We start from the raw sequence: 200,964 nt of genomic DNA, 5'->3' as shown, positions 1-200,964 counted from the left end.
GACGCGGACAGACCCAAAGGGCTCTCCGCGACCAAAGCCGGGCCGCTGCTGCGCAACTCCATCACGGTCCGCAAGGCCGGGGACGAACACGAACAGGCACCCGGGTTCATCGAAGCGGACATGGTCGTCCACTGCGGCCCCACCCTGGCCGGGGAATTCGCCAGGACCCTGACCGCCACGGACGTGTTCACCGGATGGACCGAGAACGTCGCGGTCCGCAACGGCGCGCACAAATGGGTGCTCGAAGCCATGGACGAGGTCCTGGCCCGGCTGCCGTTCCCCCTGGTTGGCCTGGACACCGAWAACGGCGGGGAATTCATCAACCACGCCCTGGTCAAATGGGCCGGCGAGAAGGACATCTACTTCACCCGCTCCCGGCCGTACAAGTCCAACGACAACGCCCACGTCGAGCAGAAAAACGGCGACGTGGTCCGCCGGCACGCCTTCCACTACCGCTACGACACCGCAGCGGAAGTGAGGCTCCTCAACACCCTTTACGCCCTGGTCAGGGTCCGGCTGAACCTCTTCACCGCCACCACCAAAGCGACCGGCTGGCGCTCAAACAAACACGGGAAAAAGACCCGNCTCAACACCCTTTACGCCCTGGTCAGGGTCCGGCTGAACCTCTTCACCGCCACCACCAAAGCGACCGGCTGGCGCTCAAACAAACACGGGAAAAAGACCCGCATCTACGACAAGCCCCGAACTCCATACCATCGCGTCATCGACTCCGGAATCCTCACCGAAGCCAAAGCCGCYGAACTCGCGGAACTGATGGACAAAACCAACCCGGCCGACCTCACCCGAGGCATCACCGCCATCCAAACCCAACTGATCGCCCTCGCCGCCGCAAAAACACGGGCCCTGGAAACAGCATCCACGCGAGCACAAATAGATGAGGCACGCACAACACTTTCGCGAGCATCTTGACATGAGTCACTACGTCGCCGCCGCAAAAACACGGGCCCTGGAAACAGCATCCACGCGAGCACAAATAGATGAGGCACGCACAACACTTTCGCGAGCATCTTGACATGAGTCACTACGCCCGGGTCTTAGCGGACATGCGCGGAACGCGGCCACCCGGACTACTGGGTGGGCAAAGAGGAGGAGCAGTGTTCCGGCGACCCTGTGGGCCAGGGACCCACTGTTGTCTCCGAACAGGTCCTTCGCGGGCCTGTCGCCTGCTGCGGTCCACGGACTCTCACGGCGGTGCGATACGTGCCGTCGAATCGCGAATCACGAGTTCGGGCTCGACGACGTAGTGCTGAGCGCGTTCTCCCGTGAGGATCTGATGGTGGAGCATCTTGAAAGTCGCGATGCCCAGCGCCCGGAAGTCAAGTCGCATGGTGGTTAACGGAGGTGAGAAGTAGGCGGCTGCAGGCATGTCGTCAACCCCCACGATTGAAAAGTCCTGAGGCGCTCGAGCGCCGCGTCTTTCCAAGGCGCTCATGAAGCCGAGCGCAATCTCGTCGTTGCTTGCGAAGACAGCCGTGAACGTGGCCGGATCCGCGAGTTCGCCAGCACGATATCCAGAAACCGAGGACCAGTCATTTGCGACAGCGAGCACTTGTGGGCTAAGGCCGCGGCTCTGCATGGCATCGCGATAGCCGCGCTCACGCTCGCGTGCTTCATTGCGAGTCGAAGGGCCGGCGACATGCAGGATGTCGCGGTGTCCCAATTCGATGAGGTGATGGGTCGCCTCCCAGCCGGCGGCGTGCGAGTGGGTGCCTGCGGAGCCTTCGTCCGCCGACGGAAGCTCGGAAACCGTGATCAAGGGCATTGACTGGTCCCAATCGGTGAGCAGTTTGTCGACGCCCGGCAGTGGTGTCGACAAAACAATCCCGTCAACTTGCACCGACTTGAAATGGGTGAGCGCCCGTCGCGCCTCGGCTTCCCAGTTCTTTGCTTCGAAGTCGAGATCAAGCTGAGCGATAGTGAGCGTGACGTCGGCCTCGCGAGCCGCAAGTCCCAATCCGGTCAGCACACTTGCGCTCCCGTAGTTAAAGGCGCCGATGGCCAAGACACCGACAGAGTTCGTCCTGCTCGTGCGAAGAGTGCGGGCGGATTGATTTGGTACATACCCAAGTTCCTCGATGGCAGCGGCGATCCGCTCGCGCGTCTCGGCCCGCACATAACCGACACCGGTGAAGTAGCGCGACACCGTCTGGGTTGAGACGTTGGCCAGTCTGCCGACGTCCGCCATGCTGGGGCGTGTCGCCGTCCTTGCTTTCGCCAAGTGTCCACCTCCTTCACACAGTCTGTCACCCGGCCCCCGCACTGGTCCCATCCAAGGCAAGTTTACGATCACCCACCGACAGGTTACGATCACCTGCGCTGGCGTCCCGCGATGACTTCTTTGGCCAGTGCTTCCGAATCCACAAGCCTGTGCGAGGCCAGGGCGGATACCTCCGCCGAGGCGGAGGCTTATCTTTTTGCCCAATTATTGGTCAACCGGTTGACTTGAGTTATCGTAAACCCACATACTCGTTATGGGCCAGGTCACATCGGCGGCGTTCCTAGGAAGGCTTCGGCCGAGATACCCGTGACGAAAGCACCCTCAACTCACACCTACGAAAGGACGCGACGATGCGTTTGCTTGCCAAAGGCGCTGTTGCTCTTACGGCCATTGCTGTGCTGGCCGGCTGCTCCGCCGGTTCAGGATCCAATGCCGCAGGCAAAACCCAGCTGGACTGGTGGGTGATCAACCCGAGCTCCCCGACTGCGGCGAAGGCCCAGGACAAGATCATCAAGGATTTCGAAGCGGCCAACCCCGACATCACGGTCAAGAAAACCAATCGTGCAGTGGACGCCCACAAGGACGCCCTCCGGACCGCGATCGGCACCTCTGCGGCGCCCGACATTTATGACTACTGGGCCGGTCCCGGCCTCGGCGGGGAGCTGGTCAAGAACAACGCCAGCGCCGACCTGACCAGCCAGTACACCGAGTACAAGTGGGAGAGCCGGTTCACGACTGCCGCCCTTCCCCCCGCCAAGCAGTACGGTGGCTTCCACGGTGTGCCGTGGAAGCTCAACGGTGAGGCCATGTTCTACAACAAGGCCTTGTTCGAAAAGGCCGGCATCACCAAACTGCCAACGACCATTGACGAACTGAACGACGCCGCTGCCAAGCTGAAGGACGCCGGCATCACCCCGATCGAGTTCGGCGGTACCGTCAACTGGCACGTCATGCGGCTGCTCGACACCTTCCTCGAGGGCTACTGCGGGTCAGCGACGTTCGACAAGCTGGTCACCAAGCAGGCCAACTGGGGCCAGGAAGAATGCGTGACCAAGTCCTTCACGAACCTTCAGAAGTGGTCGAAGGACTACTTCAACCCCGGTTTCATCGGCATTAACAATGACGAATCCTCCTCCCTCTTCTTCAGCGGCAAGGCAGCCATGGCCCTTGAAGGCGACTGGTTCAACGCCCAGATCAAGGACAACGCCAAAGTCGAGGACTACGGAGTGTTCCCCCTGCCGACAAGCACGGGCCGCATGTATGGCTTCGAACAGGCCATGTACATCACCAAGGACAGCCAGCACAAGGATGCTGCGGCCAAGTTCCTGGACTTCATGATGTCAACTCCGGTTCAGAAGGAGACGCTGGGCATGTTCTCGACGCAGTCGGTGAACAAGGAAGTCAAACCCACCAGCACAGACGAACTCAGCAAGTCCTGGGAGGGCATCTTCTCTAACGCCAAGGGCCTGTACATGAACAACGACCAAAACCTTAGCCAGTCCCAAACCACCGAGTACTGGCGCATCCAGAACCTGGTTGCCACCGGCGGCCTGGACCCGGCAAAGGCCGGGGCCGAGTTCCAGAAGTTCCTTGATTCGAGCAAGTAGCTCCCTTCGCTGAAGGGTGGGACGGCGTCCCGCGCAGTCCCACCCTTCAGCCCACTGACCGATCCAAAGATCAAAGGCGACCTCTCTTGTCTAAGCTCACAGCCACGCGCCTCCAGACGCCCCCGGTGCCCGCTCCGCGGCAACTTCCCAAGAAACCACTCCTGAAGCGCATCGCCAGCGGCGGCTTCATTGCAGCCCTGCCGTTCCTCGCCCCTGCCCTGACCGCATACGTTGTCTTCGTCATCGGCCCGATGGTCAGCGCAGTGCGCTTGAGCCTGTTCGAGTGGTCAGGCTTCAACACTGATCCGCAGGTGTTCGTCGGGTTCCAGAACTATGTCCGTCTGTTCACCCAGGACCCTGTGTTCTGGACAGCCATGCAGAACACCATCGTCTGGGTGCTGCTCTCCCTGATAATTCCGACCACCCTCGGTCTGGTGATGGCTCTGGCCCTGAACCGCYCGATCTTTGGGCGGAACCTTTTCCGCTCCGTCTTCTACATCCCTGGCGTCCTGGCGCCGATCGCCATCGCGAACGTGTGGCGCTGGATGTACAACCCGAACTACGGCGTCTTCTCAGAGCTTGCCAAGGCCTGGCACCTCGGCGACGGCTCAGGCGTCACCTTTTTGAGCGATCCCAAAGTGGCCATCTACGCCATCTTCGCCGCATTCGTCTGGCAGATCGCCGGCCTGAACATGGTCCTCTTCCTTGCCGGTCTGCAAAGCGTGTCCAAGGAACTTGTGGAATCGGCGCGGCTGGACGGGGCCAGCAACTGGAAGGTCTTCCGTCACGTCACCTTCCCGGCCCTCCGCCCCACCGTCGTCGTCGTCCTTGTGCTGACCATCGTGCACTCCATCAAGGTCTTCGACCTCGTGGTCGGCATGACCGGCGGCGGCCCCGCCCAATCCTCGCAGGTGCTGGCCCTCTGGTCCTACTCCCAGTCATTCCTGCAGCACGACTTCGGAATGGGCAACGCGGTAGCCACGGTGCTGCTCGCAATCACACTTGTCCTTGTCATCCCCTACCTGATCTGGTCCACCAAAGGAAACGAAGACTGATGAGCACCCTAACGATCGGGCGCGCAAAGCACGCCGACGGGACCTCCCGCCCACGCGGCAACGTCGACTATGTCCGGGTCGGGCTGTGGATCGCACTGGCCGTAACCATGGTCATCTGGGCCATGCCCCTGATTTTCGTGATGTTCACGTCGCTGAAGTCCGAATCCGCGATCTTCTCCACCTCATCCTTCGCCCTGCCCACCGCAGCTGAATGGCAGAACTACGCCGAGGCGCTGGAAACCGGAAACCTCCTCACCGCCGGAGGCAACAGCCTCCTGATCGCCGCCATCAAGGTGCCCCTGGGCCTGCTGTTCTCAGCAGCTGCCGCCTTCGGTCTGTCCCGCATCCGCTTCAAGCACAGCAAGCTGCTGCTGGGAGCCTTCGCCCTTGGCTCCATGGTCCCGATCCAGGTCGCCCTCGGACCGCTGTTCAAGATCATCCTGGACCTGGGCCTGCTCAACAGCCCGGTCGGCGTGATCCTCCCGTACATCGGATTCGGCCTGCCCATCCAGATCTTCATCCTGCACGGGTTCTTCAGCGCGATCCCGAAGGAAATCGACGAAAGCGTCCGCGTGGACGGCGGCGGCAACTGGCGCTTGTTCTGGCAAATCATCCTTCCCCTGTCCAAGCCCGCCCTTGCCGCCCTGTTCATCCTGGACTTCGTCGCAACCTGGAACGAATACGCCATCGCCCTCGTGATCCTGCAGGACCAGGCGGCCCAGACCATTCCACTGGCCATCCAGGGCTTCCAGTCCCAGTTCACCAGCTCCTACGGCCCGCTGAACGCCTTCACGATTATGTCGATCCTCCCGGTCCTGATCGTGTACCTGCTGTTCCAGCGCTACTTCGTCGAGGGCATGTTCAGCGGCGCCGTCAAGGGCTGACCCGCCCGCTCATTTACGAAACTCTTAACGCAGAAAGGCCACCATGGCGACCTTTACCGCAACGACTCCACTGTTCGAGGTCATGCGCGACCCGGCCGGACACGAGATCCTGGCCCACCACGTGCCCGAGCTCGCGGCCAACCCGCTGCTCCACACCCTGTACCACTATCAGCTGGGCCTGATCCTTGGCACGGAGGAATCCCTGCGCAACGACCCGGCAAAGAAGGCCGAGGTCCTCGCAAAAATTGAGGCCCTGCAGCCCTCACCGGTGCCGGACCGGTCCGTCCGGCGCAGCGAACCGGCCGCCGGCTACGAACCGGAATCGGTGGAACGCGGCAGCGCCCGGGCCGACTTCGCTGCGAAGGGCCGGAAGTGGCAGCGGTACGAGATCGCGCTCCAGGGCCCTACCCACGGCAACCCGTTCACCGACGTTGACCTCGCCGCCGACTTCACCGCCAACGGAGAAACCCTCACGGTTCCCGGTTTCTACGACGGCGACGGCACCTACCGCATCCGCCTGCTCGTCCCGGCCGATGGGGAGTGGTCCTTTGCCACCCGAAGCAACGCCAAGTCCTTGGATGCCATCTCCGGAAGCTTCATGGCTGTGGCGGCTTCGCCGGATTCCCGTGGCGTGGTCCGCGTGGCCGACACGTTCCACTTCGCCTACGAGGACGGAACACCCTACCTTCCGATAGGCACGACCTCCTACGTCTGGACGCACCAGGGCGAGGCCCTCGAGGAACAGACCCTGCGGTCCCTGGCGGCCGGGCCCTTCAACAAGATGCGCATGTGCGTCTTCCCCAAGTCCTACCTGTTCAATGAAAACGAGCCCGAAATCTACCCCTACGAGGGGACCCTTGAGGACGGCTTCGACTACGCCCGGCCCAACCCCGCCTACTATCACCACTTGGAGAAGCGGATCAGCCAGCTCGAGGACCTTGGCATCGAGGCCGACCTGATCCTCTTCCACGCCTACGACCGGTGGGGCTTCTCCACGATGAACGCCGCGGCCGATGACCTGTACGTCAAGTACGTCACCGCCCGCCTGGCCTCCCACAGGAACATCTGGTGGTCACTGGCCAACGAATTCGACCTCATGTTCGAAAAGACTGTCGAGGACTGGGAACGCTCCGCCGCAATCGTGCAGGCGAACGACCCCAACAAGCACCTGCTGTCCATTCACAACTGCCGCGAGATGTACGACCACTCCCGCCCCTGGATCACGCACTGCAGCATCCAGAGGCTGGACATCTACAAAACCGCCGAAATGACCACCCAGTGGCGGCAGGAATGGCAGAAGCCCGTCGTCATCGACGAATGCGCCTACGAAGGGAACATCGACCAGGGCTGGGGCAACATCACCGGCGAGGAAATGACCCGCCGGTTCTGGGAAGGCGCCGTCCGTGGCGGTTATGTCGGCCATGGTGAAACCTACGTCCACCCGGACGACATCCTCTGGTGGGCGAAGGGTGGGAAACTACACGGCACCAGCCCGGACCGGATCGGATTCCTCCGCCGCATCCTGGAGGAAAGCCCCCAGGGCCACCTCGAGCCCCTGCCCGGACACTGGGATGCCGCCAGCGCCGGCATCAAGGACCAGCACGAACTGATCTACTTCGGCTTCAACCAGCCCACCTACCGCCGGTTCGTCATGCCCCCGGGCATCCGTTTCCACATCGACGTCATCGACACATGGAACATGACCATCGAGACTCTTCCGGAGACGTTCGAAGGCCGCTTCCGCATCGAACTGCCCGGCCAGCAGTACATTGCCGTGCGGCTCCGCGCCGTGGCCTGACTCCCTACCGACCGGCCGGGGGGCAGGTTCTCCTGCCCCCCGGCCGTCCAGGCTTCACCCATCCCGACCCGAAAGCACAGCCGTGATCAACGCCGAGAACCGCCCCCGGCTTTTCGCACCTGCCCAAACAATTGAAACCGGCCCCTGGCGCCTGCAGCTGCGCGGGGACGAACTTGCCGACATCGAGTACCGCGGGCACCCCGTGCTCAGGGCCATCCGGCCCGTGGTCCGCGATCACGACTGGCGGACCCTGTCACCCACGGTTGAATCAGTGACCGGCGCCGAAGACGCGGACACCTTCACCCTGCGACTGGCAGTCAGGTTCACCGGCTTCGGCGCAGAATACCGCGCGGAGCTGACCCTTCACGCCTCCGGCAATGACCTCACGGTCACCTTCGATGGTGTCGCGCCCAGCGACTTCCGCAGCAACCGCATAGGCCTGGTCGTCCTGCACAGACCCGACGACGCCGGACGCAACGTCACCATCACCGCGCCGGACCAGAGCCGCACCGAGCGTGCATTTCCCGTGGACATCAGCCCGCACCAGCCCTTCGTGAACATCGCAGCGATGAGCTGGGAACGCGACGGCACCGCCTTCGGGCTCGAATTTTCCGGCGACATCTTTGAAACCGAAGACCAGCGAAACTGGACCGACGCCTCCTTCAAGACCTACAGCACCCCGCTGTCCCGCCCCTTCCCGGTCACCGTGCACGCCGGAGACCGGGTGCAGCAGGGCATCCGCCTCACCGCCGCACCCACGGTCCATGCGGCGGAAGCTCCGTCCCCGGAACCCGCACCCGACGTGCTGACGGTGCGCAGGCAGACCCATGGCCGGGTTCCCGCGCTGGGAACGTCGTCGTCCCGGTCGGTAGCCAGACTCGGCGCAGTGCCCGGCCTGGACGCGCTGATGGTCGAAGTTCCGGGCGGTGACACCGCCGCGGCCGCCCAGATCCTCCGGCACGCCGTGCAACAGGCCGCAGAGCTGGGAGCCGCGCTCGACGTGAGGATCACCGCGACCGGCCCCGGGGATATCGGACCCGTGATGGACCTGCTGCCCGTGGAGAATGTCCTCAGAATCGGCGCATTCAGCTCCGATAGCCATCTGACAGAGCCCGGCCTGGGGGAGGAACTGCACTCCGAAGCGCAGCGGCGCGGCTTCACCGGCGCACTGCTCGCCGGTGCACGCTCCCATTTCACCGAGCTCAACCGGCGGCAAGGCGTCCTTCCCGGCAACGCCGACGCCATCACTTACAGCATTACGCCCCAGATGCACGCGACCGAAGTGCCCCACATTGTCGAAAGCCTCCCGATCCAACGGCAAACAGCGCTGAACGCCCTTCGGATCGGGTCCGGCAAGCCACTTCACATTGGCCCCGTGACACTCAAGGCCCGCTTCAACGCCGTCTCCACGGACGGAGCCTACGACTCCCTGACCGTCGAGGCGATGACGACCGACCCGTTGCAGGCAGAGAACTTCACCGCCGCCTGGCTGCTGGGCAGCATCGCGGCCCTGACACTGCCCGGTGTGGAATCCATCAGCTACTTCGAGGCAAGCGGACCCAGGGGCCTCCTCACCGACGCCGGCACCCCGACGTCGGCCTTCCAGCTTCTGGAAAAACTTTCCGCAATGCGCGGCGCCGACGTGATGGAGGTCGACGGCGGTGTCCCAGGGCTGGTCCTCTACCCGGTAAAAGAAGACTCCGGTGTGCTGCTCTTCGCCGCGAACCTTACGGCAGAGCCGCTGCGCACGGCCGTCAGGCTCGAGTACGGAGGATACACGCGAACGGTAGACATTCCCGCCTGGTCGGTAGTAACCCGGCCGCTCGGCTGATCCATCCACAACGAAATGAGGAACATGATGTCCAACAGGCTTGCAGGCAAGACCGCTCTCGTCACCGGCGCCGGATCCGGAATAGGGCTGGCCGTCGCACAGCGCTTCACCGCCGAAGGTGCACGCGTGTATTTCGCCGATATCAACGTCGACGCTGCCGAAAAAGCAGCCGCAGCCACCGGCAACGACCGTGCCGTCGCCCTGCCAGTGGATATCTCCGACGAGAACAGCGTAGAAGCCGCTTATGCCGCCGTCGCGGCCGCCGGCCCGCTGGACATCGTCGTGGCCAACGCCGGCGTCCAGCTCTTCGGCCAGGACGCAAGAGTGGGCGAGCTGTCCCTGGAAGTCTGGGAAAAAACCGTCGCAATTAACCACCGCGGAGCGTTCCTCACCCTCAAACATGCCGTGAGGGCGCTCCAGGGCCGGGGCGGGTCAATCATCTGCACCGGCAGCCCCACAGCGGTGGTGGCATGCGGGCAAACCTTCACCGCCTACTCCAGCTCCAAAGCCGGCGTCCACGGGCTGGCACGCGTCGTCGCAGCGGACTACGCCAAGGAAGGGATCCGGGTGAACACCGTGGTACCGGGATACACCGAGACCCCTCTCGTGCAGACCATCGCAGATGATCCCGCCAGCCGCGCGGGCCTGGTGGATTCCACCATGCTCGGACGGGCAGGCACCGCCGCGGACGTCGAAGGCATCATGGTCTACCTCGCCAGCGATGAATCGGCCTACGCGACAGGCGGACTCTTCACCGTCGACGGCGGCCTGACGGCACTTTGACAGCACCAGCAGCAGCCGCTGGCATCCGAGGAACAGGGCATGACTGTCGAAATTGCGCCTACTCGGGGTCGCGGTAGTAACGGAGAAAAAATGGGCGGACATGGCTGACCGATCGCCACCCGCATCGGCGCACGCAAGACCGTGCTCGCCTCGCTGACCGCGTGGACCGGGCTCGTTCTGGCCGCATTCTGGCTACCCGCCCGCGCGCCGGTCCTGTTCCTGGCCCTCGGCGCCGGCATCGGTCTCGTACTCGGCGGCAGCCAGGCGCTGTCCCGCTCGCTGTTCAGCCAACTCATCCCATCCGGCCGCGAGGCCGAGTACTTCGGCTTCTACGCGATCTCCGACAACGGAACCAGCTGGCTCGGCCCCCTCCTGTTCGGGCTGGTCTACCAGGCCACCACCAGCTGCCGACTCGGCATCGTCTCGGTGCTGGTCTTCTTCATCGCCGGCTTCGTCGCCCCTCCTCGCCGTCCCGATACGCCGGGCCATCACCGCCGCCGGCAACGCCCCACCCCACCGGCTGTAACCAGACCCCTGCATCGGGCACGGCCTGAGGTTCCCCCGGACCGTAGAGGCATCAGCGGTTCGGGGGGAAACCTCACGCCTGTGGGCAGGAGAGTTAAAGGTCGGGGTCGGCGGAGCTGTTCTCGACCAGGGTGGCGGCCCCGGAGGCGCCGACCTGGCCCGCAGCGGCCATCACTGCCCCGCACCGGTCAGGGCGAGGCTGGGCGCACGACGATGGCCGAGCCGCACTGGTTGATGATCGTGCCGGAGCTTGAGGCTGCGGTCGCGCTTTTCGCGCCAGTGGCGGACGTATCGGTCAGCGAGAGGAAGTCGACCTCGATGGCCGCGTTCGACTTGGACGCAGCGCTTGACGTTACGTCGCCGACCTCGGCCGTCCCCGACGGTGGCGTGAATGTCGTGGTCGCCGAGTTGGTGCCGTTCCTCACGCCGTGTGCGGTCAACAACAACGCCCCCGACGTCACCGGCGTGATCGACGGGGCCCGGACATCCGGGTAGGGCACCCCCGTGTTGGTGTCACTGGCGGGCGTAACGTCCAGCGGCGTGGTGGCGTCTGCGCCCTGCACGGCAACCGTCACCCAGGCATACCGGGAGGCGGGTTCAGGCACGCTCGGCGCGGTGTCGCCGGACTGCATCACTCGATACCAGACCGCCTGGTGCGCCGAGGTGGATCCGGCGCTGGTGAAGTCGGCGATTGCCCGCGTCCATCCCGTGGGAGTCGTGGCGTTCGCCGACCCAGCCACGGTCACCTGCGAGAACAGGAAGACTACGTCGCCAGGCTGCCAGCCTGCTGGCAGGGTGGGCGTGTACGAGCCCGAAGAAGACAGCTCGCCAGATCCGGCTGCCGACGACCGGACAGAGGTCGGTGTCGGCGAAGGCGTCGGTGTCGGCGTCGGCGAAGGCGTCGGTGTCGGCGTCGGTGTCGGCGAAGGCGTCGGTGTCGGCGAGGGTGAAGGCGATGGGCTGGGTGAGGGTGCCGTCCTGGTGAGCGTGAAACTGTCGGTGAAGGTACCGCCCGAGGCACCGACGAACTGGCCGGTCAGCGTCGTGTCGGTTACCGAGACCTTCAGGAAACCGTACGTCGGGTTGTTGTTGCTGCCCATGAAGCTCTGGAAGTACGGCGCCGTCGTAGTGTTGCTCTCGCTGTTGATCGACTTGCCGCCCGAACCCACAGTGGCCAGGATCGTCCCGGTGCCGGCGGTGAATTGGCCGTTTGGGTTCGTGTCGGCGACACAGTCGGGGTTGAAGGTGTCGACGGGGATGGCCGTGCAGGTGCCCTGGAGCGCGAGCGGGTAGCTGCGCGCGTATGCGTGGTCATGTGCCTGTAGGTAGAGGTCCACCTTCTTGGCCACCAGCAGGTTCATCAGGTCAGGGCTGGCGGCGCAGGGGTAGTTGACCATCGACAGGCAGTACATGTGCATCCCGACGGCGACGAACGGGATCCCGGCAGCCCGTGCCGCGTCGATCGTCGACGACACGAACTGGTAACCCTGTGTGCCGGCCCGGTAGGACCAGTTCAGGGACGTCCCACTGAAGGTCAGTTTCGGGGACACCATGATCACCCGGACCAATGGGCTGCTGGCCGGGTAGTCCGTGTAGTACTGCTGGCCATAGGTTCCTGTCGAGCCGAGCTGGTCTGGCAGGCACGCGGCGAAGTTCGACCACACACCGTCGGGTCCGTCGTCCTCGTGGTTCCCGGACACGAGCTCATAGGGCATGGTCCCGGCGTGCTGCGTGACGAACGAGCACCAGGACGACTCCGGGGTGATCTGGGAGTAGGACATGTCGCCGAGGTTGAACATCGCCGCGGTCCCCGCGTTGCGCGCTGCGTCGATCACCTTGCCCGTCACCGTGTTGCCGCCTGTATCTCCGACGAACCCCAGGCTCACCGTGGATGCGGCGGTGGCCCGCGACTCCCGCGATGTGGCGAGAGTGTAAACATTGACGAGAACGAGTGCGACGCCGAGCAGAACGGCCAGCGTTCGGCGCAGTGGGTGGCGCACGCGCTGGCGGCCGTTCATCGACAGCTCCACTCGGTCGCGCGGCGCAGCCCGTTGGCTGCCGCGGAGAACCCCACTACAACGGTGGTCCCGCCCTGCCGTGACACCGAGCTCGCCGACCCTGATACTCCGGCGAGCTGGCCGTCCGAACCCGGTGGCAGGATCCGTGCGCTCTTGCCGACCCACATCACCGCCTGCGGTCGCGACGCGCGAAAGGACGGCGTGCTGCCGGCTCCGACGGCAATCCCTGCAACCCCTCCCTGCGCGCTCGAGGTAGGGCCTGCGGCCGCTGCACCCAGGTCGGTGACCAGGCCGGAGGCGCCCCAGGCAACAGCGTGGGTTCCCTCGGGCACGGCACTCTGGCCGAGTGCCTGCCCGGCAGAGTCGATCGCGAGCACCACGCCGCCCCGCCCGGCGAGGGCCGGCAGGACCTTCGGGGTGCCGTCCGGTGCCCACAGGACCGGCGTCCCGCCGTCGGCAAGGGCCACCCCGCCGATGGTGCCGTCAGGGCCGATCGCGAACGCATGGCCGCCCCGGGCACCGGCGGGCAGCGGAAGCTCGCGTGGTGCCGCGGTCACGGTGGACCAGACAGCGGGACGCTCGTCCTCGTCGGCGCCCGGCCCGTCGGAGTGCTCCTCATCGGCGATCAGCACCCCGGCGACGGCGCCGCTGTCCGAGACCGCCGACGGGAGCGCGATGTCACCGGGGCTAACGGGGAGCCGGTGGTACAGCCCGTTCTTCCACCACCAGCCCACCAGCACCTCATGGATGGCGTCATACCCCGAGCCGACGACGACTCCGGCCCGGTTCACCGAGGTGGGGACCGCGGTCTGGAGTGGGATCGTCAGCGGGGTCGGCCGACCGTCCCGCCAGAGCACCGGTGCGGACCCGCCCATGGCGGTATCGGCGATGCCGACCACCAGGCCGTTGCTGCTCGCGGCGATCGCGTTGCTGCCCCGGCCACCCAGACCGGCGAGCAGCCGCACCGCACAGTTCGTGGCAGCGCGCATTTCACCCTCAGCAACCGACGCCGCAACCGGCACCACCACCAGACCACCCCCCAGCGCAAGCAGCAGCACTGTCAGCAGCGCCTGAAGCCGCATATCCCGCGCCCTGCGTAGATGAGGACCAGCCGAGCGATCACCTCCCCGCCTTACGCCAAGCCAGGAAGTCCTGCGGCCGCTACCACGCCCGCGCATGTGAAAAAATCCGTAGTCCAGCAATGTTGCTCCCCGGAGTTGAACTCCATATTCCCAGCAGCATCTGCAGCAGAATGGACCATTGCCATGGGTGCCCTGTGACTACGAGCCTAGGATTCAGGTCAAGCGGGTGTCACGAGTAAGAGGTACCTGCTTCGAAGCATGGGAAAAGCGCTCTGGTACTTGGGAGGTACTCAGTCCCTGCCATCGTTCTTCCACGATCACATCGTCGTCGACGCCGCTCGGCGGGCAGCACCGACAGGTCGAGGGTGTCCGCGCCCAGGCCGCGCAGGAACTCCAGCTTGGCGACCTCAGCTTTCACCGCGGCCGGGGACGCCACGACAGGACCTGTCGACAGCCACCGCAACCGGGTCATACCGATCTCAGGGTCGGTCACCAGCAGCGCGTCCAACGCGGCGCACCGGGCGTCGGTAAACTCGCGGGCCAGCCGGTCGAATGTCTCCCGCTGAGCCTCGGCGCGAGCATGCGCAACCCGCTCGACCACGGTCACCGGCCCCGGCCGGAGCACCCGTGCCGAGATCAAGTACTCACATCCCAGCCGGAACAACAACGTCGGCGAATCGTGCTCCAACGCCCGAGCCAGCAGGAACTCGTCCAACTCCTTGAGCTCATCGTCGTCGGCAGCCGCCACCCCAGATACTTCGCCACCAGCCGCAGATGCTCAGTCCGGGCCGAGACCGCTGTGGCAGACCGTGACCAGTAAGGCGTCCATGGGGTACATGCGGGGCCGGCAGGTGCAGGAAGGGCTCGGCAAGGCTGGCAGGGACGTACATGCCGCAGATCAGCAGGATTCCCATGGCGTAGTTGGGGTTGGCCGGGACGGCGTCATGTTCGGCGTCTGAAGCCTACCTGTCACGCGTCGGATTTCGTGAGCGTGATGACGTAGCGGTCGTCACCCTCGATCCCGTCGTCAGCGATGGATCCGAGGTTGAGGTATTCCACCAAAACAAGGTACTTGCCGGGAGGCACATTCAGTGTTCCACCGCTGAGTCCGTTATCGGTTGACCCGGACACCTCCACAACTCCGCTCGGCACGTCCAGGACTCCGTGGGCGGTTTTGTCCACGCTGCCGGCGGGCACAGGGCGATCACTCTCAAAACGTATGAGGACGGGTGCATAGAAGTTCCGCATGGTGCCGATGGCGATGTAACCGTCGCCCTGTACGAACATGGACTCGACGGTTTCATCGGTCCATTTCTCGTAGAGATCTTCGAAGTCCACGGTGGAGTCGAAGACTATGAACTGGTTGAAATCCGTGGAGATGTTGAATTCGGCTTCCATGCCCGACCCCTTACCTGACGTTCATTCGTACGGCGTCACCGGGGATACCCCCAAGCCGATAGCCAATGTATCCGCCCAGCGAGCGATTCGGGGTTAGGCCGACGTATCGGACTGACGCGCCCTCAGACTCGCTAAACACTGCCATGGGCGCCCCGTCCTCGTCGAAGCGGGTCTTTGGCGGAAGACCCGATCGCTATAGGTTCGCTACCGGGCGAGCGCCTCGGCTGCGCGAGCGATCTCTCCGCGTTTCACAGGGGGAGCGGCCGGTTTTCGACGACGCTTTTCATGACGAGGGTGGAGCTGAGGCGCTGGACGCCGGGCAGGGTGGAGATTCGTTCGTCGTAGAGCTTTTGGAAGGCCCGGAGGTCACGGGCAACAACCTGCAGGAGATAGTCAGGATCACCGAATAGCCGTTGGGCCCGCAGGACGTTAGGGACGGTGGCCACGGCCTGTTCAAAGGACTCGACGGTGTCGCGGTCGGCGTCGCGCATGGTGACGAAGACGAGGGCGTCGAATGTCAGGCCCAGGGCCTCGGCGTCGAGCTGTGCCCGGTAGCCGGTGATCGCGCCGGATTGCTCCAGCGCGCGCAGGCGGCGGTGGCACGGCGAGAGGCTGAGGTTGACCCGCTCTGCCAGGTCGGTGAGGGAAAGTCGACCATCCTGCTGAAGCTCGGCAAGAATTTTCCTGTCCATGTTGTCCATGCGGAATATTCTCCCTCAATAACACTCGTGGGTGGAAGAAGTTGGAAGCACTTTCCGGGCGTTTTTCCCTAGGCTTTTCTTCAGGACGTTTCAGGGGTTCTGAGGTCCGTACTGCGAAGGAGAGAGATATGGCGTTCGGGACTGTGGCTGCGTTTTGGGCGGTGTCTTTCCTGTTCGTGGTGACGCCCGGGGCGGACTGGGCGTACGCGATATCGGCCGGGCTTCGGCACCGGACAGTTCTTCCCGCCGTGGGAGGGCTGCTGACCGGGCATCTGGTGGCCACCGCCGTCGTCGCCGCCGGGGTAGGGGCAGTGGTGGCCGGCTCACCCGCGGTGCTGACGGTGCTGACAGTGGTCGGTTCGGCGTACTTGGTGTGGCTTGGGATCGGCATGCTCAAACAACCTTCAGTGCCGCAGGCTGGCGGGGAGCAGACGTCTGGCTCGTGGGTGCGGCAGGCCTTGAAGGGCGCGGGCATCAGCGGGCTGAATCCCAAGCTCTTCCTCCTGTTTCTGGCCCTGCTTCCGCAGTTCATTGATGCCGGCGCCGGCTGGCCCATCGCCGGGCAGATCGTGGCACTTGGCCTGGTCCACGTGGCCAGCTGCGCCGTCATCTACACCGCAGTGGGTTCCGGCGCCAGGGTAGTGCTGCGCTCCCGGCCCGCAGCCGCCCGGGTGGTGTCCCGCGTATCCGGGGCCGCCATGGTGGCTATTGGTCTGTTCCTCCTTGTGGAGCAGCTGATGCCGTAGGAGCCGAAGAGCCGACAGCACCATCGCCCGGAACGAAACATTATGCCGTGGCTCGCCATGGACAACAGAGGAGATCAATCATGAGCGAGCAGCCTGCCCCCTACGCCAGTACCAGCACTGGAGCCGTGCCGGTCCGAAAGCGGGTCCGCATCCATCATCTGCGTGAGATGAAGGAACGCGGCGAGAAGTGGGCCATGCTGACGGCCTACGACAAGTGCTTCAACACGGCAGTGCGGTTCATGAAGGAAGCCAACGCTCACGCGGTGAAGCTCGAAGGAGGCGAGGAAATGGTCCCAGATCGGGATGCTCAACCGGGCCGGGATCCCGGTGATGGCCCATATCGGGTTCACGCCGTGCTTCGTCAAGCAGTACGCGTCCCCTCCGTCCTGACCAAAGCCGCCATGGACTACGCCGCGGACGTTGCGGACGGAACCTTCCCCGGACCGGAACACACCTTCTAGACGCCTGATCAACTACCAAGGACACAACATGACACGATTGGCTGAATCACAGGGATTCATGGGCCCATTCTCCCGCGACGGGAAAGCCGGAGCAGCTCCGTGTCCCACCCATCTAGGACGCGGACGGCGCTACTCACTGGCGATGACTAACCGATGCAACCACCTGCTCCGGGACTACCGCAGCGCCGATCAACACCAGAACCTTCAGGAGAAGTAACCTTTGCAACCCGAACAGCTCCACCGGACCTATCTGGACCTCACCACCCCGCATGTGGCCGACGCGTGCATGCGGCTCGGCATCCCGGTCCGCTGCGCCCCGCCGGAAACCGTCCCCCTGTGGAGCGGCACGCACGTGGTGGGCCGGGTCCGCCCGGCCCGACACTACGGCAGCGTCGACGTCTTCCTCGAGGCCATCGAACGCGCCGAACCCGGCGACGTCCTGCTTGTCGATAACGGCGGCCGCCAGGACGAGGCCTGCGTCGGGGACTTGGTGACGCTGGAGGCAAGCCGCGCGGGCCTGGCCGGCATCCTGATCTGGGGACTGCACCGTGACACGGCCGAGGTGAGGACCATCCGCCTGCCGGTCTTCAGCCTGGGGGCACTGCCGGTGGGTCCGCAGCGGCTCGATCCACGCGAGGCTGGTGCCTTGGAATCCGCAATGTGCGGCCAGCACAATGTCACGGCCGACGACTTCGTCCTCGGTGACGACGACGGTGTCCTGTTCATCCCGCTCAGCAGTGCCGCCGAGGTCGCGGACGTGGCGGCTACGATCCGCGACACGGAACGCTCCCAGGCGGCGCGGATGCACATGGGCACCACGTTCCGCAGCCAGGCCCGTTTGGGGGAGTACCTCGCAGCCCGGGACGCCGACGCCAGCATCACCTTCCGGCAGCACCTGCGCGCGTTCGGCGGAGAGATCGAAGAATGACCGGTGATGCATGGCCTTATGCGTCCGATCCGCTCCCGTTCCAGGACGAGCTGCCATGAAGCAGGTTTGACCGGCGTGCTTTGCGCCCTCACACCTGCTTCTTGAGCCAGTTGATGGTCTGCGTCAATCAGGGGCCGGGAGTCCACACCAAGGAATGCGTAGCCAGCACCCGCTACCACGTTTGAGTCCACGTGGACGCCTGCTGCCTCCAGCTTCCGGGCGAACTGAACACTTTGGTCCAACGGGACGGCTGTATCTTGATCGCCGTGCACCAGTCGCCCCACGAGCAGGTCACGCACGATCTGGATCGTCCATCGTTGACCGAGGACCTCCGTGGCGCGCGCGAGACCGCAGAACTGCCCATAGTCCCGCGTGCGCACGACGCGATGCCAACCCGTTGATAAGCAACAGCAAGTGTGCTTGTTTAGACAAGTAACGCAGATCCGGAAGGGGTGTCACCACGACATGAGGTTGACGACGACGACCAACGTCTCGGTGGACGGCGTGATGCAGGGGTTGGGCGGACCTGACGAAGATCGCAGCGGCGGTTTCGACCGCGGCGGATGGGCCATACCACTTCTCGATAGCGAAACCGGGGACTATCTCAATCAGGTCTACGGCGGTGCGGCCGCGTTCCTCTTCGGCCGGCGGACGTACGAGATCTTCGCCGGCTACTGGGGAGCGATGATCGATCCGGCCACGAGCCCGATCGCCGCCGCACTGAACAGCCGGCCCAAGTACGTGGCATCGACCAGCCTCACCGACCCGCAGTGGGCGGGTACGAGTGTCCTGACCGGCGACGTCGCCGCGGCCGTCGGCGATCTGAAGGCGCAGCAAGACGGCGAACTGCTGGTGCCCGGCAGCGGTGTCCTCGTCCGATGGCTGCTCGCCAACGACCTGGTCGACCAGCTCGACCTGCTCACCTATCCCGTTGTCGTCGGCCAGGGCACACGGCTGTTCCCCGATTCCGGTCCGGACATCGCGCTCGATCTGGTCAAATCGCGGACCACTTCCCGGGGCATAACCATCCAGACTTATCGGCCTCTTGGGCGCCCGGAGTACGCAACGTCCACCGCCGACCCGAACACATGACCTAGCTGCGCCCCGACCCAAGATCGCTCGAAGTCAGGCCGATTCCACCGAAAATGCCGAGCGCCCGACGGCGGTCGAGCAGGGTGCGGATGTCGTAGCGAGCCCGCGGTGGTCCCATCGATCTCGTTGCCGTGCCGACCGATCCAGCGGGGGCCGCTGGCATGGTGAGCTCCTTTCGGGTGGCCACCAGCATGGCGCCGCCACCCCAGCAGGACGCTGTGCGTCGGCGATGCGTTCCCGATGAGCGATCCCGGCGCGGCGCAGCGTCTCCGCCCGCGTCCATCTCTCGACCTGCCGTGCGTTCGTCGCTAGTGTGGCACGCAGTGATGTCGATTCCGGGCCATCCCGATAGACGCACGGGTAGAGGCGGCATCCGGTCGCCGTTCACGCGAAGGAGCACACCATGGGAATCCTCTCCGTCGACCTGTTCATCACCCTCGACGGCGTGTACCAGGCGCCGGGCGGCCCCGACGAGGACCGCGACGGCGGGTTCGAGTTCGGCGGCTGGCAGGCGGCATATTCCGACGACGAGACCGGCGAGGCGATCGTCGCCGGCATCAACCGCATGGACGCACTGCTGCTCGGACGCAAAACCTACGACATTTTCGCGGCGTTCTGGCCCACCCGGGGCGACGACGACCCGATCGCAGTGACGTTCAACGCCCTGCCGAAGTTCGTCGTGTCGCGCTCCCTGACCGACCCGGCATGGGAGGGCACCACGGCGCTGTCGGATGTCGCGGAGGTGGCCGCGCTGAAGGACCGGTTCAACGACATCCACGTCATCGGCAGCGGCGACCTCGCACGGTCGCTGCTCGAAGCCGACCTCGTCGACCGGCTGAACCTCTTCCTCTACCCGCTGACCTTCGGATCGGGCAAGCGGCTGTTCGCCGACGGCACCGGCGTGCCGGCGGCATTCCGATTCGCGCAGCCGCCGCAGGCGTTCCCGAAAGGCGCGATCTCTCTCGTATACGAGCGCGCGGGCGCGCCGATCACGGGCATCGACATCAGCCAGGGGTAGCGGCGCCCTCGGGCCGGGGTCGCGCCCTCGGCATCCGCTAAGCCGCGGCCTGTTGCATGTTCACGCCCATTGCAAAGGCCCATCACAGATGAGGGTGTAGCGTTCGGCAGCGACACGGCAACCGGCATGGCGCCGATGGCGAACCGCTTCGCGGGCGTGCTAGCGTTTCAGTGATCGTGATCTATCGGCAGGAGGTGAGACCCATGTACGCAGTATCCGCAGTGGGTGCTCCCTTGCAGTTCCCGATCGCGCGACTGAGGTAGTCGCCACCGGGAGCGCCCGACAGGCAATTCGCGAAAGGCGACTCCCATGAACACGACACCTTCTTCACCTCTGCACTCCATTTCGACGACGGCCTCCGACCTGCCGAGGTCCGACCAGGATCAGCCGCAGGTCGACGCCACAAGGCGGGTACGCGCCGCGGGTGAGCGAGCGTTGGTCCTCGGTGGTGGCGGATCGGCAGGCAATGCCTGGCTGATCGGCGTCATCGCCGGCCTCTTCGATGCCGGGTTGGATGTGACCGAGGCCGATCTGATCATCGGCACGTCGGCCGGATCGACGGCCGCGGCCCAGCTAGCTGGCGCGACCCCGACTGAACTGCTTGCCGCCATCCTTGCCGCTGCCCCCCAGCCACGGACTGCTCCGGTGGGATCCGACGGTGGACGCGTTCGCATTGGGCCGGCGGCGAACCATATGGAGAGAACGAGCCGAATCATCGCCGCCGCTGAGGATGCGGCCGATATGCGCCGCAGAATGGGTGCGGCGGCGCTCGAAATGGATGCGGCGTCGGACGGCTCCGGGCAAACGCGGTGGCGCGCTACCGTCGCCGCGCGGCTGCCCAGTCAGCGCTGGCCGGAACGAACGGTGCTCATCACGGCGGTCAATGCCTATACCGGTGAACCGGTCGTGTTCGACCGCCACAGCGGGGTCGACTTGGTGGACGCCGTGGCCGCCAGCTGTGCCAGTGGCTTCGCCTACAGTATCGGCGGCAGCCGATACATCGACGGCGGCTACCGATCCAACGCCGAGAATGCCGATCTGGCAGCCGGATACGCACGGGTGTTGGTGCTGTCACCATTCGGCGGCAGATCACGGACGCCGGTGGACTGGGGCATGCATCTCGCAACACAGGTCGACGAACTACGCGCACGCGGCAGCAGAGTCGAAACGATCTTCCCGGATAGCAACTCCGAGCACATGTTCGGCGCCAATGCGATGGATCTGTCGCTGCGTCCGCCCGCTGCTCGAGGTGGTTACGACCAAGGCAGAGCCCTTGCCGAGCATCTCACGGAATTCTGGCGCTGACGCCCTCGAAACCAGTCGACTCTGAGGCGTGACGACACCTGCTCATGCCGCCCGCAACGTCGACACCACCGGTCGGTCGCGACGCTCTACCTTGACCACATGTCGGGCGCCGGTGCCATAATCGGGCTGGGCACCAAAGCGGTGCCGCAGAGAAGAGCCGACGGATGGCGCCGCCGGAGCAGAGGAGTCCTCGAATGACGAAGTACCTGATCTCGTTCCCCGGTGAGGCCATGGTGTTCCCCGAGGAGGACTTCGAGGCGGTGGTCGAAGCCTCGCATGCCGTCATCGACGAGGCCAAGGCGGCGGGCGTGTACGTCTTCGGCGGCGGGATCGATGAGGACGTAGACCCGGTGCTCGTGGCCGGTGACGGCACCGTCACCGAGGGCACGTACCCAGGCCACAAGGTGCCCAACGGCGGCTACACCGTTCTCGAGCTGCCCTCGCGGGAGGCGGCACTCGAGTGGGCGGCGAAGATCGCCGTCGCCTGCCGCTGCTCGCAAGAGGTCCGGCAGTTCCAGTACGACCCGGCCAGCTGACGAGGGCAACCTCAGCCAGAGTCGGTCGTGCGTCGCGCGCGCCCATAATGAAGGGCGTGCAGCAGCGCATAGGGCGGGTGACCTCGACCGACGGCACCTCGCTGGCCTACTCGTCGATCGGAGCCGGTCGGCCTCTGCTGTACGTCAGCGGCTGGCGCAGCCATCTCGAGCTGAGTTGGGAGCTGTCGGAGGAGCGCGCCTTCTACGAGCGCCTGGCCGAGGGGCGCCCAATCAGAGTGAGACTGCCATGGCATGGTAGCCGGGGTTTCGCTGGCGCCTGTTCCTACATCCGGGTGTGGGTCGATCCATAAGATGGCGAGGTCATCGGCGTATCGTCCTGCCAGCGCCGAGAAGGCAGCCACGCTCACCGAGCACTCGCCGCCGAGGGTGGTGATTCCGGTGGGCTCGTGCTGCCGGATCAGGTCGAGGGCGGCCCGGAGCTGTTCGACGACGATCGCTTTCGCCTCGATCCCGTTCACTTTCTCAAGCCCGACGTCGGCCATTTCAGTGGGAACCACAGCTGTCGGTCCGTCATGCTGCGGGAGAATGGCTTCCAGAACAGCCGCGCCCACAGCATGGCCCCGGCGAGCGATCAAACGGGAATTCTGCTGTGAGGTTCTTCTTACCCTCCGCTCAGAGGCCGTACGGGCCAAACCGGGCAATGGCGACACCAGCGGCAAGGATACCCAAAACGAGGTTGATGATGACATTGGGCGTTTCGTGGCGACGACTATGAGTGATTGCCGCACCTGCCATAAGAAGGAAGAGTCCAGCCGCGGCTGTGGACACCAGCACGGTGGCCGTATGCAGCAGGGCAGGCAGGACTAGGCCCAGGGCCCCGAGGATTTCGAGTGCGCCGATGCGCTTGACGGCGCCGTCGGAGAAGTCTTCCACCCACCCTTGGCCGGCGGCCGCGAGTTTCGCCTTCGGTTGGGCGATTTTCATGGTTCCTGCTGCCAGGAAGAGAAGGGCCAGTACGGCGGTGATGATCCAGAGGACGACGTTCATGATGTTCTTCTTTCGTGAGGCACTGGGTTGTTCGAGACTGGGGCCGTCATGCGACTTCCATCGCGTGCCGGTGGTCGGCGAGTATCTCGCGGACCATCGGCACGACTTTGCTCCCATAGAGTTCGACGGCTTTGAGGCGTGCGCTGATCGGCTGGGCTCCGGAAGTGAAGATGAGGTCGAAGCGACCAACGTCCAGCGATGCCACTGCACGCGCGATTCTCCGGGCGACGGTCTCTGGTGAGCCGATGTACATCGAGCCGTTCTGGGTTTCGGCCTCGAAGTCTTCACGCCGGACGGGCGGCCAACCGCGGAGAGCTCCGATGCGGTCCCTGACCACCTTGTAGTGGGGCCAGAAGATCTCTTTGGCTTCGTCGTCGGTGTCCGCAATGAACCCGGGGGAGTGCATTCCTACCGGCCACGCCGTCGTATCGAATTCTGCGGTGGACCGCTTGTAGAGGTCAATTAAGGGCAGGAACCGTTCCGGCTGTCCGCCGATGATGGCGAGCATCAGAGGGAACCCGTATTTCGCCGTGCGGACCACTGACTGGGGTGTGCCGCCGACGCCTACCCAAGTCTTGAGTCCGCGCTCTGTCTTGGGGTAAACATCAGCATCAGCCAGCGGTGCACGCATGGTGCCTTTCCATGTCACCGGCTTCTCCTCAAGGAGCCGTGCGAACAGCTCGATCTTCTCCTCAAAGAGCACATCGTAGTCTTTGAGGTCGTAGCCGAAGAGTGGGAACGACTCGGTGAAGGAACCCCGCCCCAGAATGACCTCGGCACGGCCGTTGGACAGCGCATCCACAGTGGCAAATCGCTGGAAGACGCGCACGGGGTCATCGGAGCTGAGCACCGTCACACCGGATCCAAGGCGGATGCGTGAGGTGCGCGTGGCCATGCCGGCGAGGACAGTCTCCGGGGCCGATACCGAATATTCCGGGCGGTGGTGCTCACCGACAGTAAAGACATCCACACCCAACTGGTCTGCCAGCACGGCCTCGTCCACCAACTGCCGGATCGCACAAGCGTGGCTGACTGGTGCACCCTGGTCGTCAACAGGGACGTCGCCGAAAGTGTCCAATCCAAAGATCACTTCACTCATGGTCCTCCTCTAATTGATATGTCAATCACTTAATTGACGCGTCAATCATCACCCCGTATGGTTGACATGTCAAGCGAAGACGAGGTGGTCATGGAACAAAGCGGTAAGAGTGCCCGACAGAGTCCTACTCCGGATGAACTAGCGGTATGGCGCGAGTATGTCGAGACGGCAGAGGCGATACGTCAGGCTTTGGCGGCGGGGCTGCAGGCCACGTCCGGCGTTTCCCCAGGTGACTATGCCGTGCTCCTGGCCCTGAGTGAGTCTGAAGGGCACTGTTTGCGGTCCTCGGCGCTGGCCGAGGGTATCGGATGGGAGCGCAGCCGACTTTCACACCATCTGGGTCGTATGGAAAGCCGGGGGCTCGTTCGAAGGCGTAAGTCGGGTAACGACAGCCGTGGCGCAGAGGTGGAGCTCACTGACGACGGAGCACGGACTTTCCGTGCTTCTTCAGCGCCGCACCTCCGGCTTGTCCGCCGGTTCTTTATCGACGCCCTTGGGCCGGAAGACCTCGAAGCCGCTGGAAAGGTTGCAACGAGTTTGCGCCGCCACCTGAAAGAACTTGCTCTTGAACAGGAAAACGACCGGGGCTTAGCCGTCGTCGAGCCTTATCCGCGCGACACCATGTAGTGGAAACCGGCGCGGTCCACGGCGGCCCAGGCTTCGTAGAAACCGGCCTTTTCGTAGAGTCTTCTGTTGTGTTGTCCTGGATCCGGCTCCCGCGGAGGATGAGTTCGGCGTTGACCATGCCTAACTGGACCGTTGAGCATGGCTGGAGCACACCCGGTGGATCTTGTGTTCGGCGATCGGTGCGGGCATACACCTCTGGCCGGCGCGGAGGTGGAGCGACACATCATCCGCAGGCTACGCAGTCTTGAGACTCTAGGAGACAGCTGCTGTCCTGGCCTGTTGGACGATGGACGGGCGTGCGATGGCAAAGATGGGGGATCAGGGGGTCCTGCTGCCGCGAATGAGTGATCGGCGGTGCATCTCAACCCTGATTGGAGTGAAAGTTGGGAAGTCTAATGGCCTTAAGGCCTCTACCTACGCCGAGCGCTTTCGGGGCCCCGCAGGATTTCCCACAGAATGCCTCGCGCCGCCCGCCGTCGGAGCATTTACGCAGACCAGCGGCGGTTTTGCGGCTCTGAACGGTTCAAACGTAAACGAGGGATTGACCGAAACGGTCATGCTGCTATCGCTATTCAAGTGATGCGGCGATGGTTAGCGTGCCGGTCTGGCCGACAACGGCGCCGTCCGGGTGGAAACGGGGGATGGGCCTCGACTGTGTCGATCGTGGAGAGACGGCCTCCGGTGAGTCGAAGGAATACCGTTTCGCAGTATCGCTGCAGCGGATCGCCGAGACGGCGACAATCGATGAGGCCACTTGGCGCTCCACCTGCCCGTCTCAGTTAAGTTGAACCGTACGGCCCCGGAAATGAGCGGTTTGGTCAACTAAAGTGAGACAAGTTTCCCTGATTTGTCTCACTTTAGTTGACCCAAAAACCCGAATCCTGTCGTTGCATTCGCTTCAGCCGTCATTGCCTATAATCCGAATCGTCGGCCATGGCGCCCGGCACCAGAGCAATGTTGCTTCACGAACGGTCCGGGCTAGTGGATCTGGATGTTGCCGCCTTCGAGCGTTTGGGAGCCTGAGTCGTAGCCGGTGTCGAGCAGGATCCGGTAGGTGTCGATGCCCACGCCGGGCTCGCCGAGGTCTTGGACGTCGATCCGGAACAGGTGCGATCCCTGGCCGTTGATAGTGGCGCGGCCGAAGATCGTCGCCTGCGTGCGCTGCGGGTTGCAGGTCAACGCCAGGATCTTGATCGACTTCACCTTCTGCGGCTGGGCGGGCCCGTGGTCCTGATACTGCTGTTGGCCCTTGACGTTGCCGGCGGCATTTGACTGGGCGTTGCCGCCGAACGTGGCCTTGTCGCCGTTGTTGGCGGTAATCCGGCCACCCTTGGTGATGTTGGCCTCGCAGAGCGGGGTCGTGATCGGCAGCGTCCAGATCTTGGCCGCCGCGGCGAAGGGCTCATCCGGATCCTGCGTGCTGTCGGCGTCGGTGTCGACAGCACAGGCGCTGATCGCGTCCGCGCAGGGAAGCTCGGGGCCCTGGTAGCAGAAGGTCGCGTCCCCGTTCGCGTCGGTGGTGTCCGAGCCGCTCGTGTTGACCGACCCGGTGACCGTGAAGCGCACGGTGATGCCCGGCGTCGGGTTGCCCGATGCATCCTTGACCGTCGCCGTCACGCAGTGCTGGGTGGAGACGTCGTTGGTGTCGGCGGTGGGTGAGAGCATGAGCGTCGCCGGCGCGCCGGGGCCGAACGAGAACGCTCACGGGTGCGTGCACGGATCAGGTCGGACTCGAACTCCGCGACAATCGCGAGCACGTTGAAAACCAACCGGTAGGATTTCGCCTATGGGTACCCTGGTGAGGGTTCGACACGCGCGCGTAGAGGACGCTGCCGAGATGGCGCGCGTGAATGTGCGGTCGTGGCGTGAGACGTACCGCGGGCTGATGGCGGACCACGTCCTCGACGACCCGGGGTTGCCCGCCGCCCGGGAACGGTTCTGGACTGCCATGCTCAGCGATGAGCGCTACCGCGCGAACCGCGTCGCGGTAGCCGAGCGCGACGGCGAAGTGATCGGGATCGCGATGGCGGGGCCCTCGCAGAGCTCCGTGTCGCAGTGGGGCACGCAGCTCTACGTGTTGTACGTCGTTGCGGCTGAGCATGGGACCGGCACCGGGGCCGCCCTCCTGGAGGCCGTCATCGACCCGCACGATTCGGCAGCGCTTTGGGTCGCCGATCCGAATCCTCGGGCGCAGGCGTTCTATCGCAAGCACGGGTTCGTGGCGGACGGGACCGTGAACGTGGACGACGGCGTGCGAGAGATCCGCATGGTGCGGATCCCCTCCGGGCGTGACTCGCACTCTGACTCTCCCTCGCAATCGCGCAGGTTGCGGCGATCGGGACTCGGCGACGAGGGCTAGGTCAAGCCTCGCCAATCGTGACGCGCTGCAACCCCGCGGCGACTGCGAACTCGAGGGATCCGACTACGAGCCGCCGCCGACGAACCCTATCGAGTTCCATCTGATGCGAGAACTCGCGGCTTCTTGATACGAGGTTGCGCCGCGATGGTCCCGCAAGCCCGTCCCTGACCCGATAAACCCTTCGGCTTCAGGCAGCGCGGATGTAGCCGGACAGCCAACGAAGGTTAGCGACGAAGGCCCGGGGGAGTCCGCCGACTCTTCTGTAGCCCCAGCCGACTGAGGCGCAGGCGGACTCCGTGGCCGTGAACACCTCCCGGTCACGTTCGCCGATGCGCTCGTCCGGGCGGATGTCGATGACGACGCCTGTGCCGTCACTCAGCCGTGTGAAGTAATCCGGGATGTCCTTTGATGGTAGGGAACGCCCGGGCCGGCGAATAATCCCGGAACGGCAACCACCAAGCCGCCCCAAGCGGTTGAGTCGTCAAGGAGTCGGATTCGTACCCACGCGCCGAGACATGGCAGACGCCCGTAGCCCAAATCGTGACTGGCCGCTGACGAAACACCCGTCATGGTCCAACTGTGATGAGACAGAACCCTTCAATGGGTCAACTGCAGTGAGTGGAGACACGCCGCTTGGATGGCAGAGCAGTATCGTGCCGAACACGCCGTCCCGAATAGCTTTGCAGGAGCCGAGAATCAACGGAATCGCAGGCCTAACGGGCCACCGAGAGGGGATGTCGAATTCGCACCGGATGCGATTCGCCGGTTACTTGACATAATGTAGATTATCGGCGTTTTAGAATCAGCCGGAAGGGGCTGATCTTTGCCCGCACCGAGAAAGCCATTCTTCCTATTTATCGTGCCTTCTTCGGCGGTATTTCCTGGATGACCCAGCGGTTGCCGTCCGGATCGCTGAGGTGGGCGAAGGCAAAACCTCCCAAATCCTGGGCTTCGCTGATGGGGGCTCCACGGCGGAGAAGTTCTGTCCGTGCCGCCTCCATGTCAGGCACCACCAGCTGGAGGCCTTCGAGGCTGCCCGGGACCATGCTGTTCATTCCGGTTCCGATGACGATCGAACAGGATGAGCCTGGCGGAGTGAGCTGGACAACCCGCATTCCGGGGATGTGTTCGACGTCGTGATCGAGGACGAAGCCGAGGTTGTCTGTGTAGAAGGCCTTGGCGCGGTCCACGTCCGAGACGGGCACCTGTACGACCTCGAGGCGGAGTTCCATGTCCGCCACCCTACGGCACAAGACCGATGTTGGCACTGGGTGAAGAAATTGGGCCGGCCCCCAGCGGTCGCACCTTCATAGCTGCTCCCGCGCCCCTCCGGCTCTGTACAGGTCGCTGTCGGAGGACATAGTTCAATCGGCCACTCCCCCATGGATACGAGCATTTCATGATGTGCGCGGGGCCTCCACAAGAGTCCCCGAATCAGCGCCATCGCCTATGGTGCCTGGGCACGTCAGTCCATTCATCATCGAGATCATTTGGAGGCATCTGATGGATAACTCCGTCATCCTCATTACGCCGGCAGACCAAAGCCACGCTTACGAGGCTCAGAGCAGGATCAGGGAACTCAGCTCCAAGGGTGCCATCGACCTCTTCGGCCAGGCCGTCATCCAAACAGACGACAAGGGCACTCCAACGATCAAAGATTCCGACGAACCCGCCCTCGAAATCGGGACCATCACCGGCGGCCTGCTCGGCAGCGTTATCGGAATCCTCGGCGGCCCGGTCGGTGTGCTCCTCGGGTTCAGCGCCGGTGCCGCGACAGGTTCCGCGAGCGACGTCATGACAGCGGCCGATGCATTCGATGCCCTGCCGCAGATCGCCGCACGGATGAAGCCGCAAACAACTGCGTTGGTCATAGCCGCCCGGGAACCGACGCCAGACGCGGTCGACGCCCTGGCGGAAGCCACGAACGCCACTGTTAGCCGCTGGCCCGTTGAGGACGTACTGGCCGAAGTCTATGCGGCCCGGGAAGCCGCTGACAAGGCCGCTGCCGATGCCCGCCGTGCTGCGCTGGAGGCGAAAACCCAGGAGGTGAAGACCAAGCTGGCGGACGGCTGGGCCAATTTCACGGCGCAGTTCGACACGCATAAGACGGGACACGCGGCATAGCAATCCGCGCCGGCGCCGCCCATCTGAGGAGCGAAGGTGCGCCGCAGGCCTCCCGTCAGGCTTCGGTCAGCTCCCGACGTAGGCCGCGAGGTGCTCGCCGGTGAGCGTGGAACGCGCGGCGACCAGATCAGCCGGTGTGCCCTCGAAGACGAGCCTGCCGCCGTCGTGGCCGGCGCCCGGGCCGAGGTCGATGATCCAGTCGGCATGCGCCATAACCGCCTGGTGGTGCTCGATGACGATGACCGATTTTCCGGACTCCACAAGGCGGTCAAGAAGGCCCAGCAGGTTCTGGACGTCGGCGAGGTGAAGGCCGGTGGTCGGCTCGTCGAGAATGTAGATGTCGCCTTTTTCGGCCATCTGGGTGGCGAGCTTAACGCGCTGCCGCTCGCCGCCGGACAGCGTCGTGAGCGGCTGGCCAAGGGTGAGGTAGCCGAGCCCGACGTCCACGAGCCGGTCGAGGATTTTGTGGGCCGCCGGCGTGCGTGCCTCCCCTTCCCTGAAAAACCCCTCCGCCTCGGTCATCGACATGGCCAGCACTTCGGCGATGTTGCGGCCGCCCAGCTTGTATTCCAGGACTGATGCCTGGAACCTCCTGCCCTCGCAGTCCTCGCAGGTGGACTCTACGGTGGCCATAACACCCAGTTCGGTGAAAATGACGCCCGCGCCGTTGCAGGTGGGACATGCGCCTTCCGAGTTGGAGCTGAACAGCGCCGGCTTGACCCCGTTGGCCTTCGCGAACGCCTTGCGGATCGGCTCAAGCAGGCCCGTGTACGTCGCCGGGTTGCTGCGCCGCGACCCCTTGATGGCACCCTGGTCGATCACCACGACACCGTCGCGGCCGGCCACCGAACCTTGAGTCAGAGAGCTCTTGCCCGAACCCGCGACACCCGTGACCACACAGAGGACGCCCAGCGGAATGTCGACGTCCACGTCCTGAAGGTTGTGCGTCGAGGCACCGCGCACCTCGAGCGTGCCGGACGGCGTGCGCACAGATTCCTTGACCCTGGCCCGGTCGTCCAGATGGCGGCCGGTGATGGTGTCGCTCCCCCGGAGCCCGTCGACGCTTCCCTCGAAGCAGACTCTGCCGCCCTCGGTGCCGGCGCCGGGGCCGAGGTCAACGACGTGGTCAGCGATGGCGATGGTCTCCGGCTTGTGCTCGACGACCAGCACGGTGTTGCCCTTGTCGCGCAGCTGCAGCAGCAGCTGGTTCATCCGCTCGATGTCATGCGGGTGCAGGCCGATGGTCGGCTCGTCAAAGACGTAGGTGACGTCCGTGAGGGACGAGCCGAGGTGCCGGATCATCTTGGTGCGCTGGGCCTCTCCCCCGGACAGCGTGCCCGCCGGCCGGTCCAACGAGAGGTAACCCAGCCCGATTTCGGCGAACGAGTCGAGCAGATGCTGCAGGCCTTTGAGGAGCGGCGCGACCGAAGGCTCGTCGAGTTCGCGGACCCACGCGGCCAGGTCGCTGATCTGCATCTCGCACAGGTCGGCGATGTTCTTGCCTTGGATCTTCGAGGACCTGGCCTCCGGACTGAGCCGGGTGCCGTCACACTCCGGGCAGGCCTGGAACGTGATAGCGCGCTCCACGAAGGCCCGGATGTGGGGCTGCATCGCGTCGACGTCCTTGGAGAGCATCGATTTCTGGATCTTCGGGATCAGGCCCTCGTAGGTGAGGTTGATGCCCTCGACCTTGATCTTGGTCGGCTCCTTGTAGAGAAGGTCGTTCAGTTCCTTTTTGGTGAACTTCGCGATTGGCTTGTCCATGTCGAAGCCGGCGCCGCTGAAGATGCGGCCGTACCAGCCGTCCATGCTGTAGCCGGGAACGGTCAGGGCACCGTCGCCGAGCGATTTGCTGTCGTCGTACAGGGCAGTGAGGTCGAAGTCGGACACCGAGCCCATGCCTTCGCAGCGCGGACACATGCCGCCCAGGTACACAGCACCATGCACCACACTCTTCTCGACCCGGCCCCCGGCTTTCTCCGTGCTCATCACCCCGCTCGCCTTGCGCGTGGGGACGTTGAAGGAGAACGCCGTGGGGGGCCCTACGTACGGCTGTCCGAGCCGGCTGAAGAGAATGCGCAGCATCGCGTTGGCATCGGTGGCCGTGCCGACGGTGGAGCGCGGGTTGGCGCCCATGCGCTCCTGGTCGACGATGATCGCCGTGGTCAGGCCGTCGAGTACGTCGACGTCCGGCCGCGACAGCGTCGGCATGAAGCCCTGGACGAAGGCGCTGTAAGTCTCGTTGATCATCCGCTGCGACTCCGCGGCGATCGTGCTGAACACCAGCGAGCTCTTGCCGGAGCCGGAGACGCCGGTGAACACCGTCAGCCGGCGTTTCGGGAGTTCCACGCTGATGTCCTTGAGGTTGTTCTCACGCGCGCCCTGCACGCGGATCAGATCGTGGCTGTCGGCAGCGCGCAGCACGGGCGACTGCATGTCCGTCCTCGTGACAATGCTCATCGTGGCTCCATCTGTTGGGCGGTGCCGCCTTCGCGGCCTCCGTCGGCGTCGTCTGGCTCTATCTAACCAGCTTCGAGCAGCAGGTCCGGCGTTCTTTCGCTTCGGCCCGTGACGCCGCCGGGCGGCGCATACGCCCGGCTGCACTCACCGGTCTTCAAGCAGCCCGAGGACGTTGCCATCGGGATCGGTGACCGTGGCCACCAGGCGGCCGCCGCCGACGTCGTGGGCTGGCTCCTTCACGACGGCGCCGGCGGCGGTCACCTCGGCCAGCTTCGCCTCGAGGTCCGGCACGTGCCAGTAGGCCACCGGTGAGGTCATGCCCTGCGGCCCGCCGCCCGGCACCAGCCCGATGTGCTGACCCGCGGCCTCGAAGCCGACGTAGTAGGACTCGTCGGTCTGCGGCGGAACGCCGAGCAGGGCCGTGTAAACCTCCTTGGCCGCCGCCAGGTCGGAAACGGGATGCAGCACGGTCTTGATTCCCTGAGTGGAAGAGCCGGTCATGGTCACTCCTGAGGTCGTGGGTCTGGTCGGGACTGTCTGGCTTAAGGACGAACGGGAAGTCCGGATCGACAGCCCGGCCGGGGTTTTCGCCGTTGGCTGTTCGGCTTCTTGGGGCCAGCCCGTAAGCGAAGGCTGACCGCCGGGCTGGTCACATGCGAGATCGTGCCACGTCATCCCGGAGTTGTCTAGCGCCGCCGGCGTCCCGCTGCCAGCGAGCGAAACTCGCTTCAGCTGGCACCAACAACCCGCCTCGACTGGGCTAAAGATGCTGGTCAGCGGCTTAATCCGGTCCAGGCCCATCCATTGTCTTAAGCTGCGGTGTCGCTAAGAATGAACCAATGACGGTATATGTGCGAGCCCTCGAAACTGCTGTTCCGCCGACATTGCTTGTCCAGACGGAAGCCCGTGACGTCTTTGCCGCCCAGCCCGGCCTTACGCGGCTCGGCTCACGGCTGGTGGCCACATGCTTCGACTCGGCCGCCATTGACACGCGGTATACGGCGGTCCGGGAGCTGACCATGGATTCCCGGGCAGACAATCCGCAGTTTTTCGACCCCGACACCGGCCTGCTCCGCAGTCCCAGCACCAAGGCCCGCAACGACCTCTTCGCCACGGAGGCCACGAAGCTTTTCATCGAGGCGGCCCATGCGGCCGTCGACAACTGCGCCGGCATCGATCCACTTGACATAACTCACCTCATCACGGTGTCCTGCACAGGATTCTTCAACCCCGGTCCTGACTACAAGATCGTCCGTGCCCTGGGGCTCAACCCGGCCGTGCAGCGGTACCACCTGGGCTTCATGGGCTGCTACGCAGCATTTCCGGCGCTCCGGGCCGCGAAGTCCTTCTGCGAGGCGGATCCGGAGGCCGTCGTGCTCGTCGTGTGCGCCGAACTCTGCTCGCTCCATGTCCGGACGTCCAACGATCCGGACGCCATCATGGGGTCCGCGCTGTTCGCGGACGGCGCCGCCGCCGCCGTCGTGACGGCGCGGGACGTTCCCGAGTCAACAGCGCTGCTCCAGCTGGACCACTTTGAGACCGTCCTGACCCCGGTGGGTGAGGATTCAATGGCCTGGAACATCGGTGATGAGGGATTTGAAATGGTGCTCGGCAACTACGTGCCGCACATCATCGACGACCACATCGTCGGTGCCCTGGAGCCGCTGCTGGCCAGGGACGCCTCGCTGAGGGGCCTCCCCTACCGGGACATCACACACTGGGCCATCCATCCCGGCGGCCGGAGCATTCTGGACAAGGTGCAGTCCCGTCTGGAGCTCACGGACGAACAGCTGGTCCCGGCCCGGGAGACGCTGCGGAACTTCGGCAATATGAGCAGCGCGACGGTGCTGTTTGTCCTCAAGCACATCCTCGACCTCCCGCCGCGTGATGGCGATGAACGCATCTGCTCGATGGCCTTTGGACCCGGGCTCACCGTCGAAACCGGACTTTTCACCAAGGTGCGGCAACCCCGGCCGGACATCCCGGTGCCCGCTGCCGCTGAGGCTGAATCGTCTCTCGCCTGACCCGTCATGGGAATCCTGGGCGCCCGCGACACCCACGCCATCGAGGAAATGGACCGGCCGGACTGTGATCCGGACCGCCTTGACCGCACCTACAGGCAGTTTGCCCTGGTCAACCGGGCTTTGTCCGGCTGGCATGGGCTGTACCGCAACAGGATACGGCCGCTCCTCTCCAGGACCGGCCCGGCCACCCTCCTGGACGTCGGCTGCGGCGGCGGCGATCTGGCCCTGATGTTCGCCCGCTGGGCCGCCACGGACGGAATTGATCTCCGAGTCACCGGCATCGACCCGGATGAGCGGGCCTACCGCTTTGCTGCGAACCGCGAGCCGGCGCCGCGCGTGCGGTTCCGCCAGGCCACCAGCACCGGGCTTGTCGCGGAGGGCGCGGCATACGACGTCGTGATTTCGAACCACGTGCTGCACCATCTGGACGCGGGCGAACTGCAGTCGTTCCTCGGCGACTCGTCCGCCCTGGCCCTGCGCGCTGCGTTTCACAACGACCTCCGGCGCAGTGCGGCGGCCTACGCCCTGTTTGCAGCCGCCGCGCTGCCGCTCACGCGCTCCTACATCCGCCGCGACGGCCTGACCTCCATCCGGCGCAGCTACACCGTCCCGGAACTCGCCGCCGTCGTCCCCCACGGCTGGACGGCGGAGCCCCACTCCCCCTTCCATTGCCTCCTCACCTACCGCACGGGCGCGGAATGACCGAGGTCCTCATCGTTGGCGGCGGGCCGGTGGGCCTGTATTTGGGCGCGCTGTTGCTGCAGCACGGGGTGGCCGTCCGGATCCTCGAAAAGCGGACCGGCCGCAACGCCCACACGAGGGCCATCGGCATCCATCCCCCGGCCCTCGCCGCCCTGGACCGCATCGGGGTGGCCTCGGCGCTGGTCGCCCGGGGCGTCCCTATCCGCCGCGGCCACGCTGTCAGTGCCGGCCGCGAGATTGCGCACATGCCGTTCGGGCCGGTCTCCGACCGCTACCCTTTTGTCCTCGCCGTCCCCCAGCCGGTGACGGAGTCGATCCTTGAGCGGCGGCTTCTTGAACTGGACGGCGGCGCGCTGCTCCGCGGGGCTGAGGTGACGGACATGCACGACGACGGCGGCCGGGTCACCCTGACCGTCACCGGAGCGGGCGTTCCGTCGAGGCTGTCCGCCGCCGTCGCGGTGGGGGCGGATGGCGCCAATTCGACCGTGCGCCGGCTGTTGTCAGTGCCTGCTCCTGAAAAGCGGTATCCGGACCATTACCTGATGGGCGATTTTCCCGAATCCAGCCCCTATGGCAGCGATGCGGCCCTGTTCCTCGAAGAAGACGGCATTGTGGAGTCCTTTCCGCTGCCCGGTGGAGTGCGCCGCTGGGTGGTCCGGCTGGACCGCCCGCCGGCCCGTCCCGACGCTGCGGAACTCGCCGGTCTCGTCGCAACCAGGACCGGGGTGGCGGTGGACGCCTCGCGCAACAGCATGCTCAGCAGCTTCGGCGTGCGGTCACGGCTGGCCTCCCGCATGGTGGCCGGCAGGACGGCCCTCATCGGCGATGCTGCGCACGAAATCAGCCCCATCGGCGGACAGGGCATGAACCTTGGCTGGCTTGATGCCGAATCCCTGCTGCCGGTCATCCTTGCCGCCTTGACCGGCCAGCCCTCCGGGGCTGCGCTTCGCCGCTTCGACGCGGCGCGCCGCCGTGCCGCCACGGCAGCCAAGCGCCAGGCGGAGGTGAACATGGTGCTCGGCAGGCCCCTCCCGGGTGGCGTGCTGCGGGCCCGAAACACTGCTATCGCCCGGGTGGCCGCGGTGCCTGCCATCAATGCGTTCGTGGCCAAACGGTTCACCATGCAATGACCGGCAGTCCCCGTGTGGCGGCGCGCTCCGGGGGCCTAGACTGCAAGCATGCGTCCCCGATTTTGGACCGCCCGACGCCGGAGCACGCGACGGAGCACGCGACGGAGCACTCGACGCCAGAACAGGGGTCCCGCCGTCGTTCTCGCCGCTGCGGCGTTGCTGGCCCAGGCAGCCTGCACCCCGCCCGCTGAGGCGCCCCGGACGCCCAGTGCGCCGCCCAGTGCGTCGGCCGGTTCGCCGTCCGCGCCTCCTGTTACGGCCAGGGTGAACCAGTTCCGGGACAACTACGGGAAGCAGATCATCGAGATCCAGCTGACCAACAACAGCGCAAGCACGGTCACCGTCCGGGCCGCGGGCATCGCCACCCCGCTTTTCGCCGCCGGGATTGCCTGGCGGGCCTCGCCGGACGGAACCCAGATTCCGCCTGGCCAGGCGAAGAGCCTGCCGGCGCACCTGACGACCGCCAACTGCGGGACTGGCACCGGCGCCGGGAGTCCCGGCACGGAGGCCCAGGATTTGGTGTCCGTCACGGTCCGGCTGTCGCCGAACGGTGCAGCAGAGAACGGTGCCCCAGAGAGCCTCCCCGCCACGGACCCGTTTGGTGTCCTCGTTCGGAACAACACAGAGCAGTGCCTGGCCAGGGACGCCAGCTCCGTGGCCGCGATCGGTCTGCGGCCGGAGCTTGACGTCTCTGGTGATGGCCGGCGGGCCGTGTTGCGGCTGTCCATCCGGCCGTCTGCCCGGACCTCACCAGAACAGCAGGGCGGCGGAAGCGGCGCTGGCCGGCTCGTCATCGAGCGCATCGACGGCACGCCGCTTCTGGCTGAGGACCCGGCCAGGCCGTGGCCGCTGAACTTGACCATCGAGGCCGGCGGGCCTGCCCAGGAACTTGAACTCGGAATACGCCCAGCCCGCTGCGATCCCCATGCCGTGGCCGAGGACAAGGTGGGTACGGTCATCCCCCTGCGCGTCATGGTGGGCGCCCGGACAGGCATCCTGAAGGTCACCGCGGACAGGGATCTGAGGGGCAGGATCCTTGACTTTGTCACGGCCGCATGTGCGCGCACCACTAGGCTGTCCCCATGAGCCAAGCATCGCCGCCTACGTCCTTCAGCCCTGCCAGGATCCGCGAGCTCGTGCAGGAAATGCTCGCCGCGGACACATTGCCGCCCATCGTGCAGGCCGGTCATCCGGTTCTTCGGCAGCGTTCCGCGCCGTTCGACGGCCAGCTGGAAGCGGGTGAACTGAGCCAGCTCATAACGCTCATGAGGCGGGTCATGCACGAGGCTCCCGGCGTCGGCCTGGCCGCGCCGCAGCTGGGTATTCCGCTGCAGCTGGCGGTCCTCGAAGACCAGTTTGAAATCGACGAGGAGACCGCCGCAGCCCGCGGACGGGCTCCGTTGGACTTCTTCGCCATCCTCAACCCGTCGTACACCCCGCTGGGCGACACAACCGCGGCGTTCTTCGAAGGCTGCCTTTCCGTGTCGGGGCTGCAGGCGGTGGTGGAGCGTCCGGAGCGCGTCCGACTCGACTATGTGACATCTGAGGGACAGCCTGCCAGCCGGGACTTTACCGGCTGGCAGGCGCGGATCGTCCAGCATGAGACCGACCACCTCCACGGAACGCTCTATCTCGACCGCGCCGAACTTCGTTCACTCAGCACCAACAGCGAGTACGGCGCTCGCTGGGCGGAGCCGGGCATCGGCAGAGCCCGGCAGGAACTTGGCTTCATGACCGGGCAGCCACTCGGCGGCGAGGAAGTACCTGGCCAGCCGGACCCGTCAGGCCAGCGGGACCCGTCAGGCTAGCTGGACGGGCCGGGGTTTTCGGCCGTAGGCAGGAATCGCGCCCACCACGCCAGGATGTGATCGAACCGCTGACGGCGGTGATGCGGCGTGCCGGACCGCGACAGTTCATGGTCCTCCCCGGGGAACACAAGGAAGGCCGATTCCACGCCCTGCTGCTTCAGCATGGTGAAGTAGCGCTGGCCCTGTTCCACCGGGCAGCGCAGATCGTCCTCGCTGTGGATGACGAGGGTGGGTGTCCTGACGGCGGCAATCGTTGCCATGGGACTTTGGGCCGCCACCAGCTCTGCCGAGCGGCCGTTATATTCGCCGCCGAAGAACCACCCGATGTCCGATGAGCCGGTAAAGCTGACGGGGTCCAGGAAGCCGCGCTCCACGATGGCGGCCTTGAACCGGTGGACCTGGCTGATGGTCCAGGCGGTGAGGTAGCCGCCGTACGAGCCGCCCATGATTCCCACGGCATCCTGATCCAGCGAGGAGAATTTCTCCAGGGCACCGTCGAGGAAGGCGAGCACGTCCTGCATGTCAACAGTGCCCATCCGCTCCTTGATGGACCTGCCGTGTGCCTGGCCGTAGCCTGCCGATCCGCGCGGGTTGCACATCACCACCGCGTAGCCTGCCTCGGCGTACACCTGCGCTTCGTCAAACAGGGCGACGGTGTACTGGGCGAACGGACCGCCGTGGATGTTCAGGAGCACGGGATGGGGGCCCTTGCCCGGGGGCATCAGCACCCACCCGTGTACGGGGTAGCCGTCGGCCGAGGGGAACGTCAGTTCCTGCGGTTCGATGATTCCGGCCTCTGTGCGGAGTGCTGACGAAAAGTCGGTCAGGAGCCGGAGCTGGCCGCCCTCAAGGGCGCAGACGTCACCGGTCGTGGCCGAGTCAGAGACGCTGACGTAGACCGATCCTCCTGCCGCTGCGGCACCCGTCACCACCCTGTCTCCGTGGACCAGGAGTGCATGGCTGCCGGTGGCGCTGAACTCCAGCAGCTCAACGGTGCCTTGCGCGTTGTTGACCACCAGGACGCCGTCGCTTCCGCGGAGTTCAATCCGGACGCCCGGCGCGGCGACGTCCATGTGTTCCGCGTCGCTTAGCGCCCGCGCCTCCCCGCCCGCTGCGGGCATGACGTATAGGACCGTGTTCTTCGCGACAAAGTCCTGGCCCGTGCTGCCGAGGTCCTGCGCCGTGAAGAACAGCCATTTTCCGTCCATCGATTCGCGGACGTCCTGGACTGTCTGCAGACCGGCGTTGGCCTCGACGCAAACCGGCTCCCCGCCGTCGGCCGGAACGCGGTAGATCCCGCTGACCAGGTCCTGGTCACTTGCCTCGTGAAGGGCCGCGACGAAGTAGACGGACGTGCCGTCGCTGCTGAAGGACTCGCCGGTGTGGTCGGTCGGCGCGGTGGTGAGCTGCCGGGCGTCGGGAAGGCCCACGGCCTTTGTCACCCCGCCGGCCGCCGGGGGCTGATTCCTGTCCCTGAGGGCACGCCCCGCCGGCTGGACTGCCGGCTCTGCGCCCAGATCCGGCACATCCAGCGCGAAAAGCTGAAGCGGCTTGTCCCGGGTGTAGCCCACCCCGTTCATCCTGTACTTGTAGTCCGTGATGAGGCGGGCATCCTCGCCGCCGGAGCTGACGCCGTCCAGCGTGCCGTAGCGCCCGGATTCCGGCTCCCTGGAACTGAAAACAATCCGCTGGGAATCGGGCGACCACGCGAACGAGGACACACCCAGGGCCCGGTCGGTCAGGGCCTGCGGCTCCCCGCCGGCGGCTTCCACCACGTGGAGCTGGGGCTTGCCGCCCGCGGCTGCCCGGAGAAACGCCAGCACGCGCCCGTCCGGCGAAAACGCCGGGGCCGTGTCACGGAAGCCTCGGGTTACGAGCCGCGGCCGTTTTTCGGGATCCTGCGGTACGCTCCACAGCTGGCCCACGTAGGCGTCGGCGTCAAAGTCGGGACGCGTAACCGAGACGACGGCGCGCGTGCCGTCTGGATGGGCGGCAGGGGCGGAGACGGATTTGAGTAGCGGCAGATGTTCAGGCTTCACCCACGTGAGCCTAGCGTTTCCGGCACGGCGTGTGAAACACCTCACCTGGCCCCTTCTGCGGTGCCGGAACAACAGCCCTAGGATTGTCCCTATGCCTCCCCGCCTGCCGTCCCTGCTGTGCCCTGTCTGCCGGAAGTTGCTCCTTCCTGCCTCTGGCGAAAGTGCGGCCGCTGCCCGGCCCCGGGCCCTGGCCTGCGCGGCGGGCCACAGCTTCGATGCCGCCCGGCAGGGCTATTTCAACCTGCTGGTGGGCAAAGGAACTGCCTTCCAGCCGGATTCCGCCGACATGGTGGCCGCCCGGGCCGCCTTCCTCGACGCCGGGCATTACCGGCCGCTGGCCGCCGCGGTCGCCGGCGCGGTGGCCACGGCGCTGCAAGGACCCGAACCGGCCGTGCTTGACTCCGGAACAGGCACGGGCCATTACCTTCGGGCAGTCCTGGACGGGGCCGGCAGCGGCGGCTCCATCGCGGCCATAGGCCTGGACATCTCGAAGTTCGCGCTCCGGCGGGCGGCGAAACTCAACCCCGACGCCGTGAATCTGGTCAGCGATGTCTGGCAGCAGTTCCCGGTGGCGGACGCCGCCGTCGACGTCGTCACTGTGGTCTTCGCGCCCCGCAACGCGGCCGAATTCGCCCGGGTCCTCAAGCCCTCGGGCCGGCTCATCGTGGTGACGCCGCGGCCCGGACACCTTGCCGAAATCGCGAGCCAGGCCGGCATGCTCGGAATCGAACCGGCGAAGGATGAACGGCTGGCCGACGCACTCACGGGCCACTTTGAGCTGCTGTCTGCGCAAGACGTCGACCTGGCCCTCGGGTTGTCCCCGCAGGACGTGGCAAACCTGGCGCTGATGGGTCCCGCCGGCCACCACACGGACCGCCTGGCCCTCACGGCCAGGCTCACCGGCTTTCCGGCCGTCACCGCGGTCTCCGGGAAGTTCCGCGTCAGCGTCTTCCTGCCCCGAAGAACCGCAGCCGCATAACGGCTTGGCCACGTTCCGGCGCAGGCTGAAAGTCCACTGCCAGGTCCCCGCTGCTTCGGTCTAGGATGGAAGAAAGTTACGGAGGGTCTGCCCCGCAGCCCCCGGAATCAAGGGGGAATGGATGTTTGAATGGCTCGGCCAAAACTGGTGGGCACTGTGGCTCACGGTCTTCCTGGTCTTCGCGGCCGTGGAAATGCTGACCCTTGATCTCTTCTTCATCATGCTTGGCGGCGGCGCCCTGGCCGGGCTCGTGGCCGACTTCGCCGGCGCCGATCTCTGGCTTCAGATCGTGGTCTTCTGCGTCGTGTCGCTGCTGATGATCGCGTTCGTCCGCCCGGTCACCCTCAAGCACCTGCACAAGGGCCCGGCCGATCAGCGCACCAACGTTGATCGCCTGATCGGCGAATCCGCACTCGTCATGGAGGCGGTGTCCGCCACCGGAGGACGGGTCAAGATCGGCGGCGACGTCTGGAGCGCCCGTTCCGAGTCCGGCGTCCTGACTGAGGGCCAGCGCGTAATCGTCGCGGCCATTGACGGCGCGACGGCGGTAGTGGCACCGCAGGCCGAAACAGCGATCCAGTAAGAACCGCGAACACAGAGATTTCTGCTGCCGCCGTTCCGGCGCCAGCAGATGCGGCGGGCGATCCGCCAATGTAGAGCTTCACTGAATTTGGGGAGAAGGAGAAGTATGGATAGCCCAGGAGGAATCGCCGTCACTTTCGTGATGCTGGTCCTGATCGTCTTTGTCGTCATTGTGCTGGTCCGCTCGGTGCGGATCGTGCCGCAGGCCCGGGCCGGAGTGGTTGAGCGCCTCGGAAAGTACCAGCGGACCCTCAACCCCGGCCTGACCATCCTCATCCCGTTTGTGGACCGGCTGCTGCCCCTCCTGGACCTCCGCGAGCAGGTTGTTTCGTTTCCGCCGCAACCTGTGATCACCGAGGACAACCTCGTGGTGTCCATCGACACTGTGGTCTACTTCCAGGTGACCGATCCGCGGGCTGCCACCTACGAAATAGCCAACTACATCCAGGCCGTGGAGCAGCTGACCACCACCACGCTCCGCAACGTTGTCGGCGGATTGAACCTGGAAGAAGCGCTGACTTCGCGCGACCAGATCAACGGCCAGCTCCGCGGCGTGCTGGACGAGGCCACGGGCCGCTGGGGCATCAGGGTTTCCCGCGTGGAGCTGAAGGCGATTGATCCGCCCCACTCCATCCAGGATTCGATGGAAAAGCAGATGAGGGCTGAACGCGACCGCCGGGCCGCGATCCTGACTGCCGAAGGCACCAAGCAGTCGGCCATCCTCACGGCCGAAGGCCAGCGGCAGGCAGCCATCCTGAAGGCCGAGGGTGATGCCAAGGCGGCCATCCTTCGCGCCGACGGTGAGGCCCAGGCTATCCAGAAGGTCTTCGACGCCATCCACAAGGGTAATCCGGACCAGAAGCTCCTGGCCTACCAGTACCTCCAGACGCTGCCCAAGCTCGCCGAAGGCACGTCCAACAAGCTGTGGATCATTCCGAGCGAAGTGGGCGAGGCGTTGAAGGGCATCGGCAACGCGTTGGGCGGAGCTAACCCGGATCCGCGCTCTGGTGATTTGTTCGGCCCCGGCCCTGATGCGGGCAAACAGCCCGAATCGTAGGTCGCAGCGAAGTAGGTCGAAGGGACAAGGGAGGCACGCTGCCAGGAGTGCCCCCCTTTTTCCTGCCGCCGCGGATGGTCCCGTCCCGGGAGTTGGGCGACGGACCGGTCCGGGGGTCGGCCCCGCATTGCCGTCATTGCCGGAAAACCGTATAATGGTATATTTGTCCGGCCGGATCAGTCCGGGCGGAACAACAATGCTTGGCAAAGCGTTTCATCTAGTGATGCTACGTAGAGCACACCGTAGTCCGGAGGCCGCTTTTTAGCCGCCGGCTAGCGCGGAGCCCGGCTCCGCGAACCGACCAGAGGGAGAAATCATGAGCGATCGCAGCCTGCGGGGTATGCGACTTGGCGCACAAAGCATGGAGACCGAATCCGGCGTGGAGCCGGCTCCGCGTCAGCGGGTTGAGTACCGGTGCGAGGACGGCGAACAGGTGTTTGTAACCTTCTCCTCCGAAGCCGAAATTCCCCCTGTATGGGTCTCCAAGACCGGCAAGGAAGCGCTGCTCGTCGATGGCGAACGCCCCGATACCAGCAACGAAAAAGCCGTCCGCACCCACTGGGACATGCTGCTGGAACGCCGGTCCCTTCCCGAGCTTGAGCAGATCCTCGAAGACCGCCTCACCATTTTGCGCGAACGCCGTGGCGAGCGGCGCACCGCGTAGCCGGCGCTAAGGCACCGAGCTAAAACGCCGAAAGGCCGGATCCGCTGCGTTTTTAGAACGCAGCGGATCCGGCCTTTTTGTTCCGGGTTAGCGGACAGGCAAATTTCGCCGCCGGCTGTCCGGTCGGCTAGGCCCGGCTGTCCGCCTGGTCTTTTCCGGTCAGTTTGTTCCAGCGGGCCGTCAGGCCCCACTTCGTGACGTTAATCATGGCCTCGACCACGATGTTGCCACTCATCTTCGAGGCGCCCAGCTCGCGTTCGACGAACGTAATGGGCCGTTCCACAATGGTCAGCCCCATTTTGGCGACGCGCCAGGCCAGATCCACCTGGAAGCCGTAGCCCACGGACTCGATCTGGTCTAGGTTCAGCTTCTCGAGGGTGGTGCGCCGGAAGGCGCGGTAGCCGCCGGTGACGTCCTTGATTTTGACGCCGAGCATGATGCGGGAGTACGTGCTCCCAATGCGGGAAATCGCCTGCCGGTACAGCGGCCAGTTGACCACTTTTCCGCCGCGCACCCAGCGCGAGCCCATGGCGAGGTCAGCGCCCTGTTCCACCGCGTCCAGGAGTTGCGGTAGCTGCTCAGGCTGGTGTGATCCGTCGGCATCCATTTCGACGAGGACGTCGTAGCCGGCGTTGAGACCCCACTTGAAGCCCGCGATGTAGGCCGCTCCCAGCCCTTCCTTGCCCTTGCGGTGCAGGACGTGAACCTGGCTGTCTTCGGCAGCAATGCTGTCCGCCAGTTGTCCGGTGCCGTCCGGGCTGTTGTCGTCCACGACCAGGACGTCGGACGCCGGCACCGCGGCACGCAGACGGCCGAGCGTTATGGGGAGCGACTCCAGCTCGTTGTAGGTGGGAATGATGGTGAGGACACGCACAGGGAGGCCTTTCCTGGATGGGAGCGGTCAGCACGCGTGGAGTACGGCGGGACCGCCGACTCGCAAAGCGCAACTCTCCATTATACGGGCCCGTACCAGCCCATAATCCCGCCGCTGTCTGGTTCCCGCCGCTTATGACGGAAGCGTCCATGGTTGCGCCCCGGGATGCCGCGGGCAGGTCCACACTGCCGCGGGCCAGTTCCCGACTACGCGATGGGCGGTGAGGGAACTGTTTTCTGCTGCGTTGTGGACCTGCCCCGGAATGCCACCGCCACGAGTCACCAGGCGGCTTTCGCGTTCCAAAAAGGTGGAGCGGCGGCCAGACAGATACTGCTCCAGAAGCACCCGTCCGTTGACCCTCAATGCTACGGACTGCCGTTGGCCTGTCAACCGGCCCCTGACCAGCTCTTACGTGCATCGCCGCAGGTCAGCGCCGGATTCGGCGCCTGCAAACCGCCCCGATTCATGCCCGGGTGGGCGGCTTGTTGCAGCGGCCGTGCCGGCCCCGGCTCAGGCGTGCAAGGCGTCGGCGGAGAACAGCTCCAGCCCGTTCCGCACCGTCTGAAGGCAGCGCGGGTCTGTCCCGGTGTCCAGTGCCGGAAGCAGCGGTGTCCTGGCCCGCGGATCGGTACTCCAGGACTGGACCCTGCCGTCGGCCACCTGGACCATGAGTTCCTCGACGTCCCAGACCGCAAACGTTGCCGGGGCACCGGGCACCAGCTGTCCGGCCATCGGGTTGGCGTGCCTGGCCGCCCGCCAGCCTGCCCGCGTGTGGCCGAGGAATGCCGCCCGGGCGGATATCCGCTGTCCAGGATTGTTGTGCTCGAGGCAGGCCCGCACGCTGGACCACGGACGCAGCGGGGTCACCGGGCTGTCGCTTCCGAAGCAGATGGGAACGCCTGCCGAATAGAAGGAAGCAAAGGGGTTCATGTTCTCATTCCGGGAACCCAGGCGCTGGTCGTAGAGCCGGCCCGGTCCGCCCCAGGCCGCGTCAAAGGCTGGCTGGACGCTCACCGTCACCGAGTACTTGGCGAGGCGCGCAATAGCGTCGGCGTCGGCCATTTCCACGTGTTCGAAGCGGTGACCGGCCGCGCGGATCCGCTGCTCCCCCACCTCGGCGGCAGCCAGGTCCAGCGCCTCCAGGGCGGCGTCGAGGCCGGCGTCGCCGATGACGTGGAACCCGCCCTGGATTCCCAGCAGGGAACAGGCAGCCAGGTGTGCGGCGGCCTGTTCCACGGAGAGATACGTTGTTCCCTTCTCCCCCGGTGCGTCGGTGTACGGCTCCCGCAGGGAAGCCGTCCGGGATCCGATGGAACCGTCAATGTTCAGGTCACCGGCAAGTCCCCGGACCGGAACCCCAAGCTCAGCGAGCAGGGACTCGGCGTCCGCCGCCGACGTCGTCAGTTGACCCCAGTAGGCCAGGACCTCGGGCAAGGGCGCGGAATCAGCTCCCGCATTCCAGCCGACGGCCAGCTGCAGATCGAGCGGGCTCCCGATATGGGGTGCGCCCATTTCCGCCAATGCCACGTAGCCGTTGGCCGCGGCCTCGTCCAGCGCCCGCCGCTGGTGGTTCTGCAACTCGGCTGCGGAGAGGCGCCTGGTGGCCAGCCGTGCCGCGGCATGCGCCTCCCGTTTGACGGGGCCGCCGGGCGCGAACCCGTCAAGGTCCGGCAGGCCGGCCGCAGCAGCCAATGCGGAGGACACCAGCGCCGAGTGGGCGTCCACCCGCGACAGGTAGACGGGCCGGCCGCCGGCAGCGCGCTCCAGTTCGCCGGGTTCCGGGAGCGTGGGATCATCCCACAGTGTCTCGTCCCAGCCGTGCCCCAGGATGGTGCCTGCCCCGCCGGCTCCGGCCACAGCGTCCAGCAGCTCCCGGGCCGAGCGGACGTTGCCCAGCTGCAGCCCGCCCAGCGCAATGCCCGTCTCCGTCAGGTGCACGTGGGAATCCACGAATCCGGGGGCAAGCAGCGCGCCGCGGAGATCGATGACTTCCATGGAACTGTCGGCGATCGACGTTGCTGCCTGTTCAGAGCCCACCCAGGCAATCGTGTCACCGTCCACGAGCATGGCGGTGGCGAACGGGTCGGCCGCCGTGTAGACGGAGCCGTTCCGGTACAGCGTCACCTTCGACGGTGCGGAACCGGCCTGGGCGCGCGCGTGTGCTTCGGTCATGGGCGTGGAACTCCTTGGGATTTCTGGGGTGCGGTGCGGGGCCGGACAGCGGGATTCGGACCGGCAGGATTCAGAGCGGGGTCGAGTAGGCCACTACTCCCCGCCTGACAAGTTTGATGGCTTCGGCACACAGCCGGGCGAGCCGGGGATCCAGCCCCGGAATCTTGGCCAGCTGGTCCAGCAGATCAATCACCTGCTTGACCCACCGGACGAAGTCCCCGGCCGCCAGTTCTGTGCCGTTGAGCACCTCCTGGAGGTGCCGCCCGCGGGCCCACTTGTACATGGGCCAGATCAGGCCGAGCTCCGGCTCGCCCGTGAGAGGCAGCTTGTTCTGTTCCTCAACGTCCTCCAGCGCCGACCATTCCCGCACCACGATGTCCACGGCGGTTTCGAGCGAGACGCTGGGCATGCGCGGACGCAGGCCGCGGTCCTCGCGCTTGGCCTGGTACACAAGCACGCTGGCGAAGGCCGCCACTTCCACGGCATCGAGGTCGTCGAAGGCGCCCTGGCGCAGTGCCTGTGAGATCAGGAGGTCCTTCTCGCCGTAGATCCGCCGCAGGCGCTGCCCGTCGGTGCTGATTCTGTGTTGGCCCGGTTCCGGCGTTTCGAGGTATCCGTAGGCGGACAGGACATCGCACACGCGGTCGAACGTCTTGGCGATGGTGTTCGTGCGGCCCTGGATCTGGCGGACCAGCCCGTCCGTTTCCTTCCGCAGCTTCCACCAGCGTTCCGACCACCGGGCGTGGTCCTCACGCTCACTGCAGCCGTGGCAGGGGTGGGCGCGCAAGGCGCGGCGCAGGTCGGCGATCTTCTTTTCCTGGTTCGGAAGGACTGTGCCCAGGCCGAAGTCGTTGTTGCGGCTGCTGGCCCTGGCCGGCGGACGGTTCTCCCGCAGCGCATTCCGAACGGAGGAGGCAAGGTCCCGCCGGGACTTGGGCACTTTCGCATTGAAGGACTTGGGGATCCGGATCCTGGTCAGCGGCGAGATGGGTCCTTCGAGGTCGTCGATGCCGATTCTGCGCAGCTGGCTTTCCAGCGTGAGCACTGCCGGCCGCGGCTCGCGGGAGCTGTGGTCCGAACTCAGCACCACCGCAACCCCGGGCGCCCGGCCGGCCGGGACGTTCACGACATCGCCCGGCAGTAGACGGCTGAGGGAATCTTCATTGAGCGACTTCCGCTCCCTCGACTTGCTGCGCGACGTGAAGTTCTCGGCGTCGGAGAGCTCCCGCCGCAGCCGCGCATATTCGGTAAAGTCGCCCAGGTGGCAGGTCATGGACTTGGCATACCCGGACAGGGACTCCTCGCGGCTGCGCACCTGCTTGGCCAGTCCCACCACCGACCGGTCCGCCTGGAACTGGGCGAAGGAGGACTCGAGGATCTCGCGCGCCCGCGGGCGGCCAAACTGGGCTAGCAGGTTGATGCTCATGTTGTAGGTGGGCCTGAAGCTGGAGTTCAGCGGATAGGTCCGCCGCGAGGCCAGGCCCGCAACCGCCGCGGGATCCGTGCCGGGCTGCCAGAGGACCACGGCGTGGCCTTCGACGTCGATTCCCCGCCGCCCGGCCCTGCCGGTCAGCTGCGTGTACTCCCCCGCCGTGATGTCCACGTGGGCTTCACCGTTGAATTTGTCGAGCTTCTCCAGGACCACCGAGCGTGCCGGCATGTTGACCCCGAGGGCCAGGGTTTCCGTGGCGAACACGGCCTTCACCAGGCCCTCGGCGAAGAGCTTTTCGACGACCTCCTTGAATGTGGGCAGCATGCCCGCATGGTGCGCCGCGATGCCCCGCAGAAGCCCCTCACGCCAGTTCCAGAAGTCGAGCACCTCAAGGTCGTCCGAGGGTATGTCCTGGCCCGCCTCGTCAACACGCTGGGCAATGATCCGCTGTTCCTTCTCGGTGGTCAGCCACAGTCCCGCGGCCACACACTGGGACACCGCGGCGTCGCAGCCTGCCCGGGAAAAGATGAACGTGATGGCGGGCAGGAGATCCTGCCGGTCCAGGCTGGCGATGACCTGCGGCCGGCTGGCTTTCCTGACAGCCGTGCGCGGCGGAGTCTGCTGGGACCGGTCATCGGCACGCTGCCGTTGCTGCCGCCGCTGGCTGCGGCCGCCATGGCCGAAGCGCCCCTGGAAGTTCAGTTGGCTTTCGGCCCTGGCCATGGACAGCAGCTCGGGGTTGACCTCAAAGCCGCGCTGTCCGGCATCGACGGGACTCGGTGCCGCCGGCAGTGCGGAGACGGCCACGGGGTCACCCTCGGGCGCGATTTCGTCGAAGGTGGTCTCTCCGGCGAACAGATCCACAATTACCTTGCCCACCATCACGTGCTGCCACAGCGGGACAGGCCGGTGCTCGGATACGATGACGTCCGTGTCCCCCCGGACGGTGTCCAGCCACGCGCCGAACTCCTCCGCGTTGGAGACGGTGGCGCTCAGCGAGGCGACCTGGACTTCGCTGGGCAGGTGGATGATCACTTCCTCCCACACGGCGCCCCTGAAGCGGTCGGCGAGGTAGTGGACCTCGTCCATGACCACAAAGCCAAGGTCGTCCAGGGATGCGGAGTCGGCGTAGAGCATGTTGCGCAGCACTTCGGTGGTCATCACAACCACGGGCGCTTCGCCGTTGATGCTGGTGTCTCCCGTCAGCAACCCCACATTCTGCGCACCGTACTTCTCCGCGAGCTCGGAGAACTTCTGGTTGCTCAGGGCCTTGATGGGGGTGGTGTAGAAGGCTTTCAACCCGCGCTGCAGCGCCAGATAGATGGCGAACTCGCCCACGATTGTCTTGCCGGCGCCGGTGGGTGCGGCCACGAGGACCCCGCGGCCTTCCTGCAGCGATCTGCACGCCTGCCGCTGGAAATCATCCAGGTCAAAGTCCAAGGTCCGGGCAAATGAGCCCAGGTGGGTTTTGGATTCCGCCGTCCGTTCGGCGCTGGCCCGGTAGCGTTCGGATGGCGACGGTGAACCGGTTGTGGTGGACATGCCTCAAGCCTAGCCGGGACGGCGCTAGAGATTCCTCAGTTCATTGCCCGGAGTCGCAATGTCGGCAGTGGCCTCGGTCTCAGCAGCCTGCTTCGCCGTCCGCCGGTCGCGCCGGCGGTCGTTGAGGATGCACAGGCCGATTGCGGCGAAGAAAAGCAGCAGCAGGGGCCCGGCCAGCAGGAACATGGACAGGGCGTCCGCCCCGGGGGCCGCCACGGCGGCAAGCACGAAGACGAGGAACACCGTGATGCGCCATGCCTTCAGGATGGTGTGGCCGCGGATGATGCCTGCCATGTTGACGCCCACCAGGACCACCGGCACCAGGAATGCAAGGCCGAGGAAAAGCACCATGCGGGTGACGAAGTCAACGTAATCCCGCGCGTCAATGAGGTTTGAGAACCCTGCCGGGGTGAATTGCGTGAGCGCCCGGACCACCTGGGGCGTGACCATCCAGCCTACCCAGACGCCCGCGAGGAAGAGCGGTACCGCGGCGGCCATGTAGCCGAGCGTGTAGCGCCTCTCCTTTGCGGTCAGCCCCGGGGTGATGAACGCCCACAGTTGATAGATCCAGATCGGACTGGAAATGACGGCGCCGATCTGCAGCGCCAGCTGGAGCTTAAAGTCGAAGGGTGACGCGATGCTCGAGAAGTTCACGGATGACGTGCCGCCCGTGTGCTCCGCGATGCGGTCAACGGGTTCCTTGAGCGCGCTCAACACCGGATCATAGAGGATCCAGCCGCCGACGCCGCCGATGACCAGCCCGATGGCCGACTTGATCAGCCTGTTCTTGAGTTCGTTCAGGTGATCCATGAGGGCCATGCGGCCCTCCGGGTTGGCTTTGCGGCCCTTCGTCAGTGCCACTTCAGGTCAAGCGCGGTTCGACGGCGGGACGTCGGTGCCGTCGGTCGGTTCGCCGTTTGCTGCCCTGGACTGCGGGTGGTTGACGACCCTGCCCTCGACGGGGCCGGTGCCGTCATTGGCAGCCTCAGGCTTGCCATCGTTCTTCATTTCCTTGACCTCGGATTTGATGATCCGCATGGACTGGCCGAGGCTGCGCGCCATGGCCGGAAGTTTCGGCGCCGCGAACAGCAGCAATGCCACGATGATGATAATTACGATGGGCCACGGGCCATCAAAGAGTCGTCCCACTGGAAGTCCTTTCCTCTGCTTACATCCTACGTTTATCTGAATTCGATGTCGCGCAGCGCCTGGGGCTGGCCACGTTCCGCCTTGCGCTGGATTCGGCGCTGACGCCGCGATTCCCTGCGGGCAGACTTGGATGCGTGGTAATCATGTCGCATCCGGTGCGGTGAGGCAAAGACAGCCGCTCCAGGCGGGGTGCCGGCGGCGCGGGAGGTGCCTTCCCCGGGGGTGCTGGCCTCCGGAACGGGCACGGGCAGGTGCCCCAGTTTCTCCCCGGCGGCACCGAGCTCCTTGACCGTGGCCATGAACTGACGGAACAGCCTGACGCCCATCACCACGTAGAACAGCAGGGAAAGCGCTATCAGCGCAATCCAGATAAGGATCCATGACCACCAAGGCATGCTGAGTAGTCTAGCTGGCGTACTGGGCCAGGGCCGCCTCGATCCAGTCCCGGGACGCCTCCGCTAGGGCGGCGGGCTCCAGGATCCGGACCGTCCCGCCGTGCTGGGCAACGAACGTCGGCAGCCATGACGTGCTGCCGAACCTGATCTCGGCCACCAGGCCGCCGTCGGGCAGTGCCGCGGTCCGCTCGGCGTAATAGTCGTCCGCAAGCCCGGCGCCCCTGCCGGTCAGCTGAACGGTCACCAGGGTGTCGTCGTCGTTGGGCGTGAAGAGCTTTGCCGGGAACCCGCCGTCGGGTTTAACCGGGGAGGAGACGGGCTTGCCGTTCAGCGTGAGGTCCTCGATGCGGTCGAGGCGGAAGTTCCGCAGCCCGGCCGCTGAGTGGCAGTACGCCTCGAAGTACCAGGTGTTGTCCATGGAGTAGAGCCGCAGCGGGTCCACGTCCCGCTCCGACAGGGAATCCTTCTGCGCGGAGAGGTAGACAAGGTGCAGCTGCGACCCGGATTCGATGGCACTGCGGATGAGGTCGAGATTGGCGGAATTGGCCGGTCCCACCTCGGGACCGGACAGCGCACCGGCGCGCAGCCCTTCCTCCCCGGCAGCCGCCATGAGCTTGAGTGTGACCGATTCCAGGGCGCTTCCCTCGGCGAGCTCGGGGAGGCCGTTCAGCGTCTCCAGGCCCGTGAGCAGGGCGCAGGCCTCGTCCACGGTGAAGCGGACGGGCCTGTTCAGTTCCAGGGACTGGCTGATGAAGACGTGGTCGTCCTCCCACTGGATGTCCAGGAGTTCGTCGGGGTAACCCTGCGGAAGCCCCGAGCAGATCAGGATCAGCAGATCATTCTCGAGTTCCTTGCGCGTCACCCCGAACCGGTCGGCAACGTCCTGGATATGCAGTCCCTGGTTGTGGACCAGGAACGGAACCAGCTGCAGCATCCGCTTGAGCTGGTCTTCGGAGGTCCGTTTGCGGGGCCGCTTGCCGGGTCCGGCGTCAGCGAAGTCGAAGGACGGCACCGGCGCGGCGGCGAAGGCGGCGGCACTCGCCAGCCTGCGCTGCACCGCCCCTGCGAGTTCAGCGGGAGCCACCACCCTGACGTTCGGGCCGTAGGAGGCAAGTTCCTCGCCCAGCAGCTCAGCGTCGCGGTACGGCACCGCCAGGCGGTCCCAATCGCCGTCGGCTCCTGGCTGTCCCGCCACTGCCTCTCCCGCCACTGCCTCCCCAGCCACGACGGCGGCGGGCGCAGACCGCTTCCGCAGTCCCAGCAGCCGCCCCTTCCGGACGTCCACGACGGCGAAAGCGAGCGGCAGCTCCGGAAGGCTGGCCAGCTCCGCCCGCACGTTGAAGGCGGCAGGAGGCGTGAATGCCTCCTTCTCCAGCACCGAGACGGCCGACGTGAAGCGTGAGAGCCGGTAGTACCGCCGGGCGCCGCGCAGCCTGTCGTAACCCACGAGATACCATTGCCCAAAGCGGCTGCCGAGGCCCCACGGCTCAACCACGCGCTCCTCTTCCCTGCCGGTGCTGCCGGCGAGGTAGCGGAAGCGGACAGGATGCTGGGCGTGCATCGCCGCAACGAGGTCTTCGAAGGCCTGTCCGGCCGGTTTGATACGGGGCTGGACACCAGCCGGCAGTTCAACGTCGGCTAGGCCGCCGGAGGCCTGGAGCTTGCGCATGGCGTTCGTGGCGGCGGCGCCCAGGGCGGCCTGCTCCCACAGCTGCGAAGCCAGCAGCAGAACCGTCCATTCGTGCGGGGTGAGTTCCACGTCGGGAAGCCGGTTCGATTCCTTGCCGATCCGGTAGCGCGTGGTGGCAGGGTCATCCGAGTTCCAGCCGTGGTCCATGACTGTTTCGACGTCAAAGCCGAACTCGCGCAGATCATTCTTGTCGCGCTCGAACATCCGGCCGAAAGCGGCGTCGCTGGCCGCGCCGGCGTGGTAAATCTTCTCCCGGAGTTCGCTGCGGCGCAGGCCGTACTTGGAGTTCAAAAGGGCGATCAGGAGGTTGAGCAGGCGCTCGGTTCGTTGGGCGGACACTCTGGTTACGTTACTAAAGCTGCGCGGGTTAAACCGCGGAAGCGCGGCAACAATGCGGAAATTCCATCCGATTGTTACCGCGCTTCCGCTGCTCGGCCAGCAGTGCCTAGCGGACGCCTACGAGGTCCACGACGAAAATCAGGGCCTCGTTGGGGCCAATTGCCCCGCCGGCGCCACGGGAACCGTAGGCCAGCTCCGAGGGGATCTCGAGGCGGCGGCGGCCGCCGACCTTCATGCCCAGCAGGCCCTGGTCCCAGCCCTGGATGACCTGGCCGACGCCGACCCGGAAGTCCAGCGGGGCGCCGCGGCCCCACGAGGCGTCGAACTCTTCGCCAGTGGACCAGGCAACGCCGACGTAGTGGGTCGAGACGGTGTCGCCGGCTTTCGCCTCCGGCCCGCTGCCTTCGATGAGGTCGGTGATGACGAGCTCGGTGGGAACCGGGCCTTCAGGGAAGTCGATTTCCGGCTTCTGGCGGTCGAGGTCTCGCTGACCAAATGACATAGTTACTCCTTCTGCTTGGATGGGAAACTGCTGTGGCGTACTTACTTGGTGCCCAGGATGTCGACGACGAACACGAGGTCGCCCTTGGCATCCCCCTGGCCGGCGTCGCCGTAGGCGAGGTCCTTGGGGATGACGAGCAGGACACGGGAGCCCACCGTCTTGCCGGCCAGGCCCTGGGTCCAGCCCTTGATGACCTTGTCCAGTCCGAACGAAGCCGTCTCCTTGCGGTCAAAGCTTGAATCGAACTTCTTGCCGCTGGCCAGGGCCACGCCCACGTAGTTGACGGTCAGGGTGTCCGTGGCCTTGACCTCGGGACCGTTGCCCTTGATCAGGTCCTGGGCGATGAGTTTCTTCGGGGCAGCGACGCCCTTGACGGAGATTTCCGGGACGCCGTCCTTCTCGGTCACGGTCGGCAGTCCGGCCGGCGGCGTGACAGCTTCACCCTCGGGCTTCTCGAGCACCTTCGGGGCGTCCTTGGCGGACAGGACCTTGATGATCAGGAGCTGGGTCGGCTGCGCTTCGGCGCCTTCAGCGGCAGCCTTGCCGGGGATGGCCAGGGCCAGCTGGGACCCCACCTTGGCTCCGACAAAGGCGTTGTACACGATTGCGCTGCCGGTCTTGAGCTTGTCGTTCAGCTCGAGGGGCTCGGGGTCGCGCGGGAAGCTGTCGTCCAGCGTGGCGCCGTCCTTGCCGTTCAGGGCAAGGACGGAGATTTCGGCGACCTGGTTTGCCTTGACGCGTTCGCCGCTACCTTCCGTGACCACCTTGACGGTGGGTTCGGTAACGTCCAGGGGCTTGGTGAACTCTACGCCCGGTGCTTTCTTGTCTCCGTTGTCCGTCAGCTTGAGGGAGTCCAGCTTGGCGGTCTCACCCGCGGACTGGCTGGTCGGTTCCGGGGCTGCAGGCTGGCCGCCGCAGGCGGTCAGCAGAAGCAGTCCGGGAATGAGAATTGCTAGTAGTCGGCGCACGTAAGAACTTTCGTCGGGGCAAGATGGATGCGTTGCCGCGGTAGGTGAAACCCACGGCAAGGCAGTCAGGGCCGCAAAACAGCCTATTCCAGAGTAACGCCTGAAGCTGGGTATCAGCCCATAGAGTCCAGAAGCGCATCCACGCGCTCGTCAACATTGCGGAACGGATCCTTGCAGAGGATGGTCTGGTGGGCGCGGTCGTTGAGCTTCAAGTGAACCCAGTCCACGGTGTAATCGCGTCCCAGCTCCTGGGCCCTGCGCACGAAATCGCCGCGCAGCTTGGCCCGGGTGGTCTGCGGCGGTGCATCGACGGCGTCCTTGACGGCCGTCTCGTCGGTGACCCGCCGGACGGCACCCCGCGCCTGCAGGAGGTAGTACAGGCCGCGGCTGCGGGAGATGTCGTGGTAGGTAAGGTCCAGCTGGGCGATCCGCGGAGCGTCGAGCCCGAGCCCGTGCCGGTTGCGGTAGCTGTCCATGAGCTTTTTCTTGATGGCCCAGTCGATTTCGGTGTCGATGGTGCTCGTGTCGCCGCTTTCAATGGCGCGCAGGGTCCTCCCCCACAAATCCAGGATCAGGGGCACATGCCGGTTGTGGGCGCCGTGCTCCTGGACGAACGCCGTGACCTTGTTGAGGTACTCCTGCTGGATCTCCAGTGCGGTGAGCTGGCGTCCGTTGGCGAGCCGGACCAGTGCCCTGCCGCTGAGGTCGTGGGAAATCTCCCGGATGCTCCGGATGGGGTTTTCCATCCGCATGTCCCGCATGATCACCCCGGCCTCAATCATGCGCAGGATGAGGTCAACGGTGCCGACCTTGAGCAGCGCCGTGGTCTCCGACATGTTCGAGTCGCCGACAATCACGTGGAGGCGGCGGTAGAACTCGGCGTCCGCGTGCGGTTCGTCGCGTGTGTTGATAATCGGACGAGAGCGGGTGGTGGCGGAGGAGACGCCCTCCCAGATGTGGTCCGCGCGCTGGGAGAAGGCGTACGTGGCGCCATGGGGCGTCTTGAGGATCTTGCCGGCGCCGGCGATGAGCTGGCGGGTCACGAGGAACGGGATGAGGATTTCAGCCAGCCGGGTGAACTCGCCGCGGCGGGGAATGAGGTAGTTCTCGTGGCTGCCGTAGGAGTTGCCGGCGGAGTCCGTGTTGTTCTTGAACAGGTAGACCGTTCCGTTGAATCCTTCGGCCGCGAGCCTGGACTGGGCTTCGTCCACGAGGTCGTCAAGAATGAGTTCGCCGGCGCGGTCGTGGGCAATCAGTTGCGCGAGGTCGTCGCATTCGGCCGTGGCGTATTCCGGATGCGAGCCGACATCGAGGTAAAGGCGGGACCCGTTAGTGAGGAAGACGTTCGAGGAACGTCCCCAGCTGACCACTTTCCGGAACAGGTACCGGGCCACTTCCTCAGGCGCGAGCGGGCGCGAATCAGGGCTCGAATAGGAAATGCCGAATTCGGTCTCAATACCGAAGATCCTCTTGTCCATTTTCAGTTCTCCTCAGCCAGCAGTTCCATGACGTCGACGTCGGACAACCTGCGGAATGCCCGGCGGGTCCCCCTGCCGCTTTCCGAGCCGCGGTCCAGCACCGCCACCTCCAAAGCCTTGGCAGGCAGTTCGGGCGACTCCTTGTCCGTCACGAGGCCCTTCACGGCGAGGCGGATGGCCGCCGCGAAGGAAAGATCACGCTGCCAGCCGGCCTCGACAGCTCCTGAGACTTTGTCAGCCTGCCCGCCCATCACAATGAAGCCGTGTTCGTCGGCGATGGAGCCGTCGAATGTCAGCCGGTAGAGATGGTCACGGTCCTGGGACGCTCCCACCTCTGCCACGGCGAGCTCCACCTCGAACGGCTTCTGCTCCGCCGTGAAAACGGCGCCCAGGCTCTGGGCGTAGACGCTGGCGAGGCCCCGCGCGGTGACGTCGTCGCGGTCGTAGGAATATCCGCGGACGTCGGCATAGCGGACCCCGGCCTGACGGAGGCTCTCAAATTCGTTGTACTTGCCGACGGCAGCGAACGCGATTTTGTCGTAGATCTCGCCGATTTTATGGAGCGACGGAGACGGGTTTTCGGCCACGAGGGCGATGCCGTCTTCGCAGCTCACGACGATCACCGACCGGCCCCGGGCGATGCCTTTCCGTGCGAAGTCCGCACGGTCCTTCATCAGCTGTTCAGGTGAAACATAGAACTGCTGGGTCATGTCAGGCCTCCCGCCGGGCAGCTGCCCTGGACTCGATGATGGTCCCGGCGACGGCGGCCAGTTCCCGTTCAGCGACGCGCCTGGCGCCGGCACGGTTGACGGTGTAGACGACGGGCCACAGCTGGCGGACAGGGTCCGGTCCGCCGGTGGCCGAGTCGTCGTCGGCCGCGTCGTACAGGGACTCAACGGCGACCGACACGGCTTCGTCCTCCATGAGGTTGGGGCGCCAGAGCTTCTTCAGGGCGCCGCGCGCGAACATTGCGCCGGAGCCTACGGCGTGGTGCTCCTGCTCCTCGTACCGGCCGCCGGTCACGTCGTAGGAGAAGAGTCGGCCCACTCCGGCCGCGGTGTCGAAGCCGGCGAACAGGGGCACCACGGCGAGTCCCTGAAGGGCCATGGGCAGGTTTCCGCGGATCATCGCGCCGAGCCTGTTGGCCTTGCCGTCCAGGCTCAGCAACGTTCCTTCGATCTTTTCGTAATGCTCCAGTTCAACCTGGAAGAGCCGCGTGAGATCGATGGCGATGCCGGCCGTCCCCGCGATGCCGAGCACCGAGTACTGGTCCGCGGGAAAGACCTTTTCGATATGGCGGCTGGCGATGATGTTCCCCATCGTGGCCCGGCGGTCGCCCGCCATGACGACGCCGCCCGCATACGTCATGGCGACGATGGTGGTGGCGTGCGGCACCTGCGGCGGCTGGCCGGCGGACGGGCCGAACTCGAAGGGCCGGATATAGGGAAGCAGTTCCGGACGGTCGCGTTGGAGATGCTCAGTGAACGACGACGTCGCATTGGCGGCTACCTTGTTGGCTGTTGTCTCCTGCACTGGTGCACTCCTTCAACGTAATTCAGCGGCTGTCCGGTACCTCAGGCCTCCGTGCCCGGTGCGGTTGGCGGCGCTGCCGGGCTACTGTCCGCCCTTTTGCACGAACGCCCGGACGAACTCTTCCGCATTTGATTCCAGAACGCCGTCGATCTCGTCCAGGAGATCGTCAACACCCTGCGTTGATGCGGATGCCTGTCCCTCAGCCGGTGCCGGCGGCGCGGCGACCTCTTCCTCGACCTCGCTGTCGCGTGGCTGCGGCTGCTGTTGCTCCTGCCCTGCCATGTTCATCTCCTTCTTACAGTCCCGCCGTCTCCGACAGGACATCCTGTATGCCCATATTGCCACGCAAAGCGGTTCTTCGGGATGCTTTATGCCGGTGGCGGAGCCGGTGCGGATCCAAGTAGTTCCGCAAGGAAGGCCCCGGCCTCGCGATGCCGGGCAAACAGGGCCCCGGTCAGCGCTTTCGTGCCGCGAAGCGGCTCCCGCGTGGGGACGCGCTGCAGCCTGCCGTAACCGGGCACATCGAAGATCACCGAGTCCCAGCTGGCCCCCACCACGTCCTTGCTGAAGCTGCTGACGCAGCGTCCGCGGAAGTATGCCCGCGTGTCCGACGGCGGTTCCGTCACCGCGGCGGCGATGTCGGCGTCGTTCACTATCCGTTGCATGCGCCCCCTCGCCAGTAGCCGGTAGTACAGGCCCTTTTCGGGCCGGATGTCCGCCCACTGCAGATCCACCAGGCCCAAGCGGGCATCGGCCCAGTCGAGGCCGTCGCGCTGCCGGTACCCTTCCAGGATGGAGAGCTTGGCCAGCCATTCCACGGACGTGGCTGCTGCAGTGCGGTCGCTGTCCAGCTGGGTGAGCGTGGCGGCCCACCGGTCCAGCACGGCATGGGTGTGGCCGTCACCGTCCACGGCATCGGCAACGCCGGTGTCCTGTGCCAGCTTGGCGGCGGCCTCGTGGTACATCCACTGCACATCCAGCGCTGTCACCCGGCGTCCGTCCAGCAGCCGGATCTTTGCGGTCAGCGACGTGTCGTGGCTGACGGCCTGCAGGGCCGCCACCGGCTCGTGGACTTCGATCTTCGGAGCAAGTCCGGCCTCGATCAGGCTGAGCACCATCGCGGTGGTGCCGAACTTGAGGTAGTTGGACGCCTGGCTGAGGTTCGCGTCGCCAATGATCACATGCAGGCGGCGGTACTTGTCCGCGGTGGCGTGCGGTTCGTCCCGGGTGTTGATGATGGGGCGGCGGATGGTGGTCTCGAGGCCGACTTCCGCCTCAAAGAAGTCCGCCCGCTGGCTGATCTGGTAGCCCGGGCGGGAGCTGTCCTGGCCGATTCCCACCCGCCCCGAGCCGCAGATGATCTGGCGGGTCACGAAGAACGGGGTCAGTCCGCGCACGATGTCGCCGAAAGGAACCGCGCGGGGCATGAGGTAGTTTTCGTGGCTGCCGTAGGACACCGACTTGTTGTCGGTGTTGTTCTTGTAGAGGTTGACGGCAGGGAGCTCCGCGTCGCCGGCCAGCCTCCGGACGGCGGACAGTGCCACGAGGTCCCCGGCGGCATCCCAGGCCACGGCGGCGGCCGGGTTGGTCACCTCGGGACTGGAGTACTCCGGGTGGGCGTGGTCCACGTAGAGCCGTGCCCCGTTGCCGAGGACCATGTTCATCAGGAGCGAGCCGGACTCGTCTTCGCCGTCAAGTTCCAGCTCGTCGCGTCCGTAGGCCAGCGCCACCGCCTCGGCGTCAAGGACCGGAGGCTGGTCGGTCAGCTGGCTCGGATGCGCCTGGCCCCGTTCCAGGGTCCAGCCCCGGGCGTCGTGAAGCGGTTCCTCGTCGGTGTAATCCCACCGGGTTTCGGCCCCGCCGGCAGCCCGGAGCCGGGTCACCTGCGCATAGGCCTGGACCACCCGCGCGGACATCATGGTGGCGTTGGCCCCGGGAGCGGACGGCGCGTGAATGCCGTATTCGGTTTCCGACCCCATCACCCGCATGGCGCCTCCCGCGGGCAGGGCTCCTCCCGGCGCTGGCCCGGAACCGGCCGTCACAGGTACTGGCCCGTGTTGGGCATCGTCTCGATGGATTTGCCTGGCTCCTGCCCGGCCTTGCCCTGGACGATCGTGCGGATGTACGTAATGCGCTCACCCTTCTTGCCGGAGATGCGTGCCCAGTCATCCGGGTTTGTCGTGTTTGGCATGTCCTCGTGTTCACGGAACTCGTCGACCACCGCGCGGAGCAGATGGTCGATCCGCAGGCCCTTCTGCTGCGTGGTCAGCAAGTCCTTGATGGCATATTTCTTTGCACGGTCGACGACGTTCTGCACGACTGCGCCTGAGTTGAAGTCCTTGAAGTACAGCATCTCGGTATCGCCGTTGGCATAGGTGACCTCGAGGTACTCGTTGGACTTTTCCGTGGAGTACATGGCTTCGACGGTCCGCTGGATCATGGCATCGACGGTTGCCTGCACTTCGCCTTCGTGCTCGGCGAGGTCGTCCTCATGGAACGGGAGGTCCGGGGTGATGTACTTCCTGAAGATGTCAGCCGCCGCTTCGGCGTCCGGACGCTGGATCTTGACCTTCACGTCCAGGCGGCCCGGACGCAGGATGGCGGGGTCGATCATGTCCTCGCGGTTCGATGCGCCGATGACGATCACGTTGTCCAGCCGTTCCACTCCGTCGATTTCGCTGAGGAGCTGCGGAACGATGGTGGTTTCGACGTCGGAGGAGATGCCCGTGCCGCGGGTGCGGAACAGTGAATCCATCTCGTCGAAGAACACCACGACGGGGCTGCCGTCCGAGGCCTTCTCGCGGGCTCGGGAAAAGATCAGCCTGATGTGGCGTTCGGTTTCGCCGACGTACTTGTCGAGGAGCTCCGGTCCCTTGATGTTGAGGAAATAGCTCTTCAGGTCGATGTTGCCGGAACGTTCGGCGGCGCGGGCGGCGAGGGAATTTGCCACGGCCTTGGCGATCAGCGTCTTGCCGCAGCCGGGAGGGCCGTACAGCAGGATGCCCTTGGGCGCCTTGAGCCCGTGCTCCCGGTACAGGTCCGGGTGCAGGAACGGCAGTTCGATCGCGTCGCGGATCTGTTCGATCTGCGGACCCAGGCCGCCGATGTCTTCGTACGTGATGTCCGGAACTTCCTCGAGGACGAGGTTTTCCACCTCAGACCGCGGGACTTTTTCGAGGGCGTAGCCGGTGCGGGAATCGATGGACAGGGCATCACCCACCCGGAGCTTCTCCGCCAGGAGCGGCCCCGCAAGCCGGATGACGCGTTCCTCGTCCGCCCGGCCAAGGACCAGGGCGCGGTCCGGGCCCAGCATTTCCTTGAGCGTGACGAGTTCCCCGGCACGCTCATACCCGAGGCCGGCCACCACCAGGAGTGCCTCGTTCAGGAGGACTTCCTGGCCGACGGCAAGCTGGTTGATGTTGACCAGCGGGCTGATGCCCACCCGCATTTTCCGGCCGGCGTTGAAAATGTCCACCGATTCCTCGGTGGCGGCCTGGCCGCTGTTGCCAGCGGTGGCCTGCCGCCTCGGGTTCAGCTGGAGGATGGTGCCGAAGCTGTACGGCGGCTGACCCTCCTGGTCGAGGGCGTTCTTCAGCCTCAGGATCTCCGACTTTGCCGTCTCCAGCATCGCCACCAGCTTGGTGTTGTTCTGCGTGGCAGCCGCCAGCTGACGGTCGATATGCCGTAGCTTATCCCGGAGGATGTTGACCTGCCGGTCCGCGACAGACAGCTCGTTGGCCGCCTGCTCGGCCGGCGTAGGTACGGAGTCATTGTTCGGCGTCTCCATGATGCATCAGCCCCTTCCTGCGCTTCTCTTAAGACCATAGCCCCAAGTCGGCGGGTACTGCTGAAGACATCCGAAATACGGACTAGTTTGTGATCTCCGGATCGTCCTTGACGTTGGTGCCCGCGATGGCGTCCCGCGCCGCGCGCCGCAGTTTCTTGTCGGAAACCAGGCGTTCGCCCACTGCGCCTGGAGTCCAGGCGTTGACGTCCTCCTCGTTGAAGTCCGTTTTGGATGGGCGCCGCTTCACGGAGATTCCGGTGACACCGTCGGCGAGCCGGCGGGTCACCAGCAGGAAGCCGGTGTGCGCCACCATCCTGTGGTCGGGACGCACCGCGAGGCCCTCAAGGTGCCAGCCGCGGACCATGGATTCCCAAGCATCCGGTTCGGTGAAGCGGCCGTCCGCGCGGATGGCCTCGGCCGTGCGCGAGAGCTGGGTGACGGTGGCGACGTAGTTGATCCAGACGCCGCCCGGAGCGAGGACCGTGGCCACGGCGTCGAGGCACTCCCAGGGGGCCAGCATGTCCAGCACCACGCGGTCGATCGATCCGGGTTCTTCGCTGCGGACCACTTCCTCCTGGAAATCTCCGAGCGAGATTTTCCAGGCCGGGTGCGGGCCGCCGAAGATGGTTTCCACGTTGCCGCGGGCGATCGCGGCGAATTCCTCGCGGCGTTCGAAGGAGTGAAGGTAGCCGTGGTCGCCTACCGCGCGGAGCAGCGAGATGGAGAGCGCACCGGATCCTACGCCCGCTTCCACCACCCTGGCGCCGGGGAAGATGTCCGCCATGGTGACGATCTGGCCGGCATCCTTGGGGTAGACCACGGCGGCACCGCGGGGCATGGACAGGACGAAGTCGGACAGCAGGGGGCGCAGGGTCTGGTACTGCTGCCCCACATTGTTGACCACCACGGAGCCGTCAACCTTGCCGATGATTTCGTCGTGGTTGAGGAACCCGCGGTGGGTGTGGAAAGCTCCGCCGGCTTCAAGGCTGATCGTATTCATGCGCCCGCGCTCGTCCGTCAGCTGGACGCGTTCACCCTCGCGGAAGGGGCCCCGCCGCCGGGCAGCGCCGACCGGCTGATCCCCCGTCCCGGCTGCTCCGGCGTCGTATTGGCCAGTGCTGGTCCCGTTGGCGGCAGATTCGCTGCTCATGAATATTCCTCGCTCCTGTAAAGCTGTGTTGCCGTGCCCCGTAACGGTGCGGCAGGGGTGCGCCGTGTCTCGGCTGCCGATTTCACGACCGGCACGTAACTCTACCGGTTCTGGTCCTGCGGCCGTGTGTTTTCACGGGACGCCTTGCCTGTAATGACCGTCACCACCGCGGACTGACGCAGGAGACCTGTCACCCGGCCATTGTGGTCAATCACCGCATAGTCGTGGCCCTCCAGCTGGGCGAGGTACTGGAGCAGCTCCTGGCCCTTGGACCATTCCGGCACATATGCCCCGGCCCCGAGGACGGGGGCTACGGCGCTGGCCGGCGTGGCGGACGCCGCCGACGCCGGAACCGCCGCCAGCGCCACCGGGTCAACCACGCTGGTGGGCCTGCCGTCCGGTGCATAGAGTACGACGGCGGGCCCGCCACCCGCCGTCACCTGCAGGACGTCGGCAACGGTCGCCGATTCGGGAAGCCCGACCGCCGGTTCAGCCAGCGCTGCGGCGCTTACGAGGTGCAGCCTGCTGCGCAGGCGGCCCTGCTGGATGGAGCCGGAAGCGCCCATCCAGAGGAATCCGCACACCAGCACGGTGATGAGCAGAGTGCTGGTGTCGGGGTCGCCTCCGCGGAGCAGGGGAAGGGCAACGAACCACAGGGCCAGGGCGATGACAATGATGCGCCCACCCCAGCCCGCGGCAATGGTGCCCTTGGCATGGCTGCCGGTGACCTTCCAGACGGCGGATTCCACCAGCCTGCCGCCGTCCAGGGGCAGCCCGGGCAGCACATTGAAAATGCCGATCACGAGGTTGGCCCAGAGGAAGATGTTGGTGAGGATGTCCGCCACGCCGGTCGGGTGGACGGAAGAGACCACCAGCCAGGTCGCACCAGCCAGCGCGAAGTTCGCGGCCGGGCCTGCCAACGCCACGAGCACGGAACGCCCGGGGGTGGCCGTGAAGCTCTCGAACTGGGTGTGGCCGCCCCAGAGGTTGAGGACGATCTTCTCGCTTGGCCAGCCGTACATCTTTGCCGTCAGGGCGTGGGCCAGCTCATGGACCAGCACCGAGACCAGCAGCAGCAGGGCGTAGGCGAAAGCCACATAGTACGCTCCGGCGCCCAAGGCGGGGTTTCTTAACGCCAGCACGGGGCCGTAGGCGGCCACCGTGAACGCAGCAATGACAAACCAGGAATAGGCAAGGATGACCGGAACGCCGGCAATTCTGCCCAGCGGGATGCCCTCGCCGAGGCCGCGGCGCCGCGGCCGCTGTCCGGTTGATGCGGGATCAGACACGTGCCACGCTCCTTAGTTGACGCTGTTCAGCGTGGAGGCATGCGCACGGGACCCGTGCCGAAACGCGACCAGCTCCTCAAGGTCCGCGACGGTGCGGTTTTCCAGGGAATCCCACATGGCCCGGCGCGGATCTTCGGGCAGCGGCACGATGTGCGGAATTGCGACTGTCACCGCTCCGGACGCTATGGCCGCCGCGGCGCCGGGGGCTGAGTCCTCGAGCGCCACGCAGTGTGCCGCCGTGAGTCCAGGGTCTTGCCGCTGCAGCAGCTCCACGGCCTTGAGATACGCCTCGGGGTGCGGTTTGCCCTGCGTGACGGTGTCGCCGGTGACCAGGAACTCGAAGTAGGGCCGCGGAAGGCTCGCAACGATCTCCCGGGCCAGTGGTGTCTCTGACATGGTCACAAGGGCACAACGCACGCCGGCGGTGAAAAGTTCATCGAGCAGCTCGCGGGCACCTGGCCGCCACGGGACGTGGTTCCGCACCCGGCTGATGACCTGCGCGGTAAGCGTATCGATGATTTCCCGGACTTCCAGCTGCACGCCGGCACGCTGGAGGATGCCGGCTGAATGGACCAGCGATTGGCCCACGAGCTGCATGGCCTGCCCATGGGACCAGGTTCCGCCATGCGCCTCAACGAGACCGTGTTCGGCCTCAATCCAGTAGGGTTCGGTGTCGACGATGGTGCCGTCCATGTCCCATAAAACGGCTTTGAGCAGGGGCTGTGCGGCAGAAGATTGCATGGTCCCCAGTCTACGGGGCCACTACACTGCGCTTTCCCCGACGGGCCCCGGCCTACGCCCTCGGCGAATATCTGCGGGACTGTGCTGCGTCCCGGGCCCTTGTCTGGATCTGTGGCGGTTCATTGAATGCATCGGGAACGGTTGTGGACGTAGGGTGAAGGGATGAATAGCTTCGACGACGGAGACACCACCGAATCGGGCGACGCGCCCGAGACGGAGCAGCTGCTGCAGCCTGTTCCCGAGGGCCAGCGCATCACGGTGATGCTGGCTGCCTTCGAGGGCTGGAACGACGCCGGGGAAGCCGCCAGCGATGCACTGCGCTATCTGAATAAGCTCTGGGGCGGCAAGAAGGTCGGATCCATTGATGCCGACGAGTACTACGACTTCCAGTTCACGCGGCCCACAGTCCGGCGCACGGCTTCCGGCGAACGGAAGATCAAGTGGCCGTCCACCCGGATCTACAAGGCCAGCGCCCCCGGGACGAACGTGGACGTGATTTTCATCCAGGGAACCGAACCGTCGTATAAATGGCGGGCCTATACGGCAGAGCTGCTGGTTCATGCCGAAGCCCTCCACGTGGACTACGTGATCCTGGTGGGGGCACTGCTCGCGGATGTGCCGCACAGCCGGCCCATCCCGGTCAGCACATCAACGGACGACAGCGCCCTGCGCGAGCGGCTGAACCTGGAAGCCTCGCAGTACGAAGGGCCGGTGGGCATCGTGGGCGTCCTCTCCGAGGTGTCCCTTCTTGCGGGCATTCCCACCGTGTCCCTCTGGGCTGCGGTGCCCCACTATGTGGCGCAGGCTCCGTCGCCCAAGGCCCAGCTCGCCCTCCTGCACCGCATCGAGGAACTGCTGCAGGTACCGCTCGATACCCATGAGCTGGCCGAGGAGTCCGATGCCTGGGAACGCGGCGTCAACGAGCTGGCCACCGAAGACCCGGAAATCGCGGCATATGTGCGGCAGTTGGAGGAAGCGAAAGACACCGCCGACCTTCCCGAGGCCAGCGGCGAGTCCATTGCCCGGGAATTCGAGCGCTACCTCAAGCGCAGGGGTAAGGACAAGCCTTAGGGCCCCGCGCGGCAGGTCATTCCGCTTGATGCGGCCGCGCCGCGGGTTTCGCCTTAGAGCTCGACGCCGAGCAGCGAGTTGACGGCATCACTCACCAGTGCCCGGTCCGCGGCCGACGCCGCATCCCCGCCTGCCAGCGCCAGCGCTGCCCAGCTGTCCACGGCTGCCAGGGCAGCGGGCGCGTCAAGGTCGTCGGACAGCGCCGCGCGCATGTCCGTTATAAGGGCTGCTGCCGACCCGGCGGGCGCCGCTGCCAGCGCCGCGCGCCAGTGTCCGAGCCGTTCCTTGGCCTCCGCAAATCCTTCGGCCGTCCAGGACCAGTCCGAGCGGTAATGGTGTGCCAGGATGGCCAGCCGGATGGCTGCCGGTTCCTCTCCTGCGGCCCGCAGCTTCGACACCAGGACGAGGTTGCCCTTGGACTTGCTCATCTTTTCGCCGTCCAGGCCAACCATTCCGGCATGGGCAAAGTGCTCCGCCAAAGGCACTCCGGACAGTGAGTAGGCATGGCCGGCGCCCATTTCGTGGTGCGGGAAGACGAGGTCTGAGCCGCCGCCCTGCACCGTAAACGGCGCCGGAAGGTACCTCTGGGCTATCACCGTGCACTCGATGTGCCAGCCGGGCCGCCCCTCCCCCAGCTGCCCGCCATCCCAGCGGGGTTCGCCGTCGCGCGCAACGCGCCAAAGGAGAGGATCCAGGGCCTGGCGCTTGCCGGCACGGCCGGGATCGCCGCCGCGCTCCGCGAACAGCTCAAGCATCTCGGACTCCGGCAGGCCGGAAACCGCGCCCAGCGTCCAGGCGTCGACGGTGACGGCATGCTTGCCGGCCGCCTCGACGTCGTAATATACGTCCCCGTCAGGCTCGCCCGGGGTTCCGGTGACACGGTACGCCAGTCCGTCCTGGAGGAGATGCTCGATGGCGGGGACGATCAGCGGCATCGACTCGACAGCGCCGACGTAGTGGTCGGGTGCCAGCACGTTCAGCGCTTCCATGTCGGTCTGGAACAGCTCAATCTGGCTGGCCGCGAGTTCGCGCCAGTCAACGCCGGTTGCGGCCGCGCGTTCAAGCAGCGGGTCATCGACGTCCGTGACGTTCTGGACGTAGGAAACCCGCTGGCCGCCGTCCCGCCAGGCCCGGTTCAGCAGGTCGAAGGCGACGTAGCTGGCAGCGTGACCCATATGGGTGGCGTCATACGGGGTGATGCCGCAGACGTACATCGACTGCTCGCCGTCGGCCTGGAGTGTCACGACGCCGCCGGCGACCGTGTCGTAGAGCCGGAGGGCGGGCATTGTGCCCGGCAGTTCAGGAACGGGGCGGGATATCCAGGACTTCACAGCCCAAGCCTAGTGCTACGCGCTGATGACATTGAAACCGAGCAGCAGGTACAGCGCCAGACCGAGAAAGATGCGGTACCAGACAAACAGCTGGTAGCTGCGCGTGGAAATGAACTTCAGGAACCAGCCGATGATGACGTATCCGACAGCGAAGGCAATGAGCGTGGCCAGGGCCGTCTCGGGCAGGCCGTAGGGTCCGCTGACTCCGTCCTTGGACACCACTTTGAACAGCTGGTAGAGGCCGCTGCCGAACACGGCGGGAATGGCCAGAAGGAATGAGTACCGGGCAGCGGCCTCCCGTGTGTAACCCATGAGGAGGCCGGCCGTGATGGTGCCGCCGGAGCGGGACACGCCGGGAATCAGGGCCATCGCCTGGGCAAATCCGTACAGGATGCCGTGTTTGTACGTCAGGTGTGTCAGGTCCCGTTTCTGCTTTCCGACCGCGTCCGCCACCGCCAGGATAAGGCCGAACACAATGAGGGTGGTGGCCACGATCCACAGGCTGCGCAGCACGGATTCGATCTGGTCCTGGAACAGCAGGCCCAGGACGATGATCGGCAGGCTGCCAAGGATCACAAGCCAACCCATCCGCGCGTCGGGGTCCTGGCGGGACACGCGCCCCGCCAGGGATCCGGACCAGGCCTTGACGATGCGGACAATGTCGCGCCAGAAGTAGACGATCACTGCCGTTTCGGTACCGAGTTGGGTGATCGCCGTGAAGGCTGCCCCGGGGTCCGCCGCATTCGGCAGGAAGGACCCCACGATCCTGAGGTGGGCGCTTGATGAAATAGGGAGGAATTCGGTCAGTCCCTGCACAAGACCCAGCAGGGCCGCTTCAATCCAGTTCACGCTAAGACCCTACGTCATGTTGCTGGTGGTTTCCCCGTAAGCTTGCTGCTATGCAGCAGCGTTACATCGGCAACAGCGGGCTACGATCATCGGCCCTGTCCCTCGGCACCATGACATGGGCCCGCGAAACGGATGACCAGGATGCCTCGGAACTGCTGCGGACTTTCGTGGATGCGGGCGGCACGCTCGTTGATACAGCGGCCTCATACTCGGACGGGCAGGCGGAAGCCTTGCTGGGTGCCTTGCTCGGCGACGTCGTCTCCCGCACGGAAGTGGTCATCTCCACCAAAGCGGGTGTGTCGCCGTCGGACGGACGGCAGAAAGTGGACGCTTCGCGGAACGCGATGCTCTCCGGGCTCGACGCCAGCCTCGCCCGGCTGGGGACGGACTATGTCGACATCTGGTTCGCCCAGGCGTGGGACCCCAATGTTCCCCTGGATGAGACCCTTTCGGCGCTGGAGTTCGCGGTCCGCAGCGGCCGTGCCCGCTATGCGGGCATCTCCAACTACAACGGCTGGCAGACTGCCAAGGCCGCGGCCGTGGCGGGGTTCCCGCTCGTGGCCAACCAGTCGGAGTATTCGCTGGTGCGCAGGAATGCCGAGGCCGAGCTGATCCCCGCGGTCGAGGATGCCGGGCTCGGGCTGATGGCCTGGGCCCCGCTGGGGCGCGGCGTCCTGACCGGGAAGTACCGCGGGCATGTCCCCGCCGACTCACGGGCTGCCGGAACCAGGTTTGCCACCTATGTGGAACCGTACCTGGAACAGCCGGCGTCGCGCGTCGTGGAGGCCGTTGCCATGGCCGCCCGCGGCCTGGGCAGGTCGTCCCTGGATGTGGCGCTCAGCTGGCTGCTCACGCGGCACGGCGTGGCCACCGCCGTCGTGGGCGCCCGGACGCCGGTGCAACTCAAGGAGATCCTGGATTCACAGCTGACGCCGCTGCCCGCGGAGATTGCCCGGGCGCTCGAGGACGTCTCCAGCAGCTCCTGAGTCCCCCAGGATCTGCTCAGCGCCAGGACTTCGTTTAGTCCTCAGGACCTGGTCAGTTCCAGGACCGGGTCAGTCCTCCAGGATCTCGAGGTCCTCGTCGTCGTCCACTTCGCCGTCTTCGTCTTCGTCGTCTTCCTCGTCATCGAACACCTGTAGCGGCGTCACTTCGTTGTAGGCCTCATAGAGGGCGTCCTCGTAGACTTCGAAGGCATCAGCAACTGCAAAAAAAGCGGCTTCTACGGAGGGGTCACCATCGCCCCGGCGTGTTGAAGCTGCAACAAGATGTTCTTCCAAAGCGGCGGTCAAGGACTGAAGCGCGACACGCGGATCGATGCTCATGCCTTCACGTTAGCGGGAAAAGGACGAAAATGGAGAGCAATGAAGGAACATTTTCTGACCAGCTCCGTCCTGCGGGAACGGGACTACGTGAGGCAGTACGAGTACCTGGTACTGACGGTCAGTCCTGACGATTCACTGCTCGAAGCACGCCGCCGCCTGGTCGAACATTCGGAGTACGGCAAGTGGGAATTGGAGCGCAGCCGGCTGTACGTGGGCGGCGGCAGGCGTTTCTGGCTGCGGCGCCGGGTCACGCAGGTGCAGCGCACCGTATAGCCTAGTCCTCGAGCGGGCCGAGCCACGCGTTCGCGACCGTGTTGTGCGCAGACTCGTCGTCCGAGGGATGGAACATTCCGGCGAGCACGTCACGGTAGAGCCGCTCGAGCTCGGAACCGCGGAAGTAGCTGGAGCCTCCGGAGACCCGGATGGCCAGGTCCACCACGGTCCGCGCCGTTTCCGTTGCACGCACTTTGAGTCCGACGAGCTTGGGGAACCACAGGCTTCCGTGGTCCACCAGCTGGTCAACATCCCTGGCCACCTCCGCGAGCTGGGGGTAGAGCGCCTCCATCGCCATGGCGGCTTCCGCCACCTTCCACCGGATGTCCGGATCCTGGGCGAGGCTGCGTCCCCCGTACTTGAAGGAAGTCCTGCGCCTGGCAGCCTCCACGCCCAGGACAAGAGCGCGCTCGCCGATGCCGGCATAGACGCCGGCCAGAAGCGTCTCGAAGCACGCGAAGATGGCGAAGATCAGCGGATCAGCGTTGGGCCCCACGGGCAGTTTCCGGAAAATGCGGTCCGCCGGCACCTCGGCACCGTCCAGCACGGTGGTGTTGGACTGGCTGGCGCGCATTCCCAGGGTGTTCCAGTCATCGAGGATCCTGTACCCCGCGGCGCCGCGCTCCATGAACCCGTGCACCAGTTCGCCGTCGCCGCCGCGGGCAGCGCTGTCCTTGCCGAAGATCCCCAGCCGGGTCCAGGCCGGCGAGAGGCTCGTGAAGATCTTCGTGCCGGTGAACGAGTAGCCGCCGTCCGGCTGTGGCCTCGCTTCCGTCAGGGAATCGAAGAGGACGGAGTCGTTGCCGGCCTCGGAGTTCCCGAAGGCGAAGATCTCCCCGGCGGCTGCCTCGCGCAGCACGAAGTCGAGCGACGCGTCGCCCCGTGCGGCCAGGACGCTCGCCACCCCGGTCCAGACCAGGTGCATGTTGACGGCAAGCGCGGTGGCCGGGGCCGCCGTCGCAAGCCGCCGCTGGCACCTGGCCGCCGCTTCGAGACCGAAGCCCGATCCGCCGTCGGACACCGGAACAAAAAGCTTCAGGTAGCCGGCAGCGGCGAGCTCCGCGAGATCCTCGGAGAAGAAGGCATTCCTCTCGTCGTAGCCTGCGGCCCTCCCGCGGATGCGTTCGAGCAGGTCGTCGGGCAGCAGCTGTTCGGGGTCCACGGGACGGCTCAGTAGTTGGTGAGCAGGGTGTTCAGGACCCGTGCGCCGAACTTCAGCGAGTCGGCCGGGACCCGCTCGTCCACGCCGTGGAACATACCCGTGAAGTCCAGATCGTCCGGCAACTGGAGCGGGGCGAAGCCGTACCCGGTGATGCCCAGCTTGCTGAGGGCCTTGTTGTCGGTTCCGCCGGACAGCGTGTACGGCAGGACCTTGGCCCCGGGGTCCTCCGAGTGCAGGGCATCGATCATGGAATCCACGAGGTTGCCGGAGAAGGGCACCTCGAGGGAGACGTCCTGGTGCACGTAGCTGACGTCCACGCCGCTGCCGGCAAGCTCCCGCACAATCTCCAGGACCTGCTCCTGCTGGCCGGGGAGGGTCCGGCAGTCCACCAGGGCCTCGGCTGATTCGGGGATGACGTTGTGCTTGTAGCCGCCCCTCAGGAGGGTCGGGTTGGAGGTGTTCTGCAGGGTGGCGCCGACAAAGCGGGCCACTGTGCCCAATTCCTTCAGCAGCCGCTCCGGATTGTCCGGATCGAACTCGACGCCGGTGAGCTCCGTGACGCCGTCGAGGAACTGACGCGTGGTGGCCGTCAGCTCGATGGGCCATTGGTACTCACCGATTCGGGTCACGGCGCCGGCGAGGCGGGTGATGGCGTTGTCCGTGCTGATCTGCGAGCCGTGGCCTGCCCTGCCGTGGGCAACGAGCCGCAGCCACGAAATGCCCTTCTCCGCCGTCTGGAGGAGATAGGTCCGCTGCCCGCCGATGGTGGCGGAGAACCCGCCCACCTCCGAGATCGCCTCCGTGGCCCCTTCGAAGAGCTCCGGGCGGTGCTTGACGGCGAACTGGGAACCGTGGACGCCGCCGGCCTCTTCATCGGCAAAGAAGGCAAAGACGATGTCCCTCTTGGGCTTGCGGCCTGTCCGGGCGAAGTCCCGCAGAACAGACAGGATCATGGCGTCCATGTCCTTCATGTCCACGGCGCCCCGGCCCCAGATCAGCCCGTCCTTCAGCTCGGCGCCAAATGGATCCACCGACCATTGCTCCCGAAGCGCCGGGACGACATCCAGATGCCCGTGCACCACCAGTGCGCTTGCGGAGGGGTCCTCCCCCGCCAGCCGCGTGACCACGCTTGCCCGGCCTGGCTCCGATTCGAAGATTTCCGCCTCCAGCCCAACCTCGGAGATCAGGCCTGCCGTGTACTCGGCCGCTGCCCGTTCGCCCGGCCCGGAACCGTCGCCGTAGTTGGACGAGTCGATGCGGATGAGCTCCTGGCAGATAGTGACGACTTCATCCTCTGGCCGGATCTGAGACATTGATCACTCCTTGGATCGTGGGGAATGCGGATTCATGCGGGCAGTGGCGGGTTTTGGCCGCCGGAACGCGTAGGTTCAGCCTACCCAGTCGGCCCGATTCCATGTTTGCCCAAAGTTCGTGTTAGAGTTTTTCTCGCTGCTTCGGAGAGATGCGAAACGCTGAAAGGCGGAACGGGTCCCCGAATTACCACCTGCGCGGGTGGCGGAATGGCAGACGCGCTAGCTTGAGGTGCTAGTCCTCGAAAGGGGGTGGGGGTTCAAGTCCCCCTCCGCGCACAAAGGGAAAAGCCCCTGGAATCCAAGGATTCCAGGGGCTTTTTCGTGTCCATAACCTTGGCATGCGGTTCCTCCTGGGATAGGTCATTGCGCGTCATGTGTGTGCGGCGACGCCGAGCCGTCTACCGGTGGGCCAGCGAATGTCCGTGCTCTCAGCGATGATGTTGCAGTGCCTGCATTTCCGATCATCAAAGCCCGCCCCGCCGACGCCGCCCCACGGGGGCGCATGGGCTACGACATATCCGCGGACCGTCTCCTGCTGCACACGATCCAGACTGAGGAAGCTTTCGAGGGACTCCTGTCGGACGGCGTACTCGTGCCGGACATATCCCGTGCTGAGCCGCTGCATGCCGACGCTTACGACTGGATGTTCCGGCAGATGGCGGCACGGCTGCCTACCGCAGGTGACGGGGCCATCTGGCTCTGGGCTCAGATCAGGCGCCGGGAGCTGGTGGAGCTTTGCAGGCTCTCCTCGGGGGAAGTTCTGCTGACGTGCAGGGTTCCGCGGAAACGGGTGCTGCTCTCGCATTTTGGTGACTGGCATTCAGTTCTGAACCGGACCCCCCATGTCCTTGAGCTCCCGGGCGAGAGCGACGAAGATTACGGCGCCCGGCTGGACTGCATCTTCGACGACGTCGATGCCCGGATCCTCGCGGCCGGGGTACCGCGGGATGCGGGATACAGGCACTGGCCGGTGGCCCTGCGGACCGAACTTGAGCAGAGCTGGGAGTTTGTCCTGGAGCCGGTCAACTACGGGCGGTACGAATCCTGGCAGGCCACCGTGCACTGCCTCCGCGAGGACGATGTCGTCGAAGCGGTCAGGATTGAGCGCTGAACAGACTCATGGCCATCCGAACGGTGCATACGTACCATGATTGAAGGCCCGGAATCCGGTGCGGTTGGCTTCGCCGGTGGACGGGGTTGTCCCTGCCTGGCGGAGGAGCAGCGCTGATGCATTTCGCCTTTATTTGTCTGCCCGCCGCGGGCCATGTGAATCCGACACTGCCGGTAGCTGCCGAGCTTGTCCGGCGCGGCCACCGTGTCACGTATGCAACCTCGGCGAAGTATGCGGAGGCTGTTGAGTCTGCCGGCGCCGCCTTTTTTGAGAGTGGAGAGGACCTGGCCGCGCAGTTTCCCCGTTCCGGCAGCCCAGCTGAAGGCGGCGGCGCGGCGTCTCCACGGGCGGGGATGCTGGCGGGACTGGCATCGGGGATGATGTCTGGTCTGCTGGAGCGGCTACTGGAGCGGGCGAGGGAGGAATTCCCCGCCCTGTTGGCCGTACTGGCCGCGGACCGGCCGGACGCGGTGTGCTACGACGCCATGACCCTGGCCGGGAAGATGGTCGCGATGAAGCTTGCCCTGCCCGACATCGCGTTGCTGCCGAGCTATGCCACCAACGAACATTTCTCCATGCGGGAGCTGATGCCGGCCCGTGCGCCGGAGGAAATGCTGGCAGCCTGGAAACAGGTCCGCCGGCTGATCGATGATTTCGCAGCCGAGCAGGGCCTGGACCATTTCAACTTCATGGAAGGACCGCCGGCCTCGTTGAATATCTGCTTCATCCCAAGGGAGTTCCAACCCGCGGGCGACACCTTTGACGCCAGCTTCCACTTTGTGGGACCTTGCCTGGGCCAAAGAGCCATCGAGGAGGCCTGGCAGCCCGGCAGGAAGGACAGGCCGCTGCTATTCATTTCGCTGGGAACCACACCCCTGAATGACCGCCCGGACTTCTTCCGGATGTGCCTGGAGGCATTCGCCGGCACCCCGTGGCAGGTGGCCATGGCCATCGGCGACCGCATCGGGATGTCCGAACTGGGGGAAATACCGGACAACGTTGACGCCCGCGCGTTCTTTCCGCAGCTGGATGTCCTGCGCCATGCCGACGTGTTCCTCTCGCACACGGGGATGAATTCCACCATGGAGGCGCTGTACTTTGGAGTGCCTCTGGTGGCCTTTCCACTGCAGCCGGAACAGGAAGCCAATGCACGCCGCGTCGAGGACCTGGGGCTGGGACGCCGCCTCCCCGCAGAAGCGCTCTCCCCCACCCTGATCCGCACGGTCATCGCCCAAGTCAGTGACGACCAAGAAATCCGGCGCAACCTAGGGACCATGAGCCAACGCGTCCGCGGAGCCGGAGGACCGGCCGCAGCCGTTGACGCCATCGAACACTACCTGCACCGCGAGTCGCCTCAGGCATAGCTGGTTCCTCGAAGCCTTCTGGATATCCCCTGCGACAATCCACGCCGGGCCTCCGTCGATCGTTGCCGGCACCAGCTCGCCGGACGAGGAGCCGAACAGCTCTGTGGCCCAGTGCCGGTCCGCGGAGACCTGCGGATCGGTAGCGCGGGGCCCGGGCGGGGGCCTCCGTTAACAGCCCTGGAGCTCCGCCGGCAGCGGGCTTAGGGTGGTGCCATGGCTGATGCGTATTCCTCTCTTATTGAAGCGTTCAAGAACGTTGGGGTGGCCAGAGCCTACGGCGCTCCGGTCAGGCTCGGCGACGGCGAGGAGTTCGTGCCCGTCGCCCTGGTTTCGTTCGGCTTCGGCGGAGGCAGCGACGCCGAACCGGACGGCGGAGGCGCTTCGGGCGGAGGCGGCGGTGGAGTAGTTTTCCCGCTCGGCGTTTACAGCCGCGGCAGCCGGGGCAACCCGGTGTTCCGGCCCAACACGATTGCCCTGCTGGCCGGCCTCGTCCCCTTGGTCTGCGCAACGGGGTTTGCGGTTCGCGGAGCTCTTCGCGCCCTCCGTTCGTAGCCGCGCTGGCCAGCCTGCTGGTGGCAGAGGTCACGGGCCGGGGTTGAAGGGAAGCCGGGCCCCGCGGTCGAACGGCAGGACGCCCTGGGCCGGTGTCATCGTGAACCAGTGGTGATTCTGTTCGGTGGCGTAGATGAGGACCCGCCGCGTCGTCTCCAGCGGATCGCCGTCCGGATACGGTTCGCCCCCGGTGCAGGTCGGCGGCATCGAGACAATGCGCAGGGGGCCGGGACCCGGCTGACCCTTCAACACCGACTCCACTTCCACCACATGGGCCCGGGCAGCGTAGCCGTAGATGGCTGATTCCCCGTCACGGCGAACGGACCTTCCGATGACCACCAGCTCGGCCGCGTCAAACTGCGCCTGTGGAGTCTCAAACCAGACCCAGTCAACACAAACTTCCGCGCCCGCACCGGGCAACAAGCCGCAACCGGCGGCCGCCGACACCACCAGCCCGACCGCTACGAGACGCGCAGTCCGCTTCATACCCTGAAGCTATCCCGCACGGCCAGCGCGGTCCAGACCCGGCCATGTCGAAGGCTCCGGGCGAGGCAACTCCGGGCTAGGCGAGGCGGCTCCGCACGATCTCGCTGACGGCTTTGCCGTCGAAACGTCCGGCAACCCTGGCGGTGACGGGCTTCATCACCTCGCCCATGTGCCGGACGGACAGCTCCACGCCGTCGGCCTTCAGGGCTTCGATCGCCTCGTCAACGATGGTTTCCACTTCGGCTGCGGTCAGCGGCTGTGGCAGGTACGCCTGGATGACCTCGGCTTCTGCCAATTCAGCGGCGGCACGTTCCTCCTGGCCGGCGTCCTTGTAGACGCGGGCAGTGTCATGGCGCTGTGCCGCTTCCTTCTGCAGGAGGGCGGTCACCTGGGCATCGTCCAGTTCTATGGGTGTCTTGCCTGACTTCTCGCGCGTTTCGATCTCGCCCAGGACATTGCGCACCGTGGTGAGCGCCACCCTGTTGCCGTCCTTCATGTGGATAACAACGTCAGCGTGCAGGCGTTCTTTCAGCGTGCCCATGATCTCGTCCTTTCGGTAGCTCTTAATACTTCAATGGTGTACCCCTGCACTCGTTCTCACTAGGACCCGCAGCCTCGGCAGTCACGTCTCTGGAAATCGGCTTACCACCACTCTCGGTTCCACCCGCATGCCGCAGCCAGACGGGCCGAAGATTCCGGTTATGGTTGTCAAGGTTTGGGGCTGCTACCCCGCCCGGGGAGGAATAAACAAATGGAACCGCACGGCCGAAATCTTCGGAGCGCGAAAATAGGCCGCCGGCTTTTTACGCTTGCCTCAGTAGCCGTGGCCCTCAGCGGCTGCGGTCCTGCGAACCGAAGCGAAGGGACGGGAAGCACAGCGGCATCGACGGTGGCCGCACCAGTCACAGACGCTCCGGCAAAACCTCCGACGGCGACCCTGCCTGCTGCTCTGCGTCCCCTGCCGGATCCCCAGGCGGCAGGCTCGTCCCTCCCGCCGGAGACCCGGCGGCCGCCCCGCCCGGCTCCCAGCCGCCTGCCCGCGGCGCCGACCAGAGGCCGCATCGTGGCTGACTTCACCGGCAAAGCCCCGGGGACGTGGGGCCTCCATGTGCCGGGGACTGCCGCGAACCTCACGGGCGGCGGACGCACGATCGCCCTGACCTTTGACTGCTGTGGAGGTCCAGGCGGGAACGGCGTTGACCAAGAACTCATCGACACGCTGCAGCGCACGGGGACCCGGGCCACGTTCTTCCTCAATTTCCGCTGGATCCAGGCAAATCCCGGAGTCGCCAAGTCCTTGGCGGAAAACCCTCTTTTCGAGATCGGCAACCACGGCACCAAACATATTCCGCTCTCGGTTTGCGGCCGCAGCGCTTACGGAATCCAAGGCACCGCCAGCGCGGCAGAGGTCTACGACGAAGTCATGGTCAACCAGGCTGCACTGCACCGGCTCACCGGCAAGCCCGCCCGGTACTTCCGTCCGGGAACCGCCTACCTCGACGAGGTCTCCGCCGCCATCGTGAGGGAACTCGGGCTGATCCCTGTGTCATTCAGCATCAACGGCGACGGCGGCGCGACCTACCCTGCCCCTGTTGTTTTTGGCGAAGTCGCTGCGGCCAAGCCCGGGGACATCATTATTGCCCATGCCAACCAACCCGGCGGCGGAACGGCAGCAGGAGTCGCACAGGCTTTGACCGCCCTCCAAGCGGCCGGCCTCAGACCGGGACGACTCAACCTGAAGTAGTCCGGCGGTAGCCTAGAGTCCTATGGTTTACTTCGAAGCAGCCGCACCGTCCCTCCCGCAACTATGGTGGGACCGCGTGGCTTCCGGCTTCGCCCAGTCCGACATTCCCGCGGTATCTGTCACCGAACTCCTGGCCGTCGTCGTAATTGCCGTAATTCTCTCGGTCCCGCGCGCAACCTGGCGGTACTTCGGGCTGTTCGCGACAGTAACCCACGAACTGGGGCACGCTTTTGCCGCCCTCACGAGTGGCCAGCGGCTCGGCGGCATCCAGCTGCGACTCAACCATTCCGGCACCACCACCTCCTACACCCGAGGCCGGTTCGCCGCGGTGTGGTCGGGGTTCTGGGGGTATCCCGTTCCCGGCATGACGGGTGCCGCGCTCGTATGGTCCGGCTTCACCGGGTGGGGGCCTGCTGCCATGTCCGCCGGGCTGCTGATTCTGCTGGCGGCGCTAATGTTCGTCCGCAACGTCGCGGGCGTGTTCATCCTCCTGGCGGCGGTACTTGCATCGGCCACCATGATCATCACGGTCCCCGCTGCCTTTACCGGGCACGTGGCCATCGTCCTGGGGCTGGCGCTGCTCGTGGCCTCAGTGCGTGACCTGGCCAAGCTCACCAATGTCCACCTCCGCCGCCGCGACCAGTTGCGGACGTCCGACGCCTACATCCTCTACCGCGCCACCGCGGTGCCCTCGGGCGTCTGGATCGTGCTCTTCGCCACACTGGTGGGGGCTTCATGGTTAGTGGCCTGGCAGCCGATCTCGAAGGTTCTTGCCGCAGCGACATAGGCTGGGTCAATGACCGAGAACCGGGGAAGAAGTGGCCCCGGGACACGGCGCCTCCTGAACACAGTCTCACCCGGCTCCGGGGTTGAGGGTTAGTCCACTTGCCTCACACGGGCGGCGGTCCTACTGTGGGGCCGGATGAGCACCTCGAAGCAGGACACAACGGCCCGGGAACCGCTGCCCCGGAAACTCTGGCGGGTCACTGCAGGAAGGGTGGCCCGTGCCCGCGCCGCACCGCGGATGCAACTGGCCGCCAAAGCCGGCCTGGCCGCGGGCCTCGCGTTCCTGATCGCTCCGCTGATGCCGGGCGCCGCGGCGCAGTATCCGTACTATGCTCCACTTGGTGCGCTGGTGGCCATGTACGAAAACGTCGCCGGCTCCATGCGGCAAGGTTTGCAAACGCTCGTGGGACTGGCGGCGGGCATCGGCCTTGCCTTCCTCCTGATCAGCTTCGGCGCCACTCCCCTCACCGTGGGCGTTGTGATGGCCCTCGGTGTCCTGCTGGCCGGGCTACCCCGTCTGGGCGCCGGCCGGGACTGGATCCCGACGGCGGCGCTGCTGGTCCTGCTCGTGGGCGGACACAACCCCGACGACTTCTCGTTCGGATACCTGCTCCAGATGGGCGTGGGCGTGGCGGTGGGCATCGTGGTGAACATGGTCGTATTCCCGCCCCTCCACTTCAATGCAGCCGCCCTGAGCCTGGCTGAACTCCGTCTCGCGCTGGCCCGCCAGCTGTCAGACATGGGAGAGGCGATGCACGAAAAATGGCCGCCGGAGCACCAGGAGTGGTCCCGCAGGTCCGAAGAACTGGCCGGATCGGCCAGGGCCGTCCGCGCCGCCGTCGAAAAAGCCGATGCCAGCAGGGAGGCCAACCCCCGCCGCCGTTTCCATCCCCGCGATGTGAACCTGGACTACCGTAACGTCCGGGACCTGGAGCGCGTCACCTTCCACATCCAGGACATGACCGAGGTGCTGACTGACGTGATCTGGAGCAAGGACATGCCCTTCACCATCCCGCTGCCGTACAGCGAGCCGCTGGCGGAAGCCCTGACGGCAGTCAGCGAAGTGCTCCGCTCTGCGGAGGAGGACGACGCCGGCCGGCAGGCTGAGCTGCTGAGTGCGGCCCGCGCCGCAGTCGATGCCCTCGAAGTCCGCATCACCTCCGAGGACGTCGACGCAGACGCACCCGGCGCCGCGGAATCCATCATGCTGAGCCTGCACCGGATACTGCGCGTTGCCCGTACGGACGGCCGGTGAGCCGGCCGTCCGCGGACGGAACTACAGCGCCGTCACGGATCCGCTGAAGTGCTTCCGGCCGGACCGCGGGCTCCAGGCCACGTAGTCGGAACGCAGCCAGGCCGCGCCCTCCGTCTGCGCCGTGGAGATGTCCAGAGCCACCTTCGCGGGAAGGAACACCGGCGCCTCGAAACTGACCTCCCAGCGGAAAGCCTCGCCCTTGGCGGCACCGACGTCCGCCAGCGCCCTGGACGCGAGGTACATGCCGTGCGCAATTGAACGGCGCAGGCCCAGAGCCTTGGCGGAAAGCACGCTGAGGTGGATGGGATTGAAGTCTCCCGAAACTGCAGCATACGCACGCCCCGCGTCGACCCCGAGCTGCCAGAGCGCAGTGGGATCCGGTGCCTTGAACACCGCAGGTTGCACGGCGGCCGCGGCCTTATCGATTCCGGGCAGGAAAACACCCTTCGCCAGATACGTCGAGACGCCACGCCAGCGGACCGTTGCTTCGCCGGGCCCGCGGACCTCGGCCACGATGTCCAGTTGAGTTCCGGCGCGGTGCGCCCGAAGGTTTTCGGTCCAGGCCGTAATATCCACCGGTTCGGTAAACCTCACGGGGCTGCGATGCTCAACGACATTGCGCAGATGGATCATTCCAAGGAGTGGCAACGGAAAGTCGTCACGGTTCATGACGCTCATGGCCACCGGGAACGCCAGCGCATGGATGAAACCGGCGGGCAGAATATCACTGGCACTTTCACCCAGGAGGTGCTGATAGGCCGTGAGATTTCCGACGTCGGCCAGGACTCCCCTGACTTCGTGGCTTACCAGGGGCAGGGCCGTGCTGTTATGGGAACCCAGGATCCGGCGCCGGGCAGCCGCGGCGGCCGCATTCACGTACAGCTTCGAGAGGGACGGCATCTCTCCCAGGATGACGGGCTGGGCGCTGCTCATGCTCCCACCATGTTTTGTCCGCACACCCGAAGCACTTCTCCGGAAATGCCGCCGGCAGCGTCGCTGGCGAGGAAGGCAATGGCCTCGGCAACGTCCTGGGGGCGCCCGCCCTGCTGCAGGGAATTCAGCCGCCGCGCGATCTCACGCATGGCGAACGGCATGCGGGCGGTCATCTCCGTTTCGATGAAGCCCGGCGCCACGGCGTTGACCGAACCGCCGTGCCTGGCCAACAAAGGCGCCGTGGCTCGAACCATGCCCATCACCCCGCCTTTGGAGGCAGCATAATTCGTCTGGCCACGGTTGCCGGCGATACCGCTGGTGGAAGCAACGGACACGATGCGAGGCGAGGAACGGAAATGCTCGGAAGCCAGGAGGGCGTCGTTGATGCGAAGCTGGGCGGCGATGTTCACGTCGATCACAGAGCTCCAGCGGGAGTGGTCCATGTTGACGAGCAGCTTGTCCCTGGTGATGCCCGCGTTGTGGACCACAATGTCCAGGCGCCCGTGGCGGCCGACAGCATGGTCAATGATCCTGGCGCCGGCATTGTCCCGGGTGATGTCCAGCTGCAGGGCTGTTCCTCTCACCTCATTGGCGACCTCGGCCAGGTGGTCCCCTGCGGCCGGGATATCGACCGCCACCACCGTCGCGCCGTCCCGGTGGAGCGTCCGGGCAATCGCGGCACCGATCCCGCGCGCGGCACCCGTCACGACGGCGACCTTTCCTGCGAGCGGTGTGTCGACGTCGTCGGGAAGCTTGCCGTCCGAAGAACCGACCCGCACGAACTGGCCGTCCACGAATGCGGACCGCGCGGAAAGGAAGAACCGGAGCGCCCCCAGCGCTCCCGGCGCCGTGGCGCCGACCCCGTCAGCCAGAAGAATGCCGTTGCCCGTGGCACCGGCACGGAGCTCCTTGGCCAGCGAGCGGAGCAGCCCGTCGACACCCTGCCGGGCGGCCGCAGCGGCCGGAGTGCCGCCGGGCTCGCGCGAAACGGTGACGACCCGTCCGTTCGGAGCAAGGTCCCGCAAGGAGGGCGCCGCCCTCAGGACCGGCTCCTCAAGGTCGCTTGGCTTTTCGAGTTCGTCGAGGACCAGCACGATCCCGCCGAGCTTTTCCCGGGGGACGGCATGGCGCCGGACGTCCAGGTCCCACGCAAGAAGATCGGTCGCCAGCGCATCTGCTCCCGTGCTCGAACCCACAACCAGCAGCGGGCCGTTGACCAGGGGTTGGCCGGGTTCATAGCGCCGGAGCAAGGCCGGCTGCGGGAGCCCGAGTTTCTTCGCAACATCCCGGCCGACGCCCTTGCTGACCAGCCGCGTGTAAGTGTCTGTCATGAGAATCCCCTAGTGTGCTTCGAGCAGTGCGACGACTCCCTGGCCGCCAGCGGCGCAGATGGAGACCAGGCCGAGGGCGGGACGCCCGTCGGCGGCGCCCTTCTCGTGCAGCATCTTGGCGAGCGACGCCACGATGCGTCCGCCGGTAGCGGCGAACGGGTGGCCCGCGGCGAGCGACGAGCCGTTGACGTTCAGCCTGGAACGGTCCACCTTCCCGAACGCTCCTTCCAGCCCCAGCCTGGTCCGTCCGAATTCCTCGTCTTCCCAGGCGGCCAGCGTGCTCAGCACAGTACCGGCAAACGCCTCGTGGATCTCGAAGTAGTCGATGTCATCCAGCGTCAGGCCGTTGCGCGCCAGCAGACGCGGCACGGCCAAGGCCGGAGCCATCAGGAGACCGTCCTTGCCGTGCACAAAATCCACGGCGGCGGCCTCGCCGTCAAGAATTGTGGCGAGCTTGGGCAGGTCGTGCTGGTCCGCCCACTCCTCCGACGCAAGCAGCACGGTGGAAGCGCCGTCGGTCAACGGAGTGGAATTGCCTGCGGTCATGGTGGCCTCGGATCCAAGATTCCGGCCGAAGACCGGCTTCAGCGACGCCAGCTTGTCGAGGCTGGTATCGGCCCTGAGGTTGGAGTCCCTGGTGAGCCCGCGGTACGGAGTGAGGAGGTCATCGAAGAACCCGGCGTCGTAGGCGGCCGCCAGGTTGCGGTGACTGTTGTAGGCCAGTTCGTCCTGGGCCTCACGCGTGATCTTCCACTGGGCAGTGGTCAGTGCCTGGTGCTCCCCCATGGACAGGCCTGTGCGTGGCTCGCCTGTATTCGGCGCGTCCGGCGCCAGATCCTTGGGACGCAGGCGGGCGAGGATCTGCAGGCGCTGCGGCAGCGACTTGGCCCGGCTGAGGTCGAGCAGGATTTCCCGCAGTCCCTCGCTGACGGCGATCGGTGCGTCGGAGGCCGAGTCGACACCGCCGGCGATGGCGGACTCAATCTGTCCGAGCTTGATCTTGTTGGCCAGGCCCAGCACCGTTTCCAGTCCCGTGGCGCAGGCCTGCTGGAGGTCGTAGGCCGGTGTTTCCGCAGAGAGCGCAGAACCCAGCACGGCCTCACGGGTCAGGTTGAAATCCCGCGAGTGCTTCAGCACTGCGCCGGCGGCAACTTCGCCGATGCGCTCGTCCTGCAGCCCGAAGCGGGCGATCAGTCCGTCCAGGGCGGCCGTGAGCATGTCCTGGTTGGACGACTTGGTGTAGGCCCCGCCCGTCCGGGCGAACGGAATCCTGTTACCGCCCACCACCACGGCGCGGCGTACGGCCTGTGCGGATGAAGCGGCCCGCGACACAGCGGGCTCCTCGGGTCCATTTACTGACTGTCCGTCGATGGACATGCGGTGTCTCCTTAGGTCCGGGGCGAGTTATCGATACCCAGCGTACCTGATACGCTGGGTATCGTGAATACGAGGCAGACTGATGGAGACCCCCTGTCCGGAACCGCGGCCGTCGATGGCCGTGCTTCCAGGTGGCAGTCCCACCGCGAGGAGCGCCGGCGCGAGCTCATCAAGTCTGCCCGGCGGGCTGTTCACGCTCTGGGCAGCGATGCCTCCATGGAGGACATCGCCACGGCGGCCGGCACGTCCAAGTCGGTCTTCTACCGGTACTTCGGTGACAAGGCCGGGCTGCAGCAGGCCGTGGGTGAAGTGGTGCTCAGCCAGATGCAGCGCCGCATCCGGGAAGCGGCCCAAAGCGCCCAGACCCCGCGTGAAGGGCTGTTCGCCATGGTCTCCGCGTACCTCCAGATGGCCGAGACCAGCCCCAACGTCTATACCTTCGTGACCCGCTATTCAGCGGCAGATCCCGACGGCGGCCCCGCCGCCATTGCCACGGCCGGCGCGCTGGGGCACTTCTTCGACTCCATCGCGGACATGATCGCCCGGCCCATGCGCGCGCACCTCGGCGAGGGCAAGGAAGCGGTGATCGGCTACTGGCCGAACGCGGCGATCGGACTGGTCCGCAATGCGGGCGAACAATGGCTGGCCAGCCCGGACTCCCCTGCGAAGCCGGACCAGGAGACCATGGCCCGCCAGATCACCGCCTGGTTGTGTGTGGGCATCGCACCCGAACTTACCGACGTTCAGTAACCCTCAAATTGTCAGAACCAACGAAGGAAAAGACATGACTGAAGTAGCGGACCGCCCTACGGGCACATCCTCCCGTCCCGCCCCGGCAGGACAGCCCGCCGTCGACGTCGCCGCGCTGGGTGAGCAGCTGCTCGGCAAATGGGCAGACGTCCGACGCCAGGCACGCGTGCTTGCCGGCCGCCCGGAACTGCACAAGACGGAAGGCCTCACCCATACCGAACACCGGCAGCGCACGTTCGGCCAGCTTCGCTACCTCGTGGACAACGACGCCGTCCACCGCGCCTTCCCGGCGGCCCTCGGCGGCTCGGACGACCACGGCGGCAACATTGCAGGCTTCGAGGAACTGGTCACTGCCGACCCGTCCCTGCAGATCAAGGCCGGCGTGCAGTGGGGCCTCTTCGGTTCCGCCGTGATGCACCTGGGCACGGGCGAGCACCAATCGAAGTGGCTGCCGGGCATTATGAACCTGGACATCCCGGGGTGCTTCGCCATGACGGAGACAGGACACGGCTCGGATGTCGCCAGCATCGCCACCACCGCCACCTTCGATGCCGGCACACAGGAATTCGTTATCAACACACCATTCCGTGCGGCTTGGAAGGACTACATCGGCAACGCCGCCATTGACGGCCTTGGCGCCGTGGTGTTCGCCCAGCTGGTCACACGCGGCGTGAACCACGGGGTCCATGCCTTCTATGTCGATCTCCGTGATCCCGACACGAAGGAATTCCTGCCCGGGATAGGCGGCGAGGACGACGGCGTCAAGGGCGGCCTGAACGGGATCGACAACGGGCGCCTGCACTTCAGCAATGTCCGGGTCCCCCGCACCAACCTGCTGAACCGCTACGGCGATGTGGACGCCGCCGGGAACTACAGCTCCCCGATCGCCAGCCCCGGCCGGCGCTTCTTCACCATGCTGGGCACCCTCGTCCAGGGCCGGGTCAGCCTCGACGGCGCTGCTGTGGCCGCCTCCAAGCTCGCACTCAAGACTGCCATCACCTACGCCACCGAGCGCCGCCAGTTCAACGCCTCGTCCGCCACCGAAGAAGAGGTCCTCCTCGACTACCAGCGGCACCAGCGCCGGCTCTTCACCCGTCTGGCAACCACCTACGCTGCCGCGTTCGCCCACGAGCAGCTGCTGCACAAGTTCGATGATGTCTTCTCCGGCGCGCACGACACTGATGAGGACCGGCAGGACCTGGAGACCCTGGCCGCTGCCCTCAAGCCGCTCAGCACCTGGCACGCCCTCGACACCCTGCAGGAGTGCCGTGAGGCCTGCGGCGGCGCCGGGTTCCTGATCGAAAACCGCTTCGCGTCGCTCCGTGCCGACCTCGACGTCTATGTCACTTTCGAGGGCGACAACACGGTCCTTCTCCAGCTGGTGGCCAAGCGGCTGCTTGCCGACTACGCCAAGGAATTCCGCAGTGTCAGGTTCGGGGTCCTCGCGCGCTACGTGGTCAACCAGGCGGCAGGAACCGCGGTCCACCGGACCGGGCTCCGGGGAGTGGCACAGTTCGTCGCCGATAACGGGCTCCCCCAGAAGGCAGCAATTGCCCTGCGCGATGAGGAAGGCCAGCGGGCGCTGCTGACAGACCGGGTGCAGACGATGGTTGCCGAGGCCGGAGCTGCCCTCAAGGGCGCCAACAAGCTGCCGCAGGCCCAGGCTGCTTCAGTGTTCAACCAGCACCAGGACGAACTTATCGATGCAGCCAAGGCCCACGCCGAACTGCTGCAGTGGGAAGCATTCACGGAGGCACTCGGCAAGGTCACGGACCCGGGTACCAAGACCGTCCTCACGTGGCTCAGGGACCTGTTCGGACTGTCCCTGATCGAGAAGAACCTGTCCTGGTACCTCATGAACGGCAGGCTCTCCATGCAGCGCGGGCGCACCGTGGGCGAGTACATCAACCGGCTGCTGACCAAGATCCGCCCGCATGCGCTGGATCTGGTGGACGCTTTCGGTTACGGCCCGGAGCACCTGCGTGCCGCGATCGCCACCGGCGCGGAAAAGGTGCGCCAAGATGAGGCCCGCGAATACTACCACGCGCGGCGGGCAAGCGGACAGGGCCGGTAGCTGAACTCCTTAGTCCTTGAAGCGGGCCCCAGCCCGGCGGCCACGGAGGGCATGCCGCGTTCCCTCGCCTGCCGGATGATGCTCCCCCATGGATGAGGCCGGGTTTCCGCCGAACCAGCCGTTCGGCGGAACCTCCTCGCCCTTCATCAGGAACGAATCGACTTCCAAGACTGCGCCATCCGCCATGGCTACGCCGTAGTGCACGAAGGACTTGACGCCCAGCGTGCAGTCGGAGCCTATCCGGATGCCCTCAAGCTTGAAAGCGCCGTCCTCCATGGAGTGGCACTGGATGACACTGCCCGCGTTGAGCATACAGTTGTCGCCGAGGCTGACAATGCTCTTCTCCGGAATGCCGCAGCCGTCGTCATAGAGGCGCCGCCCGACGCGGGCGCCGAGTATCCTCCAGCTCAGTCCCTTGAAGGGAGTACCGTTCAGTATTCCAAAGAACGCAGCTCCGCTGAGCTTCCAGTAGCGCTCGTGCCGCCAAAAATTCTTCTCGTAGATTGAGCAAAACCGTGGTTGCAGCCGCTTGAAGCCCATTGTGGCCCACTCGACGAAAATGAAATAAATCAAGGAAAAGATGAAGACGGCAATTACTGCCAGCCCTGAACTCACAGATTCAGGGACACCAGGCGTTACGGTGGCAAAGGAAAAAATCATGAGGACCGCGAAGAGGAACAACCACCGCACCGCGATGTAGAGGGCAATGGTCACCGCGTTGTGCCGGTTCTTGCCAGCCAGTCCCTTCCGGAACTTCTCACCGGTCCGGAAATCATCGAACTGTGAATCGCGGAGGACCGACCGTGGAATTTCAAAACACGGCGAACCCAGAAGCCCCACATCCTGCTTCATCGGGCCATCGATGGGAATCATGACCTTCGTTGCGAGGAGGCAGTTGTCCCCAGTGCGGGCACCGGTGGGATAGTAAATGCCGTTTCCCAGGAAGTTCTGTGCCCCAATGGTCACGGGAGACACCTTGAAGGACGTGCTGGAATAGTCGGCGTTCATCAAGGACAGACCGTCCGCCACCATGGTGCCGCTGCCGACCGTGCACTGGTAGGGACTCTCGTGCTTGACGGCGACACCAAAATTCGTGCCTGTCTGTCGCGCACCGGGAAACTTGTAGCCGAGGATCCGTAGGTAATGCAGGATCAGCGAACTGTCACCCGTGAGGGTCATTAGGGCTTTCAGGTTAGTGATCCTGCCGACAGTTCGGTGGGCGCCATAGTGAATACCGTAAAGGGGGTAAGTCTTGTTTGGCCTGACCAGCAATTCGAAGAGTCGAGGGACAGTGAGAACCATCGCCAAGGACAGGACAATTCCGCCTAGCACCAACGCGAGCGAGAATATTAGCGCGTCCAGGTAAAAAGCCCAGGAAGCGTGATCGAGGTGGCTGCCGGACAGATACCCGGAGATCAGCGTTCCAATGGAGCTGATTCCAATGGGTGCCAGTAGGACGAAGCGACTCAGGAGCATGAAGATGCTGTACATCACCCGCCTGCGCGTACCGCATTCTGCCGGCTCCACCGAGCTGTAGTCCACACTGGTCGGCTGTGCCGGGGATCCGTGCCAGCGTTCCCCCGCGGGCACCGCCTGCCCAGCAAAGAGAGTCGACACGTGGCCGAGCTGGGCGGCGTTCCCGAGTGCTGTGCGCACTTCCATTATTGATGCCTCACCCACCAGGGCATCGCGCCCGATGGTCACCGGGCCTGTTTGAATGACGCCATCGACAGCTCGATACCCGTTGAACGTCGCGTCCTTGCGGATGACCGTGCCATCGCCCACGGTCAGAAGATCCGTGCATACCGGGACGTCCGAGGCGAAGATGGCTACTCCGCGGCCGATCTTTGCACCGAGTGCCCGCAGATACAGGACATACAACGGTGAGCCCAGGAAGAACCTCATGGGATTGGCACGGATCAGCGTCCTCACGAGCCAGAACCTAAAGTAAGCGATGGTCCACAAGGGTATCTCCTGCTCCTTCCACTGGCCGATAAGGAGCCATTTGGTGATAATCGGGAGGAGACACACGGCCAGGAACAGAGCCACGCTGAAAATGAAGGACAAGCCCAGCACTTCCGGCCACGAATTCCCTACAGACGGGATCCGGATGGAGGCCACCAGCACGGCACCGCCGAGGAAGGCGCCGGCGAGGAAAGTGAGTGCCTGCAGGGTCCCGCAAAGGACATATTCTGCGGTACTGGCACGCCGCACAGGTCCTGCGGGCATGGGGGCCGCCGAGGCTGGTACTGCTTTCTGTATCGCCATCCCAGCGGCAAGGCTCCTGATCGTTGGCCGGAGATACGTGTCCTTCATCGACAAATTTCCAGGGTGACCAAGCTCCCTTGCCCGTGCGCAGAACTTGGCCATTAGCATCGAATTTGCGCCGAGGTCGTTGAAGAAGTGGTCTTCGACTGAAACGCTCTCGCATCTCAGCGCCGAGGCCAGGGCTTCTGCGAGTAGTCTCTCAATGTCTGTGGACGGCATCACGAACGCTCGGCTTCGGGAAGTGACCCGCGTCCCGCTGGGCGCAGGAAGGCCTTTACGGTCGACTTTGTCACTGGGAAGCATCGGCAGGCTGTCAAGCTCCTCGAAGTAAGCCGGAACCATATATGCGGGCACCATCTCCCGCAGGTGGTCTTGCATCATTCTGGCGTCCAGTTCGGCGGCACCCCGCCGCCTGCTGTAGTAAGCGACAAGCTCAGTTAATCCCGGTTCTGGTTCAAACGTGCCAACCGCGGCCTGAGCCACCCCCGGCATCTGGAGCAGAACAGATTCCAGCTCCGAAAGTTCAATCCGGTAGCCCCGAATTTTGACCTGGGTGTCGATCCGTCCGAAGTACTCAATCTCACCATCCCCGTTGATGCGCCCAAGATCGCCCGTCCGGTAGATTCGTCCGGACGGATTGTTTCCTATTCCCAAAAAGTCAGGGATAAACGCCTTCTCCGTGAGATCGTCCCGATTGACGTAACCTTTGGCGAGGCCAACGCCCGCCAACCCGATTTCTCCCAGCTCACCTGAGGGAAGCGCTCTGCCTTCATCCAGGTGCAGGATGACGGCGGAGTAGGTCGGCAGGGGCTCACCCAGGGTGACTGGACGGTCGGGATGGGCAACAGACATTGTCGCCGTGACCGTTGCCTCTGTGGGTCCGTAGACATTTAGGAACCTGCGCCCCGGCCTATGCCAGCGGACTATGAGGTCGCGCGGGCACGCTTCGCCGGAGACAAGGAGGAATCTAAGATTCGGAAGATCATCCTCGAGTGTGGCCAGGAGCGTTGGAACGCAGCACAGCGCTGTGATCCGCTTCTCGGTAAGGTATTCGGCAAGGTCTGTGCCAATAAGACTAGTTCCGCGCGGCTTCGGAACGAGCGTTGCTCCGGCCATCCACGGGACCCAGATTTCCTCAACGGAAAAGTCGAAAGCGATGGTCATGCCCTGATAAATACGGTCCTGGGGTCTGATTCCGTACGTTTCGGCGGCCACCCTGACGAAGTTGCAGATACTGGGGTGCTCGATGGCCACCCCCTTCGGGCGACCCGTCGAGCCGGAGGTGTAGATGATGTAAGCCAAGCTTTCCGGGTCACCGCGGCGCTCATCATCGGTAAGCCGGGACGAGTCATGCCTTTCGATGAAAGATCGCTCGCGGTCCAGGCAGAGCAGTGGGGCCGCGGTCTCAGACAGCCGGTCCTTGAGGCTCGTCAGGGTGAGCACCAACGACACATCGGCGTCGTTGGTGATGTAGGCCAAGCGGTCGGACGGAAATCCGGGATCAAGTGGCACATATGCGGCACCAATTTTTAAGGAGGCGAGCATTGCCGTGTAGGCCGGCAGGGCGTCGTCGAACAGTAGCGCGATCCTATCCCCCGGACGGGCGCCGCGTTGAAGCAGGTGGCGGGCGAGGCTGTTCGCCTGCCCATCAAGCTCATCGTACGTAAGGACATCGTCCCCGGTGTCCACGGCGACATGACCCTGTCTGCCGCTCACACGAAGCTGGTCACAGACGCCCTCGAAAAGCTGTTCCAGCCTTTCTCCCGGTTCCCAGCGGATTCCTTTATGATCCCTGGAGGACGCAAGTACGGTCCCGTTCGCAGGCATTCCTGCGCGGGGCAGTGACAAATCACCTGCCTGACCAGATTCTTCGACCGTCACGTGATTTCTCTCTTTCAGTTCACGTTTGTCTGTGTGGCAATGCCTCTTCACGGCTTTCGGCGGCGTCGACATCGTTTGCTTCGTTGCCACAGGCTGCGCCGTTGGATGGTCCTATTCATATAGCTGGCGATCGACTATCTACGCCCCAGTACCGCCGTCCCGGACGACGAATACTGGCTTTGAATGCTCCAATGAGGACTATCCTCGGGCGACAAGCCGTCAGGGTGCCGCGGCCTCCGGCTCAACCGGTCCCCCGTCACGGCCCCGCCAGCTGAAACCAGGCCAAACGCGAGTCTGACTGCCTCGGCGGCTTTCTCCAGTTGCTCGGCTCTAGTGATGGCCCCAACACGGGTTTCCGATATTTCGACAAGATCGAGGTCGATTCCCGCCGTTGAAAGCGCCTTGAAGAATTTGGAAAAGACTTCGGGTGAGGACCGCATGCCCAAGCCTTCGAGCGACACCTTGCCGACATGATCGTTGTGCCGTATTTCTTGGAATCCTATGGCCGCTTGAGCCGCATGCAGCACGGCTAGTGCAGAGATGGATTGAGAAGCAGGAACTGTGAAGGCAACGTCGGAACGCCTGGCAATGGGTTCCGGAGTACTGTGGCCGATTATCTGGGCATCTATTTCCGACCGCGAAAGGCGGATGAACACGTCGCCTACCTTGTCCGGTTCATCGGGAATCCCCACAACTGTAATTTGCGCAGCCGTGTTGGCGCTCACGACCTCACTGATAACTGGCTGCTCCCTAACGGGCTTTCGAAAAGGATTGCGATCGAGTCCGGGAAGAATCAGCGTACCCATATCCGGCACGAACGAGGACCTCACGTGAATCGGAATACCGAATCTGCGGGCATACTCGACACACCGCAGCTGGAGCACCTTGCTTCCGCCGGCAGCGAACTCAAGCATCTCCTCGCTCGAAAGGACAGCGATCTTCCGAGCTGTCGGAACTACACGGGGGTCGGCAGTGTAAACGCCCTTCACGTCGGTGTATATTTCACAGATGCCTGCGCCGAGTGCCGCCGCAAGCGCCACCGCGGTCAGGTCCGAACCGCCACGTCCAAGGGTGGTGACCCTCCTGCCCTTTTCCGTTCGGCCCTGGAACCCCGCCACGATCGGGATCCCGCCGCCGTTCAGGCAAGCGCGGACGCGGAAGGGTTTCACGTCGATAATGTGCGCCTTGCCGTAAATGTCGTCCGTTATGAGGCCCGCTTTGCTCCCGGTGAACGTGCAGGGCGCCTCGCCAAGATCCGCTAATGCGATGGCCAGAAGCGCCGATGACACGAGCTCCCCGGTGCTCAGAAGGCCATCCAGATCTTCGGGACGCGGCCGAGCGGAAACTTCAGCGGCTAGGTCGCACAGCTCGTCGGTAGTGTCGCCCATAGCGGATACCACAACAACTACCTGATATCCTGCCTGCCGCGCTTTGGATATCCGCTCGGCGGCACGGCGGATTCCCGCCGCATCCGCAACAGACGAGCCGCCGAATTTTTGTACAATAAGCCCCGGAACGATCGCCCGACCCGCCACTGCAGACAACGAGTCAGACGGCGGCGTGTTCATCATGTGCCGAATGCGCCGGGGGGTCTGCGTGCTTACGTCCCGTAGCCGGAACCGGTCATCCAATACTCGTTCAAATTCACCCATCTTAGATCGGCCTCGCCTCACTTACGGCTGCGCTGCCGAATTCGCTACCGGCACCGAGTCACTTCCTTGGGATCTCAGGCCACAGATCTCCACACGACTGGTTCACCGATGACGGCCGCCGCGGCGCCTGCCAAAATCTCCAGTCCCTTCCGCATGTCCTCGGCGCTGATAGTCAGCGCGGGCATGGTTTTGACTACTTCGCCGTTTGGCCCCGACGTTTCCACCAACAGACCCCGGGAGAAGGATTCAGCAGCAATCTTTCCAGCCGCACTCGGGTCAGGATAGAAGATACCTGCCAGCAGACCCCGACCCCGGACCCTGGCTCCTTCAGTGGCGGAGGCGATTTGTGTGAGCCCTTCATGCAGCTGTGCCCCGAGCCCCGCAACCTTCAACTCAAGATTCCTGTCCTGCCAGAAATTCTCCAGGGCCGCAGTTCCCGTTACGAAGGCGGGATTGTGTCCCCGGAAAGTTCCGTTGTGCTCGCCGGGCTTCCAGATATCCAGCTCCGGCTTGAAGAGAACAAGAGCCAAAGGAAGCCCGAAGCCCGAAATGGACTTCGAAAGGCAGACGATATCGGGAACAATGCCGGCGGCCTCAAAACTGAAGAATGTTCCTGTCCGTCCGCAGCCAGCTTGCACATCGTCAACGATGAGCAAAATGCCATGCTCATGGCAGATCTCCGACAGCCTCCTCAGCCAGGATTCGCGTGCCGCCCTGAGGCCACCCTCACCCTGAACAGTTTCGACAATCACGGCGGCCGGCTTGTCGAGCCCGGAGCCGGTGTCCTCCAGGGCGCGTTGGAGCCACAGAAAATCCGACGCCTCGCCGTCCAAGAATCCGTCGTAGGGCACGCTGACGGTGTTCGTCAAAGGAATCCCTGCCCCTTGCCGTTTCATCGAATTGCCCGTGACGGCCAAAGCGCCGAGAGTCATGCCGTGGAATGCATTGGTGAAGCTGACGACAGTGTGCCGACCTGTGGTCTTACGGGCCAGCTTCAAGGCCGCTTCCACGGAGTTCGTCCCCGTAGGTCCCGGAAACATCACTTTGTAGTTCAGATCTCTGGGTTTGAGTATCAACTCTTGGAAGGTTTCCAAAAACCGCCGTTTGGCTACCGTCTTCATATCGAGTGAATGAACGATGGAACCGGAGAGCAGATATTCCACGAGTGGCCGCAGCAGCACCGGGTTGTTGTGTCCGTAGTTCAGCGCCCCGGCCCCGGAGAAAAAGTCCAGATACTCCCTGCCATCTTCGCTGTAGAGGGTGCTGCCGGCCGCCCGCTCGAAAACGACATCCCAGCTGCGGCAATAGAATCGAACTTCGGATTCGATGGCGTCGAATATGTCCATCACTAGGTCATCTTCCTTCGGGACTAAAATCCCACGGACGCCCAGCGCATCCACTACGGCATGGTGTCTCCGGAACAGCTCCCAGCCGACTCTTTCCGACGAGTCCAGCTTAAGTTCGTTGCGGCAAGCAATCAAGTGGCTGCCGGCTTCTGTCCGCCACAGTGTTGGATTTTCAGGAGAAAAGTGAATCGCAGGACGTCCGACGGCGGTTTCCTCGCCGCCGTCATTGGGCACCTACTGGGCAGCCTGCGGAGGTACCCGGACGTCGAGGCGCCCTAGGACCGCCTCAGCGGAGCGGTGGCACTGCAAGCCAGGCGACGGCCACTGCCAGATCCGCCGGAAGGCCGAGTGGCTCCGGAGCCATGCTGCGGACGCGAGGATCAGCAACGACATCAATGCTGTTTGGCTCCCGCGCCAGTCCAGTTCCGAGTGCCTTCAGGAGGGCTTCCTTCCGAGTCCACAGTTGCGCCCTCAACCGGGGACGACTGTGCTCGGGAGTGTTTAGTGTGAGGCGTCGTTCCCCATCAGTCAGCAGTTCTGCGTCGAAACCCTCAAAGGCCGTGGACGATTCATCTTCAATATCGACCCCGACCGCTCCGGTGAGGTCGGCATCTAGCTGCCCGGCGACAACTGCCCAGTCTCCGCACCGCGACAGGCTCAGCACAAGCGGAACGGGACGGCCTTCCACCGTATATCCCGGCCGTCCGTGGTTCAGCCAGGGACCTTGGCCACACACAGGGCAGTGATAATCGATCTCCAGCCGATCATCTGCGAGCCCAAGAAGCTCTGCCGCAAAATGGCGCTGCACTAATCGGCCAGCCAGAAAACGCCGACGCGGGAGTTCATCACTGAATAGCGCGGCTCGAGTGAGTTCAGCGGGGTCCAGGATCGAACTACGTCCGACATCGACGTTACTCAGCTGAAAAGCGCGAACCTGCAGCATCAATACCCTTCCCTCCTGGAATGCTGCGGTTCGCAACATTCCAGGAAGGTCAAGAACGCCTCGCGTTACAGTACCGAGCGGTAGACGTCGAGGGTGGTCTCGGTGATGGATTCCCAGGAAAAGTGCTCCTCGGCCCGGCGCCTGCCGGCCTCGCCCATGGCGCGGGCGCGCTCCGGGTCAGAAACCACCTCGGTAAGGGCAGCAGCAAACTCGCTGACGAACTTTTCTGGATCCAGCGGGGTGCCGGTGCCGTCGGTGACCTGTTCAATCTCCACGAGGAGCCCGGTTTCGCCGTGCTGGACCACCTCGGGGATGCCGCCGGTGGCGCTGGCAACCACGGCGGCGCCGCAGGCCATGGCCTCGAGGTTCACGATGCCGAGCGGTTCGTAGATGGACGGGCACGCGAAGGCGGTGGCGTGGCTGAGGACCTGGATGAGCTCGTTGCGTGGCAGCATCCGCTCAATCAGCACCACGCCGCTGCGCTGGCTCTGGAGTTCTTCGATCAGCCGGGCAGTCTCCGCGGCAAGTTCGGGGGTGTCCGCCGCACCGAGGCACAGCACCAGCTGGACGTCCTCGGGGAGCTTGGCGGCGGCCCGCAGGAGGTAGGGAACACCCTTCTGCCGGGTGTTCCGTCCCACGAACACCACGCTGGGGCGGTCGGGGTCGATGCCGAGGGCGCGCACGGCGTCGTGGTTCTCATCGCGGTTCCACATGCTGACGTCGATGCCGTTGTGCACCACCTTGACCTTGGCGGGGTCCACGTCGGGGTAGCTGCGCAGAATGTCCTGGCGCATGCCTTCGGAGACGGCGATGATGGCGGCGGCCGCCTCGTAGGCCGTTTTCTCCACCCAGGAGGACAGCGCATAGCCGCCGCCGAGCTGCTCGGCCTTCCACGGGCGCAGCGGCTCCAGGCTGTGGGCACTCAGGACGTGCGGGATGCCGTGCAGCAACGAGGCCAGGTGGCCGGCCATGTTGGCGTACCAGGTATGCGAATGGACGAGGTCCGCGCCGGCGATGTCCGGAACGATGCGCAGGTCCACCCCGAGCGTCTGGACCGCGGCGTTCGCTGACCCGAGATCCTCCGGTACGGAGTAGGACGTCACCGTGGCCCCGTGGTAGTCGGCGTCCCGGGGCGCGCCAAAGGCACGCACCTGCAGGTCGACGTGCTTGGCCAGGACCCGGCTCAGCTCGGCTACGTGGACGCCCGCGCCACCATAAATCTCCGGCGGGAATTCTTTAGTCACAATGTCTATTCGCACGATACCCAAGGTAGTCGTTACGGTTGAACTGTTCTAGTGTGAAGAAGTCCGGGCGAGCCGGACTTTTGGGGAAGATACGAAGGCGTACAGGAGCGACCACATGCCGTTGAATAAGAAAGTCCTGGCCATTGTCCTCGCCGGAGGCGAGGGAAACCGTCTCATGCCATTGACGGCGGACAGGGCCAAACCCGGCGTGCCCTTTGCGGGAAGCTACCGGCTGATCGACTTTGCGCTGTCCAACCTCGTGAATTCCCGCTACCTGCAGATCGTGGTCCTGACGCAGTACAAGTCCCACAGCCTTGACCGCCACATTTCCGAGACCTGGCGGATGTCCACCCAGCTCGGCAACTATGTGGCCTCGGTTCCCGCACAGCAGCGCGTCGGCAAGAGCTGGTTCCTCGGCAGTGCCAACGCCATCTACCAGTCCCTGAACCTGATCCGTGACGCCAACCCCGACATCGTCGTCGTGGTCGGGGCGGACCACGTGTACCGGATGGACTTCGCCCAGATGGTTGAACAGCACGTCAAGAGCGGCGCCAAGGCAACCGTCGCAGCCGTCCGCCAGCCACTGAACATGGCGAACCAGTTCGGCGTGATCGAGGTTGACCCCGAAGACCCCCAGAAGATTGCCGCCTTCGTTGAAAAGCCGTCCTCGACGCCCGGGCTGGCCGCGGATCCGACCCAGTTCCTGGCCTCCATGGGCAACTACGTCTTCAACGCCGACGCCCTGGTGGACGCCCTGCACGTCGACGCCGAACGCCTGGACACCAAGCACGACATGGGCGGGGACATCATCCCCTACTTCGTGAACCAGGGCGAAGCCGGCGTCTACGACTTCACGCTCAACGACATCCCCGGATCCACCGAACGCGACCGCACGTACTGGCGCGACGTCGGCACCATCGACTCGTTCTACGACGCCCACATGGACCTGATCTCGCCGCTGCCTGTCTTCAACCTGTACAACTCCGAATGGCCCATCTACACGCGCCAGAGCATCTCCCCGCCCGCCAAGTTCGTGCGCGGTGAGCACAACACCGTGGGCAGCGCCCTGGACTCGATCGTGGCCAGCGGCGTGGTCATCTCCGGCGGCATCGTGGAAGGCTCCGTCCTCTCCAACGACGTCTACGTCGGCACGGCCAGCCGCGTGGTTGATTCGGTGCTGATGGACAAGGTCCAGATCGGCGAGGGCGCCGTGGTCCACCGGGCCATTATCGACAAAAACGTCAAGGTTCCCGCCGGTGCCGCGATCGGACTCGATGCGGAACTCGACCGCGCCCGCGGCTTCAAGGTCACGGATTCGGGGATCACCGTGCTGTCGAAGGGCCAGGCCGTCCCCGAGCCCGACGACGCCGAACGGGCACTCTCCGCCGCCAACCTGCACCTTGTTCCCAACTCAGTGAAGGCCGCCACCGAGAACCTCCCCGGAGTGCGCGAGTCTGTGGCGCAGGCGGGCCAGGCCCGGGCTGCCGCCGTCGGCGTGGAAGCACCCACCCAGCAGACCATCAACAGCCGCTCCTGAGATCCCGGTTTCAGTAAGGCTATATGGGCAGGCCTGATGCTCCGCAGGCTGTAAAATCAGATCAATGAGCTCCTCCGATCTGTCGCCTGAAGAGATTCAGGCCTGCCTTAAAGTCCTTAACACCATCCACGTCTACGACGAGGAGCACCCGGACTACGTCTCGGTACGCCGAGCCACGGGCAAAATGTTCAAGGCCGTCAAGCGGCACCGGCGCGTGACCAAACGGGACCTGATTGCGGAATCGGACCGCGCCGTGATCGCCCAGACGGCCACGGCCGCACCGGACCGGATCGACGACGAGACCCGCGGCAACAAGCTCGCGCCGTCAGCCACCGGCAAGGTCGCGGGCCACCTGATCAGATCCAGGCCGTGCTACATCTGCAAGCAGCACTACACGCAGGTGGACGCCTTTTACCACCAGCTCTGCCCGGAGTGTGCGGCGTTCAGCCACACCAAGCGCGACGCCCGGACGGACCTGACCGGACGCCGGGCACTGCTCACGGGCGGCCGCGCGAAGATCGGCATGTACATCGCGCTGCGGCTCCTGCGCGACGGCGCCCACACCACCATCACGACGCGCTTCCCGAAGGATGCCGCGCGCCGCTTCGCCGCCATGGAAGACAGCGCCGACTGGCTGCACCGGCTGAAGATCGTGGGCATCGACCTCCGTGACCCGTCGCAGGTCATGGCCCTCACCGATTCGGTGAGCGCCGCCGGCCCGCTGGACATCATCATCAATAACGCTGCGCAGACCGTGCGCCGCTCGGGCAACGCCTACAAGCCCCTCGTGGACGCAGAGGACGAGCCCTTGCCCGCGGCCCTCGAAGCCGCCAACGGAGGACCCGAGCTGGTGACCTTCGGCCACGCCCACGACAAGCACCCGCTGGCCCTCGCAAGCAGCGTCACCGAGCACCCGGTCCTCGCCGGCGATGCCATCACCTCACTGGCCCTGTCCACCGGTTCGGCGTCGCTGGAACGCATCGCGTCCGGAACCGCCATCGACGCCGGCGGGCTGGTACCGGACGTCGCCGCGATCAACAGCTGGACCCAGGTGCTGGACGAGGTGGACCCGCTGGAAATGCTCGAGGTCCAGCTGTGCAACGTCACCGCGCCGTTCCTTCTCGTCAGCAGGCTTCGGGACGCCATGAAGCGCTCCACGGCACGCCGGAAGTACATCGTGAACGTCTCCGCCATGGAAGGGCAGTTCTCCCGGGCCTACAAAGGCCCGGGGCACCCGCACACGAACATGGCCAAGGCGGCGCTGAACATGATGACCCGGACCAGCGCACAGGAAATGCTGGACACGGACGGCATACTCATGACGGCCGTTGACACCGGCTGGATCACCGACGAACGCCCGCATTACACCAAGGTCCGGCTGATGGAGGAAGGCTTCCACGCCCCCCTGGACCTCGTGGACGGCGCCGCACGCGTTTACGATCCGATCGTCATGGGCGAAAGCGGCGAGGACCAGTACGGCGTGTTCCTGAAGGATTACAAGCCGAGCCCCTGGTAATCGGCAACCTGCCGGCGGAAGCCAAGCCGGCGCCATCGGGCGGGCTCTGGTGGGCTCACCGGCGCCGGCGTAGGCTCTGGAACATGACAAACGAGCCTTCTCCCGCAGCGCCCCCGGAACCTGTGGAACATCTGGAATCGCGGCAGTGCTGGGACCTCCTGCGGCAGGTCTCCGTCGGCCGGCTGGCCGTCTGGGTCGATGACCATCCGGACATCTTCCCGCTCAACTACACGGTGGATCACGGGACCTTGGTGTTCCGCACGGACGAGGGCACCAAACTTGGCGGCGCCCTCGGGGACACCCCCGTGGCCCTGGAAGCGGACGGCGTTGACGCGGCCACCGGGATGGCCTGGAGCGTGGTGGTCAAGGGCAAGGCCGCGGCCATCACCGGCATTGAGGGAATCCTCGATACCGCTTCCCTCTACCTCTTCCCGTGGCAGGGCGGGAAGAAGGACCATTTCGTCCGTATCACTCCCGATTCGGTCACGGGAAGGCGCTTCAAAGTCACGCCGCCGCTGACATGGTGGACGCAGCTCAGCGGCGCCGTCAGGTCTTCTCCCGAGTAGGCGCCGCCGGCAACAAAGGAAGCCGTCAGGCCAGCCGGGTGATCTCCACGCTCACGCTGAGCGTGGATCCGCCGCCGCCGGACAGGATGCCCTTGAGGGGCGGCACGTCCCGGTAATCCCGGCCGCGTGCCACCGTGACGTGGAAGTCCCCGGCAGGTTTGTGGTTCGTGGGGTCCCAGCTCCGCCACTCCCCGTCCCACCATTCCAGCCACGCATGGGACTGGCCGGCCACGGGCTCGCCGATGTCCGCCGTCGAACGCGGGTGAAGGTAACCGGAGACGTACCGTGCCGGGATGCCGCAGCTGCGCAGCGACCCGATAGCCAGGTGTGCCAGGTCCTGGCACACGCCCTGCCGTTGGTTCCATGCCTGCTCGGCGTTGGTGGTGACGCCGGTGGTGCCCTTCATGTAGGTCATCTCACCGCGCATCCACTCAAAAATTGCCATGGCGGCCTCGTGCGGGTTCTTGCCCGCAACGACGCCGGGGATGATGCCGAGCACCTCCTCCCCCGGGCCGGTCAGCTGGGACTGCGGAACCCAGTCGCTGAACCGGTTGACTGTCTCCGGAGAGGCGATGACGTTCCAGCCCACAATGTCCGTTTCCGACGGAATCCGGACCGACCGGTGTACCTCGACGGTGGTGGTCGCCAGGACCTCCAGGTGCTCGTGCGGCATCTGCATGTCGAACGCGGTGACCCGGGTGCCCCAGTAGTCGCGGTAGCTGCTGACCGCCGCCTGGGACGGGGACACTTTCATGGACGACTCCAGCACCACCTGCTGCGGATCCGTCAGCGGCGTCATGCGGGCCTCGTTGTAGGACAGCGTGACGCGCTTGTTGTAGTTGTAGCCGGTCTTGTGAATGATGCTCAGCCGGGTCATGAAACTTCTCCCACCCAGGCCAGTTCGTCCGCCTGATTGAAGTACTTACGGGAAATGGCGTCTGATGCCTGCGAAACCGCCTTCTGCACGCGCTCCATGTGCTCCGGAAGCTCCGACATCAGGTCGTCAGTCCGGTGGAACTCCAGGAAGGTGCGGGCCTGGCCCACGATCCGGCGGGCGTCGTTGATGAAGCCGACGCGCTGGGCCGACGGATCCAGCTTCGCCAGGCACTCGTCGGCGTCGCGCAGGGCGTAGACGATGGAGCGCGGGAAGAGCCGGTCCAGCAGCAGGAACTCGGCCGCGTGCTGGTCGCCGAAAGCGGCGCGGCGGGTCCGCAGGAAGGACTCGTAGGCGCCGGCGCAGCGCAGCATGTTCACCCAGGACATGCCTGCGGAGAGGACATCTCGGGTGGAGAGCATGCGGGCCGTCATGTCGGCGCGCTCCAGGGAGCGGCCCAGGGCCAGGAACAGCCAGCTGTCATCGTGGCTGACGGTGGTGTCCGCCAGTCCGCTCACCATGGCCGTCCGCTCCAGCACCCAATGGCAGAAGCGGTACGTGCCCACCACGTCCTTGCGGTGCTGGTTCAGTCCGTAGTACGTCGTGTTCAGGCTCTCCCACAGTCCGGACGACACGGTCTCGCGGGCACGCCGGGCGTTCTCCCGGGCAGCACCGAGCGAACCGGCGATGGACGTGGCGCTGTGCTTGTCATAGGCGAGGGCGTGCAGGAGCTCCTCGAGGCCGAAGTCCTCGCTCTGCGGGCGCGCCCCCATGACGGCGAGCAGTTCGCGGGCCACGCTGCGCCGCTCCTCCGTGGGCAGGTGGTTCAGCCGTTCAAGGTGGACGTCCAGGATGCGGGCTGTGCCATCTGCCCGTTCAACGTAGCGGCCGATCCAGAAAAGGGACTCGGCGATTCGGCTAAGCATGTGCGGCTACCTCCTGCGCGAGCATGGTGGTGGATGTGGGCATGAATATGTGCGGCGTCACTGCTGCTGCTCCGACTGGCGGTCGCGCCAGTTGCTCTCGACCGGCCACACGGAGACGCGTTCCCGGACGGTGACGGTCTGCCGCGGCAGCCGCTCCACCGGCACCTGCGGGGAATCCGCGAGCACCCAGGTGTCCTTGGATCCGCCGCCCTGGCTGGAGTTCACGATCAGCGAGCCTTCCTTCAGCGCAACGCGGGTCAGGCCGCCGGGCAGCACCCAGACGTCGTCGCCGTCGTTGACTGCGAAGGGCCGGAGGTCAACGTGCCGGGGGCCGAACTTGTCGCCGCTGAGCGTGGGCACGGTGGACAGCTGCAGGACGGGCTGGGCGATCCAGCCGCGGGGGTCGGCGATGACCCGCTTGCGCAGGGCCTCCAGCTCGTCCTTGGACGCGTCCGGACCGATGACGAGGCCCTTGCCGCCGGAGCCGTCCACCGGTTTGACGACGAGCTCGTCGAGGCGGTCCAGGACGTGCTCGCGGGCTTCCTTTTCCTCCAGCCGGAAGGTGTCCACGTTGGCTATGACGGGTTCTTCGCCGAGGTAGTAGCGGATCAGGTCCGGGACGTAGCTGTAGACCAGCTTGTCATCCGCCACGCCGTTGCCCACGGCGTTGGCGATGGTCACGCCGCCGGCGCGGGCCGCGTTGACCAGGCCCGGGCAGCCCAGCATGGAATCGGCGCGGAACTGCAGCGGGTCCAGGAAGTCGTCGTCGATGCGCTTGTAGATCACGTCAACGCGCTGTTCGCCCGCGGTGGTGCGCATGTACACACGGTTGCCGCGGCAGATAAGGTCGCGGCCCTCCACGAGTTCCACGCCCATCAGGCCGGCGAGCAGGGTGTGCTCAAAGTACGCGCTGTTGAAGACACCGGGGGTCAGCACCACCACGGTGGGGTCGTCGACGCCGGACGGCGCCGTCTTCCGCAAGGCGGACAGCAGCCGGCGGGGGTACTCCTCCACGGGCCGGATGAGCTGCTGGCCGAAGGCTTCGGGAAGGCCCTTGGCCATGGCGCGCCTGTTCTCCAGCACGTAGCTGACCCCCGACGGCACACGCACGTTGTCCTCCAGGACCCTGAAGGTTCCCGCCGCGTCGCGAACGACGTCGATGCCCGAGATGTGCACGCGCACGCCGCCGGCCGGCTCGAAGCCGTGCACGGCGCGGTGGAAGTGTGCGCTGGTGGTGACAAGCTGGCGGGGGATCACGCCGTCGGAAACGACCGTCATCTTGCCGTAGACGTCGTTGAGGAACGACTCGAGGGCCCGAACGCGCTGCGCCACGCCGCGCTCCAGGACGTCCCACTCGTCGGCTGGGATCACCCGCGGCACGATGTCGAGCGGGAACGGACGCTCCTCCCCCGCGAAATCGAAGGTCACGCCGCGGTCCAGGAACGTACGCGCCATCGAGTCCGCCCGGGCGCTGACGTCCGCCAGCGAAAGTTCGCGAAGGGCACCCGCGACCTGTCCGTAGGACTTGCGGGCCACTTGCCCAGGGGCAAACATCTCGTCGTAGGCGCCGGTGCGGCCGGCAGCCTCGGAGTAATCCTGGAATAGGTCAGACATGGTCATAAGCCAACCACCTTTTTGTTGCGAATTCATTACCGGACCCGTCTGTGGCGTGTTGGAGGGGTCCGCCCGGTTGGTCTTTTGCCGCCGGTGTCCGGCATGGTTGGGACGTGCCAGACTTCCGATTCCCGACGCCGATGCGGCGGCAGCTGCGCGGGGTGATGCATCAGCACTTTACCCGGATTCTGCCGGGGCTGCTGACGGCCCTCGTGGCGCTCGCAGTCGCCTTCGCGCTCCACGCCGCCGTTCCGGCCCTGCCTGCCATGACCCTGGCCGTGGTCCTGGGCCTGCTGGCCGCCAATCTGCCGTTCACGGCGGTGTGGGCAGCCGGCCGGGCACGGCCGGGACTGGATTTCGCCGGCAAGCACCTGATGCGCGCCGGCATCGTGCTCCTGGGGCTCAAGGTCGCCATTACCGAAGTCCTGGGGCTCGGCTGGGCGTCCCTGCTGCTGATTACGGCGGTGGTGCTGGCCAGCTTCGCCGGGACCTACGGAATTTCCCGGCTGTTCCGGCTTCCGCAGGAGGCCTCCCTGCTCATTGCCACCGGATTTTCGATCTGCGGTGCGTCGGCGATCGGCGCGATGGCCGCCGTACGTCGGATCCGGCATGCCGATACCGTCCTGCCGGTGGCTCTTGTGACGCTGTGCGGCACGCTGGCCATCGGAGCCCTGCCGCTGCTGGTCCATCCGCTGAACCTCAGCGCCGAGGTGTTCGGTGCGTGGACGGGTGCGTCCGTGCACGACGTGGGACAGGTGGTGGCCACAGCGCAGACCGCAGGGCCGGCGGCGCTGGGCATCGCCGTCGTCGTCAAGCTGACGCGGGTGATCCTGCTGGCGCCCATGGTGGCCGCGGCGGGACTGCAGCAACGCCTGGCCGCCGTTCAGCCGTCCGCCGCAGCCGGGACTCCGCCCGAAGCGCTTCCGCCCGTGGTGCCGCTGTTCGTGGTGGGCTTCGTGGCGCTGGTCGCGCTCCGGTCCACGGGCTGGATCTCTGCTGGCTGGCTCGACGCCGCGGCCGGGCTGCAGGACATTCTGCTGGGCGCCGCGCTCTTCGGGCTCGGATCCGCGGTGCGCATCCGCACCCTGCTGCACACCGGGCTGCGCGCGCTGCTGGCCGCCCTCGTGGCATGGTTCCTGATCGCGGCCCTCGGCCTGGGAGCCGCACTGCTCATGATTCAATAGCTGAGTGTCGAATGAGAACCTAAAGGCCAATGAAGCGGCAGCACGGTCGGCCCTGATCACCACGCACAGCTACGACGTCTCCCTCGACGTCCGCAGCGCCGCGGATCCGGACGTCTCCGGCTACCCCAGCCGAAGCACCATCGCGTTTTCGGCGAGCCAACCCGGCGCCTCGACCTTCATGGACTTCATTTGCCGTGACGTCGGCAGCGTGGTCCTCAACGGCACGGAACTGCCGGTCTCCGACGTCGTTGACGGGTCCCGGATCCGGCTGGACAACCTGCAGGCCGAGAACGAGGTGACCGTCACCGGGACAGCCCTGTACAGCAGTTCCGGCGAGGGCATGCACCGGTTCTTCGACCCGGCCGACGGCCAGTGCTACCTGTACACACAGTACGAGCCGGCGGACGCCCGGCGCGTGTTCGCCACCTTCGAGCAGCCGGACCTCAAGGCTCGGTTCACCTTCCACGTCACTGCCCCGTCCGGGTGGGAGGTCGCTTCCAACGGCACCGAGTCAGGGCGCTTCCCGCTGGACGATGACGCCGCGGCCAGCCGCTGGGAGTTCGCCCCGACCCTGCCGATGTCCACCTACATCACCACTGTCGTGGCGGGCCCGTACTTCAAGGCCCGGGACCACTGGAGCAAAACGCTCGACGACGGCACACGGCTTGACGTGCCCCTGGCCCTTTACTGCCGGGCGTCCATGGCGAAGTCGTTTGACACCGCCGAGCTGTTCAAGCTCACCAAACAGGGGCTCGAGTTCTTCAACGGGCTCTTCGACTTCCCGTATCCGTGGGGAAAGTATGACCAGGCCTTCGTCCCCGAATACAACCTGGGCGCCATGGAGAACCCCGGCCTGGTCACCTTCACGGAGAACTACGTCTTCACCTCACGGGCAGCCGACTCCCAGTACCAGGCACGCGCCAATACGCTGATGCACGAAATGGCCCACATGTGGTTCGGCGACCTCGTCACGATGCAGTGGTGGGATGACCTGTGGCTCAAGGAGTCCTTCGCTGACTACATGGGAACGCTCGGGGTGGACCGCGCCACGGACTGGGACACCGCCTGGGTCAACTTCGCGAACAACCGCAAGGCCTGGGCGTATGTCCAGGACCAGCTGCCCACCACCCACCCGATCGTCGCTGACGTCCCCGACCTCGAGGCCGCCAAACAGAACTTCGACGGCATCACCTACGCCAAGGGCGCGTCCGTCCTGAAGCAGCTCGTGGCATACGTCGGCTTCGACGCCTTCGTCGCGGGATCCCGGCAGTATTTCAGGGACCACCAGTACGGCAACACCACCTTGGCGGAGCTGCTCAGCGCCCTCAGCGCATCGTCCGGAAGGGACCTCGCCGTGTGGGCGCGGCAGTGGCTCCAGACGTCCGGCATTTCGACGCTGAGCGTCGAGCTGGAGGCCAGCGGTGACGTGCTGGACAGGGTGACCCTGCTGCAGGACACGCCGGACCCCGCCTCCGGCCGGCAGGAGCTGCGTCCGCACCGCCTGCGGATCGGGCTGTACAACTTCGACACCGGCGGCATGCTGGTCCGCACCGCTTCGGTTGAGACGGATCTGTCCGGGGCGGCGGAGGAGGTTTCCGAACTGGCAGGCGTCGCCCGGCCTGCCCTGCTGCTGGTCAATGACGGGGACCTGAGCTACGCCAAGGTCCGGCTGGATTCCGGCTCCGAGGCCACCGTCCGTGCCTCGCTGGACAGGATCAGCGATCCCATGGCCCGTGCCCTGTGCTGGACTGCCCTGTGGAATTCGGCCAGGGACGGCGTCACGCCGGCGTCCCGCTACGTGGAGGCCGTCCGCAGCTTTGCCCCGGCCGAGACGGGCATCGGCGTGCTGCTGAACGTCCTCGGGAATGCCTCCACGGCCCTGGAACACTACGTGCCGGCCGACGAGCGTGACTCTTTGCGGGAAGAGTTTGTGTCCGCGGCGGCCGCGGAGCTGCACAGGGCCGCGCCCGGCTCCGACCAGCAGCTCGCGTGGGCCAGGACCCTCGCCACGCTCAGCCGCACGGACGCCAGCCAGCTGGCGCTGCTCCGCGGCATGCTGGACGGCACGGCCGCTGTGCCCGGCCTCGCCGTGGACGCGGAACTCCGGTGGAGCCTGTGGCATGCGCTCGCGGCGCACGGCATGGCGGGCGAGGCCGAACTCGACGCCGAGCTGGAGCGGGACACCACCGCGTCGGGCCGCGCAGGCCACGCCACTGCCCTCGCCGCCAGGCCGGACGCCGCTGTCAAGGCTGCCGCCTGGGATGCGGCGGTCCGGGGCACGGAACTGTCCAACCAGCTGCTCAGCGCCACCATCGCCGGCTTCAACACCGGCGCCGAGGACCTGCTGGATCCCTTCGTGGAGCCGTATTTCGGCTGCCTGGAAACGGTGTGGGCGGAACGGAGCATCGAGATCGCCAGCCGGATTGTCCGCGGGCTCTACCCCGCGTCCCGTGATCTGGCCCGGGCTGACGGTTCTCCGGAGGACCACCCGGTGGTCGCCCGCACTGACGCCTGGCTGGCGGCCCACCCTGACGCGCCGCGGGCGCTGCGCCGGATCATCATCGAGCAGCGGAGCCACCTGCACCGCGCACTCACGGCGCAGTCCGCATCCCTGGCCGGCCTGCGTAGCTCGGGCGTGCCTCCCATATCGGGTATTACCTGGGTATAGTGTCGGGCGGTATGGCACTGCGACTTGTTCAGGTGAATTTCAAGGCTCGGGATGACGCCGCCCTCGGCCGGTTTTGGGCGGAGGCGCTCGGCTGGGGTGTTTCCAGCGAGGGACCCGGGGTGACCAATGTTGAACCCCTGGGCTTCGCCTGGCCGGACCCCACCGCGGTGTGCGTCGATGTCGTCACCGTCCCGGACCCCGAGACAGTGAAGTACCGCGCGCACCTCGATCTGGCCACCACCTCCTTGGCCCATCAGGCGGAACTGGTCGCGCGCCTGTTGGAGCTCGGCGCGTCGCCTGCGGACGTGGGCCAGGGTGATGTGCCGTGGACGGTCCTGGCCGACCCGGAGGGCAATGTGTTCTGCGTGCTGGAGCCGCGACCGATCTACCGGGACACCGGGCCGATCGCCACGGTGGTGGTCAACTGCGCGGATCCGCGGGCCATGGCCCGGTTCTGGGGCGAGGCTACGGACTGGACCCTGCACGAGGTGACCGACGATCATGCGAGGCTGCGTTCGGCCAAGGGTGTGGGGCCGTATCTGGAATTGCTTCGCACGTCCGGCGAGGAGACCGTGTGGAACCGTGTCCATCTCGACCTGATGCCGTACCCCGGTGATGATCAAGCGGCAGAGGTGGCCCGGCTGCGGGCTCTGGGCGCCACTGACGCCGACGTCGGCCAGGGCAATGTGCCATGGGTGTGCCTAGCCGACCCGGAGGGCAACGAGTTCTGCGTCCTCACCCCGGGCTGACGCAGAGCCCCGGCTCCTAAACGCGCGTCCAGGCGATGCCTAGTCCGGCACGCCTACGGCACGCGGTACAGCCACTCGTGCGTGCCGAACTTGGACGCCACCCGCTGCCGGGCCGTTTCCAGTTCCGCGCCGGTGAGCTCCGACGGCGTGGCGCCGTACCTGCCGGCGAACACGTCCATCATGGCCGATACGATCTCTGTCCGTGCCAGTCCGGTCTGGCGCCGCAGCGGATCAACCCTTTTCTTGGCGCTGGCCGTTCCCTTGTCCGAGAGCTTTTCCTTGCCGATCCGGAGCACCTCCACCATCTTGTCGGCGTCGATGTCATAGCTCATGGTCACGTGGTGGAGCATGCCGCCGTTGGCCAGCCGCTTCTGCGCGGCGCCGCCGATCTTCCCCTGGTCGGTGGCGATGTCATTGAGCGGCACGTAGAACGCGTCGATGCCGAGCTGCTTCAGCGCGGCCATCACCCATGCGTCCAGGAACGCGTAGGAGTCCGCGAAGCTGATGCCGTCCACGAGGGTCTGCGGCAGGTAGAGGGAGTAGGTGATGCAGTTCCCGGCCTCCATGAACATCGCTCCCCCGCCGCTGATGCGCCGGACCACCGTGATCCCGTGCCGTGCCACGCCGTCGGGATACACCTCGTTGCGGACCGACTGGAAGCTGCCGATTATCACGGACGGTTCCTCCCAGTCCCAGAAGCGCAGCGTGGGATTGCGGCGGCCTGCGCCGACCTCTTCGGTGAGGACCTCATCCAGCGCCACGTTCAGGTGCGTCGGCAAGACGGTGGGCCCGATGATGTTCCAGTCGTGGTCGCTCCAGTGGGTTGCCTTGGACAGCGCCCTGCGCACCGCCACGGCCACGGCGTCCGCGGAGAAGCCGAAGAGCACGGCTTCGGCCGGAAGGGACGCCTCCACGGCGGCGGCGATCTCGGCCGCCGTCGAGCCTTCCGGGAGTCCCTCGAGGGCGGAGTTGATGTCCAGCAGCGCCTCATCGGGCTCGAGGAAGAAGTCTCCGCTCAGGGAGACGTCAGCGAAGGCGCCGTCAACGACGTCGAGATCCACCACGACGAGCTTGCCGCCCGGGACCTTGTACTCGCCGTGCAGGCGCGGGGCGTCACTGTCGTTTACGTCAAGCGGCGTGCCAGTCATGAGTTCCATCCTGCCCCACGAACGCAAAAAGCCCGCACCGTTGCCGGTGCGGGCTTTTCCAAAGAACCTTGGGGAGAAGTAAGTTACTTCTTGCCGCCGAAGCCCTTGAAGCGAGCGTTGAAGCGCTCGACGCGGCCTGCAGAGTCCATGATGCGCTGCTTGCCCGTGTAGAACGGGTGGGACTCGGAGGAGATTTCGACGTCGATGACCGGGTAGGTGTTGCCGTCTTCCCACTCGATGGTCTTCTTGGAAGACACGGTGGACTTGGTCAGGAACTTGACGCCGGAAGCCAGGTCGTTGAAAACAACAGCTTCGTACTTCGGGTGGATATCAGACTTCATAGTGGGACCTTTGTTCGCAGCGCTGGATTTTGCCAGCTGCCAGGTATGAATGGGATGGCCGCTGTCCGCATCAAAAGCAAGCAAAAGACGCAGGGCAGCCAGCTATCAATAATAGCGGATCCGGGGCCGGGTGACGAACGCCGTCACGTCCGCGGCCGCAGCTCCCAGAACGCCACGGCGGACGCCGCCGCCACGTTCAGCGAGTCGACCCCGGCGCGCATCGGGATCTTCACGGCGAGGTCGACGGCGGCCAGCGTCTCCGCACTCATGCCGGCACCTTCCGTCCCCAGCACCAGCGCGAGCCTGTCCGGATTCCGCGCGGCCAGATCGTCGAGGTCCACGGCGTCCCCGGTGAGCTCCATGGCCGCCACGGTAAATCCCTGGTCCCGGAGGACGGCAAGGTCCCCGGGCCAGGACTCCAGCCGCGCCCACGGCACCTGGAAAACGGTGCCCATGCTGACGCGGACGCTGCGCCGGTACAGCGGATCACCGCAGCGCGGCGACACGAGGACGGCGTCGACGCCGAGGGCTGCCGCCGAGCGGAAGATGGCCCCGACGTTGGTGTGGTCCACGATGTCTTCAAGGACCGCCACCCTGCGGGCCCCGGCCAGCAGCTCGGGAAGCGGAACCGGCGCGGGCCGGTGCATGGCGGCCATCGCCCCGCGGTGCAGGTGAAAGCCGGTGATCTCCTCGAGGAGGCCGGCACTGCCGATGTAGGCAGGCACGTCCGGGTACTGCTCAAAAATATCGGCCAGGTCCGGAAGCCACTTTTCCGCGAGGAAAAACGACCGCGGCCGGTGGCCCGCGGCCAGCGCCCGCCGGAGCACCCGGGAGGACTCGGCGATGTACATGCCCTCGGCCGGTTCGCGGAGCTTGCGCAGGTGAACGTCGGTCAGCTGCGTGTAATCGGAGACCCGCGGATCGGCGGCGGATTCAAGATAGTGGAATGTCACCGGCCGATTATTTCAGCAGATTCGCGATCATGAAGCCGAGCGCCACCAGCCCGAGGGCAAAGATGACGCCCCGCAGCACCGGCGGCGAGAGCCTGCGGCCCACCTTGGAGCCGACGAGGCCGCCGATGAGCGAGCTGACCGCGATGATGGCCACCACGGTCCAGTTGATCCGGCCGAACGCGAACAGCAGGTAGGACGTCGCCGCGATGAGGTTGACGCCGAGAACCAGGATGTTCTTCATGGCATTGGCGTTCTGGATGGTGCCGGTCATGAAGATGCCGAGGATGGCGACCAGCAGAATCCCCTGGGCGGCGACAAAATAACCGCCGTAGACGCCGGCCAGGAAGACGAGGACCACGAGGAGGACGCTGTGGTGCTTGTCCCGGAGAGCATGCTCCGGGTTCTCTTCGCGGTTGCGCACCCAGCGCTGCAGCCGGGGCTGGAAGACCACCATGAGCAGCGCAAGGACGATCAGCACCGGCGCCGCGTAGTGGAACACTTTTTCGGGGAGGTGGAGAAGCAGCCACGCTCCGGATATGCCGCCGAGGAGGGAAGCCGGGAGCAGCCTCAGAAGTTGCCTGCCGCGGCCTTTCAGCTCGCGGCGGTATCCCCAGGCGCCGGCCGCTCCTCCGGCCACCAGGCCCATGGCGTTGCTCATTGACGCCGTGACCGGCGCGAGCCCCAGGGCGATCAGCACCGGGAAGGTGACCAGTGTGCCGGATCCGACCACGCTGTTGATGGTGCCGGCCCACAGGCCGGCGAAGAACACAAGAATGCCGCTGAAAAACTCCACGCTGTGCCGGCGCCCCGTTAGCGGCGGGCGGTGGCGGTGTAACGGCCGGAGTTGACGGAGACCTCGAGCGGCAGGCCGAAGGTCGCGCTGAGGTTCCCGGAAGTGAGGACCTCTTCGACGGGTCCGGCGGCCACGACGCCGCCGTCGCGCATGAGCATCGCGTGCGTGAAGCCCGGCGGGACTTCCTCAAGGTGGTGGGTGACGAGCACGATCGCGGGAGCGGTGTCGTCGAGGGCCAGCTGGCTGAGGCGGTGCACGAGGTCCTCGCGGCCGCCAAGGTCAAGCCCGGCGGCGGGCTCGTCCAGCAGGAGCAGCTCGGGGTCGGTCATGAGGGCCCTGGCGATCTGGACGCGCTTGCGCTCACCCTCGGAAAGTGAGGCGAACGGGCGGTTCAGCAGCGGGCCCATGCCCCATTCATTCAGCAGGGCGAACGCCCGGCGTTCGTCGTCCTTCTCGTAACCCTCGCGCCAGCGGCCGGTCACGCCATAGGCGGCGGTGACAACGACGTTGAGGACCTTCTCCTGCTCGGGGATCTGGTTGGCGAGTGCCGCCGAGGAGAGTCCGATCCGCGGCCGCAGCTCGAAGACGTCCACGGAGCCGAGGATTTCCTCCAGGATGCCTGCCATGCCGCTCGTGGGATGGAGCCTGGCGGCAGCGATCTGGAGCAGAGTGGTCTTGCCGGCGCCGTTGGGTCCGAGGATTACCCACCGCTCGCCTTCCTTGACCTGCCAGTCAACCTTGCTCAGGAGCGTTTTGGCTCCGCGGACAACGCTGACGGCGGCCATTTCAAGAACATCACTCATAGAAGTAGACACTAGGACAAAACGGGGTGCGACTGATAACTGAAGCGCTGTCCCCGCCGGTGCGTCATCCAGTGCGCCGCCGGCCCGGCGCCGGCCCGGCGAAACGAATTCGGGCGGCACCGCTGCGCTGGCTAAGATTGCAGCCATGAGTTCGAACGTGACCGCGGTCAGCTACGGCGTGAAATTGTCCCCTTCGGAACCGGAAAGCCTCCGGTCCCTGCTGGCCGGTTCCGGCGCGACATTCGGAGCTGCCTCGAGCAGCGGCGACGGCCGCTATGACGTCTGCACCGTTGATTTTTCGGTGCCGTCCGGATCTGTGGCTGATATTGCCGGGCTGCGGCACCGCGTTGCCGCGGCGAAAGAGGACGCCGGACGGGCGGGTGTTGATACCGCCATCGTGCCGGCGGAGCTGCGGAAGGCCGAACGCAAATTCCTTATCATGGACGTGGACTCCACCCTGATCCAGCAGGAGGTCATCGAACTTCTCGCCGCCTATGCCGGAAAGCGCGATGAAGTGGCTGCCGTCACGGAAGCCGCCATGCGCGGCGAGCTGGACTTCGCCCAGAGCCTGCACGCACGGGTGGCGGTCCTCGCGGGGCTGCCGGCCGCCGTCGTCGACTCCGTTCGGACTGAAGTGAAGCTCAGCGAGGGAGCCGCGGAGCTGGTCGCGGCGTTCAAGGCCGCCGGCCATGTGGTGGCCGTGGTGTCGGGCGGCTTCAACCAGATCCTCCGCCCCATCGCCGAGGATCTAGGCCTGGATTACTGGATCGCCAACGAGCTCGAAATTGTCGACGGCGCGCTGACCGGCAAGGTGCTCGGCGCTGTGATCGACCGCGCGGCGAAGGAGAAGTACCTGCGCGAATGGGCCGCCGCCGAAGGTATCGCCATGGAGCACACCATTGCCGTGGGCGACGGCGCCAACGATCTCGACATGCTCGGCGCGGCCGGAATCGGGGTGGCGTTCAACGCCAAGCCCGCGGTGCGTGCCGTGGCCGACGCCGCCGTCAACATGCCCTACCTCGACGCCGTGCGGCACATCGCCGGCGTCTGAACCTGGTCGTTTCGGCCGGTTTGATTCAGCCGGGTCGATTCAGCCGGTCGGTGGCGTGAACTGGCTCGCGGTGAATACCGCTCCTCCGGGATCCCGGATCAGGACGGTGCGCGTCCACTCGGTATCGTCCTGCCCCAGGATGCGGGCGCCCAGGCGCTCTGCGTCCTTGGCCGTGCTGTCCCGGTCCGCGACCGTGAACGTCACGTGCCACTGCGGGCGCTCACCGGGCGCCGCCGGGACAAGCCAGGCGACGGCGTCCTCGAAGCCTCGGGGCACGGCGTCCCCCGACTGGCGAACCCTGATGTTGGGGTCGACAGTGGCCTCCAGGTGATCACCATATCCGGGGCGTCGGATCATTGTTCCGAAGTCCAGGTGGTCGAACTGCCAGTCGAATGCCCTGGTGTAGAAGGCGGCAGCTGCCTCGGTGTCTGTTGTGTGGAGGTCACTGAAGTTCCATCCGCCTGGCACGTTGACCGCCTGCGCCCCGGGCCGCTCCCGGGCCTGCCAGATCCGGAACTCGGCGCCTTCGGGATCCGCCAGCACCGCCTGAACGCCTCCGTTGCCTGCGTCGGCGGGAGCCGACTTCAGGGTTGCGCCGACCTTGAGCAGGTGGCGCGCGGCAGCATCCGCGTCCTCCACGGAGACGTAGGTGTGCCACGCGGGGACGCCGGTTCCGGGGCCCGCGATCGCGCCGGCCTCCTGGCCGTCAAGCTTGGCTATCACGTACCGGCCGGCCGCGCCGGACGGGGCTGCGTCCTCGAACTCCCATCCGAAGAGTCCGCCGTAGAAGTCGATGGCGGCCTCCACGTCGGGCTGCAGGGTATCCACCCAACAGGGAACACCTGACGGATAGGTCCGGCGGGTCACCTCTCGCTGCTGTTCCATGAATAGAACCGTAAACGGCTCGGCCGCCATGGACAACGCCCTCGACGTGCAGGTTGGCTTCGCGACAGACAAGAGCTCCGGGCAGGGGTGCTGCCCGGAGCTCGTCGTGATGGGTTTTGTCGCCTGGACGACCGGCCCTCTAAGGGATGCCGGGAATCGCTATTCGGCGCTCTTGCCGAAGTAGTCGGAGCCGCCGGCGTACTCCGTGTGGCCGGACTCGACGTCTGCGGTGGCCATGCTGGCAACCACTTCGGCGAACTCCGCCACGGAATACAGCTTGCCGGCCTCGGCGCGGCGGGCCTCGATGGCGCCCGGGTTGGAACGGTCCAGCAGCGTTGCCGTGACCGTGCCTTCGATCATGTCGCCGGACACGACGACCAGCGAGATGCCCTTGTCCGCCAGGTTCGGCAGGAGCCCGCGGAGGGCGTCCTCGCCAGCACGCTTGCTGCGGGCCACGGGCTCGTACTCCGGCATGGTGGGCACCGAGTTGATGAAGTGGGCCTGGTGGCTGGTGACGAACACCACGCGGGAGCCCGCCTTCATGAGCGGCACGGCGGCGTTGAGCATGTTGACCTGCGCGTCCCGGTTCAGCTTGAGGGCATATCCCTCTTCCATGCCCGATTCCATGCCGCCCGAGGCGTTGAGCACCAGGACGTCCAGGGACCCGAAGTTCTCCATGGCGGCGCCCGCCAGGGCCTGCACTCCCTCGTCCGTGGTCAGGTCAGCACCAACCGCCACTGCGCGGCCGCCCGCGGCCTCGACGTCGGCCACCACCTTGTTGGCGCGCGGCGCCTTCTGGCGGTAGTTGACGACGACGGCGGCACCCTCGCCGGCGAGGATCTTGGCCACTTCGGCGCCGATTCCCCGCGAGGATCCGGTCACGATGGCCGTCTTGTTGTCCAGCAGTCCCATATGAGCTCCTTTTGTTCCAAACGTCTAAATCACTGTAGGTCTGAAGTCCATCATGCCAGCGGAAAAGCCCGATCCGCTTGTCGGAACGCGACAAAGAAGGCCGGGGCAGCTAGTTAGCGGCTGTTGCGCTCGAGCACCGCGCCGAGGATCCGCGCCCCTTCCGGGAACGCGCCCGGGTTTGGCCCGGCGTAGTTTAGCCGGATGAAGGGTCCTGCGGGTTCGGCCGGGAACCAATCTGTGCCGGCGGCGATGATCACCCCTGCGGTTTCGCAGTCGCGGACGAGCCGTTCGAGGTCGGTCCCGTCGGGCAGGCGTGCCCAGAGGTTCAGCCCTCCCTTGGGCACGTGGGTGATGTGGGCCTGCGGCGCGTGCTGCCGCAGGCTGGTCACCAGGAGGTCCCGGCGCGCTTGGAGCTGAAGGCGGAGGCCGCGCAGGTGCGTCTGCCAGCCGGGCTGGGTGACGACGTCGAGTGCTGCCGCCTGAAGGAGGCCGCTCACATACATCGTCTCGGCACCGCGGTCGGCCAGAATACGCTCGCGTGCCGGGCCGCGGGCGATGACTGCGGCTATGCGGATGGCCGGGGAGACGCTCTTGGTCAGTGACCGAAGGTAGACAACATGGCCGGAATCGTCGTGGGCTGCAACGGGAACCGGAGCGGTGGTGATGCCAAAGTCGTGCGCCCAGTCGTCCTCAACAAGGAATGCTCCGTTCATGCGGACAACGTCCAGGACTTGCTCGCCCCGCCCTGGTGCCCATTGCGCTCCGGTGGGGTTTGCATAGTTCGGCTGTGCGTAGAACATCCGTGCACCGGTTTCTTCGAAGGCCCGGGACAGCTCCTGCGGATCGGGACCGTCGGGGCCGCTGGGTACCGGAACGACGCGTACACCGGCCTGGGCAGCCGCCAGGATGGCTCCCCAGTAGGTCGGGGACTCCATGAGCAGGGACTGCCCCCGGCCGACCAGTGCGCTGAAAATGGAGCTCAGTCCGCTTTGGCTTCCGGGAAGCACGATGACGTCACTCGGGGTTGGCGGGGTGATGCCGACCGGGGTCGAGGTGCCGAGTTCGTGCGCGAACCAGGACTGCAGTTCCGGCAGCCCTGCCGCAGGCGGACGGGATAAGGCAGCGTCCCCGCGGGCCGCCCGGGTGAGCGCGGCCCGCACCAGGCGCTCCGGCAGGAGTTCCCGGTCCGGGTAGCCCGAGTGGAACGCGATGACGTCGTTAGGTGCGCTCCGCATCGCGGCGGAGGCCGGGCGAAGAGGTGCCTGCGGCGAACCGAGGGCCGCCGTCTGCCAGCCGTAGTCGGACGGGCGCGCGGTCCGCACGGCCCGGACGAAGGTCCCGACGCCGGGCCGGCTCTCGATCAGCCCCTGCGTTGTCAGGGTCTGCAGGGCCTTTTGCACCGTGACGGGGCTGGCCTGGTACTCGGCAACCAGTGACCGCGTGGACGGCAACCTGGCTCCGGGGGCGGCCCCGGCGATCCACTCCCGGAGTCGCATCGCAATCCTCGAACTGCTATCGTTGTTCATGAGAGACAATAGTAGCGCTACTACCCTTATTCGCCCAGCGATACCGTCGCGGCAGGCCAGCGGCCTCTGGTGGGGCCTCCTCGGAGTAGCGGCCTTCTCGTTCACCGTTCCGTTCACACGAGTGGCTGTAGCCGGCCTGTCGCCGTTGTTCATCGGATCCGCGCGCGCCGTCCTGGCCGCTGTGCTGGCGGCCTTCGCCCTCGCGCTCACCCGGCAGCGCCTTCCCCGGGGAGTGCAATGGGTGCGGCTGGCCGTGGTGGCCGGAGGGATCGTCGTCGGCTTCCCGCTGCTCACGTCCTATGCGCTCACCACCGCGCCCGCCAGCCACGGCGCCGTCGTCATCGCCCTGCTCCCGGCCGCGACGGCAACCGCCGCCGTTGTCCGCGGGCGCGAGCGTCCGCGGACAGCTTTCTGGATTGCGACGGCCGTCGGCGCCCTGGCGGCGATCCTCTTCGCCTTCGCACAGTCCGGTGGCTTGGGGCAGTTGCACTGGGCGGACCTGCTGCTCCTCGGCGCGGTCGGGGCCGCGGCCGTCGGATACGCCGAAGGGGGCCTGCTCGCACGCGAGCTCGGCGCATGGCAGACCGTGTCCTGGGCTCTAGTGCTCGCATCGCCGCTGATGGTGTTCCTGACAGCACTCTCCACGGCGGAGCAACCGCTGTCCGGCACGCCGGTGCAGTGGGCTGCCTTGGCCTACCTCGGCGTCGTCAGCGCGTTCCTCGGATTCTTTGCCTGGTACCACGGCCTCGCCATTGGCCCCATGGCCCAGGTAAGCCAGATCCAGCTTGTCCAGCCCGTCCTGAGCATCTGCTGGGCCGGACTGCTGCTGGGCGAGGCCCTGACCTGGAGCACCATTGTCGGCGGCCTGGCGGTCATCCTCTGCGCCGGCGCCGCGGTCCGCGTGCGACTCAACCCGCCGGCCGGGAAGCGCAATACCTGACGATCGCCGGACTAACAGAATTCTTCATCCAGCAAAGGAAACCCCATGTACACCCCAGAGCACTTCGCAGTCCACCCCGATGCGGTCCAGGACCTCCTGAAGATGCCGGCGGCGGCCAACCTCATCACCGCAACCCCGCAAGGGATCCTCGCCACGATGCTGCCCTTTGTCTACGACCCCTCGGTCGGCGAACACGGCGCGCTGCAGGGGCACCTCGCCCGCAACAACCCGCAGTGGTCAGAACCTGCGATGGGCGAATCACTCGTCATCGTCCAGGGCGGCGATGCCTACATTTCGCCGTCATGGTACGCGTCGAAGGCAGCGCACGGACGAGTCGTGCCGACCTGGAACTACTCCACCGCGCATGTTTACGGAAAGCTCGCCGTCCATGACGACCCCGACTGGCTCAGCCGGCACGTAAGGCGGCTGACCGACCTCCACGAAGCAGGATTCGAGCAGCCGTGGGCCGTGGACGACGCGCCGGAGCGCTACATTTCGGGCCAGCTGCGCGCCATCGTGGGCGTCGAACTGCTCATCACGCGGATCGAAGCCAAGAACAAACTCAGCCAGAACCGGCCCGACGCCGACGTCGACGGCGTGGTGGCAGGACTTGCCGCCCGAGGGGAGGCACAAGTTGCCGCCGACGTGGCGCGGGCGAAACAGGCAAAGTCAATGGGGGTCAGTGGCCCATGCCCAGTCCGCCGTCGACCGGAATGACGGCACCGGAGATGTAGGCGGCCTCGTCGCTGGAGATCCAGCGGACCACGTTGGCCACCTCGGAGGCATCGGCGAAGCGGCCGGCGGGCACCTTGGACAGGTAGTCCTTCTGCGTGGCTTCCGGGAGCTCGGCGGTCATGTCGGTGTTGATGAATCCCGGTGCCACCACGTTGGCGGTGATACCGCGCGAGCCCAGTTCACGGGTGAGTGACCGTGCGATGCCTACGAGCCCGGCCTTGGAGGCGGAGTAGTTGATCTGCCCCGGCGCGCCGTAAAGGCCGGAGACGGACGAGATGAGCACCACGCGGCCCTTGCGCAGCCGGATCATGCCCTTGGAGGCCCGCTTGATGACCCGGAACGCTCCGGTGAGGTTCGTGTCGATCACCGAGGTGAAATCGTCCTCGCTCATGCGCAGCAGGAGGGTGTCCTTGGTGATGCCCGCATTGGCCACCAGCACCTCGACGGGACCGTGGGCGGCCTCCACTTCTGTGAACGCCGCGTCAACGGACGCCTCGTCGGTGACGTCGGCCTTGACCCCGAGGATGCCTTCAGGCAGCTGCGATTCGCTCCGGTACGTCACGGCCACCTTGTCCCCGTTGGCCAGGAAAGCCTCCGCAATGGCCAGGCCGATGCCGCGGTTACCGCCGGTGATGAGGACGCTGCGGGCCGTGGTTGCTGCTTCAGACATGAGTGCTCCGGAATTCCGCGAAGCCTGGCTCCGCTGTGATGGCTGGATTTTTACTGCCTCCGATCTTAGCGCCCGTTTGGGGCGCTCCCCCGGATGGTGAGAGAATTGGGGTAGCTATTGGAGCGTGATGAGACAGCCGTGATACCTGAACAACAGCCCGGACAGCCGATGCCCGAGAAGCGTGACGCCGCATCCGGTCATCCGGAGGTACACAGCATCACGGACGCAGCTGCAGCGCATTCCGAAGACATAAGGGAGCGCATGATCAAGTACGCCGTGGCAATGGGAATCCGCATGGTCTGCCTGATTCTGATCTTCGTGGTGGATGGCTGGCTAAAGCTTGTTGCAGTGGCCGGGGCTCTTTTCCTGCCGTGGATTGCCGTGGTGATCGCCAACGGCTCCGACAAAGCCGAGATCCACAGCGACTCGCTCCTCGACTACACTCCGTACGCTGAACTGGAAGCAGCTGATGGCCCTGGGGCCGGGGAGGCGGAGGGCTCCGGGTATCCCGAAGACCAACCGACGGTGCTCCAGGGCGAACTGATCAGCGATGAAGACGACGACGACCGGGGACAGAAAGCTTCATGAACCTTTTCAACCTGGGCGGCGGAACCGGCGAGACAGCCGGGCCGGCGTCCGCAGCTATGTGCTCGCGCAAGGCCTGCCGGGCAGGTGCGTCGTGGCAGCTGCTCTGGAACAACCCGAAGATCCACACGCCGGAGCGCCGGAAGGTGTGGCTCGCGTGCGGCGAGCACAAGGAATGGCTGGAGGATTACCTCCAGACGCGGGGACTGTGGAAGGAAACCGTCCCGCTCGAGGCCACACCAGCGACCGGCGGGAACGGCTGAATGTACCGTTTCCTGTTCTCGAGCAAATGGCTCGGGTATCTCCTGCTGGCCGCAATCTTTGCCACCGGATGTGTCTTCCTGGGCCGCTGGCAGATGGACCGGCGCGCAGAAACGCTCGCCGAGATCCAGCGTGTCACGTCCAACTATTCGGCCGCGCCAATCAGCTTTGCCGACGCCAGGGACGACTTCCGGCAGCTCAACCCGGACCGTGAATGGACTCAGGTGGAACTCCGGGGCAGCTACGATATGACGGGACAGCGGATTGTGCGCAACCGTCCGCTCAACGGCCAGCCAGGCTACGAGGTGGTGGTCCCCTTCAGGCTCGTCTCAGGCGAAACTGTGGTCATTGACCGCGGCTGGCTGCCCATCGGCAACAACAACCCGGGCCGGCCGGATTCCATTCCGGCCCCGCCTACCGGACAGATCACCGCGGTTGTCCGGCTTAAGCACGGCGAACCCGCCCTGCAGCGCGGGGCTCCCGACGGCCAGCTCGCCTCCATCGACTTGCCTGCGTACTCCGCGCAGCTGGGCTACCCGCTCCTGACGGGAGCCTACGGGCAGCTCGCCTCCGAGACGCCGCCCGCTGCAGACATGCCGCAGGCGTTCCCCATGCCGTCCGTTGAAGAGGGGACGCACCTGTCCTATTCACTCCAGTGGTTCGCCTTCGGCATCCTGATGTTTGTCGGATTCGGCTACGCCGCCCGCCAGCAGGCTCGGAACGCCGCCATCGACGCCGCGGACGCGGAAGCAGCGGTCTCCGGCGGTGCGCCCTCCGGCGCCGGTGCGGGAGCCCGCCGTCGTCCGCCGGCAGCGCGAAAGCGCAAGCACCCCACGGCGGAAGAAGAGGAAGACGCGATCCTGGATGCCCAGGGCTACTGACGACAGGAGTACGGACATCCTTCCCGATCCCGTGGCTAACGTAAGGCGCGCCCTGACCGAAGCCGGTGCCCGCGACACCGTCACCGTCTTGACGGACAAGGTCCCGACGGCGGCTGCCGCGGCAGCCGCGCTCGGCTGCGACGTCGCGGCCATCACCAACAGCCTGGTGTTCGAACTCGACGGCGCTCCCCTGCTGATCCTGGCCAGCGGCGCCGCGAAAGTGGACGTTCGATTGGTTGCCTCGCGCCTGGGCGCCGGCAAAATCCGCCGCGCCGCTCCGGACTTCGTCCTGCACCACACAGGCCAGGAAGTAGGAGGCGTGGCCCCGGTAGGCCACCCGGAAAAGATCAGGACCCTCCTGGACGAATCCCTGAAAAGCCACGATCTCCTCTGGGCAGGAGCCGGAGACCACAACTCGATGTTCTCCATCACCTACGAAGACCTGCAAAGGATCACCGAAGCCAAAGAGATGAACGTCCGCTAAGCGCAAGTGACAAGCGCACAATCGAAGCAGCGCAGGTGACAACCGCACGTGACAAAGGGCACGAGCGCAGCAGCATCGTGATTAAGGCGCCGTAATCACCGAGCGCAGCAGCGCGGGTGATTTGTGTAGCGTGCGTCAAAGGCGAGGTACGAGCCAGCACGCGGCAAATTACGCGCGCTGCGGAGCGGACGCTACCACGGGAACGACCGGCAGGCGCGGAAGAGACGAGGCTTAAGCCAGCGTAATCAGGTCCAGGTAGTCTTCGTTCCAGTGGTCCTCGACACCATCAGGCAGCAGCACAACGCGCTCCGGATTCAAAGCCTCGACGGCACCTTCGTCGTGGCTGACCAGGACAACGGCACCGGCGTAGTTCCGTAGTGCCCCGAGGATTTCGGCGCGGCTGGCGGGGTCCAGGTTGTTGGTGGGCTCGTCGAGCAGGAGCACGTTGGCGCTGGAGGCCACGATGGTGGCCAGCGCCAGTCGGGTCTTCTCGCCGCCGGAGAGCACCCCGGCCGGCTTGTCGACGTCGTCGCCGGAGAACAGGAACGAGCCCAGGATGCCGCGCACCTCGGCGTCCTTCATGTCGGGAGCGGAGGAACGCATGTTCTCCAGGACGGTGCGGTTGACGTCGAGCGTTTCGTGTTCCTGGGCGTAGTAGCCCACCTTCAGGCCGTGGCCGGGGATGACTTCGCCGGTATCGGGCTTGTCCACGCCGGCGAGCATGCGCAGGAGGGTGGTCTTGCCGGCTCCGTTGAGGCCCAGGATGACCACCTTGGACCCGCGGTCGATGGCCAGGTCCACATCGGTGAAGATTTCGAGTGAGCCGTAGGACTTGCTGAGCCCATCCGCGGTGAGCGGGGTCTTGCCGCAGGGCGACGGGTCGGGGAAGCGGAGGGCGGCCACGCGGTCGTTTTCGCGCACTGCCTCCAGCCCGCTGAGCAGCCGTTCGGCGCGCTTGGCCATGTTCTGCGCGGCAACCGCCTTGGTGGCCTTGGCGCGCATCTTGTTGGCCTGGTCGAACAGGACCTGGGCTTTCTTTTCGGCGTTGGCGCGTTCCCGCTTGCGCGCGCGTTCGTCTGTTTCGCGCTGCGTCAGGTAGCGCTTCCAGTCCATGTTGTAGAAGTCGATCTGGGCGCGGTTGGCGTCCAGTAGGAACACCTTGTTGACGGTGGCTTCGAGCAGTTCGGTATCGTGGCTGATCACGATCAGTCCGCCCTGGTGGTTCTTGAGGAAGTCACGCAGCCAGGCGATGGAATCGGCGTCGAGGTGGTTGGTGGGCTCATCGAGGAGCATGGTCTCGGCGTCCGAGTACAGTATGCGGGCGAGCTCCACACGCCGCCGCTGGCCACCGGACAAGGTCTTGAGCGGCTGGTTCAGCAGGCGGTCCGGCAGGGCGAGGTTCGAGCAGATGGCTGCGGCCTCGGCTTCGGCAGCGTAGCCGCCGGCGGCCAGGAATTCTGATTCGAGCCGGTCGTAGCGGTTCATCGCCTTGCGCTGGACAGCGGCATCCTCGCTCGCCATCTCTTCGTGGGCGACACGGAGCTTGCCGACGGCGACGTCCAGGCCTCGGACGGAGAGGATCCGGTCCCGCGCGAGTTGCTCCATGTCCGGGGTGCGGGGGTCCTGCGGCAGGTACCCGATCTCGCCGGTGCGGGTCACCTTGCCGGCCGCCGGAAGGCCCTCGCCCGCAAGAACGCGGGTGAGGGTGGTCTTTCCTGCACCGTTGCGGCCCACGAGGCCGATCTTGTCTCCCTTGTCGATCCGGAAGCTCACCTGGTCCATGAGCAGCCGGGCGCCGGCGCGCAGTTCAAGATCCTGGACGGTAATCAAAGCAGGTAAGGCCTTTCACAACAGGGAACGCCGCGGCACAGCGGATGGAAACTGGTGGGTGCCGGGGCGGTGCGGCCGGGAGAACGGCCCCTACAAGTCTACCGGCCGCAGCAAGGCTCCATAACCGGCCGCAGCAAGGCTCCATAACCGGACGTTGCGGGAGCCGTCGCCGGCCATTCGTGCCGGGCGCATCGCCGCCATTTGTGCCGTGCGCTCAGCCTCGGCGGACCGGTCTTGTAGGACAACGACAAAATGGCCGCATCCTCCGGCCAGTAACGTCGACATCAGCCGATAATTGTTTGTACCCCTCCGACAGGACCTCCCATGACCCAGACCCATTCAGCCAACACCGGCCAGCAAGCCAAACGCCGCCGCTGGAACGCCACCGACCTCGGACTCATCGCAGTCTTCGCCGCTCTCGTAGCCGGCTCGGCCCTCGTTGCGGCGATCCCCGTGGGCGGGCTGGGCGTCCCCATCACGCTGCAGACCCTCGCCGTGATCCTGACCGGGCTGGCGCTCGGACCGGGCCGGGCCTTCGCGGCCGTCGGTCTTCACACGCTGCTCGGCCTCGCCGGCCTCCCTGTCTTCAGCGGAGGCCGCAGCGGGCTGGGCATCCTGGCCGGCCCGTCCGCCGGCTACATCATTGCGTTCCCCCTTGCTGCAGCAGCGGTCGGCTGGCTCGCCGCCGTCGTCATCCGCCGGACCCTGAAGTACCGGGGCGTGTTCCTCTTCGCTGCCGCGATGGTCACCAGCATCGTGGTGATTCACGGGCTCGGTGTGCTCGGCATGATGGTCAACGCCAAGCTTGACCTGTCCAAGGCCTTCCTCGCAGACCTCGCCTACTACCCCGGCGACATCATCAAGAACGTCCTGGCCGTCACTGTCGCCCTCGCCCTGCACAAGGCGTTCCCGGACCTGCTGGTCCGACGTGTCCGGCCGCTGGGCGCACCGGGCAAGGCAGCTTCGGGCCAGGCAGCTTCGGACCCGCAGGTTCCCGGCCAGCAGGCCACACCGCAGCAGTGAGCACCGTCTCCCTCAGCGACGTTGAGGTCCGGGTGGCCGTCGACGGCCTCCCGGACCCCAAGGTCCTGCTCCAGGACGTGACACTCAGCCTGACGGAGCAGCGGATCGGCGTGATCGGCGCCAACGGTTCCGGCAAGTCCACGCTCCTGCGCCTGCTCAACGGGCTCGTGGCGCCGACTGGCGGGACGGTCACTGTCAACGGCTCGGATACCGTCCGGAACATGAGGGCCGTCCGGCAGCAGGTGGGCTTTGTCTTCACCGATCCCCTGTCCCAGCTGGTCATGCCCACGGGCCGCGAGGACGTCGAACTGTCCCTGCGGCGCTCCGTGCGCAACGGCCCGGAGCGCCGCCGCCAGGCCGACGCCGCACTGGACCGCTTCGGCCTGCTCCACCTGGCGGACCAGAGCATCTACGAGCTCTCGGGCGGGGAACGGCAACTCCTTGCCCTGGCCGCTGTGCTGGCGGTGGAACCCGACGTGCTGGTCCTCGACGAGCCGTCCACGCTGCTGGACCTCCGGAACCGCGAACTGCTGCGCCGCACGCTGGCGGGCCTCCGCCAGCAGATCGTCATGTCAACCCACGACCTTGAGCTTGCCCTCGACATGGACCGCGTCCTGGTGGTCGAGTCCGGCCGGATAGCGTACGACGGCGGTGCTGCCGCCGCCGTCGCGCACTACCGCGCCTTGTGCGCGAACAGCCTTGAGGTTCCTCGCGGCCGAAACGTGGCGAGCAGTGTTGACCCATCCGGCGAGGACGCCCGGTGAAGGGCAACGGCGTCCTCCTCGCCAACTACGTGCCGGGGACATCGGTGATCCACCGCATGCCGCTCTGGCTCAAGTTCCTGGTGGTGCTGGCCTGCGGCATGGCCTCATTCCTGATCGTGGACTGGCGCCTGGCCGCCGCAGCCCTTGCCCTGATGTGCACCCTGTTCCTGTTCAGCGGCGCGGGGCCGGCCCGGCTCTTCCGCGCCGTCCGGCCGCTGCTTCCCGTCCTGCTGGCCATCGGCCTGTTCCAGTGGTGGCAGCTCGGGGCGCCAACGGCAACACGCATCGTCCTGAACATCTTGCTCTGCGTGGTGGCGGCGTCGCTGTTGACAGCAACCACGCCGCTGCACCGGCTGCTCGACGGCGTGGTGTCCCTGGCCCGCCCCTTCCAGCGCTTCGGCGCCGACCCCGAGCGGTTCGCCCTCACCATCGCCATCATGCTGCGCAGCATCCCGTTCATCGCCGGGGCCTTCGAGGACGTCCGGGATTCGGCACGGGCCCGGGGGCTGGAACGCAACCCCCGCGCGCTGGTCCTGCCGGTCTTCATCACCACCGTGGCCTACGCCCGCCACACGGGCGACGCGCTGGCCGCGCGGGGCCTGGGCGAGCCGGACGACTGAGAGCCCGCTCGCGGGCGGCTAGCTAAGCCCGCGGTGCCGGACTGTTGCCCGGGCGCACAGCACTGTTGCCCGGGCGCGCAGCCAGGTACGTTCCGACGGTTGCCAGGACGGGAACGATCAGGAACACGAGTGCCTCGACGTGTGCGAGGCCGCCGGCGTTCAGGTAGGCGGTCATTCCGATCCACCAGCACAGCACCGCCACCAAACCGATGATGATCACCAGGAAGTCCCGCATCGCAGGATGCATTCCTGCTGTGTGGCTGGCCGAGCGGCCGGCCGGGCGCACGGGACGCTGGCGGTGGCGGCCTGAGACTGAATGCCTCCGGGCTTCGCGGCGGCGGGAGCCGCCCGGGCCTTCCAGGGCACGGCCTGTGCGGCGTCGCAGAGCGAGGTAGGTTCCCGCCGTTGCCAGGATAGGGGCGCCGAGGAACACAACGAGGCCGCTGGCGCTGGCCAACCCTCCGGTGTTGATGACAGCCGTCATGCCGATCCACCAGCACAGGCCGGTCGCGAAGCCACCGGTAATCAGAAGGAAGTCCCGCGGGCCCGGAAGATCGATTGTCTCGAGATTGTTTTGCTTCGTCACGATGACTCCCCGGAGGCCGTTACCCATGAACCCGTTGAAATGTCATCACAGCACGAATCAACCGGTTTGGCGAGACCTTTTCACGGTCAGGAGCAGGACCGCAGGACGTTGGCGATGGCGTCATGTTCGGGCTGGGTGACCCATAACCTGTACTTGGCCTTCACGGCTGTCTGACGGGCCACGTACTCGCACCGGAAAGGCTTGCTCGGGGGCAGCCAGGTGGCTGCGTCCTTGTCGGACTTGGCTGAGTTGGTGGGGCCGTCAGCGGCCATCAGGTTCAGTGGGTCGTTGGCGAGTTGCTTGCGCAGTTCGGCTCCGATCTTCTGGGCACCTTTCTGCCAGGCGTCGCTGAGGGGAACGATGTGATCAATCTGGACGGCTGAACTGGTCAGGTTGCCACGAACGAACTTGATGGTCGTCCCCGTGTACTTGTCTGACAGCGTGCCCGAAGCAACCACGCAGTTCCGTGTGCCGGGCTTGAACGTATCCCCGGTCAGGTCGCGGGCAAGAATGTCGTTCCGGGTATCGCATCCGTTGTGGTCCACGTCCGCCCATGCCGCGCCGAACTGATCGCGGCTGTACCCGGTCTTGGGTGCGCGGCCCTTCACCGGAATGGTGCCGAGTTGGGCAATGGCCACGGCTGCTGCTTCCGGCTTCAGCGCCCCGGGGGCGGCGGATGCGGCCGGGCTGCATCCGGCAAGTCCTCCGGCGAGAAGCAAAGCAGTGAGAATGATGAGCGTCTTGGTGGCAGGGCGTGAGATCGTCTTGTCCTTCGTGTGTACGGCGGCAACGACCAGAATAAACGCCTGCTCCCGCTTGCAGCGGCTGCACGCGCCGCCACGGGAAAGATTGATGGCCCGCCTACAGCCTGATGTACCGGAACAGGGCAGCCGTGCCCATGCCGCCGGCGATGCTGATCATGGCCAGGGCGAGTTTGGTCCGGTCCGGAGTCTGCCGGGCCTGCGCCAGCAGCCTCGTCACGAGGACGGCGCCCGAGGCCCCGTACGCATGACCGAGCGCCAAGGCACCGCCGTCGGCGTTGGCCCGCTCCGGCTCGATGCCGAGCCGGTCCAGGCAGGCGAGCGTCTGGGAGGCAAATGCCTCGTTGAACTCGACGAGATCCACGTCATCCGCCGCCACGGCCTGCGATGCGAGCAGGCGTCCTGCCGCCAAGGCCGCACCGATGCCAAGGAGCCGGGGCTCCACGCCGGCCGTGTCCGTCCCGAGGACCAGGAGCGCGTCCGGAACGCCCAGTTCCCGGGCGCGGGCCAGAGAGGTTACGACGACGGCGGCGGCGCCGTCTGCGTCGAAACAGGAGTTTCCGGCGGTGACCGTTCCGGATTCCGCGAAGGCTGCCGGGAACCTGCCCATCAGGGCTTCGGTGAGCCGAGGCCGGGGGCCGTCGTCCGCTGCCACCGTTCCCGATGCCGACGCCAGCGGAACAATTTCCCGGCTGAAGGCGCCGTCCGCGGCGGCGGCAACGGCCCGGCGGTGGCTCCGCAGGGCGAATTCGTCCTGCCGGGAGCGGCTGATGCCGAACTCGGCCGCCACGTTCTCTGCGGCCACCCCCATGTCCGGATCGCCCAGGCTGTGCGGCGCAAACTGGGCCCGGGCGAAAAAGGCGGGGTCGCCGTCGTCGTTCCGGTGCGCGCGCAGCGGTGCGGTGCTGATGCTTTCCACTCCCCCGGCCAGATACACGCCGCCGCCGCCCGCGGCGACGAGCCGGGACGCGAGGACGATGGCGTCCAGCCCGGAGCCGCACTGCCTATCCACCGTGAGTCCCGGGACTGTCACGGGAAGCCCGGCCTCGAGGGCCGCCAGCCGCGCCACATTCCCGCCGCCGCCCACGGCATTGCCGATCACGACGTCGGTCACTTCTGACGGCGCCGCACCGGTTTGGGCCAGGAGGGCATTGACCACGGGCGCGAGGAGCTCGTGGGCGCGGAGATGCTTGAGCTGGCCGTTGGCCCTGCAAATGGGCGTGCGCAGGGCGGCGATGATGACCGGCTGCCGCTCGGGGGGAAGGGTCTCCGGCATCTGCAAGTGCACGTCAGACAAGGCGCCGGGCCCGTGAGTCGCGGGCGGTGATCCAGTCCAGCATGATGCGGCGGCTGACCTTTCCGCGGTCGGTCAGCGGGAGCTCGGCGAGGGCGAAGTACTGCAGCGGCCGCTTGTCCTTGGCCAGGATTTCCTCCAGCCCGGTCTTCAGCTGGGTGGCCGTGACACCGCCGTGCGAGGGGACGATTCCTGCCACGACGCGCTGGCCACGGACGTCGTCGGCCATGCCGGCCGCCACTGCGGAGGCGACGCCGGGAACGCACGCGAGGGCCAGCTCGACTTCGTGCGGATAGACATTCTTGCCCGCGGTGATGATCATGTCCGCCCGGCGGCCCAGGATGTGGAGTTCGCCGTCCTCCAGGTAGCCCTGGTCCCCCACCGTGAACCAGCCGTCGAAGCAGCGCAGTGCCTGGCCGTCGTCACCCCACAGGTAACCGTTGCTGACCATGCCGCTGCGGACGCTGATGTTCCCGGCAGTGCCGTCCGGCAGCAGCGCGCCGGTGTCATCCAGGATCCGCACGTCAACGCCCGGGAACGGCCGTCCGATGCCCGTGCCGCCGGCGTCAAGCGGCTCCCCGGCGGCAAGGCCGGTGCCGGAGACGAAGCTCAGCTCCGAGGCACCGTAGTACTCGAAGATGGTGGCGTTGGGGGCCCAGCGCCGCGCCGCTTCAAGCGTGCGGGCGTCCAGCTTCGAGCCGGCACAGATGATGGTCCGCACGCCTGAGGCGTCGACGCATCCGGTCAGGCCTCGTTCGCTGAGCAGCCGCAGCATCGTGGGGACCAGCACCAGCCGCGTGATGGCGTCGTGGGTGATGGCGGCGTGGACGTCCCCGACGTCGAAGGATTCAAGGGTGTGGAACTCCGAGCCCGCGTACAGGCATTCGGCGAGGGCGTACAGGTTCAGGCTCGCGGCGAGCGGCCCCGGCGCCAGCGTTTTGTCCGCCTGGCTGAGGCCGAAAAACTCCATGGAGGCTTCGAAGGACTCCTGCCAGGACTGCCGCGAACGGGTGAAAGCCTTTGGCACGGAGGTGGTGCCGGACGTCAGTCCGATCAAAAACGACGACGCCGGATCCCCGTCCGCCAGCGGTGCCCCGCCGCCGCCGGGGACTGCGAGGGCGGCCGCACCCAGCCGCGCGACGATTTCCTCCCGCATCGGCCGGGGCCAGGTCGGATCCAGGACGGCGCACTGCCGCTCCCCCGCCACGGCCGCGGCGAAGTCAATCGCGAACTGGGTGGAATTGTGCTGGGCGAGCACCGCCACTTCGGCTGTATTGTCCGCCGCAGCGGCCTCCGCGGCGTCGCGGAGGGCAGCCCAGGTGAGCCGCTGTCCTGCCACGACGACGGCGGTGTCGTCGGGGCGGTCATCAGCCCAGCGCTGGAGTCTGTTGAGAAAAGGCATCGGACCAACTTTACCGGCAGGAACCGGCCCCCCGCCTTGGGCAAAGACTATTGTGACAGCATGAGCTTCAATGACGGGGTCGAGCTGGACCCATCCCAGGTGGAAGACCGGCGCGGCGGCGGAATGGGCCGCGGGACGAAGATCGGCGGCGGTATCGGCGGTGGCATCGTCCTCCTGCTGGCCGCGTTGTTCGGCATTAATCCCCAGCTCCTCGAGGGACTGGTGGGCACCGGGCAGGAACAGCCCGGCCAGGGCCAGACCACGACTGCGGAGGCCTGCAAGTCGGGCGCCGACGCCGACCAGCGTCTCGACTGCCGCATCAAGGGCACCGTGAACAGCCTCAATGCGTTCTGGCCCGCGTACCTGGCCGACTACAAGGTCAAGTACCCGCGGCCCAGGACCGTGCTCTTCGAAGGCGCCACCCCCACCGGCTGCGGTGCCGCGACGTCAGCGGTCGGCCCGTTCTATTGCCCCGCGGACACCACGGCATACTTCGATCCCGGCTTCTTCCAGGAACTCGTGGACCGCTTCGGAGCCTCCGGCGGTCCGCTCGCGCAGGAGTACGTCGTGGCACACGAGTTCGGGCACCACGTCCAGAACGTCCTCGGCGACCTGGACAGGGCCCAGCAGGATCCGCAGGGACCCGAGTCCGGCGCCGTCCGGGTGGAGCTGCAGGCAGACTGCTATGCCGGGCTCTGGACCCGGTACGCCACCACGCAGAAGGATCCCAAGTCCGGCCTGCCCTTCCTGGAGCCGCTGACGCAAAAGGACCTTAACGACGCCCTCTCGGCCGCGTCGGCCGTGGGTGATGACCGCATCCAGAAGGCCGCCACCGGCCGCGTCTCACCCGAGGGCTGGACGCACGGGTCGAGCGCCCAGCGGCAGAAGTGGTTCTACCAGGGCTACCGGACCGGCGACATCAACCAGTGCGACACGTTCAGCGCCGCCACCCTCTAAGCCGCCACACTCTAACCGGTACGACGACGGCCGGCCACCTTCGCTGGAAGGTGGCCGGCCGTCGTCGTACTTTAAGCAGCTGCTTTAGATGTTGAAGCCGAGGGCGCGCATCTGGTCCTTGCCGTCATCGGTGATCCGTTCCGGACCCCATGGCGGCATCCACACCCAGTTCAGGCGCCACTCGTCCACGACGCCGTCCAGCGCCTTGCCGACCTGCTCCTCGAGCACGTCGGTGAGCGGGCAAGCCGCCGTGGTGAGCGTCATGTCGATGAGCAGGGCGCCGTCGTCCTCCGAGTACTTCAGGCCGTACAGCAGCCCGAGGTCCACGATGTTGACCCCGAGCTCGGGGTCGATGACGTCCTTAAGCGCCTCTTCGACATCCTCCAGCCCGGTGCGGGCTGCGTCGATTTCTGTCATGGCGTGTCCTTACTAGGCCTGGGCTGCGGCGGCAGCGGCAGCGATCGTGGCTGCTCCGGCGCCGGTGGCGTAGCGGTCGTAGCCTTCTTCTTCGAGGCGGTCGGCGAGCTCCGGGCCGCCCTCTTCGACAATCTGGCCGTCAACGAAAACGTGGACGAACTCAGGCTTGATGTAGCGCAGGATGCGCGTGTAGTGCGTGATGAGCATGGTGCCCATGTTGCCTTCGGCGTGGGCGCGGTTGACGCCTTCGGAGACGATCTTCAGGGCGTCGACGTCCAGGCCGGAGTCGGTCTCGTCAAGCACGGCGAACTTGGGCTTGAAGAGCTCGAGCTGGAGGATCTCCACGCGCTTCTTTTCGCCGCCGGAGAAGCCTTCGTTGACGTTGCGCTGCGCGAAGTCCGCATCGATGCGCAGCTGCTGCATGGCGGCCTTGACGTCCTTGGTCCACGTACGCAGCGCCGGCGCCTGGCCGTCGATGGCGGTCTTGGCGGTCCGCAGGAAGTTGGTCATGGTGACGCCGGGAACCTCCACCGGGTACTGCATGGCCAGGAAGAGGCCGGCGCGTGCACGCTGGTCAACGCTCATCGCCAGGACGTCTTCGCCGTCCAGGGTGATGGTGCCGCCGGTGACTTTGTAGCGCGGGTGTCCGGCGATGGTGGACGCAAGAGTGGACTTGCCCGAACCGTTGGGGCCCATGATGGCGTGGGTCTCACCGGTCCGGATGGTCAGGCTGACGCCCTTCAGGATCTCCTTGGTGCCCTGCTCGGTGTCGATGCTGACGTGCAGGTCCTTGATCTCAAGAGTAGACATGTGTCTTGTTCTCCTCTGCACCGTGCCGTTGGGGCGGCGGTGCGGTCTTTTGGTCTGGAAGTTGTTCAGTTCTGGTACAGGCCGGGCTAGCTGAAGTTCGGGGTTTCGGCGCCGTTGAGGACGTTGGTGAAGTCCACGTAGACCTCGTCTCCGACGATCTCCACCGCGAACACGGGCACGGGGTCGTAGGCCGGCAGCTGGAGGGGTTCGCCGGTGCGCAGGTCGAACTGCGAACCGTGGCCCCAGCATTCGATGGCACAGCCCTCGACCTCGCCCTCCGAGAGGGAGATGTCCGCGTGCGAGCAGGTGTCGCCGATAGCGTGGATCTCTCCCATGGAGTCCTTGACGATCGCGACGGGGAAGTCATCGATCAGGATCCGCAGGGCCTGCTTGGGCTGGATCTCGTTCACCTTGCAGACGAGCTCGCCCTTTGGCTGTTCAGTCATCCGTTGTCCTGTACTTTCCGGGTCTGCTTAGTTTTCGGTTGCGGCGAGTTCACGCTCAACAGCCTCGGTCAGGCGCTCTTCGAGGGCCGGGACCTTGATCTGCTGGATGATCTCGTTGAGGAAGCCGCGGACGACGAGCCGCCGCGCCACGTCTTCCGGAATGCCGCGTGCCATGAGGTAGAACAGGTGTTCGTCGTCAAAACGCCCGGTGGAGCTCGCGTGTCCGGCACCCTCGATGAGACCAGTTTCGATCTCGAGGTTCGGAACCGAGTCGGCCCGGCAGCCGTCCGTCAGGACAAGGTTCTGGTTCTTCTCGTAAGAGTCGGTGCCCAGGGCCTGCTTCTGGATCAGGACGTCGCCCACCCACACGGTGTGCGCGTTCTTGCCCTGCAGGGCGCCCTTGTACAGCACGTTGGACTTGCAGTTGGCCACGTTGTGGTCAACGAAGGACCGGTGCTCCAGGTGCTGCCCGGCGTCGGCGAAGTAGAGGCCCAGCAGTTCGGCCTCGGCACCTTCACCCGCGAAGCGGACGTTTGAGTTCAGGCGCACGATGGATCCGCCGAGGGACACGGCGATGTGCTTGTACACGGCGTCCTTGCCCACCTGCGCGTCGTGCTGTGCCAGGTGCTTGGCGTCGTCTTCCCAGAGCTGCACCGAGATCACGGTGAGCTTTGCGCCCTCGCCGACGATGACTTCCAGGTTGCCGTTGTGGTCTGCCGCACCGGTGTGCTCCAGGATCACCACGCTGCGCGAGTTGGCCCCGGCCTCCAGCACGTAGTGTGCGTTGGAGCGGCGGCCGGCGCCCGCGCCGTGGACCAGGATCCGCAGCGGCTCAGCCGGTTCGGCTTCCGCCGGGATGACCACGTGCAGCGCCTCGTCGGTGTTGGCGGAGGCGACGACGGCGGCACGGTCGGCCGGGGTCAGCACGGTTCCGCGCGGGGCGGTTCCGTGACCCAGCGGCGTGCGGACATAGCCTTCCGGCGCATCCACGGTGAACGCGGCGGCCGGATCCGGATCAAGATCCGTCGCGGTGTCCGAGAGCAGGTTGGCCAGGCCGCGGACCGGGCTGAAGCGCCACTCTTCCTCGCGGCCGGTGGGCAGCGCGAAGTCAGCGACATCGAAGCTCGTGAGCCGCTCGGCGCGCGAGGACATCACGGTCACGCCGTGATTGTGGCTGTGGTCAACCTTGGCGGAGACCAGCCCCTCGCCTTCTTCGGTGAAACCTGCGATGGAAGGCGCTCCGATGCGGGCCTTTTCAGTAGTAATTTCGGCAGTCATTAACCGACGGATCCTTCCATCTGGAGTTCAATGAGGCGGTTCAGCTCGAGGGCGTATTCCATCGGCAGCTCGCGGGCGATCGGCTCGATGAAGCCGCGCACGATCATGGCCATGGCTTCGTCTTCGCGCATGCCGCGGGACATGAGGTAGAAGAGCTGCTCTTCGGAAACACGCGAGACAGTTGCCTCGTGACCCAGCTGGACGTCATCCTCGCGGATGTCGATGTACGGGTAAGTGTCCGAACGGCTGATGGTGTCCACGAGCAGGGCGTCACAGCGCACGGTGTTGGCCGAGTGCTTGGCGCCTTCGCGGATCTGAACCAGGCCGCGGTAGGCTGCGCGTCCGCCGCCGCGGGCCACGGACTTGGAGATGATGGAGCTCTTGGTGTTCGGCGCGATGTGGACCATCTTGGAGCCGGTGTCCTGGTGCTGGCCTTCGCCGGCGAACGCGATGGACAGGGTCTCGCCCTTCGCGTACTCGCCCGTGAGGTAGACGGCCGGGTACTTCATGGTGACCTTGGAGCCGATGTTGCCATCGATCCACTCCATGGTGGCGCCTTCTTCGCAGATCGCGCGCTTGGTCACCAGGTTGTACACGTTGTTGGACCAGTTCTGGATGGTGGTGTACCGGACGCGGGCGCCCTTCTTGACCACGATTTCCACCACGGCGGAGTGCAGCGAATCCGAGGTGTAGATCGGGGCGGTGCAGCCCTCGATGTAGTGGACGTAGGAGTCCTCGTCCGCGATGATCAGGGTSCGCTCGAACTGGCCCATGTTYTCCGTGTTGATGCGGAAGTAGGCCTGCAGCGGAATGTCCACGTGGACGCCCTTGGGCACGTACACGAAGGAACCGCCGGACCACACGGCCGTGTTAAGCGACGCAAACTTGTTGTCGCCCACGGGAATGATGGTGCCGAAGTACTCCTGGAAGATCTCCGGGTGCTCGCGCAGGGCGGTGTCGGTGTCCAGGAAGATGACGCCCTGGGCTTCAAGGTCCTCGCGGATCTGGTGGTACACAACTTCGGATTCGTACTGGGCTGCCACGCCGGAGACCAGGCGGCTGCGCTCGGCTTCCGGGATGCCGAGCTTCTCATACGTGTTCCGGATGTCTTCGGGAAGGTCTTCCCACGTGGCGGCCTGCTTCTCCGTGGAACGGACGAAGTACTTGATGTTGTCGAAGTCGATGCCGGAGAGGTCCGCACCCCAGGTGGGCATGGGCTTGCGGCCGAAGTACTTCAGGCCCTTCAGGCGCAGGTCCAGCATCCACTCCGGCTCGCTCTTCTTGGCCGAAATGTCGCGGACGACGTCCTCGTTGAGGCCACGGCGTGCGTTGGCGCCGACGTCGTTCTTGTCGGCCCAGCCGTACTCGTAGGTACCGATTCCGTGGAGCTCGGGATTCTTTTCGAGAATCTCCGAAATCACAGCAGTCTCAGCAACCGTCTTCTCTGATAGTTGGTCCGTCATCACGGCCTTTCTTGCAGATGGTTGGATACTTCGTCCAGGTTGTCCGTAACGGCTCGGGTGGTTTCCGCCACCGTCGCGGCCGGACGGCCTGTGGGTATGTGGGTGGTGCAGACATGGCCGCCGCGCGCCAGGGTGGAGAGGCGCCTCACGTCGACGCCGACCAGCCGGGAAAAGGTCGCAGTCTCAGCATCGCAGAAAACCGGGAACTGCGCTGCGAGCTGCTGGATGGGGCAGTGCCCCTGGCACAGCTGGACGCTGGAAAGCGCTGCCGGCAGCGGCGCCTTGGCTTCAATGGACGCGGTGGAGGCTACATAGCCGTCCCGGGACAGGGCGGCGGAAAGCGCCTTCGCCCGGGCAGTGATGTCAGTTCCGGCCGCATTAACTTCGGGAGCGTAGCGGCGTTCCATCTCGGCAAAACGTTCGACGGCGAACTTCCGCACCGCTTCGGCGCCGGCGATTTCCTCGAGCTGCTTGAGCGCGGTGCTGGCGATATTGAGATAGTCGTCACCGAGCGTCGATTGGCCCTGTGAACTCAGGACATAGCGGCGGGCCGGTCGTCCCGCGCCGGCGCCTGCACGGGCGACGCGCTTGACTTCGATCACCCCGGCACGGGACAGATGGTCCAGGTGGCGGCGGACGGCGGCCGGCGTGAAGCCGAGCAGGTCGCCCAGTTCCGCGGCGCTCACGGGCCCGTGTTCGAGTACCGCGCTGAGGACGCGGTCGCGCGTGCGCTCGTCAGCGTCGGCTGCCGGATGCACGGCCGCCAGGGCATCGCGCTTTCCACCGCGCAGCGCAACAACCGGCGCGCCGTGCCCGGCCAGAGGCAGGGAAGTGGGATTTCTCATGGAATACACAACACAATCATGTCGTAATTTTCTCCACCCATCCAGTAAGGCTTGGCTGACCTGCGGCTCCGGGCGGGCACATCGGAGGCAGTACTACTTCACGTAGAATGTTGGGGTGCGATCCCCCAAATCCCCCGTACTGTCCATCAACGGGCTAATTAAGGACGTTGGTCCGCTGCCCACCCTCGATGGCAGGATGCTGAGGGTTGTGAGCGACGTCTCACTCGTCGCCGGACGCGGCGAGGTGACGGCCCTGCTCGGAGCCAACGGCGCCGGCAAGACCACCACGATCGAATGTGCGCAGGGCCTTCAGAAGCGCTCAGGCGGCACAATTTCCCTGTTGGGCGAGGATCCCGGCAACGCCCGGGCGGAACTGCGGTCCCGCGTAGGTGTCATGCTCCAGGACGGCGGCCTCCCGCCGTCGGCCCGTCCCCTTCCCCTGCTCCGCCACATCGCCGGCATGTACCGCAATCCGAGACCGCTCGACGAACTGGTGCAGCGGCTCGGCATCGATGCGTTCAGCCGGACCACTGTCCGCCGGCTTTCCGGAGGCCAGAAGCAGCGGCTGGCCCTCGCCGCCGCGCTCATCGGCAATCCCGAAGTGCTTTTCCTCGACGAACCGAGCGCAGGCCTTGACCCGCAGTCGCGCCAGCTCGTTTTCGGGCTGATTTCCGAGCTTCGGGACAGCGGGATGGGAATCATCCTGACCACCCATCTGATGGACGATGCCCAGCGCCTGGCCGATTACGTGTACATCATCGACGCCGGCAGGAACGTGGCCGAGGGCACCGTCGCCCAGCTCCTCCAGCACCACACCCCCGACATGACCCGGAAAGATCACGTCCGGACGCTGCATTTCGAGGCGCTGCCCGGGCTGGACTTCACGGGCGTTCTTCCCGCCGAGGTGGACATCAGGGAGACGCGGGCCGGCAGCTACTCGGCCACCGGCGTGCTCACCCCCGAAGATCTTGCCGCACTGACGGCCTGGTGGGCCGCCCACGGCGTGATGCCGGGGTCCATGAGCATGGAGGCCCGAAGCCTCGAAGACGTATTCCTCGACATTTCCGGAAGGGAAGTCCGATGACGACAGTGACCGGCAGCGCTCCCGCTCCCCTGCTCCGCCGGATCCTGCTGCAGGGTCAGTACGAGGCCCTGACGATGCTCCGCAACGGCGAGCAGCTGATCCTCGCGATCGTCCTGCCGCTGCTGGCCATGATCGGGCTCACCGTGACGCCGCTGCTGGACGGGCTGGGCGACAGTCGGATCAACGTGGCCGTGCCCGGCATCCTCGCGCTGTGCGCCATGTCGACGGCGTTCACCGGCCAGGGCATCTCGACCGGATTCGACCGCCGCTACGGCGTGCTGCGCTTCCTCTCCACCACGCCGCTGGGACGCACCGGACTCATCGCCGGAAAGATCATCGCCGTCCTGGCCGTGCTGTTCCTTCAGGTCCTGATCGTCTCCGGCATTGCCCTGACGCTCGGATGGCGGCCCGATCCGACCGGCTGGCTGCCGGGAATGGGCCTGCTGGTACTGGGCGCGGCCGCGTTCACGGCCCTCGGCCTGCTGGTGGCCGGGACGGTCCGGCCCGAGGCCACGCTGGCCATCACCAACCTGCTGTGGATCCTCCTCGGCGCCCTGGGCGGCATCGTCATCCCCGCGCCGCGGCTGCCCGGCCCTGCCCAGGATGCCGTGCATTTCCTGCCCTCCGGGGCCCTCGGTCAGGGCCTTCGCGACGCCTTCCTGCACGGTGCGGTCGACGGTGCCGCTGTCCTTGTCCTGCTGTTGTGGCTGGTTGTCGCCGGCGCGGCAGCCATCCGTTGGTTCAAGTGGAATTGAGAAATACCGTGAGCACGGCTTCGCGCCTCCCCCACATCGTCGGCCGCCTGGCGTCAAAGCTTCCGGTCACCGTTGATTCAACAGTCCGCCGCCTCGCGGTGCTGTCCCTGATCGGGCAGACGCTGCTGGTGGTGACCGGCGGCGCCGTGAGGCTGACCGCATCAGGGCTGGGCTGTCCCACCTGGCCCCGCTGCACGAACGAATCCCTGGTCAACACCCCCGCAATGGGCATCCACGGCTTCATCGAGTTCGGCAACCGGCTCCTGACCTTCGCCCTCGCGGCCGTCGCGGCGCTGATGCTGGTCTACCTGTGGAACCTGCGCAAGGAACGCAAGGATCTCTTCCTGCTGGCCCTGGGGCTGCTGGCGAGCATTCCCGCGCAGGCCATCATCGGCGGCGTGACGGTGCTGACGCGGCTGAACCCGTGGGTGGTCGGCCTGCACTTCCTGGTTTCCATGGCCCTGGTGGTCTTCGCCACCCTGCTGGTCAACCGCGCGTACGGCAGGACCGGCCGGTTCCTCACCCACCCGCTGACGTACTTGCCGGGGGTCCTGCGGCCGGTGATGGCCGCCGTCGCTGTTTTCTCTGCCGTGGCGGTCATGCTGGGCGTCGTGGTGACCGGCGCCGGCCCGCACGCCGGCGACGCCGAGGCACCCCGCAACAACCTTGACTGGGACCTCTTCTCCCACATCCACGCCGTGCCTGCCTACCTGATCACCGCAGGAACGCTGTTTGCCGCCTACCTGGTGTTCCGCCGCGGCATCCCCGGCATGTTCCGCACGGCGGTGCTGCTGCTCCTCGGCGTCACGCTGCTGCAGGCCGCCATCGGCTTCACGCAGTACTACAACGGCATCCCGGCGCTCCTCGTGGGCGCCCACATGCTGGGCGCGGCGCTGCTCATGAGCGCCGCAACGAACGCCTGGGACATCGCCCGCTACAGCCCGGCCAGGTAGGGCAATCCCCGCGAAGCAGTTCGGTGCAAGAGGCTAAACAGTTCGGTGCAGGAGGCTAAGTAGTTCGGTGCAGGAGTTCGGCGCAAGAGGCTAAGTAGTTCGATACAAGGGAAGCACCCCGGTCCGCGTTGACCGGGGTGCTTCCCTTTGCCCCGACGCTCTCTCACTTCCTGCGCACTTTCCGCCGACGCTCTCTCACCTCCTGCACACTTCCCCCCGACGCTCTCTCACCTCCTGCGGCAAAAAGGAACGCTCCCCCACATGATGTGAAGGAGCGTTGCCGAATCTCTTGCGAAAAGTGAGAGAGCGTCCTGGGGGCCAGAACGGGGGCGGGGTGTTGTCGGGGCGGGGTGTTGTCGGGACGGCGTGTTGCCTGGGCGGGCGGAACGGGCGGGGCGGCCCGGTTAGCCCATGATGGCTGAGCCCACGAAGGGGTCCACGGCCAGGGCGATGAAGAGGAGCGTCAGGTAGCTGATGGAGCCGTGGAAGACCTTCATGGCGCCCTTGTCGGACAGGTCCCCGCCCTGCGCCCGGTTGTACAGGGCGTGGGACTCGTACAGGAACCAGGCACCGGCTAGAACGGCCGTCACGGTGTAGACCCAGCCGGCACCGCCCGCGGGAACCATGAGCAGCGAACACGCCACCATGGCCCAGGCGTAGAGGACCACCTGGACGGAAACCACCTTGGCGCCTGCGATGGCGCCGAGCATGGGCACGTTGGCGTTCCGGTAGTCCTCGCCGTAGCGCATGGACAGAGGCCAGTAGTGCGGCGGCGTCCACAGGAAGATCACCATGAACAGCACGACTGCCGGCCACTCGATGCTATTGGTGACAGCGGCCCACGCGATGAGGACCGGGAAGCAGCCGGCCGCCCCGCCCCAGACGATGTTCTGGGCCGTGCGCCGCTTCAGGATGATGGTGTAAATCACCACGTAGAAGACGATCGCACCCAGCCCGAGCCAGGCGGACAGCGGATTCGCGCCGAACCAGAGGATGGCGATGGCGGCCGCGCCCAGGAGCCAGGCAAATATGAGAGCCTCACGCGGCGTGACCTCGCCGGTGACCAGCGGGCGCTTTTCGGTACGGTGCATCAGCTTGTCGATGTCACGGTCGATGTAGCAGTTGAAGGCCCCGGCGCTGCCGGCGGCGAATGCGCCGCCCACCAGCGTTGCAATGATGAGCCCGAGGGACGGAAAACCGCGCTGGGCATAGATCATTGTGGGGAGCGTGCTGACCAGCAGAAGTTCAATGACCCGCGGTTTGGTGAGAGCAAGGTACGCCTTCGCCTTGCGGGCTAGTCCGGCTCTTCCGTGGACCCTGGCGGAGGTCAGCGGCGTATCTGTTGTGCTCACGTTGGCAGTCACTCTGTTCTGTCTGGCTGTGGTCTCTGACTGATCTGCCCGAATCCTGGGTCCGGAATGATCCCTCAACGGCGGTTGACGGGCTTGAAAGTCCGCTGCGCGGGCCCTGCCTGTCCGCCGGTGGCCTCCCGATATCATACCGCGGTCCCGCATCCGTCGTTGGCACCGCCCGACTTGGGCAAATCACTGAAAATGATTCCTTCGAGCTCGCTTCGAGCACATTAACGCAGCCTCACCGGAGACTCCCGCCAAGAGTGATTCACAAAGGAGAAATTGCGTCCATTTGGTGAGATTTTCGCTGCCCGAAGTGTGGAATAGAGCTAAGCTGTCTGCAGATCAGCGCACACTGGGAAACGGCTAGAAACCGCATTCCCGTTCCGTCCAGCGACTGAATGAAGATCAACGTTTCAATGGTGAACGGCTGGTAGACAAAAACGCAGCGGGCACCGACCTGTGCCTCGCCGCGACCTGTCCGTACCGCTTGCCGTTAGCACAGAGAGGGGCCCGGTTTTCGTGCCACATTTGAAAGAGCAAGAACTGACATGGACCAGCTTGGACCAGCGCGCGGTTGACACGGTCCGTGTCCTGGCCGCCGACGCCGTCGAAAAGGTGGGCAATGGCCACCCCGGCACCGCAATGAGCCTGGCCCCGGCCGCATACCTTCTCTTTCAGAAGATGATGCGCCACGATCCCAAGAACCCGGACTGGATCGGCCGTGACCGGTTCATCCTCTCCCCCGGCCACACGTCCCTGACGCTGTACATCCAGCTGTTCCTCTCCGGCTACGGCCTTGAGCTGAAGGACCTGCAGGCACTCCGTACCTGGGGTTCGCTGACGCCCGGCCACCCGGAATACAAGCACACCGCCGGCGTGGAGATCACCACCGGCCCGCTCGGCCAGGGCCTGGCGTCCGCAGTTGGCTTCGCCTACTCCCAGCGCCGCCAGCGCGGCCTGTTCGACGCCGATGCCGCCCGGGGCACCAGCCCGTTCGACCACACCATCTGGGTCATCGCTTCCGACGGCGACCTCCAGGAGGGTGTCACCTCCGAGGCATCGTCCCTCGCCGGCCACCAGGAACTCGGCAACCTCGTGGTCATCTACGACGAGAACCACATCTCCATCGAAGACGACACCGACATCGCCTTCACCGAGGACGTCCTCAAGCGCTACGAGGCCTACGGCTGGCACGTCCAGCGCGTGGACTGGACCAAGACCGGCGACTACCAGGAAGACGTCCAGGAGCTGCACGCCGCGCTCCAGGCGGCCCAGGCAGAGGCGTCCAAGCCCTCCATCGTCTCGCTGCGCACCATCATCGGCTACCCCGCGCCGAAGAAGCAGAACACCGGCAAGATTCACGGCTCGGCCCTGGGCTCCGAGGAAGTGGCGGCACTGAAGGAGGTCCTCGGCTTCGACCCCGAGAAGGCCTTCGAGGTCGACGAGGACGTGCTGGCCCATGCCCGCGGTGTCGTGGACCGCGGTGCCCACGCACGCAAGGAATGGGAGGAGTCCTTCGCGGCCTGGCAGTCCGCCAACCCGGAAGCGGCCGCCCTCCTGGAGCGCGTGGAAGCGCGCAAGCTGCCGTCCGAACTGGACGCCGCCCTGCCGGTCTTCCCGGCAGGCAAGGACGTGTCCACCCGCGCGGCCTCCGGCAAAGTCCTGAACGCCATCGGCCCGGTCATGCCCGAACTCTGGGGCGGCTCCGCTGACCTCGCTGAGTCGAACAACACCACCATCGAAGGCTCGCCGTCCTTCGTTCCGGCGTCCAAGCAGACCGAGGCCTGGAAGGGTAACCCCTACGGCCGTGTGCTGCACTTCGGCATCCGCGAGCACGCTGCCGCCTCGATCGTCAACGGCATCGCGCTCCACGGCAAGACCCGCGCGTTTTCCGGTACGTTCCTGATCTTCAGCGACTACCAGCGTCCCGCCATCCGCCTCGGCGCCCTCATGGGCGTGCCGTCCCTGTATGTCTGGACCCACGACTCGATCGGCCTCGGCGAAGACGGCCCCACCCACCAGCCGGTGGAACAGCTGGCCTCCCTGCGCGCCATTCCGGGCCTGGACGTTGTCCGTCCCGGCGACGCCAACGAGGTCTCTGCGGCATGGAAGTCCATGCTGGAGAACCACGAAAACCCGGCCGGCATCGTGCTGACGCGCCAGAACATCCCCACCTACGCCCGCGGCGAAGGCGAAGCCGAGGGCGACACCTTCGGCTCCACCGCCGGCGTTGCCAAGGGCGGCTACGTCCTGGCCGAGGCCTCCAAGGACGGTAAGACCGTGGCGGCCCAGGTCATCCTGATCGGCACGGGCTCGGAAGTCCAGCTCGCCGTTGCCGCCCGCGAAGCGCTTCAGGCCGAGGGCATCGCCACCCGCGTGGTCTCCATGCCCTGCGTCGAGTGGTTCAACAAGCAGGACGCCGCCTACCGCGGGGCAGTCCTGCCCGCCGCAGTCAAGGCCCGCGTTTCGGTCGAGGCGGGCCTGGCCCTGGGCTGGAAGGAGTTCGTCGGCGACGCCGGACGCTCCGTCAGCCTCGAGCACTTCGGCGCCTCAGCCGACTACAAGCGCCTCTTCCAGGAATTTGGCATCACGGCAGAAGCTGTCACCGCCGCCGCCAAGGATTCCCTCGCCGGAATCCAGTCCTGACAGCACCTACAGTTTCAAGGAGAAATGAAATGACTACCACTCCCACTCAGCAGCTCTCCGACGCCGGCGTTTCCATCTGGCTCGATGACCTGTCCCGCGGCCGCCTGAAGACGGGCACCCTGCAGAAGCTCATCGAAGAGAAGAACGTTGTGGGTGTCACGACGAACCCCAGCATCTTCCACGCCGCCATCACCACCGGCCACGACTACGACGCCGTCATCGCCAAGGAAGCAGCGGCCGGCGCCAGCATCGAAGAGACCATCTTCGAAATCACCACCACGGACGTCGCAGACGCGTGCGACCTGTTCGCTCCGGTTGCCGCGGCTACCAACGGTGTTGACGGCCGCGTTTCCATCGAGGTGGATCCCCGCCTCGCCTGGGACACCGCAGGCACGATCGCCGAGGCCAAGCACCTGTACAAGAAGGTCGGCCGGGACAACGTCCTCATCAAGATCCCTGCCACCCTTGAAGGCCTCGAGGCCATCACGGCCACCCTCGCCGAGGGCATCAGCGTCAACGTGACACTGATCTTCTCGCTGGAGCGCTACCGTGCCGTCATCAACGCCTTCCAGTCCGGCCTGGAGCAGGCCAAGGACAACGGCCACGACCTCTCCAAGATCCACTCGGTGGCCTCGTTCTTCGTCTCCCGCGTGGACACCGAAATCGACAAGCGCCTCAACGCCATCGGCACCGACGAGGCCAAGGCACTCAAGGGCAAGGCCGGCGTTGCCAACGCCCGCCTCGCCTACCAGGTCTACGAGGAGCAGTTCTCCACCGAGCGCTGGGCCGTCCTGGCCGAGGCAGGCGCCCTGCCGCAGCGTCCGCTGTGGGCCTCTACCGGCGTGAAGGACCCGGCCTACCCGGACACCCTCTACGTCACCGAACTCGTTGCCCCCGGCGTGGTTAACACCATGCCGGAGAAGACCCTCGACGCCACGTTCGACCACGGCGTGGTCACCGGCGACACTGTCACCAACGGCTACGATGACGCGAATGCCACGCTCAACGCACTGGACGCCCTGGGCGTCTCGTACAACGAGGTTGTGGCCCTGCTCGAATCCGAAGGCCTGGACAAGTTTGTTGCCAGCTGGAAGGAACTGCTGGCCGACGTTGAGGGCGCCCTCGCCACCGCACGGAAGGCTTCCTAGTACACAATGAGCACAATCAGCTACGACGCCACCGGCGCCGCCCGGAAGGCTCTTGAGCAGCACCTGCCCGCCCTGGTGGAGGACCGGATCGCCACCCGCATCTTCGCGAAGGACCACACGCTGTGGGGTCCCGATGCAGAAGCCGAGTCCGCAGTCCGCCTGGGCTGGATCGAGGCGGCCACCGTCGCACGGCCACTCGTCGCCGGCATCCTGGAACTCCGCGATGCCCTGAAGGCCGACGGCGTTACCCGCATCGTCCTTTGCGGCATGGGCGGCTCCTCGCTCGCTCCTGAAGTCATCGCCGGCACCGCTGGCGTCGAGCTGACCGTGCTGGACAGCACCGACCCGGAACAGGTCGGTGCTGCCCTCGCGGACCGTCTCGCCGAGACCGCGATCGTGGTTTCGTCGAAGTCGGGTTCGACCCTTGAAACGGATTCGCAACGGCGGGTCTTCGAGCACGCCTTCAACGAGGCCGGCATTGACGCCAAGAGCCGGATCATCATCGTGACCGACCCCGGGTCGCCGCTGGACAAGGCGTCCCGCGAGGCCGGCTACCGTGCCATCTTCAACGCGGATCCGAACGTCGGCGGACGCTATTCCGCCCTGACGGCCTTCGGACTCGTGCCCTCGGGCCTGGCCGGCGTCGACATCGAATCCTTCCTGGACGAGGCTGAGGAAGCCGCCGAAATCCTGAACGAGGACGCGCCCGAGAACATCGGGCTGGCCCTGGGAGCGGCACTCGGCGGCACCAACCCGCTGCGCGACAAGATCGTCATCGCCGAGGACGGCTCGGGAATCGTGGGCTTTGCCGACTGGGCCGAGCAGCTCATCGCCGAATCCACCGGCAAGCTCGGCACCGGCGTCCTGCCCGTGGTTGCCGGCCCGGCCGCACCGGAGGTTACCTCCGGCGCCGAAGACGTACTCGTGGTGCGCCTTGTGAGCCCGGATGCCGACGTCGAACTCGGCGAAAACGAGGTTGCCATCGCAGGCGGACTCGCCACCCAGATGATGGTGTGGGAGTTTGCCACGGCGGTGGCCGGCCGGCTCCTGGGCATCAACCCCTTTGACCAGCCCGACGTCGAAGCAGCCAAGGTCGCTGCCCGCGGCCTGCTGGATGCCCAGCCGGAACCAACGCCGGCAGCCTTTGTTGACGGTGTCATTGAAGTCCGCGGCGGCGACTGGCTAGGCGACTCGGCCACCGCGGCCGAGGCTGTGTCCGCGCTGCTCGGTCAGTTGGGCAGCAACGGGTACCTCAGCGTGCAGGCCTACTTTGACCGGCTGGCATTTGCGCGCTTTGAAGGGGTCCGCGACGAACTCGCTGCAGTTAGCGGCCGTCCGGTCACCTTCGGCTGGGGACCGCGCTTCCTCCACTCCACCGGGCAGTTCCACAAGGGCGGCCCCGCCATCGGCGTGTTCCTGCAGGTCACGGCGGCTTCCAGCCAGGACCTGGCCATTCCGGACCGCCCGTTCACCTTCGGCGAGCTGATCTCGGCACAGGCCGCAGGCGACGCGCAGGTGCTGAGCGAACACGGCCGCCCCGTCCTGCGCCTGCACCTCACCGACCGCGCGGCGGGCGTGGCCCAGCTCCAGGAGATCGTTTCCGCGCTTGCCGGCCAGGCAATATCCGCCACTGAAAGCTAAGGCACCGAACCAACCATGCCAGAAACCCTGAACGGCAGAAGGTCAGCAGGCAGGAACGCGAACCCGCTGCGGGATCCCCGGGACCGCCGCCTGAACCGGATCGCCGGACCGTCGTCGCTCGTGCTCTTCGGAGTCACGGGCGACCTCGCCCGCAAGAAGCTCATGCCCGCCGTCTACGACCTCGCAAACCGTGGCCTGTTGCCGCCCAGCTTTGCCCTGGTGGGCTTCGCCCGGCGGCAGTGGGACAACGAGGACTTCGCCGCAGAGGTGAAGGACGCCGTCAAGACGTACTCCCGGACACCGTTCGATGAGGCCGTCTGGAACCAGCTCTCCGAAGGGATCCGCTTCGTGCAGGGCGAGTTCGACGACGACTCCGCGTTTGAGCGGCTCGGCGAGACCATCAAGGAACTCGACGAGCAGCGCGGCACGCGCGGCAACCACGCGTTCTACCTGTCCATCCCGCCGAAAGCCTTCGAACAGGTCTGCCGGCAGCTCTCCAAGCACGGGCTGGCGCAGGCTGAGGGCGACAAGTGGCGCCGCGTGGTCATCGAGAAGCCGTTCGGGCACGACCTTGAGTCTGCCCGGCAGCTGAACGACATCGTGGAGTCCGTCTTCCCGCCTGACGCCGTGTTCCGGATCGACCACTACCTCGGCAAGGAAACGGTGCAGAACATCCTTGCGCTGCGCTTCGCGAACCAGCTGTTCGAGCCGCTGTGGAACGCGAACTACGTGGACCACGTGCAGATCACCATGGCCGAGGACATCGGCACCGGCGGCCGCGCCGGGTACTACGACGGCGTGGGCGCGGCCCGCGACGTCATCCAGAACCACCTGCTCCAGCTGCTCGCGCTGACGGCCATGGAGGAGCCCATCTCCTTCAACGCCGACGACCTGCGCGCGGAGAAGGAAAAGGTCCTGGCCGCCGTCAGGCTTCCGGATGACCTGTCGACGCATTCCGCCCGCGGCCAGTTCGCCGGCGGCTGGCAGGGCGGCGAGCAGGTGCTCGGTTATCTGGAGGAGGAGGGCATTCCAGCCGACTCCACCACCGAGACGTATGCAGCCATCCGGGTGGACATCCACACCCGGCGCTGGTCCGGTGTGCCGTTCTACCTGCGCGCCGGCAAGCGCCTGGGCCGCCGCGTGACGGAAATTGCCGTGGTGTTCAAGCGCGCCCCCAACCTGCTGTTCCGTGACCACGGCGAGGACGACTTCGGCCAGAACGCCGTGGTCATCCGGGTCCAGCCGGACGAGGGCGCCACGATCCGCTTCGGCTCCAAGGTCCCCGGCACGCAGATGGAAGTGCGTGACGTGACCATGGACTTCGGCTACGGCCACTCCTTCACGGAATCCAGCCCCGAAGCCTACGAACGGCTCATCCTGGACGTGCTGCTGGGCGAGCCGCCGCTGTTCCCGCGGCACGAGGAAGTGGAGCTGTCCTGGAAGATCCTGGACCCCTTCGAGGAATACTGGGAAGGCCTGGGCGAGCAGCCTGAACCGTACGCACCCGGCAGCTGGGGCCCCGCCTCGGCTGACGAGCTCCTTGCCCGCGACGGACGAACCTGGAGAAGGCCATGATTGTAGATCTTCCGAACACCACCACCTCCAAGGTCTCCAAGAAGATCCAGTCCCTGCGCGAGCAGGGCGGCGTGATCGCCCTCGGACGCGTGCTCACCCTCGTGGTGGTCACCAAGTCCGGGCTCGAGGAAGAGGCCATCGAGGCCGCCAACGAGGCCAGCCGGGAGCACCCCTGCCGGATCATCGTGCTCGCGGACGCCGGCTCGGCCGCGCCCAACCGGCTCGACGCCCAGATCCGCGTGGGCGGCGACGCCGGCGCTTCCGAGGTGATCGTGCTGCGCGGCTTCGGTGAGCTCGCCGAGGAGAGCGAATCCCTGGTCGCCGCGCTGCTGCTGCCTGATGCGCCGATCGTGGCCTGGTGGCCGCACGGCGCGCCGAAGAACGCCTGCGAAACCTCGATCGGCCGGATCGCGCACCGGCGCATCACCGACTCCGCGAACGAGGCCGAACCGCAGGTTGCGCTGGAGAACATCCGGAACACCTACAAGGCAGGCGACACCGACCTCGCCTGGACGCGCCTCACCAACTGGCGGATCCAGCTGGCGGCGGTGCTGGACCAGGTGGACTCGTCTCCGGTCACGGCCGTGGCAGTGGAAGGCGCATCCGACTCCCCCAGCACCATCCTGCTGGCGGCGTGGCTGACACTGTCCCTCGACGCTCCGGTGACCATCGTTGCGGATCCCGCAGGAACGGGCATCCGGCGTGTCCGGCTCAGCAGGGCCAGCGGCGACGTCCAGCTGTTCCGTCCCGGGCTGTCCGTGGCCGAACTGACCCAGCCGGGCCAGCCCGCTCAGCGGATTTCCCTGCCGCGTCGCAGCCTGCGGGACTGCCTTGCGGAGGAATTGCGGCGCCTGGATCCCGACGAAGTGTTCGGCGAAGTGATTACTATTGGACTGCCACGTACCAATCTAAGGAGTGTCCGACCCAGTGAGCGCTGATCCCAGAGTAAGCATCCATCCAGACTCTTCCGTACTTATGGCCGCCATTGCGGCCCGCCTGATCACCAAGCTTGTGGATGTCCAGGACCGATTCGGTGAGGCGACGGTGGTGCTGACCGGGGGCACGGTGGGCATCGGCACGCTCAAGGCCGTGGCAGATTCACCTGCTGCGCCGGCTGTGGACTGGGCAAAGGTCAACTTCTGGTGGGGCGACGAGCGTTTCGTCGGGTCCAAGGATCCGGACCGCAACGCGCTCCAGGCGCACGACGCACTGTTGAAGCACATCGACGTCGATCCGGAGCGTATCCACGAGCCGGGTTCGACGGACGACTTCGAAACCGCCGAGCAGGCAGCTGAGGACTATGCGCGCCGGCTCGGCGAGGCCGCGGCCGCCGAGCACGCCGCGGACACCTCCGATGACAGGCCGGAGGATCCGGGCTACCTTCCCCGTTTCGACGTCGTCCTGCTGGGCGTGGGCCCGGACGCCCACGTCGCGTCCCTCTTTCCGGAGCAGGCAGGCATCCGCGAAAAGGAGCGTATGGTCGTGGGAGTGCGTAATTCCCCGAAGCCGCCGCCCGAGCGGATCTCGCTGACGCTTCCCGCGATCAACACGGCCGCTGAAGTATGGATGGTGGTGGCAGGTGAGGACAAGGCCGGGGCGGTCGGCCTGGCCCTGGCCGGCGCCAACCCGGTTCAGGTTCCAGCGGCCGGGCCTGCGGGACGCTCGCGCACTCTCTGGCTGATCGACGAAAACGCCGCGGCGCGCGTGCCCCACCAGCTAGTCCGGAAGGCTCCTGCTGGCTCGTAGCCTTCGCAGCGCTCCGGCCAGAACGTCCTCGGCGTCCTGGCTGGAGCGTCTTTCTTTAACGTATTCCAGATGGGTCTTGAAACCGTCTTCTGCGGTCTCCTGCGCGGGCGCTGCGCCCGGATTCCGCGACGCCGGCCTGCCGCACCGGCGGCAGTCCCAGGTAGCGGGTATCTCCTCTTCGGGCAGCTTAACGAAAACAGGCCGCGTCTCATGTCCCAGGGCGCACCAATAGGAGACATAAATACGCGGCAAGGGCTCCCCAAGAGGATCGTCGCCCTGGTTCTTCAATCCGGCTCCCTGGGTGACACCCACCCGGGTGCCCCGGAATCCTGAAGTGGAATGCACCATGGGAACTCCTCGCTTCTAATGGCTGCGCTGCCGTTAGGTTCAACAGCCAGTTTAGTGCGGAGTTGCCGGTGGTGGCAGGAAAAGGCCCGGGCAAGTCCGGAATAGATCCGCGCTTGCCCGGGCCTTTCATGCTAGGAGTCAGCTACACCCGTGAATCGCATCAGCAGGCCGAGGGCGATAATCACGGCGCCCCAGGTGATGCCAAGGATGATGGTGAACCTGTTCAGGTTTCGCTCGGCGACGCCTGAAGAGCTCAGGCCAGAACTCATTCCGCCGCCGAACATGTCTGACAGACCGCCGCCACGTCCCTTGTGGAGCAGGATGAGCAGCGTCAGCAGCAGGCTGGTGATGCCCAGGAGGATCTGCAGAATGACATGAAGAACGTCCACGACGGCCTTTCGAAGGGTAGGAAATACGGGAGTCTTGCCAGCGTCCGGACTAGCCCGTCACAAGGTGACTCTCGAACCTGACAATATTAGCAAACTCAGCCGGATCGAGGCTGGCGCCGCCCACGAGCACGCCGTCGACGTCGCGTTCCTTGAGGATGGCTGCGGCGTTGCTGGCCTTGACGGATCCGCCGTACAGCAAACGCGCCTTGGCGGCGACGTCCGCGCCGAAGAGCTCAGCGAGCTCGGCGCGGATGGCGGCGCACATTTCCTGGGCATCCTCCGGGCCGGCAACTTCACCGGTTCCGATGGCCCACACGGGCTCGTAGGCGACCACGAGCTCAGCAGCCTGCTCTGCGCTGAGTCCCTCAACGTCGGCGCGGAGCTGGCCCAGGGTGTGCTGGACGTGGGTGCCGGCCTGGCGGATTTCCAGGCCCTCGCCGACGCACAGCACCGGGGTGATGCCGTGGCGGTAGGCGGCCTTGACCTTGGCGTTGAGAACGTCGTCGGACTCGTTGTGGATGGTGCGGCGTTCGCTGTGCCCCACCAGGACGTACTTGCACCCGAGCTTGTTCAGGAACTGCCCCGAAATGTCCCCCGTGTAGGCGCCGGAGTCGAACTCGGACAGGTCCTGCCCGCCGTAGGCGATGTCGAGTTCGTCGCCCTGGACCAGCGTCTGGACGCCGCGAAGGTCGGTGAAGGGCGGGAAGACCACTGCTTCCACGCGGCTGTAGTCGTGCTTGGCGTCGGACAGGGTCCAGGCCAGCTTCTGCAGGAGGGTGATGCCCTGGACGTGGTCCATGTTCATCTTCCAGTTGCCCGCAATGAGAGGGGTGCGGTCAAAGGTGCCGTTAGTTGACGTTGTCACGTGTTCTCCAAAAAGTGCAGGTCAAATGTGCTTGTCATGTGAAACAGCCGGCAGGCGCCTTCCTTCGTGCGGAAGAAGGCGCCTGCCGGCTGGGTGTGCTTCTAGCGGTCCAGAACGCTCAGGCCGGGGAGTTCCTTGCCTTCGAGGTATTCCAGGCTGGCGCCGCCGCCCGTGGAAATGTGCCCGAACTGGTCGTCCGAGAAGCCGAGGGTGCGGACGGCCGCGGCCGAGTCTCCGCCGCCCACCACCGTGAAAGCGTCCGTCTCCGTCAGCGCCTGCGCGATGGCACGGGTGCCGGCCGAGAACGCCTCGAATTCGAACACGCCCATGGGTCCGTTCCAGAACACCGTCTTGGCGCCCTTGATCCGCTCGGCGAAGGCCTGTGCGGAGTCCGGGCCGATATCGAGGCCGATGCCCTGCGCACCGAAGCTGCTGCTTTCGATGGCCTCCGCACTGACGGTCTCGTGATCGGCGTCGGCCGCGAACTTCGCTGCCACCACTACGTCGGTGGGCACCACGAACTCCGTGCCGGCGTCGGCTGCACGCTTGAGGTAGTCCTGGACGACAGGGATCTGATCCTCTTCCAGCAGGCTGCCGGCGACCTTGTTGCCTTCGGCTGCAAGGAAGGTGAACAGCATGCCGCCGCCCACAAGGATCGTGTCCGCCTTGCCGATGAGGTTATCGATGACGGCGAGCTTGTCGGAAACCTTGGAGCCGCCGAGCACCACGACATAGGGGCGCTGGGTGTCTGCCGTCAGCTTGCGCAGCACCTCCACCTCCGTGTGGACGAGGTCGCCCTGGTACGACGGAAGCCGGGTGGCGACGTCGTAAACGCTGGCGTGCTTGCGGTGCACGGCACCGAAGGCATCGTCGACGTAGGCGCCGTTTTCCCCGGTCAGGGCCACCAGTTCATCAGCAAAGGCGCCGCGCTCGGCGTCGTCCTTGCTGGTCTCGCGGGCGTCGAAGCGCACGTTCTCGAGCACCAGGACCTGGCCGTCCTGCAGCGAAGCGGCCAGCTCCTTGGCCGACGTGCCGACTGTGTCATCGGCGAGAGTGGCCTTGAACGGGGCGAGCTCAGCGAGCCGTGTGATGGCCGGCTTGAGCGAATATTTGTCTTCCGGGGCGCCCTTGGGGCGGCCGAGGTGGGCTGTGACCAGCACGCGGGCACCGGCGTCCGTGAGCTTCGTCAGGACTGGGAGGGACGCTTTGATGCGGCCGTCGTCAGTCACTTCAGAGCCGTCGAGCGGCACATTCAGGTCACTTCGAACCAGAATGTACCGCCCGCGGACACCATCAGCGATCAGTTCGTTGAGGGTGTGGAATGTCATGTGTCTAACCCTAGCCCAGCTTGGATGCTACGAGCTCCGTGAGGTCGACTAGACGGTTGGAGTAGCCCCATTCGTTGTCATACCAGGAAACAACCTTGACCTGGTTGCCGATGACCTTGGTCAGTCCTGAGTCGAAGATGGAGGAAGCGGGGTCGCCGACGATGTCCGAGGAGACGATCGGAGCGTCCGTGTAGGTCAGGATGCCCTGGAACGCGTCCGAGTCGGCCGCCTTCTTCAGTGCAGCGTTGACCTCTTCAACAGTGGTCTCGCGCGAAACGGTGACGGTGAGGTCCGTGGCGGAGCCGGTGGGGACGGGAACGCGGATGGCGTAGCCGTCCAGCTTGCCCTTGAGCTCCGGCAGGACGAGGCCGATTGCCTTGGCCGCACCGGTGGAGGTCGGGACCATATTGATCGCGGCGGCGCGGGCGCGGCGGAGGTCGTTGTGCGGGCCGTCCTGCAGGTTCTGGTCGGCCGTGTAGGCGTGAACGGTGGTCATGAGGCCACGCTCGATGCCGAACTCGTCGTTGATGACCTTGGCCAGCGGGCCGAGGCAGTTGGTGGTGCAGGAGGCGTTGGAGATGATGTTGTGCGCTGCGGAGTCGTACAGCTCGTGGTTCACGCCCATCACGATCGTGATGTCCTCATCGGAGGCCGGGGCAGAGATCAGGACCTTCTTGGCGCCGGCGTCAATGTGCTTCTGCGCGGCAGCGGCCTTGGTGAAGAAGCCGGTGGACTCGATGACGATGTCGACGCCCAGCTCGCCCCAGGGGAGGTTGGCGGGGTCGCGCTCGGCGAGGACCTTGATGACGTTGCCGTTGACAACGATGTTGCCGTCCTTGACCTCAACGGTTTCGGTCAGGCGGCCGCCGACGGAGTCGTACTTGAGCAGGTGGGCCAGCGCTTCGGGGCTGGTGAGGTCGTTGACGGCAACGATCTCGAGGTCCGCACCCTGTGCAAGCGCTGCGCGGAAGTAGTTGCGGCCGATGCGGCCAAAGCCGTTAATACCAATACGGGTGGTCACTTTTTCAGTCTCCTTGGTGCTTGTAAAGCACAACTAGTTGAGCGGGCGTTCAAGCCAACTAACAGATCCCGCACGCCATTGGGCAGAGATGATTACCAGATCGGAGGGCGACCAGCCACATTGCTGAAGGCTAACCGCCTTCCGTGATCCATCTTACGTTTAAGAAGGTCCGCCCCCGCAAGTGCGGGGGCGGACCGTCCACGATTCGGCCCTAAAGCAACCGAATGTGAAGTTTGTTACTGGCGCGTGTACGGCGCGTCACACTATTAGAGCGTGATCAGACCGGTGGCGTTGGCGTGGGCCGCAGCAAAGCGCTGTGCGACGTCGGCCCAGTTGACGATGTTCCAGAACGCCTTGACGTAGTCAGCCTTGACGTTGACGTAGTCGAGGTAGAAGGCGTGCTCCCACATGTCGAGCATGAGCAGCGGGGTGGTGCCCAGTGCAACGTTGCCCTGCTGGTCATAGAGCTGCTCGATGACCAGGTTTCCGCCGATGGGTTCGTAGGCGAGGAAGCCCCACCCGGAACCCTGCAGGCCGAGGGCGGCTGCGGAGAACTGGGCACGGAAGGCGTCGAAGGAGCCGAAGGCGTCGTCGATGGCGGCAGCCAGCTCACCTTCCGGCTTGTCGCCGCCGTCCGGCGAGAGGTTGTTCCAGAACACGGAGTGGTTGATGTGACCGCCGGTGTGGAAGGCCAAGTCCTTGGAAAGCCGGTTGATGTTGGCGAAGTCGCCCTTGTCGCGGGCGTCTGCGAGCTGGGCCAAGGCGTTGTTGGCCCCTGCCACGTAGGCAGCGTGGTGCTTGCTGTGGTGCAGCTCCATGATCCTCGCTGAGATGTGGGGCTCCAGCGCTGCGTAGTCGTAGCTGAGTTCGGGCAGAACGTACTCGGTCACAAAATCCTCCAATGTCGTGGACAGTTTGTCCGGTTCGGTAACTCTCGGATTGTGCATCCGGATGACGGGTCACCCGGAAGTCTGCGGTGGCGGGTCCCCTGCGGACCACCCTCCACGAGCCGTAACTCCCGGGCCGTCCAAGGTATTTCCGCCACCTGGTCTTGATTCTAGGGGCGCATTTACTCGTCCAGCATTTCCGGCGTCACATTGGCGTCCGTGCCGGGAATGCCGAGGTCGGTGGCGCGTTTGTCCGCCATGGCCAGCAGGCGGCGGATGCGGCCGGCGATTGCGTCCTTGGTCATGGGCGGATCGGCGAGCCGGCCGAGCTCGTCGAGGCTTGCCTGTTTGTGGGCCACCCTGAGTTCCCCGGCGTACTTCAGGTGCTCCGGGACGTCGTCGCCGAGGATTTCCAGGGCGCGGTCAACACGGGCTCCTGCGGCGACCGCCGCCTGCGCCGAGCGGCGCAGGTTCGCGTCGTCGAAGTTCGCGAGCCGGTTGGCGGTGGCGCGGACTTCCTTCCGCATGCGGCGTTCCTCCCAGACCATCAGGGCGTCGTGGGCACCCATCCTGGTAAGCAGCGCCGCGATGGTGTCGCCGTCCCGGATCACCACGCGGTCCACTCCCCTGACTTCGCGGGCCTTGGCCTGAATGCCGAGCCGCCTGGCGGCCCCGACGAGGGCCAGCGCCGACTCGGGTCCCGGACAGGTGACCTCCATGGACGAGGACCGGCCGGGTTCCGTGAGTGATCCGTGTGCCAGGAAGGCCCCGCGCCACACGGCCTCGGCGTCGGCGGCGGAACCGTTGACCACCACGGAGGGAAGCCCGCGCACCGGGCGGCCGCGCGTGTCGAGGAGTCCGGTCTGCCGCGCCAACGCCTCGCCGTCCCGGACAACCCGCACCACATAGCGGTTCCCGCGGCGGAGCCCGCTGCCGGAAACGACGATGATTTCGCTCTGGTGTCCGTAGACTTCGGCGATGGCGGCCCGCAGCCGCCGTGCCGTGGAGGCCAGGTCCACTTCGGCCTCGATGACAATCCGCCCCGAAATGATGTGCAGCCCGCCGGCGAAGCGGAGCATGGCCGACACTTCAGCCTTCCGGACCGATGACTTCTTTATGTCCAGGCGGGACAGTTCTTCCTTGACTGATGCTGTCAGTGCCATGGCACCTTCCTAACTGTTCCCAAAAATATCCTGGTAAGCCGTAGCCAGCCGCAGGGGGTCGTGGACCGGACGCCGACCCGAAGCCCCTACTTTACCCAAGACAACCTCGGCTCCGATCATCCCTGCAGCCTTCTCAAATTCCCGCAGGTCCGAAACCGAGGCGGGATCCGCCAACACGACGTCGGCGCTGAACTCGGGCGCGTATTCCCGCAGGACGTGCAGGTGGTCGGCTGCGGACATCCCGGACGTTTCCTTGGTGTCCATGGCGAGGTTCATGGTTACGCACCTCTTGGCCGGAGTGTCACACAGGGCCTGCCTCATCTCAGGCAGCAGCAGGTGCGGAAGGACTGAGGTGTACCAGGAGCCCGGGCCCAGCACCACCCAGTCGGCGAGTTCAATCGCGGTCAGCGCCTCCACGCACGCGGGCGCGTGGTCAGGAAGCAGCCTCACGCTCTCGAGCGAGCCGGCCACCGCGCACCGCGCCTGGCCCCTGATGGTGGTGAGCGTGCTGCTGCCGTCAGGGGCGGCAACCCGCACGTCACCCTCGATCGTCAGCGGCACCGTGGACATGGGCAGGACCTGGCCGCGGGCTCCCAGCAGGGCCCCGGCCCACTTCAGCCCGGCCACCGCATCACCCAGCAGCTCCCAGAGCGTGACGATCAGCAGGTTTCCCATGGCGTGGTCGTCCAGCGAGCCGCTGCCGCGCGGGGACTTGAACCGGTGCTGCATGACGTCGCGCCAGGTGCGGCCCCAGTCGGTGTCGTCGCACAGCGCGGACAGCGCCATGCGGAGATCGCCAGGCGGCAGGACACCGTACTCCTGGCGGAGACGGCCGGAGGATCCGCCGTCGTCCGCAACGGTGACTATCGCCGTCAGTTCGGAGGTCAGCAGCCGAAGTGCCGACAGCGACGCCGAGAGGCCGTGGCCTCCGCCGAGGGCCACGACGGAGGGGCCTTTGGCCTGTTGGGAGCCGGACAGGCCGGCCGGCGGAACCAGTGGCAGCGGGCCGGTGAGCACGCCCATTACTCGCGGCCCAGATCCCGGTGCGTCGTGGTCACCGTCACGCGCGGATATTGCGCAAGTTTCTTGGACAGCTCGACGGCGACCGCCACCGAGCGGTGTTTTCCGCCGGTGCAGCCCACCGCGATGGTGGCGTAGTGCTTGTTCTCCCGCCGGTAGCCGTCCAGGACCGGCTCCAGGGCAAGGACGTAGCGTTCGACGAAACTTGGCACCCCCTCGGCCTTGAGGACGTAGTCGCTCACGTCATGGTCCAGGCCGGTGTGCGGGCGCAGTTTGGGGACCCAGTGGGGGTTGGGGATGAACCGGACGTCCGCCACGTAGTTCGCGTCCACGGGCAGGCCGTATTTGAAGCCGAAGCTCATGACGTTGAGCCGCAGTGCCACCGGACCGGTTTCCGAGAAGAGTTCCGTGACCGCGGTGGCGAGCCCGTGCACGTTGAGCGTCGTCGTGTCCAGGACAAGGTCGGCGGAATCCCGCAGTTCCGTCAGGAGGTCGCGTTCCGCGGCAATGCCGTCCAGGATCCGGCCGCCGCCCTGTAGCGGGTGCGGGCGCCTTCCCTGCTCGAAGCGGCGGACCAGGACGTCGTCGCTTGCATCAAGGAACAGCACGCGGAACGTGACGCCGCTCGCGGCGAGGGCACCGAGGGCGGTCCGGATGTCCGCGAACAGCGCCTTGCTCCGCACGTCCATGACGACGGCGAGCCTGGGGATGGACTGCGGGGCGTGCGACACCAGCTCGGCGAGCGTGCCCAGCATTTGCGGGGGCAGGTTTTCCACGACGTACCAGCCGTGGTCCTCGAGGGCATCCGAGGCGGTGCTGCGGCCGGCGCCGGACATTCCCGTCACCACGAGCATTTCCGCTTCGGCGGGCTTGACGGGCGTCAGGCCGTCCTCGTCCGCGCCGGATCCCGCCGTCGACTCTGCCATTAATTCCAGCCCCATTCCTGCCGTTGCTTCTTGTGTGCTGCGTCCCGTGTATTGCGCACACCTCGGCGCACGTCGGATTCCGTACTTACCCTAGCTAACATTCAGGACGCTAGCTAAGTTTCGAGGACTTCCCCGGTGGTCATGTTGATGGCCGGCATCGCGTCGTCGGCCGCGCCGCCGGCTCCGCCCGCACTGAAATGGGTGACGATCACCGCAGCCAGCGCCGGTCCGATGCCCTTGGCCGTCATGAGTTCCTCAGCGGTGGCCGCCTTGATTTTCCGGACTGAGCCGAACTGGGCCAGCAGCGCCTTGCGCTTGGACTCGCCGAGGCCCGGCACGCCGTCCAGGGCGGAGACCGTCATTGCCTTGCCGCGCTTCTGCCGGTGGAACGAGATGGCGAAGCGGTGGGCCTCGTCGCGGATGCGCTGCAGCATGTACAAGCCCTGGGAGGAGCGGGGCAGGATGACCGGGAAGTCGCTGTCCGGTAGCCACACTTCCTCAAGCCGCTTGGCAAGGCCAACGACATAGACGTCATCGACCCCTAGCTCGGCCAGGGCACGGGCGGCGGCATTGACCTGCGGCTTGCCGCCGTCCACCACCACGAGGTTGGGCGGGTAGGCGAATTTTGCCCGCGGAGCGGCGGTGGTGGTGTCCGCAATACTGGCGTCCGAAACCGTGGCGTCCGCAGAGTCGGCGGCTTTGGCCGCGGGGTCCGGCTCCGGGGATTCCAGCTCGGAGGCTGCCACCTGCGCGGTTTTGTCCACCAGATAGTGGCGGAAGCGCCGGGTCAGGACGTCGTGCATGGCGGCGGTGTCATCGGTTGCCGCCGCTCCGGTGATGGCGAACTTCCGGTAGTCGGACTTCTTGGGCAGCCCGTCTTCCACCACCACCATCGACGCCACCACGTTGGTCCCCTGGACGTGGGAGACGTCGTAGCATTCGATGCGCAGCAACGGGACGGGCAGTTCCAGTGCTTCCTGAAGTTCCTGCAGCGCCTGGGACCTCACAGTGAGATCGCCGGCGCGCCGTGTCTTGTGCAGCCTGAGGGCGTGTTCGGCGTTCTCCCGGACCGTGGACATCAGGGCGGCTTTGTCGCCTCGCTGCGGAACCCGGATGTCGACTTTGGCTCCGCGGAGGCCGCCCAGCCACACGGCCAGGTCCTGCGCGTTGCTGGGCTCGACCGGCACGAGCACCTCCCGGGGAAGCCGCCCCTGGGTGTCGCCGTCCTCGCCGTAGACCTGCTGGAGCAGGTGCTCCACCAGGTCCGGGGTGGTGGCGTCCTCCACTTTTTCGACCACCCACCCACGCTGGCCTTTGACGCGGCCGCCGCGGACATGGAAAACCTGGACCGCCGCTTCGAGTTCGTCCTCGTACAGCGCGAAGACGTCGGCGTCCGTGTCCTCAGCCAGCACCACGGCGTTCCGCTCGAAGACCTTGCGGAGGGCGGCGATGTCGTCGCGGAGCCTGGCGGCCCGTTCGTAGTCCAGTTCCGCTACGGCCGCCGCCATCTCCTTTTCCAGACGGCTGATGAACCGCTTGGCCTCGCCGCCCATGAAGGCGCAGAAGTCCTCGGCCAGGGCCCGGTGTTCTTCGGGAGTGACGCGCCCGACGCACGGGGCCGAGCACTTGTCGATGTAGCCCAACAGGCACGGCCGGCCGCTGGCCTGGGCGCGCTTCAGCACGCCGGGGCTGCAGCTGCGCACAGGAAATACCCGGAGCAGGGTGTCCATGGTTTCCCGGATGGCGCCGGCCGTGTAGGGACCGAAGTAGCGCGTGCCTTTCTTCCGCTCGCCCCGCATGACCTGCACGCGCGGCAGCTTCTCCCCCATGGTGACGGCCAGGTAGGGGTAAGTCTTGTCATCCCGGAAGACCACGTTGAACCGCGGCTTGAATTCCTTGATCCAGGTGTATTCCAGCTGCAGGGATTCCAGCTCGCTGCCCACTACCGTCCACTCGACGCTGCTGGCCGCGTGGACCATCGCGTGCGTCTTCGGCAACAGCCCCGCGGGGTTCGCGAAGTACGTATTCAGGCGCGAGCGGAGGTTCTTGGCCTTGCCGACGTAGACGACCCGCCCGTGGGGATCCCTGAACCTGTAGACGCCCGGATTGGTCGGAATCTCACCCGTCTGGGGCCTGTAACTCGTTGGATCTGCCACGGTTCCAGTCTACTGAGCCGGCGACCGGCCGAATGCCATCCACGAGGCGCTTTGACCGAGGCTGCCCTGCAGAAGGCCCCCGCGCAAGGAACCGGCCGGCGTCCTACTCGACGGTTTTGCTCTGGTTGTAGCTGGCGGAGCGTTCCTGCCCGCTGAGTTCGGCGATGGCGTCCATGATGCGGTCGGTGACCTGGCGGCGCGCCGGCAGCGAGTGATCCGGCCCGGTCTTGTCGAAGTAGAGCGGCTCGCCGACTTTCATGGTGAAGTGCTGCGGCTTGACCGCGTTGCGGCCCGCGGGCTGCAGCTTCTCCGTGCCGATCAGCCCGACCGGGATCACCGGCGCGCCGGTGGTCAGGGCCAGCCAGCCGACGCCGGTCCGGCCCCGGTAGAGGATCCCGTCGCGGGAGCGGGTGCCCTCGGGATAGATTCCGATTCCCCGCCCGTCCTCCAGGATGTCAAGGAGCGTCTTCAGCGCCTGTACGCTGGCTGCCTGCTCGCCGCGCTCGACCGGAATCGATCCCACTGCTTCAAAGAAGGACTTCATAATGCGTCCTTTGACGCCCTTCGTGGTGAAGTATTCCGCCTTGGCGAAGAAGGCGACAGGGCGGGGCATGAGGGCCTGCACGATCACGCTGTCAAGAAAAGAGAGGTGGTTGGGGGCTACGATGAACGGACCCTCCTTGGGGACGTTCTCGAGTCCGATCACCGTGGGCCGGCACGTTCCCGAGATGAGGCCGCGCGTGGTCCAGCGGATTCCGTCAAACAGCTCCATCGTTGCGCACCTCGCTCAGTGCTGCGGCCCGGACTGCTTCCAGCTCCTCGATTTTGCTGCGCAAGGTCAGGGAGTCGTGGACCACGGCCACGGCCCCCGCTTCCTCCAGTTCGCCGTCGGGGGCAAAGCCCCAGCTGACACCGATGCAGTCAATACCGTTGGCGAAGGCGCCTGCTACGTCCTGGGCCCTGTCCCCCACCATGATGGCGTGCTGCGTGCGGAGGTCTGCCAAGGCGGCCGCGATGATCCCGGTCTTCCCGACGGGCCCTGCGGCTGTTGCGGTCTCGTCCGCGGCGGAGCCCCTGATGAAGTGGAACCGGTCGGCAATCCCGTGGTGCCCGAGGACGAGGTTCGCCAGGTTTTCCGGCTTCTGCGTGGCCACCGCGACAGGCCGTCCGGAGGCGACGTAGCCGTCGAGGAGCTCAACAATGCCGGGGTAAAGGCGGCTCTGCGCTATGCCGCTTTCAAGGTAGTGCTGGCGGTAGATCCGGACGGCGTCCGCCAGCAGGGCTGCCGGGACGCCTGCGACGTTCAGCAGTGAGTCGCTCAGCTTGGGCCCGATCATGGCGTTCAGGACGTCCTGGCCGGGGACAGGCAGTCCCAGTTCCGTGAGAGCCGACGCAATTCCGTCTGTTATCCCGCCGGCCGGATCGACAAGAGTGCCGTCCAGGTCGAAGATCACGGGTACTGTTGTTGAAGTCACCGGCTTAGTTTCTCACGACAGCACCCCTGCACAAACTCACATGCCGTGCGGGGAATACTTCGGGCGGGTCTCGGGGCCCCCGCCGTCGTGCCGTGCGACGGACCGGACCCCGCGGCTCCTACCCCAGGATTTCAGCCAGGAACGAGGCCGTGTGGCTCTCCTTCGACTTGGCAAGCTGCTCCGGCGTGCCCGACGCCACGATCCGCCCGCCGCCCGAACCGCCGTCAGGACCCAGGTCCACGATCCAGTCCGCGCTCTTGATGACATCCAGGTTGTGTTCGATGGTGATGACAGTGTTCCCCTTGTCCACCAGGCCCTGCAGCACCATCAGCAGCTTGCGGATGTCTTCGAAGTGCAGGCCGGTGGTTGGCTCATCAAGCACGTAGACGCTGCGCCCGTTCGACCGCTTCTGGAGCTCGGCGGCCAGCTTGACGCGCTGGGCTTCGCCGCCGGACAGCGTGGTGGCCGGTTGGCCCAGGCGGACGTACCCCAGGCCGACGTCCACCAGCGTGTTCAGGTGGCGGGCGATCGGTGAAAATGCCGCGAAGAACTCTGCCCCCTCCTCGATGGGCATGTTTAGCACGTCCGCGATGGTCTTGCCCTTGTAGTGCACCTCGAGTGTCTCGCGGTTGTACCGCGCGCCGTGGCACACCTCGCACGGAACGTAGACGTCGGGCAGGAAGTTCATCTCGATCTTCAGGGTGCCGTCACCGGAGCAGGCCTCACAGCGCCCGCCCTTGACGTTGAAGGAGAAGCGGCCCGGCATATAGCCGCGGACCTTGGCCTCGGTGGTCTCGGCGAACAGCTTGCGGATGTTGTCGAACACGCCGGTGTAGGTCGCCGGGTTGGAGCGCGGAGTGCGTCCGATCGGGCTCTGGTCCACGTGGACCACCTTGTCCAGGTGTTCGAGCCCCTGGACCGTGCGGTGCCGCCCGGCCACCTGCTTGGCGCCGTTGAGCTTGTTGGCCAGGACCTTGTACAGGATCTCGTTGACCAGGGTCGACTTGCCGGAGCCGCTTACCCCTGTCACCGCCGTGAACAGCCCCAGCGGGAACGCGGCGTCGACGTTGATGAGGTTGTTTTCGCGCGCCCCGACGACCTTCAGCTCACGCTTTTTGTCGTACTTGCGGCGCTTCTTGGGGATCTCGATCTTCTTGCGCCCCGAAAGGTAGTCGCCCGTGAGCGATTCCGTGTTCTCGAGGAGGGCCTTGTAGGAACCGGAATGGACCACTTGCCCGCCGTGTTCCCCCGCCCCCGGCCCGATGTCCACGATCCAGTCCGCTTCGTGGATGGTGTCTTCATCGTGCTCGACAACAATGAGCGTGTTGCCCATGTCCCTCAGCCGGGTGAGGGTCTCGATGAGCCGGCGGTTGTCCCTCTGATGCAGGCCGATGGAGGGCTCATCGAGGACGTAGAGAACGCCCACGAGGCCGGAACCGATCTGGGTGGCGAGCCGGATGCGCTGCGCCTCGCCGCCGGACAGGGTTGCCGACGGGCGTTCAAGGTTCAGGTATTCCAGGCCGACGTCCAACAGGAACGTCAGCCGGGCCTGGATTTCCTTGAGGACCTGGTGGGCGATCTGCGCCTCGCGTCCTGTCAGGACAAGGTTGTTGAGGAACTCGGCACACTCGCGCATGGGCAGCGCAGCCACCTCGGCGATCGACTTGCCGTTGATGAGGACGGACAGCGACGCCGGGTTCAGGCGTGCGCCGTTGCAGGCGGGGCAGGGAACCTGCCGCATGTATTCCTCGTAGCGGTCGCGGGCCCAGTCGGAGTCCGTTTCGCCGTGCTTGCGGTGCACATACTGAATGGCGCCCTCGAAGCCTGTGCTGTACTTGCGCTCCCGGCCAAACCTGTTGCGGTACTGGACCACCACCTTGTGGTCTTTTCCGTGGAGGACGGTCTGGCGGACGTCGGCCGGCAGTTTTTCCCACGGGGTGTCCATGGAGAAACCGAGTTCCTTGGCCAGTCCGTCGAGGAGCCGGTTCCAGTATTCCGTGGTGGCTGTGCCGAGTGACCACGGGGCTATGGCGCCTTCACCCAGCGAGAGCTCCGGGTTGGGGACGATGAGTTCCTCGTCAACCTCGAGCTTGGTGCCAATGCCGCTGCAGGCGGAGCAGGCGCCGAAGGGGTTGTTGAACGAGAACGATCTCGGTTCGATTTCGTCGATGGCCAGCGGATGCTCGTTGGGGCAGGCAAGGTTCTCGGAAAAGGCACGCAGGCGGCCGTTATCATCGGCGTCCAGGTCAACGAAGTCGGCCAGCACGCGCCCCTCGGCAAGGCCGAGGGCCGTTTCGATGGAGTCCGTCAGGCGCTGCCTGATGCCCTCCTTGACCACCAGCCGGTCGACCACCACCTCGATGGTGTGCTTGAACTGTTTGCCAAGCTTGGGTGGGTCGCTGAGCTGGACGGGCTCGCCGTCCACCCGGGCGCGCGAGTAGCCCTTCGCGGTCAGCTCCTTGAAGAGGTCCACGAATTCACCCTTGCGGCCCCGCACGACGGGCGCGAGGATCTGGAAGCGTGTGCCGTCCTCCAGTTCCAGCAGCTGGTCCACAATCTGCTGGGGCGTCTGCTTGATGACCGGTTCGCCGCAGACAGGGCAGTACGGACGGCCCACGCGTGCCCACAGGAGGCGCATGTAGTCGTAGATTTCGGTGATGGTGCCGACCGTTGAGCGCGGGTTCTTGCTCGTGGACTTCTGGTCGATCGAGACCGCGGGCGAAAGGCCTTCGATGAAGTCGACGTCGGGCTTGTCCACCTGCCCCAGGAACTGCCGGGCATAGGCCGAGAGGGACTCGACATAGCGGCGCTGGCCCTCGGCGAAGATGGTGTCAAAAGCGAGGGACGACTTGCCTGAGCCGGACAGCCCGGTGAAGACGATCATGGCGTCGCGGGGAAGGTCGAGGTCGACGTTGCGCAAGTTGTGTTCGCGCGCGCCCTTGACGACCAGGCGGGAGAGATCCGGGCGGGCCGGTTTGGGGTGGTTCAGCGGCACGACGGCGGAGTGGGCATCAACGGCTGTTTCTTCAGCTACGGCTTTAGGCACGGACTAATGCTAATCGAAAACTTCTTCGAATATCCATGCGGCTTCGCTATCCGGCATCGTAGGCCGCCGCCAGCAGGTGGACAGCCTCGGCGAACGTGGCGCCCTGGGATTTGGCGGCGGCGGCATATTCGGCAGCAGCCTCCGATAAGACGCCCCACCGTTCGTCACGGGCGCATACCACGGTGCCGTTCCTGCCCTTGGTGGCGACGACGCCGGCAGCCTCGAGCTCTTTGTAGGCTCTGGCGACAGTGTGCGGGGCTACGCCGAGAACACCGGCAAGGTTCCTGACGGCGGGCAGCCGGGTTCCCGGGGCAATCTTTCCCTGGTCAGCCTGTTCGATGATGTGGAGCCGCAGCTGTTCGTAGAGCGCCACGGAGCTGCCGTGGTTGGGCTTCCACTGCCCCGGGAAGGCTTCGCCGGTGCTCACAGGCCCGGCTCCTGCACGCCGGGCTGGCCGGCGACGTGGTGGTCCGGGTCCTGTTCCCCGTCTATGCCGCGGAACTGGGCGTTGTAGAGGCGCCGGTAGTGTCCGTCCACGGACAGCAGGCTGCGGTGGGTTCCCTGTTCAACGATGCGTCCGTGATCCATGACCAAGATTAGATCAGCGTCACGCACTGTGGACAAACGGTGGGCGATAACGAAGCTGGTTCTCCCCTGCCTTAGCCTGCTCATCGCCAGCCTGATCTGCACTTCCGTCCGGGTGTCCACCGAGCTCGTGGCTTCGTCCAGGATCAGGACGCTGCGGCCCGCAAGCTGTGCGCGGGCGATGGTGATGAGCTGCCGCTGCCCCTGGCTCAGGGAGTCACCGTCGTTTCCCAGTACGGTGGAATAACCGGCCGGCAGGGACCGGACAAAGTGGTCAACGTGGCTTGCCTCGGCCGCGGCCACAATCTCGGCGTCGCTGGCCCCCGGCGCGCCGTACTCGATGTTTTCGCTGATAGTGCCGCTGAACAGCCAGACATCCTGCAGCACCACGCCGAAGTTTGACCGCAGCGAATCCAGCGGCACGGAGGCGATGTCCGTGCCGTCAATGGTGATGCGGCCCGAGTCCAGCTCGTAGAAGCGCATGAGCAGATTGACCACGGTGGTCTTGCCCGCTCCTGTGTGCCCCACGATGGCCACAGTCTCGCCCGGACGGACCGAGAAGGACAGTCCGCTGACCGCCTCGACCTCCGGGGTGTACCCAAACGTCACGTCCTCGAACTCGATCCGACCGCGGAGGATTGGCTGGCGGACCTGCGCCGGGTCCTCGCGCGGGATCTCGGCCGCGTCCAGGAGGGAAAAAACGCGATCCGCCGACGCGGCACAGGACTGCATCAGCGTGAGCATCCCGCCGATCTGGCCCATGGGCTGCGTGAACAGCCGGCTGAACTGGATGAACGCCTGGATGCCGCCAATGGTCATGGCCCCGGCCGCCACCTGGAGGGCTCCCACCACGGCCACGGCTACGTAGTTGAGGTTGGCCACGAACACCATGAGCGGCTGCACGGCCCCGGACACATACTGGGCGCGTGCGCTGGTGCGGGCCAGCCGGTCGTTGCTGCGCCCGAAGATTGCCGCCGCGGCCTCCTGCTGCCCAAAGGCCTTGATCACTTCATGGCCGGTGACGAATTCCTCGATGTGCGCGTTCAGGTCACCGGTGGACGCCCACTGGGCCGCGAAGTAGACCTGCGACTGGCGTGCCATCCACACCGTGATGAGGGTGGATACCGGAACCGACAGGAGGGCGATGGCAGCGAGCAGCGGGGAGATCCAGAGCATCATGGCCAGCGAGCCGCACAGCATCAGCACGGACATGATGAGCTGCGTCAGCAGCTGGTTGAGGGCCTGGGAGATGTTGTCGACGTCGTTGGTGGCCCGGCTGAGCACGTCGCCCCTGGTCTGCTCCTGGAAATGCCCCGACGGCAACCGGTGGAGTTTCTCCTCGACGGCGGAGCGGAGCCCGAACACCAGCCGCTGCACCGCGCTGGCGGTCAGGGCCCCCTGGACCCAGTTGAAGAGTGACGTGCCGAGGTACATGAGCGCCACCACGAGAAGCAGCCCGGCCAGCCGTCCCTCGTCGAAGGTGCCGCCCACCAAGGGTTCGACGACGACGTCTGTGGCGTCGCCCAGGAGTTTGGGTGCCGCCACGTTCAGCGCCGCGAATCCGCAGGTGGCGGCAATGGCTATGAGCATCCGGCCCCTGACAGGGCGCAGCAGGCCGATCAGTCGTGCGGCCGCCGGAAGGAAGGCGCCCCCCTTCCTGTCAGCGAGGTGCGCGCCTTTCATGGCTGCTCGTCCAGGGCGAGCTGCAACTCGGCAATCTCCCGGTAGGCCGGCGAGGTGCCAAGAAGTTCTGAATGGGTGCCCTGGGCCACCAGCCGGCCGTCGTTCAGGACGAGGATCTGGCTGGCGTGCATGATGGTGGGGATCCGCTCGGCGATGATGATCACAGTGGCCGCCTCCAGGGCAGGCACCAGGGCCTGCCGGACGGCGGCTTCGGTGGCGTAGTCCAATGCCGAGAAGCTGTCATCGAACAGGAAGAGGTCCGCTTTCCGCAGCGCCGCGCGCGCAATGCAGAGCCGCTGCCGCTGGCCCCCCGAAAGTCCTGCCCCGCCCTGAACGACCGCGGCATACAGCCCGCCCGGAAGGCTGCTGACAAAGTCGTCCGCCTGCGCCATCCGCAGAACCTGCCACAAGTCGTCGTCCGTGGCGTCGGGTGACGCCATCCTGAGGTTCCCGGCAACGGTGCCCGAAAACAGGTAGGAGTGCTGCGGCACAACGGCCATCCGGGCCCGCAGGTGGTCGGCGGACAGGTCCCGGACGTCCCGTCCGCCAAACCGCACCTCACCCGCGGTGGCGTCCAGGAACCGTGGCAGGAGGTTCAGAAGCGTGGTCTTGCCGCTGCCGGTTGCACCGATGATGGCCGTGGTGGTGCCGGGACGGGCCGTGAAGGAGATGTCGGCCAGCACGGGCGATTCCGCCCCCGGATAGGCGAAGGAGACACGCCGGAACTCCACGGTTCCGCCGGGCACGGTTCCGCCGTTGACGGTTCCGCCCGCGGCATGTCCGCCGGGGCGGCTCCCGGTGCGGGTGTCGCCCTTCGCCGGTGATGGCGGAGCAGCCGCCCCGTCGGCGGAGGCGTGCCGCCCGGCGCCGGCGTGCGTGCGGACGGCGGGCGCCGGAACGACGTCGAGCACCTCCTGGATGCGTTCGGCGCAGACGGCCGCGCGGGGTGCGGTCATAAACACGTACATCGCCATCATGATGGCGAGCAGGATCTGCAGGATGTAGGCGATGAAGGCCGTGAGGGCGCCCACCTGCATCCGGCCGCTTTGAATGAGGTGTCCGCCGAACCAGACCACGGCCACCGAGGAGAGGTTTACCACGATCATGATGACGGGAAGCATGCCGGCCACCAGGAGCGCCGACTGGAGATTGTTGCCCGTCAGCTTCCGGTTCGCCTCGGCGAACCGGGAAGCCTCGTGCTTCTGCCGGACGAACGCGCGGATGACATTGGCCCCGATAATCTGTTCGCGCAGAATCCGCGTAATGCCGTCGATGAGGGCCTGCCCTTGCCGGTACAGCGGAATGAGGCGGCGGACTATGACGTACATGATGAGCACCAGCAGCGGAACAATGGCAATGACGACGCCGGAGAGGGTGGCATCCTGCTGGATTGCCAGGATGACCCCTCCGATGCCCATGACGGGGGCCGCGGCCAGCATGGTGAAGACCAGCACAGCGAAGGTCTGGATTTGCTGGACATCATTCGTGGCCCGTGTCACGAGGCTCGGGGTGCCAAAGGAGCCGACTTCCTGGGACGACATGGCCTGGACCCTGTCGAACAGCTCCCGCCTCAGCCGGTGCCCGAGCCGCATGGCCACCACGGCGCCAAGGTAGCCGGCGCCAAGGGCGGCACCCGCCTGTACGGCGGTCAGGGCCATCATCCAGCCGCCGAGGCGGACGATCACGTCGGGCTGGCGTGCGAGGATGCCGTCGTCGATAATGCTGGCGTTCAGCGTGGGGAGCAGCAGGTTCCCTGCCGTCTGCACCACCTGCAGGACAACGATGGTCCAGACTGCGGCCCGGTGCTCTCCGAGGAGTCGGATCATCAGGCCAAAAAGCACCGCACCTCCTCCATCACTAGGACCGACCGGGAGCCTTCCTGACCGCCCCCATAGCCGCTCCGTCATTGTAAGCCACATCACATCGATGCGGATGTGGTGCTGAAGGCGTGGCGCGGGCTCCTAGCGTGCCCGCTGGACGGACACGCTAGGCGGGCCCGCCTACAGCTTGCGCGCCACGGCGAAGATCCGGCGGAACGGGTAGACCGTCCCGTATTCGGACGCAGGGTAGGCCACGGCGAGGCTGGCTGCGTATTCGGCTTCAAACGCCGCCACGTCATCGGGCGAAAGAGCACCCAGCACGGGCCGGAGGCCGGTGCCCCGCACCCATTCCAGGACGGCGTTTTCACCGGGAAGTACCTGCTGGTAGGTGGTCTCCCAGGCGTCGGCCGCGCATCCGGCGTCGAGCATGATCTCGAGGTAGCGGGCAGGGGTGGCCACGGCGTCATCGTGGCGCAGGACGCCGCCGAGCTTGGCCGCCCAGGCGCCCGACTCTGCGAGCTCCCGCATCAGGATGTGGGACGCGGAGGTGAAATTGCCCGGCACCTGCAGCGCGAACCACGCCCCGGGCGTCAGCTCGTTCAGCCACCGGGAGAGCATTTCCTCGTGCCCCGGCACCCACTGCAGCGCGGCGTTGCTGACAACGACGTCGGTCTCCGGGGACGGCGCCCACGAGGCGATGTCGCCGAGGCGGTATTCCAGCAGAGGTGCGGCCTGCGCGTACGCGGCGGATTGGGCGAGCATGTCCGCGGAGGAGTCCAGGCCGATGACACGGGCTCCGGGCCAGCGCGCGGCGAGCGTTGCCGTCAGGTTGCCGGGGCCGCATCCCAGGTCAACGACCTCCCGCGGTGCCGCGGCCTCGATGCGGCCGGTCAGGTCAAAGAACGGGCGCTGCCGGTAGTCACCAAACTGGACGTATTTGGCGGGATCCCACTGCACATGGCCTCCGGGTTGCTCGTGAAAGTTTGACCCTGGCGCGGCGCCCGTTGCCGGGCCTGCGCCAAAGGGTCCGGATATTGCGAGCCTAGTGCGGGACCGGGCTGAACGCACGCCGTGAAGGCACTGGCACTAAGCTGGAAGGCAATGAAACTCGTTGAACAGCTCCCCGCCCCGGCCGCACGGATCACCACGGGAACGGGCAACGACCCGGACGCGCTGTACATGCGGTTCGTGGAGTGGACGGAAAGCCGGGGACTGGAGCTTTATGCCGCCCAGGATGAAGCCATCATGGAGCTCGCGTCCGGCACCAACGTGATCCTGGCGACACCCACGGGATCGGGCAAATCACTCGTGGCCATCGCCGCACATTTCCAGGCCATGGCCCGCGGGGAACGGAGCTACTACACCGCCCCCATCAAGGCCCTGGTCTCGGAGAAATTCTTTGCCCTGTGCGAGATCTTCGGAGCCGAGAACGTGGGGATGATCACCGGCGATTCGGGTGTGAACCAGGACGCCCCGATCATCTGCTGCACGGCGGAGATCCTCGCCAACATCGCGCTGCGCGAAGGGGCCTCGGCGGAACTCGGCGCGGTCATCATGGATGAGTTCCACTTCTATTCCGATCCCCAGCGCGGCTGGGCGTGGCAGGTTCCGCTGCTGGAGCTGCCCCAGGCCCAGTTCCTGCTGATGTCCGCGACCCTCGGCGACGTCAGCCGCTTCGAGGCCGGCATGACCGAACTCACCGGCCGGCCCACCACCACCGTCAGCTCCGCGGAGCGCCCCATCCCGCTGCACTACTACTACCACCAGACCCCCGTGCACGAGACGCTCGAGGAACTGCTGTCCACCAGGCAGGTTCCGGTCTACGTGGTGCACTTCAGCCAGGCCGAAGCCATTGAGCGTGCCCAGACGCTGATGAGCATCAACGTCTGCAGCCGCGAGGAGAAGGACAAGATCGCCGAACTCATCGCGAATTTCCGCTTCGCCGCCGGCTTCGGCAAGACACTGAACCGCCTGGTCCGGCACGGGATCGGCGTCCACCACGCCGGCATGCTGCCGAAGTACCGCCGGCTCGTGGAGCAGCTCGCCCAGGCGGGCCTCCTGAAGGTCATCTGCGGCACCGACACCCTGGGCGTGGGGATCAACGTGCCCATCCGGACCGTCCTGCTCACCGCACTCAGCAAGTACGACGGCGTGCGGACCCGGCTGCTCAATTCCCGCGAATTCCATCAGATCGCAGGACGGGCCGGCCGCGCCGGCTACGACACCGCGGGAACGGTGGTGGTCCAGGCTCCGGACCATGTGGTGGAGAACGCCAAGGCGATGGCCAGGGCCACCGCCAAGTTCGGCGACGACCAGAAAAAACTGCGCCAGGTGGTCAAGAAAAAGCCGCCGGAGGGATTCGTCTCCTGGGGAGAACCCACCTACAACCGGCTTGTGGAGTCCGCTCCGGAGACCCTCACGTCAAGCTTCACGGTGACCCACGCGATGCTCATGAACCTGATGGAACGGCCCGGCGACCCCTTTGCGGCCACGCGGCGCCTGCTCACCGAGAACCATGAACCGCGGTCTTCGCAGCTCCGGCTCATGAAGAAGGCGCTGGCAATCTACCGCGAGCTCCTCGCCGCCGAAGTGGTGGAACGCATTCCGGCCGCCGAGCAGGAGCCGGACGGGCGCACCGTGCGGCTCACCGTCCACCTCCAGGCCAACTTTGCCTTGAACCAGCCGCTCTCCCCGTTTGCCTTGGCGGCCCTGGAACTCCTGGACCCGGAGTCGCCGTCGTATGCCCTGGACGTGGTCTCGGTGATCGAAGCGACGCTGGAAAAGCCGCGGCAGATCCTCTCCGCCCAGCAGAAGAAGGCCCGCGGCGAAGCCATCGCGGCGATGAAGGCCGACGGCATCGAGTACGAGCAGCGCATGGCCATGCTGGACGAAGTCACCTACCCGCAGCCGCTCGGGGAAATCCTGAGCGAGGCCTTCGAGGTTTACCGCAAAGCCGCGCCGTGGGTGGGCGACTTCGAGCTTGCCCCGAAGTCGATCATCAGGGACATGTATGAGCGGGCCATGAACTTCGGCGAATTCGTCCAGTTCTATGGCCTGGCCCGCTCCGAAGGCATCGTGCTGCGCTACCTCGCCGACGGCTTCAAGGCCCTGCGGCAGACGGTTCCGCAGGACGCCCTCCGCGAGGACCTTGAGGACCTCATCGCCTGGCTCGGCGAACTGGTGCGCCAGGTCGATTCGAGCCTGCTGGACGAGTGGGAGGAGCTGACGTCCGGAGCCGCTCCGACTCCCCACGACGCCCCGCCTCCCCCGCCGCCGTCGCTGACGTCGAACATCCGGGCCTTCCGCGTCATGGTCCGGAACGAGATGTTCCGGCGCGTGGAGCTCTTCGCGGACGAGGACGCCGCCGCGCTGGGCGGGCTCGACGGCGATGCCGGCTGGGATGCGGACCGCTGGGAAGACGTGCTCGATGACTACTTCGACGAACACGACGACATCGGCACCGGCCCCGACGCCCGCGGGCCGGGGCTGCTGATGATCACCGAGGGTCCGGAGGTGTGGAAGGTCCGCCAGATCTTTGAGGACCCCGCGGGCAACCACGACTGGGGCATCTCGGCCGAGGTTGATCTTGCCGCCTCGGACGAGACCGGCACCGCTGTGGTCCGGGTGACTGATGTCAACAGGCTCTGACTGTCAACAGGCTTTGACCGCCAGGCCCGTCCGGAAAGGACCAAGTAAGCTCGGAACATGAGCGTAATCCGTCCCGCAACTCCGACCGACGTCCCGGCAATCCTGCAGATGATCCATGAACTGGCCATCTATGAAAAGGAACCGGATGCCGTCCGGAACACGCCGGAAATGCTCACGGAAGTGCTTTTCGGTGAGAACCCGCGGGTGTTCGCCAACATGGCCGAGAACGACGCCGGCGAGGTCCGGGGCTTCGCGCTGTGGTTCCTGAACTACTCGACGTGGGAAGGCGTCCACGGCATTTACCTGGAGGACCTCTACGTCACCCCGGATGCGCGCGGCGAGGGCCACGGAAAGGCGCTCCTGCAGCATCTGGCGGAAACCGCCGTCGAACGCGGTTATGCCCGCGTTGAGTGGAGCGTCCTGGACTGGAACGAGCCCTCCATCAATTTCTACCGGAAACTGGGGGCGTTCCCGATGGAGGAATGGTCCACATTCCGGCTCACCGGCCCCGCACTGGCCGCGTTCGGAACGCGCTCTGAGGCGGGCGTCCGTGGCTGAGGCCGCCGTGGCCGCGGCAGTCCACACCGTCAGGGCCAGGCACGAGTTCCGGGGAATGCGCACGGCGGAGCACTATTTCACCGTCCCCCTGGACCACTTTGCGTCGCCGGACGCCGGCACCGCCGGGGAGACCATCACGGTGTTCGCCCGGGAATACGTGTCCGCGGAGCACAGCGAAGCCGCCGCGGCAGCGCTGCCATGGCTCCTCTACCTGCAGGGCGGCCCCGGCGGCCGCGGCAACCGGTTCACCGCCCTGGGCGGCTGGAGCAAGGCCGCCGCGAAGGATTTCCGGATTCTCATGCTGGACCAGCGAGGAACAGGGCTGTCCTCCCCGGTCGACCGCAACACCCTGCCGGCGCGCGGGGACGCCGCCGCCCAGGCACGCTACCTTGAACACTTCCGGGCCGATTCGATCGTGGCCGATGCCGAGCTGATCCGCCAGGCGCTTGGTTCGGAGCCGTGGAGCATCTACGGGCAGAGCTACGGCGGCTTTTGCGCGCTCACCTACCTGTCGTTCGCACCTGCCGGCCTCAGGGAGGTGCTCATCACCGGCGGCCTGGCACCGCTCAACGGCCCCGCTGACAGGGTCTACCGCGAGACATTCAAGCGCGTGGCCGCCCGGAATGCCCAGTACTTCGGCTGGTATCCGGAAGACCGGGAGACCGTGAACCGGATCGCCCGCCACCTTCGCGGCACCGACGAGTTCCTGCCGGGCGGCGAACGCCTCACGGTGGAAAGGTTCCAGATGGTTGGCTCCTACCTCGGCGGGAACACGCGGGTGGACGGGCTGCACAATTTGCTGGAGGACGCCTTCGTGGAGACAGCCGTGGGCGTGCGGCTGTCGGATGCGTTCCTTGAACAGGTCCGCTCGCTCGTTTCCCGCGCAGCCAACCCCCTCTACGCGCTGATGCACGAATCCATCTACGGCCAGGGCATGGCGACGGACTGGGCGGCCTGGCGGGTCCTGAGGGAGTTCCCCGAGTTCAGTCCGGAGGCCCCCGACGTGCTGCTGACCGGCGAAATGGTCTACCCGTGGTACTTCGAGCAGGATAAGGCCCTTCGCCCGCTGAAGGAGGTGGCGGAGCTGCTGGCGGCCAAGGCTGACTGGAAGCCGCTTTATGATCCGGCGCAGCTGGCCGCAAATACGGTCCCGGCTGCCGCCGCGGTCTATCACGATGACATCTACGTGGAGCACGGGCTCTCACTCGAGACCGCCGCGGCGGTGCGGGGACTCCAGGCGTGGGAGTCCGGCGATTTCCACCACGACGGCATTGCCGACGACGGCGAAGCGATCTTCGGCCGGCTCCTGGGCATGGTCCGTTCAGTCCGGAGCTGAGCCACCTCGGCCGACGCTCCGGACAGGCTGCCCTCCGGCGGCCGGCTGGAGCCGCCCGGTCACCAGGACGAAGACCGCGGCGGCCAGGACCGCGGCACCGAGTACGCCGCCGGCCAGGTTCAGGCCGAGGTATCCGGCCCAGCTGAGGACCAGGCCCGACACAGCGCCCCCGGCCGCGCCCGCCGCGCCCATCAGCATGTCCGAGACACCCTGGACCACCACCCGGTCCTGCTGGTCCACACTTTCCGCCAGGAGGGTTGACCCGGCGATGGTCGCAGCGGACCAGCCCAGGCCGAGGAGCACCAGCCCCACGGCAACGGTCCCGGCAGAGCTCTGCCCGTAGCCGGCCACCAGAACGGCCGAAACGATGGTGCAGAGACCCAGGGCGATGGTCTGCAGCCTGCCCATCTTGTCCGTAAGCCAGCCCAGTACCGGCGAGAGCGCAAACATCCCGGCGATGTGCAGCGAGATGGTGAAGCCGATGATGACCAGGGCAGCGCTTCCGGCCGTGTGGCTGCCGTGGGCCCCGGGGCCCGCGACGAGCGCCTGCAGGTGGAGCGGCGTCATGGACATCACCCCCACCATCACGGCGTGCGCCCCGACGACGGCGGCCAGGGCGAGGATGGCGGCGGGCGCATGCCGGACGGCGCGCAGGCCCCTGCTGAGTGAACTGCCGAGCCGCGCCGGTTGTCCGGCTGCCGCTGGTTGTCCGGCTGCCGCCTCGGCTGCCGCCAGCCGACGGGCGAAGAGGAGCGGGTCCGGGCGGAGTCCGACGATCAGCAGCGCCGTGGCCAGCAGCAGTCCCGCCGCCGAGATCACGAACGGCCCTGCGATGGGCGGCAGCCCGAGGGCCTGGCCCACCACGGCGCCGGGCTGGATCAGGTTGGGCCCGGCAACGGCTCCGATCGTGATGGCCCAGACGACGGCGGAGAGCGAACGGCCGCGGTGTGCGGGATCCGCGAGGTCGACGGCGGCGAACCGGGCCTGCAGGTTGGCCGCCGTGCCCACGCCGACGCCCGCGGCGCCGACCGCCAGGAAGACGAAGATCCCCGAAACGACGGACGCCACGATCAGCAAGGCGCCCGCGAGGGCTGCCGCGAGTCCGGTGGCCAGGCTGACTCGGCGGCCGCGGCGTTCGGCAAGCGAGGCCAGGGGCAGCGCAGCCAGGGCAGCGGCGAGGGTCATCATGGTGGCAACCGAACCGGCCCAGGATTCGGAACCGGTCAGATCGACGGCCAGCAGGGAGCCGATGGAAACGGTTGCGCCGGTGCCGATTGCGCTGAGGAGCTGGGCGGATCCCAGGAGCACGACGGTGCGCCGCTGCACCTGCCGCTGGTCCGGCTCAGCCCGGGAAGTGGTGGCCATCCTCCGAGCATAGTCCGCACGGGCGGCGGCAAACACGGGTTAAAACTGACAACCCCGGTCACGGAGTGACCGGGGTTGTCAGTGAAAAAGGTCGATTAAAGCGGGGCTGTTAGTCGACGTCGCTGAGGCTCTTCCGGGCGTCCTCCTCGAGGCGGGCGTCCAGCTTGGCCTTCTGTGCGCCCGAGCTGACCAGGCTGGCGATCACGGCGATGATGATGGTGCCGACGATGACCCCGAGGGAGACGTAGGTGGGGATCTCCGGAGCCCACTCGATGTGGTGCCCGCCGTTGATGAACGGAAGCTCGTTGACGTGCATGGCGTGCAGGACCAGCTTCACGCCGATGAACGCCAGGATGATGGACAGCGCGTGCTTGAGGTACACGAGACGGTTCATGAGCCCGCCGAGCAGGAAGTAGAGCTGGCGGAGGCCCATCAGCGCAAAGATGTTCGCGGTGAAGACGATGAACGCGCTCTGGGTCAGGCCGAAGATTGCCGGAATGGAGTCCACGGCGAACAGCAGGTCCGTCATGCCGATGGTGACAAAGACGACCAGCATGGGGGTGAAGACCTTCCTGCCGTCCACCGCGGTGCGGAGCTTGCCGCCGTCGAACTTCTCCGACATGGGGAAGACCTTGCGGAGCTTCGCGATAATCGCGTTCTCCGTTTCCTCCTCTTCCTCGCCCTCGTCCTGTGCCTGCTTCCAGGCGGTCCAGAGCAGGAACGCGCCGAAGATATAGAAGACCCAGCTGAACTGCTCGATCACGATGGCACCGAGCATGATGAAGATGCCGCGCAGGACCAGCGCAATGATGATGCCCACCATCAGCACCTCCTGCTGGTACTTACGCGGTACCGAGAAGCGCGCCATGATGATGATGAAGACGAAGAGGTTGTCGATGCTGAGGCTGTATTCCGTCACCCAGCCTGCAACGAACTGGCCGCCGTACTCAGCGCCGGCAAACATGAACATGGCACCGGCGAACACCAGGGCCAGCGCCACGTAGAAGGCGACCCACAGGCCGGCTTCCTTCATGGAGGGCTCATGGGGACGCCGCAGCACCAGAAGCAGGTCCAGCAGGAGGATGATGCCGAGGGCGACGAACGAGCCGACCTCAAACCAGACGGGAAGTTGCACAGGGATACCTTTCGCAGGGTACAGAAAACCGGTGTAAGTCTCTCCGGCGAACCTGTGCACTTGGTGCTGAATTGGTTGCCCGCTACGCCCGGCAAGGCATCTGTGCCCTGCGTGTTGACGTCCGTAGCGCTTGGGATACTCCCCTACGTGACCTCAACTTTACCTTAGAGGCGGCCCCTCCCGCGTCCACGCCGTGCCGGGCTGCGTCACACTCAGGCGTGCCCGGCCGCGTGCATCTGGCGGAGTTCCTTTTTCAGCTCGCTCACTTCGTCGCGGAGCCGGGCGGCCAGCTCGAACTGCAGCTCCGCGGCGGCGCCGTGCATCTGCTCCGTCAGCTGTTCGATCAGCCCAACCAAGTCCTCGGCGGGCGCCGCCGCCAGCCCGTCCGCCCGGACGGTCGCCGCACCCTTGGCCGCCGACTTGCCCCGTTTGGCGCCCTTGGCCAGGCGGTTGTTGTTCAGCAGTTCCTGGGTGTCGGCGTCCTCCTTGGCAAGCTGGTCGGTGATGTCTGCGATCTTCTTCCGCAAGGGCTGCGGGTCCACGCCGTTTTCGGTGTTGTAGGCAACCTGGATGGCGCGGCGCCGGTTGGTCTCGTCGATCGCGTGCGCCATGGAGTCGGTGATGCGGTCCGCGTACATGTGCACCTGCCCTGACACGTTCCTGGCGGCGCGGCCGATGGTCTGGATCAGTGAGGTGGACGAGCGCAGGAAGCCTTCCTTGTCCGCATCCAGGATGCTCACGAGCGACACTTCAGGCAGGTCAAGGCCTTCGCGGAGCAGGTTGATGCCAACAAGGACGTCAAACGTTCCCATCCGCAATTCGCGGAGCAGTTCCACGCGGCGGAGGGTGTCCACGTCCGAGTGCAGGTACTCCACTTTGACGCCGTGCCCCAGGAGGTAGTCGGTGAGGTCCTCGGCCATGCGCTTAGTGAGCGTGGTGACCAGGACGCGTTCGTTCTTCTCGGTGCGGGTCCTGATCTCATCCAGGAGGTCGTCGATCTGGCCCTTGGTGGGTTTGACGACGACCTCGGGGTCGATCAGGCCGGTGGGACGGATGATCTGCTGGACAAAGCCGTCCGCCTTGCCGAGCTCGTACTTGCCCGGGGTGGCGGACAGGTAGACCGTCTGGCCCACGCGGTCCTGGAACTCATCCCACTTGAGCGGGCGGTTGTCCATGGCCGAGGGCAGCCGGAAGCCATGGTCCACCAGGTTCCGCTTGCGCGACATGTCGCCCTCGTACATGGCACCGATCTGGGGCACGGTGACGTGGGATTCATCAATCACCAGGAGGAAGTCGTCCGGGAAGTAGTCCATGAGGCAGTGCGGCGCGGTTCCGCGGGCGCGGCCGTCGATGTGCGACGAATAGTTCTCGATACCGTTGCAGAAGCCCATCTGCTGCATCATCTCGAGGTCGTACGTGGTGCGCATCCGGAGCCGCTGGGCCTCCACGAGCTTGTTCTGGCTCTCGAGCACCGAGAGCCGCTCGGCAAGTTCGTCTTCGATTCGCTTGATCGCCCGGCTCATCCGTTCCGGACCGGCCACGTAGTGCGAGGCCGGGAAGACGTACATCTCGGTCTCGTCCCGGATGACCTCCCCGGTGAGCGGGTGCAGCGTATGGATGTTCTCAATCTCGTCGCCAAAGAACTCGATCCGGACAGCAAGCTCTTCGTACATCGGAATGATTTCGACGGTGTCGCCGCGGACCCGGAACGTGCCGCGGTGGAAGTCCATGTCGTTGCGGGTGTATTGCATGGAGACGAATTTCCGGAGCAGATCGTCGCGGTTCATCTCCGCCCCCTTGCGGAGGGTCACCATGCCGGCGATGTACTCTTCCGGCGTGCCGAGGCCGTAGATGCAGGAGACTGTGGCCACGACGATCACGTCGCGGCGGGTGAGCAGCGCGTTGGTGGCGGAGTGCCGGAGCCGCTCCACTTCCTCGTTAACGGACGAGTCCTTCTCAATGAAGGTGTCCGTCTGAGCCACGTAGGCCTCGGGCTGGTAGTAGTCGTAGTAGGAGACGAAGTACTCAACCGCGTTGTTGGGCAGCAGTTCGCGGAACTCGTTGGCCAGCTGCGCGGCGAGGGTCTTGTTCTGGACCATCACCAGGGTGGGCCGCTGGACCTGCTCGATCAGCCAGGCAGTGGTGGCGCTCTTTCCGGTACCCGTGGCGCCCAGGAGCACCACATCCTTCTCGCCGTTTTTGATTCGTTCGGTGAGTTCGGCGATGGCCGCCGGCTGGTCGCCGGCCGGCTTGAACTCGCTGATGACCTCGAAGGGCGCAACGACGCGGTTGATCTCCTGCGCAAGACTCATGTATCTAATCTACCGCCGGCCACTGACAGGAACTCCTGATTCAGCTTTGGGCGGTACCGGGCCCGGCGCCGGATCCAACACCGGAGGTGCTTCCGGATTCGTACGACGGCGGCTGCCAGCCGCTGATTTCCGCCCACCGTTCCATGCCGGGGCCTGCGATCGCCGTGAACCACGGTTCCTTGGCGGCGGCGTACCCGGAGGTGGTCACGTCGGCCGCATGCAGGGCGGCCAGCCTCCGCTTTTCGGCAAGATAGGCAGCCAGGGCATCCGGATCCGCCGTCAGCCAGTCCCTGAAGCACAGGGCGAAGCGCCACCCAGGCGAGCCGGCAACGCGGACGTGGACGTTCACCGGCCGTCCGGGATCGGCGTTTCCGTGCAGGCGCTTGGACCAGGCGGCCGGATCCGGGCGTCCGGGCTTGGGGCTGTCCAGCAGAATTCCCGGCCAGGCCGGGAAGCCGGCCTGCGCAAGAAGAGGCGCGATCCCGTCCGCGGTGTCCAGGTCCCGGACGGCAAGCTGCAGGTCGATGACGTTCTTCGCGTCCAGCCCCGGCACCGCCGTCGACCCGACATGGTCAACGGCCAGGATCCGGTCCGGAGCGGCAAGTTTAATCCGGGCGGAGAGCTTGGCTGCCTGACGGCGCCACCCGGGATCGTGCTCCGCCAGGACCGGCCCGCCGGACCGGCCGGCAACCCGGGCTTCCTCGATGTTCTGCGCAAACGGCCGGAGCCGTTCTTCCCAGAGCCGGTCCACCGCGTTTCGCAGTTCCTCCGGCGTCCCCGAGTTGTCCAGCACGACGTCGGCTGCGGCGAGCCGGACGTCCCGCGGCGCCTGCGCCGCCATCCGGGAGCGGGCCTCATCCTCCGTCATCCCCCGGTGTTCAACCATCCGCCGCACGCGCGTGCCGTCGGGCGCATCCACCACCACCACGAGGTGGAAGCTGCTTTCCTGGCCGGTTTCGACCAGGAGGGGAATGTCCTGGACCACGACGGCGTCTCCCGGGGCGGCCGCGACCACCGCGGCGGCCTGCTCCCGGACGAGGGGGTGGACGATGCCGTTCAGTTCCTCCCGTGCTGCCGGGTCCCGAAACACGACGGCGCCGAGCCGCGGCCGGTCAAGCCGGCCGCCGGCGTCGAGGATCTCCGGCCCGAAGGCGCGGACGACTGCCGCAAGGCCCGGAGTGCCCGGTTCCACCACGTCACGGGCGATCGCGTCGGCGTCGACGAGTACGGCCCCCAGCTCCCTGAGGCGAGCGGCCACCATGGACTTTCCCGAGGCGATGCCGCCCGTCAACCCGATCTTCAGCACTCCCCAAGACTAAACTGAACCGGTGGCAGACGCGTCAGATCCCCCGGAGAGCAGGACGGCGGCCTACACCTCCCTGGCCGCGGGGCCCGATTTCCGCCAAGAGATAGACATCAAGCGGTCCAGGTTCATCACCGTGCTGCGCCGCGCGGACAACGAAGACGGCGCACGGGCACTGGTGGCAGGACTGCGGCGGGAATTCCATGACGCCCGGCATCACTGCTCCGCCTTCGTCCTGGGCCCGGACCGGGACGTCCAGCGTTCCAGTGACGACGGCGAACCGTCCGGCACGGCCGGGATCCCCATGCTGGAAGCGCTGCTGCGGCGGGAAACCGCGCCCGGGGTGACGGACCTCAGCGACGTGAGTGCCGTCGTCGTGCGCTACTTCGGCGGGATCCTGCTCGGGGCCGGCGGGCTCGTCCGCGCCTACTCCGAGTCGGTCTCCGCCGCCCTGGAGCTCGCTCCCCTGGTGCAGCGCAGGCGGCTGCGCATCTGTGCCGTCCGGGTGCCGCACGGCGCCGCCGGACGCCTTGAGAACGATCTCCGCGGTGCGGGATACGTCATGGCCGAAACCGGCTACGAAGCCCGGTCCACCGTTTTGCGGCTCGCGCTGCCTGACTCGCCGGACTCCCTGGCGGAGGCCGCCGAACGCCTGGCCGCCATGACGGCCGGAAGCGCGAACCTCCAGCCGGAGGGCACGGAATGGATTGACGTTCCCCTGAACCGCTGACTGCTTGCCAGGCTGTTGAGCCTGGCCGCTGAGCCTGACGGTTGAGCAGGAAACGCAATCGTCAGCTTGCTTATCACTTTCCCGCTTCCTAGGGTTGATTGTGCAAGAGAGCACACCAGGATAGAAGGAGGACGAATGTCAGAACACAACATCGCAGGCAAGAGGGTTGCCTTTGTGCTGACGGACGGCGTGGAGCAGGTTGAACTGACCAGCCCGTGGAAGGCCGTCAAGGAGGCCGGCGGCGAACCTGTCCTGGTGGCCCCGAAGAGCGGGAAGCTCCAGGGATTCAAGGGCGTGGACAAGGGCGATACCTTCGACGTCGACCTGACGCTGGCGGAGGCCAACGCTGCCGACTTCCACGCCCTGGTGATCCCCGGCGGAGTCATCAACGCCGACCACCTCAGGGTGAACAAGGATGCCCAGGCGTTCGCCCGGAGCTTCTTTGAGCAGCACAAGCCGGTGGCCGCCATCTGCCACGGCCCCTGGCTCCTCATCGATGCGGGCGTAGTGAAGGGGCGGAACCTCACGTCCTACCACACACTCGCCACGGACCTCCGGAATGCCGGCGCGAACTGGACGGACGAGCAGGTGGTGGTGGACCAGGGCTTCGTCACAAGCCGGAAGCCGGGCGACCTCGCGGCATTCAACGACAAACTGCTGGAGGAAATCGCCGAGGGCGAGCACGCGGGCCAGACCGCCTGACCGCCTGTCCGGGATCTGGCGAAGGCCGGAACTTAACGAAAAGGTGGCCGCCCCCGAAGGGACGGCCACCTTTACGGTGCTACGTAGCTACCAACTGCCTGGGCTCAGAGAGCGGACTCCCGGAGCAGCAAGGGCAATTAGTTGCCGGTCAGCTTCTCACGCAGTGCGGCGAGAGCCTCGTCCGAAGCAAGCGTGCCTGCACCGGTCTCGGCTGCAGCCGGCTCGGAGGAGTAGCTGGTGGTGCCGGAGTCGCTCTCACCGGACGTTGCAGCTGCAGCGTCGTCGGCAGCGTGCTGGGCAACCTGCTTCTTGTGGGCTTCCCAACGGGTCTGGGCGTCAGCGTACTGCTGCTCCCAGGCTGCGCGCTGGTTCTCGTAGCCTTCAAGCCACTCGTTGGACTCCGGGTCGAAGCCCTCCGGGTACTTGTAGTTGCCCTCTTCGTCGTACTCAGCGGCCATGCCGTAGAGTGCCGGATCGAATTCGGTGCTGTCGGCGTCAACGCCCTCGTTTGCCTGCTTGAGGGAGAGGGAGATACGGCGGCGCTCGAGGTCGATGTCGATGACCTTGACGAACAGCTCGTCACCAACGGAGACAACCTGCTCAGCAAGCTCAACGTGGCGGACTGCCAGCTCGGAGATGTGAACGAGGCCTTCGATGCCGTCTTCGACGCGAACGAACGCACCGAACGGAACGAGCTTGGTGACCTTACCCGGAACAACCTGGCCGAGGGCGTGGGTGCGGGCGAAGGTCTGCCACGGATCTTCCTGCGTAGCCTTGAGCGACAGGGAAACGCGCTCGCGGTCCAGGTCGACCTCGAGAACCTCGACGGTGACTTCCTGGCCAACTTCGACAACCTCGGACGGGTGGTCGATGTGCTTCCAGGACAGCTCGGAAACGTGAACCAGGCCGTCTACGCCGCCCAGGTCCACGAAGGCACCGAAGTTGACGATGGAGGAAACGACGCCGGGACGGACCTGGCCCTTTTCCAGCTTGTTGAGGAACGTGGAGCGAACCTCGGACTGGGTCTGCTCGAGCCAGGCACGGCGGGACAGCACAACGTTGTTGCGGTTCTTGTCCAGCTCGATGATCTTGGCTTCGATCTGCTGACCGATGTACGGAGCAAGGTCGCGCACACGGCGCATCTCGACGAGGGATGCGGGCAGGAAGCCGCGCAGACCGATGTCGAGGATAAGACCACCCTTGACAACCTCGATGACGGTACCGGTGACGACACCGTCTTCTTCCTTGACCTTCTCGATGTCGCCCCAGGCGCGCTCGTACTGAGCACGCTTCTTGGAGAGGATCAGGCGGCCTTCTTTGTCTTCCTTGGTGAGCACCAGGGCTTCGACCTGATCGCCAACGGAAACAACGTCTCCGGGGTCAACGTCGTGCTTGATGGACAGCTCGCGGGAGGGGATGACACCTTCGGTCTTGTAACCGATGTCGAGCAGAACTTCGTCGCGGTCGACCTTGACGACTGTACCTTCGACGAGATCTCCGTCGTTGAAGTACTTGATGGTGGCGTCGACTGCTGCGAGGAAGTCCTCAGCGGTACCGATGTCGTTAATCGCGACTACGGGGGTACCGGGCTTCTCGGTGGAGGTGATGGTCATGTAGTAGGGGCTCCGTTGTGGATAGTTAGTCGGTCAGGCAAACCATCGCGCCCGCGTTATGGAACGCAGGCGCAAAGTACGGCATATCACGAGGATCTGCCGGGCCATCCTGATTTTGTGGATTTTAGATACGTGCACCTAGTACACGCCCGTTTATTCTAGTCGCACTCGCCAACGCCGGTCAAAGCGCCGCGGCTACCCAGGAGGCCTGTGACCTGCCGGAACGCCGTCAGAAATGCGTCAGGCAGTGCGGCGAGCGTTCGACGGCGAACATGAGCCGCGCTTTCAGCGCAGCTCCCGGCGCGTGTTCGGTGATCCGGCCGGCGGCTTTCAGGGTCACGGGACAGACGGCCCCCAGATAGATCGAGCCGAGGTCGGCCACGTCCATCGACAGGTCCGGCTCCGAGCCCGCCTGAGCTTCTGCGACGTTCGCTTCCCCGCCGCTGACGTCGACGATGAACGTGCCCCCGGCAAAACCGAGGGCGTCCCTGACCTCAAGCACGAGCGTTCCGTCCGCCGAGTAGCGCCGGGCACCCAGGGCCGCTGCGGTGTCCAGGATCCGCAGCCAGAGCATGTCCCGGTGGTCCGAGGACTCGATACACCGCGGGTCCTCAAGCGCCCAGGCCAGCGGATCGTCCACCGGCGCATCCGCCCAGCTGACCCGCTGGATGAGGTCGATGCTGCCGAGGAACTGCCAGAGCTCCAGGTACGCCGCATCCGTTCCTGCCACGAGGTCCACGATTTCCACCGTGTATGGCTTGGTGTCCCAGCCGGCGAACTTGTAGGAGACGTAACCGTCCACGGCTCCGTCGGCGTCGTAGTGCAGGGCGCACTTGATGGCTTCGTCTTCCGCGCCGTCACGGCCAACACTTCCGGACACGCTCTGCCGGTAGGCGTCCTGCCGAACGATGGACCCCGGCGTGTGCCGGTGGACGCGCTGGAACACTTCAGGGGCCAGTTCGAGCAGGACTTTCCGGTCGGCGATCTCCACGGACCCTGAAGGCACGTGCCGGAGGCCGAACCGGGGCCCGGTGTCCACCTTCACGCTGCGCTCGAACGTTGCCACGCCGTAGCCGAAGCGGCCGTAGATGGAGCCTTCCGATGCGGTCAGCGCCGCCATCGCCAACCCGTCCGCCTTCGCCGCGGTGAGGTCTTCAGTCATCATGCGGCGCAGGAGGCCCTGGCGGCGGTGCGTTCCGCGCACCGTCACCGCCGTCACCATGTGCGTCCGGAGCTGGCGGCCGTAGCCGACGTTCAGGTCCTTGCGCAGCGTGCCGAACGTGGCCACGGGAACGTTGGCGCCCAGGGAATGCGGCGCGGCCTGGCCCGTCTGGTAGACGCCCGTCAGCTCACGGTCATCCCGCCGGTACATCGCCATGATCTTGTCCACGAATTCGTCATTCCGGCGGGTGTCGTGGAAGCCGAAGCCCACGGCCTGAATCCAGTCGGTCCCTTGGGCGTAGCCGGGCGCGCCCTTGTCCGCCGCCCTGAATCGCCTGATCTCATACCTGTCTGCCACGTGCTGCTCCCCCTTGAACCCGACTGAAATGAACCGAAATGAATTGAACCCGAACGAATTGAACCCGGATCAACGCCCTGCGCAAGGCGCCTGCAAATGGCGCCCTGCGCATCCTGAATTTATTAGTGTCCGGCGTCGTACCAGCTGGGTCCGACGCCGATCTGGACGTCCAGCGGCACGCTCAGGTCCGCGGCCGAGCCCATTTGCTCGGTCACGAGCTTCTCAACGACCTCACGCTCGCCCTTGGCCACTTCGAGCACCAGTTCATCGTGGACCTGCAGCAGCATCCTCGACTTGAGTCCCCGGGCAGCCAGCTCGGCGTGCACGCCCAGCATTGCGCGCTTGATGATGTCCGCCGCCGATCCCTGGATGGGAGAGTTCAGCGCAATGCGCTCCGCGTTCTCGCGCAGCTGGCGGTCGGTGCTGGTGAGGTCCGGGAGGTACCGGCGGCGCCCCTCGATGGTGGCGGTGTAGCCGTCGATCCGGGCCTGGTCCACCACGCCGCGGAGGTAGTCGCGCACGGCGCCGAACCGGTCGAAGTAGTCCTTCATGAGGGTCCGGGCCTCGTCGACGGAAATCTCCAGCTGCTTGGAGAGGCCGAACGAGGTCAGCCCGTAGGCAAGGCCGTAGGACATGGCCTTGACCTTGGAGCGCATGGCACTGGTCACCTGGTCAGTGGGCACATGGAAGATGTTGGAGCCCACGAACCGGTGGAGGTCCTCGCCGTCCTTGTAGGCCTGGATCAGGCCGGCATCCCCCGAAAGGTGGGCCATGATGCGCATTTCGATCTGCGAGTAGTCCGCGGACAGCAGGCACTCGTAGCCCTCGCTGACGACGAAGATGCCGCGGACGCGCCGGCCTTCCTCGCTGCGGATGGGGATGTTCTGCAGGTTCGGATTGTTGGAGGAGATCCGGCCCGTCGCTGCCACGTTCTGCGCGTAGGTGGTGTGGATCCGGCCGTCTTCCGTGACGGACTTCTTGAGCGACTCCAGCATCTGGCGCAGTTTCGACGATTCGCGGTGCGCCATCAGCTGGACCAGGAATTCGTGCCCGGTCTTTTCCAGCAGGTTCTTGAGCGACGCGGCGTCGGTGGTGTAGCCGGACTTGATTTTCTTGGTTTTCGGCAGCTGGAGTTCGTCGAACAGGACGGTCTGGAGCTGCTTCGGCGAACCGAGGTTGACCTCGTGGCCGATCGCGGCGAAGGCCAGCTCCTGGGCGTTGTCGATCACCTTGGACAGGTCCGCCAGCTGATCCTCCATGAGCGGCATGGAGATGGCGATTCCCGCGAGTTCCATGTCGGCGAGAACCCGGCTGACAGGCAGCTCAAGGGTGGTCAGCAGGTCCTCGGCCTTCCGCTCCTTCAGTTCCGACTCGAAGTAACGGCTCAGGGAATGAACGACGGCGGCGACCTGGACCAGCGCGCCCGCCGCGGCGGAGTCGTCGTCGCTGTCGAACGCCAGTTCCAGCTGGCCGGCCTTCGCCGTCTCGGAGGAGATTGAGATGTTCAAGTGGTGCTGGGCCAGTTCCGCGAGCTCGTAAGTGCGGCGGTCCGGCTGGATGAGGTAGCCGGAGATCGAGGTGTCATCCACCACGCCCTCCAGTTCCAGGCCACGGGCGTTTAGGGCCTTCAGGGCGGCCTTGTACCCGTGCATCACCTTCGGTGAATTTCCGTCCCGGAGCCAGGCCGCCAGCACGTTCTCGGCGTCGGCGTCCTGGCCGGCCAGGTCGATGTAGGCGGCGGCGCCGTCGCGGACGATCGCCAGCGCTGCGGCATCCTCGCCGATCCGTCCCGGTACTACATCGACGGCGACGGCCGACCGCTGGCCGGCGCCTGCCGCCAGGAAGGCACTCAGCTCGGCTGCCCCGGCAGGGGTCACGAAGTCCGGTGTCTCGATGCCCTCCCGCTCAGCCGATTCCACTTCTTCAGTGCTGTAGAGGGCAAAAAGCCGGGTGCGGATGGTCTTGAATTCAAGGTCATCGAACAGTTGCTCCAGGGCTGCCTCGTCTGGCCGCGGTTCCGCGAGTTCGTCCAGCGTCACCGGGAGCTCGAGATCAGTGTGGAGCCTGTTCAGCCGCCGGTTGCGCTTGACGTCCTCCACGTTTTCGCGCAGGGCGTCCCCCACCTTGCCGCCGATAGCGTCGAGGTGCTCCAGAACCCCCTCCAGCCCGCCGTACAGGTTGATCCATTTGGCCGCCGTCTTGGGTCCGACGCCGGGAACGCCGGGGAGGTTGTCCGCGGACTCCCCCACCAGGGCGGCGAGGTCCGAGTACTGCGGCGGTGTCACAAAGTACTTCTCCTGGATGGCGGCAGCGTCCAACCGGGGAATGTCGCTGACGCCCTTCCGGGGGTAGAGCACAAACACGTTGTCGGTGATGAGCTGGAAGGCGTCGCGGTCGCCTGTGACGAGGAGCACCTCGTAACCGGCCTTCTCCCCCATGGCGGCGAGCGTGGCCAGGATGTCGTCAGCTTCATAGCCCGGCATTTTGATGGTCTTGATGCCCCACGCCTGCATGACCTTGTCGATGAGGTCGATCTGGCCGCTCATCTCCCGCGGCGTCTCGTTCCGACCGCCCTTGTAGTCGCTGTACTCGGCCTTGCGGTGGGTGGTTTCATCCGAGACATCGAAGGCCACGGCGACGTGGGTGGGCTTCTGTTCCTTGATCAGGTTGATGAGCATGGAGGTAAAACCATGGATCGCGTTGGTGTGCTGCCCGTTGGCAGTGGAGAACTTGTCCGCCGGCAGGGCGAAGAAGGCCCGGAACGCCATGGAGTGCCCGTCCAGCACCAGGAGGCGTGGCTGGTCCGTCAGGGGAATGACAGGGGCTTCAGTTGCCGAGACCGACCGGCTGGCCGGTGAAGGGACCGCGACTTCCTGCAGTGTTTCGCTTGCGGACGGGAAAGGGGCCGGTTTGGTAGTTTCACTCACAGGTGCCAGCCTAGTTGGCATGATGGACAATTTCACGCCCGCCCGGTCCGCCGACGAGGCGCGGTTCAAGGATGAGCTGGTCGACGCCGGGATCCCCGAACACCTCCATGATTGGCTCGGCGAGTTCGGCGTCGGCGCCCTGGTGGTGAAGATGGGGATCCGGTTCCTGGAAATGAGCCCCGAGCGGACGGTGGCCACCATGCCGGTGGAAGGGAACACCCAGGTGGCAGGAATCCTTCACGGCGGTGCGCACGTGGTGCTCGCGGAAACGCTGGGCTCGTTTGCGGCCGGAATGCATGCCGGACCCGGGCGCCAGGCACTCGGCATCGAGGTTGGCGCGACCCACCATCGGGCCATCGCGGCCGGCACCGTGACCGGGACCTGCACGGCCATTCATCTGGGGCGCACGCTCGCCACGCACGAGATCGTCATCACCGACGAGCAGGGCCGCCGGCTGTCGACGGCCCGCATCACCAACCTCATCCGGGACATCAGCGCGTAGGGGCTAGCCGGGGCGGAAACCCCGTCCCGGCCAGGCCCCGGCTTAGCTGGGACGGCGTTTAGCCTGGGACGGCGTTGCCTGGGACGGGGCCGAAACGGTACCGGAGCTCCACGATCCCCCGCCCCTGGGTGCGCGATTCCACCAGCTCAAGCGGCGGCGTCGGGCCTTTCAGGGGAAGCAACCGCTTCCCGTCACCGAGCACCACGGGGATGACCGAGACGATCAGTTCATCCAGGAGCCCGGCGCCGGCGAACTGGGCGGCAAGGTCGCCGCCGCCCACCACCCAGATGTTCTTGCCGGCGGCGTCCTTCCTGAGGTCATCGATGAATTCGCTGACGTCGCCGCGCACGAACGCGATGTCGGCGCCGGGCGGAGCAGCGAACTCATGGTGCGTGAAGATCCAGCAGGGCGTACCGGGGTAGGGCCAGTTATCGGGTTCGTGGTCCATGAGCCACTGGTATGTGGTCCCGCCCATGGCGATGCAGCCGATGCCGGACATGAAGGCTTCGTAGCTTTCCTTGCCGCCTTCGAAGCCGTCGAACTGCAGCAGCCACGCAAGATCGTCATCCGGGGTGGCGATGAAGCCGTCGAGGGAGGACGCAACGTAATACTGGACACTGGACATGGCCCAAGCCTAGCGATTCCGGTTCCGCGTTCCCAGCGTTGTTCCCGGCGTTCGCACCCCGGCCGGGGCCGGTCAGCCGCTGAAGTACGGGATGATCAGGTAGAGCCCGAACAGCACTGCGAGGCTGCACACGGCGAAGCACGTGTAGGCCAGCGAGCGGAGCCAGCCGGGCGCCGTGGTCCGCTGGTCGCCGGCAATGGCGGTGAGGCGTACGCCGAGGGAATAGAGGACCACTACCGTCACTGCGGAAACCAGCGTGGCTCCGCCTACGGTGAGGAGTTCCAACCACTTCATCGCTGTGTATCCTTTGACTCGTTTGCCTTGGCGCGCGCCCTGGCGAGGGCCTTCTTTTTCGCGAAGCGGACGGCCTGCCCGGCTTCCTCGACTTCAACGGCGTTGTGGTGGCCGACCTGGGACTTGCGGGAAACCAGGAACATGTAGAGCACGGCGCCTGTGCCCGCAACGGCGGCGATGACCACGCCCACAACACCGGTCTTGACGAGCAGCGCAGTCAGGGCGCCCACGATGCCGGCGGCGGGCAGGGTGAAGAGCCAGCCGAGGGCGATCTTCCCGACCATGCCCCAGCGGACGGACGTGCCTTTGCGGCCCATCCCCGATCCGATGACGGACCCGGAGGCCACCTGCGTGGTGGACAGCGCGAAGCCCAGATGTGACGAAGCAAGGATGGCGGACGCCGTGCTGGTCTCCGCTGCGAAGCCCTGCGCGGGCTTCACCTCGGTCAGCCCTGCCCCCATTGTCCGGATGATGCGCCAGCCGCCGGCATACGTGCCCACGGCTATGGCCAAGGCGCAGGAGGCGATGACCCAGATCTGCGGACCCGAGCCGGGACGCTGGCTGCCGGCCGCAATGAGGACCAGCGTGATGATGCCCATGGTCTTCTGCGCGTCATTGGTTCCGTGAGCGAGGGCCACGAGGCTGGAAGTGAAGATCTGGCCGGTGCGGAAGCCCCCGCGCTTCTGGGTGAGCTTGCTGCCGGTCTCCGGATCATGCCGCGAGGTCAGGGCATAGGCCAGGCGCGTGCAGACGTAGGCAACGATCCCGGCGATGAGCGGGGCAAACACTGCCGGAAGGATGACTTTCTGGAGGAGGGTCTCCAGATTCACGGAGTTGAACCCAATGCCCGCGATTGCGGCCCCGATGAGTCCACCGAAGAGTGCGTGCGACGAACTTGAGGGCAGCCCCTTGAGCCAGGTGATCATGTTCCACAGAATGGCGCCCATGAGGCCGGCAAAGATGATGTCCGGTGTTATCTGGACGCCGTCGGAGCCTTCGCGGATGATGCCGCCGGAAACCGTTTTGGCCACTTCTGTGGACAGGAACGCTCCCACGAGGTTCAGGATCGCCGCCAGGGTAACTGCAGTCTTCGGCTTGATGGCACCCGTGGCGATGGGCGTGGCCATCGCATTCGCGGTGTCATGAAAACCGTTCGTGAAGTCGAAAAATAATGCCAGCGCAATGACCAGCGCCACCATGAAGGTGATATCCACCTGTTGCCCAATCTGCAGAGTCGACGTTCAGCGGTTCCACTTCCCCTGCCTGCACAGCATAGTTCACCGGAAGTTAATACGGCGGGAGTTGCAAAGCTGCAGAACGGGCTTGAAACCCTATAGATCGTACGCGCCTTGGCCATGAGGTCAAACCTGCGCACTCAACCTGGTTGCGGGCTCAGCCCGGCGGGATCCGGCGCGGGTGTTGTCACGGCGGACCTTGGGCGAAGATCCGGATGGCCTCGAGCTCCTGCGGCGACAGGCCGGTCCGCGGGTCGGGTGACACCAGCAGGGCCCGCGCTCCCAGAATCCGCGCCCAGGCCTGGGCCCGGCCCTCGTAGGCGAGCTGGTCGTCCACCCAGATGATCCGCTCAGGACCGGTTATGCTCACGTCGGCCTGGATGGCTTCCAGCTTCCACCACTCCGCGCCGCTTCCCGCGCCGTCCGCGGTGAGCACGGGCCACCGGCTGCCGTTGAGTCCCGTGGCCGGGCAGAGGATGGCCGGGGCCAGCTCCTCCCAGCTGGTCAGCCACACGCATCTCAGACCAGGCACCGGTACCAGCCGGTTCAGGTCCTCCACCAGCTCCACCGCGTACGCCACCTCGAGCATTCCGGCGTACGCGTACCGCCAGGCGGTGCCCCACGGCGTTCCGCCGGTCGCGCCGAAAGGACACACCACGCCGTCCACGTCCAGATACAGTGAGACATTTCCCACGGCGTTCCCTCCGGAAGCCCACACTACGATTCTGCGGCCCACGCTACGGAACGGGTGTCCGGACAGGCAAGGGGCCGCCTTCACTTAGGCGGCAGGTTCACGCGGCAGGCAGCAACACGAACCACCTCCCCGTTGAGGCGGCTACGCATTGCTGCCGTACGGCAGTCCGCTACTCCTCGTGGTGGACCTTACGCACTCTGGTGACGACCGTGGGGCACGGCACGCGGGTCAGGACCGCGTGCGCCGTCGAGCCGAGCATGAGCCTGCTGAAGCCGCCCCGTCCCCGGCTGCCGATCACCAACATCCGGGCATCCGCCGCGATCTCAACGAGCGCCTTGGCCGGGTCCGTGTCACTTTCGAGCCGCTGGTGCACCACGAGGTCCGGGTACCTGTCCCCCAGCCCGGCCACGCTTTCGGCCAGAACAACCTTCTCTTCCTCTTCCATGACCTCGGCCAGTTTGCTGGCCGGCAGTCCCCGCTGGACCCATCTGGCGGGGTGCCGGAAGGCCAGCACCGCTGTCAGTTCGTCCCCTTCGCGGTCTGCCTCGGCGGCAGCAAGCGCAACGGCCTGGCTCGACTCCTCAGAGCCGTCCACGCCCACAACAACTCCCCGCCGTTCCGCCACCGGGGCGTGCGGAATGACCGCCACGGGGCTGTCCGAGGCGGTGACAATCTGCAGCGCCCGGTCGGTCATGGGCCCGCCGTCGGCCCAGTACCTGTCGTGTGATCCGATGACCAGCATGGACGCGTCCCTGGACATCTCCTTCAGCGCCAACGCGGTGCCGCCATGCCGCAGCTGGATCTCGACGTCGACGCCGGGTGCCTGACTGGCGGCGTCCTGCTGCACCTGCCGCAGGAGCTGCAGGGCAGATTCCTTGATCACCTCGTGGTACTGGAATTCCAGCGCTATCCGCCGGTCATCCACGGCATGCATGGCGATGACGGGAAGCTTGAGCCGGGCTGCACGGTTGAGGGACCACGCCATTGCGGCCTCACTGCCGGCCGACCCGTTGACGCCGACGACGATTGGTTTGTTCATTTCGGAAACCTGCTCTGCTCCATCGCACTGCTTTGCTTCATCGCACAGCCCCGTGACCAGCAGGCCGAAAGACCGCTGATACCTTCATTCTCCTCCGCAGGACGCTGCGGGCGTAAGGGCCTTACGCCCCGGGCTCCGACGCCTTTCAACCACCGTGCGGATTCCGGGATCGCGCCCATTTCCTCCCGAGTAGACTGTGCCCGTCAGCGCTGTAGCAGTACCGACGAGAGGCACTTGCATGGGCAACACCGAGGCAGGCCAGGCAATCTCCGCCGAAGACCTTGAGCTGCTGAACCGGTACTGGGCTGCGGCGAACTACCTGACCGTGGCCCAGATCTACCTCCAGGAGAACCCGCTGCTCAGGGAGCCGCTGGAGCCGGGCCACATCAAGCCGAGGCTGCTGGGGCACTGGGGAACCGGGCCGGGCCTGTCCCTCGTGTACGTGCACCTCAACCGGCTGATCAGGAGGACGTCCGCGGAGGTCCTGTTCGTCGCGGGCCCGGGACACGGCGGCCCGTCCGTGGTGGCGAACGTCTACCTCGAAGGCACCTACTCCGAGATCTACCCGGACGTCGGGCAGAACGTTGCCGGCCTGAGGCGGCTGGCGCGGCAATTTTCGACTCCCGGCGGCGTGGGCAGCCATGTGGGGCCTGCCACCCCGGGCTCCATCCATGAAGGCGGCGAGCTGGGTTATTCGCTCATGCACGCCACCGGGGCGGTCATGGACAACCCCGGGCTGATCGCCGCCTGCGTGATTGGGGACGGCGAGGCGGAAACCGGGCCGCTCGCAGCATCCTGGGGGGCGCCGTTCTTCCTCAACCCGGCACGGGACGGCGCCGTCCTGCCGATTCTGCACCTCAACGGACACAAGATCTCAGGACCCACAGTGCTCGGCCGCCGCTCCGACGACGACGTGGAAGCCCTGCTGCGCGCGCACGGCTGGGACCCGGTAACGGTTTCCGGGGACCGGCCCGGTCCCGTCCACCGGGCGATGGCCTCGGCCGTGGACGGCGCGTATGCCGCCATCCGGGGAATCCGGGAGCAGGCCCGCAGCGGCGGCACCGCGGACGCTGTCCGCTGGCCCGCCATCATCCTGCGGACACCGAAGGGGTGGACCGGTCCGGAATCCGTGGACGGCAACCCGGTCGAGGGAACCTTCCGCTCCCACCAGGTGCCCCTCTCCGGCGTCAAGGACAATCCGGAGCACCTGGCCCTGCTTGAACAGTGGATGCGTTCCTATAAGCCGGAAACCCTTTTCGACGACGGCGGCCGGCTCGTGCCCGAACTGGCAGCCCTCGCGCCGGAGGGCCGGCTGCGGATGGGAGCAGTGCCCCCGGCCAACGGCCAGCCGTCCGTCCCGCTCGTGATCCCCGACCTCGGGCGGTATGCCGCCCACCCCGGCGAACGCGGCTCCACCAGCAGCGAGACCACCAAACCCCTGGGCGAACTGTTCCGGGACCTTTACCGCAACACGGAGGACAACCCCCGGTTCCGGCTCTTCTGCCCCGACGAGACCAACAGCAACCGGCTGGGCGCCGTGTTCGAGGCCACCGACCGGTGCCTCCTCCTCCCGCCCCGCGGCAGTGACGCCGCGGATGATCATGTCTCGGCAGACGGCCGGGTCATGGAGGTACTCTCCGAGCACCTGTGCCAGGGGTGGCTGGAAGGCTACCTGCTGACCGGAAGGCACGGGTTCTTCGCCAGCTACGAGGCGTTCGCAATGGTCAGCGCATCCATGACCGTCCAGCACGCCAAGTGGCTGCAGCACGCCCGCGAACTCGAATGGCGCTCACCTGTTCCGAGCCTGAACATCCTTCTGACGTCCACGTGCTGGCGAAATGACCACAACGGGTTCAGCCATCAAGGTCCGGGCCTGATCGACACCGTGCTTTCCCTGTCGGGTGAAGTGACCAGGATCTACCTCCCGCCGGATACCAACACTCTGCTGGTTGCGGCGGAGCACGTCCTGCTCAGCACGGACTACGTCAACCTCGTGGTGGTGGACAAGCAGCCCCACCCCCAGTACCTCACCCTCGAGGAAGCACGTGCCCATGCCGACGCCGGGGCATCCCGCTGGGCCTGGGCCGGGAATGAGGACCCGGGCGACACCGCCGACCCGGACATCGTCCTCGCCTGTGCCGGGGACATCCCCACCGAGGAGACGCTGGCGGCCGCGTGGCTCGTTCAGCGCCACGTCCCCGACGCCCGGGTGCGCGTGGTCAACGTCATGGACGCCATGGTCCTTCCGCCCAGGGACACCCACCCGCACGGTCTCGACGACGGGACGTTCAGTTCGCTGTTCACGGACAGCTGCGATGTGATTGTGGCCTGGCACGGCTACGCCCGCTCGTTCCACCAGCTGCTGCACGGCCGTCCGAACCCGGAACGCTTCCACGTCCGCGGGTACAGCCAGCAGGGAACCACCACCACGCCGTTCGACATGGTGGTGGTCAACCGCATGAGCCGCTACCACCTGGCCGTGGAGGCGCTCCGGCGGATGCCGCGGCAGCTTCCCGGCGCAGAAGCGCTCACGGACCACTGCAACCGGCAGCTGGACGCCCATGCCGAGTACATCCGCGAGCACTTTGAGGACCTTCCCGAGATCCGTGAGTGGGTCTGGACGCCGCCGGGCTAGGCCGGCAACCCACGTTCAGGCCGCACGGCTGTCCGGGTCCCACCGCCGTTCACGTCGCGGCCGTCGGCCCTGCCCCGAGCATCCGAGCGACTTTCTCCTCGAGTGCTGCCCGAGTCGCATCGGGCAGCACAATCAGGCCCTCCAGCTCGTGCCGTGCGCGTTTGTACGCCGTCTGCCGTTCGGCGGGAGTGGCAGCGTCATCTTCGGCGATCCGCAGCAGCTTCCGTGCCTTTGCAAGCTTCTGGCGTTCGTCTGCCGAAAAGTTGCTGTCCCTGATGCGCCGGGCTTCCCGCTCAGCGATGTCGAAGGCGACCTCGAAATTGCGCACAGCGGCGCGGTATTCGTCCAGGCGCGTCCTGCTGCCCAAGCCGGCAGGATCTGCAGGCCGCAGCCCGTCGGCTTCCCGCTTGGCGCGCAGAAACGCCACCGTGAGGGGTTCCCGGACATCCGTCATGACCGGAAAGTCGATGAGCTTACCCACGTCCAGCTCGTAGTCCAGCCAGCGCCGGTTGACGTCATCGTGTGCGGCCAGCAGCGCAGCAACCTCGGCTTCACCTGCCTGCTCCGCGGAGAGTGCCTGGTTCCGGAGCCGGTAGAGTTCCATCCTGCGCTGGTGCCGGCGTTCGCTTGCGTTCGACCACGCCTTGCTCCAGCCGCCTACGATTCCGCTCAACGGAAATATGAGCCACCAGAAGTGGCCTATGAAGTCAAGAATGGGCTGCACCCGTCCATAGTCGCACCGCCCCGCACGCACCTCAAGGGACGGGCAGCGGCCGAGGAACCCTACCGCTGCCTCGCCGGAGACGGCGACAGGACCGTCGCCCCCATGACCTCGATCGGATCGCTAGGAAGCAGGAGCCGCCTGCCCGCCCTGGGCGTTGACGTTGACCAGCCACGCGATGCCGAACTTGTCAGTGCACATGCCAAAGATGTCGCCCCACGGCGCCGTTGCCATCGGGACGGTGACGGTGCCGCCATCGCCGGACAGCTTGTCGTAGTAGCCGCGCAGTTCGCCCTCGTCCTCTCCGCTGAGCGACACGGAGATGTTGTTTCCGGGCGAGTAGTCCATGGAGCTGGGAGTGTCAGCCCCCATGAGAACGAAGCCTTTGTCCGAGGTCAGCATCCCGTGCATGATCTTGTCCGCCTCGGCCGGGTCCTCGCTGGCGTGGAACTCCGCGAAGGTGCTCAGCGCCAGCTGGCCGCCAAAAACGGACTGGTAGAAGTTCAGGGCCTCACGGGCATTGTCACGGAAGCTGATGTACGGGTTAAGCAGTGTGGACACGATCGGTTCTCCTTATGCGGCGGAACTTGTGTGGCGGAACTGAAACACTACACATGTTGCCCCAATCCGACTCGTGTTCATAGGGGTTCCCCGGGATGCCCGGCAGTGTCAGGGCCGGAAGCGGTAGCCGATTCCGGCCTCGGTCAGCAGGTGGCGCGGATTGCCGGTGTCCGCTTCGAGTTTGCGCCGGAGCTGGGCGATGTAGACCCGCAGGTAGTTGGCTTCCTTCGCGTAGGCAGGACCCCACACGGTCGACAGGATCTGCTGCTGCGTGATGAGCTTTCCGGGGTTGCGGACCAGCAGTTCCAGGATGCTCCATTCGGTGGGGGTCAGCCTCACCGACTCGCCGTTCCGGGTGACCACCCGCTGGCCGAGGTCCACGGTGAACTCCGCCGTGGTGACCGTGGGTGCCTCTGCGGTGTCCGGAGCACGGCGCAGCAGCGCACGGAGCCGGGCCAGGAGTTCCTCCAGGCCGAACGGCTTGGTGATGTAGTCATCCGCCCCGGCATCCAGGGCATCGACTTTGTCGGCTGACCCGTGCCGCGCCGACAGCACCAGCACGGGCGCACTGCTCCAGCGGCGGAGTTCCCTGAGCACGGCTGCCCCGTCCATATCGGGAAGTCCGAGGTCCAGGACCACCAGGCCGGGCGGGTTGCGGGTGGCCGCCAGCAACGCCGAGCGGCCGTCCGGCGCGGTTTCCACGCTGTATCCGTGCGCCTGCAGGGTGATCCGCAGGGCCTTCAGCAGGTGGGGATCATCGTCCACCACGAGGATGCCGGTCACGGGGCGGCCTCCGCAGGATGGTCCGCTGTTCCGCCGGGCGCCGCAGCAGCGGAGGTGGCGGAGACCGGGCCACCGGAGCCCGCTCCGGTGGAGATGCCGGTCGACAGCGGCAGCCGGATGACCATGGTCAGGCCGCCACCGGGGGTCTCCTGCGCCGTCAGGCTCCCGCCCATCGCGGCGACGAATCCCTTGGCAACCGCCAGGCCCAGGCCCACTCCGGTGGTCTGGGGAATGTCGTCGAGGCGCTGGAACGGCCGGAACATTGCCACCACGTTGCTGGCCGGCACGCCGTTTCCGTGATCAATGATCCTCAGCTCGCCGGAGGGATGACCGTCCAGCGTGGCCGTGCTGAGGCCTCCGGCGGCCCCGGCGACAGTGATGTCGGACCCCGGCGCGTACTTGACGGCATTTTCAACGATGTTGGCGATGACACGTTCAAGCAGGCCCGGGTCGGCGTCCACGGCCGGCATGTTGGGCGGCAGGTCCACCCGGACGGTGCCGGCAGGCAGGCCGCGCAGGGCCGGAGGAAGCACCTCAAACCACCGGACCGGCCTGAGCAGCGGCCGGACTGAATCGGCGGTAATCCGCGACATGTCCAGGAGGTTCCCCACGAGGACGTCGAGGCGGTCGGTGCATTCATCGATGGTTTCCAGCAGCTCTTTTTGTTCGCCCGGCGTGTACGTGACTGCCGTCTGCAGGAGACCGCCCGCGGCCAGCTTGATTCCCGCCAACGGCGTCCGCAGGTCATGGGACACGGCCCGCAGAATGGCTGTGCGCATCGTGTTCCCCTCTGCTAGCCGCAAAACCTCCAGCCGGCTGGCGGCCAGCTGCTGGCGCTCCAGCTGGGCCATCACGTGCACCGCGAAGGCTCCCAGCAGCCTGCTTTCCGCGGCCGGCACCGTGCGGCCGAAGAGCACCAGCCAGGTGGCGCCGTCGATCGGTTCCACCGTGTGGCCGGCGAAGTCCCGGCCTTCGCGCTCCCGTTCCGTCAGTTCCCCGGCGCTCGCAAGCAACCGCACGTTGTGGTCTGCGCCGTCCCCCGGGTTCCCCCGGGTGCGGTGGCCGCCGGCAAGGTTGCCGGCGGCACTTGAGCCGGCTGCGGCAGCGAACCCGCCAGTGCCGGTGAATACCGCCGCCGCACGCGCCCCGAAGACGTCCAGCGCCTGCTCCAGCAGGCTGGCCACGGTGTCCTCCGAGCGGGTCGCGCCGCGGGTCAGGTCGCCCAGCGTTGCCGCCTCGGCCCGGGCACGGGCGGCTTCCTTGGAGCGGCGGGCGGACTGGTCCACCACACCGGCCACAGCCACGGACACTCCGACGAACACGCCAAGGGAGAGCAGGTCCTGGGGGTCGTGGATGGCGAGGTCGCCCAGGGGCGGCGTCGAGTAGTAATTGACCAGCAGGCTGCTCCAGAGCGCGCCGGCGACGGCCGGCCACAGGCCGCCGACCAGGGCGACGGCCACGGCGCCGGCAAGCTGGAGCAGGACGGCGGTGGCCACGCTGTGGTCGAAGGCGGCCAGCAGCAGCTGCATGAGGACGGGAACCGCGGCTGCGAGGGCGAACCCGACGCCCACGCGGACCCGGCCGAGATCCCGCTGCCTTGTTCTGCCCGTGCCGCGGCCGGCCTGGGGATGGGGCACCACCTGGACATCGATGTCGCCGGCTCCCCGGACAATCCGGGCCTCCGCGCCGCCGCCGGACACGAGCGCGGCCATCCGCTTGCTGCGGGCCTGGCCAACGACGATCCGGGTGGCGCCGACGTTCGCGGCAAACTCGAGGAGTGCCCGGGCGGGTTCCGGCGCCGCGACGGTGTGGTAGCTGCCGCCCAGCTCAACTATGAGCCGGCGCTGGGCTTCGAGGGCCTGGGGCGATTCGCCGGCGACGCCGCCGGCGGAACGGACGTGCACCGCGATCAGCTCCCCGTCCCCGGAGGCGCCGAGGAGCCTGGCCGCACGGCGGATCAGGATCTCCCCCTCGCCGCCACCGGCCAAGCCAATGACAATCCGTTCCCGTGCCATGACGCCATTCTTTCACCAGTGCACGCTCATTGGCCCCGGCGGTTCAGCCGATGGGCAGCCGCCGGTATGGGGTGCCTCACACCGGCGTTAAGGATCCGTCAAGATACCGCCCAAACCGGGCGGGCCCCGATGGTCCGGTGCTACGTTCGGCTGTGCCCGCGGCGCCGTGCTGCGCGCTGAAAGGCCCCATGACAACGATGACCCGTCCGCCCGCGGACCCCTCGGCGCTCCCGCCCAACGGGCAGGAGCGACTCAAAAGCTGGCTGCTCCTGGGCCTGCAAGACAGCAAGGGATCCCACCAGGGGCCCGGCGGACTGGCCGCGGCGCACGAGCGCAGGCACCCGTGGTGGCAGGTCATGTGCCTGACCGGGGTGGACTACTTTTCCACGCTCGGCTATCAGCCAGCCATCGCGGCGCTCGCGGCCGGGGTCATTTCTCCGCTCGCCACCCTCGTCCTGGTTGCCGTCACGCTCTGCGGGGCATTGCCCGTGTACCGGCGGGTCGCTGGCGAGAGCTCCCACGGCGAGGGTTCCATCGCCATGCTCGAGCGGCTGCTGCCCCGGTGGGGCGGCAAACTCTTCGTCCTGGTGCTGCTTGGCTTCGCGGCCACGGACTTCATGATCACCATGACCCTGTCCGCCGCGGATGCGACAGCGCACCTCGTCCAGAACCCGTACTCCCCCGGCTGGCTGCACGGGCAGGAAGTTCTGGTGACGCTCGTCCTGCTGGCTTTGCTCGCCGCAGTGTTCCTGCGCGGGTTCAAGGAGGCGATCGGCATCGCCGTCGTGCTCGTGGCGGTGTACCTGGGCCTGAACGTCATCGTGGTGGCGAGGGCCGCCGTCGAAACGCTGACCCATCCGGCCGCCGTCGGTGACTGGTGGCAGGCCCTGGCCACCTCCCACGGAAATCCGGTCCTTGCCGTGGGCATCGCCCTGCTGGTGTTCCCCAAGCTGGCACTCGGTCTGTCCGGCTTTGAAACCGGCGTCGCGGTCATGCCGCAGATCCGCGGCCACGTGACCGACACCCCGGAAAACCCTGCCGGCCGCATCCAGGGAACACGCCGCATGCTGACGACGGCGGCGCTGATCATGAGCGCCTTCCTGATTGCCAGCAGCTTCATCACCGTGACCCTCATTCCCGGCCCCGAATTCGAGCCCGGCGGCCAGGCGAACGGCCGTGCCCTGGCTTTCCTGGCCCACGAATACCTCGGGTCCGGCTTCGGCACCGTCTACGACATCAGCACCGTCGCCATCCTCTGGTTCGCCGGGGCGTCGGCGATGGCAGGCCTGCTCAACCTCGTTCCCAAGTACCTCCCCCGTTACGGGATGGCGCCCGAATGGGCCAAGGCCGTCCGACCCTTGGTGCTGGTGTTCGCCGTGATCGCGTTCCTGGTCACCATCCTTTTTGAGGCCGACGTCGACGCCCAGGGCGGTGCGTACGCCACCGGCGTCCTGGTGCTGATGACATCGGCGGCCGTTGCCGTAGCGCTCTCGGCCCGCCGCCGTCAGCAGCGAAAACGGACTTTCGGGTTCGGCCTGATCGCCCTCGTGTTCATCTACACCACCATCGTCAACATCGTGGAGCGGCCCGAAGGAATCCGGATCGCCGGGTTCTTCATCGTGGGCATCATCGTCATCTCGCTGCTGTCCAGGATCGGGCGGTCCTTCGAACTCCACGCCACCCATGTCCGCCTGGACAGGACGGCCCTGGAATTCGTGGCGGCAGACGAGAACGGCCCCATCGGCATCATCGCCCACGAGCCCCTGCGGCTGACCGCCGACGCCTACCGGCAGAAGCTGACGTCCGCAATAGAGGTCAGCCACCTGCCGGTCGACTATGAGGCGCTGTTCCTGGAAGTCATTGTGGACGATTCCTCCGACTTCGAGACCGATCTGCAGGTGCGCGGAGTGGTCCGGCACGGCTACCGGGTCCTGGAAGTCCACGGGCCGGTGGTGCCCAACACCATCGCCTCCGTGCTGCTGCACATCCGGGATGTCACGGGGCTGATGCCGCACATCTACTTCCGCTGGACCGAGGGAAACCCCGTGAAGAACCTGCTGCGCTTCCTGTTCCTGGGTGAGGGCGAGATCGCGCCGGTCACCCGCGAAGTGCTGCGGGAGGCCGAGCCCGACGTCACGAAGCGCCCCTGGGTGCATGTGGGATGAGTGCGGGAACAGCCGCCGGGCCGTAGGCTCTTGGCATGGCGAGATACTTTGATGTTCACCCCGAGGACCCACAGCCGCGCGCAATTTCCCAGATCGTGGACCTCCTCCATTCGGGCGGCCTGATCGCCTACCCCACGGACTCGTGCTACGCCCTCGGCGCGCAGCTGGGCAACAAGGAGGCGCTGGACAGGATCCGGACCATCCGCCAACTGGACAGCAAGCACCATTTCACGCTGGTGTGCCGCGACTTCGCCCAGCTGGGGCAGTTCGTGAACATCGGCAACGACGTGTTCCGCAGCATCAAATCCGTGACGCCGGGCAGCTACACGTTCATCCTGCCGGCCACCAAGGAGGTGCCGCGGCGGCTCCTGCACCCGAAGAAGAAAACCGTGGGCGTGCGCATCCCGGACCACAACTTCGTGCAGGCCCTCCTGGCCGAGCTGGGGGAACCGCTGCTCTCCAGCACGCTGCTGCTGCCGGACGAGGAGGACCCGCTCACGCAGGGCTGGGAAATCAAGGAGCGGCTTGACCATGTGGTGGACGCCGTCGTCGATTCAGGCGACTGCGGCGCGGAGCCGACTACCGTCGTCGACTTCTCGAGCGGCGTCGCCGAGGTGGTGCGCCGGGGAACCGGCGATCCGTCGCGGTTTGAATAGGAGCCGGCCGAACTACTCCGGCTTCTTTGCCCGGCTCGGCTGCACCCTGGGCGGCTCGCCCGGCATCTTCGGATAGTCCGGCGGGAAGGGCAGCTCACCCAGTCCGTCCTTGAGGTCGCGCTCCCACCACTCCAGCAGCTGGTCAACGGTGCCCGGATCCGCATTCATGCCGGCCCACGGATCCCCCACCGTTTTCAGCCGTTCCGGCACCGTGAGGATGGTGAAGTCCTTCGGATTGACGCTCTCGAGCTCGTCCCAGGTGATCGGACAGGAGACGGGGGCATGGGCGAGGGCGCGAGGGCTGTAGGCGCCGGCAATGGTGCGGTCGCGATTGGCCTGGTTGAAGTCCAGGAATACCCGCTCACCGCGCTCTTCCTTCCACCAGTTCGTGGTGACTTTCTCCGGCATCCGCCGTTCGAGCTCCCGGGCGGCGGCGATCACGGCGTGGCGCACGTCCAGGAACTCGCGCGTCGGTTCGATCGGGGCGTACACGTGGAGCCCGCGGTTCCCGGACGTCTTGATGAACGCGTTCAGCCCCGCCTCCGACAGCACTTTCCGCAGCTCCAGGGCCGCGGGGACGGCGTCGTCGAAGTCCGTGCCGGGCTGCGGGTCAAGGTCGATGCGCAGCTGGTCCGGGTTGTCGGAGTTTTCGGCACGCGAGGGCCACGGGTGGAAGACGACGGTGTTCATTTGCACCGCCCACACGGCGGCCGCAGGTTCGTCCAGGACAAGCTGGGGATGCGAACGCGCGCTCGGATAGATCACCTTGACGGACCGGATGAAGTCCGGCGTCCCCTTGGGCGGATTCTTGGAGAAGAACTGCTCGCCGTCGACGTTGTCCGAAAACCGCTGGAGCGATACCGGCCGGTCACCGTTAGCCGCGATGAAGGCATCCCCGACGTCAACGATGTAGCGGGCGAGATCCAGCTTTGTCAGGCCCAGTTCCGGCCAGAGGACGCGGCTGGGACTTGAGATCCGCATGTCCCGGGGGCCGTTGGGTCCGTCGACGGTGAGGATGGTCTGTTCGCTGGCCATGGGGACAACCTACCCTGCGCCCGCCCGCGGCGTCAGCACATTGGCACCGCGAGAAACATGGCGCCGCTCTATGGGCAGCCGTCAGTGCATCTGTAAGGATGTGAACTGACCGGGCGCCGCCGGCTGCCGAAAAATCGTCAAAGGGGACCCTCTTCATGGTTGAATCCGCGAGTCTGGACGAGGCATCCGTCCAATTGCTCAGCGTCGCTGCCGAGCGGGCAGGCATCCGGCAAGGGGACCCGGACTGGACAGACTTCGAGCGGCGCTTCGACCGTCACTTCCCTGATTTGTTCCGCCTCTTCCACTCGCTCTACGGCTCGCGGCCGGACTGGCAGGAACATCTGACGTCACTCCTGGTGGAGACGGCCCGCTCATGGAAGGACCGGCCCGGCGACCTGAAGGTCCTGGACGCAGAGCGGGACGGCAACAGCGACTGGTTCCAGTCCAACCGCATGCTCGGCGGCGTCTGCTACGTGGACCGGTACGCGGCCGACCTTGAGGGCGTCCGGGCACGGATTCCCTACTTCAAGGAACTCGGCCTCACGTACCTGCACCTTATGCCCCTGTTCCTGGCCCCCGAGCCGCTGTCCGACGGCGGCTACGCCGTCTCCAGCTACCGGGAGGTCAACCCCAAGCTCGGCACCATGGAACAGCTGCGTGAGCTGGCCGCCGAGCTGCGGGCCAACGGCATCAGCCTGGTGGTCGACTTCATCTTCAACCACACCTCCAATGAGCACGAGTGGGCACGGAAGGCGGCGGAGGGGGACCTGCGTTTCAGCGATTACTACTGGATGTTCCCCGACCGCGCCATGCCCGACGCCTTCGAGCAGAGCGTGCGCGAGATCTTCCCGGAGGACCACCCCGGTTCGTTTGTGCCGCTGCCCGGCGGGCGGTGGGTCTGGGCAACATTCCATACGTTCCAGTGGGACCTGAACTACTCCAACCCTGAAGTCTTCCGCGCCATGGCCGGAGAGATGCTCTTCCTCGCCAACCTGGGCGTGGACATCCTGCGGATGGACGCCGTGGCCTTCATCTGGAAGCAGCTGGGAACTTCCTGCGAGAACCTGCCGGAGGCCCACACCCTGCTGCAGGCGTTCAACGCCGTCTGCCGGCTGGCCGCGCCGTCCCTGCTCTTCAAGTCCGAGGCGATCGTGCACCCGGACGAAGTGGCGCTGTACATCGATCCGGCCGAGTGCCAGCTCTCGTACAACCCGCTGCAGATGGCGCTGATCTGGGAGGCCATGGCCACCCGGAACGTGGGCCTGCTCGCGCAGGCCCTGGAGCGGAGGCACAACATTCCGGACGGCACCTCCTGGGTGAACTACGTCCGCAGCCACGACGACATCGGGTGGACGTTCGCCGACGAAGACGCCGCCGAGCTGGGAATCAACGGCTACGACCACCGGCGGTTCCTGAATTCCTTCTACGTCAACCGGTTCCCTGGAAGCTTCGCCCAGGGTGTCCCGTTCCAGGACAACCCGCGCACGGGAGACTGCCGCATTTCAGGGACAACGGCCTCCCTCTGCGGCCTGGAGGACGGCTCGCCCGAGGCGATCGGCCGGATCCTGCTTGCCCACTCGGTCGCCTTCAGCTCCGGCGGCATCCCGCTGCTGTATCTGGGCGACGAAGTGGGGCAGCTCAATGACTACCAGTACGCTATGGAGGACGGCCACGAGGCCGACAGCCGCTGGGTGCACCGGCCGCAGTTCCCTGCCGAGCGATACTCGAAGCGGACTGACGCGACCACTCCGGAGGGGGCGGTCTTTGACGGGCTGCGGCGGATGACGGCGTTGCGCTCCGGCACTCCGGAATTTGCCGGGACGCGCCTCCTTCCGTTCGCCACGAACAACCGCAGCGTGCTGGGTTACCAGCGCCCCGGTGACGGTACCCGCATCCTTGCCCTGGCCAACTTCAGCGACGATCTGCAGGTGGTCACGGCGGAGACGCTGTCCGGATTCGCCGCCGAGGCGCTGGACCTCTTTTCCGGAGCCACGGTCCGGATCGACGAGGGG

At 66.0% G+C, this 200,964-nt stretch carries 177 protein-coding genes, 1 tRNA gene and 2 pseudogenes (1 of these 180 running past the window's edge); 75 read left to right on the top strand and 105 right to left on the bottom strand.

What is annotated here, in order from left to right; translation table 11 throughout:
• Window positions 1-585: 585 nt before the first annotated feature.
• Window positions 586-930: pseudogene (locus ASG92_RS29720) on the top strand (integrase); the annotation flags it as partial.
• A 274-nt stretch (window positions 931-1,204) separates the two neighbouring features.
• Here ASG92_RS29720 and ASG92_RS10095 read toward each other — a convergent pair.
• The gene (locus ASG92_RS10095) at window positions 1,205-2,206 is read right to left on the bottom strand and encodes a LacI family DNA-binding transcriptional regulator (RefSeq protein ID WP_056627352.1); all 1,002 of its coding nucleotides are present in this window, start codon (window positions 2,204-2,206) and stop codon (window positions 1,205-1,207) included.
• Between the two features lie 383 nt (window positions 2,207-2,589).
• Here ASG92_RS10095 and ASG92_RS10090 point away from each other — a divergent pair, with 383 nt between their 5' ends.
• The 6 genes from ASG92_RS10090 (at window position 2,590) to ASG92_RS10065 (ending at window position 10,197) form a co-directional block, all read left to right on the top strand.
• Window positions 2,590-3,846, top strand: a complete 1,257-nt coding sequence (locus tag ASG92_RS10090) for an ABC transporter substrate-binding protein (RefSeq protein ID WP_056627351.1) — start codon at window positions 2,590-2,592, stop codon at window positions 3,844-3,846.
• 86 nt (window positions 3,847-3,932) lie between these two features.
• The gene (locus ASG92_RS10085) at window positions 3,933-4,901 is read left to right on the top strand and encodes a sugar ABC transporter permease (RefSeq protein ID WP_200951933.1); all 969 of its coding nucleotides are present in this window, start codon (window positions 3,933-3,935) and stop codon (window positions 4,899-4,901) included.
• The gene (locus ASG92_RS10080) at window positions 4,901-5,785 is read left to right on the top strand and encodes a carbohydrate ABC transporter permease (protein WP_082579419.1); all 885 of its coding nucleotides are present in this window, start codon (window positions 4,901-4,903) and stop codon (window positions 5,783-5,785) included. The genes ASG92_RS10085 and ASG92_RS10080 overlap by 1 nt, the downstream gene beginning before the upstream one ends.
• Window positions 5,786-5,828: 43 nt before the next feature.
• Window positions 5,829-7,583, top strand: coding sequence for a DUF5605 domain-containing protein (locus ASG92_RS10075; RefSeq protein WP_056627348.1), 1,755 nt, complete (start codon window positions 5,829-5,831; stop codon window positions 7,581-7,583).
• Window positions 7,584-7,665: 82 nt separating this feature from the next.
• Window positions 7,666-9,414 carry a hypothetical protein gene (locus ASG92_RS10070; RefSeq protein ID WP_056627345.1) on the top strand — a complete coding sequence of 583 codons (1,749 nt, stop codon included), beginning with the start codon at window positions 7,666-7,668 and terminating at the stop codon, window positions 9,412-9,414.
• A 27-nt stretch (window positions 9,415-9,441) separates the two neighbouring features.
• The gene (locus tag ASG92_RS10065; RefSeq protein ID WP_082579418.1) at window positions 9,442-10,197 is read left to right on the top strand and encodes an SDR family oxidoreductase; all 756 of its coding nucleotides are present in this window, start codon (window positions 9,442-9,444) and stop codon (window positions 10,195-10,197) included.
• A 713-nt stretch (window positions 10,198-10,910) separates the two neighbouring features.
• On the opposite strand, the gene ASG92_RS29715 is transcribed toward ASG92_RS10065, so the two are convergent.
• From ASG92_RS29715 to ASG92_RS10035, 5 genes are all read right to left on the bottom strand, one after another.
• A complete protein-coding gene (locus tag ASG92_RS29715) occupies window positions 10,911-12,740 on the bottom strand; it encodes a hypothetical protein (RefSeq protein ID WP_056627338.1) in 1,830 nt (609 codons plus the stop codon).
• Window positions 12,737-13,822, bottom strand: a complete 1,086-nt coding sequence (locus ASG92_RS10050) for a hypothetical protein (RefSeq protein WP_056627336.1) — start codon at window positions 13,820-13,822, stop codon at window positions 12,737-12,739. Before ASG92_RS10050 ends, ASG92_RS29715 begins: the two co-directional genes overlap by 4 nt.
• A 229-nt stretch (window positions 13,823-14,051) precedes the next feature.
• Window positions 14,052-14,570: a DUF4158 domain-containing protein gene (locus ASG92_RS10045; RefSeq protein WP_056627333.1), complete on the bottom strand. Its 519-nt coding sequence runs from the start codon at window positions 14,568-14,570 to the stop codon at window positions 14,052-14,054.
• 221 nt (window positions 14,571-14,791) lie between these two features.
• On the bottom strand, window positions 14,792-15,220 hold the full coding sequence (gene comJ, locus ASG92_RS10040; RefSeq protein ID WP_056627330.1) for a competence protein ComJ: 429 nt from the start codon (window positions 15,218-15,220) through the stop codon (window positions 14,792-14,794).
• Between the two features lie 248 nt (window positions 15,221-15,468).
• Window positions 15,469-15,921 carry an Lrp/AsnC family transcriptional regulator gene (locus ASG92_RS10035; RefSeq protein WP_056627326.1) on the bottom strand — a complete coding sequence of 151 codons (453 nt, stop codon included), beginning with the start codon at window positions 15,919-15,921 and terminating at the stop codon, window positions 15,469-15,471.
• Window positions 15,922-16,049: 128 nt separating this feature from the next.
• Between ASG92_RS10035 and ASG92_RS10030 the strand changes: the two genes are divergently transcribed.
• From ASG92_RS10030 to ASG92_RS29710, 8 genes are all read left to right on the top strand, one after another.
• A complete protein-coding gene (locus tag ASG92_RS10030) occupies window positions 16,050-16,667 on the top strand; it encodes a LysE family translocator (protein ID WP_056627323.1) in 618 nt (205 codons plus the stop codon).
• 80 nt (window positions 16,668-16,747) lie between these two features.
• A complete protein-coding gene (locus ASG92_RS10025) occupies window positions 16,748-17,128 on the top strand; it encodes a hypothetical protein (RefSeq protein ID WP_056627319.1) in 381 nt (126 codons plus the stop codon).
• 220 nt (window positions 17,129-17,348) lie between these two features.
• A complete protein-coding gene (locus ASG92_RS10020; RefSeq protein ID WP_056627317.1) occupies window positions 17,349-18,056 on the top strand; it encodes an RraA family protein in 708 nt (235 codons plus the stop codon).
• A 465-nt stretch (window positions 18,057-18,521) separates the two neighbouring features.
• Window positions 18,522-19,148, top strand: a complete 627-nt coding sequence (locus ASG92_RS10010) for a dihydrofolate reductase family protein (RefSeq protein ID WP_056627309.1) — start codon at window positions 18,522-18,524, stop codon at window positions 19,146-19,148.
• A gap of 403 nt (window positions 19,149-19,551) precedes the next feature.
• Window positions 19,552-20,166, top strand: a complete 615-nt coding sequence (locus ASG92_RS10005) for a dihydrofolate reductase family protein (protein ID WP_056627307.1) — start codon at window positions 19,552-19,554, stop codon at window positions 20,164-20,166.
• 309 nt (window positions 20,167-20,475) lie between these two features.
• Window positions 20,476-21,471 carry a patatin-like phospholipase family protein gene (locus ASG92_RS10000; RefSeq protein WP_056627304.1) on the top strand — a complete coding sequence of 332 codons (996 nt, stop codon included), beginning with the start codon at window positions 20,476-20,478 and terminating at the stop codon, window positions 21,469-21,471.
• Between the two features lie 194 nt (window positions 21,472-21,665).
• Window positions 21,666-22,007, top strand: coding sequence for a YciI family protein (locus ASG92_RS09995; RefSeq protein ID WP_056627301.1), 342 nt, complete (start codon window positions 21,666-21,668; stop codon window positions 22,005-22,007).
• A gap of 407 nt (window positions 22,008-22,414) precedes the next feature.
• Window positions 22,415-22,621, top strand: a complete 207-nt coding sequence (locus ASG92_RS29710) for a hypothetical protein (protein ID WP_240987073.1) — start codon at window positions 22,415-22,417, stop codon at window positions 22,619-22,621.
• Between the two features lie 19 nt (window positions 22,622-22,640).
• Here ASG92_RS29710 and ASG92_RS09985 read toward each other — a convergent pair whose 3' ends face one another.
• Together ASG92_RS09985 and ASG92_RS09980 are read right to left on the bottom strand one after the other, a co-directional pair.
• Window positions 22,641-23,015, bottom strand: coding sequence for a DoxX family protein (locus tag ASG92_RS09985; protein WP_056627296.1), 375 nt, complete (start codon window positions 23,013-23,015; stop codon window positions 22,641-22,643).
• A gap of 46 nt (window positions 23,016-23,061) precedes the next feature.
• Window positions 23,062-24,114 carry an LLM class flavin-dependent oxidoreductase gene (locus ASG92_RS09980; RefSeq protein WP_056627293.1) on the bottom strand — a complete coding sequence of 351 codons (1,053 nt, stop codon included), beginning with the start codon at window positions 24,112-24,114 and terminating at the stop codon, window positions 23,062-23,064.
• A 66-nt stretch (window positions 24,115-24,180) separates the two neighbouring features.
• Here ASG92_RS09980 and ASG92_RS09975 point away from each other — a divergent pair, with 66 nt between their 5' ends.
• Window positions 24,181-24,741, top strand: a complete 561-nt coding sequence (locus ASG92_RS09975; RefSeq protein WP_240987072.1) for a MarR family winged helix-turn-helix transcriptional regulator — start codon at window positions 24,181-24,183, stop codon at window positions 24,739-24,741.
• 978 nt (window positions 24,742-25,719) lie between these two features.
• Here ASG92_RS09975 and ASG92_RS09965 read toward each other — a convergent pair.
• Together ASG92_RS09965 and ASG92_RS29705 are read right to left on the bottom strand one after the other, a co-directional pair.
• A complete protein-coding gene (locus tag ASG92_RS09965) occupies window positions 25,720-26,406 on the bottom strand; it encodes an Ig-like domain-containing protein (RefSeq protein ID WP_056627287.1) in 687 nt (228 codons plus the stop codon).
• A 5-nt stretch (window positions 26,407-26,411) separates the two neighbouring features.
• Window positions 26,412-26,513, bottom strand: a pseudogene (locus ASG92_RS29705) (recombinase family protein); the annotation flags it as partial.
• Between the two features lie 65 nt (window positions 26,514-26,578).
• Here ASG92_RS29705 and ASG92_RS09960 point away from each other — a divergent pair.
• Window positions 26,579-27,100, top strand: a complete 522-nt coding sequence (locus tag ASG92_RS09960; RefSeq protein WP_240987071.1) for a GNAT family N-acetyltransferase — start codon at window positions 26,579-26,581, stop codon at window positions 27,098-27,100.
• Between the two features lie 854 nt (window positions 27,101-27,954).
• Here the strand turns inward: ASG92_RS09960 and ASG92_RS09955 are convergent.
• A complete protein-coding gene (locus ASG92_RS09955) occupies window positions 27,955-28,332 on the bottom strand; it encodes a VOC family protein (protein ID WP_056627284.1) in 378 nt (125 codons plus the stop codon).
• A 271-nt stretch (window positions 28,333-28,603) separates the two neighbouring features.
• Between ASG92_RS09955 and ASG92_RS09950 the strand changes: the two genes are divergently transcribed.
• A complete protein-coding gene (locus tag ASG92_RS09950) occupies window positions 28,604-29,224 on the top strand; it encodes a DUF1269 domain-containing protein (protein WP_056627279.1) in 621 nt (206 codons plus the stop codon).
• A gap of 66 nt (window positions 29,225-29,290) precedes the next feature.
• On the opposite strand, the gene ASG92_RS09945 is transcribed toward ASG92_RS09950, so the two are convergent.
• Together ASG92_RS09945 and ASG92_RS09940 are read right to left on the bottom strand one after the other, a co-directional pair.
• Window positions 29,291-31,684 carry an excinuclease ABC subunit UvrA gene (locus tag ASG92_RS09945; RefSeq protein ID WP_056627274.1) on the bottom strand — a complete coding sequence of 798 codons (2,394 nt, stop codon included), beginning with the start codon at window positions 31,682-31,684 and terminating at the stop codon, window positions 29,291-29,293.
• 144 nt (window positions 31,685-31,828) lie between these two features.
• A complete protein-coding gene (locus ASG92_RS09940; RefSeq protein ID WP_056627271.1) occupies window positions 31,829-32,185 on the bottom strand; it encodes a VOC family protein in 357 nt (118 codons plus the stop codon).
• Window positions 32,186-32,523: 338 nt separating this feature from the next.
• On the opposite strand from ASG92_RS09940, the gene ASG92_RS09935 reads away from it, so the two are divergent.
• The 5 genes from ASG92_RS09935 to ASG92_RS09915 are packed head-to-tail and all read left to right on the top strand — an operon-like array spanning window position 32,524 to window position 37,348.
• A complete protein-coding gene (locus tag ASG92_RS09935; RefSeq protein ID WP_056627269.1) occupies window positions 32,524-33,708 on the top strand; it encodes a type III polyketide synthase in 1,185 nt (394 codons plus the stop codon).
• 6 nt (window positions 33,709-33,714) lie between these two features.
• Window positions 33,715-34,410 carry a methyltransferase domain-containing protein gene (locus tag ASG92_RS09930; RefSeq protein ID WP_056627266.1) on the top strand — a complete coding sequence of 232 codons (696 nt, stop codon included), beginning with the start codon at window positions 33,715-33,717 and terminating at the stop codon, window positions 34,408-34,410.
• The gene (locus ASG92_RS09925) at window positions 34,407-35,540 is read left to right on the top strand and encodes an NAD(P)/FAD-dependent oxidoreductase (RefSeq protein ID WP_056627263.1); all 1,134 of its coding nucleotides are present in this window, start codon (window positions 34,407-34,409) and stop codon (window positions 35,538-35,540) included. The genes ASG92_RS09930 and ASG92_RS09925 overlap by 4 nt, the downstream gene beginning before the upstream one ends.
• Before the next feature lie 48 nt (window positions 35,541-35,588).
• Window positions 35,589-36,626 carry a hypothetical protein gene (locus ASG92_RS09920; protein WP_240987070.1) on the top strand — a complete coding sequence of 346 codons (1,038 nt, stop codon included), beginning with the start codon at window positions 35,589-35,591 and terminating at the stop codon, window positions 36,624-36,626.
• Window positions 36,623-37,348: a peptide deformylase gene (locus ASG92_RS09915; protein ID WP_082579415.1), complete on the top strand. Its 726-nt coding sequence runs from the start codon at window positions 36,623-36,625 to the stop codon at window positions 37,346-37,348. The genes ASG92_RS09920 and ASG92_RS09915 overlap by 4 nt, the downstream gene beginning before the upstream one ends.
• Here the strand turns inward: ASG92_RS09915 and ASG92_RS09910 are convergent.
• Window positions 37,345-39,387, bottom strand: coding sequence for a S9 family peptidase (locus tag ASG92_RS09910; protein WP_056627256.1), 2,043 nt, complete (start codon window positions 39,385-39,387; stop codon window positions 37,345-37,347). The genes ASG92_RS09915 and ASG92_RS09910 overlap by 4 nt on opposite strands.
• A gap of 91 nt (window positions 39,388-39,478) precedes the next feature.
• Between ASG92_RS09910 and ASG92_RS09905 the strand changes: the two genes are divergently transcribed.
• The 4 genes from ASG92_RS09905 (at window position 39,479) to ASG92_RS09890 (ending at window position 42,669) form a co-directional block, all read left to right on the top strand.
• Window positions 39,479-40,366 carry a methyltransferase domain-containing protein gene (locus ASG92_RS09905; RefSeq protein ID WP_056627253.1) on the top strand — a complete coding sequence of 296 codons (888 nt, stop codon included), beginning with the start codon at window positions 39,479-39,481 and terminating at the stop codon, window positions 40,364-40,366.
• Between the two features lie 121 nt (window positions 40,367-40,487).
• Window positions 40,488-40,949: an NfeD family protein gene (locus ASG92_RS09900; protein ID WP_056627251.1), complete on the top strand. Its 462-nt coding sequence runs from the start codon at window positions 40,488-40,490 to the stop codon at window positions 40,947-40,949.
• 105 nt (window positions 40,950-41,054) lie between these two features.
• Window positions 41,055-42,005, top strand: a complete 951-nt coding sequence (locus ASG92_RS09895; protein WP_056627248.1) for an SPFH domain-containing protein — start codon at window positions 41,055-41,057, stop codon at window positions 42,003-42,005.
• Between the two features lie 316 nt (window positions 42,006-42,321).
• Window positions 42,322-42,669 carry an RNA polymerase-binding protein RbpA gene (locus tag ASG92_RS09890; protein WP_056627246.1) on the top strand — a complete coding sequence of 116 codons (348 nt, stop codon included), beginning with the start codon at window positions 42,322-42,324 and terminating at the stop codon, window positions 42,667-42,669.
• 127 nt (window positions 42,670-42,796) lie between these two features.
• Here ASG92_RS09890 and ASG92_RS09885 read toward each other — a convergent pair whose 3' ends face one another.
• From ASG92_RS09885 to ASG92_RS09800, 18 genes are all read right to left on the bottom strand, one after another.
• Window positions 42,797-43,543, bottom strand: a complete 747-nt coding sequence (locus ASG92_RS09885) for a polyprenol monophosphomannose synthase (RefSeq protein WP_056627242.1) — start codon at window positions 43,541-43,543, stop codon at window positions 42,797-42,799.
• Between the two features lie 510 nt (window positions 43,544-44,053).
• Window positions 44,054-45,715 carry an amidohydrolase family protein gene (locus ASG92_RS09880; RefSeq protein ID WP_056627240.1) on the bottom strand — a complete coding sequence of 554 codons (1,662 nt, stop codon included), beginning with the start codon at window positions 45,713-45,715 and terminating at the stop codon, window positions 44,054-44,056.
• Between the two features lie 70 nt (window positions 45,716-45,785).
• Window positions 45,786-48,689, bottom strand: coding sequence for a DEAD/DEAH box helicase (locus ASG92_RS09875; protein WP_056627238.1), 2,904 nt, complete (start codon window positions 48,687-48,689; stop codon window positions 45,786-45,788).
• A 24-nt stretch (window positions 48,690-48,713) separates the two neighbouring features.
• Complete coding sequence (gene tatC, locus ASG92_RS09870; RefSeq protein WP_056627456.1) at window positions 48,714-49,508, bottom strand: twin-arginine translocase subunit TatC; 795 nt, start codon at window positions 49,506-49,508, stop codon at window positions 48,714-48,716.
• Window positions 49,509-49,556: 48 nt separating this feature from the next.
• Window positions 49,557-49,838, bottom strand: a complete 282-nt coding sequence (tatA, locus tag ASG92_RS09865; protein WP_056627237.1) for a Sec-independent protein translocase subunit TatA — start codon at window positions 49,836-49,838, stop codon at window positions 49,557-49,559.
• Window positions 49,839-49,870: 32 nt separating this feature from the next.
• Complete coding sequence (locus tag ASG92_RS09860; RefSeq protein ID WP_056627235.1) at window positions 49,871-50,233, bottom strand: hypothetical protein; 363 nt, start codon at window positions 50,231-50,233, stop codon at window positions 49,871-49,873.
• A 10-nt stretch (window positions 50,234-50,243) separates the two neighbouring features.
• On the bottom strand, window positions 50,244-52,262 hold the full coding sequence (locus tag ASG92_RS09855; protein WP_056627233.1) for a WYL domain-containing protein: 2,019 nt from the start codon (window positions 52,260-52,262) through the stop codon (window positions 50,244-50,246).
• Between the two features lie 106 nt (window positions 52,263-52,368).
• Entirely contained in the window at window positions 52,369-52,764 is a 396-nt protein-coding gene (locus ASG92_RS09850; protein ID WP_056627232.1) for an FKBP-type peptidyl-prolyl cis-trans isomerase, read from the bottom strand.
• Between the two features lie 41 nt (window positions 52,765-52,805).
• Window positions 52,806-53,732, bottom strand: coding sequence for an FKBP-type peptidyl-prolyl cis-trans isomerase (locus ASG92_RS09845; RefSeq protein WP_056627228.1), 927 nt, complete (start codon window positions 53,730-53,732; stop codon window positions 52,806-52,808).
• A 113-nt stretch (window positions 53,733-53,845) separates the two neighbouring features.
• A complete protein-coding gene (pafA, locus tag ASG92_RS09840; protein ID WP_056627226.1) occupies window positions 53,846-55,210 on the bottom strand; it encodes a Pup--protein ligase in 1,365 nt (454 codons plus the stop codon).
• Window positions 55,211-55,212: 2 nt separating this feature from the next.
• Window positions 55,213-55,920, bottom strand: coding sequence for a proteasome subunit alpha (gene prcA, locus ASG92_RS09835; protein ID WP_056627224.1), 708 nt, complete (start codon window positions 55,918-55,920; stop codon window positions 55,213-55,215).
• 1 nt (window position 55,921) lies between these two features.
• On the bottom strand, window positions 55,922-56,743 hold the full coding sequence (gene prcB / locus ASG92_RS09830) for a proteasome subunit beta (protein ID WP_056627222.1): 822 nt from the start codon (window positions 56,741-56,743) through the stop codon (window positions 55,922-55,924).
• Window positions 56,744-56,824: 81 nt separating this feature from the next.
• Window positions 56,825-57,025 (bottom strand): ubiquitin-like protein Pup, encoded by a 201-nt coding sequence (locus tag ASG92_RS09825; protein ID WP_056627453.1) that lies wholly within the window; start codon window positions 57,023-57,025, stop codon window positions 56,825-56,827.
• Window positions 57,026-57,111: 86 nt separating this feature from the next.
• Window positions 57,112-58,731 (bottom strand): depupylase/deamidase Dop, encoded by a 1,620-nt coding sequence (gene dop / locus ASG92_RS09820; RefSeq protein ID WP_200951929.1) that lies wholly within the window; start codon window positions 58,729-58,731, stop codon window positions 57,112-57,114.
• Between the two features lie 50 nt (window positions 58,732-58,781).
• Window positions 58,782-60,530, bottom strand: coding sequence for a proteasome ATPase (gene arc, locus ASG92_RS09815; RefSeq protein WP_056627218.1), 1,749 nt, complete (start codon window positions 60,528-60,530; stop codon window positions 58,782-58,784).
• A gap of 82 nt (window positions 60,531-60,612) precedes the next feature.
• Window positions 60,613-61,680 carry a tRNA (adenine-N1)-methyltransferase gene (locus ASG92_RS09810; protein WP_056627216.1) on the bottom strand — a complete coding sequence of 356 codons (1,068 nt, stop codon included), beginning with the start codon at window positions 61,678-61,680 and terminating at the stop codon, window positions 60,613-60,615.
• 101 nt (window positions 61,681-61,781) lie between these two features.
• Entirely contained in the window at window positions 61,782-62,969 is a 1,188-nt protein-coding gene (locus ASG92_RS09805; RefSeq protein WP_056627214.1) for a site-2 protease family protein, read from the bottom strand.
• A 12-nt stretch (window positions 62,970-62,981) separates the two neighbouring features.
• Complete coding sequence (locus ASG92_RS09800; RefSeq protein WP_056627212.1) at window positions 62,982-63,710, bottom strand: HAD family phosphatase; 729 nt, start codon at window positions 63,708-63,710, stop codon at window positions 62,982-62,984.
• Between the two features lie 162 nt (window positions 63,711-63,872).
• Here ASG92_RS09800 and ASG92_RS09795 point away from each other — a divergent pair, with 162 nt between their 5' ends.
• Window positions 63,873-64,781, top strand: a complete 909-nt coding sequence (locus ASG92_RS09795; protein WP_056627211.1) for a PAC2 family protein — start codon at window positions 63,873-63,875, stop codon at window positions 64,779-64,781.
• A gap of 53 nt (window positions 64,782-64,834) precedes the next feature.
• Here the strand turns inward: ASG92_RS09795 and mshC are convergent, their stop codons facing one another.
• Both mshC and ASG92_RS09785 read right to left on the bottom strand, forming a co-directional pair.
• Entirely contained in the window at window positions 64,835-66,112 is a 1,278-nt protein-coding gene (mshC, locus tag ASG92_RS09790) for a cysteine--1-D-myo-inosityl 2-amino-2-deoxy-alpha-D-glucopyranoside ligase (protein ID WP_056627209.1), read from the bottom strand.
• Between the two features lie 15 nt (window positions 66,113-66,127).
• The gene (locus ASG92_RS09785) at window positions 66,128-66,961 is read right to left on the bottom strand and encodes an undecaprenyl-diphosphate phosphatase (protein WP_056627208.1); all 834 of its coding nucleotides are present in this window, start codon (window positions 66,959-66,961) and stop codon (window positions 66,128-66,130) included.
• A 50-nt stretch (window positions 66,962-67,011) separates the two neighbouring features.
• Here ASG92_RS09785 and ASG92_RS09780 point away from each other — a divergent pair, with 50 nt between their 5' ends.
• Complete coding sequence (locus ASG92_RS09780) at window positions 67,012-67,947, top strand: aldo/keto reductase (protein WP_056627206.1); 936 nt, start codon at window positions 67,012-67,014, stop codon at window positions 67,945-67,947.
• 69 nt (window positions 67,948-68,016) lie between these two features.
• Here ASG92_RS09780 and ASG92_RS09775 read toward each other — a convergent pair whose 3' ends face one another.
• Window positions 68,017-68,286: a hypothetical protein gene (locus ASG92_RS09775; protein ID WP_056627204.1), complete on the bottom strand. Its 270-nt coding sequence runs from the start codon at window positions 68,284-68,286 to the stop codon at window positions 68,017-68,019.
• A 39-nt stretch (window positions 68,287-68,325) separates the two neighbouring features.
• On the opposite strand from ASG92_RS09775, the gene ASG92_RS09770 reads away from it, so the two are divergent.
• The gene (locus ASG92_RS09770; RefSeq protein ID WP_056627203.1) at window positions 68,326-68,559 is read left to right on the top strand and encodes a DUF5703 family protein; all 234 of its coding nucleotides are present in this window, start codon (window positions 68,326-68,328) and stop codon (window positions 68,557-68,559) included.
• A gap of 1 nt (window position 68,560) precedes the next feature.
• Here the strand turns inward: ASG92_RS09770 and ASG92_RS09765 are convergent, their stop codons facing one another.
• Together ASG92_RS09765 and ASG92_RS09760 are read right to left on the bottom strand one after the other, a co-directional pair.
• Entirely contained in the window at window positions 68,561-69,721 is a 1,161-nt protein-coding gene (locus tag ASG92_RS09765; RefSeq protein ID WP_056627201.1) for an acyl-CoA dehydrogenase family protein, read from the bottom strand.
• Window positions 69,722-69,729: 8 nt separating this feature from the next.
• Window positions 69,730-71,034, bottom strand: a complete 1,305-nt coding sequence (locus tag ASG92_RS09760; RefSeq protein WP_056627199.1) for a M20/M25/M40 family metallo-hydrolase — start codon at window positions 71,032-71,034, stop codon at window positions 69,730-69,732.
• A 193-nt stretch (window positions 71,035-71,227) separates the two neighbouring features.
• Between ASG92_RS09760 and ASG92_RS09755 the strand changes: the two genes are divergently transcribed.
• The 4 genes from ASG92_RS09755 (at window position 71,228) to ASG92_RS09740 (ending at window position 74,061) form a co-directional block, all read left to right on the top strand.
• Window positions 71,228-71,310, top strand: a tRNA-Leu gene (locus tag ASG92_RS09755).
• A gap of 169 nt (window positions 71,311-71,479) precedes the next feature.
• Window positions 71,480-72,145, top strand: a complete 666-nt coding sequence (locus ASG92_RS09750) for a DUF3841 domain-containing protein (protein WP_056627197.1) — start codon at window positions 71,480-71,482, stop codon at window positions 72,143-72,145.
• Between the two features lie 116 nt (window positions 72,146-72,261).
• Window positions 72,262-73,509: a macrolide family glycosyltransferase gene (locus ASG92_RS09745; RefSeq protein ID WP_056627195.1), complete on the top strand. Its 1,248-nt coding sequence runs from the start codon at window positions 72,262-72,264 to the stop codon at window positions 73,507-73,509.
• 213 nt (window positions 73,510-73,722) lie between these two features.
• Entirely contained in the window at window positions 73,723-74,061 is a 339-nt protein-coding gene (locus tag ASG92_RS09740) for a hypothetical protein (protein ID WP_056627193.1), read from the top strand.
• Between the two features lie 30 nt (window positions 74,062-74,091).
• On the opposite strand, the gene ASG92_RS09735 is transcribed toward ASG92_RS09740, so the two are convergent.
• Entirely contained in the window at window positions 74,092-74,547 is a 456-nt protein-coding gene (locus ASG92_RS09735; RefSeq protein ID WP_056627192.1) for a hypothetical protein, read from the bottom strand.
• Window positions 74,548-74,623: 76 nt separating this feature from the next.
• Window positions 74,624-75,088 carry a GatB/YqeY domain-containing protein gene (locus ASG92_RS09730; protein ID WP_056627189.1) on the bottom strand — a complete coding sequence of 155 codons (465 nt, stop codon included), beginning with the start codon at window positions 75,086-75,088 and terminating at the stop codon, window positions 74,624-74,626.
• 522 nt (window positions 75,089-75,610) lie between these two features.
• Here ASG92_RS09730 and ASG92_RS27245 point away from each other — a divergent pair.
• The 3 genes from ASG92_RS27245 (at window position 75,611) to ASG92_RS09715 (ending at window position 78,332) form a co-directional block, all read left to right on the top strand.
• On the top strand, window positions 75,611-76,291 hold the full coding sequence (locus ASG92_RS27245) for a polysaccharide deacetylase family protein (protein ID WP_240987069.1): 681 nt from the start codon (window positions 75,611-75,613) through the stop codon (window positions 76,289-76,291).
• Between the two features lie 22 nt (window positions 76,292-76,313).
• On the top strand, window positions 76,314-77,078 hold the full coding sequence (locus ASG92_RS09720; protein ID WP_056627187.1) for a M50 family metallopeptidase: 765 nt from the start codon (window positions 76,314-76,316) through the stop codon (window positions 77,076-77,078).
• Window positions 77,079-77,315: 237 nt separating this feature from the next.
• Complete coding sequence (locus ASG92_RS09715) at window positions 77,316-78,332, top strand: aromatic acid exporter family protein (protein ID WP_056627447.1); 1,017 nt, start codon at window positions 77,316-77,318, stop codon at window positions 78,330-78,332.
• A gap of 21 nt (window positions 78,333-78,353) precedes the next feature.
• Here ASG92_RS09715 and ASG92_RS09710 read toward each other — a convergent pair whose 3' ends face one another.
• From ASG92_RS09710 to ASG92_RS09700, 3 genes are read right to left on the bottom strand one after another with little or no spacing between them, the layout of a single operon-like run.
• Window positions 78,354-79,265 carry a MaoC/PaaZ C-terminal domain-containing protein gene (locus ASG92_RS09710; RefSeq protein WP_056627185.1) on the bottom strand — a complete coding sequence of 304 codons (912 nt, stop codon included), beginning with the start codon at window positions 79,263-79,265 and terminating at the stop codon, window positions 78,354-78,356.
• Entirely contained in the window at window positions 79,262-80,596 is a 1,335-nt protein-coding gene (locus tag ASG92_RS09705) for a 3-oxoacyl-ACP reductase (RefSeq protein WP_056627183.1), read from the bottom strand. Before ASG92_RS09705 ends, ASG92_RS09710 begins: the two co-directional genes overlap by 4 nt.
• A gap of 9 nt (window positions 80,597-80,605) precedes the next feature.
• A complete protein-coding gene (locus ASG92_RS09700) occupies window positions 80,606-81,973 on the bottom strand; it encodes an acetyl-CoA C-acetyltransferase (RefSeq protein WP_056627181.1) in 1,368 nt (455 codons plus the stop codon).
• 63 nt (window positions 81,974-82,036) lie between these two features.
• Here ASG92_RS09700 and ASG92_RS09695 point away from each other — a divergent pair, with 63 nt between their 5' ends.
• Window positions 82,037-82,723 carry a TetR/AcrR family transcriptional regulator gene (locus ASG92_RS09695; RefSeq protein WP_240987068.1) on the top strand — a complete coding sequence of 229 codons (687 nt, stop codon included), beginning with the start codon at window positions 82,037-82,039 and terminating at the stop codon, window positions 82,721-82,723.
• 34 nt (window positions 82,724-82,757) lie between these two features.
• Entirely contained in the window at window positions 82,758-84,797 is a 2,040-nt protein-coding gene (locus ASG92_RS09690) for an acyl-CoA dehydrogenase (RefSeq protein WP_056627177.1), read from the top strand.
• 9 nt (window positions 84,798-84,806) lie between these two features.
• Here ASG92_RS09690 and ASG92_RS09685 read toward each other — a convergent pair whose 3' ends face one another.
• The 5 genes from ASG92_RS09685 to glgA all read right to left on the bottom strand — a co-directional run bounded on the left by ASG92_RS09685 (window position 84,807) and on the right by glgA (window position 94,146).
• A complete protein-coding gene (locus tag ASG92_RS09685) occupies window positions 84,807-89,036 on the bottom strand; it encodes a Pls/PosA family non-ribosomal peptide synthetase (RefSeq protein WP_240987067.1) in 4,230 nt (1,409 codons plus the stop codon).
• A gap of 44 nt (window positions 89,037-89,080) precedes the next feature.
• A complete protein-coding gene (locus ASG92_RS09680; protein ID WP_346762986.1) occupies window positions 89,081-90,517 on the bottom strand; it encodes an aspartate kinase in 1,437 nt (478 codons plus the stop codon).
• Between the two features lie 155 nt (window positions 90,518-90,672).
• Entirely contained in the window at window positions 90,673-91,944 is a 1,272-nt protein-coding gene (gene ectB / locus ASG92_RS09675; RefSeq protein ID WP_056627175.1) for a diaminobutyrate--2-oxoglutarate transaminase, read from the bottom strand.
• A 286-nt stretch (window positions 91,945-92,230) separates the two neighbouring features.
• Window positions 92,231-92,926, bottom strand: a complete 696-nt coding sequence (locus tag ASG92_RS27240; RefSeq protein WP_082579411.1) for a 4'-phosphopantetheinyl transferase superfamily protein — start codon at window positions 92,924-92,926, stop codon at window positions 92,231-92,233.
• A 26-nt stretch (window positions 92,927-92,952) separates the two neighbouring features.
• A complete protein-coding gene (gene glgA / locus ASG92_RS09665) occupies window positions 92,953-94,146 on the bottom strand; it encodes a glycogen synthase (protein ID WP_056627170.1) in 1,194 nt (397 codons plus the stop codon).
• 100 nt (window positions 94,147-94,246) lie between these two features.
• Between glgA and glgC the strand changes: the two genes are divergently transcribed.
• From glgC to ASG92_RS09650, 3 genes are all read left to right on the top strand, one after another.
• The gene (gene glgC / locus ASG92_RS09660; RefSeq protein ID WP_056627169.1) at window positions 94,247-95,668 is read left to right on the top strand and encodes a glucose-1-phosphate adenylyltransferase; all 1,422 of its coding nucleotides are present in this window, start codon (window positions 94,247-94,249) and stop codon (window positions 95,666-95,668) included.
• Between the two features lie 64 nt (window positions 95,669-95,732).
• Window positions 95,733-97,184, top strand: a complete 1,452-nt coding sequence (locus ASG92_RS09655; RefSeq protein WP_056627167.1) for an SDR family NAD(P)-dependent oxidoreductase — start codon at window positions 95,733-95,735, stop codon at window positions 97,182-97,184.
• A gap of 83 nt (window positions 97,185-97,267) precedes the next feature.
• Window positions 97,268-97,750, top strand: a complete 483-nt coding sequence (locus ASG92_RS09650; protein ID WP_056627165.1) for a pyridoxamine 5'-phosphate oxidase family protein — start codon at window positions 97,268-97,270, stop codon at window positions 97,748-97,750.
• Window positions 97,751-97,775: 25 nt separating this feature from the next.
• Here the strand turns inward: ASG92_RS09650 and ASG92_RS09645 are convergent, their stop codons facing one another.
• Genes ASG92_RS09645 through ASG92_RS09635 form a run of 3 tightly spaced genes read right to left on the bottom strand, consistent with a single transcriptional unit; the run spans window position 97,776 to window position 101,164 of the window.
• Window positions 97,776-98,627: a transglutaminase family protein gene (locus ASG92_RS09645; RefSeq protein WP_056627164.1), complete on the bottom strand. Its 852-nt coding sequence runs from the start codon at window positions 98,625-98,627 to the stop codon at window positions 97,776-97,778.
• A complete protein-coding gene (locus tag ASG92_RS09640; protein ID WP_056627162.1) occupies window positions 98,624-99,550 on the bottom strand; it encodes an alpha-E domain-containing protein in 927 nt (308 codons plus the stop codon). Before ASG92_RS09640 ends, ASG92_RS09645 begins: the two co-directional genes overlap by 4 nt.
• A 57-nt stretch (window positions 99,551-99,607) precedes the next feature.
• Entirely contained in the window at window positions 99,608-101,164 is a 1,557-nt protein-coding gene (locus ASG92_RS09635) for a circularly permuted type 2 ATP-grasp protein (RefSeq protein ID WP_056627441.1), read from the bottom strand.
• A 164-nt stretch (window positions 101,165-101,328) separates the two neighbouring features.
• Here ASG92_RS09635 and ASG92_RS09630 point away from each other — a divergent pair, with 164 nt between their 5' ends.
• The 3 genes from ASG92_RS09630 to ASG92_RS09620 are packed head-to-tail and all read left to right on the top strand — an operon-like array spanning window position 101,329 to window position 105,765.
• On the top strand, window positions 101,329-102,348 hold the full coding sequence (locus ASG92_RS09630; RefSeq protein ID WP_056627438.1) for a putative sulfate exporter family transporter: 1,020 nt from the start codon (window positions 101,329-101,331) through the stop codon (window positions 102,346-102,348).
• 4 nt (window positions 102,349-102,352) lie between these two features.
• A complete protein-coding gene (gene pepN / locus ASG92_RS09625; protein WP_056627160.1) occupies window positions 102,353-105,016 on the top strand; it encodes an aminopeptidase N in 2,664 nt (887 codons plus the stop codon).
• Between the two features lie 11 nt (window positions 105,017-105,027).
• Entirely contained in the window at window positions 105,028-105,765 is a 738-nt protein-coding gene (locus ASG92_RS09620) for a VOC family protein (RefSeq protein ID WP_056627158.1), read from the top strand.
• Between the two features lie 53 nt (window positions 105,766-105,818).
• On the opposite strand, the gene ASG92_RS09615 is transcribed toward ASG92_RS09620, so the two are convergent.
• The 5 genes from ASG92_RS09615 to ASG92_RS09595 form a co-directional block, all read right to left on the bottom strand.
• The gene (locus tag ASG92_RS09615) at window positions 105,819-106,913 is read right to left on the bottom strand and encodes a biotin/lipoate A/B protein ligase family protein (RefSeq protein WP_200951928.1); all 1,095 of its coding nucleotides are present in this window, start codon (window positions 106,911-106,913) and stop codon (window positions 105,819-105,821) included.
• Between the two features lie 83 nt (window positions 106,914-106,996).
• Window positions 106,997-107,254 (bottom strand): type B 50S ribosomal protein L31, encoded by a 258-nt coding sequence (locus ASG92_RS09610; RefSeq protein ID WP_028267311.1) that lies wholly within the window; start codon window positions 107,252-107,254, stop codon window positions 106,997-106,999.
• A 143-nt stretch (window positions 107,255-107,397) separates the two neighbouring features.
• Entirely contained in the window at window positions 107,398-108,207 is an 810-nt protein-coding gene (locus ASG92_RS09605; RefSeq protein WP_056627155.1) for an RNA methyltransferase, read from the bottom strand.
• 7 nt (window positions 108,208-108,214) lie between these two features.
• Window positions 108,215-109,000: a sulfite exporter TauE/SafE family protein gene (locus ASG92_RS09600; protein ID WP_056627153.1), complete on the bottom strand. Its 786-nt coding sequence runs from the start codon at window positions 108,998-109,000 to the stop codon at window positions 108,215-108,217.
• Between the two features lie 17 nt (window positions 109,001-109,017).
• Complete coding sequence (locus tag ASG92_RS09595) at window positions 109,018-109,803, bottom strand: ABC transporter ATP-binding protein (protein ID WP_056627150.1); 786 nt, start codon at window positions 109,801-109,803, stop codon at window positions 109,018-109,020.
• A gap of 145 nt (window positions 109,804-109,948) precedes the next feature.
• Here ASG92_RS09595 and serB point away from each other — a divergent pair, with 145 nt between their 5' ends.
• Window positions 109,949-110,854 (top strand): phosphoserine phosphatase SerB, encoded by a 906-nt coding sequence (gene serB, locus ASG92_RS09590; protein ID WP_056627148.1) that lies wholly within the window; start codon window positions 109,949-109,951, stop codon window positions 110,852-110,854.
• A gap of 39 nt (window positions 110,855-110,893) precedes the next feature.
• Here serB and ASG92_RS09585 read toward each other — a convergent pair whose 3' ends face one another.
• From ASG92_RS09585 to ASG92_RS09575, 3 genes are all read right to left on the bottom strand, one after another.
• Window positions 110,894-111,739, bottom strand: coding sequence for a VOC family protein (locus tag ASG92_RS09585; RefSeq protein WP_056627435.1), 846 nt, complete (start codon window positions 111,737-111,739; stop codon window positions 110,894-110,896).
• Window positions 111,740-111,898: 159 nt separating this feature from the next.
• Complete coding sequence (locus ASG92_RS09580) at window positions 111,899-112,651, bottom strand: SDR family oxidoreductase (protein WP_056627146.1); 753 nt, start codon at window positions 112,649-112,651, stop codon at window positions 111,899-111,901.
• Between the two features lie 113 nt (window positions 112,652-112,764).
• Window positions 112,765-114,177: a PLP-dependent aminotransferase family protein gene (locus ASG92_RS09575; RefSeq protein ID WP_056627143.1), complete on the bottom strand. Its 1,413-nt coding sequence runs from the start codon at window positions 114,175-114,177 to the stop codon at window positions 112,765-112,767.
• Here ASG92_RS09575 and ASG92_RS09570 point away from each other — a divergent pair.
• Window positions 114,176-115,117 carry a DMT family transporter gene (locus ASG92_RS09570; RefSeq protein ID WP_056627140.1) on the top strand — a complete coding sequence of 314 codons (942 nt, stop codon included), beginning with the start codon at window positions 114,176-114,178 and terminating at the stop codon, window positions 115,115-115,117. The genes ASG92_RS09575 and ASG92_RS09570 overlap by 2 nt on opposite strands.
• 45 nt (window positions 115,118-115,162) lie before the next feature.
• Window positions 115,163-115,834, top strand: coding sequence for an FMN-binding negative transcriptional regulator (locus ASG92_RS09565; RefSeq protein ID WP_056627138.1), 672 nt, complete (start codon window positions 115,163-115,165; stop codon window positions 115,832-115,834).
• Here the strand turns inward: ASG92_RS09565 and fabG are convergent.
• On the bottom strand, window positions 115,797-116,522 hold the full coding sequence (gene fabG / locus ASG92_RS09560) for a 3-oxoacyl-ACP reductase FabG (RefSeq protein WP_056627136.1): 726 nt from the start codon (window positions 116,520-116,522) through the stop codon (window positions 115,797-115,799). The genes ASG92_RS09565 and fabG overlap by 38 nt on opposite strands.
• 168 nt (window positions 116,523-116,690) lie before the next feature.
• On the opposite strand from fabG, the gene ASG92_RS09555 reads away from it, so the two are divergent.
• Genes ASG92_RS09555 through ASG92_RS09540 form a run of 4 tightly spaced genes read left to right on the top strand, consistent with a single transcriptional unit; the run spans window position 116,691 to window position 118,733 of the window.
• The gene (locus ASG92_RS09555) at window positions 116,691-117,110 is read left to right on the top strand and encodes a DUF3099 domain-containing protein (RefSeq protein WP_200951926.1); all 420 of its coding nucleotides are present in this window, start codon (window positions 116,691-116,693) and stop codon (window positions 117,108-117,110) included.
• Window positions 117,107-117,370: a hypothetical protein gene (locus tag ASG92_RS09550; RefSeq protein WP_056627107.1), complete on the top strand. Its 264-nt coding sequence runs from the start codon at window positions 117,107-117,109 to the stop codon at window positions 117,368-117,370. Before ASG92_RS09555 ends, ASG92_RS09550 begins: the two co-directional genes overlap by 4 nt.
• On the top strand, window positions 117,371-118,249 hold the full coding sequence (locus tag ASG92_RS09545) for an SURF1 family protein (RefSeq protein WP_056627105.1): 879 nt from the start codon (window positions 117,371-117,373) through the stop codon (window positions 118,247-118,249).
• Window positions 118,233-118,733 carry a YbaK/EbsC family protein gene (locus ASG92_RS09540; RefSeq protein ID WP_056627103.1) on the top strand — a complete coding sequence of 167 codons (501 nt, stop codon included), beginning with the start codon at window positions 118,233-118,235 and terminating at the stop codon, window positions 118,731-118,733. The genes ASG92_RS09545 and ASG92_RS09540 overlap by 17 nt, the downstream gene beginning before the upstream one ends.
• 231 nt (window positions 118,734-118,964) lie before the next feature.
• Here the strand turns inward: ASG92_RS09540 and ASG92_RS09535 are convergent, their stop codons facing one another.
• Window positions 118,965-120,563, bottom strand: coding sequence for an ABC-F family ATP-binding cassette domain-containing protein (locus ASG92_RS09535; protein ID WP_056627101.1), 1,599 nt, complete (start codon window positions 120,561-120,563; stop codon window positions 118,965-118,967).
• Window positions 120,564-120,887: 324 nt separating this feature from the next.
• On the opposite strand from ASG92_RS09535, the gene ASG92_RS09530 reads away from it, so the two are divergent.
• From ASG92_RS09530 to ASG92_RS09520, 3 genes are read left to right on the top strand one after another with little or no spacing between them, the layout of a single operon-like run.
• Window positions 120,888-121,586 (top strand): biotin transporter BioY, encoded by a 699-nt coding sequence (locus ASG92_RS09530; protein ID WP_056627099.1) that lies wholly within the window; start codon window positions 120,888-120,890, stop codon window positions 121,584-121,586.
• Window positions 121,583-122,350, top strand: a complete 768-nt coding sequence (locus ASG92_RS09525; RefSeq protein ID WP_056627098.1) for an ABC transporter ATP-binding protein — start codon at window positions 121,583-121,585, stop codon at window positions 122,348-122,350. Before ASG92_RS09530 ends, ASG92_RS09525 begins: the two co-directional genes overlap by 4 nt.
• On the top strand, window positions 122,347-122,970 hold the full coding sequence (locus tag ASG92_RS09520; RefSeq protein ID WP_056627097.1) for an energy-coupling factor transporter transmembrane protein EcfT: 624 nt from the start codon (window positions 122,347-122,349) through the stop codon (window positions 122,968-122,970). The genes ASG92_RS09525 and ASG92_RS09520 overlap by 4 nt, the downstream gene beginning before the upstream one ends.
• A gap of 22 nt (window positions 122,971-122,992) precedes the next feature.
• Here the strand turns inward: ASG92_RS09520 and ASG92_RS09515 are convergent, their stop codons facing one another.
• From ASG92_RS09515 to ASG92_RS09500, 4 genes are all read right to left on the bottom strand, one after another.
• On the bottom strand, window positions 122,993-123,556 hold the full coding sequence (locus tag ASG92_RS09515) for a hypothetical protein (RefSeq protein WP_157372162.1): 564 nt from the start codon (window positions 123,554-123,556) through the stop codon (window positions 122,993-122,995).
• A gap of 86 nt (window positions 123,557-123,642) precedes the next feature.
• Entirely contained in the window at window positions 123,643-124,317 is a 675-nt protein-coding gene (locus ASG92_RS09510; RefSeq protein WP_056627092.1) for an HNH endonuclease family protein, read from the bottom strand.
• 100 nt (window positions 124,318-124,417) lie between these two features.
• Window positions 124,418-125,593: a thiolase family protein gene (locus ASG92_RS09505; protein WP_056627433.1), complete on the bottom strand. Its 1,176-nt coding sequence runs from the start codon at window positions 125,591-125,593 to the stop codon at window positions 124,418-124,420.
• Window positions 125,594-125,606: 13 nt separating this feature from the next.
• Window positions 125,607-127,013 carry an AMP-binding protein gene (locus ASG92_RS09500; RefSeq protein ID WP_056627090.1) on the bottom strand — a complete coding sequence of 469 codons (1,407 nt, stop codon included), beginning with the start codon at window positions 127,011-127,013 and terminating at the stop codon, window positions 125,607-125,609.
• Window positions 127,014-127,073: 60 nt separating this feature from the next.
• Between ASG92_RS09500 and ASG92_RS09495 the strand changes: the two genes are divergently transcribed.
• Window positions 127,074-127,970 carry a neutral zinc metallopeptidase gene (locus ASG92_RS09495; protein WP_056627430.1) on the top strand — a complete coding sequence of 299 codons (897 nt, stop codon included), beginning with the start codon at window positions 127,074-127,076 and terminating at the stop codon, window positions 127,968-127,970.
• 84 nt (window positions 127,971-128,054) lie between these two features.
• Here the strand turns inward: ASG92_RS09495 and ASG92_RS09490 are convergent, their stop codons facing one another.
• The 6 genes from ASG92_RS09490 to ASG92_RS09465 form a co-directional block, all read right to left on the bottom strand.
• A complete protein-coding gene (locus ASG92_RS09490; protein ID WP_003798940.1) occupies window positions 128,055-128,387 on the bottom strand; it encodes a metal-sulfur cluster assembly factor in 333 nt (110 codons plus the stop codon).
• A gap of 12 nt (window positions 128,388-128,399) precedes the next feature.
• A complete protein-coding gene (gene sufC, locus ASG92_RS09485) occupies window positions 128,400-129,197 on the bottom strand; it encodes a Fe-S cluster assembly ATPase SufC (protein ID WP_056627089.1) in 798 nt (265 codons plus the stop codon).
• Window positions 129,198-129,283: 86 nt separating this feature from the next.
• Window positions 129,284-129,643: a non-heme iron oxygenase ferredoxin subunit gene (locus ASG92_RS09480; protein ID WP_056627087.1), complete on the bottom strand. Its 360-nt coding sequence runs from the start codon at window positions 129,641-129,643 to the stop codon at window positions 129,284-129,286.
• Between the two features lie 27 nt (window positions 129,644-129,670).
• Complete coding sequence (gene sufD, locus ASG92_RS09475) at window positions 129,671-130,921, bottom strand: Fe-S cluster assembly protein SufD (RefSeq protein ID WP_056627086.1); 1,251 nt, start codon at window positions 130,919-130,921, stop codon at window positions 129,671-129,673.
• Window positions 130,921-132,384 (bottom strand): Fe-S cluster assembly protein SufB, encoded by a 1,464-nt coding sequence (sufB, locus tag ASG92_RS09470; RefSeq protein ID WP_056627084.1) that lies wholly within the window; start codon window positions 132,382-132,384, stop codon window positions 130,921-130,923. The genes sufD and sufB overlap by 1 nt, the downstream gene beginning before the upstream one ends.
• Window positions 132,384-133,238 (bottom strand): helix-turn-helix domain-containing protein, encoded by an 855-nt coding sequence (locus ASG92_RS09465; protein WP_240987066.1) that lies wholly within the window; start codon window positions 133,236-133,238, stop codon window positions 132,384-132,386. The genes sufB and ASG92_RS09465 overlap by 1 nt, the downstream gene beginning before the upstream one ends.
• A gap of 106 nt (window positions 133,239-133,344) precedes the next feature.
• On the opposite strand from ASG92_RS09465, the gene ASG92_RS09460 reads away from it, so the two are divergent.
• From ASG92_RS09460 to ASG92_RS09450, 3 genes are read left to right on the top strand one after another with little or no spacing between them, the layout of a single operon-like run.
• A complete protein-coding gene (locus ASG92_RS09460) occupies window positions 133,345-134,313 on the top strand; it encodes an ABC transporter ATP-binding protein (RefSeq protein ID WP_056627082.1) in 969 nt (322 codons plus the stop codon).
• Window positions 134,310-135,068 carry an ABC transporter permease gene (locus ASG92_RS09455; RefSeq protein ID WP_056627080.1) on the top strand — a complete coding sequence of 253 codons (759 nt, stop codon included), beginning with the start codon at window positions 134,310-134,312 and terminating at the stop codon, window positions 135,066-135,068. Before ASG92_RS09460 ends, ASG92_RS09455 begins: the two co-directional genes overlap by 4 nt.
• An 8-nt stretch (window positions 135,069-135,076) precedes the next feature.
• Window positions 135,077-136,021, top strand: coding sequence for a COX15/CtaA family protein (locus ASG92_RS09450; protein ID WP_056627077.1), 945 nt, complete (start codon window positions 135,077-135,079; stop codon window positions 136,019-136,021).
• Between the two features lie 404 nt (window positions 136,022-136,425).
• Here ASG92_RS09450 and ASG92_RS09445 read toward each other — a convergent pair whose 3' ends face one another.
• Complete coding sequence (locus ASG92_RS09445) at window positions 136,426-137,385, bottom strand: heme o synthase (protein ID WP_056627075.1); 960 nt, start codon at window positions 137,383-137,385, stop codon at window positions 136,426-136,428.
• A gap of 519 nt (window positions 137,386-137,904) precedes the next feature.
• On the opposite strand from ASG92_RS09445, the gene tkt reads away from it, so the two are divergent.
• From tkt to pgl, 6 genes are read left to right on the top strand one after another with little or no spacing between them, the layout of a single operon-like run.
• Complete coding sequence (gene tkt / locus ASG92_RS09440; protein WP_056627072.1) at window positions 137,905-140,022, top strand: transketolase; 2,118 nt, start codon at window positions 137,905-137,907, stop codon at window positions 140,020-140,022.
• A gap of 29 nt (window positions 140,023-140,051) precedes the next feature.
• On the top strand, window positions 140,052-141,170 hold the full coding sequence (gene tal / locus ASG92_RS09435) for a transaldolase (protein ID WP_056627070.1): 1,119 nt from the start codon (window positions 140,052-140,054) through the stop codon (window positions 141,168-141,170).
• Window positions 141,171-141,176: 6 nt separating this feature from the next.
• Window positions 141,177-142,811, top strand: a complete 1,635-nt coding sequence (locus tag ASG92_RS09430) for a glucose-6-phosphate isomerase (protein WP_056627069.1) — start codon at window positions 141,177-141,179, stop codon at window positions 142,809-142,811.
• 15 nt (window positions 142,812-142,826) lie between these two features.
• Entirely contained in the window at window positions 142,827-144,386 is a 1,560-nt protein-coding gene (zwf, locus tag ASG92_RS09425; RefSeq protein WP_056627068.1) for a glucose-6-phosphate dehydrogenase, read from the top strand.
• Window positions 144,383-145,324 carry a glucose-6-phosphate dehydrogenase assembly protein OpcA gene (locus tag ASG92_RS09420; protein ID WP_056627067.1) on the top strand — a complete coding sequence of 314 codons (942 nt, stop codon included), beginning with the start codon at window positions 144,383-144,385 and terminating at the stop codon, window positions 145,322-145,324. Before zwf ends, ASG92_RS09420 begins: the two co-directional genes overlap by 4 nt.
• The gene (gene pgl, locus ASG92_RS09415) at window positions 145,314-146,132 is read left to right on the top strand and encodes a 6-phosphogluconolactonase (RefSeq protein ID WP_056627066.1); all 819 of its coding nucleotides are present in this window, start codon (window positions 145,314-145,316) and stop codon (window positions 146,130-146,132) included. Before ASG92_RS09420 ends, pgl begins: the two co-directional genes overlap by 11 nt.
• Here pgl and ASG92_RS09410 read toward each other — a convergent pair.
• The 17 genes from ASG92_RS09410 to ASG92_RS09330 form a co-directional block, all read right to left on the bottom strand.
• The gene (locus ASG92_RS09410; RefSeq protein ID WP_056627065.1) at window positions 146,103-146,480 is read right to left on the bottom strand and encodes an RNA polymerase-binding protein RbpA; all 378 of its coding nucleotides are present in this window, start codon (window positions 146,478-146,480) and stop codon (window positions 146,103-146,105) included. The two genes, pgl and ASG92_RS09410, sit on opposite strands and share 30 nt — an antisense overlap.
• 131 nt (window positions 146,481-146,611) lie before the next feature.
• Complete coding sequence (secG, locus tag ASG92_RS09405; RefSeq protein WP_056627064.1) at window positions 146,612-146,869, bottom strand: preprotein translocase subunit SecG; 258 nt, start codon at window positions 146,867-146,869, stop codon at window positions 146,612-146,614.
• Between the two features lie 49 nt (window positions 146,870-146,918).
• Window positions 146,919-147,734, bottom strand: coding sequence for a triose-phosphate isomerase (gene tpiA, locus ASG92_RS09400; RefSeq protein ID WP_056627061.1), 816 nt, complete (start codon window positions 147,732-147,734; stop codon window positions 146,919-146,921).
• Between the two features lie 101 nt (window positions 147,735-147,835).
• A complete protein-coding gene (locus ASG92_RS09395; RefSeq protein ID WP_056627058.1) occupies window positions 147,836-149,062 on the bottom strand; it encodes a phosphoglycerate kinase in 1,227 nt (408 codons plus the stop codon).
• A 10-nt stretch (window positions 149,063-149,072) separates the two neighbouring features.
• Entirely contained in the window at window positions 149,073-150,083 is a 1,011-nt protein-coding gene (gene gap / locus ASG92_RS09390; RefSeq protein ID WP_056627056.1) for a type I glyceraldehyde-3-phosphate dehydrogenase, read from the bottom strand.
• Window positions 150,084-150,349: 266 nt separating this feature from the next.
• Window positions 150,350-150,973 (bottom strand): superoxide dismutase, encoded by a 624-nt coding sequence (locus ASG92_RS09385; RefSeq protein ID WP_056627054.1) that lies wholly within the window; start codon window positions 150,971-150,973, stop codon window positions 150,350-150,352.
• Window positions 150,974-151,152: 179 nt separating this feature from the next.
• Window positions 151,153-152,133 carry a DNA-binding protein WhiA gene (gene whiA / locus ASG92_RS09380; RefSeq protein WP_056627051.1) on the bottom strand — a complete coding sequence of 327 codons (981 nt, stop codon included), beginning with the start codon at window positions 152,131-152,133 and terminating at the stop codon, window positions 151,153-151,155.
• Between the two features lie 9 nt (window positions 152,134-152,142).
• On the bottom strand, window positions 152,143-153,156 hold the full coding sequence (gene yvcK, locus ASG92_RS09375; protein ID WP_056627050.1) for a uridine diphosphate-N-acetylglucosamine-binding protein YvcK: 1,014 nt from the start codon (window positions 153,154-153,156) through the stop codon (window positions 152,143-152,145).
• Complete coding sequence (gene rapZ, locus ASG92_RS09370) at window positions 153,156-154,079, bottom strand: RNase adapter RapZ (protein WP_056627049.1); 924 nt, start codon at window positions 154,077-154,079, stop codon at window positions 153,156-153,158. The genes yvcK and rapZ overlap by 1 nt, the downstream gene beginning before the upstream one ends.
• A 113-nt stretch (window positions 154,080-154,192) precedes the next feature.
• On the bottom strand, window positions 154,193-156,235 hold the full coding sequence (uvrC, locus tag ASG92_RS09365) for an excinuclease ABC subunit UvrC (protein ID WP_056627048.1): 2,043 nt from the start codon (window positions 156,233-156,235) through the stop codon (window positions 154,193-154,195).
• Between the two features lie 103 nt (window positions 156,236-156,338).
• Window positions 156,339-157,007, bottom strand: coding sequence for a lysophospholipid acyltransferase family protein (locus ASG92_RS09360; protein ID WP_056627046.1), 669 nt, complete (start codon window positions 157,005-157,007; stop codon window positions 156,339-156,341).
• A complete protein-coding gene (locus ASG92_RS09355) occupies window positions 156,994-157,710 on the bottom strand; it encodes an HAD hydrolase-like protein (protein WP_056627044.1) in 717 nt (238 codons plus the stop codon). The genes ASG92_RS09360 and ASG92_RS09355 overlap by 14 nt, the downstream gene beginning before the upstream one ends.
• A 118-nt stretch (window positions 157,711-157,828) precedes the next feature.
• A complete protein-coding gene (uvrA, locus tag ASG92_RS09350; protein ID WP_056627042.1) occupies window positions 157,829-160,756 on the bottom strand; it encodes an excinuclease ABC subunit UvrA in 2,928 nt (975 codons plus the stop codon).
• A 46-nt stretch (window positions 160,757-160,802) separates the two neighbouring features.
• On the bottom strand, window positions 160,803-161,183 hold the full coding sequence (locus tag ASG92_RS09345; protein ID WP_056627040.1) for a GntR family transcriptional regulator: 381 nt from the start codon (window positions 161,181-161,183) through the stop codon (window positions 160,803-160,805).
• On the bottom strand, window positions 161,180-163,024 hold the full coding sequence (locus ASG92_RS09340; RefSeq protein WP_056627038.1) for an ABC transporter ATP-binding protein: 1,845 nt from the start codon (window positions 163,022-163,024) through the stop codon (window positions 161,180-161,182). Before ASG92_RS09340 ends, ASG92_RS09345 begins: the two co-directional genes overlap by 4 nt.
• Window positions 163,021-164,865 (bottom strand): ABC transporter ATP-binding protein, encoded by a 1,845-nt coding sequence (locus tag ASG92_RS09335; protein WP_082579409.1) that lies wholly within the window; start codon window positions 164,863-164,865, stop codon window positions 163,021-163,023. The genes ASG92_RS09340 and ASG92_RS09335 overlap by 4 nt, the downstream gene beginning before the upstream one ends.
• Before the next feature lie 159 nt (window positions 164,866-165,024).
• A complete protein-coding gene (locus tag ASG92_RS09330; protein ID WP_056627036.1) occupies window positions 165,025-165,801 on the bottom strand; it encodes a trans-aconitate 2-methyltransferase in 777 nt (258 codons plus the stop codon).
• A 144-nt stretch (window positions 165,802-165,945) separates the two neighbouring features.
• Here ASG92_RS09330 and ASG92_RS09325 point away from each other — a divergent pair, with 144 nt between their 5' ends.
• From ASG92_RS09325 to ASG92_RS09315, 3 genes are read left to right on the top strand one after another with little or no spacing between them, the layout of a single operon-like run.
• A complete protein-coding gene (locus ASG92_RS09325; protein ID WP_056627034.1) occupies window positions 165,946-168,492 on the top strand; it encodes a DEAD/DEAH box helicase in 2,547 nt (848 codons plus the stop codon).
• Window positions 168,493-168,549: 57 nt separating this feature from the next.
• The gene (locus ASG92_RS09320; protein ID WP_056627032.1) at window positions 168,550-169,050 is read left to right on the top strand and encodes a GNAT family N-acetyltransferase; all 501 of its coding nucleotides are present in this window, start codon (window positions 168,550-168,552) and stop codon (window positions 169,048-169,050) included.
• 55 nt (window positions 169,051-169,105) lie between these two features.
• Window positions 169,106-170,386 carry an alpha/beta fold hydrolase gene (locus ASG92_RS09315; protein ID WP_157372170.1) on the top strand — a complete coding sequence of 427 codons (1,281 nt, stop codon included), beginning with the start codon at window positions 169,106-169,108 and terminating at the stop codon, window positions 170,384-170,386.
• On the opposite strand, the gene ASG92_RS09310 is transcribed toward ASG92_RS09315, so the two are convergent.
• From ASG92_RS09310 to coaE, 4 genes are all read right to left on the bottom strand, one after another.
• A complete protein-coding gene (locus ASG92_RS09310; RefSeq protein ID WP_056627028.1) occupies window positions 170,372-171,751 on the bottom strand; it encodes an MFS transporter in 1,380 nt (459 codons plus the stop codon). The genes ASG92_RS09315 and ASG92_RS09310 overlap by 15 nt on opposite strands.
• Before the next feature lie 109 nt (window positions 171,752-171,860).
• Entirely contained in the window at window positions 171,861-172,886 is a 1,026-nt protein-coding gene (locus ASG92_RS09305; protein ID WP_056627027.1) for a TerC family protein, read from the bottom strand.
• Between the two features lie 212 nt (window positions 172,887-173,098).
• A complete protein-coding gene (gene uvrB, locus ASG92_RS09300) occupies window positions 173,099-175,198 on the bottom strand; it encodes an excinuclease ABC subunit UvrB (RefSeq protein ID WP_056627025.1) in 2,100 nt (699 codons plus the stop codon).
• A 40-nt stretch (window positions 175,199-175,238) separates the two neighbouring features.
• A complete protein-coding gene (gene coaE, locus ASG92_RS09295; protein ID WP_056627023.1) occupies window positions 175,239-176,504 on the bottom strand; it encodes a dephospho-CoA kinase in 1,266 nt (421 codons plus the stop codon).
• Window positions 176,505-176,526: 22 nt separating this feature from the next.
• On the opposite strand from coaE, the gene ASG92_RS09290 reads away from it, so the two are divergent.
• Window positions 176,527-177,231, top strand: coding sequence for a YigZ family protein (locus ASG92_RS09290; RefSeq protein WP_056627021.1), 705 nt, complete (start codon window positions 176,527-176,529; stop codon window positions 177,229-177,231).
• A 135-nt stretch (window positions 177,232-177,366) separates the two neighbouring features.
• A complete protein-coding gene (locus tag ASG92_RS09285) occupies window positions 177,367-177,933 on the top strand; it encodes a type 1 glutamine amidotransferase domain-containing protein (protein WP_056627019.1) in 567 nt (188 codons plus the stop codon).
• A 137-nt stretch (window positions 177,934-178,070) separates the two neighbouring features.
• Here ASG92_RS09285 and rpsA read toward each other — a convergent pair whose 3' ends face one another.
• The 3 genes from rpsA to polA all read right to left on the bottom strand — a co-directional run bounded on the left by rpsA (window position 178,071) and on the right by polA (window position 183,992).
• The gene (rpsA, locus tag ASG92_RS09280) at window positions 178,071-179,546 is read right to left on the bottom strand and encodes a 30S ribosomal protein S1 (protein ID WP_018773018.1); all 1,476 of its coding nucleotides are present in this window, start codon (window positions 179,544-179,546) and stop codon (window positions 178,071-178,073) included.
• A 229-nt stretch (window positions 179,547-179,775) separates the two neighbouring features.
• Entirely contained in the window at window positions 179,776-181,065 is a 1,290-nt protein-coding gene (locus ASG92_RS09275; protein WP_056627018.1) for a GNAT family N-acetyltransferase, read from the bottom strand.
• Between the two features lie 122 nt (window positions 181,066-181,187).
• Complete coding sequence (gene polA / locus ASG92_RS09270; RefSeq protein ID WP_200951925.1) at window positions 181,188-183,992, bottom strand: DNA polymerase I; 2,805 nt, start codon at window positions 183,990-183,992, stop codon at window positions 181,188-181,190.
• A 19-nt stretch (window positions 183,993-184,011) separates the two neighbouring features.
• On the opposite strand from polA, the gene ASG92_RS09265 reads away from it, so the two are divergent.
• Window positions 184,012-184,494, top strand: coding sequence for a hotdog fold thioesterase (locus ASG92_RS09265; protein WP_082579407.1), 483 nt, complete (start codon window positions 184,012-184,014; stop codon window positions 184,492-184,494).
• A gap of 58 nt (window positions 184,495-184,552) precedes the next feature.
• Here ASG92_RS09265 and ASG92_RS09260 read toward each other — a convergent pair whose 3' ends face one another.
• The 5 genes from ASG92_RS09260 to ASG92_RS09240 form a co-directional block, all read right to left on the bottom strand.
• Window positions 184,553-185,119, bottom strand: a complete 567-nt coding sequence (locus tag ASG92_RS09260; protein WP_056627014.1) for a dihydrofolate reductase family protein — start codon at window positions 185,117-185,119, stop codon at window positions 184,553-184,555.
• Window positions 185,120-185,191: 72 nt separating this feature from the next.
• The gene (locus ASG92_RS09255; RefSeq protein ID WP_056627013.1) at window positions 185,192-185,413 is read right to left on the bottom strand and encodes a hypothetical protein; all 222 of its coding nucleotides are present in this window, start codon (window positions 185,411-185,413) and stop codon (window positions 185,192-185,194) included.
• Window positions 185,410-186,627 (bottom strand): inorganic phosphate transporter, encoded by a 1,218-nt coding sequence (locus ASG92_RS09250; protein ID WP_056627011.1) that lies wholly within the window; start codon window positions 186,625-186,627, stop codon window positions 185,410-185,412. Before ASG92_RS09250 ends, ASG92_RS09255 begins: the two co-directional genes overlap by 4 nt.
• A gap of 208 nt (window positions 186,628-186,835) precedes the next feature.
• Window positions 186,836-187,342 (bottom strand): HAD domain-containing protein, encoded by a 507-nt coding sequence (locus ASG92_RS09245; protein ID WP_157372161.1) that lies wholly within the window; start codon window positions 187,340-187,342, stop codon window positions 186,836-186,838.
• Between the two features lie 169 nt (window positions 187,343-187,511).
• Window positions 187,512-188,381 carry a universal stress protein gene (locus ASG92_RS09240; RefSeq protein ID WP_056627007.1) on the bottom strand — a complete coding sequence of 290 codons (870 nt, stop codon included), beginning with the start codon at window positions 188,379-188,381 and terminating at the stop codon, window positions 187,512-187,514.
• Between the two features lie 238 nt (window positions 188,382-188,619).
• On the opposite strand from ASG92_RS09240, the gene ASG92_RS09235 reads away from it, so the two are divergent.
• Window positions 188,620-191,016 carry a phosphoketolase family protein gene (locus tag ASG92_RS09235; protein WP_056627005.1) on the top strand — a complete coding sequence of 799 codons (2,397 nt, stop codon included), beginning with the start codon at window positions 188,620-188,622 and terminating at the stop codon, window positions 191,014-191,016.
• Window positions 191,017-191,065: 49 nt separating this feature from the next.
• On the opposite strand, the gene ASG92_RS09230 is transcribed toward ASG92_RS09235, so the two are convergent.
• The 4 genes from ASG92_RS09230 to ASG92_RS09215 form a co-directional block, all read right to left on the bottom strand.
• The gene (locus ASG92_RS09230; protein ID WP_056627003.1) at window positions 191,066-191,740 is read right to left on the bottom strand and encodes a hypothetical protein; all 675 of its coding nucleotides are present in this window, start codon (window positions 191,738-191,740) and stop codon (window positions 191,066-191,068) included.
• Window positions 191,741-191,860: 120 nt separating this feature from the next.
• Window positions 191,861-192,298 carry a VOC family protein gene (locus tag ASG92_RS09225; protein ID WP_056627000.1) on the bottom strand — a complete coding sequence of 146 codons (438 nt, stop codon included), beginning with the start codon at window positions 192,296-192,298 and terminating at the stop codon, window positions 191,861-191,863.
• A 108-nt stretch (window positions 192,299-192,406) separates the two neighbouring features.
• Window positions 192,407-193,081, bottom strand: a complete 675-nt coding sequence (locus tag ASG92_RS09220) for a response regulator (RefSeq protein ID WP_056626998.1) — start codon at window positions 193,079-193,081, stop codon at window positions 192,407-192,409.
• Window positions 193,078-195,096 carry a DUF4118 domain-containing protein gene (locus tag ASG92_RS09215; RefSeq protein WP_082579406.1) on the bottom strand — a complete coding sequence of 673 codons (2,019 nt, stop codon included), beginning with the start codon at window positions 195,094-195,096 and terminating at the stop codon, window positions 193,078-193,080. Before ASG92_RS09215 ends, ASG92_RS09220 begins: the two co-directional genes overlap by 4 nt.
• A 188-nt stretch (window positions 195,097-195,284) precedes the next feature.
• On the opposite strand from ASG92_RS09215, the gene ASG92_RS09210 reads away from it, so the two are divergent.
• Together ASG92_RS09210 and ASG92_RS09205 are read left to right on the top strand one after the other, a co-directional pair.
• Window positions 195,285-197,261: a hypothetical protein gene (locus tag ASG92_RS09210; protein WP_056626997.1), complete on the top strand. Its 1,977-nt coding sequence runs from the start codon at window positions 195,285-195,287 to the stop codon at window positions 197,259-197,261.
• Between the two features lie 35 nt (window positions 197,262-197,296).
• Entirely contained in the window at window positions 197,297-197,917 is a 621-nt protein-coding gene (locus ASG92_RS09205) for an L-threonylcarbamoyladenylate synthase (protein ID WP_056626995.1), read from the top strand.
• 12 nt (window positions 197,918-197,929) lie between these two features.
• Here the strand turns inward: ASG92_RS09205 and ligD are convergent, their stop codons facing one another.
• Entirely contained in the window at window positions 197,930-198,952 is a 1,023-nt protein-coding gene (ligD, locus tag ASG92_RS09200) for a non-homologous end-joining DNA ligase (protein ID WP_056626994.1), read from the bottom strand.
• A gap of 155 nt (window positions 198,953-199,107) precedes the next feature.
• Here ligD and ASG92_RS09195 point away from each other — a divergent pair, with 155 nt between their 5' ends.
• A protein-coding gene (locus tag ASG92_RS09195) for an amylosucrase (RefSeq protein WP_056626993.1) crosses the window boundary here: on the top strand, window positions 199,108-200,964 show its 5' portion. The gene runs 54 nt beyond the window's last position; the window shows 1,857 of its 1,911 coding nt (coding positions 1-1,857); it begins with the start codon at window positions 199,108-199,110; its stop codon lies beyond the right edge, outside the window.

It is taken from the genome of Arthrobacter sp. Soil736, from assembly GCF_001428005.1.
Classification (GTDB): domain Bacteria; phylum Actinomycetota; class Actinomycetes; order Actinomycetales; family Micrococcaceae; genus Arthrobacter.
This window is presented reverse-complemented; position numbering and strand designations above follow the sequence as displayed.

Bases quoted from the DNA above. Each gene is read 5' to 3' on its own strand.
- ASG92_RS10095 (WP_056627352.1), bottom strand. From the start codon at position 2,206: ATGGCGGACGTCGGCAGACTGGCCAACGTCTCAACCCAGACGGTGTCG.
- ASG92_RS10090 (WP_056627351.1), top strand. From the start codon at position 2,590: ATGCGTTTGCTTGCCAAAGGCGCTGTTGCTCTTACGGCCATTGCTGTG.
- ASG92_RS10080 (WP_082579419.1), top strand. From the start codon at position 4,901: ATGAGCACCCTAACGATCGGGCGCGCAAAGCACGCCGACGGGACCTCC.
- ASG92_RS10075 (WP_056627348.1), top strand. From the start codon at position 5,829: ATGGCGACCTTTACCGCAACGACTCCACTGTTCGAGGTCATGCGCGAC.
- ASG92_RS10065 (WP_082579418.1), top strand. From the start codon at position 9,442: ATGTCCAACAGGCTTGCAGGCAAGACCGCTCTCGTCACCGGCGCCGGA.
- ASG92_RS29715 (WP_056627338.1), bottom strand. From the start codon at position 12,740: ATGAACGGCCGCCAGCGCGTGCGCCACCCACTGCGCCGAACGCTGGCC.
- ASG92_RS10050 (WP_056627336.1), bottom strand. From the start codon at position 13,822: ATGCGGCTTCAGGCGCTGCTGACAGTGCTGCTGCTTGCGCTGGGGGGT.
- comJ (WP_056627330.1), bottom strand. From the start codon at position 15,220: ATGGAAGCCGAATTCAACATCTCCACGGATTTCAACCAGTTCATAGTC.
- ASG92_RS10035 (WP_056627326.1), bottom strand. From the start codon at position 15,921: ATGGACAACATGGACAGGAAAATTCTTGCCGAGCTTCAGCAGGATGGT.
- ASG92_RS10030 (WP_056627323.1), top strand. From the start codon at position 16,050: ATGGCGTTCGGGACTGTGGCTGCGTTTTGGGCGGTGTCTTTCCTGTTC.
- ASG92_RS10025 (WP_056627319.1), top strand. From the start codon at position 16,748: ATGAGCGAGCAGCCTGCCCCCTACGCCAGTACCAGCACTGGAGCCGTG.
- ASG92_RS10010 (WP_056627309.1), top strand. From the start codon at position 18,522: ATGAGGTTGACGACGACGACCAACGTCTCGGTGGACGGCGTGATGCAG.
- ASG92_RS10005 (WP_056627307.1), top strand. From the start codon at position 19,552: ATGGGAATCCTCTCCGTCGACCTGTTCATCACCCTCGACGGCGTGTAC.
- ASG92_RS10000 (WP_056627304.1), top strand. From the start codon at position 20,476: ATGAACACGACACCTTCTTCACCTCTGCACTCCATTTCGACGACGGCC.
- ASG92_RS09995 (WP_056627301.1), top strand. From the start codon at position 21,666: ATGACGAAGTACCTGATCTCGTTCCCCGGTGAGGCCATGGTGTTCCCC.
- ASG92_RS09985 (WP_056627296.1), bottom strand. From the start codon at position 23,015: ATGAACGTCGTCCTCTGGATCATCACCGCCGTACTGGCCCTTCTCTTC.
- ASG92_RS09980 (WP_056627293.1), bottom strand. From the start codon at position 24,114: ATGAGTGAAGTGATCTTTGGATTGGACACTTTCGGCGACGTCCCTGTT.
- ASG92_RS09975 (WP_240987072.1), top strand. From the start codon at position 24,181: ATGTCAAGCGAAGACGAGGTGGTCATGGAACAAAGCGGTAAGAGTGCC.
- ASG92_RS09965 (WP_056627287.1), bottom strand. From the start codon at position 26,406: ATGCTCTCACCCACCGCCGACACCAACGACGTCTCCACCCAGCACTGC.
- ASG92_RS09960 (WP_240987071.1), top strand. From the start codon at position 26,579: ATGGCGCGCGTGAATGTGCGGTCGTGGCGTGAGACGTACCGCGGGCTG.
- ASG92_RS09955 (WP_056627284.1), bottom strand. From the start codon at position 28,332: ATGGAACTCCGCCTCGAGGTCGTACAGGTGCCCGTCTCGGACGTGGAC.
- ASG92_RS09950 (WP_056627279.1), top strand. From the start codon at position 28,604: ATGGATAACTCCGTCATCCTCATTACGCCGGCAGACCAAAGCCACGCT.
- ASG92_RS09945 (WP_056627274.1), bottom strand. From the start codon at position 31,684: ATGAGCATTGTCACGAGGACGGACATGCAGTCGCCCGTGCTGCGCGCT.
- ASG92_RS09940 (WP_056627271.1), bottom strand. From the start codon at position 32,185: ATGACCGGCTCTTCCACTCAGGGAATCAAGACCGTGCTGCATCCCGTT.
- ASG92_RS09935 (WP_056627269.1), top strand. From the start codon at position 32,524: ATGACGGTATATGTGCGAGCCCTCGAAACTGCTGTTCCGCCGACATTG.
- ASG92_RS09930 (WP_056627266.1), top strand. From the start codon at position 33,715: ATGGGAATCCTGGGCGCCCGCGACACCCACGCCATCGAGGAAATGGAC.
- ASG92_RS09925 (WP_056627263.1), top strand. From the start codon at position 34,407: ATGACCGAGGTCCTCATCGTTGGCGGCGGGCCGGTGGGCCTGTATTTG.
- ASG92_RS09920 (WP_240987070.1), top strand. From the start codon at position 35,589: ATGCGTCCCCGATTTTGGACCGCCCGACGCCGGAGCACGCGACGGAGC.
- ASG92_RS09915 (WP_082579415.1), top strand. From the start codon at position 36,623: ATGAGCCAAGCATCGCCGCCTACGTCCTTCAGCCCTGCCAGGATCCGC.
- ASG92_RS09905 (WP_056627253.1), top strand. From the start codon at position 39,479: ATGCCTCCCCGCCTGCCGTCCCTGCTGTGCCCTGTCTGCCGGAAGTTG.
- ASG92_RS09900 (WP_056627251.1), top strand. From the start codon at position 40,488: ATGTTTGAATGGCTCGGCCAAAACTGGTGGGCACTGTGGCTCACGGTC.
- ASG92_RS09895 (WP_056627248.1), top strand. From the start codon at position 41,055: ATGGATAGCCCAGGAGGAATCGCCGTCACTTTCGTGATGCTGGTCCTG.
- ASG92_RS09890 (WP_056627246.1), top strand. From the start codon at position 42,322: ATGAGCGATCGCAGCCTGCGGGGTATGCGACTTGGCGCACAAAGCATG.
- ASG92_RS09880 (WP_056627240.1), bottom strand. From the start codon at position 45,715: ATGACCGAAGCACACGCGCGCGCCCAGGCCGGTTCCGCACCGTCGAAG.
- ASG92_RS09875 (WP_056627238.1), bottom strand. From the start codon at position 48,689: ATGTCCACCACAACCGGTTCACCGTCGCCATCCGAACGCTACCGGGCC.
- tatC (WP_056627456.1), bottom strand. From the start codon at position 49,508: ATGGCCCTCATGGATCACCTGAACGAACTCAAGAACAGGCTGATCAAG.
- ASG92_RS09860 (WP_056627235.1), bottom strand. From the start codon at position 50,233: ATGCCTTGGTGGTCATGGATCCTTATCTGGATTGCGCTGATAGCGCTT.
- ASG92_RS09850 (WP_056627232.1), bottom strand. From the start codon at position 52,764: ATGTCATTTGGTCAGCGAGACCTCGACCGCCAGAAGCCGGAAATCGAC.
- pafA (WP_056627226.1), bottom strand. From the start codon at position 55,210: ATGGACAAGAGGATCTTCGGTATTGAGACCGAATTCGGCATTTCCTAT.
- prcA (WP_056627224.1), bottom strand. From the start codon at position 55,920: ATGACCCAGCAGTTCTATGTTTCACCTGAACAGCTGATGAAGGACCGT.
- ASG92_RS09825 (WP_056627453.1), bottom strand. From the start codon at position 57,025: ATGGCAGGGCAGGAGCAACAGCAGCCGCAGCCACGCGACAGCGAGGTC.
- dop (WP_200951929.1), bottom strand. From the start codon at position 58,731: ATGCGGGTGATGGGGTCGGAAACCGAATACGGCATTCACGCGCCGTCC.
- arc (WP_056627218.1), bottom strand. From the start codon at position 60,530: ATGGAGACGCCGAACAATGACTCCGTACCTACGCCGGCCGAGCAGGCG.
- ASG92_RS09810 (WP_056627216.1), bottom strand. From the start codon at position 61,680: ATGAGCAGCGAATCTGCCGCCAACGGGACCAGCACTGGCCAATACGAC.
- ASG92_RS09800 (WP_056627212.1), bottom strand. From the start codon at position 63,710: ATGCAATCTTCTGCCGCACAGCCCCTGCTCAAAGCCGTTTTATGGGAC.
- ASG92_RS09795 (WP_056627211.1), top strand. From the start codon at position 63,873: ATGAATAGCTTCGACGACGGAGACACCACCGAATCGGGCGACGCGCCC.
- ASG92_RS09780 (WP_056627206.1), top strand. From the start codon at position 67,012: ATGCAGCAGCGTTACATCGGCAACAGCGGGCTACGATCATCGGCCCTG.
- ASG92_RS09775 (WP_056627204.1), bottom strand. From the start codon at position 68,286: ATGAGCATCGATCCGCGTGTCGCGCTTCAGTCCTTGACCGCCGCTTTG.
- ASG92_RS09770 (WP_056627203.1), top strand. From the start codon at position 68,326: ATGAAGGAACATTTTCTGACCAGCTCCGTCCTGCGGGAACGGGACTAC.
- ASG92_RS09760 (WP_056627199.1), bottom strand. From the start codon at position 71,034: ATGTCTCAGATCCGGCCAGAGGATGAAGTCGTCACTATCTGCCAGGAG.
- ASG92_RS09745 (WP_056627195.1), top strand. From the start codon at position 72,262: ATGCATTTCGCCTTTATTTGTCTGCCCGCCGCGGGCCATGTGAATCCG.
- ASG92_RS09740 (WP_056627193.1), top strand. From the start codon at position 73,723: ATGGCTGATGCGTATTCCTCTCTTATTGAAGCGTTCAAGAACGTTGGG.
- ASG92_RS09735 (WP_056627192.1), bottom strand. From the start codon at position 74,547: ATGAAGCGGACTGCGCGTCTCGTAGCGGTCGGGCTGGTGGTGTCGGCG.
- ASG92_RS09730 (WP_056627189.1), bottom strand. From the start codon at position 75,088: ATGGGCACGCTGAAAGAACGCCTGCACGCTGACGTTGTTATCCACATG.
- ASG92_RS09720 (WP_056627187.1), top strand. From the start codon at position 76,314: ATGGTTTACTTCGAAGCAGCCGCACCGTCCCTCCCGCAACTATGGTGG.
- ASG92_RS09715 (WP_056627447.1), top strand. From the start codon at position 77,316: ATGCAACTGGCCGCCAAAGCCGGCCTGGCCGCGGGCCTCGCGTTCCTG.
- ASG92_RS09710 (WP_056627185.1), bottom strand. From the start codon at position 79,265: ATGAGCAGCGCCCAGCCCGTCATCCTGGGAGAGATGCCGTCCCTCTCG.
- ASG92_RS09705 (WP_056627183.1), bottom strand. From the start codon at position 80,596: ATGACAGACACTTACACGCGGCTGGTCAGCAAGGGCGTCGGCCGGGAT.
- ASG92_RS09700 (WP_056627181.1), bottom strand. From the start codon at position 81,973: ATGTCCATCGACGGACAGTCAGTAAATGGACCCGAGGAGCCCGCTGTG.
- ASG92_RS09690 (WP_056627177.1), top strand. From the start codon at position 82,758: ATGACTGAAGTAGCGGACCGCCCTACGGGCACATCCTCCCGTCCCGCC.
- ASG92_RS09680 (WP_346762986.1), bottom strand. From the start codon at position 90,517: ATGATGAACACGCCGCCGTCTGACTCGTTGTCTGCAGTGGCGGGTCGG.
- ectB (WP_056627175.1), bottom strand. From the start codon at position 91,944: ATGGACATATTCGACGCCATCGAATCCGAAGTTCGATTCTATTGCCGC.
- ASG92_RS27240 (WP_082579411.1), bottom strand. From the start codon at position 92,926: ATGTTGCGAACCGCAGCATTCCAGGAGGGAAGGGTATTGATGCTGCAG.
- glgC (WP_056627169.1), top strand. From the start codon at position 94,247: ATGCCGTTGAATAAGAAAGTCCTGGCCATTGTCCTCGCCGGAGGCGAG.
- ASG92_RS09655 (WP_056627167.1), top strand. From the start codon at position 95,733: ATGAGCTCCTCCGATCTGTCGCCTGAAGAGATTCAGGCCTGCCTTAAA.
- ASG92_RS09650 (WP_056627165.1), top strand. From the start codon at position 97,268: ATGACAAACGAGCCTTCTCCCGCAGCGCCCCCGGAACCTGTGGAACAT.
- ASG92_RS09645 (WP_056627164.1), bottom strand. From the start codon at position 98,627: ATGACCCGGCTGAGCATCATTCACAAGACCGGCTACAACTACAACAAG.
- ASG92_RS09640 (WP_056627162.1), bottom strand. From the start codon at position 99,550: ATGCTTAGCCGAATCGCCGAGTCCCTTTTCTGGATCGGCCGCTACGTT.
- ASG92_RS09635 (WP_056627441.1), bottom strand. From the start codon at position 101,164: ATGTCTGACCTATTCCAGGATTACTCCGAGGCTGCCGGCCGCACCGGC.
- ASG92_RS09630 (WP_056627438.1), top strand. From the start codon at position 101,329: ATGCATCAGCACTTTACCCGGATTCTGCCGGGGCTGCTGACGGCCCTC.
- ASG92_RS09620 (WP_056627158.1), top strand. From the start codon at position 105,028: ATGGCACTGCGACTTGTTCAGGTGAATTTCAAGGCTCGGGATGACGCC.
- ASG92_RS09615 (WP_200951928.1), bottom strand. From the start codon at position 106,913: ATGACTGGCACGCCGCTTGACGTAAACGACAGTGACGCCCCGCGCCTG.
- ASG92_RS09610 (WP_028267311.1), bottom strand. From the start codon at position 107,254: ATGAAGTCTGATATCCACCCGAAGTACGAAGCTGTTGTTTTCAACGAC.
- ASG92_RS09595 (WP_056627150.1), bottom strand. From the start codon at position 109,803: ATGAGTGATGTTCTTGAAATGGCCGCCGTCAGCGTTGTCCGCGGAGCC.
- serB (WP_056627148.1), top strand. From the start codon at position 109,949: ATGAGTTCGAACGTGACCGCGGTCAGCTACGGCGTGAAATTGTCCCCT.
- ASG92_RS09585 (WP_056627435.1), bottom strand. From the start codon at position 111,739: ATGGAACAGCAGCGAGAGGTGACCCGCCGGACCTATCCGTCAGGTGTT.
- ASG92_RS09580 (WP_056627146.1), bottom strand. From the start codon at position 112,651: ATGGGACTGCTGGACAACAAGACGGCCATCGTGACCGGATCCTCGCGG.
- ASG92_RS09570 (WP_056627140.1), top strand. From the start codon at position 114,176: ATGAGAGACAATAGTAGCGCTACTACCCTTATTCGCCCAGCGATACCG.
- ASG92_RS09575 (WP_056627143.1), bottom strand. From the start codon at position 114,177: ATGAACAACGATAGCAGTTCGAGGATTGCGATGCGACTCCGGGAGTGG.
- ASG92_RS09565 (WP_056627138.1), top strand. From the start codon at position 115,163: ATGTACACCCCAGAGCACTTCGCAGTCCACCCCGATGCGGTCCAGGAC.
- fabG (WP_056627136.1), bottom strand. From the start codon at position 116,522: ATGTCTGAAGCAGCAACCACGGCCCGCAGCGTCCTCATCACCGGCGGT.
- ASG92_RS09555 (WP_200951926.1), top strand. From the start codon at position 116,691: ATGCCCGAGAAGCGTGACGCCGCATCCGGTCATCCGGAGGTACACAGC.
- ASG92_RS09550 (WP_056627107.1), top strand. From the start codon at position 117,107: ATGAACCTTTTCAACCTGGGCGGCGGAACCGGCGAGACAGCCGGGCCG.
- ASG92_RS09545 (WP_056627105.1), top strand. From the start codon at position 117,371: ATGTACCGTTTCCTGTTCTCGAGCAAATGGCTCGGGTATCTCCTGCTG.
- ASG92_RS09540 (WP_056627103.1), top strand. From the start codon at position 118,233: ATGCCCAGGGCTACTGACGACAGGAGTACGGACATCCTTCCCGATCCC.
- ASG92_RS09530 (WP_056627099.1), top strand. From the start codon at position 120,888: ATGACCCAGACCCATTCAGCCAACACCGGCCAGCAAGCCAAACGCCGC.
- ASG92_RS09505 (WP_056627433.1), bottom strand. From the start codon at position 125,593: ATGCCGGAGACCCTTCCCCCCGAGCGGCAGCCGGTCATCATCGCCGCC.
- ASG92_RS09500 (WP_056627090.1), bottom strand. From the start codon at position 127,013: ATGCCTTTTCTCAACAGACTCCAGCGCTGGGCTGATGACCGCCCCGAC.
- ASG92_RS09495 (WP_056627430.1), top strand. From the start codon at position 127,074: ATGAGCTTCAATGACGGGGTCGAGCTGGACCCATCCCAGGTGGAAGAC.
- ASG92_RS09490 (WP_003798940.1), bottom strand. From the start codon at position 128,387: ATGACAGAAATCGACGCAGCCCGCACCGGGCTGGAGGATGTCGAAGAG.
- sufC (WP_056627089.1), bottom strand. From the start codon at position 129,197: ATGTCTACTCTTGAGATCAAGGACCTGCACGTCAGCATCGACACCGAG.
- ASG92_RS09480 (WP_056627087.1), bottom strand. From the start codon at position 129,643: ATGACTGAACAGCCAAAGGGCGAGCTCGTCTGCAAGGTGAACGAGATC.
- sufD (WP_056627086.1), bottom strand. From the start codon at position 130,921: ATGACTGCCGAAATTACTACTGAAAAGGCCCGCATCGGAGCGCCTTCC.
- ASG92_RS09455 (WP_056627080.1), top strand. From the start codon at position 134,310: ATGACGACAGTGACCGGCAGCGCTCCCGCTCCCCTGCTCCGCCGGATC.
- tal (WP_056627070.1), top strand. From the start codon at position 140,052: ATGACTACCACTCCCACTCAGCAGCTCTCCGACGCCGGCGTTTCCATC.
- ASG92_RS09430 (WP_056627069.1), top strand. From the start codon at position 141,177: ATGAGCACAATCAGCTACGACGCCACCGGCGCCGCCCGGAAGGCTCTT.
- zwf (WP_056627068.1), top strand. From the start codon at position 142,827: ATGCCAGAAACCCTGAACGGCAGAAGGTCAGCAGGCAGGAACGCGAAC.
- ASG92_RS09420 (WP_056627067.1), top strand. From the start codon at position 144,383: ATGATTGTAGATCTTCCGAACACCACCACCTCCAAGGTCTCCAAGAAG.
- ASG92_RS09410 (WP_056627065.1), bottom strand. From the start codon at position 146,480: ATGGTGCATTCCACTTCAGGATTCCGGGGCACCCGGGTGGGTGTCACC.
- ASG92_RS09395 (WP_056627058.1), bottom strand. From the start codon at position 149,062: ATGACATTCCACACCCTCAACGAACTGATCGCTGATGGTGTCCGCGGG.
- whiA (WP_056627051.1), bottom strand. From the start codon at position 152,133: ATGGCACTGACAGCATCAGTCAAGGAAGAACTGTCCCGCCTGGACATA.
- yvcK (WP_056627050.1), bottom strand. From the start codon at position 153,156: ATGGGCGTGCTCACCGGCCCGCTGCCACTGGTTCCGCCGGCCGGCCTG.
- rapZ (WP_056627049.1), bottom strand. From the start codon at position 154,079: ATGGCAGAGTCGACGGCGGGATCCGGCGCGGACGAGGACGGCCTGACG.
- ASG92_RS09360 (WP_056627046.1), bottom strand. From the start codon at position 157,007: ATGGAGCTGTTTGACGGAATCCGCTGGACCACGCGCGGCCTCATCTCG.
- ASG92_RS09340 (WP_056627038.1), bottom strand. From the start codon at position 163,024: ATGAAAGGCGCGCACCTCGCTGACAGGAAGGGGGGCGCCTTCCTTCCG.
- ASG92_RS09325 (WP_056627034.1), top strand. From the start codon at position 165,946: ATGAAACTCGTTGAACAGCTCCCCGCCCCGGCCGCACGGATCACCACG.
- ASG92_RS09320 (WP_056627032.1), top strand. From the start codon at position 168,550: ATGAGCGTAATCCGTCCCGCAACTCCGACCGACGTCCCGGCAATCCTG.
- ASG92_RS09315 (WP_157372170.1), top strand. From the start codon at position 169,106: ATGCGCACGGCGGAGCACTATTTCACCGTCCCCCTGGACCACTTTGCG.
- ASG92_RS09310 (WP_056627028.1), bottom strand. From the start codon at position 171,751: ATGGCCACCACTTCCCGGGCTGAGCCGGACCAGCGGCAGGTGCAGCGG.
- uvrB (WP_056627025.1), bottom strand. From the start codon at position 175,198: ATGAGTCTTGCGCAGGAGATCAACCGCGTCGTTGCGCCCTTCGAGGTC.
- ASG92_RS09285 (WP_056627019.1), top strand. From the start codon at position 177,367: ATGTCAGAACACAACATCGCAGGCAAGAGGGTTGCCTTTGTGCTGACG.
- rpsA (WP_018773018.1), bottom strand. From the start codon at position 179,546: ATGACCATCACCTCCACCGAGAAGCCCGGTACCCCCGTAGTCGCGATT.
- ASG92_RS09265 (WP_082579407.1), top strand. From the start codon at position 184,012: ATGATGGACAATTTCACGCCCGCCCGGTCCGCCGACGAGGCGCGGTTC.
- ASG92_RS09260 (WP_056627014.1), bottom strand. From the start codon at position 185,119: ATGTCCAGTGTCCAGTATTACGTTGCGTCCTCCCTCGACGGCTTCATC.
- ASG92_RS09255 (WP_056627013.1), bottom strand. From the start codon at position 185,413: ATGAAGTGGTTGGAACTCCTCACCGTAGGCGGAGCCACGCTGGTTTCC.
- ASG92_RS09240 (WP_056627007.1), bottom strand. From the start codon at position 188,381: ATGAACAAACCAATCGTCGTCGGCGTCAACGGGTCGGCCGGCAGTGAG.
- ASG92_RS09235 (WP_056627005.1), top strand. From the start codon at position 188,620: ATGGGCAACACCGAGGCAGGCCAGGCAATCTCCGCCGAAGACCTTGAG.
- ASG92_RS09215 (WP_082579406.1), bottom strand. From the start codon at position 195,096: ATGGCACGGGAACGGATTGTCATTGGCTTGGCCGGTGGCGGCGAGGGG.
- ASG92_RS09210 (WP_056626997.1), top strand. From the start codon at position 195,285: ATGACAACGATGACCCGTCCGCCCGCGGACCCCTCGGCGCTCCCGCCC.
- ASG92_RS09205 (WP_056626995.1), top strand. From the start codon at position 197,297: ATGGCGAGATACTTTGATGTTCACCCCGAGGACCCACAGCCGCGCGCA.
- ligD (WP_056626994.1), bottom strand. From the start codon at position 198,952: ATGGCCAGCGAACAGACCATCCTCACCGTCGACGGACCCAACGGCCCC.